General features: G+C 74.9%; 218 protein-coding genes and 3 tRNA genes (2 of these 221 running past the window's edge). 137 read left to right on the forward strand and 84 right to left on the reverse strand.

Going from position 1 to position 227,630, the window contains the following annotated elements; genetic code table 11:
- Both FJQ57_RS14655 and pnuC read right to left on the reverse strand, forming a co-directional pair.
- A protein-coding gene (locus FJQ57_RS14655; protein WP_139981558.1) for an AAA family ATPase crosses the window boundary here: on the reverse strand, positions 1-309 show its 5' end (the start). The gene continues 693 nt to the left of window position 1, outside the view; 309 of the gene's 1,002 nt are visible here — the first part of the coding sequence; it begins with the start codon at positions 307-309; its stop codon lies beyond the left edge, outside the window.
- A complete protein-coding gene (gene pnuC, locus FJQ57_RS14660; protein ID WP_139981560.1) occupies positions 306-899 on the reverse strand; it encodes a nicotinamide riboside transporter PnuC in 594 nt (197 codons plus the stop codon). Before pnuC ends, FJQ57_RS14655 begins: the two co-directional genes overlap by 4 nt.
- A gap of 89 nt (positions 900-988) precedes the next feature.
- Here pnuC and FJQ57_RS14665 point away from each other — a divergent pair, with 89 nt between their 5' ends.
- Complete coding sequence (locus FJQ57_RS14665; RefSeq protein WP_139981562.1) at positions 989-1,675, forward strand: NUDIX hydrolase; 687 nt, start codon at positions 989-991, stop codon at positions 1,673-1,675.
- Between the two features lie 52 nt (positions 1,676-1,727).
- A complete protein-coding gene (locus tag FJQ57_RS14670; RefSeq protein ID WP_170219450.1) occupies positions 1,728-2,981 on the forward strand; it encodes a glycoside hydrolase family 43 protein in 1,254 nt (417 codons plus the stop codon).
- 411 nt (positions 2,982-3,392) lie between these two features.
- Here FJQ57_RS14670 and FJQ57_RS14675 read toward each other — a convergent pair whose 3' ends face one another.
- The 9 genes from FJQ57_RS14675 to FJQ57_RS14710 all read right to left on the reverse strand — a co-directional run bounded on the left by FJQ57_RS14675 (position 3,393) and on the right by FJQ57_RS14710 (position 13,234).
- On the reverse strand, positions 3,393-4,040 hold the full coding sequence (locus tag FJQ57_RS14675; RefSeq protein WP_139981566.1) for a SanA/YdcF family protein: 648 nt from the start codon (positions 4,038-4,040) through the stop codon (positions 3,393-3,395).
- Between the two features lie 38 nt (positions 4,041-4,078).
- Positions 4,079-5,995 carry an ArnT family glycosyltransferase gene (locus FJQ57_RS23640; protein ID WP_139981568.1) on the reverse strand — a complete coding sequence of 639 codons (1,917 nt, stop codon included), beginning with the start codon at positions 5,993-5,995 and terminating at the stop codon, positions 4,079-4,081.
- Positions 5,996-6,043: 48 nt separating this feature from the next.
- Positions 6,044-7,402: a mannosyltransferase YkcB-related protein gene (locus FJQ57_RS14685; RefSeq protein WP_211348949.1), complete on the reverse strand. Its 1,359-nt coding sequence runs from the start codon at positions 7,400-7,402 to the stop codon at positions 6,044-6,046.
- Positions 7,403-7,438: 36 nt separating this feature from the next.
- Entirely contained in the window at positions 7,439-7,939 is a 501-nt protein-coding gene (locus FJQ57_RS23015; RefSeq protein WP_211348950.1) for an ArnT family glycosyltransferase, read from the reverse strand.
- 237 nt (positions 7,940-8,176) lie between these two features.
- Entirely contained in the window at positions 8,177-9,400 is a 1,224-nt protein-coding gene (gene rocD / locus FJQ57_RS14690) for an ornithine--oxo-acid transaminase (protein WP_139981570.1), read from the reverse strand.
- The gene (locus FJQ57_RS14695; protein ID WP_246081831.1) at positions 9,397-10,908 is read right to left on the reverse strand and encodes a sensor histidine kinase; all 1,512 of its coding nucleotides are present in this window, start codon (positions 10,906-10,908) and stop codon (positions 9,397-9,399) included. Before FJQ57_RS14695 ends, rocD begins: the two co-directional genes overlap by 4 nt.
- Complete coding sequence (locus FJQ57_RS14700; protein ID WP_139981572.1) at positions 10,905-11,633, reverse strand: response regulator transcription factor; 729 nt, start codon at positions 11,631-11,633, stop codon at positions 10,905-10,907. The genes FJQ57_RS14695 and FJQ57_RS14700 overlap by 4 nt, the downstream gene beginning before the upstream one ends.
- A gap of 94 nt (positions 11,634-11,727) precedes the next feature.
- Positions 11,728-12,303: a hypothetical protein gene (locus FJQ57_RS14705; protein ID WP_139981574.1), complete on the reverse strand. Its 576-nt coding sequence runs from the start codon at positions 12,301-12,303 to the stop codon at positions 11,728-11,730.
- 49 nt (positions 12,304-12,352) lie between these two features.
- Positions 12,353-13,234 (reverse strand): helix-turn-helix transcriptional regulator, encoded by an 882-nt coding sequence (locus tag FJQ57_RS14710; RefSeq protein ID WP_139981576.1) that lies wholly within the window; start codon positions 13,232-13,234, stop codon positions 12,353-12,355.
- A 27-nt stretch (positions 13,235-13,261) separates the two neighbouring features.
- Between FJQ57_RS14710 and FJQ57_RS14715 the strand changes: the two genes are divergently transcribed.
- Positions 13,262-13,651: a VOC family protein gene (locus tag FJQ57_RS14715; protein ID WP_139981577.1), complete on the forward strand. Its 390-nt coding sequence runs from the start codon at positions 13,262-13,264 to the stop codon at positions 13,649-13,651.
- Between the two features lie 15 nt (positions 13,652-13,666).
- Here the strand turns inward: FJQ57_RS14715 and FJQ57_RS14720 are convergent, their stop codons facing one another.
- Positions 13,667-14,197 carry a hypothetical protein gene (locus FJQ57_RS14720; RefSeq protein WP_139981579.1) on the reverse strand — a complete coding sequence of 177 codons (531 nt, stop codon included), beginning with the start codon at positions 14,195-14,197 and terminating at the stop codon, positions 13,667-13,669.
- Between the two features lie 79 nt (positions 14,198-14,276).
- Between FJQ57_RS14720 and FJQ57_RS14725 the strand changes: the two genes are divergently transcribed.
- The 3 genes from FJQ57_RS14725 (at position 14,277) to FJQ57_RS14735 (ending at position 16,136) form a co-directional block, all read left to right on the forward strand.
- Positions 14,277-14,669: a hypothetical protein gene (locus tag FJQ57_RS14725; RefSeq protein WP_139981581.1), complete on the forward strand. Its 393-nt coding sequence runs from the start codon at positions 14,277-14,279 to the stop codon at positions 14,667-14,669.
- Between the two features lie 124 nt (positions 14,670-14,793).
- Positions 14,794-15,297 (forward strand): SigE family RNA polymerase sigma factor, encoded by a 504-nt coding sequence (locus FJQ57_RS14730; protein WP_139981583.1) that lies wholly within the window; start codon positions 14,794-14,796, stop codon positions 15,295-15,297.
- On the forward strand, positions 15,294-16,136 hold the full coding sequence (locus FJQ57_RS14735) for a hypothetical protein (RefSeq protein ID WP_139981585.1): 843 nt from the start codon (positions 15,294-15,296) through the stop codon (positions 16,134-16,136). The genes FJQ57_RS14730 and FJQ57_RS14735 overlap by 4 nt, the downstream gene beginning before the upstream one ends.
- A gap of 27 nt (positions 16,137-16,163) precedes the next feature.
- On the opposite strand, the gene FJQ57_RS14740 is transcribed toward FJQ57_RS14735, so the two are convergent.
- A complete protein-coding gene (locus FJQ57_RS14740; protein WP_139981587.1) occupies positions 16,164-16,373 on the reverse strand; it encodes a helix-turn-helix domain-containing protein in 210 nt (69 codons plus the stop codon).
- Positions 16,374-16,382: 9 nt separating this feature from the next.
- On the reverse strand, positions 16,383-16,850 hold the full coding sequence (locus FJQ57_RS14745; RefSeq protein WP_139981589.1) for a DUF2975 domain-containing protein: 468 nt from the start codon (positions 16,848-16,850) through the stop codon (positions 16,383-16,385).
- Between the two features lie 111 nt (positions 16,851-16,961).
- Between FJQ57_RS14745 and hrpA the strand changes: the two genes are divergently transcribed.
- From hrpA to FJQ57_RS14760, 3 genes are all read left to right on the forward strand, one after another.
- The gene (hrpA, locus tag FJQ57_RS14750) at positions 16,962-20,816 is read left to right on the forward strand and encodes an ATP-dependent RNA helicase HrpA (RefSeq protein ID WP_139981591.1); all 3,855 of its coding nucleotides are present in this window, start codon (positions 16,962-16,964) and stop codon (positions 20,814-20,816) included.
- A 45-nt stretch (positions 20,817-20,861) separates the two neighbouring features.
- Positions 20,862-21,473 (forward strand): hypothetical protein, encoded by a 612-nt coding sequence (locus tag FJQ57_RS14755; protein ID WP_246081832.1) that lies wholly within the window; start codon positions 20,862-20,864, stop codon positions 21,471-21,473.
- A 377-nt stretch (positions 21,474-21,850) separates the two neighbouring features.
- A complete protein-coding gene (locus FJQ57_RS14760) occupies positions 21,851-23,212 on the forward strand; it encodes an extracellular solute-binding protein (RefSeq protein ID WP_139981593.1) in 1,362 nt (453 codons plus the stop codon).
- Here FJQ57_RS14760 and FJQ57_RS14765 read toward each other — a convergent pair.
- A complete protein-coding gene (locus tag FJQ57_RS14765) occupies positions 23,173-24,540 on the reverse strand; it encodes a ribonuclease D (protein WP_139981595.1) in 1,368 nt (455 codons plus the stop codon). The two genes, FJQ57_RS14760 and FJQ57_RS14765, sit on opposite strands and share 40 nt — an antisense overlap.
- On the reverse strand, positions 24,537-25,154 hold the full coding sequence (locus tag FJQ57_RS14770) for a DUF3000 domain-containing protein (RefSeq protein WP_139981597.1): 618 nt from the start codon (positions 25,152-25,154) through the stop codon (positions 24,537-24,539). Before FJQ57_RS14770 ends, FJQ57_RS14765 begins: the two co-directional genes overlap by 4 nt.
- 70 nt (positions 25,155-25,224) lie before the next feature.
- Between FJQ57_RS14770 and hemE the strand changes: the two genes are divergently transcribed.
- Together hemE and FJQ57_RS14780 are read left to right on the forward strand one after the other, a co-directional pair.
- Complete coding sequence (hemE, locus tag FJQ57_RS14775) at positions 25,225-26,262, forward strand: uroporphyrinogen decarboxylase (protein ID WP_139981599.1); 1,038 nt, start codon at positions 25,225-25,227, stop codon at positions 26,260-26,262.
- Between the two features lie 50 nt (positions 26,263-26,312).
- Positions 26,313-27,575, forward strand: coding sequence for a TerD family protein (locus FJQ57_RS14780; RefSeq protein WP_139981601.1), 1,263 nt, complete (start codon positions 26,313-26,315; stop codon positions 27,573-27,575).
- Between the two features lie 144 nt (positions 27,576-27,719).
- Here FJQ57_RS14780 and FJQ57_RS14785 read toward each other — a convergent pair whose 3' ends face one another.
- The 3 genes from FJQ57_RS14785 to FJQ57_RS14795 all read right to left on the reverse strand — a co-directional run bounded on the left by FJQ57_RS14785 (position 27,720) and on the right by FJQ57_RS14795 (position 29,517).
- Complete coding sequence (locus FJQ57_RS14785) at positions 27,720-28,043, reverse strand: nucleoside triphosphate pyrophosphohydrolase family protein (protein WP_211348951.1); 324 nt, start codon at positions 28,041-28,043, stop codon at positions 27,720-27,722.
- Positions 28,044-28,089: 46 nt separating this feature from the next.
- Positions 28,090-29,025, reverse strand: coding sequence for a DUF4349 domain-containing protein (locus FJQ57_RS14790; protein ID WP_139981603.1), 936 nt, complete (start codon positions 29,023-29,025; stop codon positions 28,090-28,092).
- A 69-nt stretch (positions 29,026-29,094) separates the two neighbouring features.
- Positions 29,095-29,517, reverse strand: coding sequence for a VOC family protein (locus FJQ57_RS14795; protein ID WP_139981605.1), 423 nt, complete (start codon positions 29,515-29,517; stop codon positions 29,095-29,097).
- Positions 29,518-29,621: 104 nt separating this feature from the next.
- On the opposite strand from FJQ57_RS14795, the gene FJQ57_RS14800 reads away from it, so the two are divergent.
- The gene (locus FJQ57_RS14800; RefSeq protein WP_139981607.1) at positions 29,622-30,632 is read left to right on the forward strand and encodes a helix-turn-helix transcriptional regulator; all 1,011 of its coding nucleotides are present in this window, start codon (positions 29,622-29,624) and stop codon (positions 30,630-30,632) included.
- Here FJQ57_RS14800 and FJQ57_RS14805 read toward each other — a convergent pair.
- Positions 30,629-31,366 carry an NYN domain-containing protein gene (locus tag FJQ57_RS14805; protein ID WP_139981609.1) on the reverse strand — a complete coding sequence of 246 codons (738 nt, stop codon included), beginning with the start codon at positions 31,364-31,366 and terminating at the stop codon, positions 30,629-30,631. The two genes, FJQ57_RS14800 and FJQ57_RS14805, sit on opposite strands and share 4 nt — an antisense overlap.
- A gap of 336 nt (positions 31,367-31,702) precedes the next feature.
- Here FJQ57_RS14805 and FJQ57_RS14810 point away from each other — a divergent pair, with 336 nt between their 5' ends.
- The 10 genes from FJQ57_RS14810 (at position 31,703) to FJQ57_RS14855 (ending at position 40,459) form a co-directional block, all read left to right on the forward strand.
- Entirely contained in the window at positions 31,703-32,068 is a 366-nt protein-coding gene (locus FJQ57_RS14810; protein WP_139981612.1) for an alpha/beta fold hydrolase, read from the forward strand.
- Between the two features lie 78 nt (positions 32,069-32,146).
- Positions 32,147-32,974: an amidohydrolase family protein gene (locus tag FJQ57_RS14815; protein ID WP_139981614.1), complete on the forward strand. Its 828-nt coding sequence runs from the start codon at positions 32,147-32,149 to the stop codon at positions 32,972-32,974.
- Positions 32,975-33,022: 48 nt separating this feature from the next.
- Complete coding sequence (locus FJQ57_RS14820) at positions 33,023-33,547, forward strand: MSMEG_0572/Sll0783 family nitrogen starvation response protein (protein ID WP_139981615.1); 525 nt, start codon at positions 33,023-33,025, stop codon at positions 33,545-33,547.
- Positions 33,548-33,559: 12 nt separating this feature from the next.
- Positions 33,560-34,642 (forward strand): MSMEG_0568 family radical SAM protein, encoded by a 1,083-nt coding sequence (locus FJQ57_RS14825; protein WP_139981617.1) that lies wholly within the window; start codon positions 33,560-33,562, stop codon positions 34,640-34,642.
- Positions 34,639-36,060 carry an MSMEG_0567/sll0787 family protein gene (locus tag FJQ57_RS14830; RefSeq protein WP_139981619.1) on the forward strand — a complete coding sequence of 474 codons (1,422 nt, stop codon included), beginning with the start codon at positions 34,639-34,641 and terminating at the stop codon, positions 36,058-36,060. Before FJQ57_RS14825 ends, FJQ57_RS14830 begins: the two co-directional genes overlap by 4 nt.
- Complete coding sequence (locus FJQ57_RS14835) at positions 36,057-36,938, forward strand: carbon-nitrogen hydrolase family protein (RefSeq protein ID WP_139981621.1); 882 nt, start codon at positions 36,057-36,059, stop codon at positions 36,936-36,938. The genes FJQ57_RS14830 and FJQ57_RS14835 overlap by 4 nt, the downstream gene beginning before the upstream one ends.
- Position 36,939: 1 nt before the next feature.
- On the forward strand, positions 36,940-37,233 hold the full coding sequence (locus tag FJQ57_RS14840) for an MSMEG_0570 family nitrogen starvation response protein (RefSeq protein WP_246081848.1): 294 nt from the start codon (positions 36,940-36,942) through the stop codon (positions 37,231-37,233).
- A complete protein-coding gene (locus FJQ57_RS14845; protein ID WP_139981625.1) occupies positions 37,230-38,510 on the forward strand; it encodes an MSMEG_0569 family flavin-dependent oxidoreductase in 1,281 nt (426 codons plus the stop codon). The genes FJQ57_RS14840 and FJQ57_RS14845 overlap by 4 nt, the downstream gene beginning before the upstream one ends.
- Positions 38,511-38,531: 21 nt before the next feature.
- On the forward strand, positions 38,532-39,350 hold the full coding sequence (locus FJQ57_RS14850; RefSeq protein ID WP_246081833.1) for a carbon-nitrogen hydrolase family protein: 819 nt from the start codon (positions 38,532-38,534) through the stop codon (positions 39,348-39,350).
- A complete protein-coding gene (locus FJQ57_RS14855; RefSeq protein WP_139981629.1) occupies positions 39,347-40,459 on the forward strand; it encodes an MSMEG_0565 family glycosyltransferase in 1,113 nt (370 codons plus the stop codon). The genes FJQ57_RS14850 and FJQ57_RS14855 overlap by 4 nt, the downstream gene beginning before the upstream one ends.
- Before the next feature lie 408 nt (positions 40,460-40,867).
- On the opposite strand, the gene FJQ57_RS14860 is transcribed toward FJQ57_RS14855, so the two are convergent.
- Complete coding sequence (locus tag FJQ57_RS14860) at positions 40,868-41,788, reverse strand: LysR family transcriptional regulator (protein WP_139981631.1); 921 nt, start codon at positions 41,786-41,788, stop codon at positions 40,868-40,870.
- Between the two features lie 283 nt (positions 41,789-42,071).
- Here FJQ57_RS14860 and sfnG point away from each other — a divergent pair, with 283 nt between their 5' ends.
- The 7 genes from sfnG to FJQ57_RS14895 are packed head-to-tail and all read left to right on the forward strand — an operon-like array spanning position 42,072 to position 47,878.
- On the forward strand, positions 42,072-43,190 hold the full coding sequence (gene sfnG / locus FJQ57_RS14865) for a dimethylsulfone monooxygenase SfnG (protein ID WP_139981633.1): 1,119 nt from the start codon (positions 42,072-42,074) through the stop codon (positions 43,188-43,190).
- 60 nt (positions 43,191-43,250) lie between these two features.
- Positions 43,251-44,429 (forward strand): LLM class flavin-dependent oxidoreductase, encoded by a 1,179-nt coding sequence (locus FJQ57_RS14870; RefSeq protein ID WP_139981635.1) that lies wholly within the window; start codon positions 43,251-43,253, stop codon positions 44,427-44,429.
- Complete coding sequence (locus FJQ57_RS14875) at positions 44,426-44,995, forward strand: NAD(P)H-dependent oxidoreductase (RefSeq protein ID WP_139981637.1); 570 nt, start codon at positions 44,426-44,428, stop codon at positions 44,993-44,995. The genes FJQ57_RS14870 and FJQ57_RS14875 overlap by 4 nt, the downstream gene beginning before the upstream one ends.
- Positions 44,992-45,507 (forward strand): flavin reductase family protein, encoded by a 516-nt coding sequence (locus FJQ57_RS14880; RefSeq protein ID WP_139981638.1) that lies wholly within the window; start codon positions 44,992-44,994, stop codon positions 45,505-45,507. The genes FJQ57_RS14875 and FJQ57_RS14880 overlap by 4 nt, the downstream gene beginning before the upstream one ends.
- Before the next feature lie 33 nt (positions 45,508-45,540).
- The gene (locus tag FJQ57_RS14885; protein WP_139981640.1) at positions 45,541-46,857 is read left to right on the forward strand and encodes a protoporphyrinogen/coproporphyrinogen oxidase; all 1,317 of its coding nucleotides are present in this window, start codon (positions 45,541-45,543) and stop codon (positions 46,855-46,857) included.
- On the forward strand, positions 46,854-47,564 hold the full coding sequence (hemQ, locus tag FJQ57_RS14890; protein ID WP_139981642.1) for a hydrogen peroxide-dependent heme synthase: 711 nt from the start codon (positions 46,854-46,856) through the stop codon (positions 47,562-47,564). The genes FJQ57_RS14885 and hemQ overlap by 4 nt, the downstream gene beginning before the upstream one ends.
- The gene (locus FJQ57_RS14895; protein WP_139981644.1) at positions 47,561-47,878 is read left to right on the forward strand and encodes a hypothetical protein; all 318 of its coding nucleotides are present in this window, start codon (positions 47,561-47,563) and stop codon (positions 47,876-47,878) included. Before hemQ ends, FJQ57_RS14895 begins: the two co-directional genes overlap by 4 nt.
- Before the next feature lie 6 nt (positions 47,879-47,884).
- On the opposite strand, the gene msrB is transcribed toward FJQ57_RS14895, so the two are convergent.
- Positions 47,885-48,289 (reverse strand): peptide-methionine (R)-S-oxide reductase MsrB, encoded by a 405-nt coding sequence (gene msrB / locus FJQ57_RS14900; RefSeq protein WP_139981646.1) that lies wholly within the window; start codon positions 48,287-48,289, stop codon positions 47,885-47,887.
- A 159-nt stretch (positions 48,290-48,448) separates the two neighbouring features.
- On the opposite strand from msrB, the gene FJQ57_RS14905 reads away from it, so the two are divergent.
- The 7 genes from FJQ57_RS14905 (at position 48,449) to FJQ57_RS14935 (ending at position 54,842) form a co-directional block, all read left to right on the forward strand.
- Positions 48,449-49,534 (forward strand): DNA polymerase domain-containing protein, encoded by a 1,086-nt coding sequence (locus FJQ57_RS14905; protein ID WP_139981648.1) that lies wholly within the window; start codon positions 48,449-48,451, stop codon positions 49,532-49,534.
- A complete protein-coding gene (locus FJQ57_RS14910; protein ID WP_139981650.1) occupies positions 49,534-49,734 on the forward strand; it encodes a hypothetical protein in 201 nt (66 codons plus the stop codon). Before FJQ57_RS14905 ends, FJQ57_RS14910 begins: the two co-directional genes overlap by 1 nt.
- Positions 49,735-49,821: 87 nt before the next feature.
- Complete coding sequence (locus tag FJQ57_RS14915) at positions 49,822-50,916, forward strand: ferredoxin reductase (protein ID WP_139981651.1); 1,095 nt, start codon at positions 49,822-49,824, stop codon at positions 50,914-50,916.
- A gap of 98 nt (positions 50,917-51,014) precedes the next feature.
- On the forward strand, positions 51,015-52,259 hold the full coding sequence (locus FJQ57_RS14920; protein ID WP_139981653.1) for a fatty acid desaturase family protein: 1,245 nt from the start codon (positions 51,015-51,017) through the stop codon (positions 52,257-52,259).
- An 8-nt stretch (positions 52,260-52,267) separates the two neighbouring features.
- On the forward strand, positions 52,268-52,723 hold the full coding sequence (locus FJQ57_RS14925; RefSeq protein WP_139981655.1) for a hypothetical protein: 456 nt from the start codon (positions 52,268-52,270) through the stop codon (positions 52,721-52,723).
- Between the two features lie 32 nt (positions 52,724-52,755).
- Positions 52,756-53,793 (forward strand): hypothetical protein, encoded by a 1,038-nt coding sequence (locus tag FJQ57_RS14930; protein ID WP_139981657.1) that lies wholly within the window; start codon positions 52,756-52,758, stop codon positions 53,791-53,793.
- Complete coding sequence (locus FJQ57_RS14935; protein WP_139981659.1) at positions 53,790-54,842, forward strand: sulfotransferase family protein; 1,053 nt, start codon at positions 53,790-53,792, stop codon at positions 54,840-54,842. The genes FJQ57_RS14930 and FJQ57_RS14935 overlap by 4 nt, the downstream gene beginning before the upstream one ends.
- Before the next feature lie 492 nt (positions 54,843-55,334).
- Here the strand turns inward: FJQ57_RS14935 and FJQ57_RS14940 are convergent, their stop codons facing one another.
- Genes FJQ57_RS14940 through FJQ57_RS14960 form a run of 6 tightly spaced genes read right to left on the reverse strand, consistent with a single transcriptional unit; the run spans position 55,335 to position 63,924 of the window.
- Positions 55,335-58,025 carry a stealth conserved region 3 domain-containing protein gene (locus FJQ57_RS14940; protein WP_139981661.1) on the reverse strand — a complete coding sequence of 897 codons (2,691 nt, stop codon included), beginning with the start codon at positions 58,023-58,025 and terminating at the stop codon, positions 55,335-55,337.
- Entirely contained in the window at positions 58,022-58,738 is a 717-nt protein-coding gene (locus tag FJQ57_RS14945) for a hypothetical protein (RefSeq protein WP_139981663.1), read from the reverse strand. The genes FJQ57_RS14940 and FJQ57_RS14945 overlap by 4 nt, the downstream gene beginning before the upstream one ends.
- A gap of 39 nt (positions 58,739-58,777) precedes the next feature.
- Entirely contained in the window at positions 58,778-61,501 is a 2,724-nt protein-coding gene (locus FJQ57_RS14950) for a stealth conserved region 3 domain-containing protein (RefSeq protein WP_170219452.1), read from the reverse strand.
- Positions 61,498-62,235, reverse strand: coding sequence for a hypothetical protein (locus FJQ57_RS22605; protein WP_170219453.1), 738 nt, complete (start codon positions 62,233-62,235; stop codon positions 61,498-61,500). Before FJQ57_RS22605 ends, FJQ57_RS14950 begins: the two co-directional genes overlap by 4 nt.
- 34 nt (positions 62,236-62,269) lie before the next feature.
- The gene (locus tag FJQ57_RS14955) at positions 62,270-62,821 is read right to left on the reverse strand and encodes a hypothetical protein (protein WP_139981667.1); all 552 of its coding nucleotides are present in this window, start codon (positions 62,819-62,821) and stop codon (positions 62,270-62,272) included.
- Positions 62,821-63,924, reverse strand: a complete 1,104-nt coding sequence (locus FJQ57_RS14960) for an ATP-dependent DNA ligase (protein ID WP_170219454.1) — start codon at positions 63,922-63,924, stop codon at positions 62,821-62,823. Before FJQ57_RS14960 ends, FJQ57_RS14955 begins: the two co-directional genes overlap by 1 nt.
- Before the next feature lie 75 nt (positions 63,925-63,999).
- On the opposite strand from FJQ57_RS14960, the gene FJQ57_RS14965 reads away from it, so the two are divergent.
- The 8 genes from FJQ57_RS14965 (at position 64,000) to FJQ57_RS15000 (ending at position 70,482) form a co-directional block, all read left to right on the forward strand.
- A complete protein-coding gene (locus tag FJQ57_RS14965; protein WP_211348952.1) occupies positions 64,000-65,211 on the forward strand; it encodes an oxygenase MpaB family protein in 1,212 nt (403 codons plus the stop codon).
- Positions 65,212-65,219: 8 nt separating this feature from the next.
- On the forward strand, positions 65,220-65,813 hold the full coding sequence (locus FJQ57_RS14970; RefSeq protein WP_139981671.1) for a uridine kinase family protein: 594 nt from the start codon (positions 65,220-65,222) through the stop codon (positions 65,811-65,813).
- Positions 65,814-65,876: 63 nt separating this feature from the next.
- Positions 65,877-65,955: transfer RNA gene (locus tag FJQ57_RS14975), tRNA-Gln, on the forward strand.
- Positions 65,956-66,212: 257 nt separating this feature from the next.
- Positions 66,213-66,614, forward strand: coding sequence for a hypothetical protein (locus FJQ57_RS14980; RefSeq protein WP_139981673.1), 402 nt, complete (start codon positions 66,213-66,215; stop codon positions 66,612-66,614).
- Positions 66,615-66,625: 11 nt separating this feature from the next.
- Complete coding sequence (locus FJQ57_RS14985; protein ID WP_139981675.1) at positions 66,626-67,384, forward strand: hypothetical protein; 759 nt, start codon at positions 66,626-66,628, stop codon at positions 67,382-67,384.
- Positions 67,377-68,000: an RNA polymerase sigma factor gene (locus FJQ57_RS14990; RefSeq protein WP_139981677.1), complete on the forward strand. Its 624-nt coding sequence runs from the start codon at positions 67,377-67,379 to the stop codon at positions 67,998-68,000. The genes FJQ57_RS14985 and FJQ57_RS14990 overlap by 8 nt, the downstream gene beginning before the upstream one ends.
- A gap of 9 nt (positions 68,001-68,009) precedes the next feature.
- Entirely contained in the window at positions 68,010-69,461 is a 1,452-nt protein-coding gene (glmU, locus tag FJQ57_RS14995) for a bifunctional UDP-N-acetylglucosamine diphosphorylase/glucosamine-1-phosphate N-acetyltransferase GlmU (protein ID WP_139981679.1), read from the forward strand.
- 40 nt (positions 69,462-69,501) lie between these two features.
- A complete protein-coding gene (locus FJQ57_RS15000; RefSeq protein ID WP_139981681.1) occupies positions 69,502-70,482 on the forward strand; it encodes a ribose-phosphate diphosphokinase in 981 nt (326 codons plus the stop codon).
- Positions 70,483-70,608: 126 nt separating this feature from the next.
- Here FJQ57_RS15000 and pepN read toward each other — a convergent pair whose 3' ends face one another.
- Positions 70,609-73,017 (reverse strand): aminopeptidase N, encoded by a 2,409-nt coding sequence (gene pepN / locus FJQ57_RS15005; RefSeq protein ID WP_139981683.1) that lies wholly within the window; start codon positions 73,015-73,017, stop codon positions 70,609-70,611.
- A gap of 179 nt (positions 73,018-73,196) precedes the next feature.
- Between pepN and FJQ57_RS15010 the strand changes: the two genes are divergently transcribed.
- Positions 73,197-73,886, forward strand: a complete 690-nt coding sequence (locus tag FJQ57_RS15010; RefSeq protein ID WP_139981685.1) for a 50S ribosomal protein L25/general stress protein Ctc — start codon at positions 73,197-73,199, stop codon at positions 73,884-73,886.
- An 89-nt stretch (positions 73,887-73,975) separates the two neighbouring features.
- Positions 73,976-74,563: an aminoacyl-tRNA hydrolase gene (pth, locus tag FJQ57_RS15015; RefSeq protein WP_139982156.1), complete on the forward strand. Its 588-nt coding sequence runs from the start codon at positions 73,976-73,978 to the stop codon at positions 74,561-74,563.
- 226 nt (positions 74,564-74,789) lie between these two features.
- Here pth and FJQ57_RS15020 read toward each other — a convergent pair whose 3' ends face one another.
- Both FJQ57_RS15020 and FJQ57_RS15025 read right to left on the reverse strand, forming a co-directional pair.
- Entirely contained in the window at positions 74,790-75,227 is a 438-nt protein-coding gene (locus FJQ57_RS15020) for a hypothetical protein (RefSeq protein ID WP_139981688.1), read from the reverse strand.
- A 35-nt stretch (positions 75,228-75,262) separates the two neighbouring features.
- Positions 75,263-76,216, reverse strand: coding sequence for a lytic transglycosylase domain-containing protein (locus tag FJQ57_RS15025; RefSeq protein ID WP_139981690.1), 954 nt, complete (start codon positions 76,214-76,216; stop codon positions 75,263-75,265).
- 43 nt (positions 76,217-76,259) lie between these two features.
- On the opposite strand from FJQ57_RS15025, the gene FJQ57_RS15030 reads away from it, so the two are divergent.
- Genes FJQ57_RS15030 through FJQ57_RS15040 form a run of 3 tightly spaced genes read left to right on the forward strand, consistent with a single transcriptional unit; the run spans position 76,260 to position 78,139 of the window.
- The gene (locus tag FJQ57_RS15030) at positions 76,260-77,063 is read left to right on the forward strand and encodes a 3'(2'),5'-bisphosphate nucleotidase CysQ (RefSeq protein WP_139981692.1); all 804 of its coding nucleotides are present in this window, start codon (positions 76,260-76,262) and stop codon (positions 77,061-77,063) included.
- A gap of 7 nt (positions 77,064-77,070) precedes the next feature.
- Positions 77,071-77,685, forward strand: coding sequence for an HAD family hydrolase (locus FJQ57_RS15035; RefSeq protein ID WP_139981694.1), 615 nt, complete (start codon positions 77,071-77,073; stop codon positions 77,683-77,685).
- A gap of 58 nt (positions 77,686-77,743) precedes the next feature.
- Positions 77,744-78,139, forward strand: a complete 396-nt coding sequence (locus FJQ57_RS15040; protein ID WP_139981696.1) for a VOC family protein — start codon at positions 77,744-77,746, stop codon at positions 78,137-78,139.
- Positions 78,140-78,170: 31 nt separating this feature from the next.
- Here the strand turns inward: FJQ57_RS15040 and FJQ57_RS15045 are convergent, their stop codons facing one another.
- From FJQ57_RS15045 to FJQ57_RS15060, 4 genes are all read right to left on the reverse strand, one after another.
- The gene (locus FJQ57_RS15045) at positions 78,171-79,334 is read right to left on the reverse strand and encodes a PQQ-dependent sugar dehydrogenase (RefSeq protein WP_246081834.1); all 1,164 of its coding nucleotides are present in this window, start codon (positions 79,332-79,334) and stop codon (positions 78,171-78,173) included.
- Positions 79,335-79,336: 2 nt separating this feature from the next.
- Positions 79,337-80,251, reverse strand: a complete 915-nt coding sequence (locus tag FJQ57_RS15050; RefSeq protein WP_139981698.1) for an alpha/beta fold hydrolase — start codon at positions 80,249-80,251, stop codon at positions 79,337-79,339.
- A 39-nt stretch (positions 80,252-80,290) separates the two neighbouring features.
- Positions 80,291-80,524, reverse strand: coding sequence for a hypothetical protein (locus tag FJQ57_RS15055; protein ID WP_139981700.1), 234 nt, complete (start codon positions 80,522-80,524; stop codon positions 80,291-80,293).
- A 69-nt stretch (positions 80,525-80,593) separates the two neighbouring features.
- Positions 80,594-81,460 carry an EamA family transporter gene (locus FJQ57_RS15060; RefSeq protein WP_246081835.1) on the reverse strand — a complete coding sequence of 289 codons (867 nt, stop codon included), beginning with the start codon at positions 81,458-81,460 and terminating at the stop codon, positions 80,594-80,596.
- A 62-nt stretch (positions 81,461-81,522) separates the two neighbouring features.
- Between FJQ57_RS15060 and FJQ57_RS15065 the strand changes: the two genes are divergently transcribed.
- The 3 genes from FJQ57_RS15065 (at position 81,523) to FJQ57_RS15075 (ending at position 85,177) form a co-directional block, all read left to right on the forward strand.
- Positions 81,523-81,978 (forward strand): SRPBCC family protein, encoded by a 456-nt coding sequence (locus FJQ57_RS15065; protein ID WP_139981704.1) that lies wholly within the window; start codon positions 81,523-81,525, stop codon positions 81,976-81,978.
- Between the two features lie 518 nt (positions 81,979-82,496).
- Entirely contained in the window at positions 82,497-84,173 is a 1,677-nt protein-coding gene (gene ilvD, locus FJQ57_RS15070) for a dihydroxy-acid dehydratase (RefSeq protein ID WP_139981706.1), read from the forward strand.
- Between the two features lie 2 nt (positions 84,174-84,175).
- Positions 84,176-85,177, forward strand: a complete 1,002-nt coding sequence (locus tag FJQ57_RS15075) for a hypothetical protein (RefSeq protein WP_139981708.1) — start codon at positions 84,176-84,178, stop codon at positions 85,175-85,177.
- Here the strand turns inward: FJQ57_RS15075 and FJQ57_RS15080 are convergent.
- Genes FJQ57_RS15080 through FJQ57_RS15090 form a run of 3 tightly spaced genes read right to left on the reverse strand, consistent with a single transcriptional unit; the run spans position 85,164 to position 89,164 of the window.
- Entirely contained in the window at positions 85,164-86,369 is a 1,206-nt protein-coding gene (locus FJQ57_RS15080; protein ID WP_139981710.1) for a hypothetical protein, read from the reverse strand. The genes FJQ57_RS15075 and FJQ57_RS15080 overlap by 14 nt on opposite strands.
- A gap of 24 nt (positions 86,370-86,393) precedes the next feature.
- The gene (locus FJQ57_RS15085) at positions 86,394-87,593 is read right to left on the reverse strand and encodes a GNAT family N-acetyltransferase (protein ID WP_170219455.1); all 1,200 of its coding nucleotides are present in this window, start codon (positions 87,591-87,593) and stop codon (positions 86,394-86,396) included.
- A 23-nt stretch (positions 87,594-87,616) separates the two neighbouring features.
- Complete coding sequence (locus tag FJQ57_RS15090) at positions 87,617-89,164, reverse strand: acyl-CoA carboxylase subunit beta (protein WP_139981714.1); 1,548 nt, start codon at positions 89,162-89,164, stop codon at positions 87,617-87,619.
- A gap of 384 nt (positions 89,165-89,548) precedes the next feature.
- Here FJQ57_RS15090 and FJQ57_RS15095 point away from each other — a divergent pair, with 384 nt between their 5' ends.
- The 4 genes from FJQ57_RS15095 (at position 89,549) to FJQ57_RS15110 (ending at position 94,841) form a co-directional block, all read left to right on the forward strand.
- A complete protein-coding gene (locus FJQ57_RS15095; protein ID WP_246081836.1) occupies positions 89,549-90,763 on the forward strand; it encodes a kynureninase in 1,215 nt (404 codons plus the stop codon).
- A complete protein-coding gene (locus FJQ57_RS15100; protein WP_139982161.1) occupies positions 90,760-91,968 on the forward strand; it encodes an MFS transporter in 1,209 nt (402 codons plus the stop codon). Before FJQ57_RS15095 ends, FJQ57_RS15100 begins: the two co-directional genes overlap by 4 nt.
- Positions 91,969-92,002: 34 nt before the next feature.
- Complete coding sequence (locus tag FJQ57_RS15105) at positions 92,003-93,022, forward strand: S66 family peptidase (RefSeq protein ID WP_139981718.1); 1,020 nt, start codon at positions 92,003-92,005, stop codon at positions 93,020-93,022.
- 592 nt (positions 93,023-93,614) lie between these two features.
- A complete protein-coding gene (locus FJQ57_RS15110) occupies positions 93,615-94,841 on the forward strand; it encodes an FAD-binding domain-containing protein (protein WP_139981720.1) in 1,227 nt (408 codons plus the stop codon).
- A gap of 15 nt (positions 94,842-94,856) precedes the next feature.
- Here FJQ57_RS15110 and FJQ57_RS15115 read toward each other — a convergent pair whose 3' ends face one another.
- Positions 94,857-95,219, reverse strand: a complete 363-nt coding sequence (locus tag FJQ57_RS15115; RefSeq protein WP_139981722.1) for a UBP-type zinc finger domain-containing protein — start codon at positions 95,217-95,219, stop codon at positions 94,857-94,859.
- A 93-nt stretch (positions 95,220-95,312) separates the two neighbouring features.
- Here FJQ57_RS15115 and FJQ57_RS15120 point away from each other — a divergent pair, with 93 nt between their 5' ends.
- From FJQ57_RS15120 to ilvC, 6 genes are all read left to right on the forward strand, one after another.
- Complete coding sequence (locus FJQ57_RS15120; RefSeq protein ID WP_139981724.1) at positions 95,313-95,729, forward strand: VOC family protein; 417 nt, start codon at positions 95,313-95,315, stop codon at positions 95,727-95,729.
- Positions 95,726-96,403, forward strand: coding sequence for a VOC family protein (locus tag FJQ57_RS15125; RefSeq protein ID WP_139981726.1), 678 nt, complete (start codon positions 95,726-95,728; stop codon positions 96,401-96,403). The genes FJQ57_RS15120 and FJQ57_RS15125 overlap by 4 nt, the downstream gene beginning before the upstream one ends.
- Positions 96,400-97,077, forward strand: a complete 678-nt coding sequence (locus FJQ57_RS15130; RefSeq protein ID WP_211348953.1) for a VOC family protein — start codon at positions 96,400-96,402, stop codon at positions 97,075-97,077. The genes FJQ57_RS15125 and FJQ57_RS15130 overlap by 4 nt, the downstream gene beginning before the upstream one ends.
- A gap of 333 nt (positions 97,078-97,410) precedes the next feature.
- Positions 97,411-99,186 (forward strand): acetolactate synthase large subunit, encoded by a 1,776-nt coding sequence (locus tag FJQ57_RS15135; RefSeq protein ID WP_139981728.1) that lies wholly within the window; start codon positions 97,411-97,413, stop codon positions 99,184-99,186.
- Between the two features lie 10 nt (positions 99,187-99,196).
- Positions 99,197-99,751 (forward strand): acetolactate synthase small subunit, encoded by a 555-nt coding sequence (ilvN, locus tag FJQ57_RS15140; protein ID WP_139981730.1) that lies wholly within the window; start codon positions 99,197-99,199, stop codon positions 99,749-99,751.
- A 42-nt stretch (positions 99,752-99,793) separates the two neighbouring features.
- Positions 99,794-100,819 carry a ketol-acid reductoisomerase gene (gene ilvC, locus FJQ57_RS15145; RefSeq protein ID WP_139981732.1) on the forward strand — a complete coding sequence of 342 codons (1,026 nt, stop codon included), beginning with the start codon at positions 99,794-99,796 and terminating at the stop codon, positions 100,817-100,819.
- Between the two features lie 215 nt (positions 100,820-101,034).
- Here the strand turns inward: ilvC and FJQ57_RS15150 are convergent, their stop codons facing one another.
- From FJQ57_RS15150 to FJQ57_RS15160, 3 genes are all read right to left on the reverse strand, one after another.
- Positions 101,035-101,871 carry an ABC transporter permease subunit gene (locus FJQ57_RS15150; RefSeq protein WP_139981734.1) on the reverse strand — a complete coding sequence of 279 codons (837 nt, stop codon included), beginning with the start codon at positions 101,869-101,871 and terminating at the stop codon, positions 101,035-101,037.
- Positions 101,868-102,764 carry an ABC transporter ATP-binding protein gene (locus tag FJQ57_RS15155; RefSeq protein WP_139981736.1) on the reverse strand — a complete coding sequence of 299 codons (897 nt, stop codon included), beginning with the start codon at positions 102,762-102,764 and terminating at the stop codon, positions 101,868-101,870. The genes FJQ57_RS15150 and FJQ57_RS15155 overlap by 4 nt, the downstream gene beginning before the upstream one ends.
- A gap of 105 nt (positions 102,765-102,869) precedes the next feature.
- Complete coding sequence (locus FJQ57_RS15160) at positions 102,870-104,096, reverse strand: GGDEF domain-containing protein (protein WP_139981738.1); 1,227 nt, start codon at positions 104,094-104,096, stop codon at positions 102,870-102,872.
- A 152-nt stretch (positions 104,097-104,248) separates the two neighbouring features.
- Between FJQ57_RS15160 and FJQ57_RS15165 the strand changes: the two genes are divergently transcribed.
- The 5 genes from FJQ57_RS15165 to FJQ57_RS15185 all read left to right on the forward strand — a co-directional run bounded on the left by FJQ57_RS15165 (position 104,249) and on the right by FJQ57_RS15185 (position 110,554).
- Positions 104,249-106,447 carry an acyltransferase family protein gene (locus tag FJQ57_RS15165; RefSeq protein WP_139981740.1) on the forward strand — a complete coding sequence of 733 codons (2,199 nt, stop codon included), beginning with the start codon at positions 104,249-104,251 and terminating at the stop codon, positions 106,445-106,447.
- 127 nt (positions 106,448-106,574) lie between these two features.
- Positions 106,575-107,453 carry an iron uptake transporter permease EfeU gene (gene efeU / locus FJQ57_RS15170; protein ID WP_139981741.1) on the forward strand — a complete coding sequence of 293 codons (879 nt, stop codon included), beginning with the start codon at positions 106,575-106,577 and terminating at the stop codon, positions 107,451-107,453.
- 58 nt (positions 107,454-107,511) lie between these two features.
- Complete coding sequence (gene efeO / locus FJQ57_RS15175) at positions 107,512-108,672, forward strand: iron uptake system protein EfeO (RefSeq protein WP_139981743.1); 1,161 nt, start codon at positions 107,512-107,514, stop codon at positions 108,670-108,672.
- Positions 108,673-108,674: 2 nt separating this feature from the next.
- Positions 108,675-109,919 carry an iron uptake transporter deferrochelatase/peroxidase subunit gene (efeB, locus tag FJQ57_RS15180; RefSeq protein WP_246081837.1) on the forward strand — a complete coding sequence of 415 codons (1,245 nt, stop codon included), beginning with the start codon at positions 108,675-108,677 and terminating at the stop codon, positions 109,917-109,919.
- A 182-nt stretch (positions 109,920-110,101) separates the two neighbouring features.
- A complete protein-coding gene (locus FJQ57_RS15185; RefSeq protein WP_139981747.1) occupies positions 110,102-110,554 on the forward strand; it encodes a response regulator in 453 nt (150 codons plus the stop codon).
- Positions 110,555-110,739: 185 nt separating this feature from the next.
- Here FJQ57_RS15185 and FJQ57_RS15190 read toward each other — a convergent pair whose 3' ends face one another.
- Positions 110,740-112,797, reverse strand: coding sequence for an ATP-binding protein (locus FJQ57_RS15190; RefSeq protein WP_139981749.1), 2,058 nt, complete (start codon positions 112,795-112,797; stop codon positions 110,740-110,742).
- A 152-nt stretch (positions 112,798-112,949) separates the two neighbouring features.
- Here FJQ57_RS15190 and FJQ57_RS15195 point away from each other — a divergent pair, with 152 nt between their 5' ends.
- Positions 112,950-113,549 (forward strand): sensor histidine kinase, encoded by a 600-nt coding sequence (locus FJQ57_RS15195; protein WP_139981751.1) that lies wholly within the window; start codon positions 112,950-112,952, stop codon positions 113,547-113,549.
- A gap of 7 nt (positions 113,550-113,556) precedes the next feature.
- Here the strand turns inward: FJQ57_RS15195 and FJQ57_RS15200 are convergent, their stop codons facing one another.
- On the reverse strand, positions 113,557-113,922 hold the full coding sequence (locus FJQ57_RS15200) for a response regulator transcription factor (RefSeq protein ID WP_139981753.1): 366 nt from the start codon (positions 113,920-113,922) through the stop codon (positions 113,557-113,559).
- Positions 113,919-114,968 (reverse strand): response regulator transcription factor, encoded by a 1,050-nt coding sequence (locus FJQ57_RS15205; RefSeq protein WP_139981755.1) that lies wholly within the window; start codon positions 114,966-114,968, stop codon positions 113,919-113,921. Before FJQ57_RS15205 ends, FJQ57_RS15200 begins: the two co-directional genes overlap by 4 nt.
- A 442-nt stretch (positions 114,969-115,410) precedes the next feature.
- Here FJQ57_RS15205 and FJQ57_RS15210 point away from each other — a divergent pair, with 442 nt between their 5' ends.
- A complete protein-coding gene (locus FJQ57_RS15210) occupies positions 115,411-115,800 on the forward strand; it encodes a response regulator transcription factor (protein ID WP_139981757.1) in 390 nt (129 codons plus the stop codon).
- Between the two features lie 4 nt (positions 115,801-115,804).
- On the opposite strand, the gene FJQ57_RS15215 is transcribed toward FJQ57_RS15210, so the two are convergent.
- Entirely contained in the window at positions 115,805-117,415 is a 1,611-nt protein-coding gene (locus FJQ57_RS15215) for an ABC-F family ATP-binding cassette domain-containing protein (RefSeq protein ID WP_139981759.1), read from the reverse strand.
- Positions 117,416-117,664: 249 nt separating this feature from the next.
- On the opposite strand from FJQ57_RS15215, the gene serA reads away from it, so the two are divergent.
- A complete protein-coding gene (serA, locus tag FJQ57_RS15220) occupies positions 117,665-119,299 on the forward strand; it encodes a phosphoglycerate dehydrogenase (protein WP_139981761.1) in 1,635 nt (544 codons plus the stop codon).
- Positions 119,300-119,386: 87 nt separating this feature from the next.
- Here the strand turns inward: serA and yczR are convergent, their stop codons facing one another.
- Positions 119,387-120,838, reverse strand: a complete 1,452-nt coding sequence (gene yczR / locus FJQ57_RS15225) for a MocR-like transcription factor YczR (RefSeq protein ID WP_139981763.1) — start codon at positions 120,836-120,838, stop codon at positions 119,387-119,389.
- A 62-nt stretch (positions 120,839-120,900) separates the two neighbouring features.
- Here yczR and yczE point away from each other — a divergent pair, with 62 nt between their 5' ends.
- Positions 120,901-121,596, forward strand: coding sequence for a membrane protein YczE (gene yczE / locus FJQ57_RS15230; RefSeq protein WP_139981765.1), 696 nt, complete (start codon positions 120,901-120,903; stop codon positions 121,594-121,596).
- 580 nt (positions 121,597-122,176) lie between these two features.
- Positions 122,177-122,443, forward strand: coding sequence for a hypothetical protein (locus FJQ57_RS15235; RefSeq protein WP_139981767.1), 267 nt, complete (start codon positions 122,177-122,179; stop codon positions 122,441-122,443).
- Positions 122,444-122,453: 10 nt separating this feature from the next.
- Here FJQ57_RS15235 and FJQ57_RS15240 read toward each other — a convergent pair whose 3' ends face one another.
- On the reverse strand, positions 122,454-123,050 hold the full coding sequence (locus tag FJQ57_RS15240) for an O-methyltransferase (RefSeq protein ID WP_139981769.1): 597 nt from the start codon (positions 123,048-123,050) through the stop codon (positions 122,454-122,456).
- Between the two features lie 362 nt (positions 123,051-123,412).
- On the opposite strand from FJQ57_RS15240, the gene FJQ57_RS15245 reads away from it, so the two are divergent.
- The 13 genes from FJQ57_RS15245 to FJQ57_RS15305 all read left to right on the forward strand — a co-directional run bounded on the left by FJQ57_RS15245 (position 123,413) and on the right by FJQ57_RS15305 (position 136,826).
- Entirely contained in the window at positions 123,413-123,592 is a 180-nt protein-coding gene (locus FJQ57_RS15245; protein WP_139981771.1) for a hypothetical protein, read from the forward strand.
- Between the two features lie 197 nt (positions 123,593-123,789).
- Positions 123,790-124,875, forward strand: coding sequence for a 3-isopropylmalate dehydrogenase (locus FJQ57_RS15250; protein ID WP_139981773.1), 1,086 nt, complete (start codon positions 123,790-123,792; stop codon positions 124,873-124,875).
- A gap of 101 nt (positions 124,876-124,976) precedes the next feature.
- A complete protein-coding gene (locus FJQ57_RS15255) occupies positions 124,977-126,050 on the forward strand; it encodes a branched-chain amino acid aminotransferase (RefSeq protein ID WP_139981775.1) in 1,074 nt (357 codons plus the stop codon).
- 114 nt (positions 126,051-126,164) lie between these two features.
- Positions 126,165-127,085 (forward strand): M10 family metallopeptidase domain-containing protein, encoded by a 921-nt coding sequence (locus tag FJQ57_RS15260; protein WP_139981777.1) that lies wholly within the window; start codon positions 126,165-126,167, stop codon positions 127,083-127,085.
- A gap of 81 nt (positions 127,086-127,166) precedes the next feature.
- Positions 127,167-128,237 carry a FecCD family ABC transporter permease gene (locus tag FJQ57_RS15265; protein ID WP_170219457.1) on the forward strand — a complete coding sequence of 357 codons (1,071 nt, stop codon included), beginning with the start codon at positions 127,167-127,169 and terminating at the stop codon, positions 128,235-128,237.
- Positions 128,234-129,322: a FecCD family ABC transporter permease gene (locus FJQ57_RS15270; protein WP_211348954.1), complete on the forward strand. Its 1,089-nt coding sequence runs from the start codon at positions 128,234-128,236 to the stop codon at positions 129,320-129,322. The genes FJQ57_RS15265 and FJQ57_RS15270 overlap by 4 nt, the downstream gene beginning before the upstream one ends.
- A gap of 84 nt (positions 129,323-129,406) precedes the next feature.
- A complete protein-coding gene (locus tag FJQ57_RS15275; protein WP_139981779.1) occupies positions 129,407-130,303 on the forward strand; it encodes an ABC transporter ATP-binding protein in 897 nt (298 codons plus the stop codon).
- Positions 130,304-130,427: 124 nt separating this feature from the next.
- Positions 130,428-131,477: an iron-siderophore ABC transporter substrate-binding protein gene (locus FJQ57_RS15280; RefSeq protein ID WP_139981782.1), complete on the forward strand. Its 1,050-nt coding sequence runs from the start codon at positions 130,428-130,430 to the stop codon at positions 131,475-131,477.
- A 91-nt stretch (positions 131,478-131,568) separates the two neighbouring features.
- Positions 131,569-133,308: a serine/threonine-protein kinase gene (locus tag FJQ57_RS15285; protein ID WP_139981784.1), complete on the forward strand. Its 1,740-nt coding sequence runs from the start codon at positions 131,569-131,571 to the stop codon at positions 133,306-133,308.
- 93 nt (positions 133,309-133,401) lie between these two features.
- The gene (locus tag FJQ57_RS15290; RefSeq protein WP_139981786.1) at positions 133,402-134,331 is read left to right on the forward strand and encodes an ABC transporter ATP-binding protein; all 930 of its coding nucleotides are present in this window, start codon (positions 133,402-133,404) and stop codon (positions 134,329-134,331) included.
- On the forward strand, positions 134,328-135,056 hold the full coding sequence (locus FJQ57_RS15295; protein WP_139981788.1) for an ABC transporter permease: 729 nt from the start codon (positions 134,328-134,330) through the stop codon (positions 135,054-135,056). The genes FJQ57_RS15290 and FJQ57_RS15295 overlap by 4 nt, the downstream gene beginning before the upstream one ends.
- Positions 135,057-135,078: 22 nt before the next feature.
- Entirely contained in the window at positions 135,079-136,155 is a 1,077-nt protein-coding gene (locus FJQ57_RS15300) for a sensor histidine kinase (protein ID WP_139981790.1), read from the forward strand.
- The gene (locus tag FJQ57_RS15305) at positions 136,152-136,826 is read left to right on the forward strand and encodes a response regulator (RefSeq protein ID WP_139981792.1); all 675 of its coding nucleotides are present in this window, start codon (positions 136,152-136,154) and stop codon (positions 136,824-136,826) included. The genes FJQ57_RS15300 and FJQ57_RS15305 overlap by 4 nt, the downstream gene beginning before the upstream one ends.
- Before the next feature lie 148 nt (positions 136,827-136,974).
- Here FJQ57_RS15305 and FJQ57_RS15310 read toward each other — a convergent pair whose 3' ends face one another.
- Positions 136,975-137,607, reverse strand: coding sequence for a TetR/AcrR family transcriptional regulator (locus FJQ57_RS15310; protein ID WP_139981794.1), 633 nt, complete (start codon positions 137,605-137,607; stop codon positions 136,975-136,977).
- Positions 137,608-137,844: 237 nt separating this feature from the next.
- Between FJQ57_RS15310 and cimA the strand changes: the two genes are divergently transcribed.
- From cimA to FJQ57_RS15325, 3 genes are all read left to right on the forward strand, one after another.
- On the forward strand, positions 137,845-139,440 hold the full coding sequence (cimA, locus tag FJQ57_RS15315) for a citramalate synthase (RefSeq protein WP_139981796.1): 1,596 nt from the start codon (positions 137,845-137,847) through the stop codon (positions 139,438-139,440).
- A gap of 3 nt (positions 139,441-139,443) precedes the next feature.
- The gene (locus tag FJQ57_RS15320; protein ID WP_211348955.1) at positions 139,444-140,250 is read left to right on the forward strand and encodes an ATP-grasp domain-containing protein; all 807 of its coding nucleotides are present in this window, start codon (positions 139,444-139,446) and stop codon (positions 140,248-140,250) included.
- Between the two features lie 72 nt (positions 140,251-140,322).
- Complete coding sequence (locus tag FJQ57_RS15325; protein ID WP_139981798.1) at positions 140,323-140,961, forward strand: DUF6518 family protein; 639 nt, start codon at positions 140,323-140,325, stop codon at positions 140,959-140,961.
- 17 nt (positions 140,962-140,978) lie between these two features.
- On the opposite strand, the gene FJQ57_RS15330 is transcribed toward FJQ57_RS15325, so the two are convergent.
- Positions 140,979-141,587, reverse strand: coding sequence for a TetR/AcrR family transcriptional regulator (locus FJQ57_RS15330; RefSeq protein ID WP_139981800.1), 609 nt, complete (start codon positions 141,585-141,587; stop codon positions 140,979-140,981).
- Between the two features lie 74 nt (positions 141,588-141,661).
- On the opposite strand from FJQ57_RS15330, the gene FJQ57_RS15335 reads away from it, so the two are divergent.
- From FJQ57_RS15335 to FJQ57_RS15350, 4 genes are all read left to right on the forward strand, one after another.
- Positions 141,662-142,225, forward strand: coding sequence for an NADPH-dependent FMN reductase (locus tag FJQ57_RS15335; RefSeq protein WP_139981802.1), 564 nt, complete (start codon positions 141,662-141,664; stop codon positions 142,223-142,225).
- 70 nt (positions 142,226-142,295) lie between these two features.
- Entirely contained in the window at positions 142,296-142,694 is a 399-nt protein-coding gene (locus tag FJQ57_RS15340; protein ID WP_139981804.1) for a hypothetical protein, read from the forward strand.
- A gap of 27 nt (positions 142,695-142,721) precedes the next feature.
- Positions 142,722-144,206 carry an amidase gene (locus FJQ57_RS15345; protein WP_139981806.1) on the forward strand — a complete coding sequence of 495 codons (1,485 nt, stop codon included), beginning with the start codon at positions 142,722-142,724 and terminating at the stop codon, positions 144,204-144,206.
- Complete coding sequence (locus tag FJQ57_RS15350) at positions 144,176-144,712, forward strand: GNAT family N-acetyltransferase (RefSeq protein WP_425465428.1); 537 nt, start codon at positions 144,176-144,178, stop codon at positions 144,710-144,712. Before FJQ57_RS15345 ends, FJQ57_RS15350 begins: the two co-directional genes overlap by 31 nt.
- Positions 144,713-144,715: 3 nt before the next feature.
- Here FJQ57_RS15350 and FJQ57_RS15355 read toward each other — a convergent pair whose 3' ends face one another.
- The 11 genes from FJQ57_RS15355 to FJQ57_RS15400 all read right to left on the reverse strand — a co-directional run bounded on the left by FJQ57_RS15355 (position 144,716) and on the right by FJQ57_RS15400 (position 155,665).
- Positions 144,716-145,018, reverse strand: a complete 303-nt coding sequence (locus tag FJQ57_RS15355; protein ID WP_139981809.1) for a hypothetical protein — start codon at positions 145,016-145,018, stop codon at positions 144,716-144,718.
- Between the two features lie 87 nt (positions 145,019-145,105).
- A complete protein-coding gene (locus FJQ57_RS15360; protein ID WP_139981811.1) occupies positions 145,106-145,396 on the reverse strand; it encodes a hypothetical protein in 291 nt (96 codons plus the stop codon).
- Positions 145,393-146,082: a dethiobiotin synthase gene (gene bioD, locus FJQ57_RS15365; protein ID WP_139981813.1), complete on the reverse strand. Its 690-nt coding sequence runs from the start codon at positions 146,080-146,082 to the stop codon at positions 145,393-145,395. The genes FJQ57_RS15360 and bioD overlap by 4 nt, the downstream gene beginning before the upstream one ends.
- Positions 146,079-147,233, reverse strand: coding sequence for an 8-amino-7-oxononanoate synthase (locus FJQ57_RS15370; protein WP_246081838.1), 1,155 nt, complete (start codon positions 147,231-147,233; stop codon positions 146,079-146,081). Before FJQ57_RS15370 ends, bioD begins: the two co-directional genes overlap by 4 nt.
- Positions 147,230-148,471 (reverse strand): adenosylmethionine--8-amino-7-oxononanoate transaminase, encoded by a 1,242-nt coding sequence (locus FJQ57_RS15375; RefSeq protein ID WP_139981815.1) that lies wholly within the window; start codon positions 148,469-148,471, stop codon positions 147,230-147,232. The genes FJQ57_RS15370 and FJQ57_RS15375 overlap by 4 nt, the downstream gene beginning before the upstream one ends.
- A gap of 7 nt (positions 148,472-148,478) precedes the next feature.
- Positions 148,479-149,564: a biotin synthase BioB gene (bioB, locus tag FJQ57_RS15380; RefSeq protein WP_139981817.1), complete on the reverse strand. Its 1,086-nt coding sequence runs from the start codon at positions 149,562-149,564 to the stop codon at positions 148,479-148,481.
- Positions 149,565-149,896: 332 nt separating this feature from the next.
- Positions 149,897-150,496, reverse strand: a complete 600-nt coding sequence (locus FJQ57_RS15385; protein ID WP_139981819.1) for a pentapeptide repeat-containing protein — start codon at positions 150,494-150,496, stop codon at positions 149,897-149,899.
- Positions 150,497-150,505: 9 nt separating this feature from the next.
- A complete protein-coding gene (locus FJQ57_RS23020; protein WP_211348956.1) occupies positions 150,506-152,308 on the reverse strand; it encodes an IucA/IucC family protein in 1,803 nt (600 codons plus the stop codon).
- On the reverse strand, positions 152,305-152,865 hold the full coding sequence (locus FJQ57_RS23025) for a GNAT family N-acetyltransferase (RefSeq protein ID WP_211348957.1): 561 nt from the start codon (positions 152,863-152,865) through the stop codon (positions 152,305-152,307). The genes FJQ57_RS23020 and FJQ57_RS23025 overlap by 4 nt, the downstream gene beginning before the upstream one ends.
- Positions 152,862-154,181, reverse strand: a complete 1,320-nt coding sequence (locus FJQ57_RS23030; RefSeq protein WP_211348958.1) for a lysine N(6)-hydroxylase/L-ornithine N(5)-oxygenase family protein — start codon at positions 154,179-154,181, stop codon at positions 152,862-152,864. Before FJQ57_RS23030 ends, FJQ57_RS23025 begins: the two co-directional genes overlap by 4 nt.
- Positions 154,178-155,665 (reverse strand): pyridoxal phosphate-dependent decarboxylase family protein, encoded by a 1,488-nt coding sequence (locus FJQ57_RS15400; RefSeq protein WP_246081839.1) that lies wholly within the window; start codon positions 155,663-155,665, stop codon positions 154,178-154,180. Before FJQ57_RS15400 ends, FJQ57_RS23030 begins: the two co-directional genes overlap by 4 nt.
- Before the next feature lie 229 nt (positions 155,666-155,894).
- Here FJQ57_RS15400 and FJQ57_RS15405 point away from each other — a divergent pair, with 229 nt between their 5' ends.
- Both FJQ57_RS15405 and FJQ57_RS15410 read left to right on the forward strand, forming a co-directional pair.
- On the forward strand, positions 155,895-157,115 hold the full coding sequence (locus tag FJQ57_RS15405; protein ID WP_139981821.1) for an acyl-CoA dehydrogenase family protein: 1,221 nt from the start codon (positions 155,895-155,897) through the stop codon (positions 157,113-157,115).
- Between the two features lie 695 nt (positions 157,116-157,810).
- A complete protein-coding gene (locus tag FJQ57_RS15410; RefSeq protein ID WP_139981823.1) occupies positions 157,811-158,446 on the forward strand; it encodes an AmiS/UreI family transporter in 636 nt (211 codons plus the stop codon).
- Between the two features lie 2 nt (positions 158,447-158,448).
- Here FJQ57_RS15410 and FJQ57_RS15415 read toward each other — a convergent pair whose 3' ends face one another.
- Genes FJQ57_RS15415 through FJQ57_RS15425 form a run of 3 tightly spaced genes read right to left on the reverse strand, consistent with a single transcriptional unit; the run spans position 158,449 to position 160,102 of the window.
- On the reverse strand, positions 158,449-159,021 hold the full coding sequence (locus tag FJQ57_RS15415) for a GrpB family protein (RefSeq protein ID WP_139981825.1): 573 nt from the start codon (positions 159,019-159,021) through the stop codon (positions 158,449-158,451).
- Positions 159,018-159,200, reverse strand: coding sequence for a hypothetical protein (locus tag FJQ57_RS15420; protein ID WP_139981826.1), 183 nt, complete (start codon positions 159,198-159,200; stop codon positions 159,018-159,020). Before FJQ57_RS15420 ends, FJQ57_RS15415 begins: the two co-directional genes overlap by 4 nt.
- Positions 159,197-160,102 carry a 3-methyladenine DNA glycosylase gene (locus FJQ57_RS15425; protein WP_139981828.1) on the reverse strand — a complete coding sequence of 302 codons (906 nt, stop codon included), beginning with the start codon at positions 160,100-160,102 and terminating at the stop codon, positions 159,197-159,199. Before FJQ57_RS15425 ends, FJQ57_RS15420 begins: the two co-directional genes overlap by 4 nt.
- Before the next feature lie 39 nt (positions 160,103-160,141).
- Here FJQ57_RS15425 and FJQ57_RS15430 point away from each other — a divergent pair, with 39 nt between their 5' ends.
- The gene (locus FJQ57_RS15430; RefSeq protein ID WP_139981830.1) at positions 160,142-161,116 is read left to right on the forward strand and encodes a TAXI family TRAP transporter solute-binding subunit; all 975 of its coding nucleotides are present in this window, start codon (positions 160,142-160,144) and stop codon (positions 161,114-161,116) included.
- On the opposite strand, the gene FJQ57_RS15435 is transcribed toward FJQ57_RS15430, so the two are convergent.
- The 3 genes from FJQ57_RS15435 to FJQ57_RS15445 all read right to left on the reverse strand — a co-directional run bounded on the left by FJQ57_RS15435 (position 161,034) and on the right by FJQ57_RS15445 (position 164,478).
- Positions 161,034-162,476, reverse strand: coding sequence for a HAMP domain-containing sensor histidine kinase (locus FJQ57_RS15435; protein WP_139981832.1), 1,443 nt, complete (start codon positions 162,474-162,476; stop codon positions 161,034-161,036). The genes FJQ57_RS15430 and FJQ57_RS15435 overlap by 83 nt on opposite strands.
- 3 nt (positions 162,477-162,479) lie before the next feature.
- A complete protein-coding gene (locus FJQ57_RS15440) occupies positions 162,480-163,172 on the reverse strand; it encodes a response regulator transcription factor (protein WP_139981834.1) in 693 nt (230 codons plus the stop codon).
- Between the two features lie 67 nt (positions 163,173-163,239).
- The gene (locus FJQ57_RS15445) at positions 163,240-164,478 is read right to left on the reverse strand and encodes an MFS transporter (RefSeq protein WP_425465429.1); all 1,239 of its coding nucleotides are present in this window, start codon (positions 164,476-164,478) and stop codon (positions 163,240-163,242) included.
- A gap of 312 nt (positions 164,479-164,790) precedes the next feature.
- On the opposite strand from FJQ57_RS15445, the gene FJQ57_RS15450 reads away from it, so the two are divergent.
- The 5 genes from FJQ57_RS15450 (at position 164,791) to FJQ57_RS15470 (ending at position 168,352) form a co-directional block, all read left to right on the forward strand.
- Positions 164,791-165,600: a fumarylacetoacetate hydrolase family protein gene (locus FJQ57_RS15450; RefSeq protein WP_139981838.1), complete on the forward strand. Its 810-nt coding sequence runs from the start codon at positions 164,791-164,793 to the stop codon at positions 165,598-165,600.
- Positions 165,597-167,066 carry a glutamate--tRNA ligase gene (gene gltX, locus FJQ57_RS15455; protein ID WP_139981840.1) on the forward strand — a complete coding sequence of 490 codons (1,470 nt, stop codon included), beginning with the start codon at positions 165,597-165,599 and terminating at the stop codon, positions 167,064-167,066. The genes FJQ57_RS15450 and gltX overlap by 4 nt, the downstream gene beginning before the upstream one ends.
- Positions 167,063-168,064: a CPBP family intramembrane glutamic endopeptidase gene (locus FJQ57_RS15460; protein ID WP_139981842.1), complete on the forward strand. Its 1,002-nt coding sequence runs from the start codon at positions 167,063-167,065 to the stop codon at positions 168,062-168,064. The genes gltX and FJQ57_RS15460 overlap by 4 nt, the downstream gene beginning before the upstream one ends.
- Before the next feature lie 66 nt (positions 168,065-168,130).
- Positions 168,131-168,202: transfer RNA gene (locus FJQ57_RS15465), tRNA-Gln, on the forward strand.
- 77 nt (positions 168,203-168,279) lie between these two features.
- Positions 168,280-168,352, forward strand: a tRNA-Glu gene (locus FJQ57_RS15470).
- 768 nt (positions 168,353-169,120) lie between these two features.
- Here FJQ57_RS15470 and FJQ57_RS15475 read toward each other — a convergent pair.
- Positions 169,121-170,320: an LCP family protein gene (locus FJQ57_RS15475; RefSeq protein WP_170219459.1), complete on the reverse strand. Its 1,200-nt coding sequence runs from the start codon at positions 170,318-170,320 to the stop codon at positions 169,121-169,123.
- Positions 170,321-170,422: 102 nt separating this feature from the next.
- Between FJQ57_RS15475 and FJQ57_RS15480 the strand changes: the two genes are divergently transcribed.
- Together FJQ57_RS15480 and FJQ57_RS15485 are read left to right on the forward strand one after the other, a co-directional pair.
- Positions 170,423-171,934: an AlkA N-terminal domain-containing protein gene (locus FJQ57_RS15480; RefSeq protein WP_139981846.1), complete on the forward strand. Its 1,512-nt coding sequence runs from the start codon at positions 170,423-170,425 to the stop codon at positions 171,932-171,934.
- 2 nt (positions 171,935-171,936) lie between these two features.
- Positions 171,937-172,422 carry a methylated-DNA--[protein]-cysteine S-methyltransferase gene (locus FJQ57_RS15485; RefSeq protein ID WP_139981848.1) on the forward strand — a complete coding sequence of 162 codons (486 nt, stop codon included), beginning with the start codon at positions 171,937-171,939 and terminating at the stop codon, positions 172,420-172,422.
- Positions 172,423-172,450: 28 nt separating this feature from the next.
- On the opposite strand, the gene FJQ57_RS15490 is transcribed toward FJQ57_RS15485, so the two are convergent.
- Positions 172,451-173,173: an IclR family transcriptional regulator gene (locus FJQ57_RS15490; protein ID WP_091021586.1), complete on the reverse strand. Its 723-nt coding sequence runs from the start codon at positions 173,171-173,173 to the stop codon at positions 172,451-172,453.
- Between the two features lie 117 nt (positions 173,174-173,290).
- On the opposite strand from FJQ57_RS15490, the gene leuC reads away from it, so the two are divergent.
- The 4 genes from leuC (at position 173,291) to FJQ57_RS15510 (ending at position 177,188) form a co-directional block, all read left to right on the forward strand.
- The gene (leuC, locus tag FJQ57_RS15495) at positions 173,291-174,697 is read left to right on the forward strand and encodes a 3-isopropylmalate dehydratase large subunit (protein ID WP_139981850.1); all 1,407 of its coding nucleotides are present in this window, start codon (positions 173,291-173,293) and stop codon (positions 174,695-174,697) included.
- Positions 174,697-175,302 carry a 3-isopropylmalate dehydratase small subunit gene (gene leuD / locus FJQ57_RS15500; protein WP_139981852.1) on the forward strand — a complete coding sequence of 202 codons (606 nt, stop codon included), beginning with the start codon at positions 174,697-174,699 and terminating at the stop codon, positions 175,300-175,302. Before leuC ends, leuD begins: the two co-directional genes overlap by 1 nt.
- A 130-nt stretch (positions 175,303-175,432) precedes the next feature.
- On the forward strand, positions 175,433-176,254 hold the full coding sequence (locus FJQ57_RS15505; protein WP_211348959.1) for an alpha/beta fold hydrolase: 822 nt from the start codon (positions 175,433-175,435) through the stop codon (positions 176,252-176,254).
- 166 nt (positions 176,255-176,420) lie between these two features.
- Positions 176,421-177,188, forward strand: a complete 768-nt coding sequence (locus FJQ57_RS15510; protein WP_139981854.1) for an HU family DNA-binding protein — start codon at positions 176,421-176,423, stop codon at positions 177,186-177,188.
- Positions 177,189-177,272: 84 nt separating this feature from the next.
- Here FJQ57_RS15510 and cofC read toward each other — a convergent pair whose 3' ends face one another.
- Entirely contained in the window at positions 177,273-177,905 is a 633-nt protein-coding gene (gene cofC, locus FJQ57_RS15515; protein WP_246081840.1) for a 2-phospho-L-lactate guanylyltransferase, read from the reverse strand.
- 66 nt (positions 177,906-177,971) lie between these two features.
- Between cofC and FJQ57_RS15520 the strand changes: the two genes are divergently transcribed.
- Positions 177,972-178,730 carry a lysophospholipid acyltransferase family protein gene (locus FJQ57_RS15520; protein WP_246081851.1) on the forward strand — a complete coding sequence of 253 codons (759 nt, stop codon included), beginning with the start codon at positions 177,972-177,974 and terminating at the stop codon, positions 178,728-178,730.
- On the forward strand, positions 178,727-179,731 hold the full coding sequence (locus FJQ57_RS15525) for an NAD(P)H-dependent glycerol-3-phosphate dehydrogenase (protein WP_139981860.1): 1,005 nt from the start codon (positions 178,727-178,729) through the stop codon (positions 179,729-179,731). The genes FJQ57_RS15520 and FJQ57_RS15525 overlap by 4 nt, the downstream gene beginning before the upstream one ends.
- Before the next feature lie 6 nt (positions 179,732-179,737).
- On the opposite strand, the gene FJQ57_RS15530 is transcribed toward FJQ57_RS15525, so the two are convergent.
- Positions 179,738-180,838 carry a trans-sulfuration enzyme family protein gene (locus tag FJQ57_RS15530; RefSeq protein WP_139981863.1) on the reverse strand — a complete coding sequence of 367 codons (1,101 nt, stop codon included), beginning with the start codon at positions 180,836-180,838 and terminating at the stop codon, positions 179,738-179,740.
- Between the two features lie 23 nt (positions 180,839-180,861).
- Here FJQ57_RS15530 and FJQ57_RS15535 point away from each other — a divergent pair, with 23 nt between their 5' ends.
- Positions 180,862-181,992: a D-alanine--D-alanine ligase family protein gene (locus tag FJQ57_RS15535; protein ID WP_139981866.1), complete on the forward strand. Its 1,131-nt coding sequence runs from the start codon at positions 180,862-180,864 to the stop codon at positions 181,990-181,992.
- A gap of 438 nt (positions 181,993-182,430) precedes the next feature.
- Here the strand turns inward: FJQ57_RS15535 and FJQ57_RS15540 are convergent, their stop codons facing one another.
- Together FJQ57_RS15540 and FJQ57_RS15545 are read right to left on the reverse strand one after the other, a co-directional pair.
- Entirely contained in the window at positions 182,431-183,021 is a 591-nt protein-coding gene (locus tag FJQ57_RS15540) for a DUF3515 domain-containing protein (RefSeq protein WP_139981868.1), read from the reverse strand.
- A complete protein-coding gene (locus tag FJQ57_RS15545; protein ID WP_139981871.1) occupies positions 183,000-183,236 on the reverse strand; it encodes an Lrp/AsnC family transcriptional regulator in 237 nt (78 codons plus the stop codon). The genes FJQ57_RS15540 and FJQ57_RS15545 overlap by 22 nt, the downstream gene beginning before the upstream one ends.
- A 144-nt stretch (positions 183,237-183,380) precedes the next feature.
- Here FJQ57_RS15545 and FJQ57_RS15550 point away from each other — a divergent pair, with 144 nt between their 5' ends.
- Positions 183,381-184,346 (forward strand): thiamine-phosphate kinase, encoded by a 966-nt coding sequence (locus FJQ57_RS15550; protein ID WP_211348993.1) that lies wholly within the window; start codon positions 183,381-183,383, stop codon positions 184,344-184,346.
- A gap of 142 nt (positions 184,347-184,488) precedes the next feature.
- Here the strand turns inward: FJQ57_RS15550 and rpmB are convergent, their stop codons facing one another.
- Positions 184,489-184,674, reverse strand: a complete 186-nt coding sequence (rpmB, locus tag FJQ57_RS15555) for a 50S ribosomal protein L28 (protein ID WP_136570259.1) — start codon at positions 184,672-184,674, stop codon at positions 184,489-184,491.
- Positions 184,675-184,821: 147 nt separating this feature from the next.
- On the opposite strand from rpmB, the gene FJQ57_RS15560 reads away from it, so the two are divergent.
- From FJQ57_RS15560 to FJQ57_RS15600, 9 genes are all read left to right on the forward strand, one after another.
- The gene (locus FJQ57_RS15560) at positions 184,822-186,498 is read left to right on the forward strand and encodes a DAK2 domain-containing protein (protein WP_139981876.1); all 1,677 of its coding nucleotides are present in this window, start codon (positions 184,822-184,824) and stop codon (positions 186,496-186,498) included.
- 15 nt (positions 186,499-186,513) lie between these two features.
- Positions 186,514-188,736 carry an ATP-dependent DNA helicase RecG gene (locus FJQ57_RS15565; RefSeq protein WP_139981879.1) on the forward strand — a complete coding sequence of 741 codons (2,223 nt, stop codon included), beginning with the start codon at positions 186,514-186,516 and terminating at the stop codon, positions 188,734-188,736.
- Positions 188,733-189,296: a 16S rRNA (guanine(966)-N(2))-methyltransferase RsmD gene (rsmD, locus tag FJQ57_RS15570; RefSeq protein ID WP_139981881.1), complete on the forward strand. Its 564-nt coding sequence runs from the start codon at positions 188,733-188,735 to the stop codon at positions 189,294-189,296. Before FJQ57_RS15565 ends, rsmD begins: the two co-directional genes overlap by 4 nt.
- Positions 189,293-189,784, forward strand: a complete 492-nt coding sequence (coaD, locus tag FJQ57_RS15575) for a pantetheine-phosphate adenylyltransferase (RefSeq protein ID WP_139981883.1) — start codon at positions 189,293-189,295, stop codon at positions 189,782-189,784. Before rsmD ends, coaD begins: the two co-directional genes overlap by 4 nt.
- A 121-nt stretch (positions 189,785-189,905) precedes the next feature.
- Positions 189,906-190,463, forward strand: a complete 558-nt coding sequence (locus FJQ57_RS15580; RefSeq protein WP_246081841.1) for a YceD family protein — start codon at positions 189,906-189,908, stop codon at positions 190,461-190,463.
- 16 nt (positions 190,464-190,479) lie between these two features.
- Positions 190,480-190,665, forward strand: coding sequence for a 50S ribosomal protein L32 (gene rpmF / locus FJQ57_RS15585; RefSeq protein ID WP_139981888.1), 186 nt, complete (start codon positions 190,480-190,482; stop codon positions 190,663-190,665).
- On the forward strand, positions 190,607-191,416 hold the full coding sequence (gene rnc, locus FJQ57_RS15590) for a ribonuclease III (protein ID WP_425465427.1): 810 nt from the start codon (positions 190,607-190,609) through the stop codon (positions 191,414-191,416). The genes rpmF and rnc overlap by 59 nt, the downstream gene beginning before the upstream one ends.
- 14 nt (positions 191,417-191,430) lie before the next feature.
- A complete protein-coding gene (gene mutM / locus FJQ57_RS15595; protein ID WP_139981889.1) occupies positions 191,431-192,312 on the forward strand; it encodes a bifunctional DNA-formamidopyrimidine glycosylase/DNA-(apurinic or apyrimidinic site) lyase in 882 nt (293 codons plus the stop codon).
- Positions 192,313-192,416: 104 nt separating this feature from the next.
- Complete coding sequence (locus FJQ57_RS15600; protein ID WP_139981892.1) at positions 192,417-192,617, forward strand: hypothetical protein; 201 nt, start codon at positions 192,417-192,419, stop codon at positions 192,615-192,617.
- A gap of 67 nt (positions 192,618-192,684) precedes the next feature.
- Here the strand turns inward: FJQ57_RS15600 and FJQ57_RS15605 are convergent, their stop codons facing one another.
- Positions 192,685-193,812 carry an SGNH hydrolase domain-containing protein gene (locus FJQ57_RS15605; protein ID WP_139981894.1) on the reverse strand — a complete coding sequence of 376 codons (1,128 nt, stop codon included), beginning with the start codon at positions 193,810-193,812 and terminating at the stop codon, positions 192,685-192,687.
- A gap of 202 nt (positions 193,813-194,014) precedes the next feature.
- Between FJQ57_RS15605 and smc the strand changes: the two genes are divergently transcribed.
- The 5 genes from smc (at position 194,015) to ftsY (ending at position 200,543) form a co-directional block, all read left to right on the forward strand.
- Positions 194,015-197,608 carry a chromosome segregation protein SMC gene (gene smc / locus FJQ57_RS15610; RefSeq protein WP_139981896.1) on the forward strand — a complete coding sequence of 1,198 codons (3,594 nt, stop codon included), beginning with the start codon at positions 194,015-194,017 and terminating at the stop codon, positions 197,606-197,608.
- A 3-nt stretch (positions 197,609-197,611) separates the two neighbouring features.
- The gene (locus tag FJQ57_RS15615; protein WP_139981899.1) at positions 197,612-198,085 is read left to right on the forward strand and encodes an acyl-CoA thioesterase; all 474 of its coding nucleotides are present in this window, start codon (positions 197,612-197,614) and stop codon (positions 198,083-198,085) included.
- A gap of 4 nt (positions 198,086-198,089) precedes the next feature.
- Positions 198,090-198,971, forward strand: coding sequence for a class I SAM-dependent methyltransferase (locus FJQ57_RS15620; protein ID WP_139981901.1), 882 nt, complete (start codon positions 198,090-198,092; stop codon positions 198,969-198,971).
- Positions 198,972-199,066: 95 nt separating this feature from the next.
- A complete protein-coding gene (locus tag FJQ57_RS15625) occupies positions 199,067-199,327 on the forward strand; it encodes a hypothetical protein (protein ID WP_139981904.1) in 261 nt (86 codons plus the stop codon).
- 55 nt (positions 199,328-199,382) lie between these two features.
- Positions 199,383-200,543, forward strand: coding sequence for a signal recognition particle-docking protein FtsY (gene ftsY / locus FJQ57_RS15630; protein ID WP_139981907.1), 1,161 nt, complete (start codon positions 199,383-199,385; stop codon positions 200,541-200,543).
- Positions 200,544-200,592: 49 nt separating this feature from the next.
- On the opposite strand, the gene FJQ57_RS15635 is transcribed toward ftsY, so the two are convergent.
- Positions 200,593-201,681, reverse strand: coding sequence for a class I SAM-dependent methyltransferase (locus FJQ57_RS15635; RefSeq protein WP_139981910.1), 1,089 nt, complete (start codon positions 201,679-201,681; stop codon positions 200,593-200,595).
- Between the two features lie 174 nt (positions 201,682-201,855).
- Positions 201,856-202,224 (reverse strand): DUF2304 domain-containing protein, encoded by a 369-nt coding sequence (locus FJQ57_RS15640; RefSeq protein ID WP_139981912.1) that lies wholly within the window; start codon positions 202,222-202,224, stop codon positions 201,856-201,858.
- Between the two features lie 152 nt (positions 202,225-202,376).
- On the opposite strand from FJQ57_RS15640, the gene FJQ57_RS15645 reads away from it, so the two are divergent.
- Positions 202,377-204,449 (forward strand): DUF6077 domain-containing protein, encoded by a 2,073-nt coding sequence (locus FJQ57_RS15645; RefSeq protein ID WP_139981915.1) that lies wholly within the window; start codon positions 202,377-202,379, stop codon positions 204,447-204,449.
- A 16-nt stretch (positions 204,450-204,465) separates the two neighbouring features.
- On the opposite strand, the gene FJQ57_RS15650 is transcribed toward FJQ57_RS15645, so the two are convergent.
- The 4 genes from FJQ57_RS15650 to FJQ57_RS15665 all read right to left on the reverse strand — a co-directional run bounded on the left by FJQ57_RS15650 (position 204,466) and on the right by FJQ57_RS15665 (position 211,305).
- Complete coding sequence (locus FJQ57_RS15650) at positions 204,466-206,964, reverse strand: CDP-glycerol glycerophosphotransferase family protein (RefSeq protein WP_139981918.1); 2,499 nt, start codon at positions 206,962-206,964, stop codon at positions 204,466-204,468.
- Between the two features lie 263 nt (positions 206,965-207,227).
- Entirely contained in the window at positions 207,228-209,879 is a 2,652-nt protein-coding gene (locus FJQ57_RS15655; RefSeq protein ID WP_139981920.1) for a rhamnan synthesis F family protein, read from the reverse strand.
- The gene (locus tag FJQ57_RS15660; RefSeq protein ID WP_139981923.1) at positions 209,876-210,388 is read right to left on the reverse strand and encodes a hypothetical protein; all 513 of its coding nucleotides are present in this window, start codon (positions 210,386-210,388) and stop codon (positions 209,876-209,878) included. The genes FJQ57_RS15655 and FJQ57_RS15660 overlap by 4 nt, the downstream gene beginning before the upstream one ends.
- Positions 210,389-210,498: 110 nt before the next feature.
- On the reverse strand, positions 210,499-211,305 hold the full coding sequence (locus tag FJQ57_RS15665) for a glycosyltransferase family 2 protein (RefSeq protein ID WP_139981926.1): 807 nt from the start codon (positions 211,303-211,305) through the stop codon (positions 210,499-210,501).
- Positions 211,306-211,439: 134 nt separating this feature from the next.
- Here FJQ57_RS15665 and FJQ57_RS15670 point away from each other — a divergent pair, with 134 nt between their 5' ends.
- From FJQ57_RS15670 to FJQ57_RS15695, 6 genes are all read left to right on the forward strand, one after another.
- Positions 211,440-212,192, forward strand: a complete 753-nt coding sequence (locus tag FJQ57_RS15670; protein ID WP_139981929.1) for a sulfotransferase — start codon at positions 211,440-211,442, stop codon at positions 212,190-212,192.
- On the forward strand, positions 212,189-212,503 hold the full coding sequence (locus FJQ57_RS15675) for a hypothetical protein (protein ID WP_139981931.1): 315 nt from the start codon (positions 212,189-212,191) through the stop codon (positions 212,501-212,503). The genes FJQ57_RS15670 and FJQ57_RS15675 overlap by 4 nt, the downstream gene beginning before the upstream one ends.
- Entirely contained in the window at positions 212,500-213,354 is an 855-nt protein-coding gene (locus tag FJQ57_RS15680; RefSeq protein ID WP_139981933.1) for a hypothetical protein, read from the forward strand. The genes FJQ57_RS15675 and FJQ57_RS15680 overlap by 4 nt, the downstream gene beginning before the upstream one ends.
- A complete protein-coding gene (locus tag FJQ57_RS15685; RefSeq protein ID WP_170219460.1) occupies positions 213,351-214,493 on the forward strand; it encodes a glycosyltransferase family protein in 1,143 nt (380 codons plus the stop codon). The genes FJQ57_RS15680 and FJQ57_RS15685 overlap by 4 nt, the downstream gene beginning before the upstream one ends.
- Positions 214,494-214,644: 151 nt before the next feature.
- Positions 214,645-215,961, forward strand: a complete 1,317-nt coding sequence (locus FJQ57_RS15690; RefSeq protein ID WP_139981938.1) for an ammonium transporter — start codon at positions 214,645-214,647, stop codon at positions 215,959-215,961.
- Positions 215,958-216,296 (forward strand): P-II family nitrogen regulator, encoded by a 339-nt coding sequence (locus tag FJQ57_RS15695; RefSeq protein ID WP_139981941.1) that lies wholly within the window; start codon positions 215,958-215,960, stop codon positions 216,294-216,296. The genes FJQ57_RS15690 and FJQ57_RS15695 overlap by 4 nt, the downstream gene beginning before the upstream one ends.
- Positions 216,297-216,368: 72 nt before the next feature.
- Here the strand turns inward: FJQ57_RS15695 and FJQ57_RS15700 are convergent, their stop codons facing one another.
- Both FJQ57_RS15700 and FJQ57_RS15705 read right to left on the reverse strand, forming a co-directional pair.
- On the reverse strand, positions 216,369-219,338 hold the full coding sequence (locus tag FJQ57_RS15700) for a glycosyltransferase (RefSeq protein WP_170219461.1): 2,970 nt from the start codon (positions 219,336-219,338) through the stop codon (positions 216,369-216,371).
- 53 nt (positions 219,339-219,391) lie between these two features.
- The gene (locus tag FJQ57_RS15705; RefSeq protein WP_170219462.1) at positions 219,392-220,285 is read right to left on the reverse strand and encodes a rhamnan synthesis F family protein; all 894 of its coding nucleotides are present in this window, start codon (positions 220,283-220,285) and stop codon (positions 219,392-219,394) included.
- Between the two features lie 180 nt (positions 220,286-220,465).
- Here FJQ57_RS15705 and FJQ57_RS15710 point away from each other — a divergent pair, with 180 nt between their 5' ends.
- The 3 genes from FJQ57_RS15710 to FJQ57_RS15720 are packed head-to-tail and all read left to right on the forward strand — an operon-like array spanning position 220,466 to position 224,420.
- Positions 220,466-221,827, forward strand: a complete 1,362-nt coding sequence (locus FJQ57_RS15710; protein ID WP_246081842.1) for an ammonium transporter — start codon at positions 220,466-220,468, stop codon at positions 221,825-221,827.
- Positions 221,824-222,162, forward strand: a complete 339-nt coding sequence (locus FJQ57_RS15715) for a P-II family nitrogen regulator (RefSeq protein WP_139981948.1) — start codon at positions 221,824-221,826, stop codon at positions 222,160-222,162. Before FJQ57_RS15710 ends, FJQ57_RS15715 begins: the two co-directional genes overlap by 4 nt.
- Before the next feature lie 2 nt (positions 222,163-222,164).
- Positions 222,165-224,420, forward strand: coding sequence for a [protein-PII] uridylyltransferase (locus tag FJQ57_RS15720; protein ID WP_170219463.1), 2,256 nt, complete (start codon positions 222,165-222,167; stop codon positions 224,418-224,420).
- A gap of 16 nt (positions 224,421-224,436) precedes the next feature.
- On the opposite strand, the gene FJQ57_RS15725 is transcribed toward FJQ57_RS15720, so the two are convergent.
- Positions 224,437-224,724 carry a hypothetical protein gene (locus FJQ57_RS15725; protein WP_139981954.1) on the reverse strand — a complete coding sequence of 96 codons (288 nt, stop codon included), beginning with the start codon at positions 224,722-224,724 and terminating at the stop codon, positions 224,437-224,439.
- A gap of 112 nt (positions 224,725-224,836) precedes the next feature.
- Between FJQ57_RS15725 and ffh the strand changes: the two genes are divergently transcribed.
- The 3 genes in view from ffh to FJQ57_RS15740 are tightly spaced (at most 28 nt apart) and all read left to right on the forward strand, a layout consistent with a single transcriptional unit that may run on beyond the window.
- Positions 224,837-226,408: a signal recognition particle protein gene (gene ffh, locus FJQ57_RS15730; RefSeq protein ID WP_139981956.1), complete on the forward strand. Its 1,572-nt coding sequence runs from the start codon at positions 224,837-224,839 to the stop codon at positions 226,406-226,408.
- A 3-nt stretch (positions 226,409-226,411) separates the two neighbouring features.
- Complete coding sequence (locus FJQ57_RS15735; RefSeq protein ID WP_139981959.1) at positions 226,412-226,801, forward strand: NYN domain-containing protein; 390 nt, start codon at positions 226,412-226,414, stop codon at positions 226,799-226,801.
- A gap of 28 nt (positions 226,802-226,829) precedes the next feature.
- A protein-coding gene (locus FJQ57_RS15740) for an amidohydrolase family protein (RefSeq protein WP_139981962.1) crosses the window boundary here: on the forward strand, positions 226,830-227,630 show its 5' portion. 282 nt of this gene lie beyond the right edge of the window; the window shows 801 of its 1,083 coding nt (coding positions 1-801); its start codon is at positions 226,830-226,832; the stop codon falls past the right edge of the window.

Below are 227,630 nucleotides of genomic sequence, written 5' to 3' on the forward strand. Positions count from 1 at the left end.
GTCGGAGGTGAAGGCCGCGTCGACCGGCTCGTCGAGCAGGCCGGTGATGACCTCCATGTGCCGGTCCCAGATGTCGGGGTCGTCGAGGTCCACCGGTGTCTCGTCGTGGGCCGCCACGAGGTGCACGTCGGGGAAGAGCTCGGCCACCCAGCCGACCCGGACGTCGAGCGGCGCGTCCTCCTCGCGACGGGCCAGCACCTGCACGGTCACCCGGTCGCAGGCGGCCCGTGCCTCCTCGACGAGGTGCTGGTGCCCGGCGTGCAGCGGCCAGAACTTGCCCAGCACCAGCCCGTGCCGGAAACGGCTCACGCGACCCCCGCTGCGACGGGCGCGTCCTGGTCGAGCGTGGTGCGCGCCCGGCGCCACTGCACGAGCCCTGCGACGCACAGGCCGAGGAACACGACGTACAGGCCGGCGGTGAGCCAGAGGCCCTTGTGGGCGTAGAGCGGGATGTAGACCAGGTCGGCGGCGATCCAGAACCACCAGTTGGCGACCCACTTGCGCGAGAGCATGAACTGCGCGACCAGGCTGAGCGCGGTCGTCAGGGCGTCCCAGCCGGCGACCGTGGAGTCGGTCCAGGTCAGCAGCACCCACTGCAGGGTCGCGGTGATGACCGCGACGGCGACCAGGCACCCGACCAGGGCCCGGGCCGACGGGTCGTGGACCACGACGCCGGTGCCCTGCTCGCCGCCGCGCACCCACCAGTACCACCCGAGCAGGGCGAGGCCGATGTAGACGACCTGCAGCCCGGCGTCGGCGTACAGGCCGACGGGGACGAAGAGGGCGATGAACAGCACGTTGTTGGCGATGCCGACGGCGAAGTTGGCCACGTGCTGGCGCACCACGAGGTAGACGCAGAGCAGGCCGGTGGCGAAGGCGGCGATCTCGGTCCAGTCCATGACGGACCTCCCTGAGCTTGATTTGTTGTCGGTGTGACAAAGATGCGCTGCGGCTTGTTTCGTGTCAAGTCCACAATTAATGTGACGGTGTGAGTGAGTACCCGGTCAGCTACGTCGCTGTCGACGTCGTGGCGTTCAGCATCGCCGACGGCGACCTCGCCGTGCTGCTGGTCGAGCGCGGCGTCGAGCCGTGGCGCGGGTCGCTCGCGCTGCCCGGCGGGTTCCTGCGGCCCGAGGAGGACCTGCTCGCCGCGGCCCGGCGCGAGCTGTGGGAGGAGACCGGGGTCGACGAGCCGGTGCTCGAGCAGCTGCGGTCCTACGGCGCCCCCGACCGCGACCCGCGCGCCCGCACGGTCAGCGTGGCCCACCTCGCCGTGCTGCCGGAGCCGGTGGCCCCGCTCGCCGGCACCGACGCGGCCGGCGCCGCCTGGCACCCGGTCGGCGGCGTACGGCGTGACGCGCTGGCCTTCGACCACGGCGCGGTCCTCGACGACGCGGTGGAGCGGTTGGCCTCCAAGCTGGAGTACACCGCGCTCGGCACGGCGTTCCTGCCCGAGGAGTTCACGCTGGCCGAGCTGCGGGCGGTCTACGAGACGGTGTGGGACCGGCCGCTCGACCCGGGCAACTTCCAGCGCAAGGTGCGCGGGGCCGCGGACTGGGTGGTGCCGACCGGTGAGCAGCGCGCGGCCACGCGGGGGCGGCCCGCGGCGCTGTTCCGCGCCCGCAAGACCGGCACCGAGCCGCTCGACGCGCCGCTGGTGCGCGGCACGGTCTGACGCCACCCCCGATCGTCCCCGGCGCCCGCCGGTCGTGGGGCACCATGGGCGCGTGCTGCTCCGACCCCGCCGACGCCCGGCCCTCGCCGGCGCCGTCGCGGCGGTCGTGCTGGCGCTCGTGGCCGGTTGTGCGGGGGCTCCCGAGGGGCCCGCCGCCCCGGCGCCGAGCACCTCGGCGCCGTCCGGACCGACCGCACCGCCCTCGGAGGCCGCACCCGGCGACCCGGCCGCGCTCGAGGACGCCGAGATCACGACCCCTCCGCCCCCGCCCGAGAGCCAGGTCGACAACGACCTCGTGCGGCTCGCCGCGCTGGCCGAGCGCATCGCCTCGCGGCTGCCGACCCAGCAGCGCCCGGCCGAGGTCGTCGTCGACGGCGCGGGCGAGGCCTGGGTGCCGGGCTCGACGTACCGCGGCGCCTTCGCCGACCCCGACGTCGTCCGCGCCGACGGGCGCTGGTGGGCCTACGCCACCAACACCTCCGGGCGGCACGTCCCGACCCTCGTCTCCGACGACCTGCGCACCTGGACCGCCCTCGGTCCCGACGCGCTGCCGCAGGTCGGGCCCTGGGTGCAGGGCCGCGGCGGGGGCGGCGGCCTCTGGGCGCCCGGCGTCGAGCGCATCGGCGACGGGTGGACGCTGGCCTACTCCGCGCAGTACGGCGTCGTCGGCGGCCAGCGCCACAACTGCATCGGCCTGGCCCGCGGCACCAGCCCGGCCGGGCCGTTCACCCACCTCGGCGACCCCCTCGCCTGCGCGCCGAGCTCACGCCAGGGCGTCATCGACCCCGACCTGTACCTCGACGCCGAGGGCCGGCCGTGGATGCTGTGGAAGTACTCCGGGGAGTACCGCAAGCGGCCCGCCGGCATCTTCAGCCGCCAGCTCAACGCCGACGGCACCGACTGGGCGCCCGGGTCGCAGACCTTCGAGATCCTCACCTTCCAGGGCGGCTGGGAGGGCGACACCATCGAGAACCCCAGCATGGTGACCTTCCGCGACGTCACCTACCTCTTCTACTCCGGCAACTACTGGACCTCCGCCGACTACGCCACCGGGTACGCGATCTGCGAGGGCCCGGCCGGACCCTGCGGCCGCCCCTCGCCGCTGCCGCTCCTCAGCACCGCCACCACCGGCCATCCCGGCCCCGGCGGCGCCACCGCGATCGTCACCCGGGACGGGCGCCGCGAGTCGCTGCGACTCGTCTACCACGCCTGGGAGCCGGGCCGGGTCGGCTCGCTGCGGCGGATGCGCGTCGCCGGCCTCTTCCAGCGCCCCGACCTCACCCTGGAGCTCGTCAACGCGGGGTGAGCCCACGCGCCGCAGCGGCTGACCCACGGTGGTCGAGACACGGTGGTCGAGGAGGGACGGAGTCCCGTCTCGAGACCACGCGCCGCATCGGTTGAGGTGGTCTCGACCCACGGTGGTCGAGGAGGGACGGAGTCCCGTCTCGAGACCACACGCCGCATCGGTTGAGGTGGCCTCGACCCACGGTGGTCGAGGAAGGACGGAGTCCCGACTCGAGACCACACGCCGCATCGCTTGAGGTGGTCTCGAGACAGGCCGCAGGCGGCCTTCCTCGACCACCGTGGGGTCGGGTCGCAGGTGCGCGGCGCGCTCGACCACCGTGGGGTCGGGTCGCAGGTGCGCGGCGCGCTCGACCACCGTGGGGTCGGGTCGCAGGTGCGCGGCGCGCGGTGACACCGCGGGTCGGCGTACGACCTAGGCGTCCCAGGACTCCCGGCCGTCACCGGTGATGGGGATCGACCGGCCGCCGGTGACCTCGGGCCGCAGCGTCGCCTCGCCGAGGCCGCGCACCCGGGCCAGCACCTCGCGCAGTCCGGAGCCGGTGTCGCTGACCACGAGCCCCTGGGCCTCGATGCCGGCCGCGCGGGCCAGGTCGGTGCTGCGGGCGACGTACCACTGCTGGGTCACCACGACCGCCGTGTCGACCCGGAAGACGTCGCGGGCGCGGCGCATCGTGTGCCAGGTGTTGAAGCCGGCGTAGTCGGTGAAGACGTCCTGCGGCGCGACGCCCGCGTCGAGGGCGGCCTGGCGCATCGCGTCGGGCTCGTCGTACGACGCGTCGCCGTTGTCACCGGAGAGCAGCAGCTTCTCGACCAGCCCGGCGTCGTACAGCGAGACCGCCGCGTCGAGGCGCTCGCGGACGACCGGCCCCAGCGTGCCGTCGGGTCGCACGAGGGAGCCGGGCACGATGGCGACCTGGGCCGGTCGGACCGTGGCCAGGTCGTCGGTGACGTGGTCGTCGCTGCGCAGCAGCACGACCGCGTTGGCCACCGCCACGACCGCGACCGCCAGCACCGCGCCCGCGAGGGCGGCGATCCGCACCCGTCGACCCCACCGCTCCATGCGGCGAGTCTAGGAGCGCGGCCCGCCACCCGTCGGGATCACGCGCTGAGGTCGTAGAGGGTGACCCCGTCGACGGTCTGGGCGGGGTAGGTGGCCGCGACCCAGGTGGCGATCTCGCCGTCGCCGCCGGGGCCGCCGCCGAAGCCTCCACCCCCGAGGCCGCCGCCCCCGGCGATGAACCAGTGGATGCGCCCCTCGGCGACGTACTGCTGGAACTCCGCCAGCGTCGGGCTCGGGTCGCTGCCGTTGAACCCGCCGATCGGCATCACCGACCGCTCGGTGGCCAGCTGGTAGCCCGCGGCCGAGTTGGACCCGACGGTTGCGGCCACCCAGTCGTAGGCGTCGGCGTCCTGCAGCAGCAGCGCGGTGACCGCGCCGGTCGAGGTGCTGCCGTCGATCAGGCCACCCACACCACCCTGGCCACCACCTGGGCCGCCACCCGCGCCGCCACCGCGCGGCCCGGACCCGCCGGCCGTCGCCGGACCGGCCGAGGGGATGGAGCCGGTGTGCGGGGTCGCCGCCGTCGCCACGCTGGACGCCGCCGGGCCGGCCAGCGTGGTGACCAGGACCGCCGCGGCCACGAGCACCGCGGCCGGCCGGGGCAGGTGCCGCACGACCACCACGAGCATCGCGGCGGCGAACCCGACCACCACGACGGCCCAGCGCAGCCAGGGCAGCCAGTCGGGGGTGCGGTCGAGCAGCACGAACGACCAGGCCGAGGTCAGCGCGGCGCAGCAGCCGAGCACGCCCGCGGCCACGAGCGAGTCCCGGCGCTGCCACAGCGCCCAGGCGCCGAGGGCGGCACAGGCGGCGATCGCCGGGGCCAGGGCCACGGTGTAGTAGGCGTGGTAGATGCCGGCCATGAAGCTGAACGTTGCGGCGGTGACGACCAGCCACGACAGCATGCTGGTCGCGGCGGCCTTGACCGGGCGGCGGCCGGCCCAGGTCGCGGCCACGCCGAGCACCAGCGCGGCGGGCAGCAGCCAGGCGACCTGTCCGCCGTTCTCGGTGCCGAGGAGCCGGAACAGCCCGGTCGAGCCCCAGCCGCCACCGCCTGCGCCGCCGACCGACCCGACCTCGTCGCCGGTCAGCCGGCCGAAGCCGTTGTAGCCGAAGGTCAGCTCGAGGAAGTCGTTGGTCTGGCTGCCGCCGATCCAGGGCCGGCTCGACGCGGGCCACAGCTCCACCACGGCCACCCACCAGCCGCCGGCCACGACCATCGAGCCCAGCGCGGCCAGGAGGTGCAGCACCCGGCGCCGCCACGGCACGGTCGCGAAGACGGCGTACGTCAGCGCGAAGCCCGGCAGCACCAGGAAGGCCTGCAGGGTCTTGGTCAGGAAGGCCAGGCCGAGCAGCGCCCCGCCGAGCACCAGCCAGCGCACGGCCCGCTCGGTGCCGTCGGGCTCGAGCGCCCGCAGGGTGGCGTACGCCGCGCCGGTCATCAGCAGCACGAGCAGCGCGTCGGGGTTGTTGAAGCGGAACATCAGGGCCGCCACCGGCGTGGTCGCCAGCACCAGCCCGCCGAGCAGCCCCGCCCAGGCCGAGCCGGTCGCGCGCCGGACGGTCGCCACGACCAGGGCCACCGACGCGACGCCCATCAGGGCCTGCGGCACCAGGATGCTCCACGACGACAGCCCGAAGACCCGCACCGAGAGCGCCATCGGCCACAGCGCCAGCGGCGGCTTGTCGACGGTGATCGACCCGGCGGCGTCGGAGGCGCCGAAGAAGAACGCCTGCCACGACTCCGATCCGGCCTGGGCCGCGGCGGAGTAGAACGAGTTGGCCCACCCCGACGCGCCCAGGCCCCAGAGGTAGAGCACCGCGGTGCCGACCAGCAGCACGGCGTACGCCGCCGACTCGGGCCGCACGCGGCGCCGCGGGGCACCCGGGGCGGGCGGTGGGGTGGCGTCGGGGGTCGGGCCGGCCCCCGGGCGGTCGTCGGTGAGCGTCGTCATGCCGACCACGGTCGGCGGCGCGGCTGGGGCCCGGGTCGGGCCCGGCTGTCAGCGCCCTGTGAGCCGGCGGGCGGGCGGGACGGTGAGGTCGTGCACGACGACGCCGTCGACCACCCGGGCCGGGAAGGTGCGGGCGACCCACCGCTCGATCCGCACGGCCGCCGAGCTGCCGGTGCGGGTGACGGCGAGGTCCTCGCCGTCCGGCTCCTCGCGCACCAGGCGCCCGCCACCGGAGACGAACCAGTGGATCCGGCCCTGGGCGACGTAGCGGCGGAACTCGGCGAACGACGGCGCCGGGTCGGTGCCGTTGAACCCGCCGAGCGGCATCACCGAGCGGTCGGTCGCGAGCTGGAAGCCGGCCGCGGAGTTGGCGCCGGTCACCGCCGCGACCCAGGTGTAGCGGTCGGCGTCGCGCGCGAGCAGCCGGGTCAGGGCGGGGGAGGACCGGCTGGCCGTCAGCAGGTCGCCGACCGACGGGCCGTCGGGGTCGGCCGGCGTCGGCGCCGGCCCCCCGGCGTACGACGGCTCGGGGGCGGCCGGGGGACCGGCGTGGGGGACCGCGCCGGAGTGCGGGGTGGCCGCGGTCTCCACGGAGTACGCCGCCGGGCCGACCAGCCCGGCCAGGAGCGCCGCCGCGGCGAACCCGGCCCCCACCGGCACCGCGCGCCGGTGGGCGTGGGCCACCCGCCACAGGGCGACGAGCGCGAGGGCCAGCACGACCCAGGGCAGCCACGGCGACCACGACCGCTGCGGCCACAGCACCACCAGGGCCATGACGCCGGTCACCACGACGGCCGCCCCGAGGGTGCGGGTGACCACGGCCTCGCCGCGGTGGTGCCAGGCGACCCACGACCCCAGGCCCACGAGCGAGGCGACGCCGGGTGCGAGGGCGACGGTGTAGTAGTCGTGGAAGATGCCGCCCATCAGGCTGAAGACCAGCCAGGTGACGCCGGTCCAGGTCAGCCACAGCACCACGGCAGGGCGTGCGCGGTGGCCCTCGCGCGCGCCGCGGGTCAGCCACAGGGCGAGGACGCCGAGCAGCGCGGCTGCGGGGAGCAGCCACGAGGCCTGGCCGCCGGACCCCGGGTCGAGCAGGCGGAGGACGGTGTTGTGGCCCCAGCCGCGGCTGGTCGAGACCGAGCCGACCTGGTCGCCGGTGAGCCGGCCGACACCGTTGTAGCCGAGGACGAGCTCGAGGGCGGAGTTGCGCTGGGAGCCGCCGATCCAGGGCCGGGTCGCGGCCGGCCACAGCTCGACCGCGACCAGCCACCACGAGCCGAGGACCGTGGTGGCCGCGGCCGCACCGAGCAGGTGCAGCCAGCGGCGCAGCACCGGCGCGGAGGCGAAGAGCAGGTAGGTCAGGGCGAGCGCGGGCAGCACCAGGAAGGCCTGGAGCATCTTGGTCATGAAGGCCAGGCCGACCAGGGCGCCGGCCGCGGCCAGCTACCAGCCGGCCCGCGGCGCGTCGAGCGACCGCAGGGTCAGCACCGCCGCGCCGACCAGCAGCAGCACCAGCAGGCCGTCGGGGTTGTTGAACCGGAACATCAGCACCGCGACCGGCGTCAGCGCCATCACCGTGCCGGCGAGCAGCGCCGCGGTGGCCGACCCGGTCGCCCGTCGTACGCCGTGGTGGACGACGGCGACGGTGGCGACGCCCATGAGGGCCTGCGGCGCCAGCACCGCCCACGGCGAGAGGCCGAACAGCCGCACCGAGAGCGCCATCGGCCACAGCGCGAGGGGCGGCTTGTCGACCGTGACCGACCCGGCGGCGTCGAAGGAGCCGAAGAAGAACGCCTGCCACGACTCGCTGCCCGCCTGGACCGCGGCGGTGTAGTAGGCGTTGGCCCAGCCCGAGGCGCCCAGGCCCCACAGGTAGAGCACCGCGGTCGCGAGGAGGAGCACCGCGAGCGGCGGGACGCGGCGCAGGCGACGGAGGTCGGGCATGGCCTCAGCGTGGACCCAGCGAACCCCGGCCGACCACGCCGCGCAGCCCCTTTCACCCCCTCGACCCGGAAGATTTCCTGGTCGTTGGGGAACGGTTCAGCCGGCGCTCAGGATGCACCCCGGAGCGGTGGCTGAGGTGCGAGCGGAGCGAGCCTCGATCCCCGCGGCTCGGGTGCGTCGGCTGCGGTGGCTACGAGGCTCGTCGCTGGCGCTCCTCGCACCTCAGCCGGCGTGGGCTCAGGCCTGGCTGACGACCTCGGCGAGCTGGTCGAGGCCCCAGGAGAGGTCCTCGTCGGAGACGACCAGGGGCGGGGCGAGGCGGATGGTGGAGCCGTGGGTGTCCTTGGCCAGGACGCCGCGGGCCAGCAGCGCCTCGCAGACCTGGCGGCCCGAGCCGACGCGGGGGTCGACGTCGACGCCGGCCCACAGGCCGCGCACCCGGACGCCGACGACGCCGCGGCCGACCAGCGACTCCAGGCGCGAGCGGACGAGGACCTCGAGGTCGGCGGCGCGGCGCTGGAAGTCGCCCGTGGCGAGGAGGTCGACGACCGCGCTGCCGACGGCGCAGGCCAGGGCGTTGCCGCCGAACGTCGAGCCGTGCTGGCCCGGCTTGAGCACGCCGAGCACGTCGCGGTCGGCGACCACCGCCGAGACGGGCACGATGCCGCCGCCGAGCGCCTTGCCGAGCACGTAGAGGTCGGGGACGACGTCCTCGTGGTCGCAGGCGAAGGTGCGTCCGGTGCGGCCGAGGCCGGCCTGGATCTCGTCGGCAGCGAACAGCACGTTCTCGCGGGTGCACACCTCGCGGATGCCGGCCAGGTAGCCCGGCGGCGGGATGATCACGCCGCCCTCGCCCTGGATGGGCTCGACCAGCACGCCCGCGGTGCGCGGGGTGATGGCGGCCTCCAGGGCCGCGAGGTCGCCGTACGGGACGGTGGTGAAGCCGGGCGCGAACGGGCCGAAGTCGTCGCGGGCCTCGGCGTCGTCGGAGAACCCGACGATGGTGGTGGTGCGGCCGTGGAAGTTGCCGCTGGCCACGATGATCTCGGCCTGGCCGGCCGGGATGCCCTTGACCTGGTAGCCCCACTTGCGGATGACCTTGATCGCGGTCTCGACGGCCTCGGCGCCGGTGTTCATGGGCAGCACGAGGTCCTTGCCGCACAGGTCGCCGAGCTTGGCGGTGAAGTCGGCGAACTGGTCGTGCACGAACGCCCGGCTGGTCAGCGTGAGCTTGTCGAGCTGGGCGTGCGCGGCCTCGAGCAGGCGGGGGTGGGAGTGGCCGAAGTTGAGCGCGCTGTAGCCCGCGAGCAGGTCGAGGTGACGGGTGCCGTCGACGTCGGTCATCCAGGCGCCCTCGGCGTGGGCCACGACCACCGGCAGCGGGTGGTAGTTGTGCGCCGTGCGCTGCTCGGCACGGTCGAACTCGACGGCGGTGCGGCGGTCTGTGGTGGACACGGTCATGTCTGGCCTCCCTCGGCCTCGGGTCTCACCCCCACTGTAGGGGCGGAGGCCAGATTGTCAGACAATCGAGGTGGACCCAAGTCGTCGGAGAGGCGTACGTCGACGAGCGTGTCGCCCGGCTCGCTGGTGAGCACCACGGTGCCGCCGTGGGCGGTGACGATGGCCTCGACCAGCGCCAGGCCGAGGCCGACGCCGCCCTCGCGGTGGCGCGCCGCGTCGGCCCGCGCGAAGCGCTCGAACGCGTGCGGCACCAGCGCCGCCGGGAAGCCCGGTCCGTCGTCGTGCACCCGGAACCCGTCGCGGCGGGCGGTGACGGTCACCGTCGTGCCCGGCGGGGTGTACTTGCGGGCGTTGGTCAGCAGGTTGGTCACCACCTGGTGCAGCCGCTGCTCGTCGCCGTGCACCTCGACCGCCTCGTCAGGCAGGTCGAGGCGCCAGCGGTGGTCGGGGGCGACCACCCGGGCGTCGGAGAGGGCCTCGAGCAGCAGCCGGGTCAGGTCGACCGGCTCGCGCTCGAGGGGGCGTCCGGAGTCGAGGCGGGCCAGCAGCAGCAGGTCCTCGACGAGGGTCGTCATCCGGCGCGACTCGTCGGCCACCTTGGCCAGCGCGGTCGCTGCGGCCGCGGGGTCGTCGGGCCGCCGGCGGGCCAGCTCGGTGTAGCCGGCGATCGTGGTCAGGGGCGTCCGCAGCTCGTGCGAGGCGTCGGCCACGAACCGGCGCACGCGCTGCTCGCTCTCGTGCCGCGCGTCGAGCGAGGTCTCGACGTGGGCGAGCAGGGTGTTGAGCGCGGCGCCCACCTGCCCGACCTCGGTCCGCTCGTCGGTCAGGTGACCGGGCACCCGCTCGGTCACCCCGATCTCGCCCGCGTCGAGCGGCCGGGAGGACACCGAGTGCGCGGTCGCGGCCACCTCGCGCAGCGGCCGCAGCTGGCGGCGTACGACGGCGCGAGCGGCGAGCCCGGCCGTGACGACCGCGAGCAGGCCGAGCAGCAGCTCCAGCCGGACCAGGGAGGCCACCGACTCGTCGAGGTCGGCGGTGGGCAGGCCGGTCACCACGGGACCCGGTCCGCCGTCACCGGTCGTGGCGGCGACGACCCGGTAGCTGCCGAGGGACCCCAGGTCGAGCTGGCGCACCACGCCGTCGGTCGGCACGTCGGCCAGCCGGTCGAGCACGGCGCTGTCGAGGTCGGTGGCGCCGGTGCCGGTGAGCACGACGCCCCGGTCCTGCGCCGGCAGGGCGAACAAGGTGCCGGGGGCCTGGTTGCCCAGCGGGCCGTCACCGCCGTCGACCTGGCCGCCGCCGTCGGGCCGGGGGCCCGGGGGGCGCCCGCCGTCGCCGCGGGGGCCGCGCTCGTTGGCCACCGAGGCCAGCACCCGCTGGTCCAGCTGGTCGGTCAGGCTGGCCCGCATGGCCAGGGTCGTCGCCGTGCCCAGCAGCAGGCTGACCACCGCGACCAGCAGGACCGCGGTGACGACCAGCCGCGAGGTCAGCGAGGCCGGCAGCCTCACGGGACCGGCTTGAGCACGTAGCCCGCACCGCGCATGGTGTGGATCATCGGCTCCCGGCCGGCGTCGACCTTCTTGCGCAGGTAGGAGATGTAGAGCTCGACGACGTTGGCCTGGCCGCCGAAGTCGTAGTTCCAGACCCGGTCGAGGATCTGCGCCTTGCTCAGCACCCGCCGCGGGTTGCGCATCAAGAAGCGCAGCAGCTCGAACTCCGTCGCGGTCAGGCTGATCTCCTGCCCGCCCCGGACGACCTCGTGGCTGTCCTCGTCGAGGGTGAGGTCGCCGACGGAGAGCACCGACGACGCCTGCGCCTGCTGCGCCCCGGAGCGCCGCATCAGCGCCCGCAGCCGGGCCACGACCTCCTCGAGCGAGAACGGCTTGGTGACGTAGTCGTCGCCGCCCGCCGTCAGGCCGGCGATCCGGTCCTCGACGGCGTCGCGCGCGGTGAGGAAGAGGACCGGTACGTCGGCGTCGACCGCCCGCATCCGGCGCAGCACCTCCATCCCGTCGAAGTCGGGCAGCATCATGTCGAGCACGACGGCGTCGGGCTTGAGCTCCTTGGCGGCGGCGACGGCCTTCGACCCCGTGTGCGCCGCCGCCACCTGCCACCCCTCGTAGCGCAGGGCCATCGAGATGAGCTCGGCGATGTTGACCTCGTCGTCGACGACGAGGACCCGCACCGGCGAGCCGTCGGGACGGGTGAGCGCGGGGGCAGCAGGACCGGCCATGAGGACACTGTGGACCGGCTGTCTGTGAGCCCGCTGTGGGCCGCCCGTGAGCCTGCGGTCAGCGACTGCTGGTGGCGGCCGCGACCGGTCGGGCTCAGGGGGCGAAGACCTGGAAGGCCACGTCGTCCGACGGTGACGGCTCGTCGTCACCGAGGTCGGCGACGGTGTGGATCTCGACGTCGCCGGGCTTGCACGCGTAGACCTGGGACGACCAGAGGGCGTCGATGGCGACTCCGGCCGAGGAGGAGTAGTCGGTCGAGACCTGGATGGCGCTGCGCCGCAGGTCGACACCCTTCGACGGGGTCAGGCACCAGATGCCGGTGACCGGCTGACCGTCGTCGAGACCCGGGCTCACCGAGGCGAACCCCACGGTGCGGTTCTTGTCGAGCACGTGGGCGATGCCGCCGGTGGGGCTGTCGACGCGGGTGACGAACGCGTAGGCCCGCCCGATGGCCGGCCGGGGGCGCAGGGACGGGTCGAGGTCGGCGGCCTTGACCCCGCCGTTGCGCAGGTCGGCGGAGGTGAGGCTGCCGTTGCGGACGTCGGCGCTGGTGACCGCGCCGTTGCGGATGTCGGCGCTGGTGACCTTGCCGCCGGCGTACCCCGCGGTGCCGGAGGCGGCGACGAGGGCGAGGGCGGCGACGGTGAGGACCGGGACGGTGGGCTTCATGGGCGCGGACCCTAGGCCGGTGCCGGCCCGCGCGCATGACACGGAGTGACTAGTCCGGCGGGACCCTCCCGGCCCGGTAGGCCCCCGGCGTCACCCCGACGAGAGCGGTGAACTCGCGACCGAAGTGGGCCTGGTCGTAGAACCCGTGGGCGACGGCCAGGTCGGCCAGCGAGCCGGTCCAGCCGGCGTCGAGCGCGGTGACCACGTCGTGCATCCGGTGGCGGGCGAGGACCCACTTGGGCCCGACGCCGACGTAGCGGGCGAACAGCCGCTCCAGCGACCGCCGCGACACCCCGTGCCGCGCGGCCACGTCGTCGACGCGGACCAGCGAGCGGTCGGCGAGCATCTCGGCCACCACCTCGATCAGCAGGGCGTACGCCGCCTCGTCGGCCCCCGGGGTGCCCGCGGCGAGGACAGACAGCGCGGCGTCGGTCGCGGCCGCGGCCGCGGCGGGCTCGACCGGGTGCGCCAGGCCGTCGAGCTCGGCGAGCGCGTCGTGCACGCCCGCGGGCAGGAGGTCGGCGCCCGGGACCGTCGCGTCGACCAGGGCCCGGGCGTCGGCGCCGGTGAGCGCCACGAGTGCGCCGGGCCGCAGCTTGGCGCCGTGCACCCACCCCCGGCCGGCCACCGCGACGTCGAAGCGCCGCGTGGTCACCCCGGTCACCAGCACGGCCGCGCCGGCGGCCTCGGGGCGGCGGGCGGTGCCCCGCTCGACGGTGACGTTGCACGTGGGGTGCGGCACCACCGCGCTGGGGAGGACCGTGCCCTCGGGCAGGTCCCACGCGAGCGTCCAGTGGTAGTCGACCCAGCGCGCGGTCGCCGGACCGGGCTCGGTGCGGTCGAGCTGCACGTGGCGCGCGAGCTCGGCCGGTCGCAGGATGCCGGCCCGGGTCGTGGTGGCCGGCGCCGTCGCGTTTGTCCTAGCAGCCACCTCGCCAGCCTAGGGACGATCGGGGACATGACGCAGACCCCCGCCGCCCCGCCCGCCGTGCTGAAGATGACGACCCTCGACTGCGGCGACGTGGCCGCCGAGTCCGCCTTCTGGGCCGGCCTCCTCGGCTGGTCGGTGGTCCACCAGCAGCAGGAGTACGCGATGCTCGCCGGTCCTGGCGACCAGCCGGCCCTCGGGCTCGGCCTCGTGGTCGACCACCAGCCGCCCGCCTGGCCCGACGAGGGCGGGCGCAAGCAGTTCCACCTCGACCTGGCCTGCGCCGACGTGGCTGCCGCCGAGGCCCGCGCGGTCGAGCTGGGTGGCGCGGTGGCCGACCCGCAGCCGGGTGAGACCTGGCGGGTCCTCCTCTCGCCCGCCGGCCACCCGTTCTGCCTGACCGACGCCGCTCGCTGGTAGCCCGCCGGTCCGGGTTCAGAGGCCCTCGGCGAAGCGCAGGAAGGCGCCTTCGGCCCCCACGCCGTAGCGCGAGGCGAGGGCGTGGCCCAGCAGCGCCACCCCGGCCGGGACGGGTTGCTCCCACTGCACGGTGTACTCGGTGCGACTGCGGCTCGAGCACCAGTTGGTGCTCCCCGTCCGGCGGAAGCGGGCGAGGCGGGCCCCGTCGAGGACCAGCTCGGCCCGCTTGGCGCCCGTGTGCCTGAGGCGGGCCGTGCGGCCCTCCCACTGCACGTACCAGTCGTCCTCGGCGCGCCGGTTCCTCGCCGTGCTCTCGACGACGTGACCGACGAGGCCGGGTGCGTGCACGGTGCGCTGGTCGTGGTGCAGCAGGAGGACTCCGAGGGCTTGGCTCTCGACCCGGTACGGCGCCGCACCGTCCTCGACGGGGGTGACGAGCACCGGCCCGTGGACCGTGTCGGCGGCCCAGCCGGGCGGCTCCACCGGGATCTGGCCCGCCTGCTTGATCACGGTGATCACACGCTTGGCCGTCCGTCGCAGGTCCATGCGGCCCAGCATCCCCGCTCGTGGGTGTCCCATGCCCGAGGCACAGCCCGCCCACAGGCCGCGTGCGCACCGTGACGGCATGACCGAGACGACGCACGACCCCGCGCACCCGGCTCCTGCCGCCCGCCCCGCTCACCGCACGCTCGGCCTCAGGGCCGCCGGCGGCGTCGCGGTGGTCGCCCTCCTGCTCGGCGGTGCCGGCGGTGCGGCGCTCGGGGCCCTGTCCTCCGGCGTCGACGACGGCGGCACCGGTCCCGGCGGGGGAGGACCGGGCGGACGGCAGGGCCAGTTCCAGGGCCCGTTCCAGGGCCCGTTCCAGGGCCAGGCCCCGGGCGGCCAGCAGCAGGCGCCGCAGGGTCAGCTCCCGGGCAGCCAGCCCGGGGTGCCGCCAGGCAGCGGCCTCCCGCCGGGGACGACCCCGCAGGACGACGTGCAGCCCGACACCGGCGCCGGCGGCACCACCTCGACCTGACGGGGCGCGCACGACCGGTCGTGGACCCCGAGCCCGCGGAGACCCAACCGATCCGGCTCGACCTGCGTCCAAGGGGGTGGAAGGGTGCCGCAGGGCACCACCTCGACCGGACGGGCGGGACCGCATGGGCAGGCGCGAGGAGCGGGAGCAGGCGTTCACCACCTACGTCGCCGAGCGGCGTCCGCACCTCCACCGCACGGCGTACCTGCTGTGCGGCGGTGACGGCCACCGGGCCGAGGACGTCGTGCAGCAGGCGCTGGCCAAGCTGTACGCCGCGTGGCCGCGGGTCGCCCGGGCCGGCTCGATCGACGCCTACGCCCGGCGGGTGCTGGTCAACGCCCACCTCGACGAGGTGCGTCGTCCCTGGCGGCGCGAGCGCCCGGTCGCCGACGGCCTCGACCGCGCCGCGCCCGCCGGGCCGACCGTGGAGGAGACCGACGCGTTGTGGACCGCGCTCGCGGCCCTGGCGCCCGGCCAGCGCCGGGTCGTGGTGCTGCGCCACTACCTCGGGCTGTCGGTCGAGGAGACCGCCGCCGACCTGGGCGTCAGCCCCGGGACGGTGAAGAGCCAGACCGCCGACGCGCTCGCCCGGCTGCGCGTCGCCCTCGCGGACGGAGCGACCCGATGACCGAGCCCACGCCCGACCCCCGCACGAGCGCGCTGCTCGAGCAGCGGCTGCACGACCTGGCCGCCCGTGCCGTGCCGCCCGCCGTGCCGGTCGCCGACGACGTCGCCCGCGGTCGTCGTCGCGTACGCCGCCGCCGCGCCGTCCTCGGCGCATCGGCGCTCGCCGCCGTGCTGGTGGTGGGCGGCGCGGCCGGGCTGGCCCGGTCGGGCCCCGACGACCGGGCCGTCGACCGCACCCCGGTGGCCACGTCGACACCCACCCCCACCCCGACCCCGACGACGGCCCCGACGACGGCCCCGACGACCTCCACGGCGCCCCCCGCCGCGCCGGCCGACCCCCGCGACGCCCAGCAGCTGCTCACCGACTGGCGCGACGTCGTCGCCTCCTACCTCGACCGGCGGGACCAGCACCTGGAGCGGGTGCCCAGCAACGTCCAGTCGGGCAGCGGGCTCGGGACCAAGCTGGGCTGGTCGCAGGCGGGCTCCGACGGGCTCGGGATGGTGCAGCTCTTCGTCAGCAGGACCTGGGCGGACCAGTGGTACATGTGGTGCGACAGCTCCCAGGACTGCCGCGACCTCACGGTCCGCGGACCCGACGGGGGCGAGGTGGCGGCCCGGGTCATGGAGGCCGACGGCGAGACCTGGGTCGGGGTGCAGCACGACGGGTTCGTCGTGGCCCTCATGGTCGACGCGCTGTTCGGCAACAACGCGGTGGTGCCGGTCGACGGGTTCGACGTCTCGGTGCGGACCCTGGCGCGGGTGGCTGCGGACGACCGGTTCTCGATGCCGACCGCCGAGCAGCAGGCGGGGGTCGACCGGGCCTTCGGCTGGCCCGGGTGACCGGCGGGCGGGACGCAGGGAGGCGGGTCAGGCCTCCGGCTCCCACCGCAGCAGGTCGCCGGGCTGGCAGTCCAGCGCCTCGCACAGCGCCTCCAGGGTGGCGAACCGGACCGCCTTGGCCCGGCCGTTCTTGAGCACGGCGAGGTTGGCCGGCGTGATGCCGACCCGGTCGGCCAGCACCCCGACCGGCATCTTGCGCCGGGCGAGCATGACGTCGATGTCGACGACGATGGGCACCGCGCGGCCTCAGATGACCGCGTCGAGCTCGGTGCGCAGCGCCACGGCCTGGGCCAGCAGCGCGCGCAGCACGAGGACGAGCAGGGCGACGCCGAGCACGAGCACGCCGGCGCCGCCGATGAGCAGCACCACGCCCGGCGCGACGTCCTCGCCCGGCGCGGCCACGGCCCCCAGCGCGAAGAGCAGCAGCGCCGCGACGGCGGCCGACGCGGCCACGGCGTCGACGTAGCGGAAGGAGGTCTGGGAGAAGACCGCGCCGCGTCGTACGAGCGTGGTGAGGCGCCAGGTGCAGACCATCGTGACCTGCACGCAGACGATGCCGAGCAGCACGATGGCGACCACCGGCCAGCGGACGCCCGCGGGTGCGTCATCGAGGTCGGCGGCGAGCAGCGGGACCATCACGACCTGCACGAACAGCGAGCCGGCCAGGCCCAGGGCGAGCACCACGCGCAGCGCGGTGACGGTGGAGCGGGGCATCGGGGACCTCCAGGTGTCGAGCAACGGCCACAATCTATCGAGATTCGATAGGTCGGGCAAGGGGTGACCCGTTCGCCGACCCGCCCGGGCACCCGGCAGAATGGACGGACCATGACCGAGTCGGCGCTGGAGCAGGGCATCTCCTACCCGCCCGACCTCCCGGTCAGCCAGCGCCGCGACGACATCGCCGCCGCGATCCGCGACCACCAGGTCGTCGTCGTGGCCGGCGAGACCGGCTCGGGCAAGACGACCCAGCTGCCCAAGATCTGCCTCGAGCTCGGCCGCGGCCGCGACGGCGTCATCGGCCACACCCAGCCCCGCCGCATCGCGGCGCGGTCGGTGGCCGAGCGCATCGCGAGCGAGCTCGGCACCGCGATCGGCGAGCCCGACAGCCCGGTGGGCTACCAGGTGCGGTTCACCGACCGCACCTCGCGGGCCACCCGGGTCAAGCTGATGACCGACGGCATCCTGCTGGCCGAGCTGCAGCGCGACCGGATGCTGCGCCGCTACGACACGATCATCGTCGACGAGGCCCACGAGCGGTCGCTCAACATCGACTTCCTGCTCGGCTACCTCAAGCGGCTCCTGCCGCGCCGTCCCGACCTCAAGGTCGTCATCACCTCGGCCACGATCGACGTCGACCGCTTCGCGACCCACTTCGCCGGGCCCGACGGCACGCCGGCCCCGGTGGTGGAGGTCTCCGGGCGTACCTATCCCGTCGAGGTCCGCTACCGGCCGCTGGTCGACCTCGAGGAGGACGACGACGACGGCGAGCCCCTGGTGCGCGACCAGACCGAGGCGGTGGTCGACGCGGTCAAGGAGCTCGGCCGCGAGGGCGACGGCGACGTGCTCGTGTTCCTCCCCGGCGAGCGCGAGATCCGCGACACCGCCGACGCGCTGTCCTCCGCGCTGGGGGAGCGCGGACCCGAGATCGTGCCGCTGTACTCCCGTCTCTCGGCCGCCGAGCAGCACCGCGTGTTCGCCCCCCACGGTCGCCGCCGGGTCGTGCTGGCCACCAACGTCGCCGAGACCTCGCTGACCGTCCCCGGCATCCGGTACGTCGTCGACACCGGCCTGGCCCGCATCTCCCGCTACTCGGTGCGCACCAAGGTCCAGCGGCTGCCCGTCGAGCCGGTCAGCCAGGCCTCGGCCAACCAGCGCGCCGGCCGCTGTGGGCGCGTCGCGCCCGGCATCGCGATCCGCCTCTACTCGGAGGAGGACTTCGACGCGCGTCCGGAGTTCACCGAGCCCGAGGTGCTGCGCACCAACCTCGCCTCGGTCATCCTCCAGATGACGTCCCTCGGTCTCGGCGAGGTCGCCCGCTTCCCGTTCGTCGAGCCGCCCGACAAGCGCAACGTGCAGGCCGGCACCCAGCTGCTCGAGGAGCTCGGCGCCCTCGACACCACGCCGCGTCCCGCCGCCCCCGAGCCGACGGGTCCCTCCCGGGCTCGCCGCGGTCGCGGGCGGCGTACGGCGCACGAGGGGCCGCGGCTGACCGAGGTCGGCCGGCGGCTGGCCCGGCTGCCCATCGACCCCCGGCTCGCGCGGATGATCCTGGAGGCCGAGCGGCTCGGCTGCGTGCGCGAGGTGGTCGTGATCGCCGCGGCGCTCTCCCTGCAGGACCCGCGCGAGCGGCCGGCCGAGCAGCGCGCGCAGGCCGACCAGCAGCACGCCCGCTTCAAGGTCGAGGGGTCGGACTTCCTGACCTGGCTGGAGCTCTGGCGCTACCTGCGCACCCAGCAGAAGGAGCTCAGCAGCAGCGCGTTCCGCCGCATGTGCAAGCGCGAGCACCTCAACTGGCTGCGCGTCCGGGAGTGGCAGGACTTCGAGTCGCAGCTGCGCCAGGTGTGCAAGGAGATGAAGATCCACCTCGGTCAGCCCGCCGACGTGCCCGACGCCGACGGCATCCACCAGGCGCTGCTCTCCGGCCTGCTCTCCCACGTCGGGCTGCTCGAGGAGCGCGACAAGAAGGACGCCGCGGGTCGCCGCGCCATGCGGGAGTACGTCGGTGCGCGCGGCGCCCGGTTCGCGATCTTCCCCGGCAGCGGCCTGCACCGGAAGAACCCCCCGTTCCTGATGGCCGGTGAACTCGTCGAGACCGGCCGGCTCTGGGCCCGCCAGAACGCCGCCATCGACCCGCTGTGGGCCGAGCGCCTCGGCGCCCACCTGGTCAAGCGCACCTACTCCGAGCCCCACTGGAGCACCAAGCGCGCCTCGGTGCTCGCCCACGAGCGCGTCACCCTGTACGGCGTCCCGCTGGTCGCCGACCGGGTCGTCTCCTACGGCGCGGTCGACCCGGTGGTCAGCCGCGAGCTGTTCATCCGGCACGCCCTGGTGCAGGGGGAGTGGCACACCCGCCACCAGTTCTTCGCCCGCAACCGCGAGCTGCTGGAGCAGGCCTCCGAGCTCGAGCACCGGGCCCGCCGACGCGACATCGTGGTCGACGAGGAGACGCTGTTCGAGTTCTACGACGCCCGGGTCGGCGCCGAGGTGGTCAGCGGCGCCCACTTCGACACCTGGTGGAAGCGCGAGCGGCAGCAGCGGCCGACCCTGCTGACGTTCGACCTCGACATGCTCACCCGCGACGCCGAGGTCAGCGACACCGACTTCCCCGTCGCCTGGCAGGGCGACCGCGCGGGCCTGACCTTCCCGATCAGCTACCACTTCGAGCCGGGCGCGGTCGACGACGGCCTGACCATCGACGTGCCCGTGGCCACCCTCAACCGGGTCGACGACGGCGACTTCTCCTGGAACGTCCCCGGCCTGCGCGAGGAGCTGGTCACCAGCCTCATCCGGAGCCTGCCCAAGAACCTCCGCGTCCCGCTCGTCCCCGCCCCCGACAAGGCGCGCACCTTCCTGCGCGAGGTGCCGGCCGGGGAGGAGCCGCTGCTCGACGCGTTGGAGCGCTGGTGCCGCGCGACGGCCGGGGTCGTCGTGCCCCGGGAGGCGTGGGACTGGGCCAAGGTCCCCGACCACCTGCGCCCGACGTTCCGCGTCGTCGACGAGGGTGGCGCCGAGCAGGCCCGCGGCAAGGACCTGGAGGCGCTCAAGGCGCCGCTGCGGCCTCAGTTCGCGGCCGCGCTCGAGGAGGTCGCCTCCGACACCGGCCTGGCCGCCACCGGCCAGACCGCCTGGACCTTCGGCACGCTGGCGCCCTCGATCACCGAGCGGCGCGCGGGCCACGAGGTGACGGCGTACCCAGCGCTGGTCGACGAGGGCGCGACCGTGGGCCTGCAGGTCTTCGGCTCCCGCGAGGAGGCCGACGCCCGCCACCGCCTCGGCACCCGCCGGCTGCTCGCGCTCGCGGTGCCTGACCCCACCTCCCGCGTGGTCGACTCGCTCACCAACCTCGAGAAGCTCGGTCTCGCCGGGTCGCCGTACGCGAGCGTGGCCGACCTCCTCGCCGACTGCCGGGTCGCGGTGCTCGCCGACCTCGTCGACGACCGGCCCGTCGTGCGCGACGAGGCGTCGTACGACGCGCTGGTGGCCGAGGCGCGCCGCGACCACGAGGCGGCGGTGCGCGCGGTGGTGGGCGACGTCATCGCGGGCCTCGACCGCTGGCGCACCGTCGACAAGGCGCTCGGCGGCCGCGCCGACATGCTCCAGCTGCCGGCCCTGACCGACATGCGCGGGCAGCTGGCGCGGCTGGTGCCCGTTGGGTTCGTGGGCGAGGCGGGGGCGCGGCGGCTGCGCCGCTACCCGGTCTACCTGCGGGCCGTCGAGGCCCGCCGCGAGCGGCTCGACGGTCCCGGCGTCCACCGCGACCGGCAGCTGATGGACCAGGTCCTGCCGCTGCAGGAGGCCTACGACCACCGGGTCGCCGCCCTCCCCGCCGGGCGCCCGCCCGACGAGCGGCTGCGGCGGGTGCGGTGGATGCTCGAGGAGTACCGCGTCTCGCTGTGGGCCCAGCAGCTCGGCACCGACGGCCCGGTCAGCGACCAGCGCATCCGCAAGGCGCTGGGCTGAGTCCCACCCCGGCTGCCTGCACCCCGGGCTGCCTACAGTGGGCCGGTGAGCGAAGCGACCCCGCCGTCCCGGCCCCACCACCGGCCGATGCAGCGCTGGTCGGGGTTCTTCGACGAGGTCGAGGGAGGCGCCGACCCGGCCCTGGTGACCGAGGCCGCCGAGCGGGCGGCCACCGTGCTGGTGCGCGGGCCCGAGGCCCGCGGTGACGCCGGCGTCGCCGAGCGGCTGCTCCGCCTGGCCGACGACGAGGGCATCGAGACCATCGCCGAGGTGTGGTCCGGCTCGCCGGCCGACTCCCTCGCCGGGTGCCTGTGGCGGCTGTTCGTGCTCCGGTCGTGGGTGCACCGCGAACCCGTCCGCGCCGCCCGCGAGTTCGACGCCGGCCGCACCCGCGCCCAGGTCTCCGAGGTGCTCGCCGGCGTCGCCGACCCGCCCGGCCCCGACGAGCTCAAGGCCATGCTCGACGAGGTCCTGCGCGGCATCGCGGTCGGCGACTTCGCCGACGTCCTCCTGCGCGCGGCCGCCTTCGCCCACGTCGTGGCCACCGGCCGTGCCGTCCTCGCCGAGCCGAGCGACAGCGAGGTGCGCCGGATGCTCGGCCTCGCCGAGCAGCTCGAGGCCGCCGGCCACCTCGAGCTCGCGGGTCGCCTGGCCTGACGCGGCTGCCGAGGCGCTTCTGGGGGATACGTTGAGTCCTGGTTGCCCTGAGAGCCGTCTTCACCGGGCAACGCGGGCTCAACGTATCCCGCTGCGCCCGCAGCCCCGGGTGACGATCTCCACATCCTCGCAAGAAGTCGCCGAGACCCCTTGGGGAACATCCAGCGGCGAGTAACGTTGTACCCGTCGAGCACGTCGGGCTGTGGCAGCCCCGGGTCCCACAACAAGCCGCTACGAGCGGCCACGCGCCGTGAGGCGCTCCCGGTCCGGCGTGTTCGACGTCTCGTCTCCCGGGAGGAGGGCGGTCCGGCCCTCGCTGGGTAGGGTGACGCGGTCCACCCGCAGCCGCCGCCCCGCCGCCAGCCCCGAGGAGCACGATGAGCCGACGTCCCCGACGCCGGCTGGTCGCCGTGGCCTCCGCCGCCGCGCTCCTGGCCGGCGCGCTGGCCGCGTGCAGCGGCGAGGCGCCCGCGCCGGGGGCGCCCGACCCCGGCGCCGACGGCCGCACCAGCCTGACCTTCGGCGTCTTCGGCCCCGAGCCGGTCGTGGCGGCGTACCAGCAGATGGTCGACCGCTACAACGAGACCGCCGAGTCCGTCCGGGTCGACATGCTCACCTGGCCCAGCCAGGCCGCGATGCGCCAGGACGTCGCCGAGGGCGCCGGCCCGCCCGACGTCTACCTCGTCTCGCGCCAGGACCTCGGCACGGTGATCGAGCAGGAGCTCAACGTGCCGCTCTTCGAGCTCCTCGAGGCCCGCGACGTCAGCTACGGCGACCGCTACGCCCAGCCCGCCATCGAGGCGTTCTCCGCTGACGACGACCTGCAGTGCATGCCGTCGACGGCCTCGCCCGAGGTGGTCTTCTACAACACCGACCTCGTCGACTTCGACCGCATGCGCGAGCGCGGCCTGCCCGCGCCGGAGGAGGAGCCGCTCGACGGCTGGACCTTCGAGGAGTTCGCGGCCGCGGCCGCGTTCGCCAGCCGCCGCGGCGACAACCGCGGTGTCGCGGTCGAGCCCGACCTGACCCAGCTGGCGCCGTTCCTGCTCTCCGGCGGCGGCTCCCTGTACGACGACGGCGCCGACCCGACCTCGCTCGCCCTGGCCAGCAGCGACAACATCGACACCCTCGAGACGGTCCTGCGGCTGCTGCGCGACCCCACGGTCACCCTGAGCGACGAGCAGCTGGCCGAGGCCTCACCGCTGGAGTGGTTCGAGCGCGGCCGGCTCGGCATGGTCGTCGGCACCCGCGAGCTGGTGCCGCAGCTGCGCGAGGTCGAGGGCCTGTCGTTCGACGTGATGCCGATGCCGCAGGTCGGGAGCGCGGCCACGGTCGGCGACCTGACCGGCCTGTGCATCGCCCCCGGTGACCACGAGCAGCAGTCGGCCGACTTCCTGGTCCACGCGATCTCCGACGAGTCGGTCGCGCCCCTGGCCCGCAGCGGCTACGTCGTGCCGTCCAACGTCGCCGTGGCCCGCTCGGCCGCGTTCCTGCAGCCGGGCGAGCAGCCCGAGCACGCCGGGGTCTTCAACGCCAGCCTCGACGCGCTGCGCCTGGTGCCGATCGTCGAGGACCCCACCGGCCTCGACGAGGCCGTCGGGCCGCTGCTGGAGCAGATGCTGACCGCTCCGGGCGTCATCGACGTCGAGGAGCTCGCCGCCGAGGCCGACGAGGCGTCGCGGGCCGTGCTCGACCCCGACTACACCCCGTCGCCGTCGGAGGACCCCTCGGCGTCCTGAGCCGACCGCTGGCTGCGGGCTCGTGCCCGGTCGGCCCGGGCCTGCTCGTCGGCGTCGAGGACGGCCCGCACGATGACCGGCGCCGTCAACGCGACCTGCCAGGGCCGGGCGCCGAGGCCGGTGAGCAGGTCGACGACGCCGTCGAGCAGCTCGCCCGGGTCGCGGGTCGCGGGCGGGGCCCACAGGACCCGGCGGAGCGTGTCGGGGGTGAGCAGGTTCTCGGCCGGCACGACGTGGTGCTCGGCCAGCTCGGCGACCGCGGCCCGCGCCAGCTGCAGGCGTACGGCGGCGACCGGGTCCTTCTCGGCCCACGCCCGCGGCGGGGGCGGACCGTCGCCGCGCGGCTGGCGCGAGGGCAGCTCGTCCTCCTCCATCGCGGCGACCTCGGTGAGCGCGTCGACCCAGCGGGCGGCGTACCGCTCGGCGCCGCGGCCGTGGAAGCCGGGCGTGGACTGCAGGGCGGCCCGGTCGGTGGGCAGCGCGGTGGCGGCGGCGACGATGGCGGAGTCGGGGATGATGCGGCCCGGCGTGACGTCGCGGCGCGCGGCCAGCTCGTCACGGGTCTCCCACAGCGCCTTGACCGCGGCCAGCGCGCGCCGACCGCGGACCCGGTGCAGGCCCGAGGTGCGGCGCCAGGCGTCGACCCGGGGGGTCGGGGTGAAGAACCGCAGCGCCTCGAACTCCTGGCGCGCCCACTCGTCCTTGCCGGTCTCCTCCAGCTCGGCGGCGAGCCGGTCGCGGAGCTCGACGAGCACCTCGACGTCGAGGGCGGCGTACTCGAGCCAGGCCTTCGGCAGCGGGCGCGTGGACCAGTCGGCGGCTGAGTGCTCCTTCTTCATCCGGAAGCCCAGCAGCGTCTCGACGAGCGTGGCCAGGCCGACGCGGGGGTAGCCCAGGAGCCGGCCGGCGAGCTCGGTGTCGAACAGCGCCGAGGGCCGCAGCCCGACCTCGGTCAGGCAGGGGAGGTCCTGGGTGGCGGCGTGCAGGATCCACTCGGTGCCGTCGAGGGCCTCGGCCAGCGGGGCGAGCGTGTCGAGGGCGACGGGGTCGACCAGGGCCGTGCCGGCGCCCTCGCGGCGCAGCTGGATGAGGTAGGCCCGCCCGGAGTAGCGGTAGCCAGAGGCGCGCTCGGCGTCGATGGCCACCGGGCCGGTGCCACCCGCGATGGCGGCCGCGACCCGGGCCAGGCCCTCGGGGGTGTCGGTGAGCTCGGGCAGCCCGTCGGCGAGGGTGAGCAGCTCGGCCTGCGGGGGCTCGGGGGCGTCGGGGGCCTCGGCCGGCTCGGTGTCGGCGGTGGGGTCGGCGGTGGGGTCGTCGGTGGGCGTCATCGGCCGGGGCTGCCCCGCTGCCCGCGGCGGCTGGGCAGCACGGCCACCCCGTCCGGCACGGGCTCCAGTCCCGATGCGGTGCACAACAGCTCGCCCCAGGCCTCGACGTGGGGCGCGATGTCGAGACCGGCCGGACCCACCACGGGCGTCCAGGAGGCGCGGACCTCGACCTGGGCGGTGCCGCCGTCCTCGGCCATGCCGCCGAAGGACTCGGTGACCACGCGGGTGACGGTGCCCGAGGCGTGGGTGTGCTCGGCGCCGTGGGCCTCGAGGGCGTCGACCAGCCACGACCAGCCGACCTCGGCCAGCATCGGGTCGGCCACCAGCTCGAGCTCGACCTCGCAGCGGCAGTAGGCCACGCAGCGGAACGTGCCGTCCCACGCGTCGTTGCCGGCCGGGTCGTGCAGCAAGATGATCCGGCCCGTGCCGACGTCGACGCCGTCGACGGTCACGTCGGCCGACAGCGCGGCGGCGTGGGGCGCGATGCGCTGGGGCGCGGGCATCTCCTCGCAGAAGACCTCGGGACGCAGCGGGGCGGCACGCATCGCGGCGACCGCGGCCCGGAACTCGCCCGGCGCGGCGCTCTGCTCGCCCGTGGGCTGGCGCACGACCATGAGGTCAGGGTAGGTGCGCCCGGGGACAACCGATATCGGGACACGCCCGAGCGAGTGGGAGGCTTGGCCCGTGGCACCGCACCCCGACCTGGCGCAGAGCGCCTTCCTGCAGGCCGTCCGAGGCGAGCCCGTGAGCCACACGCCCGTGTGGTTCATGCGCCAGGCGGGCCGCTCGCTCCCGGAGTACCTCCGGCTGCGCGAGGGCGTCGGGATGCTCGAGTCGTGCATGCGGCCCGACATGGTCGTCGAGATCACGATGCAGCCCGTGCGCCGGTACGGCGTCGACGCGGCCATCTTCTTCAGCGACATCGTCCTGCCGCTCAAGGCGGTCGGGGTCGACCTCGACATCAAGCCCGGCGTCGGTCCCGTGGTCGCGCAGCCGGTGCGCACCCTCGCCGACGTCGAGGCGATCCCCGACCTCACGCCCGACCACGTCCCGTTCATCACCGAGGCGGTCCGCGGCCTGGTCGGCGAGCTGGGCGGCACGCCGCTCATCGGGTTCGCGGGCGCGCCGTTCACCGTGGCGTCGTACCTCGTGGAGGGCGGGCCGTCGAAGGACCACGCCCGCACCAAGGCCATGATGTTCGGCGCCCCTGACGTGTGGGACGCGCTGATGCGCAAGATCGCCGGCATCGCCGCGGCCTACCTCGAGGTGCAGGTCGCGGCCGGGGCCTCGGCGGTGCAGCTGTTCGACTCGTGGGCCGGCGCGCTCACCCCCGGCGACTACCGCGCCTCGGTGATGCCCCACTCCGCGCGCGTGCTGGCGGCCGCGGGCGAGCTCGGCGTGCCGCGCATCCACTTCGGCGTCGGCACCTCCAACCTGCTCGGCCTGATGGGCGAGGCGGGCGCCGACGTCGTCGGCGTCGACTGGCGCACCCCGCTCGCCACCGCGGTGCCGCAGGTCGGCGACCGCGCCGTGCAGGGCAACCTCGACCCCACCCTCGTCTTCGCCCCGACCGAGGTCATGACGGCCCGCGCCGCCGAGGTCATCGAGGCCGGCCGCGCCGCTCGCGGCCACGTCTTCAACCTCGGCCACGGCGTCATCCCCGCCACCGACCCCGACCAGCTCGCGCGGCTGACGGAGTTCGTGCAGACCTACCCGCTCTGAGCCGGTCGCCGCGGCCGGACGCTCCGCAGGGGCGCCCGTAGGCTCCGGTCATGGCGCAGACCCTCGGCAAGGGCCAGAACGTCCCCCTCCCACCCGGACCGGTGGCCGTGCAGGTGCAGGCGGCGGCGGCCGTCGACGTCTCGGCGCTGCTGCTGACGGCCGCGGGGAAGGTCCGGGGGGACGACGACTTCGTCTTCTACAACCAGCCGTCCGCGGGGGGCGTCCGCCACCGCGCCGACGGGGTCGACGTCGACCCGGCCCAGGTGCCCGAGGAGATCGAGCGCGTCGTGGTCTCCGCGAGCCTCGACGGCGGCGGGCCCGCGACCTTCGGTCAGCTCGGCGGGCTCACCCTCACCGTCTCCGCCGGTGGTGCCCCCGTCGCCACCTTCGTGCCCGACGGGCTGACCACCGAGACCGCGCTGCTCTGCGTCGAGGTCTACCGGCGGCAGGGCGCGTGGAAGCTGCGCGCCGTCGGCCAGGGGTACGCCGACGGGCTCGCCGGCATCGCCACCAACTTCGGCATCACGGTGGGGGAGGAGCCCGCCCCGGCCGCGGCTGCAGCGCCGCCCCCGCCGCCCCCACCGCCCGCTCCCGCCACCCCGGCCGCCCCGGCCGCGGCAGCCCCGCCGCCCCCGCCGCCTCCGCCGCCTCCGGCCCCGGCCGCCCCGGCCGCGGCGCCGGCGTACGGCGACAGCAAGATCACCCTCACCAAGCGCGGCCAGTCGGTCGACCTGACCAAGGGCAGTGGCGGCGCGTTCGTGGTCAACCTCAACTGGAACCAGGCCGCGCCGGCCGACCCCTCGGCCCAGAAGGGCCGCAAGCGGGGGTTCCTGCAGCCCCGGTCCTCGGGCGGGATCGACCTCGACCTGTGCTGCCTGTTCGTGCTCTCGACCGGCCAGGTCAGCGGCATCCAGGCCTTGGGCGGCAGCTTCGGCAGCTACGACCAGGTGCCGTGGATCCAGCTCGACCAGGACGACCGCAGCGGTGCCGCGACGGGCGGTGAGACGCTGCGCATCAACGAGCGGTACGCCGACCGGTTCGACCGCATCCTGCTCTACGCGATGATCTACGAGGGCGTCGCCAACTGGGCCCAGGCCGACGGCATCGTCCGGGTCACGCAGCAGGGCGGCCCGACCATCGAGGTCGCGCTCGACGAGAGCCAGCCGCTGCCGGTCTGCGCGGTCGCGATGCTCACCAACACCGGCGGCGGCCAGATGAAGGCCGAGCGGCTCGTCACCTACCACCGCAGCCAGCTCGAGATGGACCAGGCCTACGGCATCGGGGCGCCCTGGGGCGGACCGGGCCGCAAGTGACGCGTGCGCGCTGGGCGGGGTCTTCGTCATGCTCCGCGCGCTGTCCACGGTGCTCGAGGTCATCTGACGCGCTCGAGGCGGGCTATGGCTTTCCGCCGGGACGCCGAGCACCGCTGAGCACGACGCCCCCGGGGGTCCGTGCCCTCAGCCGTCGAGCCGGGCCCGCAGCTCGGCCACGGTGCTGGTGAACGCCGACTCGAGGTCGACGTCGTAGCAGTCGGCGATCGTCATCACCGCCCACAGGCAGTCGGCCAGCTCGTGCCCGAGGGCCTCGCCGACGTCGGCGGTGCCCGCGTCGCCGCGCACGCCCTCGGCGGCCTGCACCAGCGTGGCGAGGTCGCCCACGTCGCCGACGAAGCCGAGCACCACCTCCTCCGCGGTCCACGAGCGGCCGTAGGCCTCCCGCTCCGCCGCGGCGTAGCGACGGCGCACGGCGCGGGCCTGGTCCTGCAGCTCGGAGAAGTCCACGGCCTCATGGGGCCGGGTCGGTGCGGCTCGGGCCGGGGCTCGGCCGTCAGGGACGCACGGGCGCCGCGGGCCGACGACGACGCAGCAGCACCCGCAGAGGCAGGCCGACCAGCAGGACCACGACGGCGAACGGCAGCACGGCGCCGGCGGCCGTGAGCAGCGCGGTCGCGGTGGCACCGAAGGCGTCGCTCCCGGCCGAGAGGCCGGCCAGGAACCCCTGCTCGTCCTCCGCGCGCGGGGCGGGCGGGTCGTCGCGCTCGATGCGCACCGTGATCGTCGAGTACGACGTCTGGTCGGCCAGCAGGGCCTGGCGCTGCTGGAGGGAGCCGAGGTCGGCCTCGCGCTGGGCCAGCTCGCGCTCGATGCCGACGACGTCGCGGATCGACCCCGCCCGCTCGAGCAGGTCGCCGATGCGCTCGATGCTGCGCCTCTGCAGGGCGGCCCGGACGTCGACGTCGACGACCTGGTCGGCCACGTCGACGGCCGAGGAACCGGAGTCGGTGACGGTGACGTCACCCTCGGCGCCGAGGCGCTCGAGGTCGGTCATGGCCGCGGTGAACACCTCCGTCGGCACCCGCAGAGTCATCGTGGTCAGCACGGCCCCGCCGTCCTCGTCGGCGTCGGTGCTCTCCTCGGCCACCTGGACCTGGCGCGGCCGCAGCGCCTGCAGGACCTCGGTGCGGGTGTCGCGCACGTCGGGGGTGCGGTAGTCGACGGTGCCGGTGCGGACGATCGCGAGCCGGTCGCCGGCCGGGGCCAGGGCGGGCTCGGCGGAGTCGCGCGACCCGCCCGACGCGCCCGTCTCGCTCCCGTCGTCGGCGGCAGACACGCCGCCCGCCGGCTCGGAGACGACCGACGACTCCTCACCGCCGCTGTCGTCGGTGTCGCCTGTCGAGCAGGCAGCCCCGAGCAGGGCGAGCAGCAGGAGGACGGTGGCGAGCGGGACCTGGCGGGTGGCCCGAGAGCGCGGGGGAGAGGTCATGGGGCAGGGACGGGCGCCGGGGACGGACGGTTCCCCGAGCGCCCGCGCCGGTCCAGACCGCCACGGGCGTCAGCCCTGGTAGGCGACCTCCTGGTCGACGACCCAGGTGACGCCGTACGCGTCGACGACGAGGCCGTACAGCGGCGACCAGCCCGACGGGCCGAGCGGGACCAGCACGGTCCCGCCCTGCGCGAGACCCTCGAAGGAGCGGGTCAGCTCGTCGGCGTCGTCGCCGCGCACCGAGACCCAGAACGAGTCCTGGCCGCGCTCCCAGGCCCGGGCCGACGGGACGTCGAAGGCCATCACCCGGAAGCCGGTGGGGGAGGTGACCTGGCCGAACGCGACCAGGTCTGCCTCGCCCACGCCGGGCTCGGGGTAGGCCTCGGCGTGCGTGGCCACGAAGAGGTCGCCGCCGAAGACGGAGTGGTAGTGCTCGAGCGCGGCCCGGGCGGTGCCGCGGAAGTTCAGGTGGGTGGTGGTCTGCACGGTCATGGGAGCCCCTCGGGCGTCGGGGACCGGCCGGTGCCGGTCGACGGGCTCCATGCTGTCGGCAGTGCAGGTCAGGTCCTGTCCGGCACGTGCGGCATCCTGAGGTCATGTCCGGACCGTCGGGTCGCCTCCTGGCGCTCCTCTCCCTGCTCCAGGCCCGGCGCGAGTGGTCCGGCCCCGCACTGGCCGGCCGCCTCGAGGTCAGCGAGCGCACGGTGCGTCGCGACGTCGACCGGCTGCGGGAGCTCGGCTACCCGGTCCGCGCCGTCATGGGCCCCGACGGCGGCTACCGGCTCGAGGCCGGCGCCGACCTGCCCCCGCTGCTCTTCGACGACGAGCAGGCCGTGGCGCTCGCCGTCGCGCTGCGCATGGCCACGGCGTCCGGCGCCGGCATCGGTGACGGCGCCGCCCGCGCCCTGGCCACCGTGCGCCAGCTGCTCCCGTCGCGCCTGCGGCACCGCGTCGACAACCTCGAGGTCGTCGCCCTGCGGCGTACGCCGGGCGCCGGCGACGCGGGTGGTGCGACCGTCGACCCCGAGGTGCTGGTGGTGCTGGCCGACGCCGTCCGCACCCGGCAGGTGGTGCGCTTCGACCACGGCGACCACGGCGACCACGGCGACCACGGCGACACCGACGGGCCGCCCCGGCGCGTCCACCCGCACCACGTGGTCGCCCGCGCCGGCCGCTGGTACGCCGTCGGCTGGGACCCCGACCGCGACGACTGGCGCACGTTCCGGGTCGACCGGATGCGGCTGCGCACCCCGCTCGGACCCCGGTTCGAGCCGCGCGAGCTGCCCGGCGGGGTCGACGTGGCCACGTTCGTGGCCGCCCGCTTCAAGGGGTCCTCCGGCCCCGACGAGTGGCCCTGCCGCGGCGAGGTCGTCGTGCACCTGCCGGCGTCCGCCGTCACGCCGTACGCCGGGGACGCGACCGTGGAGCCCCTCGGCCCCGACCGCTGCCGGGTGCTGGCGGGGTCCTGGTCGTGGGCCGGCCTGGTCGCCTCCCTGGTCCGGTACGACGCCGAGGTCGAGGTCGTGGGACCGCCCGAGCTCCGCGCCGAGATGGGCCGGCTGGCGGCCCGGCTCGAGCGCGCCGCCGTGCCGGCCCAAGACCCCTAGCGCTTGGCGGCGCCCTTGCGCCCCGGCCGCCGCCGGACGCGGGTGACGTTGCCGGTCTGCTCGACGTCGAGGTAGTCCTGGGCGCGGGCGAGGGCAACCAGCTTGGCGAAGCCGTAGTTGCGTGGGTCGAAGGAGGCGTGCCGCTTCTGGATGTGGCTGCCGACCGCACTCAGGTGGGACCAGCCGTCGTCGTCCGAGGTGCCGTCGATCGCCGACTGGAAGATCCGAGGCAGGTCGGGCAACTGCGGGGCCTCCGGGTCCTCGCTGTCCCCTGCCTCCTGCTCGCCGGTGATGACCTCGATGAACTTGAACTCGTCGCACGCCGCGACCAACGCCTCGGGCGTCGTGCGACGGCCGATGCCCACCACGTAGCGCCCCTCCTCGCGCAGCCGGGTGGCCAGACGCGTGAAGTCGCTGTCGGAGGAGACGAGCGCGAAGCGCTCCAGGTTGCCGGCGTACAGCAGGTCCATCGCGTCGATGATCAGCGCCGAGTCGGTCGAGTTCTTGCCGCGCGTGTTGGCGAACTGCTGGACCGGCTGGATCGCGTGGGTCAGCAGCGCGCTCTTCCAACCGACGAGGTGCTGGGTGGTCCAGTCGCCGTACGCCCGCTTGACCGTCGGCTGCCCGAACCTGGCGCATTCCTCGAGGATCGCTCCGGCATGCGCGCTGGAGGTGTTGTCGGCATCGATCAGGACCCCGATGCGCTGGTCGGTCGTCGCCCTTGGTGCACTCACGCGACCGAGACTAGGGTCCCTCCACTGGGCCACCCGCGGTGTGGACCCTGTGCCCAGACACGGCGGCTGGGGCGACGGCTCCTGCCCCGTGCGGCTCGCCTCCGACGGGGCCGTCGAGCTGCTCGTGGTGCGCGTCGACCTGCAGGTCGCCCACTCGTCCCCGACGCCGGGCACGCGGACGGCGGACGGCGGTAGGCAGTCAGTCGAGGGTGGCCACCCACCCCGGTGCGTCGGGCCGGACGCCGGTGTCACCCACGATGATCCGCAGCTGGGTCTCGAGGTCGGAGAGCGCCGTGGCGCCGAGCCGCTCCAGTGGGCCCTGCCAACGACGACCGCGTGGCCGAGGCGGTCAGCGCGGCCGACGTGGCCGAGCTGGCCCGGGGTCTCGACCGACCCGGGGGGTGGAACGGCGCGGCCGCCCTCTGCTGCTCCCTGCTGACCGAGGGGGAGGAGCTCCGGGCGCTCGTCGCCACCCACCCGGTCGACGTGCCCGTGCTCGCGGTCGGCGGCGGGAGTGGGCCCTTCACCGCGACCACCATGACCCAGGTCGCGACCCGCGTGCAGGCGGCCGAGGTCGACGGCGTCGGCCACCACGTCGCGCTGGAGGCCCCCGACCGGCTCGCCGCGACCGTGCTCCCCTTCCTCGACCAGGTCGACGCGGGCCTCGACGCGGGCCTCGACGCGGGCCTCGACGCCGGGTAACGCACTTCTTACCGGCCGCGTCACGGGCCGTGTTCCGCCCGAAACCAGTCCGAAACGTCGCGGCGGTGGGCTTCTCCCATGACCCGAGCCCACCGCGACGCCCACCGGCACATCGGTCGGCTGCCGGCGTACGGGTTCTACGGCGGCCCCCCGATCAACCCCGACACCACGGCGCTGGCCACGGTGCGCGAGCTCGTGGCGACCCTCGACGAGGAGGGCACCGAGCGGGCTCTGGTGCTGCCCAACTACGGCGTGCCGGACCCCGAGGTCGCCTTCGGGCTCAACCACCTCGCCCTCGAGGCGGCCCAGCACGACGACCGGGTGCGGTGCGGCCTGTGGGTGAGCCCGCTGGAGTCCGACGCCGAGCGCAACGACGAGGCGCTGCGGCTCGCCGCCGAGGACGGCGTCGTGGCGCTCAAGACCAGCTTCCTGCTGGGCGGGGCGCCCGACGACCCGGCCTGCGTGACCCAGCTCGACCGCCTCTTCGCCACCGCCGCCGAGCACGACCTCGTCGTGCACGTGCACACCAGCCCCGGCGCCGCCTCCGACGTCGACCGGATCGGGACCCTCGTCGACCGGTACGGCGACACCGCCAAGATCCACCTCGTCCACCTCGGCGGGGGCATGAGCGGCCACCTCAAGCTCATCGGCGGCCTGTTCTTCGACTGGGTCGAGGCCGGCAAGCAGGTCTTCACCGACACCAGCTGGGCCATCGGCTTCGCGCCCGCCTGGCTGGCCCAGGAGATCGAGCGGCGCGGGGTCGGCCACGACCGCGTGCTCTTCGCCACCGACGCCCCGTGGGGCGACTTCGAGGGCGAGCACGCCCGGCTGCGCGCCGCCACCGGCGACGGCGCCCTCGCCGACGCCTTCTTCCACCACAACTTCGACGCCCTCTACGGGGCCTGAAGACCCGCCACCCACCCGGCACCAGCACCCGACCAAGGGAGACACCCGATGTCCGTGTTCGACGACGAGATCCTGGCCGCGATGGAGAAGTCGCGCTCCGAGATCCCCCACCCCTCCCAGGAGAAGGGCACCAACCTCTACGGCTCGACCAAGCTCTTCCCCGACTACCAGGCCAGCGAGGGCCAGGCCTGGCTCACGCTGGTGCACGGCATCCCGCACGAGTCGTCGGTCTCGTTCGTGGCGGTCCTGCAGACGACGCGCGCGCTGCGCAAGGGCTTCAACGCGACCCTGTACTTCTACGGCCCCGGGGCCCTGGCCTGCGCCGACACCCGCGGGTTCCCGACCACCGGCGACGTCGCCTTCCCCGGCAACCAGAACATGAACGACGCCATCAAGACGTTCATCTCCGAGGGCGGCACCGTGCTGTGCTGCCGGTTCGGGATGGCGCTGCACGGCCAGCGCGAGGAGGACCTGATCGAGGGCGTCATCCCCTGCCACCCGCTCGACGTGCAGGACGCGGTCATCCACTTCGCCAACAAGGGCGCGATCATCAACAGCGTCTACAACCTCTGAGCGGCGACTGACATGGGAGCCGACACCCGCGTCGACGTCGCGATCCAGGGCATCCGCCTGGCCGGCCCGACGGACGCACCGGTCGCGCGCCGCGCGGGCGCCGGCCCCAGCGACGACGGGCACCTGCTGCTCGACGGTGTGGGGGCGGCGGTGCCGCTCAACCCCCGCAGCCCCTACACCGTCCGCGGCGGACGCCTGCTGCTCGACGGCGCCGACACCGGCATGGGCGTCGAGGCCGTGGCCCGCCCGCGGTTCTACGACCTCACCACCGCCGACGGCGTGCCCTACGAGCAGATCGCCCGCCTGCACTCCTCCCACGTGCTGGCCACGACGGTCGTGCAGACCTGCGTGCGGTACGCCGAGAGCGAGCGCTGCCGCTTCTGCGCCATCGAGGAGTCGCTGCGCCAGGGCTCCACGGTGGCGGTGAAGCAGCCCGCCCAGCTCGCCGAGGTGGCGCTCGCGGCCCACGAGCTCGACGGCGTCACGCAGGTGGTGATGACCACCGGCACCTCCAACGGCCGCGACCGCGGCGCCACCCACCTCGCCCGCTGTGTCCGCGCCGTGCGGGAGGTGCTGCCCGACCTGCCGATCCAGGTGCAGTGCGAGCCGCCCGGCGACCTGGCCACCATCCAGGAGCTGTACGACGCCGGCGCCCGCTCCATCGGCATCCACGTCGAGTCGCTCGACGACGAGGTGCGGCGGCGCTGGATGCCCGGCAAGGGGTCGGTCCCGATGAGCGAGTACCACGCGGCCTGGGCCGAGGCGGTGCGGGTCTTCGGGTGGAACCAGGTCTCCACCTACCTCCTCGTCGGCCTCGGCGAGGACCCCGACGAGCTGGTCCGGGGCGCGGTCGAGCTCGTCGAGATGGGCGTCTACCCGTTCGTGGTGCCGTTCCGGCCCCTTGCCGGCACGCTGGCCACCGACGTCGACGGCGCCACCGCGCCCGACCCGGCCGCCGTCTACCGGGTGACGACCCAGGTCGCGGCCGCGCTGCGGGCCCACAGCATGCTCGGCTCCGACCAGGCCGCCGGCTGCGCCGCCTGCGGCGCCTGCTCGGCCCTGGGGTCGTGCTCGGGCGAGGAGGTGGCGTCGTGACGCTCTCCTCCTTGGTCGACGACGTGGTCCTCGCCGGACCCCGCCGGGCCCCGACCGGCGACACCACCCTCGCCGTCACCGTCGTCCAGGCCGACGCGGCCGAGCGGGCGGCGTACCACCGGCTGCGGCGCGACGTGTTCGTGCACGAGCAGGGCCTGTTCACCGGCTCCGACCGCGACGACGTCGACGACGACCCCCGCACCGTCGTGCTGGTCGCGGTGGCCGCGGACGGCGAGGTGCTCGGCGGCGTGCGGATCCATCCCGCCGACCCGGCAGCCCGGCGCGACCTCGGCTGGTGGCGCGGCTCGCGCCTGGCCGTGGCCTCCGACGCCCGGATGCTGCTGGGGGTCGGCGCCGCCCTCGTGCGGGCCGCGTGCGCCGAGGCCGAGCAGCGCGGGGCGCTGCGCTTCGACGCCACCGTCCAGGCGCAGAACGAGCGCCTCTTCCGCCGCCTGGGCTGGGTGCCGCGGAGGCGCACCATCCTCCACGGGCACCCGCACGTGGTCGTCGACTGGCCCATCGCCCGGGTGCAGCGGCTGGTCGACGCCACCAAGGCCGCCCTCGGTGACCTCCTGGCGGGGCTCGCGCCCGGCGTGCCGGCGGGCTTCGTCGGGGACGACGGCGCCCCGGTGCCCGGCTCCGACCTGGTCGCCGCGTGCGACGCGATCCTGCCCTCGATGGTCGAGCGCGACCCCGAGTGGGCGGGCTGGTGCGCGGCGCTGGTCAACCTCAACGACCTCTCCGCCATGGGCGCGACCCCCGTCGGGATGCTCGACGCGGTCGGCGCCCGGGACGCCTCCTTCGCCCGCCGCGTCCTGCGCGGGCTCGCCGAGGCCTCCCGCGCCTGGGGCGTGCCCGTGCTCGGTGGCCACACCCAGCTCGGCGTCCCCGCCGCCCTGTCGGTGACCGCGCTCGGTCGCACCGACCGCCCCGTCCCGGGCGGGGGAGCGGCGCCCGGGCAGGCGCTGCGCGTCACCGCCGACCTCGGCGGGGGCTGGCGCCCGCGCTACACCGGCTCGCAGTGGGACTCCTCCAGCCACCGCACCGGCGCAGAGCTGCGAGCCCTCGCCGGTGTGGTGCCCGCCCTGGCCCCGACCGCGGCCAAGGACGTCAGCATGAGCGGGCTCGTCGGCACCACCGGCATGCTCGCCGAGGCCTCCGGGTGCCGCGCCGTCCTCGACGTCGACGCCGTGCCCGCACCCGACGGGGCGGCGTACGGCGACTGGCTGACCTGCTTCCCCGGGTTCGCCATGGTCACCACCGAGACCACCGTGGCCCGCGCCGACCTGCCGGGCTTCGTCACCAGCCGCACGTGCGGCGAGCTGGTGGCCGGCCACGGCGTCGGGCTGCGCTGGCCCGACGGCGTCGTCACCGAGGCCGTCACCTCCACCGTCACCGGGATGGGAGCCGCATCATGAGCACCACGACCGGCCGAACCGGACCGATCGGCATCGGCGCCGTGTGCGCCGGCTTCGACCGCGACGTCGAGGCCAACCTCGCCCAGATCGGTGCCCTCGTCGAGGACGCCCGCTCGCGCGGGGTGTCGCTGCTCGCCTTCCCCGAGGCCTGCCTGGGCGGCTACCTCTCGGTCCTCGGGGCCGGCCGCGACGGCACCCACACCGACGCGCCGGAGTCGCTGCCCCCGGTGATGGACGTCGCCGGGCCCGAGCTGGCCCGGGTCGCGGCCCTGGCCCGCGAGATGACCGTCGTCGTCGGGTTCTGCGAGTCCGACGGCGCAGAGCGCTTCAACAGCGCAGCCGTGGTCAGCGGCGACGGCGTGCTCGGGGTGCACCGCAAGGTCCACCAGCCATTGGGTGAGGGCCTCTACTACGCCGCGGGCGATGCCTTCGCGGCCGTCGACTCGCCGGTCGGCCGGGTCGGGGCGCTCATCTGCTACGACAAGGCCTTCCCCGAGGCGGCTCGGGCGCTGGCCCTCGACGGCGCCGAGGTCGTGGCCTGCATCTCGGCGTGGCCGGCCTCGCGCACCGCCTCGGCCGCCGACCTCGCCGACGACCGGTGGAAGCACCGCTTCGACCTCTTCGACCGGGCCCGCGCCCTGGAGAACCAGATCGTCTGGGTCGCCTCCAACCAGGCCGGCTCCTTCGGCTCGCTGCGCTTCGTCGGCTCGGCCAAGGTCGTCGGCCCCGGCGGCGAGGTGCTGGCCGCCACCGGCACCGGGCCGGGCGTGGCCTGGGCCGAGGTCGACGTGCCGGCGGTGCTCGAGGGCGCGCGCCGGTCGATGTACCACCTCGGCGACCGCCGGCCCGAGCTGTACCGGGAGCGGGTCGGTGCCTGAGATGAGCGTCGTCGTCCGCTGGCCCGACGGGCGCGAGCAGGACTGCTGGTCGCCGTCCTTGGTCATGCACGAGCACCTGGCCGAGGGCGAGGCCTACACGGTCACCGACTTCACCCGCCGCGCGGTGCACGCCCTCGGCATCGCCAGCGACCGGGTCCGAGCCAAGCACGGCTTCGCGTGCACCGCCGCCGCGGCCACCGCCGAGCAGATCAGCCGCGCCGCCACGGCGTACGCCGCCGACGACCTCGTCGAGGTCGTGCGGATGTGGCCCCCGATGCCCGAGGAGGAACGATGAGCAGCACCCGCCACGTCACCGTCGCGGTCGTGGGCGGCGGTCAGGCCGGCCTCTCGACCAGCTGGTACCTCACCCGCGCCGGCGTCGACCACGTCGTGCTCGAGGCCGCCACCGCGGCCCACGAGTGGGCCGACACCCGCTGGGACTCCTTCACGCTCGTCACGCCCAACTGGCACTGCCGGCTGCCCGGCTACGCCTACGACGGCCCCGACCCCGACGGGTTCATGACCCGCGACGAGGTGGTCGCCTGGCTCGGTGGGTACGCCGCCACCTTCGGCCCGCCCCTGGTCGAGCACACCCGGGTCACCTCGCTCGTCGAGCGCGACGGCGGCGGGTTCGTGCTCACGACCCTCGGGCCCGGGCCGGACGGGGAGGTGACGTGGGAGGCCGAGCACGTGGTCGTGGCGACCGGTGGCTACCACCTGCCGATCGTGCCGCCCTGGGCCGTGGCCCTCGACCCGGCGGTCACCCAGCTGCACTCCGCCGACTACGAGCGCCCCGACCAGCTGCCCGACGGCGCCGTCCTCGTCGTGGGGTCCGGCCAGTCCGGCGCGCAGATCGCCGAGGACCTGCACCTGGCCGGCCGCCGGGTGCACCTGGCCCTCGGCGACGCCCCCCGCGTCGCCCGCACCTACCGCGGCCGCGACTGCATGACCTGGCTGGCCGACATGGGCCTCTACGACACCGCCGTCGCCCAGTACCCCGGCGGGCTCGCCGCCCGCGAGAAGACCAACCACTACGTGACCGGTCGCGACGGCGGCCGTGACATCGACCTGCGCGCCTTCGCCCGCGACGGGATGCGGCTCCACGGCCTGCTCGACGGGCTCGTCGAGCCCGGCGGGAGCACCGTCACCTTCCGCCCGACGCTGGCCGCGGCCCTCGACGCCGCCGACGCGACGTACAACTCGATCTGCGGTGACATCGACCGGTGGATCGACCAGCAGGGCATCGCGGCGCCGCCGCCCTCGCGCTACGAGCCGGTGTGGACGCCGGGCGAGGAGCCGCGCGAGCTCGACCTGGCCGCGGCCGGGGTGACCAGTGTGGTCTGGGCCATCGGCTACCGGCCCGACTACCGCTGGGTCGGCGTCGGGGTCTTCGACGGGAACGGTCGGCCCACCCACACGCGCGGCGTGACGTCGGTGCCGGGGCTCTACGTCCTCGGGCTGCCGTGGCTGCACACGTGGGGGTCGGGCCGCTTCCACGGCATCGCCCGCGACGCCGAGCACCTCGCCGCCTGCATCACCGGGCGGGTGCGGACCGGGGTCACGGTCGGCTGACGGTCGGTTGGTGGAGGGCTGATGTCGGTCAGGATCGGCGCCGTCGCCGCCCACTTCGGCCGTGACCTGCCGCGGGCGGTGGCCAAGGTGGTCGGCATCGTCGCCGACGCGCGCAAGGCGGGCTGCGACCTGCTCGTGCTGCCCGACGCGACCCTCGGGGGCTACCTCGACGACCTCCGCGCCCCCTCGTCCGCCCCGCCCGCCCTGACCGAGGACGCACCCGAGCTGCGGGCCGTCGTCGCGGCCGCGGCGGAGATGGTCGTCTGCCTCGGGTACGCCGAGCGCGGCGCCGGCGGCGCGCTGCACAACGCCGCGGTCTGCGTCACCGGCGACGGCGTGCTCGGGCGGCACCGCAAGGTGCACCTGCCGGCAGGGGAGTCGACCGTGTACGCCGCCGGCTCCGGCTTCGACGCCTTCGACACCCCCCTCGGGCGGATGGGCATGCTCATCGACTACGACAAGACCTTCCCCGAGGCGGCCCGGGCCCTGGCCCTCGACGGGGCGCAGGTGCTGGCCTGCCTCTCGGCGTGGCCGGCGTCGGTCACCGACCGCGCGGCCCGGCTGCCGCAGGACCGGCAGGCCCGGCTCTTCGACCTCTACGACAGCGCCCGCGCCGCGGAGAACCAGGTCGTCTGGGTCTCCGCCAACCAGACCGGCTCCCTCGGGTCGTTGCGCTTCCTGGGCCAGGCCAAGGTCGTCGGACCCGGCGGCGACGTGCTGGCCCGCACCTCGGCCAAGGGGGGCCTCGCCGTCGCCACCGTCGACGTCGCCGCCGAGGTCGCCCGGGCCCGCCGGGTGCTGCACCACCTGGCCGAGCTCGAGTCGGCGGCCTACCGGTGAGCGGCCCGAGGGTCGCGCTGCTGACCTACTCCACCAAGCCCCGCGGCGGGGTCGTGCACACCCTGGCCCTCGCGGAGGCGCTGGTGCGGGCGGGGGCCACCGTCGACGTGTGGACGCTGGCCCGCGGCGGCGACGCCGGCTTCTTCCGGTCCGTCGACCCGGCCGTCGGGGTGCGCGCGGTGCCGTTCGCCGACCTCGGCCCCGACGAGCCGTTCGGGTCGCGGATGTCCCGGTCCATCGACGTGCTGGCCGCCGCCTTCGGGCCGGGCCGGTCGGCCTACGAGGTGGTGCACGCGCAGGACTGCCTCAGCGCCAACGCCGCCCTGCGGTCGGGCCCGTGCCGCCGTACGGTGCACCACCTCGACACCTTCACCACGCCCGAGCTGGTCGCCTGCCACGACCGGGCGGTCGCGCAGCCGCGGCACCTGCTGTGCGTCTCGGCCGCGGTCCAAGCGGAGGTCCGGGCGGGCTGGGGCCGTGAGGCCGTGGTGGTGCCCAACGGCGTCGACGCGGCGCGGTTCGAGGCCGGCGCGGCCGACCGGGCCGGACGAGCGCGTTGGCGCGAGCGGCTCGGGGACTACCTGCTCGCGGTCGGCGGCATCGAGCCCCGCAAGGGCACCCTCGACCTGCTGGAGGCCTACGCGCAGCTGCGGGCGCGGCGGCCGGGGCTGCGGCTGGTGCTCGCCGGCGGCGAGACGCTCTTCGACCACCGGCCCTACCGCGACCGCTTCCACGCGCGAGCGGCCGAGCTGGGCGTCGAGCCCGAGGTGCTCGGCGTCGTGCCGGAGGCCGATCTCCCGTCGCTGGTGGCCGAGGCCGCCGCGCTGCCCTTCCTCTCGACCCAGGAGGGCTTCGGCCTGGCCGCGCTCGAGGCGCTGGCCGCCGGGACGCCCGTCGTGGCCCGGCGGCTGCCGGTGCTGCACGAGGTGCTCGGCGACGTCGTCGCGTACGCCGACCCGGCGGCCGGGCCGGCCGCGACCGCCGCGGTGCTCGAGCGGGTGCTGGCCGCCCCGCCCGACCCCGCGCCCGGCCGCGCCCTGGCCCGCTCCTACACCTGGGACGCCGCCGCCCGGGCGCACCTGGACTGGTACGCCGCCGGCGGAGTCTGAGGTCGGTGCACGGTGGCCGAGGAGGGACGAAGTCCCGTCTCGAGACCACGCGACCGCTGCCTGTGGGGTGGTCTCGAGACAGGCGCTAGCGCGCCTTCCTCGACCACCGTGTGGCCCGGGTGGCCTGGGGCCACGGTGGTCGAGGAGGGACGAAGTCCCGTCTCGAGACCACACGACCGCAGCCTGTGGGGTGGTCTCGAGACAGGCGCTAGCGCGCCTTCCTCGACCACCGTGTGGCCCGGGTGGCCTGGGCCCACGGTGGTCGAGGAGGGACGAAGTCCCGTCTCGAGACCACGCTCGCTGGGGGACGCTTCCTCGACCACCGTGTGGCCCGGGCTGGCCCGACGGTGGTCGAGGAGGGACGGAGTCCCGTCTCGAGACCACGCTCCCGTCGCGGGGGGTGGGGGGTCAGGAGGCGCGGGAGCCGGCGTACGTGCGGGCCTGGGCGAGCAGGGCGGCGTGGAGGGCGCGGACCTGGAGGGGCGCGGGCGGGCCGGCGGAGGCGCGCTGGCGGACGACGAGGGTGACGATCGTCTGGTCGCCGGCGATGGGGCGGGTGGTGATGAGGCCGGCGCGCTCCATCGGGTCGCCCTCGACGCTGTAGTCGGGCAGCAGGGTCAGGCCGAGGCCCTCGGCGACGAGCGTCTTGCCCATCTCGGCGCCGTCGGTGCTGTGCACGGTGGTGGGCAGGTCGGGGCCGAAGATGCGGTGGGCGAAGCGGTGCATCAGGTAGCCCGCGCGCATCGCCACGAACCGCTCACGGCGCAGGTCGTCGACCGAGACCATCTGCTGCGCAGAGAGGGGGTGGCCGGCCGGGAGCACGACGACGGGCCGCCCGTGCAGCAGGTCGGTGCCGACGAGGTCGACCGGCGGGTCGTCGCCGCTGAGCACGTTGATGAGGCCGAGGTCGAAGGAGCCCTCGAGCAGGCCCTGGTCGATCTCGTGCTGCTGCAGGGTGGTCAGCTCGAGGCTGGCCTGCGGCAGCTCCTGCTGCAGCCGGGCGATCGCGGGCACGAGCAGGGTGGTGGTCGCGGCGTTGACGGTGCCGACCCGCACCCGCCGGGCCTCGGCACCGCGGTCGCCGGCGGCGACCTTGAGCCGGTCGACGGCCTCGAGCACCTCGACCATGTGCTGGAGCAGCTCGCGGCCCTCGCGCGAGATGCGTGCGCCGGACCGTCGGCGGTCGAGCAGGACGACCCCGAGCTCGCGCTCGAGCTTGCTCACCGCCTCGCTCAGCGCCGGCTGCGAGATGTGCAGCCGCTCGCTGGCGCGCCGCAGGGAGCCGTGCTGGGTGACGGCGGCGAGGTACTCCAGCTGCTCGATGCGCATCGACGGTCTCCTGCGGAGGGGTGGGGCGGGGGTGGTCGGCCCAAAGAGTAGTAGGTCAATCGAGTACGGGCGGTAATCCGCCACATCCGGGACGCGCCGCGCCGTCCGCATCGTGGGCGGCCGGGCCGTGGCGGGTGGGTGACAGGCGCCGCCTACCACCCCGTCGTGGCTTCCGGCCGGGCCGCAGGGGGTCCTGCCTTGCATATCGCGCCTAACCCGATAATGTCGCTCGACATAAGATCGAGACGGTCCACACCGGACCCCGACTCGCCCGAGGAGCACGATGTCCGCCACGCCCCCGCCCGTGACCGAGCCGCTGAAGTTCGCCTACTGGGTCCCCAACGTCAGCGGCGGCCTCGTCGTCAGCACGATCGAGCAGCGCACCGACTGGGGCCTCGACTACAACATCGAGCTCGCCCGCCTCGCCGAGCAGAACGGCTTCGACTACGCGCTCTCGCAGGTGCGCTACATGGCCGGGTACGGCGCGGCGTACCAGCACGAGTCGACCTCGATCAGCCTCGCCATCGCCCTGGCCACCGAGCGCCTCAAGGTCATCGCCGCGGTCCACCCGGGCCTGTGGCAGCCGGGTGTGCTGGCCAAGCTGGTCGCCAGCTCCGACCAGTACACCCAGGGCCGCTTCTGCGTGAACGTCGTCAGCGGCTGGTTCAAGGACGAGTTCACCAAGCTGGGCGAGCCGTGGCTCGAGCACGGTGAGCGCTACCGCCGCTCGGAGGAGTTCATCCGCTACCTGCGCGAGATCTGGACCTCCGAGCACGCCGAGCTGCAGGGCGACTTCTACCGGCTGCACGACTTCGACCTCAAGCCCAAGCCGTACGACGTCCCCGGCCGTCCGCACCCGGAGATCTTCATGGGTGGCAACTCCACCGACGCCCGCGGCATGGGCGGTCGCGTCACCGACTGGTACTTCATGAACGGCAACAGCCCCGAGGGCATCGCCGAGCAGGTCCAGGACGTCAGCGACGTCGCCGCCGTGCGCGGCCGCGCGGGCCACGTCCGCTTCGGCGTCAACGGGTTCGTCATCGGCCGGGAGACCCAGGCCGAGGCGCATGCCGTGCTCGACGAGATCGTCGCCAAGGCCGACGTCGAGGCCGTCGAGGGCTTCGGCTCCGCCGTCACCCAGGCCGGCCAGTCGACCGGCGACAAGAAGGGCATGTGGCAGGACTCGGACTTCAAGGACTTCGTGCAGTACAACGACGGCTTCCGCACCGGCCTCATCGGCACGCCCGAGCAGATCGCGACCCGGATGCTGGAGTACAAGCGCCGCGGCGTGCACCTGTTCCTGCTCGGCTTCCTGCACTTCCAGGAGGACGTCCAGTACTTCGGCCAGGAGGTCCTGCCGATCGTGCGCGAACTCGAGGCCGCCGAGCTGGCCCGGGCCTGACCCGTCCCGCACACCCCACACCCCACGCCCCGCGACACCGAAGCGCCGAGAAAGGCAGTCATGACCTCCCTGAAGTTCCACTGGTTCCTCCCGACCAACGGCGGCGACGGCCGCCAGGTGGTCGGCGGCGGCCACGGCGTCGACACGGGAGCGGCCGTCCGCCCGGCCTCGGTGCCCTACCTCGGCCAGGTCGCCCGCAGCGCCGAGCAGCTCGGGTTCGAGGCCGCCCTGACGCCGACCGGCGCCTGGTGCGAGGACGCCTGGCTGACGACCGCGATGCTCAGCCAGGTCTCCGACCGGCTGAAGTTCCTCGTGGCCTTCCGCCCCGGCCTCATCGCACCGTTCCTCGCCGCCCAGATGGCCGGCACCTTCCAGAACCTCTCCGGCGGTCGGCTCCTGCTCAACGTCGTCACCGGCGGGGAGAGCCACGAGCAGCGGATGTTCGGCGACTACCTCGACAAGGACGGGCGCTACGCCCGCTGCGACGAGTTCCTGGAGATCGTGCGCCGCCTCTGGCTCGGCGAGGAGGTCAGCTACCAGGGTGAGCACTACCAGCTCGACGACGCCGTGCTCGCCCAGCGGCCCGACCCCCTGCCCGAGGTCTACTTCGGCGGGTCCTCGCCGGCCGCCGGCACCGTGGCCGCCAAGCACGCCGACGTCTACCTCACCTGGGGCGAGCCGCCCGCCGCCGTACGGGACAAGGTCGAGTGGGTCCGCAAGCTGGCCGCCGACGAGGGTCGCGAGCTCCGCTTCGGCATCCGCCTGCACGCCATCGCCCGCGACACCTCCGAGGAGGCGTGGGCCGAGGCCGACCGCCTGCTCGCCGGCATCTCCGAGGAGGAGATCGCGCGGGTGCAGGCGGGGCTCAAGCGCAGCGAGTCCGAGGGCCAGCGACGGATGCTCGCGCTCAACCAGGGCAGCAAGGACGGCCTGGAGATCCACCCCAACCTGTGGGCCGGCGTCGGCCTGGTCCGCGGCGGCGCCGGCACGGCCCTCGTCGGCAGCCACAGCGAGATCGCCGACCTCGTCGAGCAGTACGCCGAGGTCGGGATCGAGGAGTTCATCCTCTCCGGCTATCCGCACCTCGAGGAGGCCTACCGGGTCGGCGAGGGCGTGCTGCCCGAGCTCGCCCGCCGCGGCCTGTGGAGCCACCCGGCCCCGCCGCGCCACCAGTCCGTAGCCGTGCCGTTCGGCGGCTCGGCGTCGGGCACGGCCGGCGGCTCGCAGGCCGCCTCGTGAGCGGCCCGGGCGGGCACCGCGTCGCGGTCGTCGTCGGCAACCCCAAGCCGGCCTCGCGCACCCTCGCCGCCGCCACGTACGTCGCCCGCGAGCTCGCCGGCGACGAGCCCGACCTCGTCGTCGACCTGGCCACGGTCGGCCCGGGCCTGCTCGACCAGCGCGACCCGGTCGTCGGCGACCTCGTGGCCGAGGTGGCCGCGGCCGACCTGGTGGTCGTCGCGTCGCCGACGTACAAGGCGACGTACACGGGGCTGCTCAAGCTCTTCCTCGACCGGTTCGCCCCCGACTTCGGCACCGGGATGACCGGGCTCGCCGTGCCGTTGATGCTGGGCGGAGGTCCCGCGCACGCCCTCGCTCCCGAGCTCACGCTGCGCCCGGTGCTCACCGAGATCGGGGCGGTCGTGCCGGTGCGGGCGCTCTACGTGCTCGACGCCGCGCACGACGACCCCGCCGCCTACGATGCCTGGCTCACCACCGCGCGCCCCATCGTCACCACCCTGCTCGCCGCCCGACTCCACGCCCGATCCGACGCCCGATCCGATGCCCGGACAGGAGCCCCCGCATGACCGCCCTGCAGATGCCCACCAACCAGGACCTCGACCCGCAGCGCCTGCGCGACGCGTTCGGCGTCTTCCCGTCCGGGGTCGTCGCGGTGGCCGCGGAGGTCGACGGGCGCCCGACCGGGCTCGCCGCGTCGTCGTTCACCTCGGTGAGCCTCGACCCGCCGCTGGTCTCGTTCTCCATCGCCAACACCTCCAAGACCTGGCCCGACCTGCGGCGCGCCGACCACCTCGGCGTCACCGTGCTCGCCCAGCACCACGGCGAGGTGTGCCGCCAGCTGGCCGGGCCGGTCGAGCACCGCTTCGACGACGTCGAGACCACGGTGAGCGACGACGGCGCCGTCACCCTCGACGACGGCCTGGCCCGCTTCGACTGCACCGTCTACCGCGAGGTCGAGGCCGGCGACCACACGATCGTCCTGCTGCTCCTGCACGCCGTCGACGCCGGCGCCGCCGCCGAGGAGGCCGCCGGCCCGCTGCTGTTCCACCGCAGCGCGTTCGGCTCCGTCGCCTCCTGACCCTCGGCCGCGGCGCCCTCGTAGGCTGGGGGAGTGCGGGTCGTCGTCGTCGGAGCCGGGATCGCCGGCCTGGTCGCGGCGCACGACCTCCGCACCGCGGGCGCCGAGGTGACCGTGCTCGAGGCCACCGACCGGGCGGGTGGCAAGCTGCGCCGCGAGCGGGTCGCCGACGCGGTCGTCGACGTCGGGGCGGAGGCGATGGTCAACCGTCGCCCCGACGGCGTCGCGCTGGCCCGCGAGCTCGGCGTCGAGGTCGTCCACCCGACGCTGGCCTCCTCCCGCATCTGGACCCGCGACGCGCTCCGCCCCCTCCCGCGCACGCTGCTCGGCGCCCCGCTCGACCTCGACGGACTCGAGGCGACCGGCATCCTGTCGGCCGAGGGCCTCGCGCGCGCCCGCCACGGCCTGGCCGGGCCGGTCGACGTACCCGGGGAGGACCCGTCGGTCGGTGACCTCGTCGCCGCGCGGTACGGCGACGAGGTGGTCGACCGCCTCGTCGAGCCCCTCCTCGGCGGCGTGTACGCCGGCCACGCCCGCCACATCTCCGCCCGCGCCGCGGCGCCGCAGCTGCTGGCCCTGCGGGAGGGCCCGATCAGCCTCCCCGCCGACCCCGGCGTGCCCGTCTTCGCCTCCGCCGCGGGCGGCATGGGCACCCTCGTCGACGCCCTCACCGACGGGCTCGACCTGCGCACGGGCGTGCTGGTGCGCTCCCTGGGGCGCCGCCCCGGTGGGGGCTTCGCGGTGGGCGGCGAGAGCGCCGACGCCGTCGTGCTCGCCGTGCCCGCCGCGCCGGCGTCGCGGCTGCTGGCCGACCTCGCGCCGACCAGCGCGGCCGAGCTGGCGGGGTTCGAGTACGCCTCGGTCGTCGTCGTCACGCTCGCCCTGGACGCGGCCGAGGTGCCCGAGGAGGTGCTCACCGCGTCGGGGTTCCTCGTGCCGCCCGTCGACGGCCGGGGCATCAAGGCCTCGACCTTCACCTCGTCGAAGTGGGGTCGCGATCCGGCCGCCGACGGCGCGGTGCTGGTCCGCACCTCGCTCGGCCGCGCGGGGGAGCAGCACACCCTCCAGCGCACCGACGCCGAGCTCGTGGCCACCTCGCTCGCCGACCTCCGCGCCGCGACCGGGCTGGCTGCCACCCCGCTCGCCACGCACGTCCAGCGGTGGGGCGGCGGGCTGCCGCAGTACGCCGTCGGCCACCTCGACCGGGTCGCCCGGGTCCGGGCCGGCCTGGAGGGGCTGCCGGGCCTGGCCGTGTGCGGGGCGGCGTACGACGGGGTCGGCGTGGCCGCCTGCGTGGCCTCGGGCCGCCGGGCCGCCGCCACCGTGCTCGCGCCACAATGGGAGGCATGACCGAGCAGCAGTCCAACGCCGCCCGCCTCCGCGAGATCAACGACACCATCCGCTACACGATGTGGTCGGTCTTCCGCCTCGACGAGGTGCTCGGCGAGTCCGCCGACCGCGAGGCCGAGGGCGCCGAGGTCGAGAAGCTGTTCGCCGAGCTGGCCGAGTCCGACGTCGTCGTCCGCGGCGTCTACGACGTCAGCGGGCTGCGCGCCGACGCCGACCTCATGGTCTGGTGGCACGCCGCCGACTCCGAGCAGCTCCAGGCGGCCTACCACCGCTTCCGCCGCACCGCGTTCGGCCGCCGGCTGGCGCCGGTGTGGTCGCAGATGGCGCTGCACCGCCCGGCGGAGTTCAACAAGAGCCACGTGCCGGCGTTCCTGGCCGACGAGGAGGTGCGCCGCCACGTGTGCGTCTACCCGTTCGTGCGCTCCTACGAGTGGTACCTGCTGCCCGACGAGGAGCGCCGCGACATGCTCCGCGAGCACGGCATGCAGGCCCGGCCCTACCCCGACGTCCGGGCCAACACGGTCTCCTCGTTCGGCCTCGGTGACTACGAGTGGATCCTGGCGTTCGAGGCCGACGACCTCTTCCGCATCGTCGACCTCATGCGCGACCTGCGCGCCAGCCGCGCCCGGCGACACGTGCGCGAGGAGATCCCGTTCTACACCGGGTCATTGGCGCCCATCGGCGAGCTGGTCGCGCGCCTGCCGTGACCGCGAGCCGCGCCGCCCGGCGTCGCCGGGCCGAGACCGAGGCCGGACCGCTGGCCACGGTGCGCCTCGACGTCGGGGCCGACGACCAGCTGGTCTGGAAGATCGCCTGCGTCGAGTGCACGGCCAAGGGTGACCGCGCGTGGTCGGCGTACCGGCCCGGCGGTGACAACGGCTACCTCGCCGCCATGGACCGCTGGACCTTCCACCTGCACGAGCAGCACCGCGGCACCGAGGCGCCGTGCCTGGCCTACCTCGGCGCCGCGCAGCAGCGGCTCCACGAGCGGCGGCAGCGCCAGGACGCGCCGCCGTCGTGACCGGTCCTACTGCTGGTCGGCGGGCTCGAGCGTCAGGCTGATCGAGTTGATGCAGTAGCGGTCGCCGGTCGGCGTGCCGTAGCCGTCGGGGAACACGTGCCCCAGGTGCGAGCCGCAGTTGGCACACCGCACCTCGACCCGCTTCATGCCGAGGGTGTTGTCCTCGAGGTACTCGATCGTGTCGCTGATCGGCTGGTAGAAGCTCGGCCACCCGCAGCCGGAGTGGAACTTGGTGTCGGACTCGAACAGCTTGGCCTGGCAGGCCTTGCAGCGGTAGACGCCGGTGGTCTCGGTGTCGGTGTACTCCCCGACGAACGCGCGCTCGGTGCCGGCCTGGCGCAGCACCTGGTACTCCTGCGGCGAGAGCTCCTCGCGCCACTGCTCGTCGGTCTTCTCCACGTTGTACGCCATGCCCTCGAGCCTACGGCGCCGCGCCCAGGAACCCGGGCGACGTCGGTCACGCCGCAGCCGGCGGCGGTCGCGGAGCGTGTCGAGGAAGGCCACTCCTCGACCGTACGCCGCCCCCGCGGGGGACGCTCCGCAGCCGCCCGGGGCCACTAGGGTCGGCGCATGCCGAAGACGCCCGCCGCCGAGGTCGAGGCCGGGGGCCGCACGGTGCGCGTCTCGAGCCCCGACCGGGTCATCTACGAGGCCACCGAGCGCACGCCGGAGGTCACCAAGCTGATGGTCGCCCAGTACGTCGCCTCGGTCGACGACGGCCTGATGCGGGCGCTCCGCGACCGGCCGACCGCGCTGGAGCGGTGGACCTCCGGCGTACGTGAGGGGATGCGGCTGGCCACCGGGCCGCAGGACCGCAACGCCGACGCGTTCTACCAGAAGCGCGTGCCCAAGGGCGCGCCCGACTACCTCGAGACCGTCGAGATCACCTTCCCCAGCGGACGCACGGCCGAGGAGATCTGCCCGACCGAGATCGCGGTGCCGGTCTGGTGCGCGCACATGGGCACCCTCACCTTCCATCCCTGGCCGGTGCGCCGCGACGACGTCGACCACCCCGACGAGCTGCGCATCGACCTCGACCCGCAGCCGGGCACGACGTTCGCCGACGCAGTGCGCGTGGCCGGCGTCGCCGACGAGCTGCTGCGCGAGCTCGGCCTGGTCGGCTACCCCAAGACCAGCGGCAACCGGGGGATCCACGTCTACGTGCGCATCGAGCCCCGGTGGGAGTTCACCGACGTGCGGCACGCGGCCATCGGGTTCGGTCGCGAGCTGGCGAAGCGCGACGAGGGCGTGACGGTCGACTGGTGGAAGGAGGAGCGCGGCGAGCGGATCTTCGTCGACTACAACCAGAACAACCGCGACCGCACCATCGCCTCGGCGTACTCGCTGCGGCCGCTGCCCGGCGCGCCCGTCTCGACGCCGGTCACCTGGTCCGAGCTGGCCGACCTCCGTGACCCCCGCGAGCTCAACCTCTTCACCGTCCCCGACCGCCTCGCCGACGGCGACCCGTGGGCGAGCATCGACGACACGGCCCACGACGTCACGCCCCTGCTGGACCTGTGGGAGGAGCAGGGCGCGGTGGAGCTCAACTTCCCGCCCGACTACCCCAAGATGCCCGGCGAGCCGCCGCGGGTGCAGCCGAGCAAGAAGGTCGCCGAGCACTGGGACGACGACGGCAACCGGGTCGAGGGCACCTGATGGGCGAGCAGTGGCGGGCTGCGCCGTGGTGGTTCCGCGTGCTGGCCGTCCTGGGGGTGCTGTGGTTCTTGGCCGGCCTGCTGGTGGGGGTGGCGATGGTCTTCCTCCCGGGCCCCGGGCTCGTGACGATCGTCGTCGGCTCGCTGGGACTGGCGCCGGTCATCCTGATGGCGGTCCGCAGTGCCGACCCGCCGCGGTGAGCCGGACTCATACCGCCTGACGGGGCCCGAAGTCCAGGTCCACAAGGGGTGTTGCCACGTCGAGTAAACGGTTGTTCACTGAGCGACGTGACGAGCACCACGAAGCCGCCGGAGGGCCGGTTCACCTGGGAGCGGGTCCGCAAGGGCGCCGACAAGCTCACGACGCCGCTCCTGCCCGACGACTACCTCACGCTGCTCAACCCGCTGTGGAGCTCGCGCGAGCTGCGGGGCCGGGTGGAGAAGGTCGTCCCGGAGACCGAGGACGCCGCCACCCTCGTCATCCGTCCCGGGTGGGGCTGGCGCTACCAGCACCGCCCCGGCCAGTACGTCGGCATCGGGCTGCGCGTGCAGGGCAAGTGGCACTGGCGCTCCTACTCCGTGAGCAGCCCGCCCAAGCGCTCCGGCCGCCACCTCGCGATCACCGTGCGGGCGATGCCGGAGGGGTTCCTCTCCGAGCACCTCGTCAAGGGCCTCGAGCCCGGCACCATCGTCCGGCTGGCGCTGCCGCAGGGCGACTTCGTGCTGCCCGACCCGCCGCCGGCCAAGCTGCTCTTCCTCGTCGGCGGCAGCGGCATCACCCCGGTGATGTCGATGCTGCGCACGCTCGACCGGCGCGGCACCATGCCCGACGTCGTGCTGCACTACGCCTCGACCACGCCGGAGCGGATGATCTTCCGCGAGGAGCTGCGCGCCCTGCACGAGCAGCACCCCGACCTCACCGTCCACGAGTGGTTCTCCGACGAGCAGGGCATCTTCGACCTCGCCGACCTGGCCGACGTCGTCCCCGACTGGCGCGAGCGCGAGACCTACGCCTGCGGCCCGGCGCCGATGCTCGACGCGGTGACCGAGCACTTCGAGGAGCACGACCTCGACGAGCACCTCCACCTCGAGCGGTTCTCCCTCGAGCTGGGGGGAGACGGCGGCGAGGGCGGCACCGTGCGCTTCCAGAACTCCGGCAAGGAGGTCGAGGTCGACGGCGCCACCACCGTGCTCGAGGCCGGCGAGGAGGCCGGCGTCGGCATGCCCTACGGCTGCCGCATGGGTGTGTGCCACACCTGCACCCTGACCCTCGTCTCCGGCAAGGTCCGCGACCTGCGCAACGGCGACGAGTTCAACCAGCCCAACGAGGCCATCCAGACCTGCGTCACCGCGCCCGTCGGTGACTGCGTCCTCAACATCTGACCCACCCGGACCTGCACACCGCTCCACCCGGCTGCACCCAGCTCGACCCCGCACCACGCACCACGCACCACACCCATCACCCACCCTCCGGAGGAACCGTGGCCATCGCCGACGTCCAGGAGTACATGCACCTCACCGACGAGGAGGTCGAGCAGCTCGGACGCGAGCTCGACCAGATCCGCGCCGACATCGAGGAGTCGCGCAACGCCGACGACGCGGCGTACATCAACAGGCTGATCAAGGTGCAGCGAGGCCTCGCCGCGGCGGGCCGCATCACGCTGCTCCTCGGCCTGCACTCGAAGAAGACGCGGGCCGCGTCCTGGGTGGCCGGCTCCTCCGCGCTCGCCCTGGCCAAGATCCTCGAGAACATGGAGATCGGCCACAACGTCATGCACGGCCAGTGGGACTGGATGAACGACCCCGAGATCCACTCCTCCACCTGGGAGTGGGACACCGCGCAGCCGGCCGAGCAGTGGAAGCACAGCCACAACTACATCCACCACCAGTTCACCAACGTGCTCGGCTACGACAACGACATCGGCTACGGCATCATGCGCCTGGCCCGCGAGCAGAAGTGGAACCCCTACTACCTCGGGCAGCCGGTCTACAACGCGTTGCTGGCCACGCTGTTCCAGTGGGGGGTCTCGCTGCACGACCTCGACCTCGAGCGCATCCGCAAGGGCCAGAAGGACCCGAAGGAGATGAAGCGGCAGCTCAAGCAGATCCTGAAGAAGGGCCGCAACCAGATCCTCAAGGACTACGTCGTCTACCCGGCGCTGTCCGGGCCGCAGTGGAAGGCGACGCTGACCGCCAACGCCACGGCCAACCTGGCCCGCAACCTGTGGGCCTACATGATCATCTTCTGCGGCCACTTCCCCGACGGGGCGCTGCACTTCACCGAGGACGAGCTCGAGGACGAGACCCGCGCCGAGTGGTACCTGCGCCAGGTGCTCGGGGCGGCCAACTTCCAGGGCGGCCCGCTGCTGCACATCATGTCCGGCAACCTGGGCTACCAGATCGAGCACCACCTCTTCCCCGACCTGCCGAGCAACCGGTACGGCGAGATCTCGGTCCGCGTGCGCGAGCTGTGCGACAAGTACCAGATCCCCTACACGACCGGCCCGCTGCACCAGCAGTACGGCCAGGCGCTGCGCACCATCATGAAGCTCTCGGTGCCCAACAGCTGGACCAAGGACGACCGGCACTACGCCCGGGTCGGCGACAACCCGCCGGCGCAGCAGGAGCAGTCCCGCGGCCGCAAGAGCGACGCCGAGCGCCCCTCGCGGATGGCCGAGCTGGGCACCTGGTCGCGCAGCCCGCGCGAGCGCGAGAAGGAGGACTGAACCACCCCGTGGACCCCGCACCCCGCGACCTCGTCGACCTGCCGCGCGACCCCGAGCTGGGGCTCCCGGTGCCGTTCATGTGCGGCACCGAGGGCTTCGGCGGGGCGCGTGACGGGTCGCCGCCCACGCTGCGCCGTCTCGACGGCCGCCGCGTCACCCAGTGCGCCCTGTCGCGGGTGTGTGGGGTGTGCGGGTCCACCCTGGGTCGGCCGGTCGCCTTCGTCGGCACCGAGATCGAGCAGGCCCGCAACGCCTTCCACGCCGCCCCGCTCCACGTCGCCTGCGCCGACTCGCTGCGCGGCTGGCTCGACGGCCTCGACGGCCCCCTCATCGGGCAGGACGCCGCCGACGTCGCGGCGTCGGCCTGGGTGACCGTCACGACGTCGGGCTTCGAGTTCGTCCGAGCGTCGTCGGAGGACCTCGACCGCCGCCCCACCTTCCAGCCCAACTCGCTCTCGACGTAGCGACCGACCCGGCGACCGATAGCCTTCCGCGGGTGCGGAAGGTCCTCCTCGTCACCGGCTCCGGCCGCAGTGGCACGAGCAGCGCCGCCGGCACGCTCAAGCGGCTGGGCTTCCACGTGCCCCAGCCCGAGGTCCCGACCGACGAGAAGAACCCGCGCGGCTACTACGAGCCCCTGTGGGTCGCGCAGTTCCACAAGGAGTGGCTCGACGGCCTCGGCGTCCGCACCATCGACGGCCGCCCGTACGCCGGCGAGGTGGCCCTCGCCGACCTGACGCCCGAGCGCGAGGGCCGGCTCCGCGGGTGGCTGGCCGCCGAGCTCGCTGCCCGTGCCGCCGACGACGTGGTCGTGGTCAAGGAGACCCGCGCCTACTGGGTCTACCCGCTGTGGCAGCGCGTCGTCGCCGACGCCGGGGCGGCGCTGGTCAGCCTGACCATGCTGCGCCATCCCGCCCAGGTCGTGCGGTCGCGCGACGCGGCGTACCTCAGCGACTGGTCCGACGACCTGCGCCGCCAGCGCGAGGTGGCCAACGTCGCGGCGTGGGCCAACGCGCTGTTCGTCACCGAGCGCGCCACCCGCGACAACCCGCGCGCGTTCGTGCCCTACCCCGACCTGCTGGCCGACTGGCGCGCCGCCGTCACCCGCGCCTGCGGCCAGCTCGGCCTCGACCCGGGCGACCTCGCCGCGCAGCACCCGGTCGACGACTTCCTCACCGCGAGCCTCAACCGATCCGCCGACACCTGGGAGGGACTCCACGTGCCCGACGTCCTCGTCGACCTCGCCGAACGCACCTGGTCCGCCGCGCAGACGCTCGTCCTCGACCCCGCCGACAGCGGTGCCCGGACGGCGCTCGACGGCCTCGCGCAGGAGTACGCCGACCTGCACGGCACGGCCGTTGCGGTCGCCTCCGACGAGACCGCGGCCCAGGTGCTGGCCCAGAAGCGGGCGCTGCAGGAGCGGCTCGCGGTCAAGAACGAGCGGCTCGACCGGCTCCGCCGCCGGGTCCGCGAGCTCGAGGCGGCCGCCGGTCCCGCCGCCGGCCCCGCCGAGGCGACGGGGGAGGCCCGGTGAACGGGCGCGTCGTCCTCGTCGCGGGCGCCGGGCGCAGCGGCACCAGCACCGTCGCGGGCGCGCTCAGCATGCTCGGCGTCCACCTGCCCGGTCCGCAGGTGCCGGCCGACGAGACCAACCCCCGCGGGTTCCACGAGACCCAGTGGGTCGTCGACCTGCACAAGCGGATGCTCCGGCGCTCGCCCGTCGTCCGCACCCTCGACGCCCGGCCGGAGGCCGCCGAGCTCGCCGCCGGGCTGCCGACCGACGACGACGCCGAGGAGCTCGACGGCTGGCTGGCCCGGGCACTGCGCGACGCACCCCGCGGCCAGGTCGTCGTCAAGGACCCGCGCGTGTTCTGGTTCCACGACCTGTGGCGCGGCGCCGCCGCCCGTGCGGGCGCCGAGCTGGGCTTCGTCACCATGCTGCGCCACCCGGTCGAGGTCGCGAAGTCGCGCGACACCCACTACACCCCGACCGACCGCGGCGAGTCCTTCCGCCGCCAGCGGGCCACGGCCAACATCGCGGGCTGGGTGCACGCGCTGCTGGTGACCGAGGAGGTCAGCCGGCCCGACCCCCGCGCCTTCGTCCGGTACGCCGACCTGCTGGCCGACTGGCGCCCGGTGCTCGCCGAGGTGGCCGGTCGCCTCGGCCTCGACCTCGACCACGCCGGCGACGCCGACGTCGACGCGTTCATCGAGCCGACCCTGCGTCGATCCGAGGCCGACTGGAGCAGCGTCGACGTCCCCGACACCCTCCGCGCGGTCGCCGAGGGCGTCTGGGAGCAGGTCGACCGCCTCGTCGCCGACCCGACCGACCCCGCCGTCCCGCCCGCCCTCGCCGCCCTGCGCGCGGACTACGAGCGCCTGCACGACCACGCCGTCGGTGTCGCGCTGGACCACACCCAGGCCCGCGAGGTGCACGTGCGCCGGCGCACCCGGGCCAACCTGCGTGAGGAGTACGAGTCAACCATCGCCGAGCTGGAGCAGCAGCTCGAGGACGCCAACCTCGCCGAGGAGGGGGGCGACGAGACCCCTCCGCGGGGGTTGTTCCTGCGGCGCCGCCACTGACTGTTCTGGGTGCTGGTGTGGGCGGCCGCGCGCGTAGTCGATCGGGTCTCCGCGTCAAGGACGTCGCTTCGCTCCGCCGCTTCGCGGCGACCTTCGGTCGTCCTTGACCCGGAGCCTCGCCCGATCGACTGACGGCGCGCTCAACGGCACGGGCTCCGCCCGCGCCGCCGCTGGCGCGGCCGCCCCCGACTCCTGCTGCCGATCTCCCACTTCTGGTGGGTAATTACCGACCAGGAGCGGGAGATCCCCGTCAGGAGTGGTGCGGTCGGGTCACGTGTGACTGGTGGGGCGGGTGGCCGCGCCAGCGGCGGCGCGCCGAGCTTGCGAGGCGTCGCCGACAGCGCGCAGTCCGGCGGGCCGCGCGAGGCTCGGGGTCAAGGACCGCGAAGCGGCCGGCGGAGCCGGCGCCGCAGGCGTCCTTGACGCCGAGACGCGGCCTGCCACGCGCGCGGCCACCCGACCCACCCACAGCCACCGGCCCCCGGAGGACCGTCACCGCTCCCAGGGCGCCGCGATCGGGAAGTACTCACCCAGGAACCGCGCGACCAGCGCGTCGACCTGGGCCGGGTCGCGGCCGTGGTCGAGCCCGTCGCCGAGGCAGAAGCCGGCGCGCTCGCGGCGGAGCAGCTCGTTGAGGCGCCGGCGCACGACGGTCTCGGTGAGGTCGACGAAGGCGTAGTCGGCGCGGCCGACCTGGGCGGCGCCGGTGAGCAGGCCGTAGTGCTGGGCCAGCGAGGAGAGCACGGAGACGTCGGTGGGTGAGCGGAACGGCGCGCGGGCGGTGGCCTCGACCTCGGCGGCGAAGCGCTCGGTCACCTCCCGCACGAGCGAGACGCGGTGGGCGTACGGCGCGTGCAGCAGCGAGTTGACCGTGACGGCCCCGAACGCGTCGGCCAGCAGGCTGCGGTTGTTGTCGGCGGCCCGCGACCAGGGGAGGTCGGCCTCGTCGGGCAGGCCGACGACGGTGGAGGAGGGGAAGACCAGAGGTGCGCCGGCGGGGGAGAAGAACGCCTCGGGCGGCGTCGGCGTCCCCAGGAAGAAGTCGTCGTTGAGGTAGAGGAAGTGCTCGGCGAGGCCGTCGATGCGGTGCAGCGCGGTCTCGATGGCGTGCGAGCTGAAGGTGGGCAGGGCCTCGGCGGGCAGCAGGTCGCGGTGGTCGACGAGGTGGACCTGCGGGTGGTCGACGTCGAGCCAGTCGGGCACCTGGCCCGCGGTGACGACGTGGATGGTGCGCACCCACGGCGCGAACAGGTGCAGCCCCCGCAGGGAGTGGCGCAGCTCGCCGCGGTCGACGAACCGGGCCGCGCCGCTCGCCGCCGCGGACGAGACGGCCTCGCCGCCGACCCCGGCGAGCCGGGCTCGACGCGCGGCGTCCCAGGCCGGGTCGGAGCCGTCGACCCAGGTGTAGACGACGTCGACGGGGAAGCGGCAGTCGTAGACCGTGGGTGCGGCCATGACGGGCAGGGTCGGCACCTCGAGCCCGTGCACGGTCGTGGTGGCGGTGGTCACCGGCACGGGGACGGAACGGGTCCAGGTGACGTGCCCGGGCACCGCGTGCAGGTCGCCGTCGGGCCCGGCCTCCCAGAACTCCACGGCCACCGAGCAGCCGTGGCCCAGCAGCGACCCGCGGGGGTCGACGGGGCCGTCGACGAGCGGCCAGGGCTCGAGCAGCAGCCGGCCGGTGCGGCCGCGACGGATCGGCGGCACGACCTCGGCCGGGGTGCCACGGCGGCTGGGCCAGCCTCGGTGCTCCGGGTCGTGCACCGAGAGGTACGGCGGCAGCGCGCCCGGCGCGGTGAGGGCGTCGAGGAACGCGGCCCGGGCGTCCATGGGCAGCACGACCGTCGCGGGGCGGCCGGGGCGGTCGGGGACCACGAACCAGGTGTCGCTGACCCGGCGGGCCAGACCGGTGGCGGCGGCGAGGGCGGCCGTGCGGGCCTGCGCGGGCGTGGTGCCGTCGCCCTCGCAGCCGACCGGCGCGAGGTCCTGGTCGACGACGGGCACGCGGACCGCCGCGGCCCGGTGGACGGCGGCCGCGCGGCCGCCGGGGCCGGGGGTGGCGCGTCGGCGCGCGACGGCCTCGGCGAAGACCGCCAGCCAGCGGTCGGTGACGGCCTCGGGTGCCCAGGCGGCGGCCGTGGTCCGGGCCGCGGCGCCGAGCCGCTGCCGCTCGGCGGGGTCGGAGGCCAGGCGCAGCAGGGCGGCCGAGACCCCGGGCACCGAGCCCTGGGTGACCAGCAACCCGTCGACGTCGTGGGTGACCTGGTCGCGGGGCCCGGTCGGCATGTCGTAGGCCACCACCGGCACCCCGGCGGCCATCGCCTCCTGGATGACGAGTGGGAAGCCCTCGCCGGCCCGCGAGACCAGCGCCGACATCCCGGCCCGGGCCCACTCGCCGCGCATGTCGGACGAGGCGCCGGGCAGCTCGACCCGATCGTGCAGGTCGAGCTTGCGCACCATGCCCATGATCTCGAACCGCGCCGGCCCCTCGCCGAAGATCCGCAGCCGCCACCCGGGCATGCGGTCGGCGACGGCGCCGAACGCCCGCACCAGCACCGGCCACTGCTTCTCGCCGTCGAGCCGGCCGGCGCACACGACGACGGGCTCGGTGAGCGGCGAGCGGGGCCGGAAGCCCGGCGCCAGGGCGTTGGGCACCACGACGACCTCGGGGGCGTCGGGGCCGAGCGCCGTGCGCAGCCAGTGGGCCATGGGCTCGGTGAGCATCGCGACCACGTCGGCCCGGCGGGCGACGTCGAGGAGCAGCTGGCGGCTGTGGGGCCGGGAGGCGGAGGAGCGGTGCTCCTGGTGGACGACGACGGTGCGCGGCGGGGCGAGCTGGACGGCGTAGCCGAGCATGGCCGGGGTCACGGTCACGAGCACGTCGGCGCGCAGCGCGGGGAGCGCCGCCTCGAGCGCGACGTCGACCCGCGCGTCGAGACCGGGGTCGGCGTTGTCGGGCAGCAGCAGCGGCGGCCGGTCGCGCCAGGGCTCGTGCTCGGCGCCGACGAGGTCACGCACCCGCACCCGCGGGTCGAGCGGGAAGTGGTGGCGCCCTCCGTCGGGCAGCACGCTGAGCACCTCGACGTCGACGCCGCGACCGACCAGGGCGTTGGCCTGGGTCGCCACGGCCCCGGCGGTGCCGCCGAGGTCGTGGATCGTCGCGATCAGGAAGGCGACCTTCATGGCAGCGGCCTCACGGGGGGCTCGCGGCGGTGCAGGGCCAGGCGGCCGTCGCGCAGCCAGCGCAGCTCGAGGTCGGGGGCGGCCAGCGGGGGCAGCGAGGTCGCGTGCTGCGGCCGGTCGAGGACGTGGCGGGTGCGCCGCAGCGGCGTGCCGTCGACCTCCAGCGGCAGGCTCTCGTCCCAGGGCAGGTCACGCACCTCGCCGACCACGAGCACCCCGTCGCGCACCGGCAGGGTGACCTCGCCCGCGGTCACCGAGACGACGCCGGGTGCCCCGAGGCGCACCTCGACGACCGGGGCGCCGTCGTCACCGACGCCGCCGGCCACCGCGAGCACCGGCACGCCGGGCTCCGCCGACCGCCGTCGTACGACGACGTGGCCGGTGGCGGGGTCGCGGTCGACGTCGAGCTGCCAGTGGCCGTCGGCGGTGGTCGGGGCCTCGAGGGTCGGGGTCGCCGGGCGCTCGGCCCAGTCGGCGACGACCGGGGTGCGCCGGCGGCCGTGGACCAGCCGGAGCTCCACCCGCTCGGCCGGGTCGGCGGCGAGCGCCGCCGCGAGCGGGACCACCGCCACCAGCAGCGACTTGCGGTCGTGCACCTCGGTCTCGGTCTCGACCGCCACGTCGGGGCCGTCGTCGCGGGCCAGGACGAGGGGTCCGCGGGTGCCGGCGACGGCGAGCCACAGGTGCTCGCCGTCGGCGACCCGCGCGTGCACCGCCCCAGCGGACGACCGCGCTCGGCTGAGGAGACCCATCTACCCAGCCTCCCAGGGTGCGGGCAGCGGGTAGTAGTGCCGGAGGAACTCGTCGAGGCTGCGCGCCAGCCGGTCGCCGTCGAGGGCGTGGTCGTGGTGGTCGCCGAGGCAGAGGAAGTCCTGCTCGCGGCGCAGCGCCCGCCGCAGCTGGCCCTCGACGCCGGCGTTGCTGAGGTTGACGAAGGTCAGCGGGTGCTCCTCGAGCGAGGCGACGTAGGCGGTGCCGCTGAGCAGGCCGTAGTGCTGGGCCAGCGAGCTCAGGGTCGAGACGTCGTCACCGCTGCGGAAGGGCCGCCGCGCCGTGGCCGCCAGCGCCTCGGGGAACTCCCGCTCGAGGGCCTCGAGCACCGAGACCCGGTGGGCGTAGGGCGCGTGGGCCAGGTGGCGCAGGGTGACCGCGCCGAACCGTTCCTGCAGCAGCTGGCGGTTGTGCCAGGCGGCGCGGACGAAGGGCGGCACGTCGGGGTCGGCGGTGTCGCCGGTGAGCCCGACGTTCTGCCGGGAGAGGAAGACCGAGGTCAGGCCGGCCGGGGAGAACAGCGCCTCGGGCCGCAGCGGGCGGCCCAGCAGGAAGTCGTCGTTGAGGTAGACGAAGTGCTCGGCCAGGCCGGGCACCCGGTGCAGCGCGGTCTCGATGGCGTGGGAGCTGAAGGTCGGCAGGGCGTCGGCGGGGAGGATCTCGCGGTGGTCGACGACCCTGACGCCCGGGTGGTCGTGGTCGAGCCACGCGGGCACCTGTCCGGCGGTGACGAGGTGGATGCGCCGCAGCCACGGCGCGAACAGGTGCAGGCTGCGCAGGGCGAAGCGCAGCTCGCCGTGGTCGACGAACCGGGCGCGGCCGCTGGCCGTGCGGGCCTGCGCGGCCTCGCCGGACTCGGCCAGGCGGGCCGCGCGGGCGGCGTCCCAGGCCGGGTCGCGCCCGTCGACCCAGGTGACGACGGCGTCGACCGGGAAGCGCACCTCGGTGGCCGTGGGCGCCAGCAGCAGCGGCAGCGAGCGGACGGTGACGCCGTCGACCTCGGCCTCGACGGCCTCGGACCGGACGACGGCGGGCGGCAGCCGGTCGGCGTACGGGTTGCGGCGCGGAGCGACGAGGTCGCCGGCCGCGTCGTGCTCCCAGAACTCGACCTCGACGCCGCCGGCCCCGGTGAGCACGCCGCCGTCGGGCCACGGCTCGAGCGCCACGACCGACGTGCGGCCGCTGCGCAGGTCGGCGGCCAGGTCGGCGACCGGTCCCCGGCGCTCGGGCCACCCGGCCTCGGCGGGGTCGCGCAGGCAGAGGTACGCCGGGCAGCCCGGCCGGGCCAGGGCCTCCAGCACGGCGTCGCGGGCGTCGGCGGGAGCGACGACCAGCGGGGCGGGGTGCTCGTGGGCGGGGACGACGAGCCAGGTGTCGGTGGCCGTGCGGACGGCGTCGACCGCCCAGGCCAGGGCGGCGGCCCGGGCCTCGGCCGGTGTCGTGCCGGAGCCCGCGTCGAGGCCCGTGTCGGCGGCCGGCCGGTCGTCGCGGTCGGCCGGGCGCGGGGCGAGGGCGCGGGCCTCGAGCCGGCCGTGGCTGCCCCGGCGCTCGCGGGCCCCGGTGAGCACCTCGTCCCAGCGGCGGGCGACGGCGGCGGCGTCCCAGCGGGCGGCGGTGCGCAGCGCGCCGGCGCCGAGGCGGTGGCGCAGGTCGACGTCGTCGACGAGCCGCAGCAGCGCGGCGGCGAGGCCGCTGGTGGCCTGGGGGGCGACGAGGAGGCCGTTGACCTCGTGCTCGATGATCTCCCGCGGCCCGGAGGGGGAGTCGAAGCTGACGACCGGCACGCCCGCGGCCATGGCCTCCTGCAGCACGAGCGGGTAGCCCTCGGTGCGGGAGGAGAGCACCGCGACCGAGGCGCTCGCCCACTCGGCGGCCATGTCGGGCACGGTGCCGGGCAGCTCGACGCGGTCCCAGAGGTCGTGCTTGCGCACCTGGCGCAGCAGCTCGGCGCGCTGCGGTCCGTCGCCGCAGATGCGCAGCCGCCAGCCCGGCGCCCGGCCGGCGACCTCGGCGAAGGCGTCGACCAGCCGGGGGAGCTGCTTCTCGCCGACCAGCCGGCCCCCGGTCACGACCAGCGGCTGGTCGAGGGCCGAGCGGGGCGCGTGGCCCGGCGGGAGCGGGTTGGGCACGACGACGGTCTCGGGCGCCAGCTCGCCGAGCTGCTCGCGCAGCCACGCCTCGACGGTGGGCGTCAGCAGCGCGACCACGTCGGCCTGCGGGGCGTGGGCCAGCAGCGGCTCGAGCCCGCCGGTGCGGGTGTGCGAGGCGCGGTGCTCCTGGTGGACGACGACGGTGCGGGCGGGCAGCAGCGTGGTCGCCGCGGCCAGCAGGCCGGGGGTCGTGGTGACGACCGCGTCGAGGCCGAGCCCGGGCAGGGTGCGCTCGAGGGCGACGTCGGCCAGGGCCGAGAGCTGGGGGTCCCAGCGTCGCGGCACGAGGGCCGACTCCCGCCGGTGGAGGGTCGCGGCCAGGTCGCCGACGAGCGCGTCGCGGCCCGTGGTGGCCGGCCGGCCGGGGTCACGGACGTCGACGAGGTAGGTCGTGCGCACGCGCGGGTCGACGGGGTGGTGGGGGCGCTCGGCGGTGCGCAGGACGCTCAGCAGGGTGACGTCGTGCAGGTCGGCCAGCGCGCCGGCCTGGGTGATCACCGACCGGGCGGTGCCGCCGGGGCCGTCGAGGTTGGTGAGGAGGAAGCCGACCTTCACCCGCCGGCCCCCTGGTCCTCGGCGACGCGGGCGACGAGGGTGCCGTCGCCACCCCAGCGCAGCCGCAGGCGCCCCAGCGCGGGCAGCGGGGCGCCGCGGCCGGCGTCGGCGAGGCCGTCGGCCCGGCGCCGGACCGGCCGGCGGTCGTCGCCGACGACGACCCGGGTGCGCTGCGGCGCCAGGTCGGCGACGGCGGCGTCGTCGAGCAGCGGGCCGGGCCACGACGCGACCACCGTGCCCCCGTCGTCGACGAGGTGGACCGGCGCGTCGGCGACGTCGGGCCCGAGGTCGAGGCGCACGCCGTCGGGCTCGAGGTCGACGCCCGCGAGCTCGACCGCCGGGTCGAGCGGCTCGACCCGGAGCCGCAGCCGCTCGTCGGGGGCGCGCTCGGGCCGGGGTCGGACGGTCGCGGCGGGGGCGGTCGCGGCGCGCAGCACCGTGCCGTCGGGGACGACCAGCGGGACGTCGGGCCCGCCCGGCACCGCCAGCACGACGTCGTACGACGCGGGGGCGAGGCCGTCGAGGTCGAGCCGCGCCGCGAGGTGGCGCTCGTCGGAGGTGTCGGTGGACGGGACAGCGGCTCCGGGGCGCAGGGCGAACGCCGCCCCCGTGGGCACCGGACGGGCCACCGCCAGCCACAGTCGACGGCCGTCGAGGACACCGGCGAACGCGACCTCGACCGACCCCTCGGGGCCGGTGGCGCGCGACTCCTCGGCGCGTCGGCGGAGCCTCACCCGGGACAGACTAGTGAGCGGCGGGGCGGCACCGTCAGGCCCCCGAGATGCCGTCCGGGCCGGCGGCCTGCTCGTCGAAGGTCTCGTGCTCGAGCAGGTGCAGCACCGGCACGTCGAGCTTGCGCCGGGCCTGCGAGGACCAGTCGAGACGGAAGAGCTCGGCGACCACGTGCGGGGCGGTCAGGACGATGGCCTCGCGCCCGTCGACCCGCTGGACGGTGGCGGTGAGCTCGTCGACCGGCGAGCCGGTGACCAGGGCGCTGGAGCCCACCGTCGCGCCGGCCGTCTCGAGCGCGGCGACGGTGGCGGCCAGGTCGGTGGTCGCCCGCTCGCGCAGGTCGGCGGAGACCTCGTGCAGGTCGACCGGGTCGATCGGCACGTGCGGCGCGGCCAGCAGCTCGCTGCCCGACAGCGACCCGAGCGAGGCCTCCACCCGGGCCGCGGCGTCGTCGACCGGCAGCAGCACGTGGTAGGTCACCGGGCCGTCGAGGCCCTCGTGCAGCGAGCGCACCTGGCGGGCGTCCTGCGGGGTGAGCGGCTGCTCCACCAGCAGCACCACGTCGTACTCATCAGGCTGGTCGGCCATCACTGTCCTCCGCTCAGGACCTCGGCGAGGTCGTAGCTCACAGGCTGCTCCAGCTGCTCGTAGCCGCAGGAGGTGGGGTCGCGGTCGTCGCGCCACCGCTTGAAGTGCGCGGTGTGCCGGAAGCGCCGGCCCTCCATCGCGTCGTACTTGACCTCGAGCACGCGCTCGGGCCGCAGGGGCGTGAACGAGAGGTCCTTGCCCTGGCTCCACCGGCTCTGGGTGCCGGGGACGCGGTCGGGGTTGCCGACGAGGAACTCGTTCCACTTCCCCCAGGGGTGGTCCTCGATGCCGCACACCAGCGGCTGCAGCTCCTCGATGAGCTCGGCGCGGCGCTTCTCGGTGAAGCTCGCGCTGACGCCGATGTGCTGCAGCTCGCCGTCGGCGTACAGGCCGAGGAGGAGGCTGCCGAGCAGCGGCCGCTCGGGGGTGGAGGTCTTGTGCTCGCGGTAGCCCGCGACGACGACGTCGGCGGTGCGCTCGTGCTTGATCTTCATCATGGTGCGGCCGTTGGGGGCGTACGGCGCCCCGAGCGGCTTGGCGATGACGCCGTCGAGCCCGGCGCCCTCGAACTGGTGGAACCAGCGCTCGGCGACCTCGGGGTCGTCGGTGGTGCGGGTCAGGTAGCAGGGGCCCGTGAGCCCGGAGAGCGCGTCGACGAGGGCCGCGCGGCGCTCGGCGAACGGCCGGTCGACGTACGACTCCTCGCCGAGGGCCAGCAGGTCGAAGGCGACGAAGGAGGCGGGGGTCTTCTCGCTCAGCATCCGCACGCGCGAGTCGGCGGGGTGGATGCGTTCCTGGAGCACCTCGAACTCCAGGCGCGGGCCCACCGCGACGAACACCTCGCCGTCGAGCACGCACCGCTCGGGCAGCTGCTCGCGGGCGGCGGCGACGAGCTCGGGGAAGTAGCGGGTGAGCGGCTTGGTGTTGCGGCTGGTCAGCTCGACCTCGTCGCCGTCCTTGAAGACCAGGCAGCGGAAGCCGTCCCACTTGGGCTCGAAGGACAGGCCGGTGAGGCCGCCGACGGTGTGCCTGGCCGGGTCCGGCACGCCCGCGACCGCCTTGGCCAGCATGGGCTGGACGGGTGGCATCACGGGCAGGTCCACGGGTCCTACCTAACCATGCAGGTGCGTGGCACGATCGATGACAGCACCGCTGTGATCGTCGAGGGGGACGCGCTCGTGACCGACACCCGCCGGGGTACCCGGTCGACACCGCTCGCGCCCACCGGGCTGCGCCACGTCGACCGGGCCGTCGCCGAGCACGGCCAGACCGGCCGGGCGTGGCTCGAGGGCATGTGGCACGCCGACCCGCTCGCCGACACGGTCGTGGCCGACCGGGCGGCCGCGCGCGTCGTGCGGGAGGCGCTGGCGGGGGCCGACCGGTCCGGCGTCGGTGCCGCGGCCGGTGCCCTGCTCGACCACGTCACCACCGACCCGCCGTGGCTGGAGCGCGACCGCCTCGACCGGGCCGCCGACGTGCTGGTCCGCCACACCGCACCCTGGGGCCTCTGCCTCGGCGCCGCGTCCCTCCTGCGCGGAGCCGACAACGCGATCGCGGCCAAGCCGCTGCAGCTGACCGGCCGGTACGCCGCCGAGCCGGCCGTCCGCTCCATCGAGGTGGGGGAGTGGCTGGCCGAGGTGGTCCGCCCCGGCGGGATGGCCGTCGGCGGGCCCGGCTGGGTCCGCACCGTGCGGGTGCGGCTCATCCACGCCCGCGTCCGCCGCCACGTCGGCTCCTCGACGGCGTGGGACCACGACGCGTGGGGCGTGCCGGTGCCGCAGCCCTACCTGGCCTTCACGCTGGCCGAGTTCGGCCACGTCTCGCTGGAGGCGATGACCCACCTCGGCGTGCGCCTGCGGCGGCGCGAGCTCGACGACGTCTACCACCTGTGGCGCTACGTCGGGCACCTGATCGGCGTCGAGCCCGCGCTGCTGCCGGCCACCGAGGCCGACCACGTCCGCATCGAGGACCTCTACCGCCTCACCTCGCCCGGCCCCGACGACGACGCCCGCCTCTTCACCCGCGCCCTGGTCGAGCAGTACCTCGCGCCCCAGCTCGCCACCCTCGGCGTCGGGCCCTCCGCCGTCCGCGAGGCGGTGGCCCGCCGTCTCGTCAACGGGATGACCCGGGTCTTCCTCGGCTCCGCGGCCGCCGACGACCTCGGCGTGCCCGGCGGCCCGCTCGAGCGGTTCGCCGCGCTCGGCGTGCGTGCCGCCGCGCCCGGGTTGCTCGTCGCCGACCAGTCCCGCCTGCTCCTCCTCGGCCGCCAGCGCGTCACCCGCCGCGCGTACGCCGTCCGCGAGCGCGAGATGGACCGGCTCCGCCGCGAGCAGGGCATGCTCCACGACCTCGTCGACGCCGTCCCCGGCGCCGTCGGCCACCCCGGCTGAGGGGCGCCGTGGCGGCCACGACGTACGACGCCCTGCTCGCGCGGGTCCGCGCGCTCGCCGCCTCCGCCCCGCCCGTGCCGGTGGTCGCCATCGCCGGCCACGGGGGTGCCGGCAAGTCGACGCTGGCCGACCGGCTGGCCGCCGACCTCGGGCTCGCCGCCGACCAGGTCGTGGGCACCGACGCCTTCTACGCCCCGACCTGCGGACCCGACGCAGGCCTCTGGGAGCAGCACGACTGGCCGGCCCTGGAGGCCCTGGTCCGCTCGGTGCGGTCCGTGCCGCCGCCCGACCGGTTGCGCTACGACTACCGCTGGTGGACCGGGCACACGGGCGTCGAGGACCAGCCGATGCCGCCGGTGCTGCTCGTCGAGGGCATCCGCCTCCTCGGCGAGCACACCCGCGACTGGTTCGACCTGACGGTCTGGATCGACCTCGACCCCGACGCCGCCGGGGCTCGCGCCGTCGCCCGCAACGTGCTCCAGGGCGACGACCAGGCCGAGCTCGACCTCTGGGCCACCAAGTGGGTCCCCGAGGGCCACGCCTACGAGCGCCTCGCCCGCCCGCGCGACCTCGCCGACCTCGTCGTCCCCGCGGCCGGCTGACCCCGGCGCCGCCGCCGGGCTGAGCGGTCCGGCGACGCCGTACGCTGCTCGGTGCACCATCCATCCCCGGTTGGTCTGCCGGCAGGGCCCGCCTGACTTTGAATCAGGACAAGCGACGTAGGTTCGACTCCTACCCGGGGAGCTGCTGCTGCACGTCGCTCCCGACCACCGACATGGGCAAAGTCGTCCGGGGACCGCGTCAACGGTGGGGCAGCGGTGGTCGACCTCCGACCGCGTCACCTGGCGCCCCGCCGTGCGGCCCCCGCCGGCCGCCTGAGGCGCGCGGGAGGAGGCCGCGAGGAAAAGCTCGACTCGGGTGTAACGCCGGGCCGCCCTCGCGACGAGTCATCCTGTACGACGTCGCACGACGCGCGTCGCTCGACGAAAGGACCCACGCAGATGACCCTCACCACTCGCCTCGCCGCCGCAGCGACCGGTCTCGCCCTGCTCGCCGGCCCCACCGCGCTGGCCACCTCGGCCACCGCCGCGCCGGGCGAGGGCTCGCAGAAGCCCGCCCCCTGCGCCCAGCAGCAGCAGCAGGTCGACAAGGCCGAGGCCGCGCTGGAGCGGCTGACCGCCGTCTTCGAGCGCCAGCAGACCAAGGTGAAGAAGGCCAAGAACGAGGTCGCCGAGGCCGCTCCGGGCCGCGAGAAGGCCCAGGCCAAGCGCGAGCTCGCCCAGGCCAAGAAGGCCCGCAACGAGGCCAAGCAGACCAAGCGCGCCCAGCAGCAGCGCGTCGCCAAGGCCACCGAGCGCCTCGAGAAGTGCCAGGCCGACCAGGCCGAGACGCCCGCCGGCTGACGGTCAGAGCGATGCGCCGACTGCCCGACCTGCGGCTCGATCCCGAGCCGATGGAGCCCGACCCCGTCCTCGTCGACCAGCTGGCCCTGCTGGCCCGGGCCAGCAGGCCCACGGCGATGACGGCGACCCGGCGGGTCGTCCCCGTCGTCGCGGCCACCGCGACGATCGCGGCGCTGTCCGCCGGCGGGGCGTGGGCGGTCGGCACCCTGGCCGAGCGGGGGCCCGACACGCCCCCGCCGGTCGGTCCCGGCACGTCGCGCACCGTCGACGACGGACGCGGCACCGAGGACCCCGCCGACACCCCGGCGGGCCAGGACCCCGCGTCGCGGAGGGGGGACCCCCCACCGCCCTCCGCGACGCGGTCCGCCGGCCCGCCCGCCACCCCGGGCGAGCGCGGCACCGGCCGCGACACCGGCCGCGACACCGGCCGCGACACCGGCCGCCCGGTCGCCCCGGGCCGCAGCCCCGGCAACCGACCCGACCGACCGGACAGGCCGGACAGGCCGGACCGGCCCGAACGGCCGGCGTACCCCGCCCAGGCCCAGGGCCAGGGCGGGGGCGACGGGAGCGGACGCGGCCGCGACGGGGGCGACCCCGGCCGCGACGACCGCGGCCGCGGGCAGGGCAACCAGGGCCAGGGCACCGGCAACGGCTCCCCACAGGGGCCGAGGCCGACCCGCACCCCCGAGGCGGACGAGCCCGGACGGGCCCAGCAGCCGACCCGCACGCCGCGCGCCCTCCCGACCAGCGCCGCGACGCCGCGTGGCTGAGGACGACGAGGTCGTCGCCGCAGCCAAGCGGGGCGAGCCGGAGGCCTGGGCAGCGCTCTACCGCGCCCACGCCGCCCGGCTCCTCGCCTGGCTGCGCACCCGCCCCTGCGCCGACACCGCCGTGACCGCCGACGACGTCGCGGCCGAGGCCTGGCTGGTCGCGGCCTCCAAGGTCGCCGACTTCTCCGGTGACACCGGCGCCTTCGCGGGGTGGCTGTTCGGGATCGCGCGCAAGGTGCAGGGGTCCTCCCACCGACGCGCCGTGCGCCGTGCCACCGACGCCACCGATCCGTCCGAGGCCGGCGACCACCTGCCCGTCGAGCCCGACCCCACCCTGGTCCTCGACGACCGCGCCTGGGTGCGCGAGGCCATCGCCTCGCTGCCGCCCCGGGAGCGCGACGCCGTGGGCCTGGTCGACGCCGTCGGGCTGTCCCAGGCGGCCGCGGCCGAGGCGCTCGGCGTCTCGACCGTGGCCCTGCGCGTGGCCCGCCACCGCGGCCTGCGCCGGCTGCGGCGCGTCCTCGGCGTCGAGGACGGTGCGCCGCGCGGCACGACCGAGCCGGGCGACCCCGAGCCGGCCCGCGGGACTGGCGACCACGTCACCCGTCGGCCCTAGAGTGACCCGGTGCCCCAGGACCTGACCGTCATCGTCCTCGCCGCCGGGGGCGGCACCCGCATGAAGAGCAAGACGATGAAGGTGCTGCACCGTGTCGGCGGCCGCACCATGATCGGCCACGTGCTCGCCGCGGCCGCGGCCACCGAGCCCCGCCGCGTCGTCGCCGTCGTCGGCCACCAGCGCGAGGCGGTGGGGGCCGAGGTGCGCGAGCACGTCGCCGACGCCGTCCTCGCGGTCCAGGAGGAGCAGCTCGGCACCGGCCACGCCGTCGCCGTGGCGATGGAGGCCCTCGCCGCCGACGAGGGCGAGGCCGTCGGCACCGTCGTGGTGGCCACGGGCGACACCCCGTTGCTCACCGGCCAGAGCCTGCGGTCCTTCGTCGCCGACCACCGCGCCTCGCAGGCCGCGGTCAGCATCCTCTCGGGGGTCGTCGAGGACCCGTTCGGCCTCGGGCGGGTGCTGCGCAACGACGACGGCGACGTCCTGGCCATCGTGGAGGAGAAGGACGCCACGCCCCAGCAGCGCGAGGTCCGTGAGATCAACTCCGGCATCCTGGCCTTCGACGCGACGTTCCTGGCTTCCGCCCTGCCGCGGGTCGGCAACGACAACGCCAAGGGCGAGTACTACCTCACCGACGTCATCGGCCTGGCCCGCGGCGACGGCCTGGCCGTGGCCGCGCACCCCGTCGACGACGTGCGCCAGACCGAGGGCGTCAACGACCGGGCCCAGCTGGCCCGCGCGGGCGCCGAGCTCAACCGCCGCATCCTCGACCGCTGGATGCGCGAGGGCGTCACCGTCATGGATCCCGCCACCACCTGGGTCGACGCCACCGTCGACCTCGCCCCCGACGTCACCCTGCTGCCCGGGGTCCAGCTGCTCGGGGCCACCACGGTCGCCGAGGACGCGGTCATCGGCCCCGACACGACGCTCGAGGACTGCGAGGTCGGCCCGGGCGCCCGCGTCGTGCGCACCCACGGCCAGCTCGCCGTCGTGGGGGAGGGCGCCACCGTCGGCCCGTTCTCCTACCTGCGGCCCGGCTCGGTGCTCGGCGCCCGCGGCAAGATCGGCGCGTTCGTCGAGACCAAGAACGTCGAGATCGGCGAGGGCGCCAAGGTGCCCCACCTCTCCTACGTCGGCGACGCCGAGATCGGCGAGGGCACCAACATCGGGGCCGGCACGATCTTCGCCAACTACGACGGGGTCGCCAAGCACCGCACCACCGTCGGCCGGCACGCCCGGACCGGGTCCAACAACACCTTCGTCGCCCCGGTGAGCATCGGCGACGGCGCCGGCACCGGCGCCGGCACGGTCGTCCGCGAGGACGTGCCGCCGGGATCACTGGCCGTGAGCGCCGGCCCCCAGCGCGTCATCGAGGGCTGGGTCACACGGCGGCGACCCGGCACGGACCAGGCGGCCGCGGCCGAGGCGGCGGTGGCACAATCAGACCCGGCCGAAGGCTGATCCGCAGACCAGCCCTCCCAGACTGCCCCGAGGAGCCCCCGTGACCGGCATCCAGAAGGCCACCGAGAAGAACCTCATGGTCTTCAGCGGTCGCTCCCACCCCGAGCTGGCCGGGGAGGTCTCCGAGATCCTCGGGACCCCGCTCGTGCCGACCTCGGCGTACGACTTCGCCAACGGCGAGATCTACGTGCGCTACGAGGAGTCGGTGCGTGGCTGCGACGCGTTCGTCATCCAGAGCCACACCGCGCCGATCAACGACTGGATCATGGAGCACCTGCTCATGGTCGACGCGCTCAAGCGCGCCTCGGCCAAGCGCATCACCGTGGTCATGCCGTTCTACGGCTACGGCCGCCAGGACAAGAAGCACCGGGGCCGCGAGCCGATCTCGGCGCGCATGGTCGCCGACCTGTTCAAGACCGCCGGCGCCGACCGGCTGATCGCCGTCGACCTGCACACCGACCAGATCCAGGGCTTCTTCGACGGCCCCGTCGACCACCTGATGGCGATGCCGGTGCTGGCCGACCACGTCAAGGCGACGTACGGCGGACAGCGGCTCGCCGTGGTCTCGCCCGACGCCGGCCGGATCAAGGTCGCCGAGCGCTGGTCGGCCCGCCTCGGCGGCGTGCCGCTCGCCTTCATCCACAAGACCCGCCGCACCGACCGGCCCAACGAGTCGGCCGCCAACCGCGTCGTCGGCGACGTCGCCGGCCGCACCTGCGTGCTGGTCGACGACATGATCGACACCGGCGGCACCATCGTGAACGCCGCCGAGGCCCTGATGAACGACGGCGCCGCCGGCGTCGTCATCGCCGCCACCCACGCGATCCTCTCCGACCCCGCCGTCGACCGGCTCAAGAACTCCGCCGCCGTCGAGGTCGTGCTCACCAACACGCTCCCGATCGCGCCGGAGCGCGAGTTCGACAAGCTGACGAAGCTCTCCATCGCGCCGCTGCTGGCCCGCGCCATCCGCGAGGTCTTCGAGGACGGCTCGGTCACCGAGCTCTTCGACGGGCACGCCTGACCGGTCCACCCGGTGCGCGTCGAGTGGTCTCGAGACAGGCGCTGGCGCGCCTTCCTCGACCACCGTGGCTCGAGGAGCTCCCGCTAGGGAGCGTCTCGAGACCACACGACCGCAGCGTCAGTGGACTCATCGCCGGTCGTCGAGCGCGTCCTCCCAGTCGCGGCGCAGGATCACGTGCGTGACGCCCTCGAGGGCCGCCTCGACGGCGGCGAGCTGGTCGGCGTCGAGGGGGACGAGCGGGAAGGCGTTGCCGACGGCCTGGGCGAACGCCTGGCCGCGCCCGGCGAGCGCCGGGGCCTCGGCGAGGTAGCGGTCGACGTACGGCGCCACGAGGGCGGCCTGCTCGGGCTGCCAGAGCCCGCTGGTGACCGCCTCGAAGCGCCGGTTGGACACGTCGGGGTCGGTGGCGGCGGCCCAGGCGGCCTCCTTGGCCTCGACCGAGGGGCGGGCGGCGAGCGCCCGGGCGGCGCCGAGCTCGCCGTCGACGGTGCCGTCGCGGCGCCGCTCGGCCTCGATGAACGCCGCGTCGGCGCCGCCGACGGCGGCGAGGCGGGCCACGACCCGCCAGCGCAGCGACGCCGGCCAGGCCAGCCCGTCGACGCTGTCGGCGTCGAGCCAGCGCCGGAGCAGGTCGACGTCGCGCGAGGTCGAGGCGAGGCCCTCGGCGAAGGCGAGCCGCACGTCGTCGGTGGTGGCGGCCTCGAGCCCCTCGCCGAACGCCGTGGCCAGGGTGGCCACGAGCCCGCCCACCTCGTCGGCGCTCGCACGCTCGGGCAGGACGTAGGCGGTGGTGCGGCCGACGACGGAGCCGACGAGCATCGGGTGGGTCTCGCGGGGGAGCAGGCGGGCGACGAGGTCGACGTAGGGGCCGACGCCGAGGCGCCGGGTGCGGGTGGCCTCGAACCACTGGCCCCACACCACGGCCCGGGCGAGCGGGTCGTCGAGCTGGTGCAGGCCGTCGCCGAGCGCGGCCAGCGACTGCTCGTCGAGAGCGAGCTGGGCGTAGGTCTCGCTGCGGGCGTTGGGCAGCACGACCCGGCCGCGCAGGTCGGGCAGCCGCACCGGCTCGTCGGCCAGGTCGACGAGCTGGCCGCCCGCGGGCGCCAGCGCGTCGTCGTACGCCGCGACCCAGAGCCGGTGGGGCCGGGACCCGTCGCGGTGGAGCACGGGGGTGCCGTCGGCGTCACGCTCGACCCGGACGGTGTCGAACCCGGTGGTGCGCAGCCACGCCTCGGCCCAGCCCACGGCGTCGCGGTCGGAGGCCTCGTCGAGCGCGGTGACGAAGTCGGCGAGGACGGCGTTGCCGAGCCGGTGGCGCGAGAGGTAGGCGTTGACGCCGCGCAGGAACGTCTCGTCCCCCAGCCAGGTCACCAGCTGGCGCAGCGCGCTGTGGCCCTTGGCGTAGCTGATCATGTCGAAGTTGCCGGCCGCGGCGTCGACGTCGGGCACGTCCTCGGCCCGCGGCGCGACGGCGTGGGTCGAGCGGCGGGCGTCGGCGCGGTAGGCGTTGACCTTGCGGGTGGTCTCGAACATCACCCGCAGGTCGTGGTGCCCCACGGCGTCGCCGGCGACGCGGTAGCCCATGTAGTCGGCGAAGGACTCCTGCAGCCAGGTGTCCTCCCACCAGGTCATCGTCACCAGGTCGCCGAACCACATGTGGGCCATCTCGTGGGCGATGGTGCCGGCGCGCGAGGCCCGCAGCCGCTCGGACAGGACGCCGCGCGGGAGGTACTCGTCGCGGTAGGTGACGCAGCCGGGGGTCTCCAGCGCGCCCCAGTTCTGCCCCGGCACGAAGGCCTGCTCGTAGGAGTCGAACGGCATCGGCTCGTCGAACAGCGACGCGTAGTGGTCGAAGCACGCCTCGGTGGTGGCGCGCAGCTCGTCGACGTCGCGGTCGAGCTCGGCCGCGAGCGAGGCCCGGGCGTGCCAGGCGAACGGCAGCCCGGCGTGCTCCCAGCGGTGGGAGTGCCAGGGGCCCGCGCAGAAGACGAACATCGCGGTCGGGATCGGCAGCGTCGTCGCGAACCGCCAGCGCCCGGTGGCCTCGTCGTGCTGCTCGACCCGGCCGTTGGCGACCACGGTCCACGTCGGGTCGGCGACGACCTGCAGGGTGACCGGCGCCTTGAGGTCGTTCTGGTCGAAGCACGGGAAGACGCGCTGGGCGACGTCCATGCCGATGTAGGCCGAGACGTACGTCGCCCCGTCGGCCGGGTCGGTGAGGGTGTGCATGCCGTCGCCGTCGGTGACCAGCGGCACCCGGGCCTCCACCGTCACCGCGTGGGTGCCGCCGAGGCCCGAGAGGTGGATCCGCGTGCCGTCGTACGCCGGGTCGACCTCGCGCCCGTCGAGGCGGACCTCGAGGTCCTCGGCCCCGGTGAGCTCGACGAACGTCGACGGCGTCGAGCAGGCGAACCCCACCGCCGCGGAGACGTGCGCGAAGCCGGTCTCGTGGGCGGTCAGGTCGATCGTCAGGTCGTAGGTGACGTCGGAGACGGCGGCGGCGCGGGCGCGGGCTTCGTCGAGGGTCAGGCTCACCCTCCGCACCCTACGGACCGGGTGCGGAGGGCGGATTTCGGCCCGGGCGGGCTCGCACCGTAGAGTTCCCGGGTTGCCTCGGCGAGGGAGCGCACGTCGCTCCGTGATCGACAGGGCCGGCCGTGCCGCTGCGCCCCCGTCCGCCAGGCCCGCCGACCCAGACGCAGAGGAGCACCCGCATGAGCGACACCGAGAAGATCCAGGCCGAGGCCCGCACCGAGTTCGGCAAGGGCGCCGCCCGCCGCATCCGCCGCGAGGACAAGGTCCCCGCCGTCCTCTACGGCCACGGCACCGACCCCGTCCACGTGACCCTCCCGGGCCACGCCACGATGATGGCCCTCAAGCACGGCGGCGCCAACGCGCTGCTCGAGCTCGACATCGACGGCACGAGCCAGCTCGCCCTGACCAAGCAGGTCCAGGTCGACCCGATCCGCCGGAGGCTCGAGCACATCGACTTCGTGCTCGTGAAGCGCGGCGAGAAGGTCACCGTCGAGGTCCCGATCACCGTCGTCGGCGAGGCCGGCCCGGAGACCCTGGTCGTCACCGAGAACGCCACCGTCGAGATCGAGGTCGACGCGACCCAGATCCCCGAGACCATCGAGGTCAGCGTGGAGGGCGCCGAGGTCGGCACCCAGATCCTCGCCTCGCAGCTCGAGGTGCCCGCCGGTGCCACCCTGCTGGCCGACGACGAGCTGCTCATCGTCAACGTCACCCAGCAGATCAGCGCCGAGGCCCTCGAGGCCGAGCTGGAGGAGGCCGAGGCCGAGGCCGGCATCGAGCGCGACGAGTCCGACGAGGAGGCCGCCGAGACCGAGACCGCGGCCGCCGAGGGCGAGGGCGACGCCGAGGAGTCGTCCGAGGAGGAGTGATCCTCACCCGGCTCAGGTGGTTCCTGGGCCGACTGATCTCGCCGGTGACCCGGCCCGAGCCCCCCGACCACGACGCCCAGGAGGACGACATGGCCGAGGTGTGGCTCGTGGTCGGGCTCGGCAACCCCGGCAAGGAGTACGCCGGGCACCGGCACAACATCGGCTACCTCGTCGTCGACGAGCTCAGCCGCCGCCTCGGCACCCCGCTGCGCGCCCACAAGACGGGGCGCGCCGAGGTCGCCGAGGCGCGGCTGGGTCCGCCCGGCAGCGACGGCCCGCGGGTCGTGCTGGCCCGGCCCCGGTCGTACATGAACGAGGTCGGCGGGCCGGTCAAGGCCCTGGCCACCTTCTACAAGGTGCCGCCGGCCCGGGTCGTGGCGATCCACGACGAGCTCGACATCGACTTCGGGACGCTGCGCTGCAAGCTCGGCGGCGGCGACAACGGCCACAACGGCCTGAAGTCGCTGCGCTCCTCGTTCGGCACCGGCGACTTCTACCGGGTGCGCGCCGGCATCGGCCGCCCGCCCGGCCGCCAGGACGTCGCCGACTTCGTGCTGTCCAACTACAACGGCACCGAGCGCAAGGAGCTGCCGTTCCAGGTCGACACCGCCGCCGACGCGGTCGAGTCCCTGGTGCTCGAGGGCCTGGAGAAGACCCAGCAGCGCTACAACTCCTGACCCACGGTGGTCGAGGGCGCCGCGCGGCCGACCCACGGTGGTCGAGGAAGTCGCGCCAGCGACCCACGGTGGTCGAGGAAGTCGCGCCAGCGACTGTCTCGAGACCACCTGACCGCAGCGATCTACTTCGACCTGACCATGCGGTCGTGTGGTCTCGAGACGGTTCCTCGCGGAACCTCCGCGACCACCGTGCGGTCGCCGCGCGGGCGGATCGTCCAGCAGGTAGTCAGGTGACCTTGTCGGCGACCTTGGAGACCACGGTGCCGGCGGCCGAGCCGACCTTCTTGGCTGCCTCGACCTTCGCAGCGCGGCGCCGGTCGAGGGTGAGCGCGACCAGGTTGAGCGCGCCCCACGTCATGGTCACGCCGAGGACCTTGGCCCGCACCTCGTCGTCCTCTGCCCGCGCGGCGAGCAGCAGACCGTCGCCGACGTCGCAGGCGATCCGGATCCACATCGCGGTGCGCACCGTGCGGCCGCGGCCGAGCACGCCGAAGGTGCTGACGGCCAGGTCGCGCACGCCGAAGACCTGCGCGAGCAGGTCGTAGCCCTCCTGCTCGTGCTTGCCGGCGTCGACGGCCTGCCCGAGGTGCTCGGGGTTGCTCAGCGCGTAGACGGCGTACGACGCGGTGGCGGTGCTCATGACACGGCTGAGGGCGTAGCTCATGCCGACCAACGTAGGGCGCGGTCGGGCCGCGGGGCTCAGCCCTGCGGGTGGCTGCGCAGGTAGTCGCCGACGGGGACCGGCCGGCGCTCGGCGTACCCCACCGGGAGCAGCACGTCGCCGCGCGCGGTCAGGTAGTAGACCCGCCAGGCGTGGTAGCCGAGGTAGGACCGCGGCCGTCGCTGCATGACCTCGGCGAGCAGCCGCACGCCGCGCACGTAGGCGGTGTGGTTGTTGTAGCGGAACAGTGCCCGGTCGACGGCCGCCCGCGACCCGCTGCGGAAGCCCATCGCCTGCAGGTAGCGGCCCGCGGCCAGGACCGCGTCGCGCGGGTCGTCGACGTCGCCGCGCCCGTACGCCGCCCACGTGGCCGGCATGAACTGCATCGGACCCTGCGCGCCGGCGACCGAGGTGCCGCGGATGCGCCCCATGCCCGTCTCGACCAGGTTGATCGCGGCGAGGTACTCCCAGTCGACCCCGAACCGGCGCTCCGCCTCGCGGTAGTGCGCCAGCAGTCGCTGGGGGGCCTCGGGGCGCACGATCCGCCAGGCGGGGAGGGTGCGGGCGAGCTCGCCGTGCATCGAGCGGAAGGCGCGGCGGCTCTCGAGGTTGGGCACGGCGATGCGCCACACCCAGCGCGGCACCAGGGCCCGGACCCGGGCGTCCCAGGCCGGGCGGGCTCCGAGCACGCGGAGCGCGACCTGCTGGCGGCGCCCGGCCTCGGCCACCGCGGCGGGGGCGGCGGCCTCGCCGGCGATGGTCCGCTCGGCCGCCTCGAGCTGGGTGGCCAGGGCCCGCGGCGTCGTCGGCCGCGCCGGCTCGGCACGCCCGGGAGCCGCGCTGCCGGTCCTCGGGGCGGCCGGCGCCGCGCTCGTCGGGTCGGGTGGCGTAGTGGGTGCGTCGTCGGGAGCGGCGCCGCAGCCGAGGGTCAGGGCGGCGAGCGCCACGACGGTGGCGAGGCTCGTGCGACGGGGTCGACGGGGAGACGGCATCGCGTCGAGGGTACGTCGGCGGCGGCCACTACGCTCGGGCCTCGTGACCTACGAGCCGACCCTGCCGCCCGAGTCCGCCGCCACCGACGACCACGTGCTCGCCGCCTGGTTGGCCGACGAGGCCGGCCGTCGGCTGCTCGAGGTCCGCAGCGAGGGCCTGGAGGGTCGCGAGCTCAAGGACGCCGGCGACCGGGCCGCCCACGAGCTGCTCATGGAGCTGGTCGCCCGGCACCGGCCCACCGACGCGGTGCTCTCCGAGGAGGGCAAGGACGACAAGGCGCGCCTCGACGCCGAGCGGGTCTGGATCATCGACCCCCTCGACGGCACCCGCGAGTTCTCCGAGCCGCCCCGCGACGACTGGGCCGTCCACGTGGCGCTGTGGGAGCGCGGCGCCGGCGACGGCTCGACCGGTGCCGGTGACCTGACAGCCGCCGCGGTCGCCCAGCCGGCGCTGGGGGAGACCTTCACGACCGGCACGCCCCTCGTCGTACCCCCCTCGACCAGCGCGTCGCCGCGCATCGCGGTCTCGCGCAGCCGGCCGCCGGAGTTCGTGCACGGCCTGGCCGCCGAGCTGGACGCGCAGCTGGTCGCCATGGGCTCGGCCGGCGTCAAGGTGCTCTCGGTCGCCCGTGACGTCACCGACGCCTACGTCCACGCCGGCGGCCAGTACGAGTGGGACAGCGCCGCGCCCGTCGCGGTGGCCAGGGCCGCGGGCCTGTTCACCAGCCGCATCGACGGCAGCCCGCTGCGCTACAACCAGGACGACGTCTACCTGCCCGACCTCGTCGTGTGCCGGCCCGAGCTGGCCGACCGCATCCTGGGCTGGATCGCCGAGAACGGCGCGTGAGGGGCCGGTGAGCGACACCGTCCGCCACGTCCTGCTCGACGCCGACGGGGTCCTGCAGGACCTCCCCGGCGGCTGGGTCGAGCGGGTCGAGCCGTGGCTGGGAGAGCGGGCCGAGGAGTTCATCCTCGAGTCCTGGCGGCTCGAGCTGCCGGCCCTGCGCGGCGAGGAGGACTTCTTCGAGCACCTGACCCGCCACCTGGCGGCGTACGACGCCGAGGTGGACGCCCGCGACCTGTTCGCCGCGGTGTGGACCTCGATCGAGCTGGTGCCGTCGTCGATCGCGCTGGTCCACCAGCTGCGCGCCGCGGGGTACGGCGTCCACCTGGGCACCAACCAGGAGCGCCACCGCGGCACCTACATGGCCACCGAGCTCGGCTTCGACGAGCTGTTCGACGTCTCCTGCTACTCCTGGCAGCTCGGTGCGGTGAAGCCCGAGGCGGCCTACTTCGAGCGGGCGCTGGAGCGCATCGGCGCCCCCGCGCCCGAGGTCCTGTTCGTCGACGACCGCCTCGACAACGTCGAGTCCGCCCGGTCGGTCGGCCTCGCCGGCGTCCACTGGACCTTCACCGAGGGGCGTCCTGCGCTCGAGGAGCGGCTCGCCGAGCACGGCGTCCACGTCTGACGTGGGGCTTCGAAATGCAGAGGCCCCGCCGCGGTCGTCCCTGGCAGGCTCGGGAGCCGTGACGTCCTACATCTCGCACACCACGATCGACTGCCACGACGCCTACACCCTCTCCGAGTGGTGGAAGGGCGTGCTCGGCTGGAGCGACCTCGAGGGCGACCCCAACCTGCCCGGGCACGAGGAGTGCATGATCCGCGACCCCGAGACCGGCGCCCAGCTGCTGTTCATCGAGGTGCCCGACGCCGAGCTGCCGGCCAAGCGCATCCACTTCGACATCGCCCCGCGCGAGGGCACCCGGGACGCCGAGGTCGAGCGCCTGCTGGCCCACGGCGCGACCTTCGTGGCCGACCACCGCGGCATCCACGGCGAGGGCACCGGCTGGGTCACCCTCGCCGACCCCGAGGGCAACCAGATGTGCGTCCTCCGCAACGCCGCCGAGCGCACCGGGTCCTGACCCCTCGGAGTCCCCGGGTCGGGCCTCACCGTCAGGGGCGGACGAGCAGGATCTGGTCGTCGTCCTCGGCGGGATCGCCGCGACCGTCGCGGTTGCTCGTGGTGACCCACAGCATCCCGTCGGGGGCGGCGGCGACGGTGCGCATGCGGCCGTACTGGCCGACGAAGAAGCCCTTGGGGTCGACCGCGCGGGCGCCGTCGACGGTGACGCGCCACAGCTGCTCGCCCTTGAGCGCAGCCATCCACAGCGAGCCGTCGAGGTAGGCCAGGCCGGAGGGGGAGGCGTCGTCGGTGTTCCAGGTCTGCTGGGGGTCGACGTAGTCGGGCTCGCCGCCGTCGCCCTCGACCTCGGGCCAGCCGTAGTTGCTGCCGGACTCGACGAGGTTGAGCTCGTCGAAGGTGTCCTGGCCGAACTCCGAGGCCCACAGCCGTCCGGCGTCGTCGAAGGCGAGGCCCTGGACGTTGCGGTGGCCGTAGGAGAAGACGGGGGAGTCGAAGGGGTTGCCGGGAGCCGGGTCGCCGTCGGGCGTCAGCCGCAGCACCTTGCCGCCCAGGGAGCCGCGGTCCTGGGCGAGCGGCGGGTCGCCGGCCTCGCCGGTGGAGACGTAGAGGAAGCCGTCGGGCCCGAAGGCCAGCCGGCCGCCGTCGTGGATGAACGCCCGCGGGATGCCGTCGAGCAGCACCTCGGGCTCGCCGAGCCGGTCGCGGCGCAGCGGGGCGCGCACGACGCGGTTGTCCTGGGCGGCGGAGAGGTAGAGGTAGACCTGCCGGTCGTCCTCGAAGTCGGGGGAGAGGGCCACGCCGAGCAGGCCGTTCTCCGCACCGCTGCCGTCGGGCCGGGCGGCCTCGACGACGCCGAGCTCCTTGACGTCGCCCTCGGGCGAGACCCGGAGCACCCGGCGGGTGTCGCGCTCGGTGACGATCGCGTCGCCGTTGGCGAAGAAGTCGAGGCCCCAGGGTGCCTCGAGGCCGGTCGCGACCGTGCCGACGACCTCCGGCGGCCCGGCCGGGGTCGGGTCGGCCGTCGGCGCGTCGGTCGTCGGGTCCTGCGACGGGGACGGGGACGGCGAGCCCGACGCCGGCGGGGTCGTGCCCGTGATCGTCACGTCGGTCTCGTTGCCGCCCTGGCCGCACGCGGACAGGGCGCCACCGGCCAGCAGCAGCACGGCCGCCGCGCCCGCCGTCGTACGACGCACGCTCAGCCGACCTTCTCGAGGAACTCCAGGAGCAGCCCGTGCACCACCTCGGGCTTCTCGAGCGGCAGGAAGTGCGAGCCGCGCAGCTCGACGTACTCGCCCTCGGGCATCCGGGCGGCCGCGGTGGCCATGTCGCGGGCGCCGGCCAGGACGTCCCAGCGTCCGGCCACGAACATCGCCGGCACGTCGAGGGAGGACAGCGACACGCGGGCGTGGCGCGAGGTGCTCAGGGCGAGGTGGAAGTACCAGTCGAGCGGCGTGGTCAGGAACTCCTTGACCGCGACCGCCGTGCCGTCGACGTCGCGCACCGGGAGCATGAACCCCGAGTGCGACAGCGCACCGATCGCCCTGCGGCCGATCGGGAGCCGCCGGGCGACGGGCGTGAGGGCCCTGCCGGCGACGGTCATGCCGCGGGAGAGGTTGACGGTGAGCGCGCGGGCCACCGGGTGCGGCAGGCGCAACGGCGCCAGCATCGTGGCGAAGGTGTCGCCCGGCACGCCGGCGACCGCGAACAGACCGGCCACGCGCTCGGGGTGGCGGGCGGTGAGCTCGAACATCGTGTTGACGCCCATCGACCAGCCCATCAGCACGGCCCGGTCGATGCCGAAGTGGTCCATGACCGACAGGCCGTCCTCGACGAAGTGCTCGATCTCGACGTGGGCGGGGTCGACCGGGCGCTCGGAGCCACCGACGCCGCGGTGGTTCCAGGACACGATGCGGACGCCGCAGTCGGGGTCGAGCAGCGCGGGCCAGCACCAGGCGTTGGTGCCCAGACCGTTGCAGAGCACCACGGTGGGCCCGTCGATGCGGCCGTCGGGGTCGTTGGTCCAGGCGCGCAGCGTGGTGCCGTCGTCGGACCGGATGTCGCGGAAGGCCGGCGTGGGGGCCGTGACGGCCCGCGCGGCGGAGGTCGGCATGGACCGATTCTGCCGCACCGGCGGTCGGACCGTCGCGGGCTAGCCCCGGTGGACGCCGGGGGCAGCGTCCGGCAGCGGTGCCGCGGCCGGGTCGCGGACCGGGAGCGCGGCGAGGTAGTCGGCCACGTCCTCCCGCTCGGCGCGACGCTGGGCGCAGGCGGTCGCCGCGACCATGGCGTTGCGGCGGGCCTGCTGCTGGCTGGCCACGGGCCAGTCCTGGAGTCGCTGCACGAGGCCCCGGAGGGGACCCGCCATGGAGGGGGTGCCGAGCATGGTCCTGACGCTACGCCGCCCGTCAATCGCCCCCCGTCACGACGGCGTGACATCTGGGTGAACTCGGGGTCAGTCCGGGACCGGGTCGGCGAGCACGGTGCGCTGCCGGGTGGCGCCCACGCTCGCGGCGACCACGCAGGCGATCGCGAGCCACTGCAGGGCGGTGAGGGACTCCGAGACGACGAGGATCCCCGCGAGGGCGGCGGCCGCGGGCTCGAGGGACATCAAGATGCCGAAGACGGCCGGACGCATCGAGCGGAGCGCGACCAGCTCGCAGCTGTAGGGGACCACCGAGGACAGCAGGCCGACGGCGGCCCCGAGCAGCAGGATCCGCGGGTCGAGCATGGCGTCGGTCGCGTCGCCGACCAGCAGGAACGGCGCGACCAGGATCGTCCCGACGACGCTGGCCAGGGCGAGCCCCCCGAGGCCGTCGTACCGGCGTCCGGTCGCGCCGGAGAGCAGGATGTACGCCGCCCAGAACCCCCCGGCCAGCAGCGCGAAGAGCACGCCGACCAGGTCGAGGTCGGACCGCTCGGCCCCGAGCAGGACCACGCCCACCCCGGCCAGGCCGACCCACGCCAGGTCGCGCGGGCGGCGCGACCCGACGACGGCGAGCGTGAGCGGCCCGACGAACTCGAGCGTGACGGCGATGCCGAGCGGGATCCGGGCGAAGGCCTGGTAGATCGAGAGGTTCATCAGGCCGAGCGAGGCCCCGAACGCCAGCACGAGCAGGAGGTCGCCGCGGCTGCGGCCGGCGAGCCGGGGCCGAGCCCACGCGCAGAGCACGAGCGCGCTGGTGAGCAGGCGCAGCAGCACCAGCGCGGTCGGGGAGACCTCGTCGAACAGCGTCTTGGCGATCGCGGCGCCGAGCTGCACCGAGGCGATCCCGACCAGCACCAGCGCGACCGGTGAGGGGACGGTGGTCGGGCGGCGCACCGGCTCCACGCTAGGACACGCGCCAGGACACGCGCTGGTGCGGGCTGTGCCACCATGCCGAGATGGGGAGCTACCGCGTCAGTCGGTCGACCACCATCGCCGCCGACCCCGCCCTGGTCCACCGCCTCGTGCACGACCTGCGCGAGTGGCGGGCCTGGTCGCCCTGGGAGGGCCTGGACCCCGACCTGCAGCGCACGTACGCCGGCCCGCCCGCCGGCGTCGGCGCGCGCTACGAGTGGTCGGGCAACCGCAGGGCCGGCCGCGGGTCGATGGAGGTCGTGGGCTCGACCCCGGAGAAGGTCGAGGTGCGGCTGGTCTTCGACAAGCCCTTCCGCTCCACCAGCGACGTCACCTTCGACCTCCGCCCCGCCGGCCTGGCCACCGACGTCACGTGGACGATGACCGGCGAGCAGCGCGGCCTCGCCGGCCTCGTCGGTCGGGTGGTCCCGATGGAGAAGCTGCTCGGCAAGGACTTCGAGCGCGGCCTCGCCCAGCTCAAGTCCGCCGCCGAGGCCTGACCCGACCCCACGGGCCGGCTCGCGGTCGTGCGTGCTGGCCGCGGTCATGTGGTCTCGAGACAGGACTTCGTCCTTCCTCGACCACCGTGGGGTGCCGTCGGGCGTGATCTCGACCCACGGTGGTCGAGGAAGGCGCGCTGGCGCCTGTCTCGAGACCACGAGCTGGCTGCGGTCATGTGGTCTCGAGACAGGACGTCGTCCTTCCTCGACCACCGTGGGGTGCCGTCGGGCGTGGTCTCGACCCACGGTGGTCGAGGAAGGCGCGCTGCCGCCTGTCTCGAGACCACGAGCTGGCTGCGGTCGGGTGGTCTCGAGACAGGACGTCGTCCTTCCTCGACCACCGTGGGGTGCCTCGGGCGTGGTCTCGACCCACGGTGGTCGAGGAAGGCGCGCTGGCGCCTGTCTCGAGACCACGAGCTGGCTGCGGTCGGGTGGTCTCGAGACAGGACGTCGTCCTTCCTCGACCACCGTGTGGCCCGCAGGGACCCGCGGCACGCCACCCCGCCTAGGCTTGCCGCATGAGCGAGAAGCCCGACATCAAGCCCCGCTCGCGCGACGTCACCGACGGGCTGGAGCGGGCCGCGGCCCGCGGCATGCTGCGCGCGGTCGGGATGGGCGACGAGGACTGGGAGAAGCCGCAGATCGGCGTCGCCTCGTCGTGGAACGAGATCACCCCGTGCAACCTGCCGCTCGACCGGCTGGCCAAGGCGGTCAAGAACGGCGTGCACGCCGCCGGCGGCTACCCGCTCGAGTTCGGCACCATCTCGGTCTCCGACGGCATCTCCATGGGCCACGAGGGCATGCACTTCTCGCTGGTCTCGCGCGAGGTCATCGCCGACTCGGTCGAGACCGTGATGATGGCCGAGCGCCTCGACGGCTCGGTCCTGCTCGCCGGCTGCGACAAGTCGCTGCCGGGCATGCTCATGGCTGCGGCACGCCTCGACCTCGCCTCGGTCTTCCTGTACGCCGGCTCGATCATGCCCGGGCAGGTCGACGGCCGTGACGTGACGATCATCGACGCCTTCGAGGCCGTCGGCGCCTGCCTGGCCGGCAAGATCTCCCGCGAGGAGGTCGACAAGGTCGAGCGCGCCATCTGCCCCGGCGAGGGCGCCTGCGGCGGCATGTACACCGCCAACACCATGGCCGCGGTCGCCGAGGCGATCGGCATGTCGCTGCCGGGCAGCGCCGCGCCGCCGGCGGTCGACCGCCGGCGCGACGGGTTCGCCCACCGCTCGGGCCAGGCGGTGGTCGAGATGCTGCGCCAGGGCATCACCGCGCGCCAGATCATGACCAAGGAGGCGTTCGAGAACGCCATCACCGTCGTCATGGCCCTCGGCGGCTCGACCAACGCCGTCCTGCACCTGCTGGCCATCGCCCGCGAGGCCGAGGTCGACCTGACCCTCGACGACTTCAACCGCATCGGCGACAAGGTGCCGCACCTCGGCGACCTCAAGCCGTTCGGCAAGTACGTGATGTACGACGTCGACAAGGTCGGCGGCATCCCGGTCGTGATGAAGGCGCTGCTCGACGCCGGGCTCATGCACGGCGACTGCCTCACCGTCACCGGCCGGACGATGGCCGAGAACCTCGCCGACATCGCCCCGCCGCCGCTCGACGACGACGTCATCCGGGCCATCGACCGGCCCATCCACGCCACCGGCGGCCTGACCATCCTCAAGGGGTCGCTGGCCCCGGAGGGCGCGGTGGTCAAGAGCGCCGGGTTCGACGAGTCGGTCTTCACCGGCACCGCGCGGGTCTTCGACGGCGAGCGGGCCGCGATGGACGCGCTCGCCGCGGGCCGCATCGTGGCCGGCGACGTCGTCGTCATCCGCTACGAGGGCCCGAAGGGCGGCCCCGGCATGCGCGAGATGCTCGCCATCACCGGCGCCATCAAGGGCGCCGGCCTCGGCAAGGACGTCCTGCTGCTCACCGACGGCCGGTTCTCCGGCGGCACGACCGGCCTGTGCGTGGGCCACGTGGCGCCCGAGGCCGTCGACGGCGGTCCGATCGCGTTCGTCCGCGACGGCGACCCGATCACCCTCGACGTCCTCAACCGCACCCTCGAGGTCGAGATGAGCGACTTGGAGGAGCGCAAGGTCGGCTGGGAGCCGCTGCCGCCGAAGTACACCCGCGGCGTCCTCGGCAAGTACGCCCGCACCGTGGCCTCCGCGGCCCACGGCGCGGTCACCTCCTGACGGTGCCCGAGGCCGGCGGGCGCGACGCGTGGGGCGCCCGCCTCGCGCTCGCCGCGGTCGTGCTCCTGCTGCTGGTCGCGGCCGTCGTCGGCCTGGGCCGCGACGAGCCTCGCGAGGTGGGCGACGCCGACACCTCCGGGGACGCCGGCCGTCCCGCCCGTACGCCGACCGCCGACCCGTCGCCACCGACGGCCGCGCCCGGGCCACCCTCCGGGCGTCGCGCGCACGCGGCCGACGGGCGCATCTTCGGCGACGGCCGGTTCCTCGTCGCCTACTACGGCACCGGCGGCACGGGCGCCCTCGGCGTGCTCGGCGAGTCCGACCCGGCCACGATGCACCGACGGCTGGCGCGTGCCGCGCGGGCCTTCGACACCCAGCCCGACCGCGAGGTGCAGCTGGTCTACGAGCTCATCGTCACCGTCGCCGACGGCCACCCCGGCCGCGACGGCGACTTCAGCCACGACGTGCCTCGGGCCGTGGTCGAGCGGTACGTCGAGGCCGCCCGGCGCACGGGCGCGCTGCTGCTGCTCGACATCCAGCCGGGCCGGGCGCGCTTCCTCGACGTGGCGAAGCGGTGGGCCTGGGCGCTGCGCGAGCCGCACGTCGGTCTCGCGCTCGACCCCGAGTGGCGGATGGCCCGTGACGAGGTGCCGGGCCGGGTCATCGGCGCGGTGCGGGCCCAGGAGGTCAACCTCGTCTCGGGCTGGCTCGAGGGCCTGCGGGCGGAGGCGGGGCTGCCGGAGAAGCTGTTCGTCCTCCACCAGTTCCGCGCCGACATGGTCCGGGGGGTCGACCGTCTCGTCGACCGGCCGGGCCTGGCCGAGGTGCAGCACGTCGACGGGTTCGGCACGCCGCGCCAGAAGCTGACGACCTACCGCGCCGTCGCACGCAACGACCGCTTCCACATGGGGTTCAAGCTCTTCTACGACGAGGACCGACCCCGGATGTCGGCCCGCGACGTGCGGCGGGTCAGGCCCGCCGTGCGGTTCGTCAGCTTCCAGTAGGCGACCACGCCACCTGCGCCGTGAGCCGCGGGGGCAGGAGCGCGGCGAGCGTCGAGGACGCGAGTCCGGCGGCGACGGCGACCCCGGCGACGCCGCCCGCGTCCTCGATCGCGACGAGGGCCGCGAGGTGCGCCAGCAGGGCGAGGCCGGACCCGATCGCGACGAACGGCCGCACCGGCACCGGGTTCATGCTGCCGCGCCCGAGCACGAGCAGCACGAGCAGCACGACGGTCCAGAGCAGGACGACCCACCCCAGCCAGCCGAAGTAGGCCTCGGCGTAGGCGTCGCCGCCCGGCCCGTCGCTGCGCGCGGCCTCGCCGAGGTCGTTGAAGGTGACCGAGCCGCCGACCGAGGACCAGTCGAGGAAGCCGAAGCCGGCCACGCAGAGCCCGGCACCGATGGCGGCCAGCACGGCCGCCACGACCTGGGTGCGGGCGCGGAGCACGCCGCCGTGCCCGCCGTGCCCGCCGTGCCCGCCGTGCCCGCCAGCAGCTCCCGAGCCGTACGTCGCCGGCGTGGTGCCGTCGGGGAGCAGGTGCACGATCCGCGGCCCGAGCATGGCCGCGACGGTGAGGCAGACCAGGCCGAGCACCCACACGTTGATCCCGAGGACGCTCGGGGTGACGCTGCTGGTGACCGCCTCCTCGGGCGGCGGGACCGGACTGGCGCTGAACCTCGTGGGCACGTCGCCGCGCAGCCACCCGAGGTCGTAGACCGAGACGACCAGCAAGGCAAAGGCCACGAGGGGCAGGAGCGTGCCGACCGCCCGGGCGGTGCCCGTCAGCGCCGGGCGACGCAGGCCGAGCGCGGCGACCACCGCGACCACGCAGCACAGCACGGTGAGGGCGACCAGCAGCCAGGGCAGGTAGACCTCGGCGACCCCGAGCGGGTCGGGCGCCTCGGGGTCGAGGGCCCGGACCTCCTGGACCCGGTCGACGGCGTCGAAGAGCCCCAGGTGCTCCTCCTCGGAGGAGAACACGTCGCCCTGGGAGGACCACAGCTCCACCCACCGGGGGAGGAACAGCCCGGCCAGGGATGCCGCGGTCCCGACGCCGGCGAAGGCCAGCGCCCAGCCGGGCCGCTCGCGCCGGAGCAGGCCGGCCGAGCGGGGGTCGACGTCGCCCGAGACGTGCTGGGGGCGGCCGTGCGGAGGCGGCGGGGGTGGTGGCGGGGGGTAGCCGGCGTTGCTCATGCGGCCCAGCCTCTCCCGCCCGGCTCAGAAGTAGTCGCGCACGTGGGCCGGGCGGCCGCCCAGCGCGGCGTCGAGCACCCGGTCGTGCTCGTCGGGCCCGGTGAGCAGGCCGAGCATCCGCAGGTTGGCGCAGGACTGGACGCCGGCGTACGCCAGGGCGAGGCCCTGCGGCGTGAAGGTCGGGCCGCCGGTCACGGACGTCCGCTCGCAGGTGCCGGGGCCGTCGCCGAGCAGGAGCCGGTAGGACCCGTCGGCACCGCCGACCGGGTCGCCGGTGACGCCGAAGGGCACCTCGGCGACCAGGCCCGGGACGGCCGGACCGGCGGCGGTCAGGGCGCCCGCGGGGTCGCTGACCCGCAGCGCGTAGGGGTGGCGGGACTCGACCTGCCAGGTCGAGGTGGGCAGCAGCTGGCGGGCCGGGTCGTGGCCGGAGGTGTGCAGCCGCACGGTGCCGGCGACCGAGGTGTGGCTGCCGAACAGGCGCCACAGGGCGCGGTAGCCGTCGGCCGTGAGGGCGACCAGGTCGTGCACCTCCAGGGCGGCGGTGGCGGGGTCGTAGCCCTCGCCGCGGTCCCAGGCGGCGAACCCGACGACGCGCTCGCCGTCGGCCCCGTCCTCGACGGCCAGGGAGATCGCCGTGACGTCGGCCAGCTGCTCCTCGGGGGTCTGCGCGAAGCGCGGGCCGGTGCGGGTGAGCGGGCCGTTCTGCGCGGCCGCCCAGGCGGCGTACACCTCGTGGACCGCGGGCAGGTCCTCGGCCCGCGCGCGACGGGTGCGGGTGGCCGCCGGGGCGCGGACCGCGGCCAGCTCGGCCGTGGCCAGTCGCACGGTGTCGAAGGACGTGACGACCTCGTAGCCCATCGGCCGGTAGATGCCGTTGGCCGTCGGGTAGAGGGTGGAGAGCACCTCGCCGCGCTCGGCCGCCGCGGCCAGCAGGGCCGCGAACACCGGCCGCAGCAGGCCCTCGCCACGGCGCTCGGCGGCCACCGTCACGCTCGCCACCCCGGCCGTGGGCACCCGGCGGCCGTGCCACCACGACGCGTAGGAGTGGGCGGCCGCGCGGGCCACGAAGGCGCCGTCGTCGTCGACGGCGAGCCAGACCTCGCGGCCCTCGGGCAGCGCGGTCGGTGTCGGCGGCGGGCCGCCGGGGTGGCTGCCGAACGCCTCGACCGAGAGGCGGTAGGACGCGGGCAGGTCGTCGAGGACGAGGCGACGGATCTCCACGCCCGCGTGTCTACCGGGCGCGGTCACCAGGTGTCGACCGGGTTGCCGCTCCCGCGCAGTCGCCCGTCGCGGTCGGCGGCGTCGACGACCCGGGCGATCACGGCACGGGTCTCGACCGGGTCGATGACGTCGTCGATCTCGAAGACCCGGGCCACCTCGAGCGCGGTCGAGCTCGCCTGGGCGTACGCCGTCAGCTCGCGCACCCGCGCCTCGCGCTCCTCGTCGTCGGCGATCGCCTCGAGCTCGCGCCGCATCGAGAGCCGCACCGCGCCCTCCAGCCCCATCGCGCCGAGGTGGGCGCCGGGCCAGGCCACGGTGAGCAGGGGCTCGTGCGTGCTGCCGCCGAGCATGGCCTGCGCGCCGAGGCCGTAGCCGCGGCGCAGCACGACCCCGACGAGCGGCACCTGCAGCCGGGCGCCGGCCACCAGCAGCCGCGAGGTGTGCCGCACCAGGCCGGTGCGCTCGGCGTCGGGGCCGACCATCATCCCCGGCGTGTCGACGAGCGAGACGACGGCGAACCCGAACGCGTCGCACAGCTGCAGGAAGCGCGCCGCCTTGTCTCCGGCGTCGGCGGTGATGGCCCCGGCGACGTGGCGGGTGTCGTTGGCCACGAACCCGACCGTGCGGCCCTCGACGCGCGCCAGCGCGGTCAGCAGCTCCGGCGCGAACTCCGGTCGCAGCACGGTCACCGAGTCGACGTCGGCGATGGTGGTGACGACCGCCTCGACGTCGTACGACGTGCGCTCGCCCGCAGGGACCGCGTCCCGCAGCGGCGTCTGGTCGGCCGCCGTCCAGTGGTCGTCGCGGCCCAGGAAGTAGGAGAGCACCGCCCGCGCGGCGTCGACCACGTGCTCGTCGTCGACGGCGACGTCGACGCAGCCGTTGGCCGTCATCACCTCCAGCGGGCCCACGTCGGCGGCGGCCACGTCGCCCAGCCCGCCGCCCGCGATCATCGCCGGTCCGCCCATGCCGAGGCTGGAGCGCGGCGTGGCGACGACGAGGTCGGCGCACCCGGCGATGACGGCGTTGCCGGCGAAGCAGTTGTCGTCGACCACCGCGATCCGCGGCGCGCGGCCCGACAGCCGCGCCCAGGCCGCGAAGGTCGTCACGTCGAGCGCCGAGACGAGCGGGATGTCGGTGTCGCCGGGCCGACCGCCGCCGCCCGCGGCGAAGAACACCGTGGGCAGGCCGAGCCGGGAGACGACGTCGAGCAGTCGGTCGGTCTTGCGGTGCCCGCGCATGCCCTGGGTGCCGGCCATGACGAGGTAGTCGTAGGACAGGACGGCGACCTGGTGCCCGTCGATCGTGGCCAGCCCGCCCACGATGCCGTCGGCCACCGTGCGGTCGAGCAGGTCGTCGCGGGTGCGCTTGTCCGACTGGGCCGCGGTGACGAACCGGCCGTACTCCACGAAGCTGCCCTCGTCGACGAGCGCGTGGACCTTCTCTCGAGCGCTCGTCCCACCCCGCGCGTGCTGCTTGGCCACCGCCTCCGGCCGCGCCGCGTCCTCCGTCAGCGCCCGGCGGGCCAGCACCTCGAGCAGGTCGTCGCGGATGTCGGGCTGCTCGGGCACCCGCGCAGCCTAGGGCGCCCCCACGGTGGTGTGGTCTGGAGACGGCCTCGTGCGGCACGGTGGTCGAGGAAGTCGCGCCAGCGACTGTCTCGAGACCACTCACCGCAGCCGATGCTTCCGACCCGGCCTGACTGGACCCACACCGACGGTGGTCGAGGAAGTCGCGCTGGCGACTGTTTCGAGACCACTCACCGCAGCGACACCACGTGCCGACTGCGGCGATGTGGTCTCGAGACGGTTCCTAGCGGAACCTCCTCGACCACCGTCTGTGACGGTTCCCAGCGGAACCTCCTCGACCACCGTCTGTGGCGGTTCCCAGCGGAACCGCCTCGACCACCGTGGGGTGGCGCCGGCGCGACGGCCGTGCCACCTAGGCTCACGACCGTGCCCACCTCGTCCGCCGACCTCGACGCGCAGGACCCGCTGGCGCCGTACCGGGTGCGGTTCGTCGGCAGCGCCTCGTCGCTGGTCTACCTCGACGGCAACTCGCTCGGCCGGCCGCTGCGCACGACGGCCGACCGGCTGGCCACGTTCGTGGTCGAGGAGTGGGGCGGCCGGCTGATCCGGGGCTGGGACGAGTCGTGGTTCGAGCTGCCCGAGGTCGTCGGTGACGAGATCGGCCGGGTGTGCCTCGGCGCCGCGGCCGGCCAGGTCGTGGTGGGCGACTCGACCACCGTGCTCCTCTACAAGGCGATGCGGGCCGCCGTCGCGCTCCAGGCCGCCGACCCGGCGCGCACGGAGCTCGTGGTCGACCGCGACAACTTCCCCACCGACCGGTACGTCGCCGACGGGGTCGCCCGGGAGTGCGGGATGACCCTGCGCTGGATCGACGTCGACACCACCGCGGGCGTGACCGCCGAGCAGCTGGCCGAGGTCGTGGGGGAGCAGACCGCGCTCGTCGTGCTCAGCCACGTCGCCTACCGCTCGGCCTGGCTGGCCGACGGCGCCGAGCTCACCCGGATCGCCCACGACGCCGGCGCGCTGGTGCTCTGGGACCTCTCCCACTCGGTCGGGTCCGTGCCGGTCGAGCTCGACGCGTGGGGCGCCGACCTGGCCGTCGGCTGCACCTACAAGTACCTCAACGGCGGGCCCGGCTCGCCCGCCTTCGTCTACGTCGCCGCCCGCCACCTCGACGTGGTCGAGCAGCCGGTGCAGGGGTGGATGGGCGCGCAGGACCCGTTCCTCATGGGCCCGACCTACGCCCCGGCCCCCGGCGTACGACGGATGCTGTCGGGCACCCCGCCGGTCGTCGGCATGCTGGCCCTGCAGGACATGCTCGCGCTGGTCGACGAGGTCGGCATCGGCGCGGTGCGGGCCAAGTCGGTCGGGCTCACCGAGCACGCCGTCGAGCTCGCCGCCGACCTCTTGCCCGACGTCGCCCTGGCCAGCCCCGCCGACCCCGCCCGGCGCGGCGGGCACGTCACCCTCTCCCACCCGCTGATGCGCGAGGTCACCGCCGAGCTCTGGCGCCGCGACGTCGTCCCCGACTACCGCGACCCCCACGGGCTCCGGCTCGGCCTCTCGCCGCTGTCGACGTCGTACGACGAGGTCGAGCGGGGCCTGCGCACCGTGCGCGACGTGCTGGACGGCCTGCGCTGAACGCTCGCCCCGACCGTCCCGACCGGCCCGCGGTCCCGGCCGAGCTCAAGGTCCTCGTCGCCTCTGCCTTCGTCATCGCGATCGGCTTCGGCCTGGTCTCGCCGGTGCTGCCGGCGTACGCGCGGAGCTTCGACGTCGGGGTCGCGGCGGCGTCGTTCGTGGTGTCGATCTTCGCGCTCTTCCGGCTCGTCTTCGCGCCCGCCGGCGGCGCGCTGGTCACCCGGCTCGGGGAGCGACCGGTCTACCTGACCGGGCTGCTCGTGGTGGCCGCGTCGTCGCTGGCCACGGCGTTCGCGCAGTCCTACGTCCAGCTGCTGGTGCTGCGGGGGCTCGGCGGCATCGGGTCGACGATGTTCACCGTCTCGGCCATGGCCCTGCTGGTGCGGCTCGCGCCGCCGGAGATCCGCGGGCGGGTGTCGTCGGCCTACGCCAGCTCGTTCCTGGTCGGCGGCATGCTGGGCCCGGTGCTGGGCGGCGCGCTGGCCGGGTTCGGCCTGCGCCTGCCCTTCGTGGCGTACGCCGTCGCGCTGGTCGTCGCGGCCGCGGTCGTCGCTCTGCGCCTGACCGGCGCGCAGCTGCGCCCGGTGACCACGGGCCCGCCGCCCCCGCCGATGCGGCTGGGCGAGGCGCTCGCGCTGCCGGCGTACCAGGCGTGCCTGGCCTCGGCCTTCGCCAACGGCTGGTGCAACTTCGGGGTGCGGGTCGCGGTGCTGCCGCAGTACGCCGTGGTCGTGCACGACGACACCTGGGTCGCGGGCGTCGCCCTCGCGCTGGCGGCGGCCGGGACCGCCGCGACCCTGCAGGTCGCGGGCCGGGTCGCCGACTCGGTCGGGCGGCGGCCGCTGGTGCTGGTCGGCCTGGTCGTCACCGCGGCCGGGCTGGGGCTGGTCGGGCTGAGCGGTGACCTGGTGGTGCTGCTCGCGCTGTCGGCGTTCAGCGGGGTCGGCGCCGGCCTGGTCAACCCCGGCCAGCAGGCCACCGTGGCCGACGTCATCGGGTCCGAGCGCGGTGGTGGCACCGTGCTGAGCACGTTCCAGATGGCGCAGGACGCGGGCGCGATCCTCGGGCCGGTGCTGGTGGGGGTCGTGGCCGACCAGGCGGGGTTCGGGTGGGCGTTCGGGCTGACCGCGCTGGTCAGCCTGCTCGCCGTCGGGCCGTGGCTGCGGGCGCCCGAGACGCTGGCCACGGTCGCGCGCAAGGCCTGACCGCTGCCGGTCGGCGGCGTGGCAGGGTGAGCGGGTGCTCCGCTACCCCGCCCCGCTCCGTCCCGGCGACACGGTCGGCGTCACCGCGTCCTCCAGCGGCGTGCCCGGCCCGCTGCGGGCCCGGCTCGACCACAACGTCACCTGGCTGCGCGAGCGCGGCTTCGAGGTGTGGGTGGGTGACTGCCTGGGCGGGGAGCGGGTCGTCTCGGCGCCGAAGGAGCAGCGCGCGGCCGAGCTCACGGCCATGCTGCGTGACCCGTCGGTGCGGGCCGTCGTGCCGCCGTGGGGCGGCGAGCTGGCCGTCGACCTCCTCGACCAGCTCGACTGGGACGAGCTGGCCGGGCTCGAGCCGACCTGGCTGGTCGGCTACTCCGACCTCTGCACCCTCCTGCTGCCCTTCACCACCCGGCTCGGTTGGGCCACCGTCCACGGCACCAACCTCATGGACACCGCCTACCGCCAGCCCGAGGGGCTCCGGCACTGGACCGAGCTGGTGTCCGGGCCCGGCCCGTTCACCCAGCGCAGCCCCGGCCGCACCCGTGTCGGGTCCTGGGACGACTGGGAGGCGCAGCCCGCCGTCGACCGGCTGACCCTGGACGAGCCGGGCCGCTGGGAGGTGGTCGGCGGCGGCGGGCTCGACGTCACCGGCCGACTGGTCGGCGGGTGTGTCGAGATCGTCTCGACCCTGGCCCCGACGCCGTGGGGTGACGTGCCCCGGTGGGCGCGCACGGAGGCCGCCGGTGAGGGCACCATCGTCTTCCTGGAGGTCGCCGAGGCCGACCCGTTCACCGCCTGCCGGGCGCTGCACTCCCTGCGGCTCGCGGGGTGGTTCGACGAGGCGGCCGCCGTGCTCGTCGGCCGCACCCCCGCCCCCGACGACGACCGGATGAGCCAGCGCGAGGCCGTCCTCGACGCCCTCGGCGGCCTCGACGTCCCCCTCGTCCTCGGCGCCGACATCGGCCACACCCAGCCCTGGATGCCGCTGGTGACCGGCGCCTCCACCCGGGTCGTCGTCGAGGGCGACCTCGCCGAGGTCACCCAGGTCCTCGACTGACATCACGGTGGTCGAGGGGCGTCCTGGGGAGGCCACGGTGGTCGAGGGGGGCCGGGGAGCCCACGGTGGTCGGAGGGGGCGTCTTGGGGGAGTCCTTGGTGGTCGAGGGAGGCGCCCTGGCGCCTGGCTCGAGGCCACTGACTGGCCTCGGTCGCCTGGCCTGATCGGCTGCGGTCGTGTGGTCTCGAGACGGTTGCCTGCGCAACCTCCTCGACCACCGTGTGGTTCGGCCGTGTCGCTGCACCGTGCTGGCCTCGGTCGCCTGGCCTGATCGGTTGCGGTCGTGCGGTCTCGAGACGGTTGCCGGCGCAACCTCCTCGACCACCGTCTGGTTCGGCCGTGCCGCTGCACCGTGCTGGCCTCGGTCGCCTGGCCTGATCGGTTGCGGCCGTGCGGTCTCGAGACGGTTGCCAGCGCAATCTCCTCGACCACCGTGGGGCCCGGCGGCGCTGCACGGTGGTCGAGCAAGGGGTCGGTCGCGGTTGCGCGATCTCGAGACGGTGGCCAGAGCAACCTCCTCGACCACCGGGCGCCACGTCGGCGGCGGTGCGGACGCCCGGAGGGGTGGCCCCCCGCCTGCGACGCTGGAGTGGTGCCCGTCCTCCCCGCCCCGCCGGCCCCGAGCAGCGGCGCGAGCGCCGACGACGTCGTGGCCTGGGTGCGCGAGCACCTGGGCGACCTGGCCCGCGAGGGCGCCGACGGCGTGCGTCCCGGCGTGGTGCGCGGCGGACAGGCCGCGGCCGACGCCGCGCTGGCCGGGCTTGACATCGGCGGCTACGCCCGCTCCCGCAGCACCGTGCTGCCCGAGTCGCGGCGCGGGGCGACCCGCATGTCGCCGTACATCCGGCACGGGCTGCTGACCCTGCCCGAGGTCTGGGACGCGGTGGCCGACGCGCCGGGCGGCGACAAGAAGCGCTACCGCGACGAGCTGCTCTGGCAGGAGTACGCGCGCCACCTCTACGCCCGCACCGGTACGGCGCTCGGCTGGTCGCTGCGCCGCGAGCAGCCGCGCCCGGAGCCGTGGCCCGAGCCGCTGCGCCGCGACATGGCCTGCAACGACTTCCTGGTCACCTCGCTCACCGAGGACGGGTGGCTGGTCAACCAGACGCGGATGTGGCTGGCCTCGCAGTGGTCGGTGCGCGCCGGCGGGCAGTGGCGGGCGGGCGAGGACGCGATGTTCGCGCACCTGCTCGACGGCTCCCGCGCGGCCAACCGCCTCGGCTGGCAGTGGACGATCGGCACGGGCAGCGGCAAGCCCTACGGGTTCAGCCGCTGGCAGGTCGAGAAGCGTGCCCCCGCGCTGTGCCAGGGCTGCGCGCTCCGCGACGCCTGCCCGATCCAGGACTGGCCGGAGGCCGAGCCCGGCCCGTGGCTCGACGACCAGCCCGACCTCGGCAAGGCGCCCGTGCCCGGCGGCCCCGACGAGGTCGAGGGCTCCGGCGGCGAGGTCGTGTGGCTGACCGCCGAGTCGCTCGGCACCGGCGACCCCGCGCTGGCCGCCGACCCCGACCGACCTGCCGTCTTCTGCTTCGACGATCCGCTGCTGCGGCGCCTGGAGCTCTCGGGCAAGCGGCTGGTGTTCCTGGCCGAGTGCCTCGGCGACCTCGCGGCCGAGCGTGACGTCGAGGTGCGCCGGGGGGCCGTCGCCACCGAGCTGGCCGGCCGTCCGCTCGCGTCGACGTACGCGCCGGTGCCGGGGTGGGGCCGCCACCGCGAGCAGCTCGACGTCGTCGAGGTGCACCCCTGGCCCTGGTTGGTGCGGCCGCGGACGGCGTCGGTGCGGTCGTTCAGCGCGTGGCGCAAGTCGTCCGGCCGCTAGACCCGACCGGCCCGGTCAGCCGTTCATCCGCGAGCGCCAGTCGAGCGGCACCCGGCCGCGGGGCCCGGGCGCCGGCTGGTCCTCGGGGTGCGCCGTCGGCGGGGCGAGCTCGAGACCCTCGGGCACGTCGGCGTCCTCGCCGGTGGTGAAGTCCCAGAACCAGTCCTCACCGGGCTCGTAGCTCTGCATCACCGGGTGGCCGGTCGCCCGGTGGTGCGCCGAGGCGTGCTGGGCGGGGGAGGAGTCGCAGCACCCGACGTGCCCGCACTGGGCGCACCGGCGCAGGTGCACCCACCACCCGCCCGCGGCGTCGCAGTCCGCGCATCCGGGCCCGCTGGGAGGGGCCGTGGGGTCGATGCCGTCGTGTGCGAGGTCCACCCGGCCAGCCTGCCACCCCGAGCCCGCGCGTGGGGACCGTCGTCCCCCCGACGAGGGGTGACCGGGGGGCCGCGCTCTGGCAGGGTCGCGAGCGTGGACCAGCGGATCAGCTTCGTCACGCTCGCCGTGCGCGACCTCGAGGCCACCCGCCGGTTCTACCTCGACGGGCTCGGCTGGACCGAGGACGTGCACGTGCCGGGCGACGTGAGCATGGTCCAGGTCGGCGCGCACGTCGTGCTGTCGTTGTGGGACCGCGCCGCCTTCGAGGCCGAGGTCGGCGAGGTCGCCGCCGGTCCGGGCGCCGCGCCGTTCACCCTGGCCCACAACGTCGCGACGCGCGAGGAGGTCGACGCGGCCCTCGCCCAGGCGCGCGCCGCGGGGGCCGCGGTCGTCTCGGACGCCGAGGAGCGGGCCTGGGGCGGCTACACGGGGTACTTCGCCGACCCCGACGGACATCGCTGGGAGATCGCCTGGAACCCCCAGGACATCGGACGGAAGGTGCTGCCATGAACGACGACCGGAAGACCATCGGCCCCGCCGAGGTCGCGGGCGAGCTGCTCGAGGACTGGCGCTACATGCTGGGCGCGCTGCACGCCCGCTTCGCCACGGGTGACTTCGCGACCGGGCTCAGGCTCGTGCAGTCGATCGCGGCCGCGGCCGAGGAGGCCGACCACCACCCCGACGTCGACCTGCGCTACCCCTACGTCGGCGTGCGGCTGAGCAGCCACGACGTCGGCGGCGTGACCATGCGCGACGTGCGCCTGGCCCGCGAGATCAGCCGGCTCGCCGACGGCGTCGCCGAGGCCCGGCCCGGCGCCCTCCGGCCGGTCGAGCTCGCGCTCGACACCCCCGACCACACCGAGGTCGCGCCCTTCTGGGCCGCCGTCCTCGGCCGCGAGGTCCGCGACGACGACCTGAGCCCCGGCGACGACGGGCTCGGCGTGTGGTTCCAGCAGGCCCCCGAGGCCCGCGGCGAGGTCCAGCAGCGCTGGCACCTCGACGTGTACGCCGCCCCCGAGGTCGCCGAGCAGCGGGTCCAGGAGGCCCTCGCCGCCGGCGGCACCCTGGTCAGCGACGACCGGGCGCCGAGCTTCTGGGTGCTGGCCGACGCCCACGGCAACCAGGCCTGCGTGTGCACCGTGATCGGCACGACCGAGCAGGTCCCCGTCGGTGACGACGCTTGACGGCGCCTGAGGTCGACCGGCGGCTCGACGGCCACGACGTCGAGGCGGCGGGGCTGCCCGACTGGCGGATCATGTTCTACCGCCTGCACGCCCGCTTCGAGACCGCCGACCTCGCGGCGGGGGCCCGGCTGGTCCAGGCGGTCGCCGACCTGGCCGACGGCACCGCCCACCGCCCGGAGGTCGACCTCGCCCACGACCGCGTCGACGTACGCCTGCACAGCCCGGACGTCGGCGGGGTGACCCGGCGTGACGTCGAGCTCGCCCGCGAGGTCAGCGCGGCCGCGGAACGCTTGGGCGCGACCGCGCGCCCAGAGCGGGTGAGCGTCCTGGAGCTGGCCATCGACACCCCCGACTGGGACGAGGTCCGCGCGTTCTGGCAGGCCGTCCTCGACTTCGAGCCCGACCCCTTCTACGACGGCACCGGCGGGGAGGTCCGCGACCCCGACGGCACCATGCCGACGATCTGGCCCCAGGCCACCGACCCGCACGAGCCACCACGGCAGCGCTGGCACCTCGACCTCCGCGTGCCGCCCGAGGTCGCCGAGGACCGTGTCTGCCGCGCCATCGCGGCCGGCGGCACCCTGGTCAGCGACGCCCGCGCTCCCGCCTTCTGGGTCCTCGCCGACGCCCAGGGCAACCGGGCCTGCATCACGACCTGGCGCGGCCGGGACTGATCGCCCCCACCGGGCAGAATCTCCGGTTAACCGGAGGATCTCCCACTCCTGGGGGGAAGTTCCCCACCAGAAGTGGCAGTTTCTCCGCTTAACTGGAGAAACTGCCGACCAGCCACATGCTGGGACCGTCATCCCACGATGTGGGACCGTGCCACACTCGTCTGCGGGTCCGAGGGACGGGCGGCTACGGTGGTGCCATGCGTGAGCACCTCCTCGTACGCGTACGACGCGCCGGCTGACCCCAGCCGAGCGCGTCACCCCTCGTAGCCCGACGGCCGAGGGGTTTTTTGTTGCCACGAGGACGGACGAGGGAACCACGGAGGACGAGGACAGATGAGCACCGACAGCAGCACCGGCAGCACCCACGGTTCCGGCAGCATCACCGGCGCGCAGAGCCTGGTCAGGTCCTTGGAGGCCGCAGGCGCCGAGACGATCTTCGGCATCCCGGGCGGGACGATCCTGCCGTCCTACGACCCCCTCATGGACTCCTCGATCCGGCACATCCTGGTGCGCCACGAGCAGGGTGCGGGCCACGCCGCCCAGGGGTACGCCGCGGCGACCGGCAAGGTCGGGGTCTGCATGGCGACGTCCGGGCCCGGCGCGACCAACCTCGTGACGCCGCTGGCCGACGCCCACATGGACTCGGTGCCGCTGGTCGCGGTCACCGGCCAGGTCTCGGCGGCGATGATCGGCACCGACGCCTTCCAGGAGGCCGACATCCGCGGCATCTCGATGCCGATCACCAAGCACAACTACCTCGTCACCGACCCCGACGACATCCCGCGCACCATCGCCGAGGCCTTCCACATCGCCTCGACCGGTCGCCCGGGCCCCGTCCTCGTCGACATCGCCAAGTCGGCCCAGCAGGCGATGACCACCTTCCGGTGGCCGACCGAGCTGCAGCTGCCCGGCTACCGCCCGGTGACCCGCCCGCACGCCAAGCAGATCCGCGAGGCCACCCGGCTCGTCCTCGAGGCCCGCAAGCCCGTGCTGTACGTCGGCGGCGGCACGATCCGCTCCGGCGCCTCGCGCGAGCTGCTGGCCCTGGCCGAGCTCACCGGCATGCCGGTCGTGACCACGCTGATGGCGCTGGGCGCGTTCCCCGACAGCCACCCGCAGCACCTGGGCATGCCGGGCATGCACGGCACCGTGGCCGCGGTCGCGGGCCTGCAGAGGAGCGACCTCATCATCAGCCTGGGGGCCCGGTTCGACGACCGCGTCACCGGCAACCTCGACTCCTTCGCCCCCGGCGCCAAGGTCATCCACGCCGACATCGACCCGGCCGAGATCGGCAAGAACCGCCACGCCGACGTCCCGATCGTGGGCGACGTCCGCGAGGTGCTCGTCGAGCTGACCGCGGCCCTGCGCGAGGCCTCCGACGCCGGCCACACCGGCGACTACGAGGGCTGGGTGGCCTACCTGGCCGACCTCAAGTCGCGCTACCCGCTCGGCTACGACGCGCCCGTCGACGGCGGCCTCGCCCCGCAGTACGTCCTCGAGCGCCTCGGCGCGATCGCCGGGCCCGAGTCGATCTACTGCGCCGGGGTCGGCCAGCACCAGATGTGGGCCGCGCACTACGTGAAGTACGAGCGGCCGCGCACCTGGATCAACTCCGGCGGCCTCGGCACGATGGGGTACGCCGTCCCCTCGGCCATGGGCGCCAAGGTCGGCATGCCCGACACCACGGTGTGGGCGGTCGACGGCGACGGCTGCTTCCAGATGACCAACCAGGAGCTCGCCACCTGCGCGATCAACGACATCCCGATCAAGGTCGCGATCATCAACAACGAGTCGCTCGGCATGGTGCGGCAGTGGCAGACGTTGTTCTACAACGAGCGCTACTCCAACACCGACCTGCACTCCAAGCGCATCCCCGACTTCGTCAAGCTGGCCGACGCCTACGGCTGCGTGGGCCTGGCCTGCGAGTCGCCGGGTGACGTCGACGCCACCATCCGCAAGGCGATGGAGGTCGACGACGTGCCGGTCGTGGTCGACTTCCGCGTCCACCGCGACGCGATGGTGTGGCCGATGGTGGCCGCCGGCACCAGCAACGACGAGATCAAGTACGCCCGCGACCTGGCCCCCGAGTGGGACGACCAGGACCTCTGAGAGGACCCCGATGAGCCAGACCAGCCGTCACACCCTGTCGGTCCTCGTCGAGGACAAGCCCGGTGTGCTCGCCCGCATCGCCGGCCTGTTCAGCCGCCGCGGGTTCAACATCGAGTCCCTCGCGGTCGGCCCGACCGAGCACCCGGAGATCTCGCGGATGACCATCGTGGTCGCCGTCTCCGGCATCCCGCTCGAGCAGGTCACCAAGCAGCTCAACAAGCTGGTCGAGGTCATCAAGATCGTCGAGCTCGACCCGGTGGCCTCGGTCAACCGCGAGCTCGTGCTCGTCAAGGTCGCCGCGTCGACCGAGACCCGCGGCCAGGTGCTCGACACCGTGCAGCTGTTCCGGGCCAAGGTCATCGACGTCGCGCCCGACGCCGTGACCATCCAGATCACCGGCAACGCCGGCAAGATCGCCGACTTCCTGGCCGTGCTGCAGCCCTTCGGCATCCGCGAGCTCGTCCAGTCCGGCCAGGTCGCGATCGGCCGCGGCTCCCGCTCGATCTCCGAGCGCTCGCTGCGCCCGGTCTCGATCCCGGTCCCGCCTGCGCCCGTCGCGGGCTGACCCGACCCACCCCCTCCTGCACACCCAACAGAAAGAGAACCCGTGGCTGAGATCTACTACGACGACGACGCCGACCTGTCGCTTGTCCAGGGCAAGAACGTGGCCGTCATCGGCTACGGCTCGCAGGGGCACGCCCACGCGCTCAACCTGCGCGACTCGGGCGTCGACGTGCGGGTCGGCCTCGCCGAGGGCTCGCGCAGCAAGGCCAAGGCCGAGGAGGCGGGCCTGCGCGTGCTGCCCGTCGCCGAGGCCGTCGAGGAGTCCGACGTCGTCGTCATCCTGACCCCCGACCAGGTGCAGCGCCACGTGTACGCCGAGTCGATCGAGCCCCACCTCGCCGAGGGCGACACCCTGGTCTTCGGCCACGGCTTCAACATCCGCTTCGGCTACATCAAGGCCCCCGCCGGCGTCGACGTCGTGCTCGTCGCCCCGAAGGCGCCCGGCCACACCGTGCGCCGCGAGTACGAGGCCGGGCGCGGCATCCCCGACATCATCGCCGTCGAGCAGGACGCCAGCGGCACGGCCTGGGACCTCGCGAAGTCCTACGCCAAGGCCATCGGCGGCACCCGGGCGGGCGTCATCAAGACGACGTTCACCGAGGAGACCGAGACCGACCTCTTCGGCGAGCAGGCCGTGCTCTGCGGCGGCATGTCGCACCTGGTCCAGGCGGGCTTCGAGACCCTGACCGAGGCCGGCTACCAGCCCGAGATCGCCTACTTCGAGGTCCTGCACGAGCTCAAGCTCATCGTCGACCTGATGTGGGAGGGCGGCATCGCCAAGCAGCGGTGGAGCATCTCCGACACCGCCGAGTACGGCGACTACGTCTCCGGCCCGCGGATCATCGACGACTCGGTCAAGGCCCGGATGAAGGACGTCCTGTCCGAGATCCAGGACGGCACCTTCGCCTCGCGCTTCATCGCCGACCAGGACGCCGGCGCGACCGAGTTCAGCGAGCTGCGCGCGAAGGAGGCCGGCCACCCGATCGAGGCCACCGGCAAGGACCTGCGCTCGCACTTCTCGTGGCAGCAGACCGACGCCGACTACACCGAGGGCTCTGCCGCCCGCTGACCGGATGGTCGCCTACGGCCGCCCGGGCTCGCGGCCGCCGGAGCCTGGCAGCGGCTGCCGCGACCTGGCCATCGGCCGCCGAGACCCAGGGGCGGCCCCGGCTCCGTGCGCGCCGTGGTCGGCCTGGGCGGGTGGTCGGGGCGCCGTGCTGCTGGTGCAGGACAACGCGCACGCTGACCCGTCGTGGATCCACGGCGGGTCAGCGTCGTCGTCGGCTACTTCACCTCGGAGCGGACCACCATGCGCAGGCCGACGGCGAGGGGGAGGACCAGCCAGAGCAGGCCGGAGGTGCCGAGCTGGGCCCACTGCTCGGCCGACGGCACGCCGTCGTAGAGCGAGGTCTGGCTGAAGTTGAAGTCCACCCACGGCTGCAGGTCGGCGAACCACGGCTGGGACGCGGCGAGCAGGGCGGTCAGGCCGGCCAGCACGAAGCCGTAGACGAAGTAGGCCACGATCGCGGCCGGCGAGCTGCGCAGCAGCACCCCGAGCATGAACCCGACGAGCAGGCCCAGCACGTTGGCCAGCACGATGAGACCGAGCTCGGTGACCGAGACGTCCCAGGTCGCGTCGACCCCGGCGATCGCGCTGCCGACGAGGTTGCCGAGCGCGCCGACGGCCGCGGCGACCGCGATGGAGACCACGCCCACGGCGACCGCGCAGACCAGCTTCGCGCTGATGACCCGCCCGCGCTGCGGGACGAAGGTGAACGTCGCGAGCCCGGTGCGCTGGCTCCACTCGCTGGTGACCGAGAGGATCGCAATGACCGGCAGGACCACCGACATGGGGATGCCGACGGCCGAGGCGAACGTCTCGTAGGTGAGCTCGCTGTCGGGGGCGAAGGCGATGACGGCGGCCGTCGCCAGCAGCGACAGGAAGCCGATGCTGGCCAGCAGCCACAGGCCCGAGCGGGTGTCGAACATCTTGCGCAGCTCGACCGAGACGACCCGCGCGAACGGGATCGGCGGGTACGCCGGCCGTGCGGCCGATGGGGCGTCGTGCGCCCCCGGGGCGGAGGTCGAGGTGGGGACGGGGGTGGGGGTGGTGGTGCTCATGCGGCGACTCCTTCGCGCTGGGTCTCGGCGGTGAGCTCGAGGAACATCTCCTCCAGGCCGGCGCCGTCGGCGGCCCGGAGCTCGGACAGGGCGACGCCGGCGGCGAGCGCGACGCGCCCGACCTGCTCGGCGTCGGCGTCGACGCGGTAGCCGCCGTCGAGCGGGTGGGCCTCCACCCCGGCCGCGGCGAGCGCCGCCCCGAGGGCGGCGAGGTCGCGGGTGCGGACGACGGTGCCGGAGCCGGCCAGCAGCTCGGCCTTGGTGCCGGAGGCGACGATCCGACCCCCGCCGATGACCACGATGTCGTCGGCGACGACCTCGATCTCGTGCAGCAGGTGGGAGGACAGCAGCACGGTGCCGCCGCCGTCGGCGTACTCGCGCAGCAGGTCGCGCATCCAGCGGATGCCCGCCGGGTCGAGGCCGTTGGCGGGCTCGTCGAGGACGAGGGAGGCGGGCTCGCCGATGAGGGCGACGGCGATGCCGAGGCGCTGGCGCATGCCGAGGGAGTAGTTGCGGACCCGGCGGTCGGCCTCGGTGCGGGTCAGGCTGACCCGCTCGAGCATCGCGTCGACGCGGTCGGCGGGCAGGCCGAGGGTGCGCTGGGCGATGGTGAGGACCTCGCGTCCGGTGCGGCCGGCGTGCTGGGCCGAGGCGTCGAGGAGCACCCCGACCTCGCGGCCGGGGTTGGGCAGGTCGCGGAACCGCACGCCGTGGACGGTGGCGGTGCCCGACGTCGCCGGGGTGAGCCCGACGAGGACGCGCATGGTCGTGGACTTGCCGGCCCCGTTGGGGCCGAGGAACCCGGTCACGCGACCGGGTCGGGCCGTGAACGACACGTCGTCCACGGCGGTGTGGGACCCGTAGGTCCGGGTGAGGTGCTCGACGGTGATCATGGTCGAGAGCCTCGCGCCGCCGCGCCTCCCGGCACATCGGGGGAACCGCTGAGCCCCACCCCGGCCGCACCCCCGGGGCGACCCCGGGGGTGTCTCGGGGTGGTGTCAGTGGCCGGGGGAGTCGGAGCGCTGCCGGGTACGCCGCGTGGCGCGGGTGCGACCGGAGCCGGTGCCCGGCTCGCCGTCGTCCCAGCGGACGGCGCGGTCGCGACCCTCGGTCTTGGCGCGGTAGAGCGCGACGTCGGCGCGGTGGACGAGCTCGTCGGGGTCGGCGCCGGTCCAGCCGACGGCGACGCCGAAGCTGACGGTGGGTCCGTCGAGGCCGAGCTCGGAGCGCAGGCCGTCGGCGACCCGGGCGACGAACGCCTCCGCGCGCTCCTCCTCAGTGAGCAGGACCGCGAACTCGTCGCCGCCGAGCCGGGCCGCAGCGTCCCCGCCGTCGAGGGCCGCGGCCACCGTGGTGGCGAAGGACGACAGCGCCCGGTCGCCCGCCGCGTGGCCCTCGCTGTCGTTGAGCGCCTTGAACCCGTCGAGGTCGGCGACCAGCACCGCGCACCGCCGGGCGCTCGCCGGGTCGTCCAGGACCGCGGTGAGCAGCCGGAAGAACGCGCCCCGGTTGAGCAGGCCGGTCAGCTCGTCGCGCTCGGCACGGCTGCGCAGCACCACGCGCTGCTGCTCGTGGCCGAGGATCGACATCGTGTAGGTGACGACGACCAGCATCACCATCGTGAGCAGCGTGGTGCTCTGGCTGCCGAGCACCACGTCGAACACCGGGTCCTCGGCGCCCAGGAACGCCAGGGCCGCCGCCCGCAGCAGGTAGAAGGCGGCCAGGATCCCGGCCATCACCGACATGGCCACCACCGCGGTGCGCACCGAGCGGTCCTCGGCCCGCCGTCCGGCGGGCTCGGCGGCCATGGTCCGCAGCTCCCACGACGCCGCCGCCAGGGCCAGCGACATCGAGAGCAGGAAGAACGGCCCGCCGGTCCACACGTCGTCGACCGGGTCGTCGAGCAGGGCGACCGCCAGCACCAGCAGCGGGACGCCGACCAGCCAGCGCCAGCGTACCCGCTGGCCCCGCAGGGACCGGGTGCCCGCCCAGACCGCCCCGGCTCCCGCCGTGGTCAGCGCGTTGCCGGCCGGGTTGGCCACGACCTGCAGCCGGGTGCCGTCGGCGAGGTAGAGCGAGGCCCCCGCGATGAACAGCGCGAGCGAGACGCACCACCAGCCGCTGTAGGCCGAGTGCGAGGTCCGGTACGTCGCGACGTAGAACAGCACGAGCACCGCGACGGCGACCACGCCGAACGCGACCCGGAGCGTCGCCACGTCGAGCACGGCGCCAGGGTAGTGAGGCCGGGGCGCGGACGGCGGGGGTTTCGCCGAGGTCGTCCGACCGGTCGCGGGGACGCGCCGGACGAGGTGCGACGGGGCGCCCTCGCCCCTCGGTAGCGTGGGCCGACCGGGACAGCGGGGCAGTGAGGGGTGGCATGACGCAGGGCCGATCGGCCACGGCCGACCCCGCCGTCGCAGCCGACCCCGCCGACCCTGCCGACCCGCGGGCGGACCCCGTGGTCCGGCGGCGCGACCGCTACCGGCCCGACGTCCAGGGCCTGCGCGCGGTCGCGGTGCTGGCCGTCGTGGCCGCGCACTACCGGCTGCCGGGCCTCGAGGGCGGCTACCTCGGGGTCGACGTGTTCCTCGTCGTCTCGGGGTTCCTCATCACCCAGCTGCTCCTGAGCGAGGTGCGCGAGACCGGTGGGGTGTCGGTGGGCGGGTTCTGGGCCCGCCGCGCCCGGCGCATCCTGCCCGCGGCCACCGTCGTCGTGGTCGTCACGGTCGCGCTCAGCTCGATCCTGCTCGGGGCGGCCGAGGCGGTCGAGGTGGTCCGCGACGCGGGCTGGGCGGCGGTCTTCGCCGCCAACGTCCGGTTCGCCCAGGTGGGCACCGACTACTTCGCCCAGGACCAGCTCACCTCGCCGCTCCAGCACTACTGGTCGCTGGCGGTCGAGGAGCAGTTCTACGTCGTCTGGCCGCTCCTCGTGCTCGGGTGCGTGGCGCTGCTGGCGCGCCGTCGACGCGGCTCGCCGACCCGCGCCCTGCTCGTCGTCCTGCTCGTCCTGGTCGCGGCGTCCTTCGCCTACGCCGTCCACCTGACCCGCGCCGACCCGGTCGCGGCCTACTTCTCGACGCCCGCCCGCGCCTGGGAGCTCGGCGCCGGTGGCGTCGCCGCCATCGTCGGGCGTCGCCTCTCCGCGCCGCTCTCGGTCCGCGCGCGGGGGCTCCTCGCGCTCACCGGGCTCGTCGGCATGGGCATGGCCTTCACGACGTACGACGCGTCCGCGCAGGCGCGCGCCGAGCTGGCCCTGCTGCCCGTGGTGGCCACCGCCATGGTGCTGGTCGCGGGCGTCCGAGGCCCCGGCGCCGTCGCGGACCCGGCCTGGCCGCAGCGGCTGCTCGGGGTGCGCCCGCTGCGTGCGGTGGGGGACTGGTCCTACTCGCTCTACCTGTGGCACTGGCCCCTGCTCGTCGTGCTCGAGGGCCGCGACGGGCCCGTCGGCTGGCTGGCCCGCCTCGACCTCGCACTGCTGGCGCTCGGCCTGGCCGCCCTGACGCACCGGTTCGTCGAGACCCCGCTGCGCGACCCCCTGCGCATCCCGCGGTTCCGTGCCCTGGCGCTCTACCCGGCCTCGGTCTCCGTGCTCGCCCTGACCTGCGCGCTCGGCTGGTCCTACGCCCACCACCGCGCCACGTCGTACGGCGAGGGGCCGGCGCTCACGCTGCAGGGCTCCGGGGTCAGCGAGGACCCCCAGGTGGAGGTCAGCCCCGACCCGGTCGTGGCCCTCGTGCAGGCCTCGGTGTACGCCGGGGAGCGCGGCCGGCCGGTGCCCCGCACCCTGCGCCCGGGCCGGCTCGACCTGGCCACCAGCATCGCCGGGGTGGGGGAGTGCAGCTACTCGCCGGCCGACGTGCGGCGGCTGTGCCCGCGGGGCGACGTCACCGCCGACCGGACGCTGGTGGTGATCGGCGACAGCCACGCCCAGATGTGGATCTCGGCGTTCGACCAGATCGCGCAGCGTGCGGGCCTGCGCGCCTACTACCTCGTCAAGCCGCAGTGCACGGCCGCCAGCGTGACCGTCACCCGACCCGACGTCGGCGGCCCGTGGGCCGACTGCACCGCGTTCCGCGACTGGGCCTTCGCCCAGGTCGAGCGGCTGCGGCCCGACGTGACCGTGCTCGCCAGCACCGGCCCCGACGGCGACCTCGTCGACGACGCCGGCACGGCCGTCGCCCCCGGCACGCCGGCCCGGACCGCCCTGCTCCAGCAGGCCTGGGCGACCTCGCTGGCGCGACTGGCGCCGTGGACCGACGAGCTGCGGCTGCTGCGCGACGTCCCCACCGCCGACCGGGCCCCCGGCGCCTGCCTGGACGACGGCGCCGCCGACCTCGGCGACTGCCTCTTCGCCCCTGACCCGGCCGCCGAGGCCGACGCCGACGCCTCGGTCCGGGCGGCCCGCTCGCTCGGCGTCCCCACCGTCGACCCGCGGCCCTGGCTGTGCTGGCGCGACCGCTGCGCCGCCGTCGTCGGCGACGTCATCCCCTACATCGACCGCAGCCACCTGACCTCGGTGTACGCCGCCTCGCTCGCCGGGTCCCTCGGCCGCCGTCTCGGTCTCTGGCCCACCTGACCCTGGACCACACGGTGGTCGGGGAGGGACGGAGTGCCGCCTGGAGACCACGCGGCCCGGGTCCAGGACGAGATCTTCACAACTCTGTTAGGTCAGCCTTGCCTCAACAGGCGTACAGTCGTCGCTCGTGCTCAGCAACGTCCTCATCGGCCTGCGCGAGGGGCTCGAGGCCTCCCTGGTCGTCAGCATCCTCGTGGCCTACCTGGTCAAGTCCGACCGGCGCCACCAGCTGAAGTGGATCTGGGCCGGCGTCGGCGCGGCCGTCGCCCTGGCCGTCGGGTTCACCCTGCTGCTCGGCCTCCAGTCGCGCAAGCTCGACTTCCGCAGCCAGGAGCTGCTGGGCGGATTCATGTCGCTGGTCGCGGCGGTGTTCGTGACCTGGATGATCTTCTGGATGGCCGGCGCCGCCCGCTCCATCGCCGGCGAGCTGCGAGGCAAGCTCGACCAGGCCGCCGACAGCCCGCTGTCGGTCGCGGTCATCGCCTTCCTCGCCGTCGGGCGCGAGGGCATGGAGACCGCCGCGATCCTGTGGGCCAACACCCAGACCGCCACCGGCCGCGACAAGCCTGCCGGGTCCGACCTCACCTCGACCCCGCTCGTCGGCGCCCTCGTGGGCATCGGGGTGGCCGTGGTCATCGGCTACCTCATCTACCGCGGCGCGGTGACGATCAACCTCTCCACGTTCTTCACCTGGACCGGTGCGCTGCTCATCCTGGTCGCCGGCGGCGTGCTGTCCTACGGCGTCCACGACCTGCAGGAGATCGACGTGCTGCCGGGCCTGGGCTCGACGCTGTTCGACATCTCCGGCACCGTCAACGCCTCGTCCTGGTACGGCACCCTGCTCGGCGGGATGTTCAACTTCTCGCCCGCGCCGACCGTGCTCGAGGCCGCCGTCTGGGTCGCGTACGTCGTGCCGGTGACGTTCCTGTTCCTGCGCGCCGTCCGGCGCCGCGACCGGGGCTCGCGCCCGACGCCCGCCCCCAGCACGCCCGCCGTGCCCGCCTGACCCGACCCCGCCCGACCCCGCCCGCACCCAGCCGTACCGATCGACCCGAAGGACCCCGATGAAGCGCACGACCCTGGCCGCGATCGCCCTGACCGCCCTGGCCCCCGCCCTCGCCGCCTGCGGCACCGAGAGCACCAAGCAGGCCGAGGGTGGCCGGGCCTTCACGGTCACCTCCAGCGCCGACGGCTGCGAGGTCTCCGGCGACACCGCCCCGGCCGGCGTGCTGACCTTCGAGGTCAGCAACACCGCCGACGAGGCCACCGAGTTCTACCTGCTGGGCGAGGACGGCCTGCGGGTCGTGGGCGAGGTCGAGAACATCGGCGCCGACGGCAGCAACACCCTCACCGTCAAGGCCCCGGCCGGCACCTACTACACCAAGTGCCGCCCCGGCATGACGGGCGAGGGCATCAGCGCCGCGTTCACCGTCACCGAGTCCGCCGAGGGCGAGCAGGAGCTCAGCGCGACCGACCAGCAGCGCGTCGACGAGGCCCTGGCCGGCTACCGGCTCTACGTGCGCGACCAGTCCGCGCAGCTGCTGGAGAAGACCGAGCAGTTCGTCACCGCCTACGAGGCCGGCCAGGACGACCAGGCCCGCGCGCTCTACCCGGTCGCCCGCACCCACTGGGAGCGCATCGAGACCGTCGCTGAGTCCTTCGGCGACCTCGACCCCAAGATGGACCTGCGCGAGGCCGACCTCGAGCCCGGCCAGGAGTGGACCGGCTGGCACCGCATCGAGAAGGACCTCTGGCCCGCCGAGGCGAAGGCCTACACCCCGCTCACCCCGGCCGAGCGCACGACGTACGCCGACGACCTGCTGGCCAACACCCGCACCCTGGACACCCAGATCCAGGACCTCGACTACACCGTCGACCAGGTCGCCAACGGCTCGCGCGGCCTGCTCGAGGAGGTCGCCGTCGGCAAGGTGACCGGCGAGGAGGAGGCCTGGTCGCACACCGACCTGTGGGACTTCCAGGCCAACGTCGACGGCGCCCGGGTGGCCTATGAGGGCCTCGAGCCCATCGTGCGCGACAACGACGCCGCGCTCGCCGACCAGCTCACCGAGCGGTTCGCGGCCCTGCAGACGCTGCTCGACGCGCAGCGGCAGGGCGACGGCTTCGTCCTCTACACCGACCTCTCGCCCGCGCAGGTCAAGGAGCTCTCGCGGGCCGTCAACGCCCTGTCCGAGCCGCTGTCGCGGCTGACCGCGGCGGTCGTCTGACCGTGGCCGGCGCACGGGTCTCGCGACGCGGCCTCCTCGGCGGCGGCGTGGCCGCGGCCGGGGCGGCCGGGGCGTACGCCGCCGGCCGCGCGGGGGCCGCCGAGCCCTCGTCGGCGTCCGGCCCGGCGTCGTACGCGTTCCGCGGCGAGCACCAGGCCGGCATCGTCACCCCGGCCCAGGACCGGCTGCACTTCGCCGCCTTCGACGTCACCACCACCGACCGGGACGAGCTCGTCGGGCTGCTCCGGGACTGGACCGAGGCCGCCGAGCGGATGACCCAGGGCGGGTACGCCGGCGAGGGCGGCGCCGTCGAGGGCGACCCGTTCCTGCCGCCCGACGACACCGGCGAGGCCATCGGGCTGCCGCCGTCCCGGCTGACCATCACGTTCGGGTTCGGGCCGTCGCTCTTCGACGACCGGTTCGGCCTGGCCGACCGGCGCCCGGCGTCCCTGCAGCGGCTGCCGCACTTCCCGGCCGACGACCTCGACCCGGCGGTCTCCGACGGCGACCTGTGCGTGCAGGCCTGCGCCGACGACCCCCAGGTGGCCGTGCACGCCATCCGCAACCTGGCCCGCATCGGCTTCGGCCGGGCGGCCGTGCGGTGGTCGCAGCTCGGCTTCGGTCGCACGTCCTCGACCAGCACCACCCAGTCGACCGCGCGCAACCTGTTCGGCTTCAAGGACGGCACCGCCAACGTCAAGGCCGAGGAGACCGGCGTGGTCGACACCCACGTCTGGGTCGGCGCCGACGACGACGCGGCGGGCGCCTGGCTGGCCGACGGCTCCTACCTGGTGGCCCGCCGCATCAACATGCAGATCGAGGTCTGGGACCGCCAGCCCCTGGCCGACCAAGAGGCCTTCGTCGGCCGCACCAAGGGCGAGGGCGCGCCGCTGGGCGGCACCCGCGAGGCCGACCTGCCCGACTTCGACGCCGTCACCGGCACCTCGCCCACGATCCCGGTCGACGCCCACGTGCGCGTCGTGCACCCCTCGATGCACCAGGGCGCCCAGATGCTGCGCCGCGGCTACAACTTCGTCGACGGCACCGACGCCCTCGGCGGGCTCAACGCCGGCCTGTTCTTCATCGCCTTCGTGCGCGACCCCGCCACCCACTTCGTGCCCGTGCAGAACGCCATGGCCAAGGACGACGCGCTCATGGAGTACCTGAAGTTCACCGGGTCGGCGTTGTTCGCCGTCCCGCCGGGCACGCAGCCGGGCGAGCACGTCGGCCAGGCGCTGTTCGCCTGAGCGACCTGGTCGGTCCGGTCGACCTGGTCGATCTGGTCGACCTGGTCGACCTGGGCGACCTGGGCGACGGCGTACCCCCGGCCGGAGGGTTCCGCACGCAAAGCAGGACAGGCGCCGGGGGTACCTGCGATCCTGTGGCCGCGGGTGAGGGACCCGTGCGACCGAGCGGGGAGGTGAGGTCGGTGGCGACGATCCTGGTGGCCGACGACAACGAGGACATGCAGCTGGTCATCCAGCTCGCCGTGGAGAAGATGGGGCACTCCGTCGTGCTCGCCAACGACGGCACGACCGCGCTCAGCGTGTGCCTCAACGGCGGCGTCGACGTGGCCCTGCTCGACGTGACCATGCCGGGGCTCGAGGGGCCCGAGGTGGTCGCCGAGGTACGCCGCCACCCCGAGCGCAGGAGCCTCCCGATCCTGCTCATCTCGGCCATGTCGGGCTTCGACGACATCGAGCGCGGCCTGCGCGCCGGAGCCGACGACTACATCACCAAGCCGTTCCAGACCTTCGAGCTGCACCGCCGCGTCGAGCGCATGGTGTGGCTCGGCGAGCAGCTCGAGGCACCCGACGAGCGGGGCGCGATGCGCCGCAACGCGATGTCGGCGCTGTCCAAGCTGCTGCCCCGCCGCGACTGACGGCCCGCGGTCGGCTGGACGGGTTCGGCCGGGAGGAACCCGCCAGAAGTGGCAGTTTCTCCGGTTGAGCGGAGATTCTGGACACCGGCTGTGACTCCTGGCACGAAACTCCCACTCCTGGTGGGGAGTTCCCCGCCAGAAGTGGCCGTTTCTCCGGTTAACCGGAGGTTTTGCCGCCGCCGGCCCTACGACGCCGCGCGGCCCGCCCGCGACGCGGGGAGGGGCGCGGGGTCGGCGCCGGGGAGGGTGAGCACGAACCGGCTGCCCCGGCCGCCGGGGGCGTCCTCGACCCGGATCCGGCCGCCGTGCCGCTCGACCACGGTGCGGCACAGGGCGAGGCCGAGGCCGTGGCCGTGGATGTCGGCGTGCTCGCGGTGGGCGCGGTAGAAGCGGCTGAAGACGGCCTCGCGGTCCTCGGGGGCGATGCCGAGCCCGTTGTCGGTGACCCGGACGACGACCTCGGAGCTGCCGTCGTCGTCGGGCGGCACGGCGTCGACGACGACGTGCGGCGCGACGGCCGGGTCGGCGTACTTGAGCGCGTTGCCGACCAAGTTGACCATGAGCTGGCGCACCAGGCCGGCGTCGGCGCGCACCGGGGGCAGGTCGAGGACGACGACCGCGTCGTCGGCGCCCTGGACGGCGACGACGTCGCGGACCAGCGCGGCCAGGTCGACGTCGACGAGCTCGAGGGCCTGCCCGGTGCTGCCGGCGTGGGCGAGCAGGTCCTCGATGAGGGTGCCCATCCGGTCGGTGGCCTCGTGGGCGTGGTCGAGCCAGCTGACGAGGTCCTCGCGGGTGGCGCGGCCCAGGCCGAGCTGGACGAGCTCGACCCACCCGCGGGCAGCGGTGAGGGGCGAGCGCAGGTCGTGGGCCACCATGCCGGCGAACCCGGCCAGCTCGTCGCGCTGGGCGCGGTCGGCGGTGACGTCACGGTAGACCGCGACGACACCGGGTCCGGCGGCGAACGGTCGCAGGTCGTCCAGGCGGGCGGCGGCCGTGGACAGCACCGTGGGGCTGCGGCCCTCGCGGACCAGCACGAGGTCCTCGGCCACGGCCGACCCGTCACGGATGGCCTTGCTCGACGGCAGCTCCTCCACAGGCATCCGGGTGCCGTCGGGGCGGTGGACGACGGCGCGCCGGTTGCTGGTGATGCCGTGCTCGTCGAGCATCACGGCCGCCGCCGCGTTGCGGGCGACCACGCCGCCCTCGAGGTCCATGACCACGACGCCGTCGGTGATCTCGTCGGCCACCGCGCGGTAGAGGTCGGCGCGCGAGCGGGCCTCGGCCTCGGCCTCGGCCGAGCGCGCCAGCGAGCGGCGCTGGTCGCTGAGGCTGGCGGCGAGCACCAGCCCCACAGCCGCGGAGACCGCCACGAACAGCTGGACGTCGACCGCCTGCGCCGTCGGGTCGTCGAGGGCGGCGAACGGACCCGTGCCGGCCAGGGTGAGCATGATGGCGGCGGCGCCGAAGGCGGCGACGAAGGCCGCCACGACCGGCCCGCTGAACCGCAGCCCGACCCAGACCGTGACCGCGAGGAGGGGGTAGAACGCCGACGGCCCGCCCTCGCGGAACACCACGGCGAAGGCGGCCGCGGTGACCGCGACGACGGCGGCGAGCTCGAGGAGCCGGGCGGTGGTCAGGTCGGGCGGGCGCAGCGGTCGACGGGCACGCAGGGGCGTCGCGACGAGCACGACCACGGCGACGACGGCCGTCGTCCCGGCCAGGTTGCGACCCCACCAGAGGGCGAACGCGGACCCGGCCGAGATGCCGGTCCCGTCCGCCAGCGCCAGGGCCAGGGTGCCGCCGGCCGCGCCGAGCAGGGTGGCTGCGACCGAGCCCGTGACCAGGCGGACCGTGCCGCGCGCGGTCTCCAGCGGAGGTGGACCGTCGTCGGGCCCGGGGACCCGGGCGACCGGGCCGAGGACCAGGGCGCCGGCCAGGCTCTGGACCACGTTGGCGGCGGCCAGGGCGGGGGCGAGGGCGCCGGAGGCCCCCGTCGCGGCGAGCACCGCCCCGGCGACGACCGCGTGCAGGGCCAGGGCGACCGCGAGGTCGCTCCGCGGCCGGACCGCCGCCCAGGCCAGCCACAGCACCCCGACGCCGGCCGCCGGCCAGACCAGGCTGACCTGGCCGCCGTCGGGCACGGTCGCCCGCCCGACCAGCGCGGCGACGGCGTACGCCGCGGCGAAGCAGAGCTGGATGCGCAGCGCACCCACCGACCGCTCCCGCGGGCCTGCCTCCACGTCGTGTCCCCTGTCCCGGTCGACTGACGGCCCCAGGGTGGCACGTCCTGCCGCGTCGTGCGCGGCCCCGGCCTCGTCCGTCGGTGTGAGGGAGCCGTGAGGTTCAGCGTCCCGCAGGCATCATCGCGGCCCGGGTCGGGCACGATCGGAGGATGCAACGCACCGGGGACGACGGCCGTGCCGTGGCCGACCCTCGCCCCGACGCGCTCGAGCGCGCACGTGCCGAGCTGGCCTCGGTGACCAACCACGAGATGCGCACCTCGATGACAGCCGTGCTCGGCCTGACCCGCTTGCTGCGCGAGGGCGCCGCCGGCCCGGTGACCGAGCAGCAGGAGGCGTTGCTCGCCCGCATCGAGGCCAACGGCCAGCGGCAGCTCGAGCTGGTCGAGCAGCTGCTCGGCGCCGCCGCGACGCCCGACGCCCCGACCGCCCCTCGCGCGGCCCAGCCCACGGAGGGCACGATCGTCGACCTGCGCCTCGTCGTCCGCCGGGCCGCGGCCGCCCTGCACGAGCGGGCCGGACGGCGGCTGCGGGTCGTGCTCGACCTCGGCGAGGCGCCGCTGTGGGTCAGCGGCGACCGGCGCCGGGTCCAGCGCGACCTCGACGAGGCCCTGACCGCCGCGTCCGCCCACGCGGCCCGCCGCGGCGGGGTGGTCCGGGTGCGCTGCGCCCGCCGGGCCGACCAGGTCGTGGTGTCCGTGGCGGCGGGCCGGCTCGGCCGCGGCGTCGAGGTCGCCCTCCCCGCAGCCTGACCGCGGTTCAGGCCGGCGGCAGGAGCGCGGCGACGCGCGCCTCGAGGACGGACAGGTCGAACGGCTTGGACAGGTAGTCGTCGGCGCCTGACTCGACCGCGGCGTCGCGGTCGAGCGCGACGGTCGACCCCGACATCACCAGCACGGGGGTGCGCACCCCGTCGGCGCGCAGCCGGCGCACGACGTCGAGGCCGGTCAGCGTGCCGGCCATCTGCACGTCGAGGACCACCAGCGCCGGGTCGACCTCGGCGTGGCGCGCCAGCACCTCCTCGCCCGTCCGGCAGAGCACGCAGGTGTGGCCCAGCAGCGAGAGCACCGCTCGCACCATCGGGCCGAGGTCGGGGTCGTCCTCCCCGACGAGGACGTCGCTCACGCCTCGGCGTCCTCGTGGCCGTGCGCGTGGCCGTGCGCGTGGCCGTGCGCGTGGCCGTGCTGGCCGTCGTGCTGGAGGTCGTCCCCGTGCGTCTCGGCCTGCGCGACCAGGTCGGCCACGCGCTGGGTGAGGCCGTCGATGCGCTCGAGAGCAGCGCGGGTGTCGTCCGGGACGTCACCCGGCGCCCGGACGAGCAGCTGCACGGCCATCCGCAGCGCCGTCACCGCGTTGGCCAGGTCGTGGCGGCAGGCGGCCGGTCCGCCCGCCCCGCCGTACGACGGCAGCGGGTCCGGTTGGTCGGGGGGCGCGGGCGCGGCGGGCGCGGCGGGCGCGGCGGTGGGGTCGACGACCGGCGCGATCCACCGGTAGCCGCTCCCGCTGTCGGTGCGGATGAAGCGGGGCGCCCGGGCGTCGTCGCCGATCTTGGCCCGCAGGGTGCGGACGTGGGTGCGGAGCGCCTCGCGGGTCTCGTCGCCGTAGCTGTTGTCCCAGACCTGCTCGAGGAGCCAGCCGTGGGTCATCAGCCGCTCGGGGTGGGTGACCAGCTGCCGCAGCAGCCGCCACTCGGTCGGGGTCAGCCGGACCTCCTGGGCCTCGCCCCCGGTGCCCGCGAGCACCCGGTTGGCGGCCAGGTCGACCTCGAGGCCCTCGAAGACGAGCGTCTGGGCCACGGAGCCGGCGTCCCCGACGCGGCGGCGGGAGAGCGCACGCAGCCGGGCGAGCAGCTCGTCGAGGCCGAACGGCTTCTGCAGGTAGTCGTCGGCGCCCGCGTCGAGCGCCTCGGCCTTCTGCCGGGTCTGCGAGGCACCGGAGAGCACCAGGATGGGGGCGGCCAGCCACGGCCGCACCCGGCCGATGACCTCCAGGCCGGGCAGGCCGGGCAGGCCGAGGTCGAGCACCACGAGGTCGGGGGAGCTGGTGGCGGCGAGCTCGACGGCCTCGACGCCGTCGTGGGCAGCGACGACCTCGTACCCGGCGCGGCCGAGCGCGCTGGTCAGCGCCGCGGTGAGCTGGGGTTCGTCGTCGACGACGAGCACGCGGGTCACGCCTGCAGATGGTAGGCGCTCAGGCCCCGGGCGTGTCGAAGGACCGACCCGCGACTGGCCCACGACGGGTCCGCGACCGGCACCGGGGCGCGGGGGACGCCGTGCGCCCGGTGCCGGACGAGACTGGTGGACGGTCGCCGGTCCGGCTGCTTCGCACCCCCATGCGTTCCGCGCAGTCAAGACCAGGTCGCCCAGCGACCCTCCCGATCCGTTCCGGCGACCGTCTGCGTCCACTGTGCTCGCACGCCGTGGGCAAAGAGTGAGGGGAAGGCCGCCGGCTCGTGAGCGTTCCGTGAGCGGCCGCGACGCTGCACCTCGGACCAGGTGCCTGCACACGACTTCCTCACGCCCACGAGGCCGCACGCTCACACCGACCTCACGGCCACCGGACCACGATGGAGGGGTCCCGCCATGGGGGCGGGCGCCGCATCGGGGAGCAGGCATGTCGAGTCGGGGAGCGGTCCAGGGACGCAAGACGATCCTGGCCGTCGACGACGAGCCCGACGTGCTCGAGCTGCTCTCGGTCACGCTCGGCACGACGGGCCACCAGGTGCGCACGGCAGCCACCGGCCAGGAGGCCCTGGCCCACCTCGACGGCGCCGACCTGCTCGTCGTCGACGTGATGATGCCCGGCCTCAGCGGGCTCGACCTGGCCCGTCGGGTCAGCGACGGCCCGACCCCGCGCCCGCGCATCCTGATGCTCTCCGCGCTCGGGTCGCCCGACGACGTGCGCCGCGGGTACGACGCGGGCGCCGATGACTACCTCGCCAAGCCCTTCGCGGTGCGCGAGCTGGTCGACCGGGCGCTCGCGCTGCTCGACCGTCCGGCCTGAGCGCTCACCCCGGCGCCTCCTCGGCGCCGAGGTCGACCACCCGGTCGACCCCGACGTCGCGCAGGAACGCCGGGTCGTGGCTGACGACGACCAGTGCGCCGGCGTACGACGACAGGGCGGAGACCAGCGCGTCGTAGCTGGCCAGGTCGAGGTTGTTGGTGGGCTCGTCGAGCAGCAGCAGCTGCGGCGCGGGCTCGGCGAGCAGCACCACGGCCAACGCGGCTCGGAACCGCTCGCCGCCGGACAGCGTGCCCGCCGGTCGCTCGGCCCGCTCGCCGCGGAACAGGAACCGCGCCAGCGCCGCCCGCACCACCCGCGGCTCGGCCTCGGGCGCCCGGGCCCGCACGTTGTCGACCACAGTCAGGTCGTCGTCGAGCACGGTCGCGTCGATCCGCTGGGGCAGCAGGCCCACGGGCACGTGCACCTCGACCGAGCCCGCCGCCGGCGCGAGGAGCCCGGCGACGGTGTGCAGGAGGGTCGTCTTGCCCGACCCGTTGGGCCCGACGACCGCGACCCGGTCGGGGCCGGCCACCTCGAGGTCGACCGCCGCGCCCGTCCGCAGCACCAGGTCGTGGGTCTCGAGCACGCGACGCCCGCGGGGCACCGCCGTGCCGGGCAGGTCGATGCGCACCTCGCGGTCGACCCGCAGCCGGTCCTCGGCCGCGTCGAGCCGCTGCCGCGCCGCGTCGAGCCGGTCGTCGTGCAGGGCGCGGTAGCGCGAGGCGTGCTTCTCCGAGCGGTTCTGCCAGAAGTGCTGGGCGCCCTTGCCCATGCTGGAGGTCACCGCGTTGCGGGCCCCCTGGCGACGTCGCTGGGCGACCAGGCGCTCGGCCTCGGCCCGGTCGGCCCGCTGGCGCCGCACGTCGGCGCGGGCGGAGACCACCGCCTGCTCGGCCGCCTCCTGCTCGGCGGCCACCTGCTCGGCGTACGCCGTGAACCCGCCGCCGTACCACCGGACCGTGCCGTCGCGCAGGTCGCCGATGCGGTCGACGTGCTCGAGCAGGTCGCGGTCGTGGCTGACCACCAGCAGCGAGCCCGACCAGGTGTCGACGAGGTCGACCAGCCGCGCCCGGGCGTCGGCGTCGAGGTTGTTGGTGGGCTCGTCGAGCAGCAGCACGTCGGGCGGGTCGAGCAGCAGGCGGGCCAGCCCGAGCTGCACGACCTCGCCGCCGGAGAGCTGGCCCAGCTGCCGACCGAGGACGTCGTGGGGCAGGCCGGCCCGGGCCAGGGCCGCGGTCGCGCGCTCCTCGAGGTCCCAGTCGTCGCCGACGGTGTCGTAGTCGGCGGGGTCGACCGAGCCCGCCTCGATGGCCCGCAGGGCCAGGAGCCGGCCGGTGACGCCGAGCAGGTCGGTGACGGGCCGGTCGACGTCGAGGGCGAGGTCCTGGCGCAGCACGTCGACCCGCCCGCGGGCGGTGACGTGGCCCGCGGTCGGGGCCAGCTCGCCGGTGGCGAGCCGCAGCACGGTGGTCTTGCCGGAGCCGTTGGTGCCGACCAGCGCCGACCGGCCGGGCGGGACGAGCAGGTCGAGACCGTCGAGGACGGGGGTGCCGTCGGGCCAGGCGAACGAGACGCCGGCGAACGCCAGGACGGATGGCGGGGGGGACGAGGGCATGGCGAAGCTCCCCTTCGTGGGGTCGAGGTCGGTGAGGACGGCCTCAGAGCTCCAAGACGGGCGCCGATCGTCGGGGGCAGGACGGCGTCGACCGTACGCCGGGCGCGCGGGCGCCCGCCACGGGTTTTGGCGCCGGGCCGGCGGGTGCCCGGCGTGTAGCGTGACGGGCGCCGCACAGCGTGGTGCGCGCCCGCCTCCCCGACCCTCCAGCCCGCTCGCCCGCTCGACCCACCCCCGCGAGGACCGCCCGTGCCCCACGCCCCCGACCGAGCCCCCGACCGTGGCCCCGACCGAGGCCCCGACCGCGCTGTCGTCCTGATCGCCGAGGAGCTCAGCCCGGCCACGGTGGAGGCCCTCGGGCCCGACGTCGCGGTGCGCCACGTCGACGGCACCGACCGGGCCGCATTCCTCGCCGCGGTCGACGACGCCGATGCCGTCCTGGTCCGCTCGGCGACCCAGGTCGACCAGGAGGCCCTCGACGCCGCCAAGCGGCTGCGCGTCGTCGCCCGTGCGGGCGTGGGCCTGGACAACATCGACGTGCGTGCCGCGACCCTGGCCGGCGTCATGGTGGTCAACGCGCCGACGTCCAACATCGTCTCCGCCGCCGAGCTCGCCGTGGCCCTGATGCTCGCCGCGGCCCGCCACGTCTCGCCGGCGCACGCCGCGCTGCGGGCGGGGGAGTGGGACCGGGCCCGGCACACCGGCACCGAGCTGTACGAGAAGACCGTGGGCATCGTGGGGCTGGGGCGCATCGGCGTGCTGGTGGCCCAGCGGCTGGCGGCGTTCGGGATGAACGTCATCGCCTACGACCCCTACGTCCAGGCCGGCCGGGCCGCGCAGGTGGGGGTGCGCCTGGTCGACCTCGACACGCTGCTGGCGGAGTCGGACTTCGTGAGCGTGCACCTGCCGCGCACGCCCGAGACGATCGGGCTCATCGGCGCCGACCAGCTGGCGGTCGCCAAGCCGTCGCTCGTCCTCGTCAACGCCGCCCGCGGCGGCATCGTCGACGAGGAGGCGCTGCACCACGCGCTCGTGACCGGCCAGGTCGCGGCCGCCGGCCTCGACGTGTTCGCCGTCGAGCCGTGCACCGACAGCCCGCTGCTGCAGCTCGACAACGTCGTCGCCACCCCGCACCTGGGCGCCTCGACCCACGAGGCGCAGGAGAAGGCCGGCCTCGCCGCCGCCCGGTCGGTGCGGCTCGCGCTCGCCGGCGAGCTGGTGCCCGACGCGGTCAACGTGCAGGGCGGCACCATCGCCGAGGACGTCCGCCCGGGCATCCCGCTCACCGAGAAGCTCGGCCGCATCTTCACCGGCGTCGCCGGCGAGGTGGCCCAGCAGGTCGACGTCGAGGTGCGCGGCGAGATCACCGAGAACGACGTCAAGGTGCTCGAGCTCGCCGCCCTCAAGGGCATCTTCACCGACGTCGTCCCCGACGTCGTCTCCTACGTCAACGCCCCGCTCCTCGCCTCCGAGCGCGGCACCGCCGTCCGCCTGGTGACCGAGCAGGACAGCCCGGACCACCGCAACCTCATCTCGATCCGCGGCACCCTCGCCGACGGGTCGCGGGTCTCGGTGAGCGGCACCCTCGTCGGCATCAACCAGCGCGAGCGGCTGGTCGAGGTCAACGGCTACGACATCGACCTCGAGCCCACCGACCACCTCGCGTTCTTCGCCTACCACGACCGCCCGGGCATGGTCGGCACCGTCGGTCGGGTGCTCGGCGAGGCCGGCGTCAACATCGCCGGCATGCAGGTCTCCCGCAACGCCAAGGGGGGCGAGGCCCTCGTCGCGCTCTCCGTCGACTCCGCCATCCCCACCGAGGTCCTCGCCGACATCGAGGCCTCGATGTCGGCCCACTCCGCCCGCTCGATCGACCTCGTCTGAGGCCGTCGTCGGGATAGTGCGTCACCCGGTCAACGTGCGTGACGGACCTAGAGGTTGATGGGGTGACGCACTATCCCCGGCAGGGGCTCAGGCCACCATCACGCGCGTGCGCCGGGGGGCGGGCCGGCCGGCGGGGGCGCGGTCGGTGAGGGCGGCCCACGCGGCGGCGAGCCGCTCGACGGCGCGCTCGAGGTCGGCGACGGGGGCGGCCCAGGGCACCCGCACGAACCGGTCGAGCCCGCCCTCGGCCGCGAACGCCGGGCCGGGGGCCACGATGACGCCGTGCCGCTCGGCCTCGGCGACCAGCTCGGTGCCGCGGGCGGCGGGCAGCTCGCACCACGCCGCGAGCCCGCCGCCCGGTCGGTGGAACCGCCAGTCGGGCAGCCGCTCGGCCAGCGCGGCCAGCAGCACGTCGCGCTGCTCGCGCAGCCGCTCGCGGTGGCGTCGTACGACGTCGCCGGTGCCGTCGAGCTCGGCGGCCAGCAGCCGCGTCAGCACCAGCTGCTCCATCACCGGCGCTCCGAGGTCGACGGCGAGGCGGGCCGTGGTGAGCCGGTCCATGAGGCCGTGCGGCGCGCGGATCCAGCCCAGGCGCAGGCCGCCCCAGTAGGCCTTGCTCGCGCTGCCGAGGGTGACCGTGCGGTCGTCGTGGGCCGCGAACGGCAGCGGCATCTCCTGCCCGTCGAGCGCCAGCGCCTGGTGGGCCTCGTCGACGACGCCGACGGTGCCGGCCGCCCGCAGGTGGGCGGCACAGGCCGCGCGCTGCTCGTCGGTCATCAGGTGGCCGGTGGGGTTCTGGAAGTCGGGCACCAGGTAGGCGAACCGTGCCGCCTGCTGCCGCAGCGCCGCGCCCACGGCGTCGAGGTCCCAGCCCTCGGGGTCGACCGGCACCGCCCGCAGCCGGGCGCCGGCGGAGCGCAGCGCCTGCGTGGCGTTGGGGTAGACCGGCGACTCGACCGCCACCCGGTCGCCGGGCGCGGTCAGGGCCTGGGCGACGACCGCGGCCGCGGTCAGCGCGCCGGGGGTGACCATGACCTGGTCGGGGTCGGTGGGCAGGCCACGCGCGTCGTACGTCGCGGCGATGGCGGCCTGCAGGTCGGGCAGGCCGGCCGGGAAGTAGCCGTGCCCGGACAGGTACGCCGGCAGGTCGGCCGCGGCCTCGGCGTACGCCGCCGCGATGCCGGGCGGGGCGGAGGCGGCCGCGCAGGTGAGGTCGATGGTGTCGGGCCCGCCGTGGGCGGGCGTGAGCACCCGGTCGTGGCGCCGCGTCCCGCCGGGGACCCGGGTGAAGGTGCCCGAGCCCTGCCGGGCCTCGGCGTACCGGCCCTCGCGCAGCAGCGCGTAGGCGCGGGTCACGGTCGTGCGCGAGACGCCGAGCGCGGCGGTGAGGTCGCGCTCGCTGGGCAGCCGCACGTCGAGGCCGATCCGGCCGTCGCCGACGAGCTCGGTCAGTGCGTCGGCCAGGCCGGCGTAGGCGGGGGAGCGGTCGAACCCGTCGACGAGGGACGCGACCCGGCCGGCCGAGATGGACTGCACCATGCAGTCCACTGTTCCACGATTGGCTCTTCACCACCAGGCCAATCGGCGCGCATCCTGGGAGCATGAGCACGACCCGCCCCACCCGGTTCGCCCGACCCACCCGCACCCTGGCCGACCTCGGACCCGTCGCCCAGCTGCGCGCCGGCCGACTGCCCGAGCGGCTGGCCCGCCTCGCCCTCGGCCTCGTGCTGTACGGCGTCTCGCTGGGCCTGATGGTGCGCGGCGACCTCGGCCTCGCGCCCTGGGACGTGCTGCACTCCGGCCTCGTGCGGCACGTGCCGCTCACCCTGGGGCAGGCCGTCGTGGTGATGAGCTTCGTCGTGCTGCTGCTGTGGATCCCCCTGCGGGAGACGCCCGGGGTCGGCACGGTGGCCAACGCGCTCGTCGTCGGGTTCTCCGCCGACGCCACCCTGGCCCTGCTCGACGCCCCGTCCGGCTCGGTGGCCCGGGTCGCGCTCATGGTCGGCGGCGTGCTGCTGTGCGGCTTCGCCACCGCGCTCTACATGGGCGCCCAGCTCGGCCGCGGCCCGCGCGACGGGCTGATGACGGGCCTGTCGCGGCGCACCGGCCTCTCGCTGCGCCTCGTCCGCACCGGCCTCGAGGTCACCGTCGTGCTCATCGGGCTCGTGCTCGGCGGCGTCCTCGGCGTCGGCACCGTGCTCTACGCCCTCGCCATCGGCCCGGTCGCCCAGGCCATGCTGCCCTGGCTGGTCGTCGACCTCGGCCGTTCGCCCGCGACGGACCTGCCCGCGCACTAGCGTCCTGGGGCGACCGGTGACGTCGCCCCGGTCCGCTGACTCGGCGGTCCGGCACCCGGCTCGGCGGCATCTCGGTCAGCATCGACCTCGACCAGCACCGACCGCCGTCCTGCAGAGACCGCGCAGCCAGCTCGGCACGGCCGACCTCGACGCCCTGCGCCCCGGCGGCACCGTGGTCGTCGCACCGCTGCAGACGCTCAGTGCCTTCTCCACCGTGCTCACCCATCGAGACCTCGGCCACACCGCGCCCGGCCGCACGCAGGCCGCCCGCCGCACCCTGACCTGGGCGCCGGCAGCGACCGCGCCCGAGGTCCCCGTGCGTTCGTACGCCGTCCCGTGGCCTGCGCGGGCGAGCCCAGGCTCACCCGCTCGCTGCCGGCCTCGGCCCGGTCGGTCCGCATGGCGCTCGGCAGGGTCCGCAAGGGTCGCTGCACCGCGACCGTGACCGCCCGCAACGCCATCGGCGCGAGCCCGGCTGCGCGGACGACGTCCACGGTCAAGCGGGCCGAGCGCCGCTGACGGTCGTGCCGCGCCCAGGGCTGTCGGTGCCGGGCCCTAGGGTCGGCACCGTGATCCGCCGATGACCAGTGCCCAGGAGCTCCGCGCCATGCGCGAGGCCAAGTTCGCCCGTGCCCGCGCCGCCGCCGGGGGAGCGGCCCCGGCCAGCGCTCCCAGTGCCCCCGCGGCCACGAAGCCTCGGGTCGCGCCGCCCGTGGCGCCGCCCGCCACGGCGACGGACGCGGTGATCGACGCGGTGGCCGACGAGCTCTGCGGCCACCGCAACATGGGCGGCCGCACGTGCACCCGCGAGAAGGGCCACGCGGCCAAGAACCACCGCTACTCCTGACGGGCCGGGCTCAGCGCTTGGTGGCGATGATGGTGGCCGCGTCGGCGGCCACCATGACCTCGACCGCGGTGAACCGCTCGTCGGTCAGCCACTGCTCGCGCAGCGTGTCGACCCGTCCGTAGGTGATCGGCGGCCAGCCCTCGCAGGGGGTGAAGTCGTCGAGCACCACGATGCCCCCGTCCTCGACGAGGTCGGCCACCGCGTCGACGCCGACGTCGCCACCGCCGCTGCCGCCCGGCCACCCGTCGGACTGGCCGGCGTCGAGGAACAGCAGCGAGAACGGGCCCTTGTCGAGCAGGGTCGACCAGTCGGCGGCGAGCACCTCGACCTGGTCGTCGTCGACGAAGATCTCTGCGGCGGCGCGGGCCAGCCGCGGGTCGAGCTCGGCGGTGACGATGCGGGCCTTCTCGCCGCGCACGCCCGACCGGAGCCACGCCGTACCGACGCCGCACCCGGTGCCGAGCTCGGCCATCGTGCCGTCGCGGGTGGCGGCGAGCATGGCCAGCAGCCGGCCGGTCTCGTTGCGGCAGAACGACACGTAGCCCGCCCGGCGCGAGACCGCGAACGCGCGCTGCACCACCTCGGGCAGGTCGGGGGGCGCGCTCATGCGTCGAGTGTGGGAGCCGTCTCCACTGGCGAGACCGTCGTCCCAGCATGCGAACAGTTCGCGGAACCGGGTGGCGGTCCCGCCGCCGCCGTCCTACCGTCGTCCCACCATGTGCAGCGTCCTCGTACTCATTGAGCGCCGCGACGGGGCCCGGCAGATCTCCTGAATCTGCTTCGCGAGGCCACCCCGTCGCGGTGGTTCTCGTGCGTACGACGCGACCGGCCTCGCGATCACCACGTCTGGTGATGGCTCCGCGGTGGTTCCGGTCCTGACGGACCACGAGTGCGATCCGCTTCCTCCGCTGGCGGGCTGCGTGCGACCCACGCGCCGACACCGGTGCCCCCGCGGGGCCTTCTCCGGACGTGACCGCCACGTCCGTGCCGTCCCCGATCCAGGGGGCGGCCGACCCGGAGGAGAAGCCGATGTACGAGATGTACCCCGAGTGGGGCCCCGCCAAGAACCGCGACGACGAGGGCTACGACGACGCGCGCGCCGGCGTGCAGGCTGCGTTCGAGCCGTACGACCGTCCGGATGACAACTGATTCGATGGTCGCCTCCGGACGGCCAGCATCCGTCGCCCGCCGCCGCCTGGCAGCGCTGCCGCCGGCTCTGGTGGGCGGGCGCCCGTCTGCCGGGTCCTCCTGCGGCTCCGTGCGCCGTGCGGTCGCCTCCGGCGTCCGTCGGGGCGCCGGCGAGACGGCTGCCGTCGCACCTTCGACCACGACTAGCCTCAGCCCACGTGACCACTGACCCCACCCCCGCTGCCTCAGGCTCCGTCAAGCTCGCCGTCATCCCCGGCGACGGCATCGGGCAGGAGGTGACCGCCGAGGCCCTCAAGGTCCTCGAGGCGGTCGCGCCCGACGGGGTGCGGTTCGAGCAGACCCGGTACGACCTCGGCGCTGAGCGCTACCTCGCGACCGGCGAGGTGCTCCCCGACTCCGTGCTCGCCGAGATCCGCGAGCACGACGCCATCCTGCTCGGCGCCGTCGGTGGCAAGCCCAACGACCCGAACCTGCCGCCCGGCATCCTGGAGCGCGGGCTGCTGCTCCGGCTGCGCTTCGAGCTCGACCACTACGTCAACCTGCGTCCCTCGCGCATCTACCCCGGCGCCACCTCGCCCCTGGCCAACCCAGGTGAGGTCGACTTCGTCGTGGTGCGCGAAGGCACCGAGGGCCCCTACACGGGCAACGGCGGTGCGCTGCGGGTCGGCACCCCGGCCGAGGTCGCCACCGAGGTCTCCGTCAACACCGCGTACGGCGTCGAGCGGGTCGTCCGCGACGCCTTCGCCCGCGCCCAGCGGCGCCCGCGCCAGAAGCTGACCCTGGTCCACAAGACCAACGTGCTCGTCCACGCCGGCTCGGTGTGGTGGCGGCTGACCCAGCAGGTCGCCGCCGAGTTCCCCGAGGTCACCGTCGACTACATGCACGTCGACGCCGCGATGATCTTCATGACGACCGACCCCGCCCGCTTCGACGTGGTGGTCACCGACAACCTGTTCGGCGACATCATCACCGACCTGGCCGCCGCCATCACCGGCGGCATCGGGCTCGCGGCCTCCGGCAACGTCAACCCCGACCGGACCGCGCCGTCGATGTTCGAGCCCGTGCACGGCTCCGCTCCCGACATCGCGGGCCAGCAGAAGGCCGACCCGACCGCGGCCATCCTCTCGGTCGCGCTGCTGCTCGACCACCTCGGCCACCCGACCGCCGCCGGCGCCGTCGAGGCGGCCGCGATCGCCGACCTCGCCGACCGCGAGCCCGGCACGCCCACCGGCGGTCGTCGTACCTCTGAGGTCGGCGACGCGATCGCCGCCCGCCTGGCCTAGCCCGCACGGTGGCCGGTGCGCGAGGAGCGTCGGTGACGGGCCTCGACGCCTCCTCGGCCGCCGCCTCCCCCCTGACAGGAAGCCCGACTACATTGCCGTCCATGGACTTCAGCACCACGCTGACCGAGACGCCGACGACCGACGAGCGGCTGGCCGAGATCCTGGCCAACCCCGGCTTCGGGACGCACTTCACCGACCACATGGTCACCATCGAGTGGACCCCCGACGCCGGCTGGCACGACGCCCGCGTGACGCCGTACGGCCCGCTCACCCTCGACCCGGCGACCGCGGTGCTGCACTACGCCCAGGAGACCTTCGAGGGCATGAAGGCCTACCGCCACGACGACGGGTCGGTGTGGACCTTCCGGCCCGAGGAGAACGCCGCGCGCATGGTGCGCTCGAGCCACCGGCTCGCGCTGCCGGTGCTGCCGGTCGAGGAGTTCGTGGCCGCCGTCGACACCCTCGTCGAGGTCGACCAGCGCTGGGTGCCCGACCACGCGGGGGAGAAGAGCCTCTACCTGCGCCCCTTCATGTTCGCCAGCGAGGCGTTCCTCGGGGTGCGCCCGGCCCAGCACGTGACCTTCATGGTGATCGCGAGCCCCGCCGGCGCCTACTTCAAGGGCGGCGTCAAGCCGGTCACGCTGTGGCTGACCGAGGAGTACACCCGCGCCGGCCGCGGCGGCATGGGTGCGGCCAAGACCGGCGGCAACTACGCCAGCTCGCTCGTCGCGCAGCAGGAGGCCACCGCGCAGGGCTGCGACCAGGTGGTCTTCCTCGACGGCCAGGAGGGCCGGTACGTCGAGGAGCTCGGCGGCATGAACATGTACTTCGTCCACGACGACGGCCACATCGTCACCCCCGCGACCGGCACCATCCTCGAGGGCATCACCCGGGCCAGCATCATCGAGCTCGCCGGCAAGCTGGGCCACCAGGTCGAGGAGCGCCGGTTCAGCATCGACGAGTGGCGCGAGGGCGTCACCAGCGGCCGGATCACCGAGGTCTTCGCCTGCGGCACCGCCGCCGTGGTCACCCCGGTCGGAGCGCTGCGCTCGGCGCAGGGCGAGGTCCCGGCGCCCGCCAGCACCGACCTGACCACGCGCATCCGGCAGGCGCTCGTCGACGTCCAGTACGGCCGCGCCGAGGACACCTTCGGCTGGATGCATCGCGTCGTCTGACCCACGTCCCGCTGGCCCACCGCACCGGGACGCGCCGGTGGGTCGGCGGCCGGGGTGGTCGGACGATCGCCGGGTCCCGCCCCGCGCTCACCACGTCTCGGGGAGGATGCCTGCGTGGGGTGGAGCGACCGGCGCGACCAGCGCCAGTGGCAGCGCGAGCTGGAGCGCCAGCTCGACGCGCTGCCGACGTACGACGGCGACGCTCCCGACGGCGGTCCCGTCACCCCCCTCGGCCGCGGCCTGCCGGGGCCCTCGCGCCGCGAGCGGCGTGCCCTGCGCCAGGCGCGCCGCCGCGCCCAGCGGGCGCACCCGTCCCGGGGCCTCGACCCGTACGCCGCCCCGCGCGGCCGGCGCGCCGAGCGCCGGCGCACCGTGCTGACCGTCGGGCTGACGCTGGCGGTCATCGGCGGCGTGCTCGCGGCCTCGCCGCTCGGGGCGCCGATCCGCGGCGTCGTCGGGTGGGACGACCGGGGCGAGTCGACGACGTACGCCTTCCTGGCCTCCGACCCGATCAGCGGCGACCCGACGACCTGGCGCTCGTGCGAGCCGATCCGGCTGGAGGTCAACTCCGAGGGCGCGCCCCGGGGGTGGCGGGAGCCCTTCGACGCGGCCGTCGCCGAGGTCGCCGACGCGACGGGCCTCGACCTGCAGGTCGTGGGGGAGACGACCGACCGGCCCGAGAGCGACCGCTCCGGCACCTTCGGGCGCGCCCGGCCGGTGGTCGTGGGCTGGGCGACGCCCGAGCAGGAGCCGCGGCTGGCCGGCGACACCGTCGGCCTGGCCGGCCCGCAGGGACGCGGTGGCTACTTCGTCACCGGGTCGGTGGTCTTCGACGGCCCGCAGTTCGCCCAGCTCGACGGCGACGGGCGACGCGACGTCGAGCGGGCGATCATGATGCACGAGCTGGCCCACCTCGTCGGCCTCGACCACGTCGACGACGACCGGCAGCTGATGTACCCCGAGACCACCTTCCGCACCGAGTTCGGCAACGGTGACCTCGAGGGCCTGCGGCGCCTCGGCGAGGGCGGCTGCTGAGCGTCCCCTGGGACGACGAGGCTTGGTGAGGCTACCCTTACCTCGAGCCCGGACGGTCCGGGTCGCGCGAGGGGAGGTCCGGTGGCCACGACCGCCCCGTCGACCCCCGCCGCGGCGCACGGCGCGGGCGACCGTCCGGCCCCGGCCCGCGCCGACCACCGGCGCCTGGCCCTCGCCCTGGTGCTGGTCGTGCTCGCCCTGGTCGCCGTCACCGTGGCCAGCCTGGCGTGGGGCGCCCGCCAGGTCGACCCCGGCGAGGTCTGGCGGGCGCTGGTCGACCCCGTCGCCGGCAACAACGACCACAGCGTCGTGCGCAACGAGCGCGTGCCGCGCACCCTGATCGGCCTCGTCGCCGGCCTCGCGCTCGGCGCCTCGGGCGCGCTCATGCAGGGCGTGACCCGCAACCCCATCGCCGACCCCGGCCTGCTCGGCGTCAACGCCGGCGCCTCGCTCGCCGTCCTCGTCGCCATCGCTGGCCTCGGCATCAGCACGACCTCGGGCTACGTCTGGTTCGCCTTCCTCGGCGCCGCCGTCGCCGCCGTCGTGGTGTACGGCGCCGCGCAGGTCGGCTGGGAGGGCGCGACGCCGGTCAAGCTGGCCCTGGTGGGCGCCGCGTTCACCGCCACGGCCACCTCCGTCACCACCGTCATCTTGCTGACCGACCGGCGCGCGCTCAACGAGTACCGCTTCTGGCAGGTCGGCTCGCTGAGCAACCGTCCCCTCGACGTGCTGGTCACCCTGCTGCCGTTCGTCGGCGTCGGCCTGCTCCTCGCGCTCGCCTCGGGACGGGTGCTCAACGCGCTCGCCCTCGGCGACGACGTGGCCCGCGGGCTCGGCCAGGACGTCGCCCGCGGCCGCGCCCTCGTCGTCCTCGCCGTGGTCCTGCTGTGCGGCTCCGCGGTCTCCCTCGTCGGTCCCATCGCCTTCGTCGGCCTCGTCGTCCCGCACCTCGCGCGGGCCGTGGTCGGCCCCGACTACCGCGCCATCGTGCTGCTCTCGGCCCTGCTCGGCCCGGTCCTGCTGCTCGTGGCCGACGTGGTCGGCCGGGTCGTCGCCCGCCCCGGTGAGATCGAGGCCGGGCTGGTCGTCGCCGTCGTCGGCGCTCCCGTGCTCGTCTACCTCGTGCGGCGCTCGCGGACGGTCGCCGCATGACCGCCGTCGACACCGCACCCCCGACCGCGGCCCCCGACGACGCCGCCGCCCGGCTCGCCGCGGCGCGCTCCGGCCTGCGCGTCGACCGGCGCCGCCGCCGGGTGCGCACCTCGGTCGTCACGTCCGTCCTCGCCGTCGTGGCCGTGGCCCTGGTGGTCACCGCGCTCATGCTCGGTGACTTCCCGCTGGCCTTCCGCCAGGTCGTCGACGTCCTCACCGGCGGCGGCGACGACATCGCCCGGCTCGTCGTGGTCGAGTTCCGCGGGCCCCGGCTCGTGCTGGCCGTCCTCGTCGGCGTCGCGCTCGGCGTGTCAGGGGCCCTGTTCCAGTCCGTGCTGGCCAACCCGCTCGCCAGCCCCGACATCATCGGCGTCTCCCAGGGCGCCAGCGCCGCCGCCGTGGCCGCGCTCCTCCTCGGCGGCCTCACGGGCCTGGCCCTCTCGGCCTCGGCGCTCGCGGGGGGCCTCGCCGTCGGCCTCTTCCTGTACGCCGTCGCCTGGCGCGGCGGGCTGGCCGGGCACCGGTTCGTGCTGTCGGGCATCGGCGTGGCCTACGCCTGCGCCAGCGTCATCGGCTACGTGCTGACCCGCAGCGACGTCCAGGAGGCGCAGGCCGCGCTGCTGTGGATGACCGGCAGCGTCGCGCAGGCCGACTGGCCGCTCGTCCGGCTGCTCGGGTCGACCCTGGCCGTCCTGCTGCCCCTCGTCGCGCTCGTGGCCCGCCCCCTGCAGGTGCTGCTCCTGGGCGACCAGCAGGCGCGGGCCCTGGGCCTGCGGCCCGAGCTGGTGCGCGCCGTCGTCCTCGGCCTCGGCATCGCGTTGGCCTGTGCGGCCACCGCGGCCGCCGGCCCGGTCGCCTTCGTCGCCTTCACCGCCGCCCCCGTCGCCCGCCGCCTCGTCGGCGACGGCGGCCTGGCGCTGGTGCCCTCGGCGCTCGTCGGCCTGGTGCTCGTCCTGGGCGCCGACGTCGTCGCCCAGCACGTGCTGCCGGCCGACATGGGCGTGCCCGTCGGGGTCGTCACCGGCGCCATCGGTGGGCCCTACCTGATCTGGCTGATGGCCACCCTACGCGCCCGCCCCGCCTGAGCCCCGTGGACCCGTGACCCCCGTGACCCCCGTGACCCCCGTGACCCCCGTGACCCCGTGACCCCCGTGAGCCGGAGGACCCGCATGACCCTCACCACCGACAAGACCGCCGACGCCACCACCGAGCACGCCTCCGCGGAGACGATCCACGCGCTCGCGGCCGGGCTCGAGGGCGAGCGGCACGAGCCGGTGCGGCTGGCTGCCCACGGCCTGCACCTGGCCTACGACAAGCGCACCGTCGTGCACGGGGTCGACCTCGAGGTCCCGCCGGGCGCGGTCACGGTCATCGTCGGCGCCAACGGCTGCGGCAAGTCGACCCTGCTGCGCGGGCTGGGCCGCATCCTCAAGCCCGCCGGCGGCCACGTCGAGCTCGACGGCCGCGACATCGCCCGGCAGCGACCGCGCGACGTGGCCCGGCTGCTGGGCCTGCTGCCCCAGCAGCCGCTCGCCCCGGAGGGCATCACCGTCGCCGACCTCGTCGCCCGCGGCCGCCACCCGCACCAGGGTGCGTTCCGCCGGCACGGTGCCGGCGACGCCGAGGCCGTGGCGCAGGCCCTGGCCCTCACCGACACCCACGAGCTGGCCGGGCGCCGGGTCGAGGAGCTCTCGGGCGGCCAGCGCCAGCGCGTCTGGGTCGCGATGATGCTGGCCCAGGACCCCCGCATCATGCTGCTCGACGAGCCCACGACCTACCTCGACATCGCCCACCAGGTCGACGTCCTCGACCTGCTCACCGAGCTCAACCGCACCCGCGGCACCACCGTCGTGATGGTGCTGCACGAGCTCGCGCTCGCCGCCCGGTACGCCGACCACCTGGTCGTCATGCACGAGGGGCGGCTCTTCCGGGCCGGCCCGCCCGCCGAGGTCCTCGACGCCGACTGCGTGCGCGAGGCGTTCGGCCTGGAGGCCCGCGTGGTGCCCGACCCGGTGACCGGTTCGCCGCTCGTCGTGCCCGTCGGGCGCCACCAGCGCCGGGCCTGATCCCCGGCCCGCGTCGGGCGTGACGCACCCCTCGTCGCCGTACCGCCGGCAATGAGTTAGGTTAGCCTCGCCTAAATCCCACGACCGGCACCGGGCCCGGTCCCGCACACCCCGAGGAGTGGACGTGTCCTCACGTCGTCCCCTGTCCCGTGCCGCCACCGCGGCCGTCCTCCTGCTCGCCCTGCCGCTCGCCGCCTGCGGCTCGGAGGACGACTCCGCCGCCGAGGGCTCCGGCTCCGGTTCCGGCGGCGGCAGCAGCGAGTCCGCCGAGGCCTTCGAGCCGGTCACGATTGAGCACGCCTTCGGCGAGACCGAGATCGACGAGCGCCCGCAGCGCGTCGTCACCTGGGGCTGGGGGAGCACCGACGCCGCCATCGCCCTCGGTGTCATCCCGGTCGCGGTGCCCAAGAACTCCTACGGCGCCGAGGAGAGCGGCCTCATGCCGTGGCAGGCCGAGGCGCTCGAGGCCGCCGGCGCCGAGACCCCCACCCTGCTCACCGAGGGCACCGAGCCGCCGTTCGAGGAGATCCTCAAGGCCCAGCCCGACCTGATCCTGGCCAACTACTCCGGCATCACCGAGGCCGACTACACCAAGCTGGCCCAGATCGCCGACACCGTCGCCTACCCCGACCAGCCCTGGACGACGCCGTGGCGCGACGTCATCACCACGGTCGGCGAGGCCCTCGGCGAGACCGAGCAGGCCGACCAGCTGCTCTCCGACATCGACGAGCAGGTCGCGGCCAAGGCCGAGGAGCACCCCGAGTTCGCGGGCAAGACGATCGCCGCGGTCGCCAACGACCCGACCGCGTTCTACGTCTACACCCCGGCCGACCCGCGGGTGGAGTACCTGGAGGACCTCGGCTTCGAGATCGCCCCGAGCGTCGCCGAGCTCGACACCAAGGAGTCGACCTTCTACTACACGCTGAGCCCGGAGGAGGTCGACAAGCTCGACTCCGACATCCTGCTCTCCTACGTCTCGACCCAGGAGCGGGCCGACGAGATCGCCGCCGACCCGACCTACAACGTGATGCCGCAGTACCAGGCCGACACCGTGGCCAGCGTCGTCGGCGACAGCTACATCTCCTCCGTGTCGCCGCCGACCGCGCTCTCGCTGACCTGGGGCCTCGACTACTTCGTCGACTCCCTCGTCCCGGCCGCCCAGGCCGCGAGCTGACCCACCCTCACCCGGTGGCGCCGACGCCGGGACCGGGGTGTCGAACCCCTGGTCCCGGCGTCGGGCGCGTCCGCGCGGGTAGCCTCACCGCGTGACGACGCAGCCCAGCGGGGAGATCGCCCTGCCCGGAGCCACCCGGCCCGGTCCGACCCGGGTGGGCCCCTACGCGCTGCTGGCCAAGATCGGTGAGGGCGGCATGGGTGTCGTCCACCTCGCCCGCCCCGACGGCGGTGGCCCGCGGGTCGCGCTGAAGGTCATGCGCCCCCACATCGTCGGCGACGACGAGGCCCGGCAGCGGCTGGCCCGTGAGGTCTCCTCGCTCCGCCGCATCCGCAGCCGGTGGGTCGCCGAGATCGTCGACGCCGACCCCTGGGCCGAGGTGCCCTACGTCGCCACCCGCTACGTCCCCGGCCTCTCGCTGCACGACCACGTGCTGCACGAGGGCCGCATCGAGGGCGACGACCTGACCTGGTTCGCCGCCTGCCTGGCCGAGGGGCTCGCCTCGGTGCACGCCGCCGGCGTGCTGCACCGCGACGTCAAGCCGTCCAACGTGCTGATGGAGGGCCGCACGCCCATCCTCATCGACTTCGGCCTGGCCCGCGTCGCCGACGACCCGCGGCTGACCCACACCGGCTGGCTGCTCGGCACCCCGGGCTACCTCGCCCCCGAGATCCTGTACGGCGACGACGCGAGCCCCGCCTCCGACCTGCACTCCTGGGCCGCGACGGTCGCCTGTGCCGCCACCGGCCGCGCCCCGTTCGGCCGCGGGCCGGCCATGGCGATCATGGACCGCGTCCGGCGCGGCGAGCACGACCTCACCGGCCTCGACGGCCCGCTGCGCGACGTCGTCGTCGCCGCGCTCGCCCCCGAGCCCGCCGACCGGCCCGACCTCGACCGGCTGCTGGCCTGGCTCCGGCCGCTCGCCGGCGGACTCGCCCCCGCCTCCGTCGCCCCGGCCGTCGCCGTGACCGACCCGACCCTGGCGGTGCCCGTCGCCGAGGACCCCTTCGACGCGCCGCTGATGCTCGCCGCGCAGGCCCACGACCCCCGGCCGCGGCCCGTCGACGAACCGCTCGTCGACGGCCCGGCGACCCTCGTGCTGCCGGCCGCGGCCCCCGAGCCGCGCGGGCCGACGGCGCCGCCCGCCGCGCCCACGCTGCGGGCCGCGCCGCCCCCGCCGGCCCCCTACCGGGAGCCTGCGCCGGCCCCGTGGGACCCCTGGGCGCAGCCGCCGCTCCACCTCGCTCCGACCCCCGGCCCCGAGCCCGTCGGCGCCGGCGAGCGCGTGCGCCGGGCGACCACGGTGGTCGCGGGCTGCCTCGGCGTCGGCGCGGCCGTCGCCGCCGTACCCCTCGTGGCGCTGGGCGTCGTCGCGGCCCTGGTCTGGGTGCTGCGGGCCGGGTCGCTCGCCGCCAGCGTCACCGAGCGCCGCCGCGCGGTGCGGGGCGAGCGCTGGTACGACGCGCCGCTGCGCGTCCTCGGCACGCCCTGGCACCTGGTCAGCGCCCTGCCCGGCGCGTTGCTGCTGCTCGGCTGGGCGGCCGGCCTGGCCGTCGCGGCCGCGCTGGTCTGCTACGCCCTGACCACCTCGGTGGCGGTCGGCCTGGCCGTCTCCGGCACCGTGCTCGCGCTCGGGCTGTGGTGGGGCCCGGGCGGGTCCCGCCTGCGCGGCCCCCTCGACCACCTCGTGGCCCCGGTCTCGCACCGGGTCGGACCGTGGCTCGCGGTCGGCGTCGTGCTGCTCGTCGCGGCTGGCCTCGGCGCGTCCTGGGCCGAGGCCTCCGGCAGCGTGTGGGCGCCGCTGTCCGAGCGCCCCTTCGCCGGCCGCTGACCCGGCTGCTGCCCCTGCCTCTGCCCCTGGGGGGAGAGCCGGTTCTGCCCGGGGACCGATGTGCCGCGGTCGCCGCTCGACCAGCCTGGGGGCATGACGCCAGCCTCCCTGTCCCCGCCCCCGGACGACCTCGTGGTCGACGTCCACGGGCTCCGCAAGACCTACGGCGACCGCACCGTCGTCGACGACCTCGACCTGCAGGTCCGGGCCGGTGAGGTGGTGGGCCTGATCGGCGCCAACGGCGCCGGCAAGACCACCACCGTCGAGTGCCTGCAGGGCCTGCGACGCCCCGACGGCGGCACCGTCCGCGTGCTCGGTCTCGACCCGCACCGCGACACCCAGCGCCTGCGGGCGATGGTCGGCAGCCAGCTGCAGGACTCGGCCCTGCCCGACCGGCTCCGGGTCGGCGAGGCCGTGGCCCTCTTCGCCCGCGAGCGGTCCGGGCGCGGCGAGGAGCTGCTCGAGCGGTTCGGGCTGCAGCACCGGCGCCGCTCGGCCTTCGCCACCCTGAGCGGCGGCGAGCGGCAGCGGCTCTTCCTCGTGCTCGCCCTGCTCGACCGTCCGCGCCTCGTCGTCCTCGACGAGCTCACCCAGGGCCTCGACCCCGCCGCCCGACGCGAGGTGTGGGGCGCCGTGGCCCGGCTGCGGGACGAGGGCACCACCGTGCTGCTGGTGACGCACGAGATCGAGGAGGCCGAGGCGCTGTGCGGCCGCGTCGTCGCCATGCGCGCCGGACGCGTCCTCGACACCGGTACGCCGGCCGAGCTGGTCGCCCGGCACGCCGGCCAGGTGCGCGTGTCCTTCACCCTGCCCGCCGCGGTCGACGTGGCCGGCCTGGCCGCCCTGCCCGGCGTCACCGGCGTCGAGCGCGCCGGCGGCACCGTGACGGTGAGCGGTCGTCGTACGACGGTCGCGCACACGGGCGCCTGGCTCGTCCGGCGCGGCGACGTGCCGACCGACCTCGACGTGCAGACCGCCTCGCTCGAGGCAGCGCTGCTGCACCTGCTGGAGGACGCGGCATGAGCACCAGACGACTGGTCGCGACCGAGCTGCGGCTCATGCTGCGCGACCCGATGACCCTGACCTTCGTGCTCGTCTTCCCGGTCGTGACGATGCTCATCATCGGCGGCTCCTTCGGGACCTCACCGGACGAGGCGTTCCCGGTCGACCCGACCCAGTGGTACGTCGCCTCCTACTTCACCGTCGTCATCGGCGCCACCGGCCTGATCATGCTGCCGGTGCACCTCGCGGCCTACCGCGAGCGCGGGGTGCTGCGCCGGTTCGCCGCGGCGGGCTTCTCCCGGTGGTCGTTCGCGCTGGCCGAGCTCGTGCTCGGTCTCGCCGCCGTCGCGGTCGCCGGGGTCGTGCTGCTCGCCGTCGCCGCCCCCGTGTACGGCGTCCCGGTGCCCGACCAGCCGCTGCGGGTCCTCGCCGGGGTGCTGCTCGGGTCGGTCGCGTTCGTGGGCATCGGCGTGCTGCTCGGCACCGTGCTGCCCTCGGCGCGCAGTGCGCAGGCGCTGGGGATGCTGCTGTTCTTCCCGTCGTTCCTGCTCGGCGTCGGCGGACCGCCGCCGGCGGTGCTCAGCCCCGCGCTGCGCGACCTGTCCGAGGTGCTGCCGCTCGCGCTGGTCACCGAGGCGGTGCGCGACCCCTGGCTCGGCCTCGGCAGCGCGACCGGTCCGTTGGTCGTCGTCGGGCTCGGCGCGGTGGTGGCGCTGGCGCTGGCCGCGCGTCGCACCGCCCTGTGACCGCACCTGTGAGGATGGGCCGGTGACCGAGGAGCGCGCGCTGCGGTGGGCCGGGCCGCCCGCGGTCGCGCTCTTCCTCGCCGCAGGCGTCGCGGGCAGCACGCGGCCGCTGGCCCACGCCGTGGTCGTCGCGCTCGTGGGAGTGGCGGGCGCGGTCGCCGCGGCCACGCTCGCCGTCACCGGCCCGCGGGCCGGGCTCGTGCTCGCGGTGCCGCTCGTGGCGACGTACGCCGTGTGCGCGGGCTCGTCGTCCAACCTCGGCTGGTTCGGGGTGTGCATCGTCGTGGGCTGGGTCGCCATCGTCGCCCGGCCGCGCGTCGTGGCCGCGGTCGCGGTGCCGGCCGTGGCGGCGATCGCCGCGCAGTGGCTGGTCGACGCCGACGAGCCCGGGTGGGGCGCGTGGGTGGCCGGCACGGTGTTCACGGCCGTGGCCTGCTCGATGGCCCACCGCCAGCGCGAGCTGCTCGCCGCGCTGCAGGAGGCCCAGACCGGGCTGGCCGAGCGGGCGGCGGCCGAGGAGCGCAACCGGATCGCCCACGAGCTGCACGACGTCATCGGCCACGCGCTCACCGTCTCGCTGCTGCACGTCACCAGTGCCCGGCTCGCCCTCGACGAGGACCCGGCCGAGGCGGCCGCCTCGCTCGAGGAGGCCGAACGGCTCTCGCAGCAGAGCCTGGCCGAGGTGCGCGCGGTCGTCGGACTCATGCGTGACGCCGGTGCGGTGGCGCCGCTGCCCGGCGCGGGCCAGCTCGACGACCTCGTGGCGTCCTTCGACCGGGCCGGCACCCCGGTCACCTGGTCGGTCGACGGCGACCCGGCCTCGCTGACCGCCACCGAGGCGCTCACGGTCTACCGGATCCTCCAGGAGTCGCTCACCAACGCTGCCCGGCACGCCCCTGGCGCGGCCACCACCGCCCGCGTCGAGGTCGGCGCCGCCGGCACGACGGTGGTCGTCGACTCCGCCGGCCCTGCGCCCGCCGTGGTGCACGAGGGCGGGGGACTGGTCGGCATGCGCCAGCGGGCCGCGGCCGTGGGCGGCCGGCTGACTGCAGGGCCGCACGCCGGCGGGTGGCGCGTCGAGGCGGTGCTGCCCTCGTGAGCGGGGACGCCCCCGCGGTCCGGGTGCTGCTGGTCGACGACCAGGAGCTGGTCCGCGCCGGGCTGCGCGGCATCCTGCGCGCCTCGCACGGGTTCGACGTCGTCGGCGAGCTCGGCGACGGCACCGGGGTGGTCGACGCGGTCACCGCCCTGCGGCCGGACGTGGTGGTGATGGACGTGCGGATGCCCGGCGTCGACGGCGTCGAGGCCACCCGTCGGCTGGCCGTCCTCGACGACCCGCCGCCCGTGCTGGTGCTGACGACGTTCGAGGACGAGGAGGTGCTGGCCGGCGCGCTGCGCGCCGGCGCCGACGGGTTCCTGCTCAAGGGCGTCCCCGCCGCCGACCTGCAGCGCGCGGTCCGCGAGGTCGCCGCCGGCGGGTCCTGGCTCGACCCGGCGGTCACCGGACGGGTGCTCGCCGCCTACCGCACCGGCGCGCCCGCCCCGTCCGCGGGCGCCGCCATCGAGGTCCTCACCGCCCGCGAGCGCGAGGTGCTCGTGCTCATCGGCCGCGGCCTGTCCAACGGCGAGATCGCCGCCGAGCTGGTGCTGGGGGAGGGGACGGTCAAGACCCACGTCGGCCACGTCTTCGCCAAGCTCGGCCTCCGTGACCGCGCCGCCGCCGTCGTCCTCGCCTTCGACCACGGCCTCGTCACCCCCGGCCCCCGCTGACGCGCCGCGGCGGGGGTCGCGGTGGGGGTTGCGCGGGACGTCATGCGGACCGGTGGTCCGGGCGGCCGGCTCGCATGACGTCCGACCCGCCGACCCGCCCCGATCCGACCGGACCCGCCCGCGGACACGGGCCGGCCCGGCCTCGGGGTCAGCGGGTGGCGGAGGCCTTGCGGAGGCGGGAGCGCAGGGCCCGGCTGGCGACCGGGCCGAGGTCGTCGACCACGTCGACGAGCACCACGAGGCGCTCGACCGCGTCGAGGGCCGCGCGCGACCCGACCGGGTCGACGCCGTCGTACAGGTCGAGGCCGACGAAGACGGCGCTCATCATCTGCGCCAGGCCGGCCGGGTCGACGACCTGCTCGAGCGGGCTGCCGGTCATCAGGCGGCGCACGACGGCCTCGAGCTGCTCGCACCAGCGGGCCATCGCGTAGCGGCCGGCCTCGGCCAGCAGCAGGTCCTGGCGGGCGCCGGCGAGGAGCTGGGCCATCACGGTGATGTTGCCGGTCTCGCGCTCGCGGTCGTGGAGCTCGCGTCCGACCTCGAGCAGCTCCGAGAGCGAACCGATCTGCGCGAACTGGTCGCGGTAGAACACCACGCTCTCGTCGACCGCCGCCCGGGTCGCGGCCTGGATGAGCTCGGGCACGGTGCCGAAGTGGTAGAAGACCAGGGCCTGGTTGACCTCGGCGCGGGCCGCCACGGTGCGGGCCGAGAGCGCGGTGATGCCCTCGGTGCGCAGCACCTCGGCGGTGGCGTCGAGGAGGCGCTGTCGGGTGTCGGTCACGGTCTCCACGGTACGCCGGAGTTGAGCGACCGCTCAACGCGACGTGGATGGGACGCGTGCCACACCGCCCGACCCGTGGCACCATGGTCGGGTGCTTCGCACCTCGATGACCACCATCATCATTCGCTAGCGCACCGGGACCCACCCGGTGCGCCACCTCCCGCCACCCCGGGAGGTTTTTTGTTGCCCTGGCACCTGACCCGGCACGCGACCTGACACCCGACCCGAGGAACCCCGATGGACCTGCACGGCGCCTTCCACGTCTACGACACGACCCTGCGCGACGGCGCGCAGCAGGAGGGCCTCAACCTCTCCGTGGCCGACAAGCTGACGATCGCCCGGCTCATCGACGGCCTGGGCGTGGGCTACGTCGAGGGCGGGTGGCCGGGGGCCAACCCCAAGGACACCGAGTTCTTCCGCCGGGCCGCCCAGGAGCTCGACCTGCGCCACGCCCGGCTGGCCGCGTTCGGCGCGACCCGCAAGGCCGGCGTACGCGCGGCCGACGACCCGCAGGTCGCCGCGCTGCGCGACAGCGGGGCCGGCACCGTCACGCTGGTCGCCAAGTCGCACGACCGGCACGTCGAGCTGGCGCTGCGCACCACGCTCGAGGAGAACCTCGCGATGGTCCGCGACACCGTCAGCCACCTGCGCGAGGAGGGCCAGGAGGTCTTCCTCGACGCCGAGCACTTCTTCGACGGCTACCGCCGCAACCGCGACTACGCCCTCGAGGTCGTCCGCGTCGCGGCCGAGGCCGGCGCCTCGGTCGTCGCGCTGTGCGACACCAACGGCGGCATGCTGCCGACGTGGGTCGGCGACACCGTCGCCGACGTCATCGCCACCACCGGCGTGCGGGTCGGCATCCACGCCCACAACGACACCGGCTGCGCGGTCGCCAACAGCATCGCCGCCGTCGACGCGGGCGCGACGCACGTCCAGGGCTGCATGAACGGGTACGGCGAGCGCACCGGCAACGCCGACCTCGTCACCGTCGTGGCCAACCTCGAGCTCAAGCACGGCCGCCAGGTGCTGCCCGAGGGCCTGCTGGCCGAGTCGACCCGCATCGCCCACGCCGTCGCCGACGTCACCAACTTCCCGCCCGCCTCGCGCCAGCCGTACGTCGGCACCTCGGCCTTCGCGCACAAGGCCGGCCTGCACGCCAGCGCGATCAAGGTCGACCCCGACCTCTACCAGCACATGGACCCCACCGGCGTCGGCAACGACATGCGGCTGCTCGTCTCCGACATGGCCGGACGCGCGTCCATCGAGCTCAAGGGCAAGGAGCTCGGGTTCGACCTCACCGGCGACCGCGACGTGGTCACCCGGGTCACCGACCGGGTCAAGGCCATGGAGCAGCGCGGCTACACCTTCGAGGCCGCCGACGCCTCCTTCGAGCTGCTGCTCGCCGAGGAGGTCGAGGGCCGCCGGCCGGCGTACGTCGAGGTCGAGTCGTGGCGCGTCATCACCGAGACCCTCGCCCACCGCGACGCCCTGGAGGAGGCCGTCTCCGAGGCGACGGTCAAGCTGACCGCCGAGGGCGTGCGCTACGTCGTGACCGGCGAGGGCAACGGACCGGTCAACGCGCTCGACTCCGCGCTCCGGCTCGCCATGGTGCAGGCGTTCCCCGAGGTGGCGAAGTTCGAGCTGGTCGACTACAAGGTCCGCATCCTCGACCAGGGGCACGGCACCGACGCCATCACCCGGGTCCTCATCGAGACCTCCGACGGCGGGTCGACCTGGGTGACCGTCGGCGTCGGCGCCAACGTCATCGAGGCCTCGTGGGAGGCGCTGCTCGACGGCCTGACCTACGGGCTGCGGCGCCGCCACCGGGACTGACCCGTGGCCGGCGCCCCGGCGGACGCCGTCCTGGTCCTGCCCCCGGGGCTGACCGCGTCCGCCTCCCGGGTGGCCGCGGCGGCGCGGCGGCGTGGCCTCGACGTCGTCCGGCTGCCGTCGCCGGTCGTCCCGGCCGACCTCGCGGCGCGGGCCGGGGCGGCGCACCTGCACGCCGGGCCGACGTTCGTCGACGCGGTGGCCGGGGCCCTCGACGTCGCGCCGCTCGAGGCGCCCGTCGACTGGCTGGCGCGGTTGCCGCGGGCCCTCGTGCGGCGGCGGATCGAGGCGGTGAGCCTGCGCGAGGCGCACGGGCTCCGCAGCCCCGCGTTCGTGAAGTCACCCAACGACAAGAGCGTCCCCGCCCGGGTCTACCCCGACGGGACCCGTCTGCCCGGCTCCGACGCGGTCGACCCCAGCGCACCGGTGCTCGTCAGCGACGTGGTCACCTACCGCTCGGAGGTCAGGCTGTTCGTGCTCGACGGTGAGGTCCGCACCGCCAGCCGGTACGCCGAGGACCGCGACCTCGCTCCGGGCCCGGCCCCCGCCGACGCGCTGGCCTTCGGCGCGGACGTCCTCGTCGCGGCGGGGGCCTCCCTGCCCTCGGCGATCGTGGTCGACGTCGGCCGCGACGCCGACGGTGCGTGGAGCGTCGTCGAGGCCAACGCGGCCTGGGCCAGCGGGTCCTACGCCGCCGATCCCGACGCGGTGCTCGACGTCGTGCTCCGCGCCGCGGGCCCCCGGGCCGCCGTGGCCGACCGGGACCGCCCCTTCGTCCGGGGCGGGTGGGGGTCGGTCGACGAGGAACCCTGACCGGTACCCCGGGCGTGGTCGTCGGCACCTCAGGCTGATCTGCGGAGCCCCGCGCCGGCGCACCCTGGAGGCATGACGACCTACGAGGCCCCGGTGCTCACGGGCCACGCCCGCTCCGCCCACCCCGCCGTACGCCGCCCGCTGCTCGTCGCGGCCGGGGCGGGTGTCGCGCTCGGGGTCGTCGACCTGGCCCTGCAGCTGTCGCTGCCCTACCCGCTGGCCGACCTGGCCAACAGCTCGGCCGTGTGGGCCGTGCTCGCGCTGGTGCTGGCGCGGGTCCTCGGCACGGGCGAGGTGCGCTCGGCCCTGGCGGGCGTCGTGGCCCTCGTGGTCGCGGTCGAGGCCTACTATCTGGCCGCGATCGCGCTCGACAAGGCGGCCGTGACCAGCCTGGTCGCGCCGACCTCGGTGGCCTGGATGGTCATGGGCGTGGTCGCCGGGGCCGGGTTCGGGGTCGCGGGCGCATGGAGCCGGCGCGGCCGGTCCTGGTGGGCCGCGGCGGGCATCGGGGCCGGTGTCGCCGTGCTGCTCGCGGAGGCGTGGCAGCGGTCCGACCAGCCCGGCACCGCCCTGCTCACCGCGGGCCTCGGCGCGGCGCTGCTCGCGGCCACGGCCCGTCAGCCGGTGCTCCTCGGGCGCACGGTCGTCGCCGCCGTCGCGCTGACGCCCGTGTGCTTCGTGCTGTTCGGCTTCGCGGGCTTCGGCGGCTGACGGCGGCTGACGGCGGGTCAGGGCCGCGGGCCGACGACCCGCTCGACCAGGTCGTCCCAGCCGTCGCAGATGCGCTCGAGGGACAGGCCGTCGTGGCGCAGCTGCTGCTCGAGGATGGGGATCTCCAGCGGCGCCAGCAGCGCGGCGGTCAGGTAGGTCAGGTCGCCCCGGACGCCGATCTCGCCCAGCAGGTGCCGCACGTGCATCGCGGTGAACGACGCCGCGGCGGTCGACCGGGAGCCGGCGTGGCCGGCGGCGCGGATCAGGGCCGCGCCGCGCAGGCTGGCGTCGATGCGGGAGTGGCCGAAGGCCAGCAGCCGCTCGCGGGCCGGTGCGCCGGGGCCCAGGGGTGGCGGGCCGGAGAGGACCGAGGCCTGCCAGTCGGCCTCGACGTGGTCGAGCAGGGCGGCCATCAGGCCCTCGCGGCTCTCGAACCGCCGGAACACCGTGCCCTTGCCGACCCCGGCGCGCTGGGCGACGGCGTCCATCGTCACGCCCTCGACGCTGCAGTGGTCGACCAGCTCGGCCGCGGCGCGCAGGAGGGCCTCGCGGTTGCGGGCGGCGTCGGCCCGCTCGACGGGCCGGTCGTCGGCCAGCGGCAGCAGCCGGCGCGGCCCCTCGTCCATGGCTCCGAACCTACCGGCGCAGAAATCTCCTCGCGGGTGGGAATGAAACCGGACCATGGTCCGTTTGGCCGGTCATGACCACCTCGAACAGCCCCCTCGCCCGTACCCGCGTCGCCGTGCTCGTCGGCAGCCTGCGACCCGACTCGCTGAACCGCAAGGTCGCCGAGCTGGTGCGCGACCGCGCCCCCGAGGGCGTCGAGCTCGACATCGTCGACGGCCTCGACGACCTGCCCTTCTACGAGGAGGGCCTCGACGCCACCGCGACCCCGGCCGCCGCGACCGCCCTGCGCGAGCGGGTCCGGGCCGCCGACGCCATCCTCGTCGTCACGCCCGAGTACAACGGCACCATGCCGGCCGTGCTCAACAACGCCATCGACTGGCTCTCGCGCCCCTACGGTGCGGGCGCGATCGTCGGCAAGCCGCTGGGCGTCACCGGCACCACCCCCACGCCGTACGGCGGCAAGTGGGCGCACGAGGACACCGTCCGCTCCGCGGGCATCGCCGGGGCGATCGCCGTCGACGGCGCCGTGCACTCGCAGTCGGTGCTCGAGGTCGACCCGCTGGGCGACGACGAGGTGGTCGCGGAGTTCCTGCGCGTGCTCGACGCCGTCGTCAGCTACCAGCCCGTCGCCGCCTGACACCGGCGCCCCGCCGGACCGGGTGACCGGGTGACCGTGTGACGGCTCGGTCACGGGGCAGGCTCGCCCCGTGACCGAGCCGCTCTGGCGTCCCCACGCCTCCCAGGTCTCCACCGCCCCGGTCGCGGACGCCGCTCCGCGCCGGCAGCCGCGGCCGGTCGACGTGACCGTGACCGTGCTGCTGCTCGTCGTGCTGGCCCCCCTGGCCTTCGTGGCGATGGTCCTGGGCCTGCTCACCGGCATGGGGGTCTCCAGCTGCGAGGGCCGGGAGCCGTGCGGCACCGTGCTCACCGGCGGCACGGCGGTGATGACGGTCGCGCCGGCGCTGCTCTGGCTCGTCGCGCTCGTCTGGGCCGTCGTCCGGATGGTGCGCGGTCGGCTCGCGTGGTGGCTGGCCCCGGGTGCCTTCCTGGCCTGGATGGCCCTGGCCGCGGCGTACGTCGGGCTGGCCTCGCTGCTGGTGCCCTGAGCCGCCCGGTCGCACTAGGTTGGGCGGGTGGCCGACCTCCACGACCTGACCGCACTCGAGCAAGCCGCGCTCGTGCGGACGGGCGAGGTGTCGTCGGCCGAGCTCACCGAGCACTACCTCGACCGCGCCGGCAGGCTCGACGACGTGGGCGCGTTCGTCCGGGTGACGCCCGAGGTGGCCCGGGCGCAGGCGCGCGAGGCCGACCGGCGGCGGGCCGCGGGCGAGGCCACGGGGCCGCTGCACGGCGTACCGACGGCCGTGAAGGACCTCAACCTCACCGCCGGCGTGCCGACGGCGTTCGGGTCACCGGCCTTCGCCGACCACGTGCCGGAGGTCTCCGACGCCGTGGTGGAGGCGGTGGAGGCGGCCGGCATGCCGATGGTCGGCAAGACGAGCACGCCCGAGCTGGGCTCGCCCTGCTACACCGAGCCCGAGGGGCAGCCCGCCGCCGTGACCCCGTGGGACCGCAGCCGGATGGCGGGCGGCAGCTCCGGGGGAGCGGCGGCGGCCACCGCGGCCGGTCTGGTGCCCGTGGCGCAGGGCTCGGACGGCGGCGGCTCCATCCGCATCCCGGCGTCGTGCTGCGGGCTGGTCGGGCTCAAGCCCTCGCGCGGACGCATCAGCGGCGCACCGGCGTACGGCGACCCGGTCGGCCTGGCCACGGCCGGGTCGATCGGACGCACGGTGCGCGACGCCGCGGCGCTGCTCGAGGTCATGGCCGGTCATCGCGTGGGGGATCCGTCGTGGGCGCCTCCTCTCCGTGGGTCGTTGGTCGGTGCCTGCGAGCGCGACCCGGGGCGGATGCGGGTCGCGCGCTTCAGCACTCCCGTCATCACAGCACTCGCCACCGACAGTCCTGACCGACGCGACCCCGCGACCGGCGACTGGCAGGTCGGCGCGACCCTCGACCCGGAGGTGCTGGAGGCCTACGAGGAGGCCTCGGCGCTGCTCGGGGGCCTCGGGCACGAGGTGGTCGACGTCGCGGTGCCGCTGCCGCCCGAGGCAGTGGTGGAGTTCGAGACGTGCTGGGCCGTGCTGACCGCGCTCGGCCCGGTGCCGCCCGAGCGGGAGCACCTGCTGCGCCCGCTGACCCGGTGGCTCACCGCCCGCGGCAACGCCGTCTCGGGCCCCGACCTCGGGCGGGCCATCGGCGCGGTGCGCCGCCACGCGGCCGCCGCGGTCCGGGCCCTCGACGCCTTCGACGCCGTGCTCACCCCGACCCTGGCCCGGCTCCCGCTGCCGGTCGGGGCGATCCGCGACGACGCCGACCCGGCGCTCGACTTCGCCCGGCAGAAGGCGTTCACCCCGTGGACCTCGGCGTGGAACGTCACCGGCATGCCGGCGATCTCGCTGCCGCTCCACTGGGCCGACGCGCCCGGCAGCCCGGCCGGGGTCCTCCCGGTCGGCGTGATGCTCGCCGGCCGGCCCGCCGGCGAGGAGGCGCTCCTCTCCCTGGCCGCCCAGCTCGAGGCGGCCCGACCCTGGCACGACCGGAGACCGCCCCGATGGTGACGCCCACCGCCCTGCTCCCCGACGACGACCTCCGCCAGGCCCGCGACCTCATGGACCGCGCGTTCGTCGACTTCACCGACGACGACTGGTCGCACGCCCTCGGCGGGCTGCACGCCCTGGTCCACCGCGAGGGCCGGGTCGTCGCGCACGCGGCGCTCGTGCAGCGTCGGCTGCTGGTGCGCGGCCGCTCGCTGCGCTGCGGGTACGTCGAGGCCGTGGCCGTCGACCCGGCGTTCCAGGGCCAGGGGCTCGGGGCCGCGGTGATGGCCGAGCTCGAGGGCCACGGCCCGGCCCACGACGTGCTCGCGCTGAGCGCCTCGACCCGCGCGGTCGGGTTCTACGAGGCGCGGGGCTGGCAGCGCTGGCGCGGGCCCTCCTCGGTGCTCTCGCCCGACGGCCCGCTGGCCACACCGGAGGACGACGGAGCGATCCACGTCCTCGGCGGGCACGGTCTCGACCTCGACGCCCCGATCGCCTGCGAGTGGCGCGACGGCGACGTCTGGTAGGGCTCAGATGCCCCAGGCCGTGCGGAACTCGGCCGGGCTGAGGGTCGCCAGCTGGTCGCGCACGACGTCGAGCAGCACGGCCGCGTCCTCGGCGCCGGCCACCGGCACCCGCAGCTCGGCCACCCCGTCGTAGCGCCGGCGGACGACGACCACGCCCGCCCCCGTCAGCTCGAACCGGCCGCCCGTGGTGGCGCACCACAGGTCGAGCGCGCCCGCGACCAGCCGACCCCACCGGGCACGCCGCCGCGGCTCGAGGCCGAGCAGGTAGACCTCGTCGGCGGTCGCGGGGTCGAGGACGTCGGGCACCCCTCGAGTGTGGCACCCGGGGCCACGTGAGGTCCTGGCTGCGACGCCATGACCGACCCGCCGCACCCGTCCCGGCCAGCCCGAGGGTCAGTCGTCGAGGCCCCAGCGGTCGCTGAAGTCCGCGACCGAGAGGTGCTCGAGCTGCTCGCGCACGCTCTGCAGCGTCCAGGCCAGCTCCTCGGCCGGGCCGCCCGGCACGCGCAGCACCTCCGACCCGTCGCCGCGGCGGCGGACGACCACGTCGCCGGCGCTCGTCGGGTCGTCCGTCCCGCCGATGGAGGCGCTGGCCAGCCGGGCCACGGCCGCGCCCCACCGGCCGAGCCGGCCCCGGCGTACCGGCTCGGCGCGGGCGGCGTACACCTCGCCGGCCGGGGTCACGGAGCGCCCGGCAGCCAGCCCGGTGCGGCCGCGCGGAAGGCCGCCGGGTCGAGGGCGCCCGACCCCGCGGGCACACGACCCCACAGCGGCACGCGGCTGACCCGCGGCAGCTCCTCGGCGTTGACCGACTCGGCGAGGCCGGGGTCATCCGGCCAGGAGCCGATGACGAGGCCGGCGGGCTCGAGGCCGCGGGCACGCAGCGCGCCGACGGTGAGCTCGGTGGTGTTGAGGGTGCCGAGCGCGGGAGCGCAGACGACCACCACCTGCGGGTCGTCGAGGGCGGCGGCCAGGTCGAGCAGCGTGCCGCCGTCGGTGTCGAGGCGCACCAGCAGGCCGCCGGCGCCCTCCACCACCACCACGTCGTACGCCGACGCGAGGTCGCGCACCCGGGCTGCGTGGTCGGCGACCGGCGGCAGGTCGACCCCGGCCCGCCGGGCGGCGGTGTCGGGGGCGAGCGGCTCGGCCAGCTCGGTGAACGTGGTGACGTCGACCCCGGGCCCGGCCAGGTGGGCGACCACGTCGGCGTCGCGGGGCTCGTCACCGGCGATGCCGGTCTGCACGGGCTTGACCACGAGCACCCGGTCACCCCGGGCGGCGGCGACCGCGGCGAGGGCGGCGGTGGTGACGGTCTTGCCGACCTCGGTGCCGGTGCCGGTGACCACGACGAAGCGCGGCCCGCCGCTCACGGCGTCGACCCCGCGTGCTCCTTGACGACCGCGACGAGCACGTCGACCGCGCGGGTCCAGGCGTCGTCGGGGAGCCCCGCCGAGACCGTGACCCGCAGCCGCGAGACCCCGTCGGGCACCGACGGGGGCCGGAAGCAGCCGACCCGCACGCCCTGGTCGAGGGCCGCGGCCTGGGCGGCCAGGGCGATGGTGGGCGACGGCATCGGCACCGAGAGCACCGCGCCCACGGACGGCTCGACGCCGAGCGCGGCCGCGAGGTCGCGCATGCGGGCCTGCACGAGCAGCGGGAGGTCGGGGGAGGAGCGCAGCACCCGGAGCGCGGCCAGGGCCGCGCCGGTGGCCGCCGGGGCGAGGCCGGTGTCGAAGATGAACGGCCGGGCCCGGTTGACCAGGTGGTCGACCACGGCCTGCGGGCCGAGCACCGCGCCGCCCTGCGACCCCAGGGACTTCGAGAGCGTGGCCGTGACGAGCACGTGGGGCGCACCCGCCAGGCCGGCGGTGGCCACCAGTCCCGGACCCCAGACGCCCAGGCCGTGGGCCTCGTCGACCACGAGCAGCGCCCCGGCCTCCTCGCACACCGCGGCCAGCTCGACCAGCGACGCGGCGTCGCCGAGCACCGAGTAGACCGACTCGACCAGCACCATCGCCCGGGTGCATCCGCGCGACCCGGCCGAGGCGAGCGCCCGGCGCACGGCGTCGACGTCGTCGTGGTCGACCACCGCGACCTGTGCCCGGGACAGGCGCACGGCGTCGATGAGGGAGGCGTGCACGTGGGCGTCGGAGACGACGAGGGTGTCGCGGTCGGCCAGCGCGGAGACGACGCCGAGGTTGGCGTGGTAGCCGGTGGAGAAGACCAGGGCGGCCGGCTGCCCGAGGTAGTCGGCCAGCTCGCGCTCGAGGTCGCCGTGCAGGTCGAGGGTGCCGGTGACCAGCCGCGACGCGGCCGCGCCCCCGCCCCACCGCTCGGCCGCCTCCACCGCGCCGGCGACCACGCGCGGGTCGCGGGCGAGGCCGAGGTAGTCGTTGCCGGCCAGGTCGAGCGTCGGGTCGTCGGGCCCACGGTGGGCCAGGGCCCTGACCAGGCCGGACGACTCACGGGCCGCCGCCTGCTCGGCCAGCCACGCGGTCCAGGTCGGCGCGACCACGTTCACGCCACCTCCGCCGCGCGGCGCAGGGCCCGGCAGATACGGTCGACGTCGTCGTCGCTGCAAGCGAAGGGCGGCATCGCGTAGACGAGGTCGCGGAAGGGTCGCAGCCAGACGCCCTCGGACGCGGCCGCGTCGGTGGCCGCGACGACGTCGACCGGGTGGTCGAGCTGCACGACCCCGACCGCGCCGAGGGTGCGCACGCCGGGGAGGCCGGCCAGGCCCGCCTCGAGCCGAGCGCCGATGCGGGCCACCTGGGCTCGCCAGTCGCGCGCGTCCAGCAGGTCGAGGGAGGCGAGCGCGACCGTGCAGGCCAGCGCGTTGCCCATGAACGTCGGCCCGTGCATCAGCACGCCCGACTCCGAGGCGGAGATGCCCCGGCCGACCTCGTCGGTGCACAGCGTCGCGGCGATGGTCAGGTAGCCGCCGCCGAGCGCCTTGCCGACGCACATCACGTCGGGCACGACGCCCGCGTGGTCGGCCGCCCAGCGCTCGCCGGTGCGCCCGAACCCGGTCGCGATCTCGTCGCACACCAGCAGGAACCCGTGCTCGTCGCAGACCTCCCGCAGCACGCGCAGGCACGCGGCGTCGTACACCCACATGCCGCCGGCGCCCTGCAGGACCGGCTCGACGACGACCGCGGCGACCTCGTCGCGGTGCTCGGCCGCCAGGCGACGCACGTCGGCCGCCCAGCCCTCCACGTCACCGCCCGGTGCCGGTGGCCGCGGCGCGAACAGCTGCTCCGGCAGCACCCCCGCCCACATCGCGTGCATGCCGCCCTCGGGGTCGCACACGCTCATCGCGCCGAACGTGTCGCCGTGGTAGCCGCCGCGCACCGTGAGCATCCGGGTGCGCCCCGGGCGGCCGCGCCCGCGCTGCCACTGCAGCGCCATCTTGAGCGCCACCTCCACCGAGACCGACCCGGAGTCGGCGAGGAAGACCCGCTCGAGCCCTCCCGGGGCCAGGTCGACCAGCCGCTCGGCCAGCCGTACGGCGGGGGCGTGGGTCAGCCCGCCGAACATCACGTGCGCGAGGTCGACCGACCGCAGCGCGGCGTCGAGCTCGGGCACGGCGTACCCGTGCACGGCCGCCCACCACGACGACATGCCGTCGACCAGCTCGGTGCCGTCGTCGAGCCGCAGCCGCACGCCGGACGCCCCGGTCACGACGCGGACCGGCGTCGGGTCGGTCATCGACGTGTAGGGGTGCCACACGTGCTCGCGGTCGTAGGCGAGCAGGTTCATGCGGTCCTCAGGCGTTGGGGGCGAGCTCGGTGCCCGCGCCGCGGCGCCGCTTGGCCGGGTCGTGGGAGGCGCCGGCCTCGGGCAGGCCGGCGGTGTCGGCCTCGGAGCCCAGCACGACGAAGCCGTTGTCGCGGATCAGCTCGAGGTCGGCCTCGGCGGCCTGGCCCTCGGAGGTGAGGTAGTCGCCGAGGAAGAGGGAGTTGGCGACGTGCAGGGCGAGGCCCTGGAGGGAGCGCAGGTGCATCTCGCGGCCGCCCGCGATGCGCACCTCCTTGTCGGGGCACACGAAGCGCGCCATGGCCAGGATCCTCACGCAGCGCTGGGGCTCGAGCTCCCAGGTGTTCTCGTACGGCGTGCCGTCGAACGGCATGAGGAAGTTGACCGGGATCGAGTCCGAGCCCATCTCGCGCAGCGCGAAGAGCGCCTCGACCAGCTGCTCGTCGCTCTCGCCGAGCCCGGCGATCAGGCCGCTGCAGGCCGACAGGCCGGCCGACTGCGCTTTGCCGACGGTGTCGACGCGGTCGGCGTAGGTGTGGGTCTGGACGATGTTGTCGTGGTGGGACTCGGCGGTGTTGATGTTGTGGTTGTAGGCGTCGACCCCGGCGTCGCGCAGCCGCTCGGCCTGGCCGTCCTTGAGCAGGCCGAGGCAGGCGCAGACCTCGACCTCGGGGTTCTGGCCCTTGATCGCGCCCACCATGTCGGCGACCCGGTCGATGTCCTTGTTGGTCGGGCCGCGGCCGCTGGAGACCATGCAGACCCGGGTCGCGCCGCCGCGCACGCCGGCCGCGGCGGCCTCGAGGGCCTCGTCGGTCTGCAGCCACTTGTACTTCAGGATGTCGGCGGTCGAGCCCAGCGACTGCGAGCAGTAGTTGCAGTTCTCCGGGCACAGGCCCGACTTGAGGTTGACCAGGTAGTTGACCTTGACCGTGTTGCCGAAGAAGTGCCGGCGCAGCCGCCCGGCCGCGGCCACCAGGTCCAGCAGCTCGTCGTCGTGGGCCCGCAGCACCGCCAGCGCGTCGTCCTCCGTGGCGGGCTTGCCGTCGAGGACCTGGGTGGCCAGCTGGTCGAACCGGGAGGTGCTGGTGGCGCTCATGGGCGCCAGTATGCCGAGCGGGGTGCTCGCGGGCGTCGGTGGTCCAGCGGCCGGGCCGGTGGGGGTGGGGGTCGGCCGGGCCGCGGAACACCCGGTCGACCGGGTGTTCCTCAGCTGGACGGGCAGTTCCCCCGCTGGGAGGGCGGTGCACTGCCCGCCCAGCGCGAGGACTGCCCGTCCAGCTCGCCTCGCCCACCGCCTCGCCCACCGCGCCGCCCCACCGCGCCGTCCACCGCGCCGTCCACCGCACCGTCCACCGCGCCGCCCATCGGACCGTCCACCGCGCCGCCCACCCCAGGCCCACGACGGACCCGGACGGCCGGCGTACGCCGTCAGGCGGGCGCGTCGAGGTCGACGACGGCCCCGGTGCGCTCGGCCAGGGCGATCGCGCCGGCGAGGTCGACCCGGGCGCCGCGGAGCACGGTCTCGTCGAGGTCAGTGCCGCCGAGCGTGGCGCCGCGCAGGTCGGCACCCGACAGGTCGGACCCGCGCAGCGTGGCCCCGTCGAGCCGGGTGCGGGCGAGCGAGGTGCCGACGAGCGAGGCGCCCGACAGGTCGGCACCGGTGAGGTCGCAGTCGGTGAGGTCGAGGCCGGCCAGGTCAGCGCCGCGCGCGGTGACGTCGCGCCAGATCCCGTCGACGACCTTCATCGGCCGCAGGGTGCACCGGTCGAAGACCGAGCCGGTCATCTTGCAGGCCTCGAACGTGGCGTCGAAGAAGCTCGTGCCGGCGAAGGTGCAGGCCACGAAGGCCGAGTGCGTGTGCCGTGAGGCGTTGAACCGGCAGGCCCGGAAGACGCACGACTCGAAGTGCGCGCCGGCCGTGGCGGCCTCGGTGAGGTCGACGTCGACGAAGGTCACCCCGACGTGCCGCACCGCGCCCAGGTCGTCGCCGTACCAGTCCTCGCCGGTGATGCGCTCGTCCGTGGCCACCGACCCACGCTAGGGCCTCGCACCAGGTCGGGCCAGGGGGTTGGCCAGCGTCCCGGCGTACATCAGCGACGACGCCTGGTCGGTGATGTCGACCATCTGCAGCGTGTTGCGCAGCTGCAGGCGGTTGAGGCAGGAGTGCGCGAACTCGGGGCGCAGCAGGTCGTACGCCGCGGCCGCACCGGCCAGCTCGGGGTGGTCCTCGGCGTGGCGGCGCACGCAGGCGGCGACCTCGGCCCAGAACGCCTCGACGTCGAGCACGCCGTCGACGTGCAGGATGGCCGCGAGGTGGCGCAGCACGCCGTCCATGACGTCGGTGTGCAGCGCCAGCGCCTTGACGTCGTCGTCGACCTCGACCCGCACCCGCTCGACGTCGGGCGGCAGCTGCTGGTCGCCCATCACCGCGACCTCTTCGCCCACGTCCTTCATCAGCGCGCGGACGGGCACGTGGTCGCGGAGCACGAGCACGAGGTTCTCCCCGTGCGGCATGAACGCCAGGTCGTGGGCGAGCAGGCAGTGCACGAGGGGGCGCACGTAGGCCTCGAGGTACGACGCCAGCCAGGCCCGCGGGTCGAGGCCGGACGCCTCGACGAGCGCGGCGGCGTAGGACCGTCCGTCGTGGTCGCGGTGCAGCAGCGAGGCCATGGTCGCGAGCCGTTCGCCCTCGCCGACGCGGGGCGCCGGGCTCTCGCGCCACAGCGCCGCCAGCATCTTCAGCTGGGGCGAGCGGACGCCTCGCTCGGCCGCGAGTCCGTGGTAGGCGTCGCCGGTGTAGCCGATCGCGGCCCGCTCGCGCAGCACGCTGAACCCGCACGCGGCCAGCGTCGGGTCGGCCGCGACGAGGTCGTGCACCCAGTCGTTGATGGCCGGAGTCGGGCCCATGTAGGCAGGGGAGAGGCCGCGCAGGAACCCCATGTTCTGGATGGCCAGCGCGGTCTTGACGTAGTGCCGCTCGGGCCGGTCGAGGTTGTAGAAGGTCCGGATCGACTGCTGCGGCTGGTAGGCGTCGGGGCCCTCGCCGAGCAGCACGAGGTCGCGCCGGGCCAGGTCGGGCGCGAAGGTCACCGCGACCTTGTTGGTCCACTGCCAGGGGTGCACCGGGAGCAGCAGGTAGTCGGCCGGGTCCAGGCCGAACCCGGCCAGCCGCGCGTCGAAGCCCGCGCGGACCTGGGGGTCGAGCTCGCCGTCGTACAGCGTCTGCTCGGTGAGGCCGCCGCCGAGCGAGAGCCGCGTCAGGCTGCGGCGGGCCGCCAGCCAGGCCAGCCGGGTCGGGGCGCCGGCCTCGGGGGCGTGCGCGAGGTAGTCGTCGAGGCCCCAGCCGACGCGGCCGTTGTTAGCCAGGAACGCCGGGTGGCCCTCGGTCATCGCCGCCTCCACCTCCTGGTAGGTCGCGTCGAGCAGGTCGGCGGCCGTGGCGCGGGCGTGGGCGTGCTTCCAGGCAGAGGACTGGATCGTGGCCGCGAGCTCCTCGAGGTAGACCGGCAGCAGCGCGTCGGGCACGCCGAGCAGCGGCGCCATCTCCACCACGAACGCCTGCACGTCGAGGTCGGCCGGCTCGCCGTCGACGGTCCGCCCGACGCTGGCGGGGTCGACGGCCCAGTGCTCGAGCGGCAGCCGCTGCGCGGTGAAGGTGTACGACGCCCGCCCGTCGGGGCTGTCGAGCCGCCACCCGCCGTCGGTGCCGGCGGCGGTGTCAGGTTCCGGGGCCAGCAGCCGCTCGTGGGTGAGCTCGCTGACCGCCTTGGTCACCAGGTGCCGCTGGACGGCCGCGAGCGTCTCCGGGGTCAGGTGGTCGGCGGTGGGGAGTGCGCTCACCGGTGGGCCTCCCAGCGCTCGCGGGTGCAGAACGAGAGCGCTGCTCGCTTGGGCGGTGGGCCGGGCAGGTCGACCTCGCGGGCGACGACGAACCCGGCCTCGGCGTTGAGGCGCTGGATCCGCTCGTTGCGCACGTCGGGCTCGACCACGACCCGTGCGACGGCGGGGTCGGCGAAGCAGTGCGCCACCACGGCGGCGAAGACGCGTCGGGTGTGCCCGGGCACGGCGGGCCCCTCGGGCGGCGCGACCAGGACGTGCATCCCCAGGTCGCCGTCGCGCACCTCGGGCAGGTCGGCCAGGCCGACCTCGGGCGCCCGCCGCGGGTCGTAGGTCTCGGCCAGGAAGGCCGGCTCCCCGTCGACCCGCCCCAGCCAGGCGTCGTGGTGCGGGTGCTCGGCGATCGCGGCGTACTCGTGCACCACCTCGGCCCGGGAGGCGCCCTGCATCAGCCAGTACGCCGAGCGCGGGTGCGTCACCCAGGCGTGCAGGCGCCCGGCGTGCTCGTCGACGGCCGCCCGGTCGAGCGGCTCCAGGCTCGTGGTGGCCAGGGCCCTCACGACGGCACCCGCAGGTGGTCGGGGACGCCGAAGCTCTGCACGGCCACCCGCTTCTCCAGCGGGTAGACCTCGCGGCCGGTGATCGCGGCGATGATGACCGAGCTGCGGTAGGCGCCCATGCCGAGGTCGGGCGCGACGAAGCCGTGGGTGTGCTCCTCGGCGTTCTGGACGAACACCTCCTGGCCGCTGCGGTCCACGGCGTACGTCGAGGACGCGGCGAAGCGGCCCTGCTCGTCGAGCACGAGCCGGTCGCGGACGCCGTCGAGGAACGCCGGCGGGGCCGACGCGGCGGCGTACCCGGTGGCGAGCACGAGCCCGTCGGTGGTGACCGCGAAGTCCTCGCCGGTCTCGGTGTGGTGCAGGTCGAGGCGCACGCCGTCAGGCGTGCGCTCCCCGCCGACGACCTCGGTCGAGGCCACGAGCGTCGTGCGCGGGCCGTGCCCGGTGACCCGCAGCTGGTAGTGCAGGTCGGAGATCCGGTCGACCAGGTCACCGCTGATGCCCTTGTAGAGAGAGCGCTGCTCGCGGACCAGATCGGTGCGCACGTCGGCGGGCAGGCCATGGAAGTAGGCGGTGTACTCGGGCGAGGTGAGCTCGAGGGTGAGCTTGGTGTACTCCATCGGGAAGAAGCGTGGGCTGCGCGTCAGCCAGGTCAGCTCGTAGTCGTGCTCGGGGCTGGCGGCCAGCAGGTCGTGGTAGACCTCCGCGGCGCTCTGCCCGCTGCCCACGACGGTGATCGCCCGCCGCTGCAGCAGGTCGGCCCGGTGGGTGAGGTAGTCGGCCGAGTGGCAGACGCCGTCGACGCCCAGCAGGTGCTCGACCGCCGCGGGCACCCGCGGCCGCGAGCCCACGCCGAGCACCAGTCGCCGCCCCCGGAAGACGTCACCGCGAGCGGTGCTCACGACGTACGCCGACCCGTCGTGCTCGACGGCGACGACCTCCTGCCCGAACCGGACCGAGCCGACGCCCTCGGCCGCCCAGCGGCAGTAGTCGTCGTACTCGCGGCGCAGGGGGTAGAAGGACTCGCGGACGTAGAAGGCGTAGAGGTGGCCTGCCTGCTTGAGGTAGTTGAGGAACGACCAGCGCGAGGTCGGGTCGGCCATCGTCACCAGGTCGGCCAGGAACGGCACCTGCAGAGTGGCGTCGTCGAGCATCATCCCGGGGTGCCACGACACCTGGTCGCGGGCCTCGAGGACGACGACGTCGAGGTCGTCGACGGGGTCGGCCAGGCAGGCCAGGCCGAGGTTGAAGGGGCCGGCGCCGATGGCGACGACGTCGTGCACGTGCTGGTCCTGCTCGGGTCGAGGAGCGCTCACGCCACGTCCTCCTCGTCGTCGAGCAGCTCGGTGGCGATCGCGACCAGCGCGTCGACCACGCCGACGACGTCGTCGGCGGTGGCCATCGGGTTGAGCAGGGTGAGCTTGAGCCAGGCGTGGCCGTCGACCTTGGTCGAGGCGACCATGCCCTGGCCGCGCGCGTGCAGGGCGGCGCGCACGAGGGGCACCAGGCGGTCGGCCTCGGCGACGGACAGGCCGGCCGGGCGGTAGCGCCAGACCACCGTGCTCAGCTGGGGGTCGGCGGCCAGCTCGACGTCGTCGCGGGCGGCCAGCCGCCGCCCGACCTCGGCGGCCAGGTCGACGACGGTGTCGACGTACTCGCCCACCCGGTCGGCGCCCATCACGCGCAGGGTCATCCAGAGCTTGAGCGCGTCGAAGCGCCGCGTGGTCTGGATGCTCTTGTCGACCTGGTTGGCGCTGACGTGCACGCCGCCGCGGGGGTTGAGGTAGTCGGCGTGCCAGGTGACGTGGCCGAGGTGCCGGGCGTCGGCCACCACCAGTGCGCTCGAGCTCACGGGCTGGAACCACGTCTTGTGGTAGTCGATCGTCACCGAGTCGGCGGCCTCGATGCCGGCCAGCCAGTGCCGGCGGGTGGTCGAGGCCAGCAGCCCGCCGCCGTACGCCGCGTCGACGTGGAACCACGCGCCGTGCGCCCTGGCCAGCGCCCCGACCTCGGGCAGCGGGTCGACGGCGCCGAAGTCGGTGGTGCCGGCGGTCGCGACGACGGCCGCCACGTGGTCGCCGGCCGCGGCGAGGCGGGCGAGGGTGGCGGCGAGGGCCACGACGTCCATCCGGCGGCGGTGGTCGACGGGCACGGTGACCACGGCGTCGTCGCCGAGGCCGAGCAGGCGGACGGCCTTCTGGACGCTGAAGTGGCCGTCGGCCGAGGCGACGACCCGCAGCCGGGTGGCGTCGGCGCCGGAGGCGAGGGCGTGGTCGCGGGCCAGCAGCAGGGCCTGGAGGTTGGACTGGGTGCCGCCGCTGGTGAAGACGCCGTCGGCGCCGGGCCCGAACCCGAGCCGGCCGGCGGTCCACTCGACCAGTCGCCGCTCGATGAACGTGCCGCCCACGCTCTGGTCGAAGGTGTCGAGGCTGGAGTTGACCCCGCTCACGAACACCTCGGCCAGCAGCGCCGGGATGACGACCGGGCAGTTGAGGTGCGCGGCGTACGTCGGCTCGTGGAACCACACGGCGTCGTCGAGGTAGAGGCGGGTCACCTCCTCCAGGGCGGCGTCGACGTCGAGGAGCGGGGCGTCGAGGTCGACGTCGGCCACCGGCTTGGCCGCCTGCGCCGGGGCGACGCCGGTCGAGGCCCGACCCTCCGCGCGGGCCAGCGCCGCGGTCAGGTGGTCGACGCCGCGACGCATCGTGGCGGCGTACATCGCGGCGTGCCGGGGGTGGAACAGGTGCGAGAGCGGGTGCACCTGGTCGACGCCAGGGCTCTGGGCAGGGGGAGCAGCCACCGGTGGGTCCTTCCGAGAGGTTAGGTAAGCCTCACCTTATGGGTGCTGCACGGGTTGGCGGCAAGCAGGCCGGGGTGCGAGCGCGGTCACAGCGTGGCGGGGCGCCGCCGAGCCCGGGATCGGGAGAACCTGTCGCCCCCCGGGGTGGTGCGGCCGCCCAAACTGGATAAAGTCGGTCGAGTTACACACCCATGGCTCCCGGCGGGAGCGCGAGTCCAGGAGGACCAGCATGACCACCACCCCCGTCCGACCCGGCACCGGCAGCCCGGTGCGCCCCGGCTCGCCCGAGCTCCGCGCCCTCCTCGACCGCATCTCGGTCGACGCCGACGTGCGCGACCGTGACCGCGTGGCGCCCCACGAGCAGATCGCCTGGGCCAAGGAGGCCGGTCTCGGCCGCCTGCGGGTCCCGGTCGAGCAGGGCGGGGCCGGGGCGAGCGTCCGTGAGTTCTTCGCCACCCTCATCGAGCTCGCCGAGGCCGACTCCAACGTCGCGCACATCCTGCGCACGCACTACTGGTTCGTCGAGCAGCAGCTCATCGCCCCCGACCCCGAGGCGAAGGCCCGCGGCCTCGCGCTCATCACCGCGGACCAGCTCGTCGGCAACGGGTTCAGCGAGCAGAGCAAGCACGCCGTCGGCCTGCGCTTCGACACCACGCTCACGCCCGACCCCGCCGGGGGCTTCCGCCTCAACGGCACGAAGTTCTACTCCACGGGCACCCTGTACTCCGACCACACCCAGATCTGGGCCGCCGCGCCCGACGGCAAGATCGCCGGCGCGGTCATCCCGCTCGACCGCGAGGGTGTCACCGTCGAGGACGACTGGGACGGCTTCGGCCAGCGCCTCACCGGCACCGGCAGCACGCGGCTGGACGACGTGCACGTGCGCGAGGAGGAGTTCTTCGACCTCGGCGACCCCGACGAGCTCGACCCCGGCTACAACGGCGCCTTCCTGCAGCTCTACCTGCAGGCCGTGACCGCCGGCATCCTGCGCAGCGTCCGCAACGACGCCGTCGCCTGGGTGCAGAAGCGCTCGCGCAACTTCGGCCACTCCGGTGCCGCGACCGCCGCCGAGGACCGCCAGGTGCTGCAGGTCGTCGGTGAGATCTCGGCCGACGTCTTCGCCGCCGAGGCCATCGTGCTCGCCGCCGCCGACGTCATCCAGGACGCCTTCGACTCCGTCGTCGACGGCGCCCCCACCCCCGAGGCCACCGAGGCCGCCCAGCTCGCCGCCGCCCAGGCCAAGGTCGCCCTCGACCGCTTCTCCTACGCCACTGCGGCCAAGCTCTTCGACGTCGGCGGAGCCTCGGCCACCCAGAAGGTCCACAACCTCGACCGGCACTGGCGCAACGCCCGCACCGCCTCCACGCACAACCCGACCTTCCTCAAGGCCAGCGCCATCGGCGACCACCACGTCAACGGCGCCGGGTTCCCCGGCAACGCCTACTTCTGACCCGATTGGTCGCAGACCGGCGGCCCTGCGCAGCGGCCCCGCGTCGCTCTCGCAGGGCTGCCGCGACCTGGTACGGCGGGGCCGATCCCACCCCACGATGGTCGAGGAAGGCGCGCTGGCGCCTGTCTCGAGACCACTCACCGGCTGCCGTCGCGTGGTCTCAAGACGGGACTTCGTCCCTCCTCGACCACCGTGTGGTCGCTCCTGACCTGGCGCCACGGTGGTCGAGGAAGGCCGCCTGGCGGCCTGTCTCGAGACCACTCACCGGCTGCAGTCGCTTGGTCTCGAGACGGGACTCCGTCCCTCCTCGACCACCGTGTGGTCGCTCCTGACCTGGCGCCACGGTGGTCGAGGAGGGCGCGCTGGCGCCTGTCTCGAGACCATTCACCGGCTGCCGTCGCGTGGTCTCGAGACGGGACTTCGTCCCTCCTCGACCACCGTGTGGTCGCTCCTGACCTGGCGCCACGGTGGTCGAGGAAGGCGCGCTGGCGCCTGTCTCGAGACCATTCACCGGCTGCCGTCGCGTGGTCTCGAGACGGGACTTCGTCCCTCCTCGACCACCGTGTGGTCGCTCCTGACCTGACGCCACGGTGGTCGAGGAAGGCCGCCTGGCGGCCTGTCTCGAGACCACGCAGCCCCAGCCGACGTACCCGACCCCACCCCGCGTCCCACCCGAACCCCGAAAGGCCCCATCCATGTCCTCAGTCGGACTGCTCTTCGTCGGAGCCGTGCTGTTCGTCAACGGCCTCCTCCTGCTCGGCCACGTCGACCCCAAGACCGCCGGCGTCTTCAACCTGTTCGTCGGGGCGCTCCAGACGGCGATCCCCTTCTACCTCATCGCGACCGCGACCTCGCCCGACGTCGTCCTGTCGGCGGCGGGAGTGTTCATGTTCGGGTTCACCTACCTGTACGTCGGCATCAACAACCTCGCCGGCTTCGACGGCCCCGGCCTGGGCTTCTACTCCGCGTGGGTCGCGATCATGGCCGTCGGCTTCGGCGTCACCAACCTGGTCCGCTTCGACGACACCGCGAGCGCGCTGCTGTGGTTCCAGTGGGCGGTGCTGTGGGGCCTGTTCTTCGTCGTCATCGGCCTCGGCCAGGCGCAGTGGACGACCTTCACCGCCTGGCTGACGCTCATGCTGTCGTTCACCACCTGCACCGTGCCGGGCTTCGTCTACCTGCTCGGCGAGACCGTGCCGGCCTGGGCCGTCGCGGCCTCGATCGTGCTCACCGCGGTCGCCCTGGCCCCGCTCGCCCTGCGGGCCCTGCGCGACGGCGGGTCGACGGCCGTCGAGCCGTCGGCGCCCTCGCCGGTGGCCGTGCCTGCCTGAGCTCAGACGTGGGCGGCGGTCCACCCCGTGGCCGCCGCCCACCGCTCCGCGGCCGCGATCACGAGGTCGCAGGCGGGGTCCTTCACCGCGTGGTAGGCGTCGACGTCGTCGGGGTGCAGCTGCGCCAGCGCCCGCTTCACGCGGGCGTAGGCCTCGGCGGCCTCGGCGTCGGCCCGCAGGTAGTCGCGGAACAGCAGCGCGTAGCGGTGGTTGGCCCGTCCGGCCTGCCGCACGTGCAGGTGGGTACCACGCCAGCCGGCCGGCGCGCGGTAGTACCGCTTCTCCCACCCGGACGGGTCGCCGGCCCCCGGCGGCGGGTGGTCCGCGGTGATCTCGCTCCGCTCGGAGCCCAGGGTCGCGAAGCCCGCCTCCACCCGCGGGTCGTCAAGGTCGGCCACCGTCACCTGCACGTCGATCACGTCCTTGGCCGCCAGGCCGGGCACCGAGGTCGACCCGACGTGGTCGACGGCCAGCGCGGCCGGGCCGAGCGCGTCGCGCAGCACGCCCGCCACCCGCTCGAACTCGGCCGGCCAGCCCTCGTCGTACGGCTCGATGACGATGCTGGGGGAGGTCATCGCTGGCGCGATGCCCGGCGGAACCCGAGCACCCCCACCAGGACCGCGAGCACGCCGAGGACGACCAGCAGCAGCGTGGGCTGCTCGCTCGAGGCCCGACGCGCCAGGGCCAGGACGAGGACGCCGACCCCCACGCCGCCCAGCAGCGAGAACAGCCGGGCCTGGGTCTCCGCGCTCACGCGCGCACCCTAGCCGCGGGCACGGTCGGGGCCAGGTCGGCCAGCACCCGGTCGCAGACCTCGACCAGCGCGGCCCGGACGGGCGCGGCGCGCTCGGCGAAGACGAGCTGGGCCTCGGCGTAGGCACGCTTGCCCTCCGCCGTCTCGACCGGCACCGGTGACCACTGCTCGCCGGTGTGGTCGAGCACCACCCCGCCGAAGTCGTACGGCGCCGCCCGCATGTCGAGCACCCGGATGTCCCACGCCAGCTCGAAGGCGTCCAGCACCAGCTCCGACGGCACGAGCGGCGAGAGCCGGAAGGCGTGCTTGTAGAGGTCCATCCCGGCGTGGAGGCATCCCGGCTGCTCGAAGTCGGCGCGGTCGTCGCGGCCGGGGGAGAGCGTGTTGAGCGGGCGGGCGGGCTCGGTGAAGAACCGGAACGCGTCGAAGTGCGAGCACGCCACCCGGTGCGACTCCACGACCCGGTCGGTGCCGGCACCGCCGAGCCGCAGCGGCCAGGCGTGCCGGGTGCCGGGGCCGCCCTCGTCCGCCCGGTAGACCATCGCCCACTCGTGCATCCCGAAGCACCCGGTGTGGGCGGGCCGGGCCGCCGTCGCGGCGAGCAGCCGGCGCAGCGCGAGCACCAACGGCCGTTGCGTGGCGGCCCACGACGCCGTGACGGTCCCGTCGGCGTACCCCTTCAGCCCGTCGTACGCCGGCGCGTCGGCCAGCCGCGCGCCCCAGCCGGGGTGCCAGCGGCGCAGCTGGGCGGGCCGGTGGGAGTAGTAGGTGAAGAGGAAGTCGTGGACGGGGTGCTGCTCGCCGGCGTCGCGACGGGCCAGGTGGGGGGCCACGAGGCGGTCGACCCGGGCCGCGTGCGCAGCGGCGCGGGGTTCCCACTCCGCGCGCGCCAGGGTCTCCACGACCGTCAAGCGTAGGCGGGACCGTGGGATGCTGCCCCGGTGACCAGGGTCGGTCGACGCACCGTGCTGCTCGCCGGGGCGGGTCTGCTCGGCGCCTGCGGTGGTGACCCGTCCTGGACCGGGGCCACCGGCCGGCTGCGACTGGCCACCGGCAACGCCGGCGCCGTCTTCTTCCGGTACGGCGAGGCGCTGGTCGCCGAGGCCGCCGCCCGCGTGCCGGGCCTGGAGGCCGCGGTGGTGCCCTCGGGCGGGTCGGTCGACAACGTCCGCCTGGTCGCCGGGGGTCGCGCCGACGTCGGGTTCTGCCTCGGCGACACCGCGCTGCTCGCGCTGGCGGGGGACGCGCCGTTCGACGCGCCGCAGCGGCTGGTGGCGGTGTGCCGCCTCTACGACAGCTTCCTGCAGGTCCTGGTGCGCGCCGACTCCGCGGTGCGGTCCGTGCGCGACCTGGCGGGCCGGCGGGTCGAGGCCGGCCAGGCCGGGTCGGGCACGCGCCTCGCGGTCGGGCGCGCGCTGGCCGCCGCCGGCCTGCGGCCCGGGGAGGTCGAGCTGGGCGCCGACGACCTCGCGACCGGCCTCGCCCGGTTGCGGGCCGGCCGCACCGACGCCCTGTGCTTCGTCAGCGGCTACCCGATCCCGGCGATCGTCGAGGCCGGTCGCACCCTGCCGCTGCGCGCCCTCGACCTCGGGGCCGTCGTGCGCCCGATGGCCGAGCGGTACGGCGCGCAGTACGTCGCCGGGCCGCTGCCGGCGGGCGGCTACGGCCTGCCCGCGAGCGTCGAGACCCTCTCGGTCAAGACCTACCTGGTCGCCGCGCCCGACCTGCCGGCTCCGGTGGCCGAGGCGGTGGCCGGCGTCGTCTTCGGCCGCCAGGACGCCCTGACCCGCCGGGTGCCCGACGTGCGGCAGCCGACCGTCGCCGCGGGCGTCTTCACCGAGCCGCTGGACCTGCACCCGGGGTCGGTGCGCTGGTTCCGGGAGCGGGACCGGTCGCTGCGGCCGCCGGGAGCCTGACCCGCACGCGCAGCCCGGGGTCGCCCGGGGCGATCTCGACCCGCCCTCCGGCGTCGCGCACCCGGGCCACCACGATGGCCAGGCCCAGCCCGGTGCCCTCGACGTCGGCGTGCCGGTCGAGCCGCCGGAACCGCTCGCCGAGCGCGGCCGCCTCCGCGGCGTCGACCCCGGGGCCGGCGTCACGCACCTCGAGCAGCCACGCACCGTGGTCGTGCCCGTCGGCGGCGAGCCGCACCGTGACGGCAGCTCCCTCGGCGTACTTGCCGGCGTTGTCGAGCAGCGCGTCGACCACGGTGGGCACGAGGTCCTCCTCGAGCACCGCGGGCGCGGTCGTGGGCTCCACCTCGAGTGCCAGCAGGTCGCCGAACAACGGCCGCCACAGCTGCACCCGCTCCCCGAGCCGGGTGACGACGTCGACGGGCACCGGCGTCCGGTCCGACCCGCCCGCGCGGCTCACCTCGACCAGGCCCTCCAGGGCCCGGCTCATCCGGTCGGTCTCGGCGAGGACGGGACCCAGGTCGAACGGGTCGTCGGGCCCGCCGGCGCCGCGACCCTCGGCGGCGGCCGCCACGGCCAGGTTGTCCAGGCGCAGGCGCAGGGCGGTCAACGGGTTGGCCAGCTGGTGGGAGACGTCGCTGACCAGGTCGCGCTGCTGGCGCTGCGACAGCTCGACCCGTTCGGCCATCGTGTTGAACGCCGCGCCGAGCCGCCGCAGCTCCGGCGGCCCGACGGTGTCGACGCGCACCGAGGCGTCGCCGTCGGCGAGCCGGCCGGCGCTGTCCTCGAGCCGCCGCACGGGCCGGGTGATCCACCCGACCAGCGGGATGGCCACCAGCCACCCGACCAGGCCCAGCACCAGCAGGCCGAGCGCCGCCACCCACGCCGTACGCCGCGCGACCGCGTCACGCACCACGCCGGTGTCCTGCACGAGCACGACCGCGCCGAGCACCTGCGCGTCGCGGCCGACCGGGGTCGCGACGACCATCCGCTCGGTCCGCCACGGCCACGCTGCCGGCGGGGGAGCGGTGGGGGTGCCGTCGAGCGCCGTGGCGACCGCGGCGTCGAGGTCGTCCGCCGCGGCCGGTGCCGAGCCGGCCACGACCGTGCCGTCGGCGTCGACGACCCACACCCGGGCCCCGTACACCTCGTCGTAGCGCTCGAGGTCGGGCTCCAGCCCGGCCGGCCCGCCCTCGTCGAACCCGGCGGCGGCCAGGGTGGCGAAGCGGGTCGCCGCGGCCAGCCGGTCGGCGTGCAGGGCCGTCGTGCGGCCCTCGGCCCACCCGGTGAGCAGGGGGACGGCCAGGCTGGTCAGGAGGGCGGCGAGCAGCACCAGGGCCAGCGCCAGGAGCCGGCGGCGCACGCCTCAGCCCTCCTCGACCAGCAGCCGGTAGCCCACCCCGCGGACCGTCTCGATCCGCGCCGCCGAGCCGAGCTTGGCCCGCAGGGACGCGACGTGCACGTCGAGCGTGCGGCTCGCGCCGACCCAGGTGGTGTCCCAGACCTCCTCCATGAGTGCGGCCCGGCTCAACGGACGACCCGCCCCGCGGGCCAGGGCGAGCAGCAGCTCGCACTCCTTGGCGGTGAGGCCGACCGTGCCCTCGGGCGTGTGCAGCTCGCGGGTCTCGACGTCGAGGTCGACCGGCAGGTCGGGCGCGGGCGGGGCCACCGCCGCTCCCGTCGTACGACGCAGCACGGCCTCCATCCGGGCCAGCAGCACCGGGAGGCTGTAGGGCTTGGTGACGTAGTCGTCGACGCCGGCCCGCAGGGCGCCGACGACCGAGCTCTCGGCCCGGCGGGCGGTCAGGGCCACGATCGGGACCCCCGACCGCTCCCGGATGCGGGCGCACAGCCACAGGCCGTCGTGGTCGGGCAGCCCCATGTCGAGCAGGACCAGGTCGAGCCGGTCCTCCTCGGCCGCGCCCGCGGCGTCGTCGGGCACCAGGTCGAGCCCGGCCCGCGCCGTGCCGGCGTGCCGCACCGACCAGCCCGCGACCTTGAGCCCCTGGGTGAGGCCGGCGGCCACGCCCTCGTCGTCCTCGACCACCAGGACCCGCACCGCGACCCCCTCCACCGGCCCGACCGACGGACGCACCCTAGGACATGACCGGCGGAGGGAGGGGCGCTCAGACCCGGGCCGCCTCGCGGGACCCGGTCGAGAGGCCCTGCTCGGCGTCGAGGGCCGTGGGCGCCTTGTTCTTGAGGAAGAAGACGTAGACCACGAGCGAGGCCGCGATGGCGACCGTCACGTAGATCGCGAACGCGCCGGTGGCCTCCCGCGACTTGGCCGCCTCGTAGACCAGGGGCGCGGTGCCGCCGAAGGCCGAGTTGGCCAGCGCGTAGCCCAGGCCGACGCCGAGGGCGCGGACGTGGGCCGGGAAGAGCTCGGCCTTCACGATCGCGTTGATCGAGGTGTAGCCGGTGAGCAGCACGTAGGTGCCGGCCAGCATCGCGAAGCTGCCGAGCGGCGAGGTGACCTGCGGCAGCAGGGTGATGAAGGCGTAGGTCCACAGCACGCCGCCGATGCCGAACGCGACCAGCAGCGGCTTGCGGCCGACCTTGTCGCTGAGCAGCCCGCCCAGGGGCTGGATGAGCATGAGCAGCACCAGGGCGGCGAAGTTGATCCAGGTCGCGGTCATCCCGGCGTCGGCGTAGGCGCCCTTGACGATGCTCGGGCCGGTGACGCTGTAGGTGTAGAAGGCGATGGTGCCGCCCATGGTGACCAGGAAGCACAGCGCCAGCTGGCGCGGGTAGGCGGTGACCAGCTCGACCAGCGAGCCCGACCTGCGGGCGGTGCCCTCGTCGAGCTCGGGCAGCGACTCGTCCATGGCCGTGCGCAGCCACAGCACGACCACGGCGCTCACGGCGCCGAACGCGAAGGCCACGCGCCAGCCCCAGGCCTCGATCTGCGCGTCGGTCAGCAACGACTGCTGGAGCAGCAGCATCAGCTGCGCCAGCACGTGGCCGCCGACGAGGGTGACGTACTGGAAGGAGGAGAAGAAGCCGCGGCGCCCGGGCGTCGCCGCCTCCGACATGTACGTCGCGGACGTGCCGTACTCCCCGCCCGTCGCGAAGCCCTGCAGCAGGCGGCACAGCACGAGGATGACGACCGCGGCGGCCCCGATGGACTCCCGCGTGGGCGTGACCGCGATGACCAGCGACGAGGCCGCCATCAGGCTGATGCTGAAGACCAGCGCGGGTCGTCGTCCGTGCCGGTCGGCGAACCGGCCGAAGAACCACGAGCCCACCGGCCGCATCACGAAGGTCACCGCGAAGATGGCCATCGTGTAGATGCCGGCGTTGGGCTCCTCGTCGCCGAAGAACTGGGTCTCCAGGTAGGCGGCGAAGACCGTGTAGACGTACACGTCGTACCACTCGACGAGGTTGCCCAGCGCGCCGCGCACGGTGTTGACCACGGCCCGCGCCGTGCTCGGCGGGCCTCCAGGTGTCCGGGGGCTCTTCGTGCCGCTCGCCATGGTCTCGCTCCTCTCGCCGCCCGGGCCGGCGGCTCGGGGTCCCTCGACGCTAGGTGTGACCGTCGCCACGCGCCGAGCGTCGGAGCCCCGGCTTTACACACACTTTGCAAACCCGGCCGCCACCGCGGGGCCACCGCCCGTCCCGCCGCCCGTCCCACCGCCAGGGCCGGACCGACGGCGGCCGCTCGCTAGGGTCGAGCCGTGCGCATCGCGAGGTTCACCACAGGCGAGGAGCCGTCCTTCGGCGTCGTGACGGGCGAGCTCGACGAGCACGGGCAGCTCGACGAGGACGCGACGGTCGTCGCGCTCGCCGGCGACCCGTTGTACGTCGGCATCAAGCTCCTCGACCAGGAGCACCGGCTCGCCGACGTACGCCTGCTGGCGCCGGTGCTGCCGCGCAGCAAGGTCGTCGGCATCGGCCGCAACTACGCCGCCCACGCGGCCGAGCTGGGCCACGACCTGCCGAGCTCGCCCCTGATGTTCTTGAAGCCCAACACGAGCGTGGTCGGGCCGGGCGACCCGGTCTTCTACCCCCCGCAGACCGAGGACCTGCACTACGAGGGCGAGCTGGCCGTGGTCATCGGCCGCATCTGCCGCGACGTGCCGCCCGAGCAGGCCACCGACGTCATCTTCGGTTACACGATCGGCAACGACGTCACCGCCCGCGACCTGCAGAAGAGCGACGGGCAGTTCACCCGCGCCAAGGGCTTCGACTCCTTCTGCCCGCTCGGGCCGTGGATCGAGACCGACCTCGACCCGGCCGACTTCGGCGAGGGTCGCCGCGTGCAGACGTTCCTCAACGGCGACGTGGTGCAGGACGGCTCCACCGCCGACATGATCTTCGACGTCCCCACCCTGGTCGCCCACGTCTCCAGCGTCATGACGCTGCTGCCGGGCGACGTCATCCTCACCGGCACCCCCGAGGGCGTCGGTCCCATGCAGGTCGGCGACGAGGTCGAGGTCTCGATCGCCGGCCTCGGCTCGCTCACGAACAGGATCGCCACCCGATGAACGCCGTCCGCGTCCGCTTCTGCCCCTCCCCGACGGGCTCGCCCCACGTCGGCTTCGCGCGGGCGGCCCTCTACAACTGGGTCTTCGCCCGCCACCACGGCGGCACCTTCGTCTTCCGGATCGAGGACACCGACAAGGCGCGCAGCACCGAGGAGTCCTACGAGGGCATGCTCGGGGCGATGCGGTGGCTCGGCCTCGACTGGGACGAGGGCCCCGAGGTCGGCGGCCCCTACGCCCCCTACCGGCAGTCCGAGCGCGAGCACCTCTACCGCGAGGTGCTGGCGCAGCTGGCCGCCTCCTCGGCCACCTACGACTGCTTCTGCACCACCGAGGAGGTCGACGCCCGCCGCAGGGCGGCCGGCTCCAAGGTGCAGGGGTACGACGGGTTCTGCCGCGACCTGACGGCGGAGCAGCGGGCGGCGTTCGAGGCGGAGGGCCGCTCGAGCGTGGTGCGGTTCCGCATGCCCGACGGCGCGATCACCTGGGACGACCTGGTGCGGGGCGAGGTGTCCTTCGACACCGAGCACGTGCCCGACTTCGCGCTCTGCCGGGCCAACGGCGACCCGCTGTACACCCTGGTCAACCCGGTCGACGACGCCCTGATGCGCATCACCCACGTGCTCCGCGGCGAGGACCTGCTCTCCTCCACCCCGCGCCAGATCCCCCTCCACCAGGCGCTGGTCGACCTCGGGGTCTCCGAGGCCGTGCCGCAGTTCGGGCACCTGCCGCTGATCATGGGCGAGGGCAACAAGAAGCTCTCCAAGCGCGACCCCCAGGCCCACCTGTTCGCCTACCGCGACGAGGGCTTCCTCCCCGAGGGCCTGCTCAACTACCTCGCGCTGCTGGGCTGGGCCATCAGCGGCGACCGCGACGTCTTCACGCTCGAGGAGATGGTCGAGGCGTTCGACATCGCCGACGTCAACCCCAACCCGGCGCGGTTCGACGTCAAGAAGGCCAACGCGATCAACGGCGACCACATGCGGATGCTGCCGCTCGACGTCGTCACCGACCGCGTGCTCCCGTTCTTGAAGTCCGCCGGGGTCGTCTCCGACCCCGTCAGCGACGCCGACGCCCAGCTGCTGGAGCAGGCCATGCCGCTGGTGGCCGAGCGCATCAACAAGCTCACCGAGGCCGCCGACATGCTCGGCTTCCTCTTCGTCGACGAGGAGCAGTTCACCCGCGACGAGGCCGACGTGGCCAAGCTGCTCGACGGGGACGACGGGGCCGGGCGCGAGGTCGTCCGCGCGTCGTACGACGCCGTGGCCGAGCTGCCCACGTGGTCGACCGCGGCCATCCAGGAGGCGCTGCAGCGGGTGCTGGTCGAGGAGCGCGGGCTCAAGCCGCGGGTCGCCTTCGGCCCGGTGCGGGTCGCGATCACCGGCCGCCGGGTCTCCCCGCCGCTGTTCGAGTCGATGGAGCTCCTCGGGCGCGACCGGAGCCTGGCCCGGCTCCGCAGCGCCTCGTGAGCCTGCCCCAGCCGGCGGGGGAGCCGGGCACGGCTCCCGGGGCCGACCCCGAGGCCACCGAGCTCGCCTACCACCGGCTGCTCCGCGCCGGCCGGCCCGGTCGTCCCGGTGGCGCCGGGTGGTCGGTGCTGGCGGCGCTCGCCGCCCTGCTCGCCTTCCTGCTCGCGCAGGTCGTGGCCACCATCGGGTTCGGCGCGTACGCCGCCGCGCGCGGCGACGACCTCGTCGCCGCGGTCGCCCCCTCGACGTTCTCCCCGCTCGGCCTGGCCTACCTGCTCGCCTCCATCGCCCTGTCGATCCCGGCGGTCCTCGTCGGCGCCTGGCTGGTCTCCGGCATCCGGCCCCGCTTCCTGACGTCGGTGGTCGGGCGCCTGCGGTGGGGGTGGCTGGCGACCTGCCTCGGGGTGTCGCTGGTGGTCTTCGTGCTCACGATCGTCGTGGGTGGCCTGCTCCCGACCGGCGGCACCGCGACGAGCGCCGACGCCCAGCTGGGCGACGTGACGAGCACGACGTGGCAGTTCCTGACCATCCTGGTCGTGCTCGGCCCGCTCCAGGCGGCCGCCGAGGAGTACGTGTTCCGCGGCTTGCTGGCCCAGGGCTTCGGCAGCCTCGGTCGCAACCTCCAGGTCGCCCGCGTGGTCGCCGTGGTGGTGCCGGCGGTCATCTTCGCGCTGCTGCACGGCACGCAGTCCGCGGCGGCCTTCGTCGACCGCCTCGGCTTCGGGCTGGCCGCCGGGGTGCTCGCCATCGTCACCGGCGGTCTGGAGGCGGGCATCGCCTTCCACGCGGTCAACAACTACCTCGCCTTCGGCATCGCGATCTTCTACGACGACCTCGAGGCGGCGCTCGAGGCGCAGGGTGGCAACGGCTGGGACGTCGTGGTGAGCCTGGTGAAGTACGCGCTGCTCCTGGGGCTGGTGCTCGCGGCCGCCCGGGCCACGGGGCTGCGCACCACCGCGCCCCGAACCGAATTGGTGGCCCCCGGCCCCCGCGTGTAATCTTCCTGATCGGTCCTGGGGCCGGTCGCGAGGCCGGTCAGCAGCGGCCGAACACTGGTAAGTCAGTGGGATATGGTGTAATTGGCAGCACGACTGATTCTGGTTCAGTTAGTCAAGGTTCGAGTCCTTGTATCCCAGCGAGATCGACGTCACCACGCGAGTGAGGACCTCGATTTGTTGCCCGGCCGAGAGGCCGGATAACGTTTCACCAGCACGCCCCCGTTGTGTAGCGGCCTAGCACGGCGCCCTCTCACGGCGTTAGCGCCGGTTCGAATCCGGTCGGGGGTACGCAACTCCGAGAGCCCCAGCCACCAGGCTGGGGCTCTCGTGCGTCCGGGCCCACGGTCGTCGAGGGAGGCGCGCTGGCGCCTGTCTCGAGCCCACGAGAGGCGCTGCGGTCAGTGGTCTGGAGACGGGACTTCGTCCCTCCTCGACCACCGTGTGGTGCCGGGCCACACGGTGGTCGAGGAAGGCGCCCTGGCGCCTGTCTCGAGACCACGAGAGCCGCTGCGGTCAGATGGCCTCGAGACGGGACTTCGTCCCTCCTCGACCACCGGGCCGGTGCGGTCAGGTGGTCTCGAGACGGGACTTCGTCCCTCCTCGACCACCGTGTGGTGCCGGGCCACACGGTGGTCGAGGAAGGCGCCCTGGCGCCTGTCTCGAGACCACGAGAGCCGCTGCGGTCAGATGGCCTCGAGACGGGACGCCGTGTCTCCTCGGCCACCGGGCCGGTGCGGTCAGGTGGTCTCGAGACGGGACTTCGTCCCTCCTCGACCACCGTGTGGTGCCGGGCCGCACGGTGGTCGAGGAAGGCGCCCTGGCGCCTGTCTCGAGACCACAAGAGCCGCTGCGGCCTGGTGGTCTCGAGACGGGACTTCGTCCCTCCTCGACCACCGTGGGGTGCCGGGCCGCACGGTGGTCGAGGAAGGCGCCCTGGCGCCTGTCTCGAGACCACAGCTGCCGCTGCGGTCGGGTGGCCTCGAGAGGGGACTCCGTCCCTCCTCGACCACGGTGGGGTGCCGGGCCGCACGGTGGTCGCGGACAGACCGGCCAGCCTCAGGCGCAGAGACCCGCCTGGCGGCGCTGCTCGGCCCGCTCGGCCCGGTTGTCGGCGTTGCCGCCCCCGTCGCCGCCGTTGCCGCCGGCCGACGGGTCGTCGTCCTGGCCCTCGGTGCCGACGCCGTCGTCGGCGCCGATGCTGTCGGCGCGGAAGTCCTTGCCGAGCTTCTGGTCCTGCGCGATGCGTCGCCACAGCCTGTCGGCGCTGTCGGCCCACACGAGGGTGACCTCGGGGTTGTCGGGGTCGGGCACGACCGGCACCGTGACGAACTTGATGGCCTCCAGGCCGGTGTCGCGGAACTCCATCGCCAGGTCGACCAGCTTGCCCACCGAGTCGAGGTCCTGGTCGACCCGGATCGAGGAGGTGACGGCGTTGACGAAGTCGATGACCTTCTTGGGCTGCGAGAGCGTGCCCGCCGAGCTGACCTTGCTGATCATGGAGGCGATGAAGGCCTGCTGGCGCTTCATCCGGCCCAGGTCGCCGGTGACCGAGAGCTTGTAGCGCTCGCGCACGTAGTTGAGCGCGTCGTCCCCGGTGAGGGTCTGGGTGCCGGCGTCGAAGAAGATGTCGTGCTCGGGGTCGTCGACCTCGAACGGGATGCACACCTCGACGCCGCCCACGGCGTCGACCATGTCCTTGAAGCCGCGGAAGTCGAGCACCAGGAAGTGGTCGATGTAGATGCCGGTGAGCTTCTCCACGGTCTGCACCGTGCACTGTGGGCCGCCGACGGAGAACGCGGTGTTGAACCGGACACCGTCCTCGCCCTCGATCTTCTTGCCGTCCACCCGGCACTCGGGCCGGTCGACGATCGCGTCGCGCGGCATGCTCACGCCGTAGGCGTTGGTGCGGTCGGCCGAGACGTGCACCAGGATCACGGTGTCGGAGCGCTGCGAGCCGTCGGCGTTCTCGCCGTCGATCCCGTTGCCCTCGCCGACGCGGGTGTCGGAGCCCATCACCAGGATGTTCATCGGCCCCTGCGGGCCGTCGTCGGCCGTCTCGGGCTTGTCGACCACGTGGGAGACGACGTCGCCCTCGTCGATGCGGTCGTTCCAGCTGCGGTGCACCCAGAAGACGCCGCTCGCGGTCAGCAGCGCGACCACGAGCTGGCTGGCCACGATGGTCGTCCAGACCGCTCGCCGGTGCGTCGGAGGCAGCGGGCGCGACGGGTCGTCGGCGGGCGGGGGCGCGTCGGTCACCCCCGCATCCTCCCAGAACAGCCGAAATCCGCCGCCGGACCAGGCCACGGCCGTGTCCGATTCCCGCCGGACCCACCGGTCGTGGGGCACCATGATGGAGCCATGGACCCGACGCACCGCCTCGACCCCGAGACCTGCTACGGCGCCCTGAAGTCCCGCGACCGGCGCTTCGACGGCGTCTTCTGGGTCGCGGTGCGGACCACCGGCATCTACTGCCGACCCTCCTGCCCGGCCCGCACGCCGGCGTACGCCAACGTGGACTTCCACCCGAGCCCGGCTTCGGCCCAGGCCGCCGGCTACCGCGCCTGCAAGCGGTGCCTGCCCGACGCGACGCCGGGCAGCCCCGACTGGGACGTCGCCGCCGACGTGGCCGGTCGGGCGATGCGGCTCGTCGCCGACGGCGTGGTCGACCGCGAGGGCGTCGACGGCCTGGCCGCCCGGATGGGCTACACCGCGCGCCACCTCGGCCGCGTCCTCACCGCCGAGCTCGGCGCCGGACCGCTCGCCCTGGCGCGGGCGCGGCGCGCCCAGACCGCCCGGGTGCTGCTGGAGACCACCGACCTGGGACACGCCGACGTGGCCTTCGCCGCGGGGTTCGCCAGCGTGCGGCAGTTCAACGACACCGTCCGCGAGGTGTACGCCGCCACGCCGACCGAGCTGCGCGGTCGCCGCCGCGGCACCTTGGTCGGGCCCACGACCGGCGCGGTGACGATGCGGCTCGCGGTGCGCACCCCGTTCGCCGGACGGGCGCTGCTCGACTTCCTGGCCTACCACGTCGTCGCGGGCGTCGAGGCGTCCGGACCGGGCTGGTACGCCCGCACCCTCGACCTGCCGCACGGTCCCGGCACCGTGCGCCTGACCATGGCCGACGAGCCCGAGCCGGGCCGGACGGCGTACGTCGAGGCCGAGCTGCGGCTGGCCGACCTGCGCGACACCGCCGCGGCCGTCGAGCGGTCGCGTCGGCTGCTCGACGCCGACTGCGACCCGGTCGCGGTGGGCGACCACTTCGTCGGCGACCCGGTGCTCGGGCCGCTCGTGCGGGCGGCGCCCGGGCTCCGGCTGCCCGGCCAGGTCGACGGCCCCGAGACCGCGATCCGCACCGTCATCGGCCAGCAGGTCAGCGTCACCGGCGCGCGCACGGTGACCCGGCGCATCGTCGAGGCGCACGGCCGCCGCGTCGAGACGGGCGTGCCCGGCCTGACCCACCTCTTCCCGACGCCCGAGGCACTGGCCGCGGCTGACCCCGAGACCCTGCCCATGCCCCGGGCCCGCGGCCGGGCGCTCGTCGGCCTCGCCGCCGCGCTGGCCGACGGCCGGGTCGCCCTCGACCGCGGCACCGACCGCGACGAGGTGCGCGCGGCGATGGTCGCGCTGCCCGGCATCGGGCCGTGGACCGCCGACTACACCGCGATGCGCGCGCTCGGCCACCCCGACCTGTTCCTGCCCACCGACCTCGGCGTCCGCAACGCCCTGCGCGGCCTGGGCCACGACCCCGCCGAGGTCGTCGCCCGCACCGACGCCTGGCGACCGTGGCGCTCCTACGCCCTGATGCACCTCTGGAACACCCTCATGCCCCCGGCCGCCCCCGGTGCCACCGCCCCCGAAGGAGCCTGACCATGTGGACCGTCATCGACTCGCCCATCGGTGAGCTGCGGCTCGTCGAGCGCGGCGGCGCCGTCATCGCCATCGAGTTCTCCCCGTTCACCGACGCGACCGCCGACGGCCGCCCGCGCGGCTCCCGGAAGGACGACCACCCGGTGCTCGTCGAGTGCGCGCACCAGCTGGCGGCGTACTTCGCGCGCGACCTCAAGGAGTTCGACCTGCCGCTGGCGCCCGGCGGCTCGGCGTTCCAGCAGCAGGTGTGGGCGCAGCTGCGACTGATCGACTACGGCCAGACCGCGACGTACGGCGAGGTGGCGCACCGCCTCGGCCGCACCAACGCCGCCTCGCGTGCCGTCGGCCTGGCCAACGGAAGCAACCCCATCCCGGTGGTCATCCCCTGCCACCGCGTCATCGGCGCCAACGGCACCCTCACCGGGTACGCCGGCGGCCTCGAGCGCAAGCAGCTGCTGCTCTCGCTGGAGCAGGACGCGCTGTTCTGATCGACCCGCGCCGACGGACGGGCGGGGCCTACTCGGCCGCAGCGCGGCGCAGCGACTCCGAGAGCCGCTCGGCGGCGGCGAGGACGGCGGGGGCGTGCATGCGGCCGGGCTGGCGGGAGAGCCGCTCGAGCGGGCCCGAGACCGAGACCGCGGCGATGATCTTGCCGCCGGGGGAGCGGACGGGGGCGGAGACCGACGCGACGCCCTGCTCCCGCTCGCCGACCGACTGCGCCCAGCCGCGGCGGCGGATGCCGGAGAGCGCGGCGGCGGAGAAGGCGGCGTTCTGCAGGCCCCGGTGCATGCGCTCGGGGTCCTCCCACGCGAGCAGCACCTGGGCGGCGGAGCCCGCGCGCATGGTCAGCTGCGAGCCGACCGGGATCGTGTCGCGCAGGCCGGAGGGGCGCTCGGCCGCCGCGACGCAGACACGGTGCTCGCCCTGGCGGCGCCACAGCTGGGCGGACTCGCCGGTGATGTCGCGCAGCCGGGCCAGCACGGGGCCGGCGGTGGCGAGCAGCCGGTCCTCGCCGGCGGCGGCGGAGAGCTCGGCGAGACGGGGACCGAGGACGAAGCGGCCCTGCATGTCGCGGGCCACGAGGCGGTGGTGCTCCAGGGCGACCGCGAGGCGGTGCGCGGTGGGACGGGCGAGGCCGGTCCCGGCGACCAGGCCGGCCAGGGTCGCGGGCCCGGACTCGAGGGCCGTGAGCACCAGGGCGGCCTTGTCGAGCACGCCCACGCCGCTGGAGTTGTCCATATACCGATACTCGCATCTCATTCCGTGGGACGCAAGCGTACGGTGGTGTGACGTGGCCCGGGAGATCCCCGGGGTCGCGAGCAGACCAGCGAGCAGCAGACCAGCGAGGAGAGCGCGATGGGCAGGACCCTGTCGGAGAAGGTGTGGGACGAGCACGTCGTCCGGTCGACCCCAGGGGAGCCCGACCTCCTCTACATCGACCTCCACCTCATCCACGAGGTGACCAGCCCGCAGGCCTTCGACGGCCTGCGCCTGAGCGGTCGCACGGTCCGCCGGTCCGACCTCACGCTGGCCACCGAGGACCACAACGTGCCCACGGTCGACTGGGACAAGCCCATCGCCGACCCGGTCTCGCGCACCCAGGTGGAGACGCTGCGTCGCAACGCCGAGGAGTTCGGGGTGCGCCTGCACCCGCTGGGCGACATCGAGCAGGGCATCGTGCACGTCGTCGGCCCGCAGCTCGGCCTGACCCAGCCCGGCATGACCATCGTGTGCGGCGACAGCCACACCAGCACCCACGGGGCGTTCGGCGCCATCGCCTTCGGCATCGGCACCTCCGAGGTCGAGCACGTGCTCGCCACCCAGACGCTCCCGCAGTCCAAGCCCAGGACCATGGCGGTGACCGTCAACGGCAGCCTCCCCGCGGGCGTCACGGCCAAGGACCTCGTGCTCACCCTCATCGCCCACACCGGCACCGGCGGCGGCCAGGGCTACATCGTGGAGTACCGCGGCCAGGCCATCGAGGAGCTCTCGATGGAGGGCCGGATGACCGTGTGCAACATGTCGATCGAGTGGGGCGCCAAGGCCGGCCTCATCGCCCCCGACCAGACGACCTTCGACTACATCGAGGGCCGGCCCGAGGCGCCGAAGGGCGCCGACTGGGACGCCGCGGTCGAGCACTGGGCGAGCCTGCGCACCGACGACGACGCGGTCTTCGACGAGGAGATCGTCCTCGACGCCTCGACCATGACGCCGTTCGTCACCTGGGGCACCAACCCGGGCCAGGGCGTGCCGCTCGGCGCGGCCGTGCCGAGCCCGGAGGACTTCGAGGAGGAGTCCGACCGCATCGCCGCCCAGAAGGCGCTGGAGTACATGGCTCTCGAGGCCGGCACGCCGATGCGCGAGGTCAAGGTCGACACCGTCTTCGTGGGCTCCTGCACCAACGGCCGCATCGAGGACCTCCGCCTCGCCGCGGAGATCGTCCGGGGCCGCCAGGTCGACGCCGACACCCGGCTGCTCGTCGTCCCCGGCTCGGTGCGCGTGCGCCTGCAGGCCGAGCAGGAGGGCCTCGACGTGGTCTTCAAGGAGGCCGGCGGCGAGTGGCGCGGTGCGGGCTGCTCGATGTGCCTCGGCATGAACCCCGACACCCTCGCCCCCGGCGAGCGCAGCGCGTCGACCTCCAACCGCAACTTCGAGGGTCGCCAGGGCAAGGGCGGGCGCACCCACCTGGTCTCGATCCCCGTCGCCGCCGCCACCGCTATCCGCGGCACCCTCTCCTCCCCGGCTGACCTGGAGGCCATCTGATGGACGCGTTCACCACCCACACCGGCGTCGGCGTGCCGCTGCGCCGCAGCAACGTCGACACCGACCAGATCATCCCCGCCGTCTACCTCAAGCGGGTCACGCGCGACGGGTTCGAGGACGGCCTGTTCGCCGCCTGGCGGGGCGACCCGTCGTTCGTGCTCAACAACGAGGCGTACGCCGGCGCGTCGGTCCTCGTGGCCGGGCCCGACTTCGGCACCGGCTCGTCGCGCGAGCACGCGGTGTGGGCGCTGCAGAACTACGGCTTCAAGGTCGTCATCTCGCCGCGCTTCGCCGACATCTTCCGCGGCAACTCCGGCAAGGCCGGGCTGCTGACGGCGAAGGTCGACGAGAAGGTCGTCCAACGCCTGTGGGACCTGCTCGAGGACCAGCCGGGCACCGCCGTCACCGTCGACCTCGAGTCGCGCACGGTCCGGGCCGGCGAGGGTCCCGACGCCATCGAGGACTCCTTCGACATCGACGACTACACGCGGTGGCGCCTGCTCGAGGGCCTCGACGACATCGGCATCACCCTGGGGCACGCCGACGACATCGCGGCCTTCGAGGCCGAGCGGCCGCGCTGGAAGCCGGTCACGCAGCGGGCCTGAGCCGCGGCGGGACGACGTGGTCGACCCGCGGGAGGTGTCTCACCCCCGCGGGTCTGTCGTCCCGTCCTCGTCCGTGAAATTGTCTTGTGCACAAGGCAATCACCCCCGCGCCGAGGAGAGGACCCATCCCGTGCCCGACATCACCAGCAACGGCATCACCCTCCACTACACCGACACCGGCGGCCACGGTCGTCCCGTCGTGCTGATCCACGGCTGGCCGCTGAGCGGCAAGTCCTGGGCCGACCAGGAGGCGGCCCTGACCGACGCCGGCTACCGCGCCATCGCCTACGACCGCCGCGGCTTCGGTGACTCCGACAAGCCGGAGTCGGGCTACGACTACGACACCTTCGCCGCCGACCTGGCCGGCCTCCTCGACGAGCTCGACCTGACCGACGTGACCCTGGTCGGCTTCTCCATGGGCGGCGGCGAGGTCGCCCGCTACCTCGGCACGTACGGCGACGCGCGGGTGCGCTCGGCCGTGCTGGCCGGCGCGGTGCCGCCGTACCTGCTCAAGACCGACGACAACCCCGACGGCGGCCTCGCCGAGGACGACGTGCAGGAGATGGAGAGCGGTGCTCGCGACAACCGCGAGGAGTTCCTCGACGGCTTCACCACCAACTTCTTCTCCGTCGACGGCGAGCTCAAGGTGAGCGAGGACCAGCGCCAGCAGGCCCTCGCCCTCGAGGCCCCGGCGCGTGACGAGGCCTTGGTCGGCTGCATCGGCGCGTTCGGCCGCACCGACTTCCGCGGCGACCTGGCCAAGATCGCGGTGCCGACGCTCGTCATCCATGGTGACGGCGACGCCGTCGTGCCGTTCGAGGTGAGCGGCAAGCGCTCCGCCGAGGCGATCTCGGACTCCGAGCTCGTGGTCGTGAGCGGTGCTCCGCACGGCTTCAACGTCTCGCACCGCGACGAGTTCAACGCCGCGCTGCTGGCCTTCCTCGGGCGCTGACGTCCACGACGTCGCCGCGCCGGACGCAGCGGGACCCGCTCAACGGCGGGCAAAAAACCCCCCAGCGCCCGGCGTGGCGATTGTGGCGCAGGCCACGAGTGCCTACGTTGACGAGGAAAGTCGGGCGTGGGCTCGGCGTCACATTCGTCTCCGGAAGGACGAGCACGTGAACAAGTCGCAGCTCATCGACGCGCTGGCCGACCGCTTCGAGGGCAACCGCAAGGCCGCGGCCCATGCCCTGGAGTCGGTGCTCGACACCATCACCCGCGAGGTCGCGAAGGGCGAGAAGGTCGCGATCACCGGCTTCGGTTCCTTCGAGAAGCGGGTCCGCGAGGCCCGGTGGGTCCGCAACCCTCAGACCGGCGAGAAGATCAAGGCCAAGAAGACCTCCGTGCCGAAGTTCACCGCCGGGGCCGACCTGAAGAACGTCGTCTCGGGTGCCAAGAAGCTGCCCAAGCTGACCATCGCCGCCGCGACCGCCCCGGCCAAGGCCGCCGCCGCCCCGGCCAAGAAGGCCGCCGCCGCGGCGAGCAAGGTCGCCTCGCCGGCCAAGAAGGCCACGGCGACGAAGGCCCCGGCCAAGAAGACCCCGGCCAAGAAGACCACGACGGCCTCCACGTCGACGGCCAGCGGGAGCACCGCCGCCACGAAGGCCCCGGCGAAGAAGGCCCCGGCCAAGAAGGCCCCGGCCAAGAAGACCTCGACGTCCACGGCGTCGAAGTCCACCGCGACGAAGTCCACCCCGTCGAAGTCGACCGCCTCCAAGTCGACCGCCTCGAAGTCGACGGCCTCGAAGTCGACGGCGTCGAAGTCCACGGCGAGCAAGAGCACCGCGGCCAAGAAGGCGCCGGCGAAGAAGTCCACCTCGACCGCCGCCAAGAAGGCCCCGGCCACGAAGGCCCCGGCCAAGAAGGCTCCCGCCAAGAAGGCCTGACCACCCCCGCACCTCGACGGGCCGTCCTCCTCCGGGTGGGCGGCCCGTCGCCGTGCCCGGACCGCGGCGGCCGTCGAGGTCGCGCTAGCGACCGCCTCGAGACCACAGCGCCGCAGCGGCCGCGGCCGTCCGGGGCCCGAGGCCGAGCAGGGACGCCGCGCGCAGGTCGTCGAGGTCGTCGACGTCGCGGCGCAGGGTCGCCAGCTCGCCGCGCACCGGGAGCGCGCCGCCGAGGCGGTGCGCCGTCGCGGAGTCGGCCCCGAACGCCGGGTCGAACTCGTCGTACGGCGCGGTGTACATCGTGGTCCCGGTGCCGTCGGCGTCCCCGACGTACGACGGCCCGCCCGGTACCAGCGCGGCCAGCGCCGCGTCGAGGTCGGCCGGGTCGAGTGCGGGCAGGTCGGCGAGGAGCGCGACCGGCTGGCGGTCGGGCCAGCGGCGGCGCGCCTCGGCGGCGGCCTGGAGCAGCGCGCCGTTGAGCCCGTCGCCGGCGTCGGGCACGGTCGCGCACCCGGCCGCGGCCAGCAGCCCGGCGAGCGCGGCGTCGTCGGTGACGGCCAGCACGGCCTCGACGGCCGAGGCCCGGAGGCAGGCGGCGGCGGTGTCGAGCGCGAACGCCTCGGCGAGCCCGCGGCGCTGGTCGTCGGGCACGCCGCGCAGCCGTGACTTGCCCCGGGCCGGCGGCTTGGCCGGCAGGACCACGACGTACGGACGCACCTGCCGATCCAAGCAGGTGTGCCCAGGAGCGTGGACCTCCGGCCGAGTAGCCTGCGCGGTGTGAGAGTGCGCACGTTGCAGGAGCCGAGGGGCTGGCCGTTCGTCGTCGGGGCTGCGATCCTCAAGCCGCTGTTCTTCCTCACCACCAAGCCGCACTGGGTCGACGGCACCAAGATCCCCGCCACCGGTGGCTGCGTGCTGGTCATCAACCACCTCTCGCACGTCGACCCGCTCACCGCCGCCCACTTCTGCTACGACCACGGCCGGCTGCCGCGCTACCTCGCCAAGTCGGGCCTGTTCCGCAACCGCGTCCTGGGCCACTTCCTGCGCAGCGCCCGGCAGATCCCCGTCGAACGGGCCAGCAGCACCGCCGTCGGGGCGTACGACGCCGCGGTGGCCGCGGTGCGCGCGGGGGAGTGCGTCGTGGTCTACCCCGAGGGCACGATCACCCGCGACCCCGACCTCTGGCCGATGCGGGGCAAGACCGGCGCCGCGCGGATCGCGCTCGAGACGGGCTGCCCGGTCATCCCGATCGGCCAGTGGGGTGCGCAGGAGCTGCTGCCGCCGTACAGCACGAAGCCGCGCCCGATCCCGCGCAAGACGATCCACGTGCTCGTCGGCGACCCCGTCGACCTCGCCGACCTCGAGGGACGTCCGCGCTCGGCAGCGACGCTCACCGAGGCCACCGAGCGGATCATGGCCGCGATCACCGCGCTGGTGGAGGAGGTCCGCGGGGAGCGGGCCCCGGCCGAGCGGTTCGACCCTCGCCGGGCCGGCGTGGCCGAGCTCGGCAACCCCCACGGCGACGAGAGGTCGGCCTCGTGAGCGGCAAGGTCGCGGTGCTCAGCGCCGGCTCCTGGGGCACCGCCTTCTCCATCGTGCTCGCCGACGGCGGCAACGACGTGACCCTGTGGGCGCGCCGCGAGGAGGTCGTGGCCGACATCGTCGAGCGGCGCGAGAACGCCGAGTACCTCCCCGGCGTGCAGCTGCCCCCGTCGGTCGACGCGACCGCCGACGTGGAGAAGGCGCTGCACGGCGCGGACGTCGTCGTGCTGTCGATGCCCTCCCAGCTGCTGCGGCCCACCCTGGAGGGCTGGGCGCCGTTCATCGAGCCCGACGCCGTGATCGTCTCGCTCATGAAGGGCGTCGAGCTCGGCACGCTCAACCGGATGAGCGAGGTCGTCCACCAGGTCACCGGCGCCGGGCCCGAGCGGATCGCCGTGGTCAGCGGGCCCAACCTGGCCAAGGAGATCGCCCGCCGCGAGCCCGCCGCCGCCGTCGTGGCGTGCGAGGACGAGGACGTCGCCAAGATGCTCCAGCGACGCATCCACTCCCCGGCCTTCCGCCCCTACACCAGCGTCGACGTGCTGGGCTGCGAGCTCGGCGGCGCCTACAAGAACGTCGTCGGCCTCGCGGTCGGCATGGCGGTGGGCCTGGGGTTCGGCGACAACACCACGGCCGGCGTCATCACCCGCGGCCTCGCCGAGACCGCGCGCCTGGCGATGCGGCTCGGCGCCAACCCGCTGACCCTCATGGGCCTGGCCGGCCTCGGCGACCTCGTCGCCACCTGTTCCTCGCCCCTGTCGCGCAACCGCACCTTCGGCGAGAAGCTCGGCCAGGGCCTGACCACCGAGGAGATCTACGCCTCGACCCGCCAGGTCGCCGAGGGGGCCAAGTCGTGCTCCTCGCTGCGGGCGCTCGCCGACCGGCACGGCTGCGACGCCCCCGTGGCGGCGTACGTCGACGACGTGGTCGCCGGCCGGATGACGGCCCCCGAGATGGTCGAGGCGATCCTGGCCCGCGACACCAAGGCGGAGATGGAGTAGCGCGCGTCAGGCGGTGCCGCCGGGCAGCGCGGCGATCGCGTCGAGGGCGGCGGCGAGGTCGACCCAGAGGTCCTCGACGTCCTCGATGCCGACCGAGAGCCGCACCAGGCCCTCGGGGATCGTGGCGGCCTCGGTCTTCCAGCGCCGGCGCCGCTCGAACGTCGACTCGACCCCGCCCAGCGAGGTGGCGTGGACCCACAGCGAGGTGCTGCGGCACAGCAGGTCGGCGGCGAGCGCGTTGTCGAGCACCATCGCCACGATGCCGCCGAACCCGGGGTAGCGGACCTCGGCCACGGCGCGGTGGGCCCGCAGCCGCTCGACCAGGACCTCGGCGTTGGCCTGGGCGCGCTCGACCCGCAGGTGCAGGGTGCGCAGGCCGCGCAGGGCCAGCCAGGTCTCGAACGCGCCGGGCACCGACCCGGTCAGCGACCGCCGGCCCTGCAGGACGCCGTGCAGCTCCTCGTCGCGGGTCACCACGGCGCCGAGCAGGAGGTCGCTGTGCCCGGCGAGGTACTTGGTCGCCGAGTGCAGCACGATGTCGACCCCGTGCTCGAGCGGTCGCTGCAGCAGGGGCGTGGCGAAGGTGTTGTCGACGACGACGTAGGCCCCGGCGGCGTGGGCGGCGCGGGTGATCGTCTCGACGTCGGCGACCTCCAGAGCGGGGTTGGTCGGCGTCTCGATCCACACCAGCGCGGCGCCCTCGCAGGCCGCGACCACGGCGTCGGTGTCCTCGATGTCGACCAGCTCGCCGACGAGGCGGCCGCGGGCCTCGAGGTCGGCCAGCGCCATCACGCTGCCCAGGTAGGCGTGGCGGGGGAGGACGACCTTGGCGCCCTGGCCGACGAGGTCGAGCACGCAGCCGACGGCGGCCATGCCGCTGGCGAAGGACAGGCAGCGCCCGCCCTCGAGCCCGCCCAGCACGTCCTCGAACGCGGTCCACGACGGGTTGCCGTAGCGGCCGTACTCGAGGTCGCCGCCCGCGACGTACGTCGAGGCCATGGTGATCGGCACGTTGAGCGGCTCGTCGGGCTCGCGGGGTGGGCGACCCGCCGTGACGGCCACCGTGGCCGGCGTCAGGGGGCGCGTCGGGTGGGGCTGGTCGGACATGCTGTCGAGGATAGGGTCGGCGGGTGTCCGGCACCCCCAGGCCCACCTCCCGGCCCCGCGTCGCCGTCGTCTTCGGTGGCCGCTCCAGCGAGCACGCCATCTCGTGCGTCTCCGCGGGCAGCGTGCTCGCCGCCCTCGACCCCGCCAAGTACGACGTCGTGCCGGTCGGCATCGCCCGCGACGGCCGCTGGGTGCTCGAGTCGGGCGACCCGGAGCGGCTGCGCATCACCGGCCCCGACGTGCTGCCCGCCGTCGACGGCGACCGCACCACGGTCTCGCTGGCCCGTGTCGAGGGAGGCACCGGCCTCGTCGTGTCCGACCCGAGCGCGCCGCCGCGCACCCTGGGCGAGGTCGACGTGGTCTTCCCGGTGCTGCACGGCGCCTGGGGCGAGGACGGCACGGTCCAGGGGATGCTCGAGATGGCCGGGGTCCGCTACGTCGGCGCCGGCGTGCTCGCCTCGGCCGTGAGCATGGACAAGGCGTTCATGAAGGTCGTCCTGGCCGACGCCGGCCTGCCCCTGCAGCCGAGCGTGGTGGTCACCACCCGGTCCTGGGCCGCCGACCCCGACGACGTGCGCCGGCGTACCGAGGGGCTCGGGTGGCCGGTCTTCGTGAAGCCGGCCCGGGGCGGGTCGAGCTTCGGCATCTCCAAGGTGCACGACGTCGCGGGCCTGGCCGACGCGCTGGCCACCGCCTTCGAGCACGACCCCAAGGTGCTCGTGGAGGCCTCGGCCGAGGGCGCCCGCGAGGTGGAGTGCGGCGTGCTGCAGGCCCTCGACGGCACGCCGGAGACGAGCGTGGTCGCCGAGCTGCGGATCACCGGCGACCACGAGTTCTACGACTTCGAGGCCAAGTACCTGCCCGAGGAGTCCACCGAGCTCGACGTGCCCGCCGACCTGCCCGCCGAGGTCTCCGGCCGCATCCGAGCCCTGGCCGCGCGGGCGTTCGACGCCGTCGGCGCGGAGGGCCTGGCCCGCGTCGACTTCTTCGTGCTGCCCGACGGGTCGGTCGTGCTCAACGAGATCAACACGATGCCGGGGTTCACGCCGCTGTCGATGTACCCGCGCATGTGGGCCGCCACCGGCGTCGACTACCCGGCGCTCGTCGACCGGCTCGTGCAGCTGGCGCTCGCGCGCGACACCGGCCTGCGCTAGGCGGTCAGCGCCCGGCCCGGACGCCCACGGGACTGGCGGCCGTACCCACGGTGGTCGAGGAAGGACGGAGTCCTGTCTCGAGACCACGCACCGCTGCCGTCGCGTGGTCTCGAGACAGGCGCCAGGGCGCCTTCCTCGACCACCGGGTGGCCCGGTCGGGCAAGGAACGCGTCGCTGTCTCGCGACCACGAGACCGCAGCCGTGGTGTGGTCTCGAGACAGGTTCCAGGGCGCCCTCATCGACCACCGTGCGGCCCGGTCGGGCAAGGAACGCGTCGCTGTCTCGGGGCCACGACACCGCAGCCGGCCGGACCCACGGTGGTCGAGGAAGGACGGAGTCCTGTCTCGAGACCACGCACCGCAGCCGTCGGGTGGTCCGCAGCCAGGCGCCGGGGCGCCTTCCTCGACCGCCGGGTGGCCCGGTGCCGGCGCGTGGGGCTCAGCCCTCGCAGCGCTGCTCGAGGGTGAGGTGCTCCTCGACCAGCCCGGAGAGCTGGCCGAGTGCGCCGGCGGTCACGTCGTCGCCGATGTTCTGGTCCTGGGGCCGGTAGTCGGCCGGGACGCGCAGCTCGACCACGGGGCGGTAGCCCGGTGCGGCCAGGCGCAGGTCGGTGGTAGGGTCGGCGTCGCTCCCGTCGGGGACGTACCACCCGACCCCGTCCACCTCGTCGCAGCGCGAGGTCTGGTCGAACCCCTCCGGCAGCGGCACGCCGCAGGTCACGGTGATCGGCGGGTCGCCGTACGCCGCGCCGAGCGCGTCGGCCGGCTCCACCTCGACCCGCTCCTGGTCGGCCAGGGTGTCGGGGAGGTCGGCGGTGAACGCCTCGCACGCGGCGCGGCCGGCGGCGTCGAGGTCGGTCGAGGTGATCTCGGGCGGCCCGCTGCACGCGCCGAGGACCACGGCGGCGGCGACGGCGGCGACGGCGGTGAGGCCCGGCCCGAGCGCGGGCGCGCGGACGCCCCGGGCCCAGCGGGCTCCGGGGCGTCGCGACGGCGTCGAGCGGACGCTCAGATGTGGACGACCGGGCACGTCAGGGTGCGGGTGATGCCCTCGAGGTTCTGGACCTTGGAGACGACCAGCTTGCCGAGCTCGTCGACGTTGCGGGCCTCGGCGCGCACGATCACGTCGTAGGGGCCGGTGACGTCCTCGGCGAGGGTGACGCCCTTGACCTGCGCGATGGCCTTCGCGACCTCGGCGGCCTTGCCGACGTCGGTCTGGATGAGGATGTAGGCCTGGACGACCATGCGTGCGCTCCTTTGCGACGGCGTGCGGATCGACCGGAGAGGTCTGGCGCCCAACCTATCGCGGCTCGTCACCGCGGCGACACCCGGCGCCGCGGGGACGTCGTCCCCGTCTGGTGGGATGGGTCCATGGCCCCGACGACCCCGCTGCCGCCCGACGCGACCCTGGCCGACGCCGGCGAGTTCGGGTTGATCTCCCGCCTCGTCGAGCTGTTCCCCCAGGGCGAGCAGGTGCTCGTCGGGCCCGGTGACGACGCTGCCGTGCTGCGCGTCAGGGGCGGCCACGTCGTGGTCTCGACCGACCTCATGGTCGAGGGGCGCCACTTCCGTCGCGACTGGTCCTCGGCCGAGGACGTCGGCCACCGTGCCGCCGCCCAGAACCTCTCCGACATCAACGCCATGGGCGGTCGCGCCACGGCGCTGACCGTGGGGCTGGCCGCCCCGGCCGACCTGCCGGTCGCCTGGGCGCTCGACCTGGCCCGCGGGTTCGCCGCCGAGTGCGCGCTCGTCGGCGCCTCCGTGGTCGGTGGCGACCTGACCCGCGCCGACGAGGTCGTCGTCGCCGTCACGGTGCTCGGCGCCTGCACCCGGGCCCCGGTCCTGCGCTCGGGCGCCCGCCCGGGCCACGTCGTCGCCCTCCGTGGCCGCCAGGGCTGGGCCGCCGGCGGGCTCGCGGTGCTCGGTCGCGGCTTCCGCTCGCCCCGGGCCCTGGTGGAGGCCTACCGCCGCCCCGAGCCGCCGTACGACGACGGGCGGGTGGCCGCCGAGGCCGGTGCCACCGCGATGATCGACGTCTCCGACGGCCTGCTCGCCGACCTCGGCCACGTGGCCGAGGACTCCGGCGTCGCGATCGACCTCTGCTCCGCGGCCTTCGAGCTCGCCGAGCCCCTGCAGGCCGTCGGCGCCGCCCTGGGGGTCGACCCGCTCTCGCTCGTGCTCGGCGGCGGCGACGACCACCCGCTGGTGGCGACCTTTCCCGACGCCGCCTCGGTGCCCGCCGGCTGGCGGGTCGTCGGGGAGGTGCTGGCCGACGGCGCTCCCGGCGCGGTCGCCGGCACCGTCACCGTCGACGGCTCGGCGTGGGACGGCGAGGCGGGGTGGACGCACTTCTGAGGGGAAAGGGTCTCGTTGATGGATCCTGAGGTCCACCACCCACGTGGTGGATCTCGGGGCCGGACGCACGACGGCCGCCGCCCCGAGGGGACGACGGCCGTGCCGGCGCGCCGGTGGTGCCGGCGGCGCAGGGGTCAGGGGGTCAGCGGCTGACCTTGCCGGCCTTGAGGCAGCCGGTGCACACGTTGAGGCGCTTGGGGGTGCCGTTGACCGTCGCGCGGACCCGCTGGATGTTGGGGTCGAAGCGGCGCTTGGTGATCTTGCGCGACCACGGCCGGTTGTTGCCGAAGGTCGGCTTCTTGGCGCAGATGTCGCAGACGGCAGCCACGGTGAATCTCCTGGATCGGGTGCGGGGTACAGAACAGAACGATGATCGGGTGCTCGGGCCGAGACGCGCCGGGCAACTGCACGAGGATATCCGAGCCGCGCCCCGCCGCCGAATCCGCGGCCGGACGCCCTTAGGCTCCCTCCCACTATGGAGCAGGCACCGGCGAGCGGCCGCATCGAGCTGCCCGTCGTGCTCCGGTTCGTCGACGTGGCCGTCGACGCGCTGGCCGCGGCCCGCGAGGAGATCGACGCCCTCAACGTCTACCCCGTGCCCGACGGCGACACCGGCACCAACATGTTCCTCACCGTCTCCGCCGCCCGCGACGCGCTGCGCCAGGCCGTCGACGCGGCCGCGGCCGCCGGCCACCCGCCCGAGCGCGACCGGTCGCTGCACGCCCTGGCCCGCGGCGCCCTGCTCGGCGCGCGCGGCAACTCCGGGGTGATCCTCAGCGAGATGCTCGGCGCCGTCGCTCGGCGCATCGCCCGCGCCACGCCCGAGGAGCCCAACGCCACCGTCATGGCCGAGGCGCTGCACGAGGCCACCGAGGCCAGCTACCGCGCGGTGGGCGAGCCCGTCGAGGGCACGATGCTCACCGTCTCCCGCGCCGCCTCCGACGCCGCCCGGGCCCGCGCCGGCGAGGGTGGCGCGCGGGCCCGCGACGTGTTTGCGGTCGCCGCCCGCGCGGCCCGCGACGCCCTGGCCCGCACGCCGGAGCAGCTGCCCGTCCTGCGCCACGCCGGCGTCGTCGACGCCGGCGGCCGGGGGCTCAGCGTCGTGCTCGACGCGGCCGAGACGGTGCTGACCGGCCGACGCCCGGTCGAGCCGGCGCGCCCCGCCCGCCCCCACCCGCCGGTGCTGCCGCACGCGCCCGGCGCCGACCTCGCGCCCGGCGGGCCGGCGTACGAGGTGATGTACCTGCTCGACGCCGACGACGACGAGCGGGTGCGACGGCTGCGCGACAAGCTGGCCACCCTCGGCGACTCCCTGGTCGTCGTCGGCGGCGAGGGCCTGTGGAACGTCCACGTGCACGTCGACGACGTCGGCGCCGCGATCGAGGCCGGCATCGAGGCCGGGCGGCCCCACCGGGTGCGGGTCACCCACTTCGCCGAGCAGGTCGAGCAGGCCGGCCACCGCCGCGCCGAGGGCGCCCCGACGGCCCCCGACGGGCGGCGGGTCGTCGCCGTCGCGGCGGGGCCGGGCCTGGCCGCGGTGTTCCGCGAGGCCGGCGCGGTGGTCGTCGAGGGCGGGCCCGGACGGCGTCCCTCCACGGGCGAGGTGCTCGACGCGGTCGTGGCCGCGGGCGCCGGTGAGGTGGTCGTGCTGCCCAACGACGCCGACTCGGTGCGCGCGGCCCGCATCGCGGCCAGCACGGCCGAGGCCGACCACGGGCTCCGCGTCGCGGTGGTGCCGACGACGGCCCAGGTGCAGGGCCTGGCGGCGATGGCGGTCCACGAGCCGGGCCGCAGCTTCGACCAGGACGTGCTCGAGATGACCGCCACGGCGCGGCACGCCCGCCACGGCGCGGTGACGGTCTCGGCCCGCAAGGCGCTGACCATGGCCGGCTGGTGCGAGCCCGGCGACGTGCTCGGGGTCATCGAGGGTGACTTCGTCGTCGTCGGGGGCGACCTCCACGACGTCGCCACCACCGTGCTCGACCGGCTGCTGGCCGGCGGCGGCGAGCTGGTCACGCTCGTCGCGGGGGAGGGCGCGGTCGACCTCGCCGAGCGGTCCGCGGCCTGGCTCGACGCGGCGCACCCGACCGTCGACGTCGTCGTCTACGACGGCGGCCAGGAGCGCTACCCGCTGCTGTTGTCGGTGGAGTGAGGCAGGGTCTGTCCTGTGATCTCGCTCGACTCGCCGGTGGCGGTCGTCCTCGGCGACTCCAAGAAGGCCAAGAAGTTCACCGACGGCCTCGGGCTGCGCACCGTGGGCGACCTGCTGCGCCACTTCCCGCGCCGCTACGTCGAGACCGGCACCCTGACCAAGGTCGAGGACCTCCAGCCCGGCCAGATGCTGGCCGTGGTCGGCGAGATCGAGAAGAGCGAGGTCAAGACCCACCAGGACCGTCGGACGGGCAAGCCGATGAGCCGGGTCGAGACCTGGTTGCGCACCGACGGGCCCCGGTTGCAGATGACCTTCTTCGCCCGCCACACGGGCTCGGCCCACTGGCGCGCCGGCAAGCTCGCCCCCGGCCAGGTGGGGCTGTTCCTCGGCCAGGCCAAGCAGTTCAACAACCAGTGGCAGCTGACCCACCCGAGCATGGTGCTCTTCGGGGCCAGCGGCGAGGGCGGCGACGACGACATCGCCACCGTCGAGGCCATCGGCGACCTCTACCCGATCTATCCCCTGACCAAGGGCCTCGAGTCCTGGGACGTCGCCCGCGTGGTCACCTTCGCCCGCTCCGTCGTCGACGGCCTCCCGGAGGTCGTCCCGGCCGCGGTCCGCGAGCAGTACGACGTCGTCGACGCCCGCACCGCCCTCGACTGGGTCCACGCCCCGGAGGACGAGCGGCAGGTCGCGCGCGCCCACCGGCACTACCGCTTCGAGGAGGCGCTGGTCACCCAGCTCGTGCTGGCCCGGCGCCGCCGGGCCGTCCGCGAGCTCGGCGCCCAGGCCCGCGACGGTGGCGACGGCGCGCTGCTCGCCGCCTTCGACGAGCGGCTGCCCTTCGAGCTCACCGCCGGCCAGCGCGAGGTGGGGGAGCAGGTCGCTGCCGACCTGGCCCGCTCCCACCCGATGAACCGCCTGCTCCAGGGCGAGGTCGGCTCCGGCAAGACCCTGGTCGCGCTGCGGGCCATGCTCCGCGTCGTCGACTCCGGCGGGCAGGCCGCCCTCCTCGCGCCGACCGAGGTCCTGGCCCAGCAGCACCACCGCTCGATCACCGCGATGCTCGGCGACCTCGCCGGGGGAGCGCTGCTGGGCGGCACCACCGTCGAGCTGCTCACCGGCTCCATGACCAAGACCCAGCGCACCGGCCCGATGTCGCGGCTGGCCAGCGGCGAGGCCGGCATCGTCGTCGGCACCCACGCCCTGCTCGAGGACAAGGTCCAGCTCGCCGACCTCGGCCTCGTCGTGGTCGACGAGCAGCACCGGTTCGGCGTCGAGCAGCGGGCTGCACTGACCGACAAGGCCGGCAGCCCGCCGCACGTGCTCGTCATGACCGCCACCCCCATCCCGCGCACCGTGGCCATGACGGTCTTCGGCGACCTCGAGGTCTCCTCCCTGCGCGAGCTGCCCGCCGGCCGCGCCGAGATCCAGACCAACGTGGTCAACGTGGTCGACCACCCGAGCTGGCTCGACCGGGCCTGGCAGCGCGTGCGCGAGGAGGTCGAGGCCGGCCACCAGGTCTACGTGGTGTGCCCGCGCATCAGCGGCGACGAGATCGAGCAGGGGGCCACCGGCGAGCCGGCGTACGACGACGGCGAGGGGGAGGGGCCTGCCGCCGCACGGCCCCTGGCCGCCGTCGAGGACGTCGTCACGATGCTGGCCGACGGGCCGCTGGCCGGGCTGCGGCTCGCCGTGCTCCACGGCCGGCTGCACCCCGACGTCAAGGACGCCACCATGCGCGCCTTCGGCCTCGGCGAGGTCGACGTGCTCGTCTCGACCACGGTCATCGAGGTCGGCGTCGACGTGCCCAACGCCACCGTCATGGTCATCCTCGACGCCGACCGCTTCGGCGTCTCCCAGCTGCACCAGCTGCGCGGCCGGGTCGGTCGCGGCGGGCTGCCCGGGCTCTGCCTGCTCGTGTCGGCCGCGCCCTGGCTCTCCCCGGCCCGCGACCGCCTCGACGCGGTCGCCGCCACCACCGACGGCTTCGAGCTGAGCCGGGTCGACCTCGAGCAGCGGCGCGAGGGCGACGTGCTCGGCCGCTCCCAGTCGGGCTGGCGCTCCACCCTGCAGAACCTCCGCGTGCTGCGCGACGAGGAGACCATCGTCCAGGCCCGCGAGGCCGCCGAGGCCCTGCTCGAGGCCGACCCCGACCTGGCCGCCACCCCGGTGCTGCGCGACGCGGTGGCCGACCTCGAGGCCAGCGCCGCGGCCGACTTCGTGGAGAAGTCGTGACCCGCATCATCGCCGGTGCCGCCAAGGGCAGGCGGCTGCGCACGCCGCCGGGCGACCGCACCCGCCCCACCAGCGACCGGGTGCGGGAGGCGCTGTTCAGCGCCGTGGAGTCCTGGGCGGGCTCCCTGCACGACCTCCACGTCCTCGACCTGTACGCCGGCAGCGGCGCGGTCGGGCTCGAGGCGCTCTCGCGCGGGGCGGCGACGGCCACGATGGTCGAGCAGCACCCGCCGACGGCGGCGGTGGTCCGGGCCAACGCCCGCGACCTCGGCCTGCCCGGCGCCGAGGTCGTGCCGGCCTCGGTGCGGCAGGCGCTGGCCCGCCCGCCCGCGCAGCCGTTCGACCTGGTCTTCAGCGACCCGCCGTACGACCTCGACGAGGAGGCGCTGGCCGCCGACCTCGACGCGCTGCAGCACCACCTCGCGCCCGACGCGCTCGTCGTCGTCGAGCGGTCCCGGCGCAGCCCCGAGCCCCGGTGGCCCGCCGGACCGCCGGGCATCACCGGCGACCGGAGCAAGCGCTACGGCGAGACCACGCTTTGGTACGGTCACGCGCCATGAGCCGTGCCGTGTGCCCCGGTTCCTTCGACCCGGTCACCCACGGCCACCTCGACATCGTCGCCCGCGCCGCGCGGCTCTTCGACGAGGTCGTGGTGGCGGTCGGGGTCAACCCCTCCAAGAGCCGGCTCTTCGGCCCCGACGAGCGGGTGTCCATGCTGGAGCGGGCGATCGCCGACATCCCCAACGCGCGGGTCGAGGGCTTCACCGGCCTGGTCACCGACTTCTGCCGCGAGCAGGGGGCCGAGGCCATCGTCAAGGGCCTGCGCTCCTCGGGCGACTTCGACTACGAGCTGCCCATGGCCCACATGAACGTCGCCCTGACCGGCGTCGAGACGGTCTTCCTGCCGACCGCGACCGGCCAGTCGTTCGTCTCCTCCAGCCTGGTCAAGGAGGTGGCCGCCTTCGGGGGCGACGTCGCCGCCTTCGTCCCCGGCTTCGTGCTCGAGGCCCTCACCACCCGCCTCGCCGAGCGCGCCGCCGGCGCCTGAGCGCCGGGCGACCAGGCCCGTTTTTGCTGGTCAACCCCCGAGCAGTAGTCTCATCCCTTGTTCTGTTGTGCCCGGACCCGGAAGTGATCCCCTGACCAGCCTGGACCCGAGAGCGCCGCTCGTGCTCGACACCCGCGAGCTCGGCCGCCGCCCGGGGTCCCAACGTCAGGTGACGCGGACGGTGCCGGCCCCGGCAGAGCTGGGCATCGACGTCCTCTCCGTCCCCGAGGGCTCGCCGGTCGACATCGACCTGCGGCTCGAGGCGGTCATGGAGGGGGTGCTGGTCACGGGTGAGGCGCGAGCCTCGCTCGAGGGCGAGTGCGCACGGTGCCTGGACCCGATCGCCGACGAGATCGACGTGACGTTCCAGGAGCTGTTCGTGTACGCCGACCACGCCCGCGGCGGCACCGGCGACGGTGACGACGGGGACGACGAGGTCAGCACGCTCGAGGACGACCTGGCCGACCTCGAGCCCCTGCTGCGGGACGCGGTGGTGCTCGCACTGCCGTTCCAGCCCTTGTGCCAGGACGACTGCCCGGGGCTGTGCCCCGAGTGCGGGGCCAACCTGAAGGACGACCCCGAGCACGACCACGAAGCACCGATCGACCCCCGTTGGGCGGCCCTGGCCGACCTCGACACCCCGAGCAGCAGCACCACCGCCACCAACGAGCAGCAGTAGAACCGAGGAGATCACCATGGCTGTCCCGAAGCGGAAGATGTCGCGGAGCAACACCCGCCACCGTCGCTCGCAGTGGAAGGCCGTCGCGCCGACCCTGGTCGAGTGCGCCAACCCGGCCTGCGACGCCAAGCACCTGCCCCACCGTGCGTGCGGCGAGTGCGGCCAGTACGGCGCCCGCAACGCCCGCCGCCAGGTCCTCTGACCCGCCGCTGACCGCGGCCGACGCCATCACCGACTACGGCGAGCTGCGCGCGGCGCTCGGGGACCCCGTCCTGGACCCCGAGCTCCTCGAGCGCGCCCTGACGCACCGGTCCTACGCCTACGAGAACGGTGGGCTGCCGACCAACGAGCGGCTGGAGTTCCTCGGTGACTCCGTGCTCGGCGTCGTGGTGACCGAGACGCTCTACCGGATGCACCCCGACCTCTCCGAGGGTCGGCTGGCCAAGCTGCGGGCCGCGGTCGTCAACGCCCGCGCCCTGGCCGGCGTCGCGGTGACGATCGGGCTCGGCGACCACGTCAAGCTCGGCCGCGGCGAGGAGACCACCGGCGGACGGCAGAAGGCCTCGATCCTCTCCGACACCGTCGAGGCGGTCATCGGCGCGATCCACCTCAGCGGCGGCATCGAGGTCGCCGGCGACGTCGTGCACCGCCTGTTCGACCCGCTGATGGAGGCCGCGTCCGGCATGGGCGCGGGCCTGGACTGGAAGACCTCCCTGCAGGAGCTGGCCGCCGAGCGCGGCCTCGGGGTCCCCGAGTACGTCATCACCGACGAGGGCCCCGACCACATGAAGACGTTCCACGCGCAGGTGCGCGTGGCCGGTCGGCTCCACGGCAACGGCACCGGCCGGTCGAAGAAGGAGGCCGAGCAGGCCTGCGCCGAGACGGCGTACGGCGAGATCGTGGCCGACGTCGCCACCGACGGCGCGGCCGCGACGGTCGAGCCCACCGCCTGACCCGAGGCTGACCCGTGCCCGAGCTGCCCGAGGTCGAGACCGTCCGCGCGGGCCTGGCCCGCCACGTCCTCGGCGCCACCGTCACCGGTGTCGACGTGCTGCACCCCCGCCCGGTGCGCCGCGACCCGGGCGGCCCCGAGGGGTTCGCCGCTGCGGTGGTCGGCCGCACGCTGGTCGACGCCCGTCGCCGCGGCAAGTACCTCTGGGTCCCGCTCGACAACGGCGACGCGGTCCTGGCCCACCTCGGGATGAGCGGGCAGCTGCTCGTCCAGCCGCCCGACGCCCCGCCCGAGCGGCACCTGCGCGTGCGGTTCCGGCTCGCCGGGTCCGACGAGGGTCGCGAGCTGCGCTTCGTCGACCAGCGGATGTTCGGCGGCCTGTCGGTGAGCGCCGGGGGAGCCGAGCTGCCGGCCGAGATCGCCCACATCGCCCGCGACCCCCTGGACCCCGAGTTCGACGACGACCTCTTCGTGAGCCGGGTGCGGCGCCGCGCCTCCGGGGTCAAGCGCCAGCTGCTCGACCAGGGCCTGGTCTCCGGCGTCGGCAACATCTACGCCGACGAGGCGCTGTGGCGCGCCGGCATCCACGGCGAGCGGCCCGGCGACAGGCTCACCGCCCGCCAGGTCCGCGACCTGCTCGGCCACGCCCGCGACGTGATGGGCGACGCCCTGCGCCAGGGCGGCACGTCCTTCGACGCGCTCTACGTCAACGTCAACGGTGAGTCGGGTTACTTCGACCGCTCGCTGCACGCCTACGGCCGGGCCGACGAGCCCTGCGACCGGTGCGGCACGCCGATCCGGCGGGCGGCCTTCATGAACCGCTCGTCCTTCTTCTGCCCCCGCTGCCAGCCCGTCCCGCGCCGTCGTCGTGCGCCGGTCCCGCGGGTCCCGGACTGACCCGGTGGCAGTTTGACCCGCACCTCGGTGCGGTGGGACTCTTCTAGACGGTCCCGCTCCCTCCGCCCCTGCCGGACCACCCTCTCGAACGGAAGGCTCAGCCCATGGCCAAGGCGCTCCTCGGCTACGTGCACACCGACGTGCGTGACGCCCGACTGGCCGGTGAGAACGCGCGGCTGCGCCAGCGCGTCGCCGAGCTCGAGGCCCTCGTGCTCCGGCTCTCGGAGGACAACGACCGCCTGGTCGCCGCCCGGGCCGCCGAGCTGCTCGACACCGCGCCGGCGCTGGAGATGCAGCCCGCCTGACGGCCACACGCAGGAGTGCCCCCGACCTCGTGGAGGTCGAGGGCACCTGCGAGGTCGGACCAGGGCGTCAGCGTCGACCCTGGCGCACGGCGGCAGTGACGGTCGGTGCGAAGAAGCGGGCCAGGGTCCGAGACGTGCGCTGACCCACGTGCAGCCCGTCGTAGTAGACCGGCAGGCCGCCGAGCGTGCCGTGGCAGACCTTGGTGTCGCACAGTCCCTGCGCCGGCCGGACCATGAAGCCCTTGCGGGTGAGGAGCCGACGCATCTGCCAGGCCCGGGCGTTGTTGGCCTTGATGTCCTTGAGCACGCCGGCACGCGGCAGGTCGCAGCGCAGCGGCCCCTCGGGGCACGCGGGAGCACCCTGGTAGACCATCGGCATCGGCATGATGATGTCGGTCGGGATACGCATCCGGCCCAGCTGCCTGAAGGCGGCGGGGACACCCTTGACCGCCTTGCGGGCGTTGGTCGCGACGTACTCGTTGTCGGTCAGGCCAGGGTACTTCTGGTCGGCGGCGTTGGGCGGGGTCGTGATGTTGTGGTACAGCTCCCACGACGTGCCGACGACGACGCGCAGCTTCATCCCCTTGGCCTGCTGGCGGGCCAGCCAGTCGAACACGTAGTGGCCGTAGACGTCACAGCCCGCGCGGCTGTTGGCAGGCGTCAGCTTGCGGAGCATGGGCGGGCAGCCGCCGGCGAAGAACATGACGAGGTTGACCCGCTTGTTGCCGACGGCCTTGCGCAGGGCCGGCAGCATGTGCCAGGCGTGCGAGTCGCCCCAGAGCACGATCGTCGCGGCGCGTGGCTTGAGGCGGGTGATCCGGCAGGGGGTCTTGCGGGCCACCGGGAGGCCGTCGCTGGCCCGGCAGGGCCGGGGCACGTCGACGAAGTCGGGGTTGGCGTACCACGGCAGCGGCGCTGCGGGGGTGGAGTCACCGGGCACGGGGGCAGGGTCCTCGGTGGGTTCCTCGGACGCCGCCGTGCGGGTCCCGTCGGAGCCCCTCGCGGGGGCACCAGGAAGGACGTCGCACAGCACGGTGAGCCCGAGCAGGCAGGCGGAGTCGGCGGCAGGGGCTGGTGCCTCGGCGGCCTGCGCCGGGGTGCCCTGCGAGGCGAGCAGGGCGAGCACGAGGGCCAGGACGAGCGCGGCGGGGCCGTGTCGCAACCGGCGATGACGGGGGGAGGGGGAGGGAGTCATGGCCGGGCCATCATGACACCCGGGTCTCCCGGACGGGCCGGTTTGGCGGTGCGCGGCGGTCTCCGAGCGCGGGCGACGGTCCCGACCCGGCCCCGGTCGCGCAGGTAGGGTGGGGCCGCTGCGGCCGCCGCCCGGCCGTTCCCGGCCGGTCCGGTCTCCCTGGTCCGGCGCCCCGCACACCCACCGGCGACGGAGCCCCGCGTTGTACCTCAAGAGCCTGACCCTCCGGGGCTTCAAGTCCTTCGCGTCGGCGACCACGCTCCAGCTCGAGCCGGGCATCACCTGCATCGTCGGGCCCAACGGGTCGGGCAAGTCCAACGTCGTCGACGCCCTGGCCTGGGTGATGGGCGAGGCCAGCGCCAAGAGCCTGCGCGGCGGCAAGATGGACGACGTCATCTTCGCCGGCACCTCCGGGCGCCCACCCCTGGGCCGGGCGGAGGTCGTGCTGACCATCGACAACACCGACGGCGCGCTGCCGATCGAGTACGCCGAGGTCACGATCAGCCGCACCATGTTCCGCAGCGGCGGGTCGGAGTACGCCATCAACGGCACGGGATGCCGGCTGCTCGACGTGCAGGAGCTGCTCAGCGACTCCGGCATCGGCCGCGAGATGCACGTCATCGTCGGTCAGGGCCAGCTCGACACGATCCTGCACGCGACGCCCGAGGACCGGCGCGGCTTCATCGAGGAGGCCGCGGGGGTCCTCAAGCACCGCAAGCGCAAGGAGAAGGCGCTCCGCAAGCTCGACGCCACCGAGGGCAACCTGACGCGGCTCGGCGACCTGCTCCACGAGCTGCGCCGCCAGCTCAAGCCGCTGGGCCGGCAGGCCGAGATCGCCCGCCGCGCGGCCGACGTGCAGGCCGACGCCCGCGACGCCCGCGCCCGCCTGCTGGCCGACGACCTCGTCACCGCCCGCACGGCGCTGGAGCAGGAGCTGGCCGACGAGTCCGTGCTGGTCGAGCGCCGGGCCGAGGTCGAGGCCCGGATCGCCGAGGGCCGGCGCCAGGAGGCCGCGCTCGAGGCCGCCCTGCGCGAGGACCTGCCGGCGCTCAGCGCGGCCCAGGAGGTCCAGTACGCCCTGACCGGCCTGCGCGAGCGGCTCCGCGGCACCCAGGGCCTGGCCGCCGAGCGCATCCGCAACGCCGCCGGCGTGGCCGAGGTTGCCCCCGACCAGGGACGCGACCCCGACGCGCTGGAGGCCGAGGCCGAGCGCGTCCGCACGCAGGAGGAGCAGATCGCCGCGGAGGTCGAGGCCGGCCGCACCGGCCTCGAGGAGGCCGTCGCGGGCCGTCGTGCGGCCGAGGACGCCGCCGCCGAGGAGGAGCGCCGCATCGTGGCCCTCCAGCGGGCGGCGGCCGACCGGCGCGAGGGGCTGGCCCGGCTGCACGGCCAGGTCAACGCGCTGCGCTCGCGCGCCGCGGCCGCCGCCGACGAGGTCGGCCGGCTCGGCCTGGCCCGGGCGGAGGCCCTGGCCCGGGTGGAGCGGGCGCAAAAGGACTTCACCGCCCTCGAGACCCGCGTCGCCGGCCTCGACGCCGGTGAGGAGGGGCTCGACGCCGAGCACGAGGCCGCGGTCGCGCAGCTCGACGACGTCGAGGAGGCGCTGGCCGCGACCCGCGCCGAGGCGCAGCAGGCCGACCGCGACCGGTCCGCCCTCGCGGCCCGCAAGGACGCCCTCGAGATGGGTCTGGCCCGCAAGGACGGCGCGGGTGCGCTGCTCGCGGCCGCCGAGGGGCCCAGCGGCCCGCCGGGGCTGCTCGGCTCGGTCGCCGGCCTGCTCGGCGTCCGACCCGGCTACGAGGCCGCCCTGGCCGCTGCCCTCGGTGCCGGGGCCGACGCGGTCGCCGTGGCCGACGTCGAGTCCGCCGTGGCCGCGCTGGCCCACCTCAAGGAGGGCGACCTCGGCCGGGCCGGCCTCGTGCTCGCCGGGGGCACCGAGCCCGCCCGCGACGACTGGCCGGCCCTGCCCGACCACGCGGCGTACGCCGTCGACCTCGTCGAGTGCCCCGACCGGCTGCGCCCGGCGCTGGTCCGGCTGCTCGAGCGGTCCGCGGTGGTCGACGACCTCGACGCCGCCCGGGCCCTCGTGGCGGCCCACCCCGACCTGGTCGCGGTCACCCGCGACGGCGACCTGCTCTCCACCCACCTCGCCGCCGGCGGGTCGAAGGAGCAGCAGAGCCTCATCGAGATCCAGGGCGCCGTCGACGAGGCCACCGAGGCCCTGGCCGCGGCGACCGCCACGGGCGAGCGGCTCGGGTTCGAGCTCAGCCGGCTCGAGGCCGAGCGCCTCGAGGCCCACAAGCGGGTCGACGTGGCCCTGGCCCGGCTGCACGAGTCCGACGCCACCTTGGCCGCGGTGGCCGAGGAGCTCGGCCAGCACGGGTCGCAGGCCCGGGCGGCGAAGGGCGAGGCCGAGCGGCTCGCCCAGGCCATCGCGAAGGCCGAGGCGGCCCGCGACGCCGACCTGTCCGGGCTGGCCGACCTCGAGCAGCGGCTGGAGGCGGCCGAGGCCGCGGGCGCCGACGGCGCCGACGGGGCGACCGAGCCCGACACCGCCGAGCGCGAGCGGCTCGTCGAGGCGGCCAAGGCCTCCCGCCAGGCCGAGATGGAGGCGCGGCTGGCGCTGCGCACCGCCGAGGAGCGGGCCCGGGCCATCCACGGCCGCGCCGACGGCCTGCTGCGCCGCGCCCGCGCCGAGCGCGAGGCCCGCGCCCGGGCGGCCGAGCGTCGCGAGCGCCTGCTGCGCGAGGGCGCGGTGGCCGAGGCCGTGGCCGCCGCGGCGTCGTACACCCTGGCCCGGCTGGAGGTGGCGGTGCACGAGGCCACCGCGGCGCGGCTCGAGGTCGAGCGGGCCCGCAGCGGCCGCGAGCGCGAGCTGCTCGACGTGCGGGCCGCGCTGCGCGACCTGGGCCGCGAGCACGACGACCTGGTCAACAGCGTCCACCGCGACGAGATGGCGCGGGCCCAGCAGCGCATGCGCATCGAGCAGCTGGAGGAGCGCGTGCTCGACGAGCTCGGGCTCGACGCCGACGGGCTGGTGGCCGAGTTCGGGCCCGAGCAGCCGGTGCCCGCCCCCGCGTCGGTCCTGGCCGGGCTGGCCGAGGGGGAGGAGCCGCCCGAGCCGACGCCCTACGACCGCGACGAGCAGGTCAAGCGGCTGCGCACGGCCGACCGGCAGCTGCGCGAGCTCGGCAAGGTCAACCCGCTGGCCCTGGAGGAGTTCTCCGCGATGGAGGAGCGGCACAAGTTCCTCACCGAGCAGCTCGAAGACCTCCGCTCCACGCGCAAGGACCTCCTCGACATCGTCAAGGAGGTCGACCACCGGGTCGAGCAGGTCTTCCGCGAGGCGTACGCCGACGTGGAGCGCGCGTTCGACTCCGCCTTCGAGCGGCTCTTCCCGGGCGGGGAGGGCCGGCTGGTCCTCACCGACCCCGACGACATGCTCACCACCGGCATCGAGGTCGAGGCCCGGCCCGCCGGCAAGAAGGTCAAGCGGCTCTCGCTGCTCTCCGGCGGCGAGCGGTCGCTGGTCGCGGTGGCCTTCCTCGTGGCCCTGTTCAAGGCCCGGCCCTCGCCGTTCTACATCCTCGACGAGGTCGAGGCCGCGCTCGACGACACCAACCTCGGCCGGCTGCTCGAGATCTACGAGGAGCTGCGCGAGAGCTCCCAGCTGCTCGTCATCACCCACCAGAAGCGCACGATGGAGGTGGGCGACGCGTTGTACGGCGTGACCATGCGCGGCGACGGCGTCAGCACCGTCATCAGCCAGCGCCTCCGCGACACCCAGGACGCCTGACGCATGAGCACCCGCCCCGCCGCCCCGACCCGCGCCGAGTTCGCCGCCTGGCGCACCGCGACGACGCGCTGGTCCGACGACGACGTCTTCGGCCACATGAACAACGCCCGCTACTTCGACCTGATGGACGTCGCGGTCAACGTGCACATGGCCGAGGCCCTCGGCACCGACATCCGCCGGCTCCCGGTCGTCGGGCTCGTGGCCGAGGTGTCGTGCCGCTACTTCTCCGAGATGGGCTACCCCCTCGACGTCGAGCTCGGACTCGCCGTCGACCGCATCGGCAGCTCCTCGATCGTCTACCGCATCGGGATGTTCCAGGGCGCCGGCCCCGAGGCCGACGTCGCCCGGGCCGAGGGCCGCTTCGTCCAGGTGTACGTCGACAACAGCGCCGGCCGCGGGGCGCCGCGGCGCAGCGTGCCCATCCCCGACGACGTGCGGGCGGCGGTCACCCCGCTGCTGCGCGAGCGCCCGGCCTGACCGCGTGGGCGACCAGACCGACGCCCGACCGCCCGCGCGACCGCCCGCGCGGATCGAGGACACCCCCGGCCGCTACTGCCCCTGCTGCGACCGGCACGTGCGGGGCGGCCTCAAGCCCGGCCCCGACGGCCGGCCCGACGCGACCTGCCCGCACTGCCGCTCCCTGGAGCGCCACCGGTTCTTCGCCGTGCTCCTCGGCGCGCTGCGCCCCGCGCTGGGCCGGGTCGGCACGCTGCTCGACGTCGCGCCGGCGCCGCAGCCCCGGGCCCAGCTGCTCCGCCTCGAGCCGCGCCGCTACGTGCGCTGCGACCTGCGGCCCGGTCGCGGGGTCGACGTCCGCGGGGACCTGACGAGCCTGCCGTTCCGCGACGGCTGCGTCGACCTGCTGGTCTGCTACCACGTGCTCGAGCACGTCGTCGACGACCGCACCGCGATCCGCGAGCTGGCCCGGGTGCTGGCGCCCGGCGGCCTCGGCATCGTGCAGGTGCCGTGGCGCCCGGGCACCGTCACCGACGAGGACCCCGACGCGCCCGAGGAGGAGCGCGTGCGCCGCTTCGGGCTGGCCGACCACGTGCGCTACTACGGCGACGACGTCGAGGACCGCCTCGTCGAGGGCGGCCTCGACGTGCACCGGGTGACGCCGCTCGACCTCGTCGGGCCGGCCGCCAACACCTTCCTCGGGCTGGGCCAGGACCAGTCGGTGTGGCTCGTGCGCCCCGCGACCGACGGGCCCACCCCACCGTGGGCACTGCCGTCGTCCGGCGGCCTGGGCGACACGTTGGAGGCGATGGTCACCGAGATCGCCGCCCTGCGGCGCGACCGGCGCGAGGCGCGCCAGGCGCTGCGCCGTGAGCAGGACGCCCGGTCCGGGCCCGCGGCCCCCTGACCCGGCCGGCTGGCTCGGGAGTGGGTGTGGGACGGGTGGGGCGGGTGTGACACCGTGGGCCTGCCGTCGACCCTGCTCGGAGGAGTGCCCGACCCATGACCGCCGTCATCGTGACCATGACCCTCGTGCTCGTCGTCGCTGCCGCCGCCCTCGCCTTCGCGGCCTGGCCCCACCGGGGCGAGCCGCTCCCCGTCGCCCCCTGGCTCAGTGACCTCGTCGAGCGGGCGGCCGTCGCCGTACCCACGCTGCGGGAGGACGACGGCCCCGACGGCCCCACGGGCGCCCCGGGCGAGCAGGGCCCCGCGGGCCGGGGCGTGCCCGGGCTGGGCGAGCAGGACCGCACCGCCGCCCGGTGACGCACGCGGGGCCGGGGCCGCGGCGAGCGGCGGCCCGGCTGGTTGGATAGCGCTCATGGAGTGGCTCTACCTCGTCATCGGCATCGCCGTCGTCGCCCTCGCCGCGGTCGTCGGCCTGGTCACCTCCCGTGGGCGGCGCACGCCGCCCGAGGTCCCGCCCGGGGGCGGCACCGACGTGCTGGCGCCGCCGACCGAGGCGCCCACCCAGGTCCCGACCGACACCCCGACCGAGACGCCGACTGAGACGCCGACCGAGGCCCCGGTCGCCGAGCCTGTCGCGCCCCCGCTCGACCGGCCCGAGGGCACGCGGTCGCGCCTGGTCCGGCTCCGGGAGCGGCTGGCCGGCTCGCAGGGGGGCTTCGGCCGCGGGCTGCTGGCCCTGCTCAGCCGCGACCGGCTCGACGAGGACACGTGGGAGTCGATCGAGGACGTGCTGCTGACCGCCGACATCGGCGTTGCGCCCACCCAGCAGGTCGTGGACAACCTGCGCACCCGCCTCCGCGTCGACGGCGGTGCCGCGGCCGACGCCCGCACGGTGCTCCGCGAGGAGCTCGTGGCGCTCGTCGATCCCGACATGGACCGGCGGCTGCAGGTGTCAGGCGCCGACGGCAAGCCCGGCGTGGTGCTGGTGGTCGGGGTCAACGGCGCCGGCAAGACCACCACGGTCGGCAAGATCGCTCGCATCCTGGTCGCCGAGGAGCGGTCGGTGACGCTCGGCGCCGCCGACACCTTCCGCGCGGCCGCCGTCGACCAGCTGGCCACCTGGGGAGAGCGCGTCGGCGTCGAGGTCGTGCGCGGCGCGGAGGGGTCCGACCCCGCCAGCGTGGCCTTCGAGGCCGTCCGCACGGGCGTCGAGCAGCAGGTCGACACCGTCATCGTCGACACGGCCGGGCGCCTGCAGAACAAGCAGGGCCTGATGGACGAGCTCGGCAAGGTCAAGCGCGTGATCGAGAAGCAGGCCGAGGTCACCGAGGTGCTGCTCGTCCTCGACGCCACCACCGGCCAGAACGGGCTCATCCAGGCCCGCGTCTTCCGCGAGGCGGTCGACGTGACCGGCATCGTGCTGACCAAGCTCGACGGGTCGGCCAAGGGTGGCATCGTCGTCGCGGTCCAGCGCGAGCTCGGCGTCCCGGTCAAGCTCGTCGGCCTCGGCGAGGGCCCCGACGACCTCGCGCCGTTCAGCGCCGAGGCGTTCGTCGACGCGCTGCTCGGGTGAGGTCCGGGCGGCGGTCACGCAGACCGCCGCCCCCGTTCTCGTGGCGGGCCTACCCGCGCCGCAGCCGACGGGCCAGGTCGGCCGGCTTGGCCACGACCGAGCCGACCCGGTAGCGCGTCGAGGACCGCAGCGCCTGCAGCTGCTCGCGGGCGCGCGCCTCGCGGCGCCGCGCCTTCTCGGCGGCGGCCTGGGCACGACGCTTGCGCGACCGTGCCCGGCGCAGCACCGACTTGAGGCGAGCGATCTCCTCCTGCTGCTCGCGCAGCCGGACCCGCAGGTCGCGGTCGTCGGCGATCCAGTCGGGCAGGTCGGGCAGGGGGTGCGGCTCCGTGGCGAGCAGGTCCTCGGTCCACTCGCGGTCCCGCGGGAGGCGGCGCAGGACCATGTGGAACTCGAGCTGGCCCGGCGCGGTCGGGCGGTGGACGTCGATGGCCCACTCGCTGAGGCCGAGCTCGCGGAGCTCGACCAGCTGCTCGACCAGGGAGCCCGGCGTGAAGGTCCACACGTGCGAGTCGACGTACTCTCCACCCCGCGCCTTCTCGACCTGGGCGAGGGCGTGGGACATCGGGTGCTCCCGCCGCTCGTAGCCCGGGCGCTCGCCGGCCCAGAGCTCGGCTGCCGAGGCAGGTGCGTAGCTGCGGGCCGAGTCGTAGACGGCGCGGACGGAGGGAGTCGTGTCGCCGGAGTCGTGCGCCTGCAGCACCTGGCCGATGGTGGTCGCCGGGCGGTGGTGGTCGAAGCAGTAGCGCCGGTCCGGCACGGCCAGGACGAGCTTGCCGCCGTCGGAGACGATCGAGGCGATCTGCTGCAGCCAGCCCACGAGGTCCGGGACGTGCTCGATGACGTGCGAGGCCATCACCCAGTCGAAGCGGTCCTCACCGATGGTCTCGGGGATGGAGCGGACCCGGTCGCCGTCGGAGAGCACGTAGTCGATCTCGGGGATGAGCGAGACGTCGACGAGCGGGCCGGCGTAGTGCTCGACCAGCTTGTCGCGCCCGAAGACGTCGAGGTAGCTCACCTGTGCGAGCTCGCGCGGCACGATCGCGCTGTGCAGCGGCCCGATCTCGAGCCCGCGGCCCTCGGAGAAGTCGAACAGCGACCACATCATCTTCTGGCGCGCGTTCAGGGTGGGATTCACCTGGTGTCCTTTCGCAGGGACGTCGGGGGCGCACGGTCGCGCCGTCAGGCACGACCCAGGGCGGCCGTGGTCGGGCGGCCCGGGCCGGTGGGCACGCCGTGGGGAAGGTACCCGTCCCGGCCGCCGAGGGCGAGTCGACCGGGGTCGGCCTCGCCCCGGTCGCGCGGGACCCGGTCAGGAGGACGTGTCCGGGGAGCGGCCTGCGGACTGCTCGTGCAGCTCCAGGCGCAGCAGCGCGACCTCCTCGGCCAGGGTCCGCGTCTTCTCCTCCAGCCGACCGAGCTCGACGCTGTGCTGGATGCTCGTCAGCAGCAGCACCATGCTCGCGACGAAGAAGAGGAGGTTGGACGGCACCTGCACCCCGACGAGGTCGGAGGCCCAGCGCAACGTGCCCGGCGCGAGGGCGACCACGAGCGAGGCCCCGGCGACCGTGCCCCAGAGCACGGCGTACTTCTCGCGGAGTCGTCTCCTCCGCAGCATCTCGAACAAGAAGACGAGGGTGCCCACCGACCCGAGCAGGCCCAGCACGATGTTGGCCTTCATGCGGCGACGCCCCGAGACGGTCGTACCCTACGCACCGGACGCCGGGCTCCACGGTGGCCCTCGGCGGAGACGGTGACGGCTGAGGTCGGCATGGACGAAGTGTAGGACCGCTCGAGCCGCCGTCCCGAGGTGATGGCAGAGAGGGAGGCACGGTGACGGACGCGTTGGCGCGCGGCGCACGGATGGGGCCGCTGTTCCTGGACGGCCTCGTGCACGGCGCAGTCGTGGCCCTCGCCGTGTGGACGCTGTGGTACCAGGCTGCGCTGGTCCTGCAGCTCGACCTGCGACCGGCGGCGTGGCCGACGCTGGTGCTCCTGGCCGGCCTCGCCGTGGGCGGTGGCGTGCTCGCCGTCCGTGCGCAGGCGGAGCCCACCGATCGCCGCACGGGGACCGCGGGCCCGGTCGCCTCGGGGTCCCGCCTCGCACCCGGCCGGAGGGTCTGGTGGATCGGCACCGGGATGGCGGCCGTGCTGGCGCTCACCGTGGTGGTGCGGGGGCGTCTCGGCGTCCTGCCCGTCGCGGTCGCGATGGCGGCCACCGTCGGCTTCCTGCTGCTCGTCCGGCTGGTCTCCGGACGGCAGGTCGACACCAGAGCCGACAGGAGCCCAGGTGGTGGACCGGACGAGGAGGGCCACCAGCCGCTCGGTCCGGTCGCGCACCTCGCAGCTGTCGGCGTCGCCGTGGCCGCCGCCGGGGTCTCCCTCTTCGTCCTGAAGTCGGACGAGGACGACGCCTACTACGTCAATCGCGCCACCTGGGTCGCCCAGCACGGCAGTCCCGCCCTGCGGGACACGATGCACGGGGCCGAGGTGCTCCCCCAGTCGATCGGCATCGGTCTGCCGACGGCGGGGATCGAGTCGCTCCACGGCGTCGTCGCCGCCGCGCTGGGTGTCGAGGCGCCGACGGTGGCCTACCTCCTGGCGGCACCGCTGGCCGCTGCGTCGATGGTGTGGGCGACCTGGCTCCTCGTCCGGGTCTGGGCTCCCCGACGGCCCGCCCTCGTGCTGGTGGTGGCGATGCTCTTCGTGGTGGCCAGCGGCGCCTCGATCGTCGGCGCCTACTCCCTGACGCGCATGTGGCAGGGCAAGGTGGTCGCCTACGCCGTGCTGCTGCCCCTCGTCTGGTACTACCTGACCCGGCTCGCCGCGGCCGGGGGAGACCGCACTCGAGTCCGGCTCTGGACGGGCATGCTCCTGGTGTCCGGAGTGGCCTTCGTCGGCCTCACCAGCAGCTCGGCTCTCATCGCCCCCGTCGTGACGGGCGCCGCCCTGCTCGCGGCGGTCCTCCTGCGGTCGCGTCCCCTCGCGGTCGGGGCCTGCGCGTTCATCCTGGGGCCCCTCGTCAACGGAGTCGTGCAGGCCCTCGGTGCGCCGACGATCGGCGGGCAGGTCAACGCCGTCACGACCAGCGAGCAGATCTTCGGCATCGCCTTCAGCCCGTCGACGCCGATGGCCGTCCTCGCGGTCCTCGCCCTCGTCGTCGGCGTGGCGGTGGCGCCCCTGCGTGCTGCGGTCCTGCTCGCGGCGGCGGTGGTCGCCGTGGCTGCGGTCTTCCTGCCGGGCGTCGTCGGCCTCGTCGACGCCGTCACGGGCGCCGGGCCCGTCGTGTGGCGCCTGGCGATCGCGTTCCCGCTGTGGGTCCCGGTCGGCATGCTGGCCGCGGTGCCGGTCCCGCGCAGGCGCGCCCCGGCTGCCGGGCGCACCCCGAGCCCGTCCCTGCTCCGCGGCCCGGCGGTGGCGGCGCTCCTCGTCGCCGTCGCCGTCCCCGCACTGACCGGCCGGTGGTTGTGGTCGTCCGACGTCGGGGCGGAGGTGACGGCGCGACCGTCGTGGAAGGTCCCGGCCGCGGCTCTCGCCGACGTGCGCGCGGCGCGGGGCCTCGAGGTGCCTCGAGGGCCGTGGTTGCTCCCACCGAACCAGATGGAGGTGCTGGCCATCTCGACGACCGGGCCGTACGCCGTCGTCCCCCGTGCCTACTACCTGCCCACCCTCGCGGTGCCCGCCCAGGACCGGGCCGACCGCCAGACCCTGCTCGACCTGGTCTCGCTCCAGGGAACGTCCGTGCCGGGGGCGCCCGAGGTGCGCGCCGCGCTCGGTCGGCTCGACGTCGCGCTCGCGTGCGTGCGGACCGACCGCCCTCGTTCCGTCCGGGTCCTGGGTCGGGCGGTGGGCGCCGACCTGCGTGCGGTCGGCACCATGTCCTGCCACGTCCGCCGGGGCGGCTGACGCCGCCGACGTCGGCTCAGGCTCCGAGGCGCAGCGCCCGCACCCGGTCGACGACGCGCGCGGAACTGCTGTCGTCGGTGTGGTCGAAGAAGAGGCCACGCTTCCAGTCGTACTCGTCGACCTCCACCGCGGTCCGCGGGCGGAAGAGGTCGTCGAGGCCGGCCGCGAGCTCGTCGAAGGTGCGGCAGACGGGCCCGGGGAGCACGTCCTCGAGGGGGTAGAACAGGCCCCGTTCCCGACCCTCGTACCGGTCGAGGTCGTAGGCGAAGCTCAGCACGGGCCTGCCGGTCAGCATGAAGTCGACGACACAGCTGGAGTAGTCGGTGACCAGCGCGGCGGCCGAGCGGTAGATGACCTCGAGGTCGGGGTAGCGGTGCGAGGAGAGGTCGATCGGGGAGAGCGGGGCCAGGGTCCGGCTGTAGACGTGGGCCCGGTCGGCCATGTGCTCGCGGATGCCGAGCACCGCATCGTGCCGGTCACACCACGCCCGCAGCCAGGCGACCTGCTGCTCGTCGAAGTGGTGGTAGCTGTCCTCCTGGTCCTGCTTGAACGTCGGCAGGAACAGCACGAGCCGACGTCCGCGCAGCTCGTCCTGGAGCCGCTGCTCCTGGGCCGCCAGGTCCGGCGGGAGCCGGTCGGGGGAGCACACGATGTAGTCGTTGCGGGGCAGGCCGGTGACCCAGATGCGCTCGGGCAGCACGGGCTTGAACGCCGAGCTCATGGCCAGCTTGTCCATGCGGGAGGAGGCGATGACCGCGCGGAGCCGGGTGTGCTCGTTGAGGACGCGCTGCCACCTGGGTCCCGGGTCGACCGAGGCCAGCCCGAACCGCTTGAGCGGGATGCCGTGCCACAGGTTGATGAAGTCGTGCCGCTCCGGGGACAGGGGGTAGGGGATGTTGCGGCGCGGGCTGTGCTTGATGAAGGCGGTGCGGCAGCGCGCCGCGAGCTCCTGGCCCTCCGGGCTGAGCACCGGCACGACGTGGACGTTGGCCCCCTCCACCTCGACCTGGCGCGAGCGGGTCAGCACGACCTTGGTGAGGTCGGGGTCGTCGCGCACCAGGTCGAAGACGGCGCGCTCGTTGCCGGTGAAGGTGTGGGAGTAGGCGCACACCGGGAACGCCCACCAGTCGTCGCGCTGGGCGGTGGTGCGGTCGAGCCGGCGGACGTCGGGGCCGCGCAGCACCTCGGGCACCTCGACGGTGCCGTCGGGCAGGGTCCGGGTGCGGGCGCTGCGCAGCAGCCGGTCGTGGGGCGCCACCCGGCGCAGGTGGGCGTCGATGGCGTCGAGGCGCGCCGGGTCGACGTCGGGCACGGAGGCGGCGACCCGCTGCCGCCAGTCGGCCAGGTCGGGGGTGTCGTAGGGGTTCTGGGCGAGCAGCCCGCGCTTGAGCACCGGGAGGCCGCGATCGACGAGGTCGAAGGCCCCGGGCCCGTACATCGGGTGGTAGGGCAGGAGGTCGTCGACGAACAGTCCGAGGGTGAAGCCCCGGCCGAGCAGGTAGCGGGTGGTGCCGGTCTCGTACTTGTAGATGATGTTGATCTTGGTGCGCTGCGGGGCGACGCGCTCCAGCCGCCGCCGGAAGCCCGGGTCGGTGAGGACCGGGCGGCGCAGGCCGAGGAAGTAGGACCCGACGTGCAGGTAGTCGTCGTAGTCCGGCTGCCACGACGGGAACAGCTCCGGGTGTGCGAGCACGTCGGGGAGGGCGCGACCGCCGGCGCCACCGTCGAAGTGGCGGGCGGTGACCTGGAGGCCCCACCAGTCGCACTCCCGCCGCTCCATCGCCGCGAAGACCTCGTCGAGGGACCGGAGCAGGTAGCAGCTGTCGTTGACCAGCAGCACCTCGTCGTACGTCTCGAGCCGGTCCCACCCGACGAGCGTGCTCGCCAGCATGGCGTAGGAACCGAAGTCGTAGGACCCGTGCGGGACGGCCCAGGCGTCGGCGGTCCACGGGGCGAGCTTCTCCAGCTCGCCGTCGTCGAGGGGGCAGGCTGCGAGGTAGAAGACGTCGCCGAAGCGGCTGAGCTCGCGGACGTAGTCGACGACGGTCGGGTCGACGAGGCCGTCGCGGTCGAAGCCGGCGACCAGGCAGGCGCGGCGCACGGACCCCGGCACGAGGACGGTGGGACGCCGCTGCTCGTGCGGCGGGAGCCCGGGCAGGCCGCCGCGGCGCCCGACCAGGAGCCAGTGCAGGAGCGGTTCGACGGCCTCGCGCGCCGGGTCGAGGTAGTGCGACCAGTACCACCAGGCGTCGAAGTCACGGTGGGGGTTGCGCATGATGCGCCAGCCGTCGCGGCAGTAGTGCTCGAGGGGGTCGCGGTCGCGCTCGAGGATCTCGGGATGGCGCTCGAGGTACATCGTCCGGTCGAAGGCGCCGCTGGCCTCGACGACCGCCATGGCGCAGGCGAGGGACTCCTCGTCCTCGGCCCACGGGCCTCGACCATGGTCGACCAGGGGGGCCTGGCCGGCGTCGGTCACCGCGGCCGGGAGCCCCTCGGCCAGGGCCCGGGCGACCACCTCGTCGCGGGGGGGCGGGGGGGGGGGGCGCCCCCCCCCCCCCCCCCCCGCGCCCCCGCGGCGGGCCGCCCCCCCCCCCCGCCGCCGGGCGGCCCCCCGGGCGGGGCGCCCCGGGGCCAGGGCCGGGGCCACCCCCTCGTGGCGCGCGGCCGGGGCGGCCGCGCGCCACCGCGACACGAGCTCGTACCAGCCGGGCAGGAACTCCGCCACGGCACGGTCAGGGTCGCCCACGGGGGGCCAGGCGGAGTGGTCGTGCTGCTCGGTCACGACGGGCTCCCCCCGTCGACGGCGGCGAGGACGGCGCGGCGCGCCCGGCGGGCCACGCGGTCGCCGGCGCGCCCGTCGGGCACCTCGGTCCAGGCGGCCCGGGCCCGCGCGAGGCGCGCGCGGGTCATCTCGTCGAGGGCCTCCTCGGGCCGGGTCAGCTCGTCGAGCGCGGTCCGCAGCCCCGTGGCGTCGCGGCACACGCGGCCCGGGAAGACCCGGTCGAGGTCGTGGATCGGCTCGACCGGCGGGTCGAGGTCGGGCAGCAGGCTGACGACGCGTCTGCCGAGGGTCGCCATGGTCACCGCCACGCCGTGGGCGTCGGTGAGCACCGCGTCGGCTGCGCGGAGCACGGCCTCCGTCGTGGGGGCCACGTGGGGGGACAGGTCGAGGGCCCACGGCTCGGTTGCCCGCGACCAAACCCGGGACAGGTCGGTGCGGGCCTCCCGGATCCCGACGGCCCAGCCGGCACCCTCGGACCACGACCGCAGCACCTCGACGGTCTCCGGACCCGGCGGGGCGTCGAGCGCGGGCCCCACCGGGCAGACCAGCAGCAGCGGCCGGCCGGCCAGCCTCTCCCGGAGCTCCCGCTCGCCCCGGCGCACGTCGGCGGGCAGCGCGGCCTCGTCACGGACGAGCAGGTCGCGCGCGGGTGCCCCGACCCGCCACACGTCGGCGTACCGCGACGCCCGGTGGGCCGCGGTGACGGCGACGTGGTCCATCGACGAGACCGCGAGGTAGGTCCACGACGTCGGCTCGGGTGGGCGGGTGTCGGCGCCCGGGGGCAGCGGCCGCAGGGCGCTCCAGGGGAGCAGGTGCGGGTGGTCGCCGAGGACGTGCACGGACCGTCGGTTCAGGAGCAGCCGGTAGCCGAGGGTCCGGTGGGGGTGCTGGGTCACGAAGACCTGGCCGCAGCGCACGACGTGCTGCAGGCCCTCCTCGGAGGCGAGGGGCACCTCCGTGACGCGCTCGCCCTCGAGGCCGAGGCGCCGGCCCCGCGTCAGGAGCACCTTGTGCACGGTCGGGTCGGCCGCGACCGCCTCGAAGACCGCGCGCGTGGTCGGCGGGAGGTCGTCGGTCTCGGGGTCGACCGGGAAGGCCCACCAGTGGTCGAACAGCGGCGTGTCGCGGTCGAGGTCACGGACCGCGGCGCGGTCGGGGCGGCGGTCGGCGGGCCGGTCCTCGGTGATGGCGAAGCTGCGGGTGAGCTTGTCGTGGGGGGCCGTGCGCAGCAGGTGCGCCTCGACGGGGTCGAGGTCCGCCTCGGCTGCGACGGCCCCGACGCGGTCGCGCCAGTGCCGCAGCCCGGGCACGTCGTAGTGGTTCTGGTACAGGAAGTAGCGCTTGAGCAGCGGGAAGCCCTGCTCGAGCAGCGTGAAGTACTCCTCGGTGAACAGCGGGTGGAAGGGGTGCACCGCGGGCAGCCACGTGTCGAACGGGTGGCCGCCGGCCAGCAGCGTGTGGGTGAGCCCGATCTCGTACTTGTGGATGATCGCGGCCTTGCCCCGCTGCCGGTGCACCGAGGAGAGCAGCCGGACGAACCCGTCGTCGTCGAGGACCGGGCGCCGGTAGGCCAGGAAGTAGCTGCCGACGTGGAAGTCGTAGACGTCGTCGTCCTCCCAGCGGGCCAGCTCGTGCCGGCGTACGTCGTCGAGCGGGAGGGGCCGCCTGAACTGGTTGGACGGGGCGTCGACGGTGGCGGCGAGGCCCTTGGTGGCCTGGAGGCCCCACCAGTCGCAGGCCCGCGCGTCCATCCGCTCGAAGACCGCGTCGAGCGGGCGGAGCAGGTAGCAGGAGTCGTTGACCAGGAGCAGCTCGTCGTAGGAGCGGACGACGTCCCAGCCGACCAGCTCCTGGGCGAGCATCGCGTAGGAGCCGAAGTCGTAGCAGCCGTGCCGCACCGCCCACGCTCCCCGCGTGATGCCGTCGAGCTTGGCCAGCTCGCGCTGCGGGAGGTAGCCGTCGCACAGGTAGTAGACGTCCGCGAAGCGGCTCAGCTCGCGGACGTAGTGCACCACCGTGTCGTCGACCACGCCCTGGGCGTCGAACCCGGCGAAGAGGCAGACGCGGCGCACCGGTCGGTCCTGGGGCAGCTCCCAGCCACTGCCCTCGGCGAGCTCGACCGGTCGGCCCGGGAACCCGGCCGGCCGTCCGAGGACCAGGTGGTGCACGAACGGGTTGACCAGCTCGACCGCAGGGTCGAGCCGGGTGCACCAGTACCACCACGTGTCGAAGCCGCGGCAGGGCCGGTGCAGTCGTCGCCAACCGACGCGGCAGAAGTGCGCCACCGGGTCCTCGTCACCGACGTCACCGGCCTGCGCGAGGTACAGGTCGCGGTCGAAGGCACCGCTGGCCCTGACCAGTTCGACGTCGCGCAGCAGCTGGGGGTCGTCGGCCGCGGGAGGCGCCTGCTCGAGCTGTCCGACGGAGCGGGCGGTCGTGCTGCGGTCCTCGAGGTCGGCGATGACGGGACCGGGTGGCTCACCGGCCCCGACCCCGTGGGCGAGCCAGTGGTCCATCGGGTCGTCGCCGTCGGCGAGGCCGGCCCGGGCGGCGTACCAGTCGGCGTCGAACCAGCCGGACCGCCGGACGAAGTCGGCCCGGACGTCCGGCGGGACGACGTCCTCGCAGGCTGGGACAGGCACCCTCATGCCTGGTCCGGCTGCTCGGCCCCGGTCTCGCCGAGGAGGTGCGCCACCAGGGGGTTGCGTCCGCTCTCGGCCACCCCGGGGTGCTCACGCAGGAAGCGCCGGGTGTCGAAGTCGGGGGAGGGGTCCCAGCCGAGCTCGGCGCCGTGCCGCAGGAAGTGCAGGGCCGGGTCGAGCGAGGTCGTGACGACCTCGGGGTGCTCGAGGAGGTAGAACGCAGGGTCGAAGAGGTCGGACCCGCGGACCAGGTCGAGCTGGTCCCGCTCCGGGTCGGGACGCCCGGCGGCGCGGCGTACCCGGCCGGCGACCCGGGACCCCACGGTCGGGGCCGAGAGCAGGTCGGCGGCGGCGGAGGCGAGCCGGAGGCCGCGCTGACGCAGCCGGCGGCGTCGCACCTCGCTCGCGGCGAGGGCCTCGGCGGCCTCCTCCTGCTGACGTCGCGCGAGGGCGAGCTCCGCCCGGCACGTCGCCAGGTCCTCGGCGAGCTCCTCACAGCGACACTCGGTCGGCAACGACTCCTCCTCGATCAACTGGCAACGACGGCGCATCGACGGCGCGCCCTGCTGCGGCGTCGCGACATGGTAGTCGCCGGCCCGGCGGTCGACGACGGCGCTCTCCGGGGTCAGGAGCGCTCGAGGGCGGCCGGTTCGACCTCGAGGGTGGAGGGCCAGCGGCGTACCAGGGCCAGGCCGAGCGCGACCACGGCGCGGACGAGGTAGAGCGCCGCCCGGGCGGGGGACTGGCTGGCCACCCCACCCGCGCGCGGCAGCATCACGACGGGGACCTGGGTGACCGCGCACCCGGTGCGCAGGGCGATCACGAGGGACTCGACCGTGTCGCCGAGGTACTCGGCCGGGTAGTGCACGGCGAAGGTCGTCATGGCGCGGCGGTTGACGACCCGGAACCCGCTGGTGACGTCGGTCAGGCGGGTGCCGGCGAGCCTGCTCAGCACCACGGCCAGCATCCGCATCGCGAGGCCACGGGCCAGGCCGACCCGGTAGTCGCCGAGCCCGGCGAAGCGGGCGCCGATGACGATGTCGGCGCCGCGCCCCTCGCCGGTGCCACCCGGGGGGGCCGCCCCGGAGGTCCCGCCGAGGTCGAGCGCGTCGACGAGGTGAGCCAGGTAGGCCGGGTCGTGCTGGCCGTCGGCGTCGACCTGGGCCGCGACGTCGTACCCGTGCCGGACCGCGTAGCGGTAGCCGGTCCGCATGGCACCGCCCACCCCGAGGTTGTAGGGGAGCTGGCACACCAGCGCACCGGACTCCCGGGCGCGGCCGGCGGTGTCGTCGCCCGACCCGTCGTCGACGACGAGCACGTCGTAGTGCGGGTGGGCCTCGCGGAGGGTCTGGACGGTCGCTCCCACGGTGGCGCTCTCGTTCCACGCCGGGACGATGACCAGCACGCGCGGCGACGTGGAGCGGGCTGGCATGCGGCGCATCCTACGGACGCTCGTGCCGTCGCCGCGTCCGGCCCGTCGGCGGGCGCCGGTGGGCTAGGGTCTGGGGTTGCCACCACGTGGGACGTCCACGACGGGGCAGCCCGTGGCGCCAGGAGGGCTCGGACATGCAGGTCGTGGTCACCGGGTTCGGCCACAGCGGAACCGCAGCCGTCGCGTCGGAGCTGCGCGGCGCGGGACTCCCGCTCGGTGGGCACGGTGAGCCGTCCACCTCCGGGTGCGACCGGCCCACCGACGACGACGTCCACCGGGTCCTCGACGCCGTGCACGCGAGGCACGGTGACGACCGGGCTGCCGCCGAGACCGTCCTGCACCACGTCGGGGTCGACCAGTGGCGGGCACTGCGCCAGCTCGCCCGGACCCGCGAGGTCGCCCACGACGTCTGGGGCTTCGCCGACCCGCTGGCGGTGTCGCTGCTCGGGGTGTGGAAGCACGTGCTGCCCGATGCGCGCTTCGTGCTCGTCTTCCGCGAGCCGCGGCACTGCGTGGCGTCGTTGACCGCGTGCGACGGCGAGCACGGGCCGTACGCCGACGGCGTCGACGCGGCGGTGCGCCGCTGGTGCACCGCCAACCGCTCCCTGGTGTCGTTCGCCCGGGCGCACCCCGACGACTGCGTGGTCGTCGACCACGCCGACCTGGTGCAGGGCAAGGAGGTGGCACAGGAGCTCCGGGAGCGGCTGGGCGTGCCCCTCCGACCCGGCGCGGCGAGCCGTGGTGCGGGGACCGTGGGCGGGGCTCCCGCACCTCGCAGCACGCCCGCCGTCGACCCGGTCGCCCCCGTGCTCGACCCGCGCCTGCAGCAACGGCTCGAGGAGACGTGGACCGACCTGCTCGAGCTGGGCGGACGGAGCGCGGCATGAGTGCCGAAGACCCGACTGCCGGGGGCAAGGGCACCAGCGGCAACCGGGACCACGACGTGGTCCTCGAGCGCGAGGCGGAGCTGCTGCGCGCAGAGGTCGCCCACCTGCGGGCGCGGTTGGCCGCGGCGGAGGCGGAGTCGGCCCGGCCGGCGGCCCAGCGCGGGGGGCCGGAGCAGGCGGGTCGGCGTGCGCGGGAGGACCTGCTGTGGCTCCTCCGGCGGCTGGAGTCCAGTCCGGCCCGTCCCCTGCTGCGGCGGCGCGCGGGGTACCGACGGCTCCTGCGCACCTACCTGCCGACCGACGGCGCGTGAGCATGCCTCCATCGGAGCGGGTCCGCTGGGAGGCGCACCACGAGACCGGCGAGGCCTCTGCCCGGCGCCTCGACGGCGCCGGTGAGCTCCTCGTCGAGGACCCCCGGACCTTCCGCTGGTCCCTGCTCGACGCTCGTCCGGACCTCCCCGTCGTCGTCCGGCTCCCGGCCGGGGCGACCGCCGCGGACGTGCGCCGGGTGCTCGGCCCGGTGCTCGGGCGGCTGACGGAGCACGACCGCCTCGTCGGCGCGGACGACGACGTGCGTCGCCAGCTCGTCGAGGAGGACGGTGTGCCAGCGGCGGCCTGGACGACCGAGGTGCCGCCTGACCGGTCCTCGGCCGGCGTCCGCGGCGCCAAGGGTCGGACGCTGGCCTGCGCGGCTGCCGTGGCGGAGGAGCTGCGTCGGCTGGACGCGCTCCAGCAGGCGGCCCTGCAGGTCGAGGTGGTCGGCGGGGATGGCGCTGCGGCGCCCGTGCGCCAGGCCTCCGGCCTCACGGTCCGGCGGCACGGGCTCGCCACGGCTCCGGACGCGCTGTTCGTCCCGCGCCCGCACGTCGTCGTCGCCTGGCTGCCCGAGGGCGGCTGCTCGGCGACGGAGGCCACCGCGGAGCTCGGCCTCGCCGGCGGACGGATCGGCCCCGGCAAGCACCTGGTGGTCCGGGCGACGGTCGTGCCGGAACCCGGCGGGCGCGACGTCCTCGGGACGTCCGAGCTGCTCGAGGCCGTCGACCGCGTGCTGGGGGGCGCCGGGCACCTCGCGGAGCTCCGCTCTGTCCGCGCGCCCGGGCACGCGTGTGCCCGGGACGTGGTCCTGGTCCTCATGGTGCTCGGACCGGGGGACTCGTCGTGAGGATCGTCGTGCTCGCCAACGACGTGGTGCCGGGCATGGGCATGCCGGTCGCCGCTCCTGGGCTCCGGGCGTGGGGCCTGGCCGAGGGGCTGCGCGGGCTGGGTCACGAGGTGCTGCTGGCGGTGGACGCCTGGGCCGTGGGCCAGGCGTGGCGCGGAGCGGTCCCGCCGCCTCGCCCCCGCGGGTGCGTGGTGCTGGCGCCGCGCCAGGTCTCGACGCTGGCGCGCACCCGGGGCTTCGACCGGTTGGTCATCACCAACTCCAACCACATCGACCGCATCGGCGACCTCGGTCGGTGCCAGCTGGTCTACGACTTCTTCGCCCCGAAGATGCTCGAGCTCGCCGAGAACGTCGGCCGGGCTGACCAGGAGGCGGCGATGGCCTCGTTGCGCGAGCGCAAGCTGCAGGCCCTGGGACGCAGCTCGGCGATCATCGTGAACGGCGCCAAGAAGCTCGACTACGCCCGGGAGTGGGCCCAGCTGGCCGGACGGGCCGAGGTCCCGATGGCGGTGGTCAACCCGGGGCTGCCCCCGTTGGCGCCCGACCCTGCCCCCACCGACCGCCTGCAGATCATCGTCTCCGGCTACCTGCAGCCGTGGTCGCGGCCCGGCGCGTGGGTCGAGGCGGTGCTGCCGCTGATGGACGCGGGCCTGGTGGACCTGCACCTGATCGTCGGCGAGCACTGGGCCTCGCGCTACGACTCCGCACGCGCCTCCGACCTCATCGACCGCCTCGCCACCCACCCGCGGGCGGTGCGGCACGGGCTGCTCGACTTCGAGGACTTCCGCAGGCTGCTCTCGCGGTGCCACGTCAACGTCGACGTCTTCGAGCGCAACCCCGAGCGCGAGCTGGCCATGGTCACCCGGTCGCTCGTGGCCCTGTCGGCCGGACTGCCGACGATGCACGTCGACTTCACCGAGGTCAGCCCGTGGATCGCCGAGCACGACGCCGGCTGGCTCGTCCCCGAGGGCGACGTCACCTCGGTGCGGGAGATCCTGCGCAGCGTCGCAGTCGACCGGTCCCTGCTCGACGCCAAGCGGGCCGGTGCCCGGAGCATCGCCGAGAACATCACCGAGCCCCGCGTCGCCGCCGCCCCGCTCGACCGGCTGCTGCGGCGGGGCGACGAAACGTCGGCGTAACACCAGCGCCGAAGACGTTCCACCGCCGTAACAGCCACCTCGGCCCAGCGAAATACCGCGCGGCGAGGGTTCTCGACGTACGAGGCGGCGTGGTGCCGATGGACGCCACCCCGCCGCCCACCCGAGCAATCCCTTCCCACATGGAGGTCCTGTGGACGGCTATTACGCCTTCATGCTCATCGCGACCGCGTTGGTGCTGATGATGACGGTGCCCGCGCTGGCGCTGTTCTACGGCGGCATGACGCGGTCGAAGTCCGTGCTCAACATGATGATGATGAGCTACGTCGCCGCCGCGATCGTCGGCATCCTGTACGTCGCGATCGGCTGGTCGATGGGCTGGAGCGGTGACGCCGAGAGCGGGGGCACCTTCTTCGCCAACCCGTTCGACCTCTTCTGGCTCAAGGACGTCCCGACGGACACCTACGTGTTCGTGATGTTCCAGATGACCTTCGCCATCATCACCTGCGCGCTGATCAGCGGCGCGGTCGCGGACCGGATGAAGTTCTCGGCCTGGCTGGTCTTCGTGCCGATCTGGGCGGTCGTCGTCTACTTCCCGCTGGCGCACATGGTTTTCAGCTGCACCGCCGACTCCCTCATCTGCGGTCGCATCGGCGCCCAGGACTACGCCGGCGGCACGGCGGTGCACATCAACGCCGGTGTCGCGGCGCTGGTGCTCGTGCTGCTGCTCGGCAAGCGGACCGGCTGGCCCAAGGACAAGATGCGGCCGCACAACCTGACCCTCACCATGCTCGGCGCGGGCCTGCTCTGGTTCGGCTGGTACGGCTTCAACGTCGGCTCGATCGTCGTCGTCGACCAGGACATCCCGGCCGAGATGGGTCGCACCTTCGCCAACACCACCCTGGCCACCATGGCCGCCATCCTCGGCTGGCTCGCCGTGGAGCGGGTCCTGCACGGCAAGGCCACCTCACTCGGCGCCGCGTCGGGCATCGTCGCGGGCCTCGTGGCCATCACCCCGGCCGCCGGAGCCGTCGACATCTCCGGTGCCGTGGCCATCGGCGTCATCGCCGGCGCGGTGTGCGCCTGGGCCGTCGGCCTGAAGTTCAGGCTCGGGTTCGACGACTCCCTCGACGTGGTGGGTGTGCACCTCGTCGGCGGCATCGTCGGCACCGTCCTCATCGGGGTCTTCTCCACCGCGGACGGCGCGGGAGGTGTCGACGGCCTGCTGTACGGCGGCGGGGCCGACTCCCTGGTCGACCAGACCCTGGGTGCGCTCGTGGCCATCGCCTACTCCGGCGTCCTGACCCTCGTCATCGGTCTGGCCCTGAAGTACACGATCGGCCTGCGGCTCGACGTCGACGACGAGGTCGGCGGCATCGACCTGGCCGAGCACGGGGAGAACGCCTACGACCTCCACTCGGGGAGCTTCAGCTCCGCCGGCGGCGGCACGGGTGTGCTCGCCAAGTCCACGACCAGCCCCCTGACCAAGAACGAAGGTGCCTCGGCATGAAGCTCGTGACCGCGGTGATCAAGCCGCACAAGTGGGAGGACGTCCGCGAGGCGCTCGAGACCTTCGGCGTCACCGGGATGACCGTGAGCGAGGTCTCGGGCTACGGCCGCCAGAAGGGACACACCGAGGTCTACCGCGGCGCGGAGTACGACATCGCGCTGGTGCCCAAGATCCGCATCGAGATCGTGGTCGACGACGCCGACGCCGACGACGTCGTGGGGATCGTGGTCAAGACCGCGCAGACCGGGCGCATCGGCGACGGCAAGGTCTGGGTGAGCCCGGTCGAGACCGTCGTGCGGGTCCGCACCGGCGACAAGGACGAGGCCGCCCTCTGACCCGCGGCTCCCCGGCCGTCGATGCCCAGCGACCCCTGCGGGTCGCTGGGCGTCGACGCGTCCGGGGGCGGCTCAGCTGCCGGGCTCGACCCCCGTACGCCGACGCACGAGTGCCAGGACGTCGTCGAGCAGGCGGCGGGCCCGGACCTCGTAGGAGTGGTCGCGGGCGAGCTCGGTGGCGATCCGGCGTCGTTCGTCGAGAGCAGGGAAGAAGCGGTCGGGTGAGCGCACGGCGTCGAGCAGGTCGACCTCGTCGAGGGAGTGCACGAGCCCGCCCAGCACCGCGCGGGCCTCGGGACGGTCGGTGAGGATGCGGGCGCCCGTGGCGGCCGCGCGGAACAGTCGGCTGCTCAGCGGACCGGCGTGGCGGCGCGTCGCGGGGTGCTCGTAGAGGACGACGGCCGCGGAGTCGAGGGCCTGGCGGAGGGCCTTGTCGCCGCGGCCGAGCATCGTCGTGACCGTCACGTCACTGGGGAGCACGGCCCGGACGTGGGCGGCCTCCGGGTCGGTCGCGTTGCTCAGGACCAGCAGGTCGTGGGTCCCGTCGGAGGTGTGGGCCGGGTCGAACCACCGCTGGTCGAAGGCGGGCAGCAGCGGCTGCACCTCCAGGCCCCACGCCTCGGACCGGGAGCGGGCCCAGGACGCGTCAGCGGCGTACACCAGGTCGAAGCCCGCCGCCTCGGACGGCGAGACCTGCTCCTGGTGCCCGACGACCCAGAGCAGGTTGGCCAGCCCCGGACGTGGCTGCACGGAGTCCTGGCCGCGCAGCACCAGCAGCACGTCGTCGAGGTCGCGGGTGCCGCGCGCGCGCAGGTCGCGCGTGTCGACGGCCACCCGTTGGTCGAGCCGTTCCAGCTCGCGGGCGATCGCTCGCGCCTCGGAGGAGCCGGCGTTGCGGTCGGCCGCGTTGCCGACCGCAGAGGTGTCGATCGTCCAGCGCAACCGCGGCGGCCGCTCGGCGAGCCGCAGGCGCAGGGCCGGTGCGGTCACGACCGCCCGCGGCACCAGGAGACCGGGTCCGTCGCCCGGGGGCGCGGACGCCCGGTTGCGTCGGGCGACCACCTCGAAGCCCGCGGCGCGCCAGAGCTCGTCAGAGCCCGGCGGCGGGACGGGGTGCCGTCGCTCGAGCTCCCGCGCGCCCGCGTCGTACCCCGGGTCGTCGGTGAGGTCGCTGGCCCGGACCCGGGCCGTGGCGTCGGTGGCGAGCACGACGCGGCCGCCGGTGCGCAGGCCGAGGTCGGTCTCGGCGACCCCGTCGGGCAGCGCCGGGTCGAGCCCGCGGGCGTCGAGGAGCAGGGCCGCGCGCGCCACCACCACCGGGCCGAACGGTGCCGGCACCTGCCGCCGGTCGAGCGGTGTCGCGTCGGCGACGGGGTGGCCACCGAGGAGACCCTCGGGCCGGGTGCAGGTGCCGAAGGAGGCGCCCGCGGAGAGGACGGCGCCGCCGGGATGGGTGACCAGGAGCGGCTGCACGAGGTCGACCTGCGGGTCGTCCAGCACGTCGGCGGCCCGGACCACGGATCCGCGCTTGAGCCGGGTCCGGGGGCGGACCAGTGCCACCCGGTCACCGGTCGAGGCGACCAGGCCGAGGTCCAGCTCGAGGCTCGTCGTCAGCTCGCCGGGCGCCTCGAGCAGGCGGACGTCGGCGAGGAGCGAGGCCAGGGTCCGCAGCACGCGGCGTCGACCGGGCTCGAGGGCGCCGGCCACGACCACGAGCTCCACCCGGGCGGCGCGGGGTCGGCCGCGGATGCCGAGGCACCAGCTCACCGCCGTGCGGACGTCGTCGTCGCGCGTGGCGACGACCACGCTGACGAGGTCGGGGTCGCGAGCCCGGTCCGCGGCGGCATCCCAGTCGAGGAGGACGGGGGCGGCCGCGCGTGACCGTTCCATGGCCAGGCTGGGTCCGGGGGGCGGGTCCTCGGGCCGGCCCGGGCGGTCGAGCACGTCCGCGCCGTACCGGGCGGCCACCCGGAGCAGCAGGTCGAACCAGGCGCCACCGCCGCTGACGTCCGTCGCTGCGGGCCCGCCGACCGCGTGGTACGCCGGTCGTCGTACGACGACGAGGCCGGTCTCGGCCGGGGGGAGGTGGAGCAGGTCGCCCGCGTCGAGCGACGGGCGGGTCGGAGCGCCGCGGCCGACGGTGGTGACCACCGCCCCGGACCGGCTGCCGGTCAGGTGCTCGACCGCGGCCCGCAGGTGCCCGGGCCGCCAGGGGGAGTCGGGGTCGAGGACGGCGAGGCTTGCGCCGGTCGCCGCGCTCGCGGCCGCCGCGAGCGCGGCGACGGTCCCGGGCTCCTGCACGGCCGGGTCGAGGGACACGACGCGCACCCGGGGCTCGTGGTGGGCGATCCCGGCGAGCACGGACGCGGTGTCGTCGGTGGAGCCCTCGTCGACGGCGACCAGCTCCCACGACGCGGGCACCTCGGCCCGCACCTGGTCGAGCAGCTCCCGCAGCACCGGTGCGCGGTCGGTGGCGCGGAGCAGGACCGACACCAGGGGGGCCTCGCCGGGAGAGGAAGGCACGTCCGTCGCGGCGCGGCCGGCCCCGCCCGCCCGGCGGCCGTCGACCACCTCGGCGGGCTCGTGCAGGGCTCGGAAGGCGGCCTCGCGGAACCGGCCCCACGTGAGGCGGGGCGCCGCCGGCGGCGAGGGGAGGGGCGTCGACGCCCCGGCGTGGAAGACCCAGGTGGCGAGGACCCCGCCCTCCTCCACCCGGACCCGGTTGCCGCGCTCGTCGAGGATCCCCTCGACCGCGGTGTAGAGCTGCTCGACCCCGACGAGGGGGTGCGGAGTGCGTCGGCGCGCCTGCGGATCGTCGAGGAACCAGAGCAGCGGGTGGGCGTGGTGCGCCGACGCCGACCCGTCGGGGTCGAACCACGCCGGCTCGAAGAGGGGGTGCGGCGACAGGGTGCGGTCGGCCAGCAGCTCGTCGGCGGCGGCCCAGGGGCCGTCGACGTGGTGGCCGACCTGCTCGCCGATCCACTCCAGGTCGAGCAGGCCGCAGCGGACCAGGGTGAGGCGGTCGGCCCGGCTGGGGCTCACGGTCGCTGCTCGGCGGAGCTCCCGCAGCGAGGCGGGACGGGGCAGGTCGACCATCAGCCGGTGCGGTAGGCGAGGAGTCGGCCCGCCGGTCGGATCGGCCACGGGGCGGGCCGGGCGATGTGGGACGGACGCTCGGCGTAGGAGGTCTGGGTGCGTTCGAGGTAGGCCCGCACGCCGTCGAACTCGCGGGGGTAGCGCTGCTCGCAGGCGGCCAGCAGGGAGTCGGCCCCGAGGTAGTAGGGGTCGTAGCGGAGCGTGTCGACCTTGACCAGCGGGAGGCGGGCGCCGTCGAGGGCGGCGTCAGCGAGGCCCGCGGCCGGGTTGAACGCGGCGAAGAGGCGCAGGAACCGCTTGAGCGTGACGACCGAGCGGGGCAGCTCCCAGTGGTGCAGCGCGGCCCACCGGGCGCGGGCGAGGCCGAGCCGCGCCTCGCGCTCGTCGTAGTCGAAGTAGGTGTCGTAGGTGAACCCCGCGGCGGTGAACGTCGCCGACATGCCGACCTCGTAGTGCTTGATGACCTGGGCCCGCACCGACCGCGGGGTCATGTCACGCCAGAAGTCCTGGAAGGCCCGGGAGCCCGCCAGCCAGGGACGCACCACGAAGAAGTAGCTCTGCAGGTGCGGAGCCGGGCGGTTGTTGCGCGACATGCCCCAGAAGTCGACCGGTCGGTCGACCATGGCCGCGAAGATCTCGGGATAGGGCCGCAGCGGGCCGATGAAGGAGTCGTTGCACACGACCACCTCGTCCCAGCGCGTCAGGTCGCCGGCCACGTCGAGGCCGACCTTGTAGCTGAAGAAGTCGTAGCCCTCGTTGCGCCGCTCGACGAGCCGCGCCCGCGCGGACAGGAAGGCCCGCGCCTCCGCGCCGAGCTCGGCGGTCGTGACCACGACGAGCTCGTCGGTGGCCTCGGCCAGTGCGGTGACGTGGCGACGGGTGTGCGGTGCCACCTCACCCCGAGGGTCGAAGTGGGCCATCACTGCGAGTCTCTTCACCGACGTCCCTCCTCTCCGGGCCGCAGCATAGGTGCAGGAGCGACGCGGCCCGGCCCAGGGTCGGCGAAGCCCGCCGCCGTGAGACGTCCGGTGCGTTAACGCGGTCGTAACATCTCGCGCGCAGGGTTGCTGCCCGTGTCCTCCCTCGTGCTCCACCCGGCGCCGGCCGGGTACGCCCCGGTGCTCGCGATCGACTCCGGCACCACCGCGTGGTTGCTCGTCGCGACCGCGCTGGTGCTCCTCATGGCCCCCGGCCTCGCGCTGTTCTACGGCGGCATGGTCCGCTCCAAGGGCGTCCTGAACATGATGATGATGACCTTCGGCGCGCTCGCCGTGGTCGTGGTCGTCTGGACGCTGGTCGGCTACTCGATCGCCTTCGGTGACGACGTCGGCCTGGGCCTGCTCGGCGACCCCACCCAGTACGCCGGCCTCGGCCAGCTGCTGGAGGAGGGGAGCAACGGCGAGTCGGCGTACCCGCTCATCCTGTTCGCGATGTTCCAGGGCCTGTTCTGCGTCATCACCGCGGCGCTGGTCTCGGGCGCGATCGCCGACCGGGCCCGGTTCGGAGCGTGGATGGTGTTCGTGGCCGCGTGGACGGTGCTGGTCTACGCGCCCGTCGCGCACTGGGTCTTCGACTTCTCCTCGGGCGAGCACGTCGGCGGGTGGCTGGCCAACCGGGTCGGCCTCGTCGACTTCGCCGGCGGCACCGCGGTCGAGATCTGCTCGGGCGCCTCGGCGCTGGCCCTGGCGCTGGTGCTCGGGCCGCGGGTCGGCTTCGGCCGTGAGCCCATGCGCCCCCACAACCTGACCCTGGTCATGCTCGGCGCCGGCCTGCTGTGGTTCGGCTGGTTCGGGTTCAACGCCGGCTCGGCCCTGGCCGCGGACCACCGGGCCGCGGTCGTGCTCACCACCACGCTCCTCGCCGGGGCGACCGGCACCCTGGGCTGGCTGGCGGTCGAACGGCTGCGCGACGGCCACGCCACCTCGCTCGGCGCCGCCTCGGGCCTGGTCTCCGGCCTGGTCGCCATCACGCCGTCGTGCGGGTCGCTCTCACCGGCCGGCGCGCTGGCCATGGGCGCCCTGGCCGGCGTGGTCTGCGCCTACGCGGTCGGCCTGAAGTACAAGCTGGGGTACGACGACTCGCTCGACGTCGTCGGCGTGCACCTCGTCGGCGGGCTGGTCGGCACCTTCGGCCTGGGCCTGCTGGCCACCTCGGCCGCCCCGACCGGGGTCGACGGCCTCTTCTACGGCGGCGGGCTCGACCAGCTCGGCAAGCAGCTCGTCGGTGGCGGCGCGGTGCTCGTCTACGCGTTCGTCGTCTCCGGCATCATCGGCTGGGTGGTCGACAAGCTGATGGGCTTCCGCATCGACGAGGACCACGAGGTCAGCGGCATCGACCTCGTCGTCCACGCCGAGACGGCCTACGACCTCCACGCCACCGCCGGTGCCCGCTCCAGCGGGCCGTTCCTCGGCACCCCCAGGAAGGACGACGCATGAAGCTCGTGACCGCGGTGATCAAGCCGCACAAGTGGGAGGACGTCCGCCAAGCCCTCGAGGCCGCCGGCGTGACCGGCATGACGGTCAGCGAGGTCTCGGGCTACGGCCGCCAGAAGGGCCACACCGAGGTCTACCGGGGCGCGGAGTACGACATCAGCCTGGTGCCGAAGATCCGGGTCGAGATCGCCGTCGACGACGCCGACGTCGCCGAGGTCGTCGACGCCATCGAGCGCGGCGCGCGCACCGGCCGCATCGGTGACGGCAAGGTCTGGGTCACGCCGCTGGAGAGCGTGGTCCGCGTGCGCACCGGCGACCGCGACGCCGACGCGGTCTGAGGGTGACCGCCGAGGAGCGCGCACAGCGCACGGCCGCGGCTGACGCGCTCTGCTCCTCGGCGTACGCCGGCGCGGGCGGGCCCGACGTCGGGGTGGCCATGGTCGCGGTCGGCGGCTACGGCCGCGGCGAGCTGGCGCCGTGCTCCGACCTCGACGTCGTGCTGGTGCACGACGAGGGCGTCGACCTCGGCGAGCTGGCCGAGCTGGTCTGGTACCCGCTGTGGGACTCCGGCGCCCGCCTCGACCACTCCGTGCGCTCGCTGCCCGAGATGCTCACCGCCGCCGCGGCCGACCACCGGGTCGCCGCGGGCCTGCTCGACGTGCGCCACGTCGCGGGCGACCCCCACCTGACGCTGCGGCTGCGCACGACGACGCTCGCGCAGTGGCGCCGCGACGCCCGCGAGCGGCTGCCGGAGATCCGCAGGGCCACCGAGTCGCGGCACCGGTTGATGGGCGAGCTGGCGCACCTCTCGATCCCCGACCTCAAGGAGGCCGAGGGCGGCCTGCGCGACGCCACGGCCCTGCGCGGGCTCGTGGCCACCTGGCTGGTCGACGTGCCGCACACCGAGCTCGAGCGGAGCCGGCAGGTGCTGCTCGACGTCCGCGACCACGTGCACGACCTCGCCGGGCGGGCCACCGACCGGATCGCGCCCGAGGTGTGGCCCGACCTCGCGGCCCGGCTCGGGCTCGAGGACGAGCGCGGCGACGGCCGGGCGGCCCAGGTGCTCGTGCGCGAGGCCGGGCGCCGGATCACCCACCTGAGCCGCCTGGTCTGGCGCCGGGTCGACGGCGTGCTCGCCCGACCCGGCTCGCCGCGCACCGCCCGGCGACCGGTGCTCGAGCCGCTGGCGCCCGGCGTGGCGCTGTCCAAGGGCGAGGTGGTGCTCGGCAGGGGCGCCGACCCGGCCCGCGACCCCCTCCTGCTCCTGCGCGCCGCCACCGCCGCCGCCGAGCACGGCGTGGCCCTCGCGCCGCCGACGGCCGCGCGCCTGGCCCGGGAGGGCGCCCCGCTGCCCGAGCCGTGGCCCGAGGAGGCCCGTCAGCTGCTGGTGCGCCTGCTGGCCGCCGGCCGCGGGCTGCTCGAGGTCTGGGAGACCCTCGAGGAGACCGGCGCCCTGGGCCGGCTGCTGCCCGAGTGGGAGCGGGTGCGGATGCTCCCGCACGCCTCGGTCATCCACCGCTTCACCGTCGACCGCCACGTCGTCGAGACCTGCATCGAGGCCGCCGCGCTCATCCGCACCGTGGCCCGTCCCGACGTGCTCGTCGTCGCCGCGCTCCTGCACGACATCGGCAAGGGCGGGCTGACCGAGCACAGCGTGGCGGGGGAGCCGATCGCCCGCGCCGTGGCGACCCGGATCGGGTTCGACGCCGAGGAGGTCGACCTCGTCGGCTTGCTCGTGCGCTGGCACCTGCTGCTCGCCGAGACCGCCACCACCCGCGACCCCGACGACCCGGCGACCGTCGAGGTGGTCACCTCGCGGGTGCCCACGGCCGAGGCCCTCTCGCTGCTCATCGCGCTGACCGAGGCCGACGCCAAGGCCACCTCGCCCAAGGCCTGGACCTCCTGGCGCGCCGGCCTGGTCACCGACCTCGCCCGCCGGGCCCGGGCGGCCCTCGACACCGGCGTGGCGCCACCGCCGATCACCACCGACGAGGTGGAGGTGCCGGTCGAGCTGCTCGACGGACGGGCCGACGACACCGTGGTGCTGCGGGTCGAGGCGCTGCCCGACGGCAGCCGGGTCACCGCCGTGGCCCGCGACCGGGTCGGGCTGCTGGCCGACCTGGCCGCCATGTTCGCCCTCCAGCGCCTGCCCGTCCGGGCGGCGCGGGTCTGGGCGCAGGGCGAGCCCGGCGCCGAGGTCGGCGTCTCGGTCTGGGACGTCTCCTCCGACGAGGTCGACCCCGCCGTCCTGCGCACCCGGTACGACGCCGTGGTGGCCGGCCGGCTCGACCCGGGCGCCCGCTTCGCCGGGGCGCTGGCCGGGTCGGGGCTCGAGCCGACCGTCGCCGTCCGTGCCGAGGCGAGCGAGCAGGCCACCGTGCTCGAGGTGCGCGCCGCCGACCGGCCGGGCGCGCTGCACCTGGTCTGCGCCGCGCTGGCCCGGCTGGAGGTGACCGTGCGCTCGGCCCACGTCGACACGCTGGGACCGCAGGCCGTCGACGTGTTCTACCTGCAGGAGTCGGCCGCCGGCGCGCTGTCGGAGACCCGCGCGGCCGAGGCGGCCCATGCGGTCCGGGCGGCGCTCGGCGCGAACTGAGGCGCCCCGGGGCGGCTCAGGGGGCCGGCGGGGTCTTCTTGATGTGGATGCGGCCGGCCTGCAGGTCGACCCGCACCGGCCGGTCGTCGTCGTCGGGGGCCGGGAAGGCCTCGCCCTCGGTCTCCTTGGAGTCGAGGTCCTCCTTCATCCGTGCCCGGGCCGGGTCGAAGACGTCGAACCCACCGAACGCGTTGCCGACCCCGGCCGAGGAGGGTCCGGACTTGCCCAGCCCGCGGTGGCCGACGACGACGGCGACCACGCTCAGGACGAGCAGGGCGGCGACGGTGACGAGGGCGGTGACCACTCCTGAACGGTAACCCGGGCACCGTTACGCTGGGGCGGTTCATCCGGACCCGACCGGGCCCCGGCGCCCCGCGCCGCGCACAGCACGCACCACGACCACCGACGGGACAGCCGTGTTCGCCACCCTCTCCGACCGCCTCGCCGACACGTTCAAGAACCTCCGCGGCAAGGGCCGGCTCTCCGAGGCCGACATCGACGCCACCGCGCGCGAGATCCGCATCGCGCTGCTGGAGGCCGACGTCGCGCTGCCGGTGGTCAAGGAGTTCGTGGCCAAGGTCAAGGAGCGTGCCCGCGGGGCCGAGGTGAGCGGCGCGCTCAACCCGGCCCAGCAGGTCATCAAGATCGTCCACGAGGAGCTCGTCGAGATCCTCGGTGGCGAGACCCGCCGGCTGCGCTACGCCAAGAGCGGCCCGACCGTGGTCATGCTGGCCGGCCTCCAGGGCGCCGGCAAGACGACCCTGGCCGCCAAGCTCGCGCTGTGGGTGAAGGACCAGGGCAAGGCCCCGATGCTGGTGGCCTGCGACCTGCAGCGCCCCAACGCCGTCAACCAGCTGCAGGTCAACGGCGAGCGGGTCGGCGTCCCGGTCTTCGCGCCCGAGCCCGGCAACGGCGTCGGCGACCCGGTCGCGGTCGCGCGGGCCGCGATCGAGGAGGCCAAGCGCAAGCTGCACGACGTCGTCATCGTCGACACCGCCGGCCGCCTCGGCGTCGACGCCGAGCTCATGCAGCAGGCCGCCGACATCCGCGACGCCGTCCAGCCCGACGAGGTCCTCTTCGTCGTCGACGCCATGATCGGCCAGGACGCGGTCGTCACCGCGCAGGCCTTCCTCGACGGCGTCGGGTACGACGGCGTCGTCCTCACCAAGCTCGACGGCGACGCCCGCGGTGGTGCGGCGCTCTCGATCCGCCAGATCACCGGACGCCCGGTCATGTTCGCCTCCGCCGGCGAGAAGATGACCGACTTCGACCTGTTCCACCCCGACCGGATGGCCTCGCGCATCCTCGACATGGGTGACGTGCTCACCCTGATCGAGCAGGCCGAGCGCACCTTCGACCTCGAGCAGGCCAACGCCGCCGCGGCCAAGCTGTCGGGCCAGGGCGGGGAGTTCACCCTCGACGACTTCCTGCAGCAGATGCAGCAGGTCCGCAAGCTCGGCTCGATGTCGAAGATCCTCGGCATGCTGCCCGGCATGGGCCAGATGCGCGAGCAGCTGGAGAACTTCGACGAGCGCGAGATCGACCGGATCCAGGCGATCATCCAGTCGATGACGCCCGGCGAGCGCGCCAACCCCAAGATGATCGACGGGTCGCGCCGGGCCCGCATCGCCAAGGGCTCCGGGCGCACCGTCACCGACGTCAACCAGCTCGTCGACCGGTTCTTCGAGGCCCGCAAGATGATGCAGCAGCTGGCCCGGGGCGGCGGCATGCCGGGCATGCCGGGCATGCCCGGGATGCCGGGCGCCGGCGGCGGCCCGGGCAAGCGCGGCAAGGGCAAGCAGCAGCCCAAGAAGGGCCGCCAGCGCTCGGGCAACCCCGCCAAGGCCGCGCAGGAGGCCAAGGCCGCGCAGGAGAAGGCGGCGGCCGCCAAGGGCAACCCGTTCGGCACCCCCGGCGAGGACATCGACTACGAGAAGGCCGCGGCCAACCTCGAGCTGCCGCAGGACTTCTCGAAGTTCCTGAAGTAAGCCGTGGCCCGTCGCCCGCCCGGCACCGTCCTCGTCGTCGACGGCGCCAACGTCGTCGGGGCGCGTCCCGACGGCTGGTGGAAGGACCGCGCCGGCGCCGCCCAGCGGCTCCACGAGCGGCTGATGACCGCGGCGCTCCCGCACGACCTGGTCGTGCTCGTGCTGGAGGGCCAGGCCAAGGGCGGCGTGCGCGCGGGCCGCGACGCCCACGTCCGCACCGTGCACGCCGGCGGCAACGGCGACGACACGATCGTCGCCGAGACCGAGAAGGCCGCCGTCGCCGGCTCCCGGGTCAGCGTGGTCACCGCCGACCGGATCCTGATGGGGCGCGTGGAGTTCCACGGCGCGACGGTGATGAGCCCGACCTGGCTGCTCGGCGAGCTCGACGACTGAGCCGTCAGCTCCGGCCTAGGGTCTGACCATGAGCGCGCAGCGGTTCACCGGGGTCGTCCTGCCGGGCGAGGAGACCCGTGACCTGTACGTCGTCGACGGCCGCGTCACCTACGAGCCGCAGGCCGGGGCGGAGACGGTGGCGAGCGGCTGGGTCCTGCCGGGCCTGGTGGACGCCCACAACCACCTCGGCATGGACGACGGGGGAGCGGTCGACGAGGAGGAGACCGAGCGGCAGGCCGTGGCCGACCGCGACACCGGGGTGCTGCTGCTGCGCGACTGCGGCTCGCCCGCCGACACCCGCTGGGTGCAGGAGCGCGACGACCTGCCGCGCCTGGTCCGGGCCGGGCGGCACGTGGCCCGCACCCGCCGCTACATCCGGCACTACGCGCACGAGGTCGAGCCCGACGACCTCGCCGGCACGGTGGCCGAGCAGGCCCGGGCCGGCGACGGGTGGGTCAAGCTCGTGGGCGACTGGATCTCCCGCGACGACGGCGACCTCGCGCCGTCGTTCCCGGCCGAGGCGTTCGCCGCGGCCATCGACGCGGCCCACGCCGAGGGCGCGAAGGTGACCGCCCACTGCTTCGGGGTCGACGTGCTCGACGGGCTCCTCGGTGCGGGCATCGACTGCATCGAGCACGGCACGGGCCTGCAGGAGCGCCACCTCGACCTGATGGCCGCGCGCGGCGTCGCGCTGGTGCCGACGGTGCTGCAGACCGACAAGTTCCCCGGCTTCGCCGACGCCGGCCGGGACAAGTTCCCGGCGTACGCCGAGACGATGACCGAGCTGCACGCCCGGCGGCGGGCGACCCTGCTGGCCGCGCACGAGGCG

This window comes from Nocardioides litoris, assembly GCF_006346315.1.
GTDB lineage: Bacteria > Actinomycetota > Actinomycetes > Propionibacteriales > Nocardioidaceae > Nocardioides > Nocardioides litoris.

Coding starts and splice junctions, on each gene's coding strand:
- pnuC (WP_139981560.1), bottom strand. CDS start 899: ATGGACTGGACCGAGATCGCCGCCTTCGCCACCGGCCTGCTCTGCGTC.
- FJQ57_RS14675 (WP_139981566.1), bottom strand. CDS start 4,040: ATGGAGCGGTGGGGTCGACGGGTGCGGATCGCCGCCCTCGCGGGCGCG.
- FJQ57_RS23640 (WP_139981568.1), bottom strand. CDS start 5,995: ATGACGACGCTCACCGACGACCGCCCGGGGGCCGGCCCGACCCCCGAC.
- FJQ57_RS14685 (WP_211348949.1), bottom strand. CDS start 7,402: ATGACCAAGATGCTCCAGGCCTTCCTGGTGCTGCCCGCGCTCGCCCTG.
- FJQ57_RS23015 (WP_211348950.1), bottom strand. CDS start 7,939: ATGCCCGACCTCCGTCGCCTGCGCCGCGTCCCGCCGCTCGCGGTGCTC.
- rocD (WP_139981570.1), bottom strand. CDS start 9,400: ATGACCGTGTCCACCACAGACCGCCGCACCGCCGTCGAGTTCGACCGT.
- FJQ57_RS14700 (WP_139981572.1), bottom strand. CDS start 11,633: ATGGCCGGTCCTGCTGCCCCCGCGCTCACCCGTCCCGACGGCTCGCCG.
- FJQ57_RS14705 (WP_139981574.1), bottom strand. CDS start 12,303: ATGAAGCCCACCGTCCCGGTCCTCACCGTCGCCGCCCTCGCCCTCGTC.
- FJQ57_RS14715 (WP_139981577.1), top strand. CDS start 13,262: ATGACGCAGACCCCCGCCGCCCCGCCCGCCGTGCTGAAGATGACGACC.
- FJQ57_RS14720 (WP_139981579.1), bottom strand. CDS start 14,197: ATGGACCTGCGACGGACGGCCAAGCGTGTGATCACCGTGATCAAGCAG.
- FJQ57_RS14725 (WP_139981581.1), top strand. CDS start 14,277: ATGACCGAGACGACGCACGACCCCGCGCACCCGGCTCCTGCCGCCCGC.
- FJQ57_RS14730 (WP_139981583.1), top strand. CDS start 14,794: ATGGGCAGGCGCGAGGAGCGGGAGCAGGCGTTCACCACCTACGTCGCC.
- FJQ57_RS14735 (WP_139981585.1), top strand. CDS start 15,294: ATGACCGAGCCCACGCCCGACCCCCGCACGAGCGCGCTGCTCGAGCAG.
- FJQ57_RS14745 (WP_139981589.1), bottom strand. CDS start 16,850: ATGCCCCGCTCCACCGTCACCGCGCTGCGCGTGGTGCTCGCCCTGGGC.
- hrpA (WP_139981591.1), top strand. CDS start 16,962: ATGACCGAGTCGGCGCTGGAGCAGGGCATCTCCTACCCGCCCGACCTC.
- FJQ57_RS14760 (WP_139981593.1), top strand. CDS start 21,851: ATGAGCCGACGTCCCCGACGCCGGCTGGTCGCCGTGGCCTCCGCCGCC.
- FJQ57_RS14765 (WP_139981595.1), bottom strand. CDS start 24,540: ATGACGCCCACCGACGACCCCACCGCCGACCCCACCGCCGACACCGAG.
- FJQ57_RS14770 (WP_139981597.1), bottom strand. CDS start 25,154: ATGGTCGTGCGCCAGCCCACGGGCGAGCAGAGCGCCGCGCCGGGCGAG.
- FJQ57_RS14780 (WP_139981601.1), top strand. CDS start 26,313: ATGGCGCAGACCCTCGGCAAGGGCCAGAACGTCCCCCTCCCACCCGGA.
- FJQ57_RS14790 (WP_139981603.1), bottom strand. CDS start 29,025: ATGACCTCTCCCCCGCGCTCTCGGGCCACCCGCCAGGTCCCGCTCGCC.
- FJQ57_RS14795 (WP_139981605.1), bottom strand. CDS start 29,517: ATGACCGTGCAGACCACCACCCACCTGAACTTCCGCGGCACCGCCCGG.
- FJQ57_RS14800 (WP_139981607.1), top strand. CDS start 29,622: ATGTCCGGACCGTCGGGTCGCCTCCTGGCGCTCCTCTCCCTGCTCCAG.
- FJQ57_RS14815 (WP_139981614.1), top strand. CDS start 32,147: ATGACCCGAGCCCACCGCGACGCCCACCGGCACATCGGTCGGCTGCCG.
- FJQ57_RS14820 (WP_139981615.1), top strand. CDS start 33,023: ATGTCCGTGTTCGACGACGAGATCCTGGCCGCGATGGAGAAGTCGCGC.
- FJQ57_RS14825 (WP_139981617.1), top strand. CDS start 33,560: ATGGGAGCCGACACCCGCGTCGACGTCGCGATCCAGGGCATCCGCCTG.
- FJQ57_RS14835 (WP_139981621.1), top strand. CDS start 36,057: ATGAGCACCACGACCGGCCGAACCGGACCGATCGGCATCGGCGCCGTG.
- FJQ57_RS14840 (WP_246081848.1), top strand. CDS start 36,940: ATGAGCGTCGTCGTCCGCTGGCCCGACGGGCGCGAGCAGGACTGCTGG.
- FJQ57_RS14845 (WP_139981625.1), top strand. CDS start 37,230: ATGAGCAGCACCCGCCACGTCACCGTCGCGGTCGTGGGCGGCGGTCAG.
- FJQ57_RS14850 (WP_246081833.1), top strand. CDS start 38,532: ATGTCGGTCAGGATCGGCGCCGTCGCCGCCCACTTCGGCCGTGACCTG.
- FJQ57_RS14860 (WP_139981631.1), bottom strand. CDS start 41,788: ATGCGCATCGAGCAGCTGGAGTACCTCGCCGCCGTCACCCAGCACGGC.
- sfnG (WP_139981633.1), top strand. CDS start 42,072: ATGTCCGCCACGCCCCCGCCCGTGACCGAGCCGCTGAAGTTCGCCTAC.
- FJQ57_RS14870 (WP_139981635.1), top strand. CDS start 43,251: ATGACCTCCCTGAAGTTCCACTGGTTCCTCCCGACCAACGGCGGCGAC.
- FJQ57_RS14880 (WP_139981638.1), top strand. CDS start 44,992: ATGACCGCCCTGCAGATGCCCACCAACCAGGACCTCGACCCGCAGCGC.
- hemQ (WP_139981642.1), top strand. CDS start 46,854: ATGACCGAGCAGCAGTCCAACGCCGCCCGCCTCCGCGAGATCAACGAC.
- msrB (WP_139981646.1), bottom strand. CDS start 48,289: ATGGCGTACAACGTGGAGAAGACCGACGAGCAGTGGCGCGAGGAGCTC.
- FJQ57_RS14905 (WP_139981648.1), top strand. CDS start 48,449: ATGCCGAAGACGCCCGCCGCCGAGGTCGAGGCCGGGGGCCGCACGGTG.
- FJQ57_RS14910 (WP_139981650.1), top strand. CDS start 49,534: ATGGGCGAGCAGTGGCGGGCTGCGCCGTGGTGGTTCCGCGTGCTGGCC.
- FJQ57_RS14940 (WP_139981661.1), bottom strand. CDS start 58,025: ATGAAGGTCGCCTTCCTGATCGCGACGATCCACGACCTCGGCGGCACC.
- FJQ57_RS14955 (WP_139981667.1), bottom strand. CDS start 62,821: ATGGCCGACCAGCCTGATGAGTACGACGTGGTGCTGCTGGTGGAGCAG.
- FJQ57_RS14980 (WP_139981673.1), top strand. CDS start 66,213: ATGACCCTCACCACTCGCCTCGCCGCCGCAGCGACCGGTCTCGCCCTG.
- FJQ57_RS14985 (WP_139981675.1), top strand. CDS start 66,626: ATGCGCCGACTGCCCGACCTGCGGCTCGATCCCGAGCCGATGGAGCCC.
- FJQ57_RS15010 (WP_139981685.1), top strand. CDS start 73,197: ATGAGCGACACCGAGAAGATCCAGGCCGAGGCCCGCACCGAGTTCGGC.
- pth (WP_139982156.1), top strand. CDS start 73,976: ATGGCCGAGGTGTGGCTCGTGGTCGGGCTCGGCAACCCCGGCAAGGAG.
- FJQ57_RS15020 (WP_139981688.1), bottom strand. CDS start 75,227: ATGAGCTACGCCCTCAGCCGTGTCATGAGCACCGCCACCGCGTCGTAC.
- FJQ57_RS15025 (WP_139981690.1), bottom strand. CDS start 76,216: ATGCCGTCTCCCCGTCGACCCCGTCGCACGAGCCTCGCCACCGTCGTG.
- FJQ57_RS15050 (WP_139981698.1), bottom strand. CDS start 80,251: ATGCCGACCTCCGCCGCGCGGGCCGTCACGGCCCCCACGCCGGCCTTC.
- FJQ57_RS15055 (WP_139981700.1), bottom strand. CDS start 80,524: ATGCTCGGCACCCCCTCCATGGCGGGTCCCCTCCGGGGCCTCGTGCAG.
- FJQ57_RS15065 (WP_139981704.1), top strand. CDS start 81,523: ATGGGGAGCTACCGCGTCAGTCGGTCGACCACCATCGCCGCCGACCCC.
- ilvD (WP_139981706.1), top strand. CDS start 82,497: ATGAGCGAGAAGCCCGACATCAAGCCCCGCTCGCGCGACGTCACCGAC.
- FJQ57_RS15080 (WP_139981710.1), bottom strand. CDS start 86,369: ATGAGCAACGCCGGCTACCCCCCGCCACCACCCCCGCCGCCTCCGCAC.
- FJQ57_RS15125 (WP_139981726.1), top strand. CDS start 95,726: ATGAACGACGACCGGAAGACCATCGGCCCCGCCGAGGTCGCGGGCGAG.
- FJQ57_RS15135 (WP_139981728.1), top strand. CDS start 97,411: ATGAGCACCGACAGCAGCACCGGCAGCACCCACGGTTCCGGCAGCATC.
- ilvN (WP_139981730.1), top strand. CDS start 99,197: ATGAGCCAGACCAGCCGTCACACCCTGTCGGTCCTCGTCGAGGACAAG.
- FJQ57_RS15150 (WP_139981734.1), bottom strand. CDS start 101,871: ATGAGCACCACCACCCCCACCCCCGTCCCCACCTCGACCTCCGCCCCG.
- FJQ57_RS15155 (WP_139981736.1), bottom strand. CDS start 102,764: ATGATCACCGTCGAGCACCTCACCCGGACCTACGGGTCCCACACCGCC.
- FJQ57_RS15165 (WP_139981740.1), top strand. CDS start 104,249: ATGACGCAGGGCCGATCGGCCACGGCCGACCCCGCCGTCGCAGCCGAC.
- efeO (WP_139981743.1), top strand. CDS start 107,512: ATGAAGCGCACGACCCTGGCCGCGATCGCCCTGACCGCCCTGGCCCCC.
- FJQ57_RS15195 (WP_139981751.1), top strand. CDS start 112,950: ATGCAACGCACCGGGGACGACGGCCGTGCCGTGGCCGACCCTCGCCCC.
- FJQ57_RS15210 (WP_139981757.1), top strand. CDS start 115,411: ATGTCGAGTCGGGGAGCGGTCCAGGGACGCAAGACGATCCTGGCCGTC.
- FJQ57_RS15215 (WP_139981759.1), bottom strand. CDS start 117,415: ATGCCCTCGTCCCCCCCGCCATCCGTCCTGGCGTTCGCCGGCGTCTCG.
- yczR (WP_139981763.1), bottom strand. CDS start 120,838: ATGGTGCAGTCCATCTCGGCCGGCCGGGTCGCGTCCCTCGTCGACGGG.
- yczE (WP_139981765.1), top strand. CDS start 120,901: ATGAGCACGACCCGCCCCACCCGGTTCGCCCGACCCACCCGCACCCTG.
- FJQ57_RS15235 (WP_139981767.1), top strand. CDS start 122,177: ATGACCAGTGCCCAGGAGCTCCGCGCCATGCGCGAGGCCAAGTTCGCC.
- FJQ57_RS15240 (WP_139981769.1), bottom strand. CDS start 123,050: ATGAGCGCGCCCCCCGACCTGCCCGAGGTGGTGCAGCGCGCGTTCGCG.
- FJQ57_RS15255 (WP_139981775.1), top strand. CDS start 124,977: ATGGACTTCAGCACCACGCTGACCGAGACGCCGACGACCGACGAGCGG.
- FJQ57_RS15270 (WP_211348954.1), top strand. CDS start 128,234: ATGACCGCCGTCGACACCGCACCCCCGACCGCGGCCCCCGACGACGCC.
- FJQ57_RS15275 (WP_139981779.1), top strand. CDS start 129,407: ATGACCCTCACCACCGACAAGACCGCCGACGCCACCACCGAGCACGCC.
- FJQ57_RS15290 (WP_139981786.1), top strand. CDS start 133,402: ATGACGCCAGCCTCCCTGTCCCCGCCCCCGGACGACCTCGTGGTCGAC.
- FJQ57_RS15295 (WP_139981788.1), top strand. CDS start 134,328: ATGAGCACCAGACGACTGGTCGCGACCGAGCTGCGGCTCATGCTGCGC.
- cimA (WP_139981796.1), top strand. CDS start 137,845: ATGGACCTGCACGGCGCCTTCCACGTCTACGACACGACCCTGCGCGAC.
- FJQ57_RS15325 (WP_139981798.1), top strand. CDS start 140,323: ATGACGACCTACGAGGCCCCGGTGCTCACGGGCCACGCCCGCTCCGCC.
- FJQ57_RS15330 (WP_139981800.1), bottom strand. CDS start 141,587: ATGGACGAGGGGCCGCGCCGGCTGCTGCCGCTGGCCGACGACCGGCCC.
- FJQ57_RS15335 (WP_139981802.1), top strand. CDS start 141,662: ATGACCACCTCGAACAGCCCCCTCGCCCGTACCCGCGTCGCCGTGCTC.
- FJQ57_RS15375 (WP_139981815.1), bottom strand. CDS start 148,471: ATGAACCTGCTCGCCTACGACCGCGAGCACGTGTGGCACCCCTACACG.
- bioB (WP_139981817.1), bottom strand. CDS start 149,564: ATGAGCGCCACCAGCACCTCCCGGTTCGACCAGCTGGCCACCCAGGTC.
- FJQ57_RS15405 (WP_139981821.1), top strand. CDS start 155,895: ATGACCACCACCCCCGTCCGACCCGGCACCGGCAGCCCGGTGCGCCCC.
- FJQ57_RS15410 (WP_139981823.1), top strand. CDS start 157,811: ATGTCCTCAGTCGGACTGCTCTTCGTCGGAGCCGTGCTGTTCGTCAAC.
- FJQ57_RS15415 (WP_139981825.1), bottom strand. CDS start 159,021: ATGACCTCCCCCAGCATCGTCATCGAGCCGTACGACGAGGGCTGGCCG.
- gltX (WP_139981840.1), top strand. CDS start 165,597: ATGAACGCCGTCCGCGTCCGCTTCTGCCCCTCCCCGACGGGCTCGCCC.
- FJQ57_RS15480 (WP_139981846.1), top strand. CDS start 170,423: ATGGACCCGACGCACCGCCTCGACCCCGAGACCTGCTACGGCGCCCTG.
- FJQ57_RS15485 (WP_139981848.1), top strand. CDS start 171,937: ATGTGGACCGTCATCGACTCGCCCATCGGTGAGCTGCGGCTCGTCGAG.
- FJQ57_RS15490 (WP_091021586.1), bottom strand. CDS start 173,173: ATGGACAACTCCAGCGGCGTGGGCGTGCTCGACAAGGCCGCCCTGGTG.
- leuC (WP_139981850.1), top strand. CDS start 173,291: ATGGGCAGGACCCTGTCGGAGAAGGTGTGGGACGAGCACGTCGTCCGG.
- leuD (WP_139981852.1), top strand. CDS start 174,697: ATGGACGCGTTCACCACCCACACCGGCGTCGGCGTGCCGCTGCGCCGC.
- FJQ57_RS15530 (WP_139981863.1), bottom strand. CDS start 180,838: ATGTCCGACCAGCCCCACCCGACGCGCCCCCTGACGCCGGCCACGGTG.
- FJQ57_RS15545 (WP_139981871.1), bottom strand. CDS start 183,236: ATGGTCGTCCAGGCCTACATCCTCATCCAGACCGACGTCGGCAAGGCC.
- FJQ57_RS15560 (WP_139981876.1), top strand. CDS start 184,822: ATGGAGCAGGCACCGGCGAGCGGCCGCATCGAGCTGCCCGTCGTGCTC.
- coaD (WP_139981883.1), top strand. CDS start 189,293: ATGAGCCGTGCCGTGTGCCCCGGTTCCTTCGACCCGGTCACCCACGGC.
- rpmF (WP_139981888.1), top strand. CDS start 190,480: ATGGCTGTCCCGAAGCGGAAGATGTCGCGGAGCAACACCCGCCACCGT.
- FJQ57_RS15600 (WP_139981892.1), top strand. CDS start 192,417: ATGGCCAAGGCGCTCCTCGGCTACGTGCACACCGACGTGCGTGACGCC.
- FJQ57_RS15605 (WP_139981894.1), bottom strand. CDS start 193,812: ATGACTCCCTCCCCCTCCCCCCGTCATCGCCGGTTGCGACACGGCCCC.
- FJQ57_RS15615 (WP_139981899.1), top strand. CDS start 197,612: ATGAGCACCCGCCCCGCCGCCCCGACCCGCGCCGAGTTCGCCGCCTGG.
- FJQ57_RS15625 (WP_139981904.1), top strand. CDS start 199,067: ATGACCGCCGTCATCGTGACCATGACCCTCGTGCTCGTCGTCGCTGCC.
- ftsY (WP_139981907.1), top strand. CDS start 199,383: ATGGAGTGGCTCTACCTCGTCATCGGCATCGCCGTCGTCGCCCTCGCC.
- FJQ57_RS15640 (WP_139981912.1), bottom strand. CDS start 202,224: ATGAAGGCCAACATCGTGCTGGGCCTGCTCGGGTCGGTGGGCACCCTC.
- FJQ57_RS15655 (WP_139981920.1), bottom strand. CDS start 209,879: ATGAGGGTGCCTGTCCCAGCCTGCGAGGACGTCGTCCCGCCGGACGTC.
- FJQ57_RS15665 (WP_139981926.1), bottom strand. CDS start 211,305: ATGCCAGCCCGCTCCACGTCGCCGCGCGTGCTGGTCATCGTCCCGGCG.
- FJQ57_RS15670 (WP_139981929.1), top strand. CDS start 211,440: ATGCAGGTCGTGGTCACCGGGTTCGGCCACAGCGGAACCGCAGCCGTC.
- FJQ57_RS15675 (WP_139981931.1), top strand. CDS start 212,189: ATGAGTGCCGAAGACCCGACTGCCGGGGGCAAGGGCACCAGCGGCAAC.
- FJQ57_RS15695 (WP_139981941.1), top strand. CDS start 215,958: ATGAAGCTCGTGACCGCGGTGATCAAGCCGCACAAGTGGGAGGACGTC.
- FJQ57_RS15715 (WP_139981948.1), top strand. CDS start 221,824: ATGAAGCTCGTGACCGCGGTGATCAAGCCGCACAAGTGGGAGGACGTC.